Origin of the sequence: Enterobacter sp. BIDMC93, assembly GCF_001037805.1 — a bacterium.
GTDB lineage: Bacteria > Pseudomonadota > Gammaproteobacteria > Enterobacterales > Enterobacteriaceae > Enterobacter > Enterobacter hormaechei_C.
The window spans coordinates 4445188-4674651 of the sequence record NZ_KQ089962.1; the positions used below are offsets into that span (position 1 = coordinate 4445188).

The 229464-nt window shown below is 56.4% G+C and carries 212 protein-coding genes, 4 tRNA genes and 3 pseudogenes (2 of these 219 cut by a window edge); 98 read left to right on the forward strand and 121 right to left on the reverse strand.

Annotated features, from left to right (window positions below; genetic code table 11):
- The 7 genes from SK58_RS20740 to SK58_RS20770 form a co-directional block, all read right to left on the reverse strand.
- Nucleotides 1–375, reverse strand: partial view of a patatin-like phospholipase family protein gene (locus SK58_RS20740; RefSeq protein WP_003856550.1) — the start only. Its footprint begins 678 nt before the window's first position; 375 of the gene's 1053 nt are visible here — the first part of the coding sequence; the start codon lies at nucleotides 373–375; its stop codon lies off the left edge, out of view.
- Nucleotides 376–497: 122 nt separating this feature from the next.
- Nucleotides 498–659, reverse strand: a complete 162-nt coding sequence (locus SK58_RS20745) for a DUF1328 domain-containing protein (protein WP_003856556.1) — start codon at nucleotides 657–659, stop codon at nucleotides 498–500.
- Nucleotides 660–784: 125 nt separating this feature from the next.
- Nucleotides 785–1402 carry a molecular chaperone OsmY gene (gene osmY / locus SK58_RS20750; protein ID WP_048220383.1) on the reverse strand — a complete coding sequence of 206 codons (618 nt, stop codon included), beginning with the start codon at nucleotides 1400–1402 and terminating at the stop codon, nucleotides 785–787.
- A gap of 303 nt (nucleotides 1403–1705) precedes the next feature.
- Entirely contained in the window at nucleotides 1706–3295 is a 1590-nt protein-coding gene (gene prfC, locus SK58_RS20755; RefSeq protein WP_006810210.1) for a peptide chain release factor 3, read from the reverse strand.
- A gap of 92 nt (nucleotides 3296–3387) precedes the next feature.
- Nucleotides 3388–4065 (reverse strand): pyrimidine 5'-nucleotidase, encoded by a 678-nt coding sequence (gene yjjG / locus SK58_RS20760; protein WP_017383835.1) that lies wholly within the window; start codon nucleotides 4063–4065, stop codon nucleotides 3388–3390.
- Nucleotides 4066–4084: 19 nt separating this feature from the next.
- Nucleotides 4085–4528: a ribosomal protein S18-alanine N-acetyltransferase gene (gene rimI / locus SK58_RS20765; protein ID WP_017383836.1), complete on the reverse strand. Its 444-nt coding sequence runs from the start codon at nucleotides 4526–4528 to the stop codon at nucleotides 4085–4087.
- Nucleotides 4497–4910 (reverse strand): DNA polymerase III subunit psi, encoded by a 414-nt coding sequence (locus tag SK58_RS20770; RefSeq protein ID WP_023295888.1) that lies wholly within the window; start codon nucleotides 4908–4910, stop codon nucleotides 4497–4499. Before SK58_RS20770 ends, rimI begins: the two co-directional genes overlap by 32 nt.
- Before the next feature lie 102 nt (nucleotides 4911–5012).
- On the opposite strand from SK58_RS20770, the gene rsmC reads away from it, so the two are divergent.
- Both rsmC and SK58_RS20780 read left to right on the forward strand, forming a co-directional pair.
- Nucleotides 5013–6041: a 16S rRNA (guanine(1207)-N(2))-methyltransferase RsmC gene (rsmC, locus tag SK58_RS20775; RefSeq protein ID WP_048220384.1), complete on the forward strand. Its 1029-nt coding sequence runs from the start codon at nucleotides 5013–5015 to the stop codon at nucleotides 6039–6041.
- Nucleotides 6042–6185: 144 nt separating this feature from the next.
- Nucleotides 6186–6272: transfer RNA gene (locus tag SK58_RS20780), tRNA-Leu, on the forward strand.
- Nucleotides 6273–6314: 42 nt separating this feature from the next.
- Here the strand turns inward: SK58_RS20780 and SK58_RS20785 are convergent.
- Nucleotides 6315–6584 (reverse strand): DUF1435 domain-containing protein, encoded by a 270-nt coding sequence (locus SK58_RS20785; RefSeq protein ID WP_075262174.1) that lies wholly within the window; start codon nucleotides 6582–6584, stop codon nucleotides 6315–6317.
- Between the two features lie 216 nt (nucleotides 6585–6800).
- Between SK58_RS20785 and SK58_RS20790 the strand changes: the two genes are divergently transcribed.
- Both SK58_RS20790 and fhuF read left to right on the forward strand, forming a co-directional pair.
- A complete protein-coding gene (locus SK58_RS20790) occupies nucleotides 6801–7865 on the forward strand; it encodes a GGDEF domain-containing protein (protein ID WP_032103055.1) in 1065 nt (354 codons plus the stop codon).
- A gap of 95 nt (nucleotides 7866–7960) precedes the next feature.
- Nucleotides 7961–8749, forward strand: a complete 789-nt coding sequence (gene fhuF / locus SK58_RS20795; protein WP_003856570.1) for a siderophore-iron reductase FhuF — start codon at nucleotides 7961–7963, stop codon at nucleotides 8747–8749.
- A gap of 77 nt (nucleotides 8750–8826) precedes the next feature.
- Here the strand turns inward: fhuF and SK58_RS20800 are convergent, their stop codons facing one another.
- Nucleotides 8827–10173: a PTS cellobiose transporter subunit IIC gene (locus tag SK58_RS20800; protein ID WP_003856571.1), complete on the reverse strand. Its 1347-nt coding sequence runs from the start codon at nucleotides 10171–10173 to the stop codon at nucleotides 8827–8829.
- Nucleotides 10174–10501: 328 nt separating this feature from the next.
- On the opposite strand from SK58_RS20800, the gene SK58_RS20805 reads away from it, so the two are divergent.
- Nucleotides 10502–10960, forward strand: coding sequence for a YbaK/EbsC family protein (locus SK58_RS20805; RefSeq protein WP_003856572.1), 459 nt, complete (start codon nucleotides 10502–10504; stop codon nucleotides 10958–10960).
- Nucleotides 10961–10991: 31 nt separating this feature from the next.
- Here SK58_RS20805 and bglJ read toward each other — a convergent pair whose 3' ends face one another.
- On the reverse strand, nucleotides 10992–11633 hold the full coding sequence (gene bglJ, locus SK58_RS20810) for a DNA-binding transcriptional activator BglJ (RefSeq protein WP_048220385.1): 642 nt from the start codon (nucleotides 11631–11633) through the stop codon (nucleotides 10992–10994).
- Nucleotides 11630–12368: pseudogene (locus tag SK58_RS20815) on the reverse strand (LuxR C-terminal-related transcriptional regulator). Before SK58_RS20815 ends, bglJ begins: the two are co-directional and overlap by 4 nt.
- 389 nt (nucleotides 12369–12757) lie before the next feature.
- On the opposite strand from SK58_RS20815, the gene SK58_RS20820 reads away from it, so the two are divergent.
- The 9 genes from SK58_RS20820 (at nucleotide 12758) to SK58_RS20860 (ending at nucleotide 20051) form a co-directional block, all read left to right on the forward strand.
- The gene (locus SK58_RS20820; protein WP_017383842.1) at nucleotides 12758–13534 is read left to right on the forward strand and encodes a threonine/serine exporter family protein; all 777 of its coding nucleotides are present in this window, start codon (nucleotides 12758–12760) and stop codon (nucleotides 13532–13534) included.
- On the forward strand, nucleotides 13525–13998 hold the full coding sequence (locus SK58_RS20825; protein WP_015572605.1) for a threonine/serine exporter: 474 nt from the start codon (nucleotides 13525–13527) through the stop codon (nucleotides 13996–13998). Before SK58_RS20820 ends, SK58_RS20825 begins: the two co-directional genes overlap by 10 nt.
- A 44-nt stretch (nucleotides 13999–14042) precedes the next feature.
- Nucleotides 14043–14495: a MarR family winged helix-turn-helix transcriptional regulator gene (locus SK58_RS20830; protein WP_045338421.1), complete on the forward strand. Its 453-nt coding sequence runs from the start codon at nucleotides 14043–14045 to the stop codon at nucleotides 14493–14495.
- A gap of 84 nt (nucleotides 14496–14579) precedes the next feature.
- The gene (locus SK58_RS20835; protein WP_003856578.1) at nucleotides 14580–15008 is read left to right on the forward strand and encodes an organic hydroperoxide resistance protein; all 429 of its coding nucleotides are present in this window, start codon (nucleotides 14580–14582) and stop codon (nucleotides 15006–15008) included.
- A gap of 124 nt (nucleotides 15009–15132) precedes the next feature.
- The gene (gene dnaT / locus SK58_RS20840) at nucleotides 15133–15678 is read left to right on the forward strand and encodes a primosomal protein DnaT (protein WP_048220386.1); all 546 of its coding nucleotides are present in this window, start codon (nucleotides 15133–15135) and stop codon (nucleotides 15676–15678) included.
- Nucleotides 15675–16412 (forward strand): DNA replication protein DnaC, encoded by a 738-nt coding sequence (gene dnaC, locus SK58_RS20845; protein WP_003856580.1) that lies wholly within the window; start codon nucleotides 15675–15677, stop codon nucleotides 16410–16412. Before dnaT ends, dnaC begins: the two co-directional genes overlap by 4 nt.
- 84 nt (nucleotides 16413–16496) lie before the next feature.
- Nucleotides 16497–16979, forward strand: coding sequence for a YjjA family protein (locus SK58_RS20850; RefSeq protein ID WP_015572603.1), 483 nt, complete (start codon nucleotides 16497–16499; stop codon nucleotides 16977–16979).
- A gap of 271 nt (nucleotides 16980–17250) precedes the next feature.
- Nucleotides 17251–19542: a phosphatidylglycerol--membrane-oligosaccharide glycerophosphotransferase gene (gene opgB / locus SK58_RS20855; protein ID WP_048220387.1), complete on the forward strand. Its 2292-nt coding sequence runs from the start codon at nucleotides 17251–17253 to the stop codon at nucleotides 19540–19542.
- Entirely contained in the window at nucleotides 19542–20051 is a 510-nt protein-coding gene (locus SK58_RS20860; RefSeq protein ID WP_032103061.1) for a GNAT family N-acetyltransferase, read from the forward strand. The genes opgB and SK58_RS20860 overlap by 1 nt, the downstream gene beginning before the upstream one ends.
- A gap of 122 nt (nucleotides 20052–20173) precedes the next feature.
- Here the strand turns inward: SK58_RS20860 and tsr are convergent, their stop codons facing one another.
- Entirely contained in the window at nucleotides 20174–21838 is a 1665-nt protein-coding gene (gene tsr, locus SK58_RS20865) for a methyl-accepting chemotaxis protein (RefSeq protein WP_017383845.1), read from the reverse strand.
- A gap of 83 nt (nucleotides 21839–21921) precedes the next feature.
- On the reverse strand, nucleotides 21922–22362 hold the full coding sequence (gene hpaR, locus SK58_RS20870; RefSeq protein WP_017383846.1) for a homoprotocatechuate degradation operon regulator HpaR: 441 nt from the start codon (nucleotides 22360–22362) through the stop codon (nucleotides 21922–21924).
- Nucleotides 22363–22630: 268 nt separating this feature from the next.
- Here hpaR and hpaG point away from each other — a divergent pair, with 268 nt between their 5' ends.
- From hpaG to yjiA, 14 genes are all read left to right on the forward strand, one after another.
- Nucleotides 22631–23908 (forward strand): 4-hydroxyphenylacetate degradation bifunctional isomerase/decarboxylase, encoded by a 1278-nt coding sequence (hpaG, locus tag SK58_RS20875; RefSeq protein WP_048220388.1) that lies wholly within the window; start codon nucleotides 22631–22633, stop codon nucleotides 23906–23908.
- Nucleotides 23905–25371, forward strand: a complete 1467-nt coding sequence (hpaE, locus tag SK58_RS20880) for a 5-carboxymethyl-2-hydroxymuconate semialdehyde dehydrogenase (protein ID WP_023303046.1) — start codon at nucleotides 23905–23907, stop codon at nucleotides 25369–25371. The genes hpaG and hpaE overlap by 4 nt, the downstream gene beginning before the upstream one ends.
- 2 nt (nucleotides 25372–25373) lie before the next feature.
- A complete protein-coding gene (gene hpaD / locus SK58_RS20885; protein ID WP_032652486.1) occupies nucleotides 25374–26225 on the forward strand; it encodes a 3,4-dihydroxyphenylacetate 2,3-dioxygenase in 852 nt (283 codons plus the stop codon).
- A gap of 9 nt (nucleotides 26226–26234) precedes the next feature.
- Complete coding sequence (locus SK58_RS20890) at nucleotides 26235–26615, forward strand: 5-carboxymethyl-2-hydroxymuconate Delta-isomerase (RefSeq protein ID WP_045339629.1); 381 nt, start codon at nucleotides 26235–26237, stop codon at nucleotides 26613–26615.
- Between the two features lie 154 nt (nucleotides 26616–26769).
- Nucleotides 26770–27573, forward strand: coding sequence for a 2-oxo-hept-4-ene-1,7-dioate hydratase (gene hpaH / locus SK58_RS20895; protein WP_015572593.1), 804 nt, complete (start codon nucleotides 26770–26772; stop codon nucleotides 27571–27573).
- Between the two features lie 9 nt (nucleotides 27574–27582).
- The gene (gene hpaI, locus SK58_RS20900; protein WP_015572592.1) at nucleotides 27583–28377 is read left to right on the forward strand and encodes a 4-hydroxy-2-oxoheptanedioate aldolase; all 795 of its coding nucleotides are present in this window, start codon (nucleotides 27583–27585) and stop codon (nucleotides 28375–28377) included.
- 21 nt (nucleotides 28378–28398) lie between these two features.
- Nucleotides 28399–29742, forward strand: a complete 1344-nt coding sequence (gene hpaX / locus SK58_RS20905; RefSeq protein ID WP_048220389.1) for a 4-hydroxyphenylacetate permease — start codon at nucleotides 28399–28401, stop codon at nucleotides 29740–29742.
- Nucleotides 29714–30604, forward strand: coding sequence for a 4-hydroxyphenylacetate catabolism regulatory protein HpaA (gene hpaA, locus SK58_RS20910; protein ID WP_047735126.1), 891 nt, complete (start codon nucleotides 29714–29716; stop codon nucleotides 30602–30604). The genes hpaX and hpaA overlap by 29 nt, the downstream gene beginning before the upstream one ends.
- Before the next feature lie 195 nt (nucleotides 30605–30799).
- On the forward strand, nucleotides 30800–32362 hold the full coding sequence (gene hpaB / locus SK58_RS20915; RefSeq protein WP_048220390.1) for a 4-hydroxyphenylacetate 3-monooxygenase, oxygenase component: 1563 nt from the start codon (nucleotides 30800–30802) through the stop codon (nucleotides 32360–32362).
- Between the two features lie 17 nt (nucleotides 32363–32379).
- A complete protein-coding gene (locus SK58_RS20920) occupies nucleotides 32380–32889 on the forward strand; it encodes a 4-hydroxyphenylacetate 3-monooxygenase reductase subunit (protein ID WP_023303043.1) in 510 nt (169 codons plus the stop codon).
- A 120-nt stretch (nucleotides 32890–33009) separates the two neighbouring features.
- Complete coding sequence (locus tag SK58_RS20925; protein ID WP_017383855.1) at nucleotides 33010–33267, forward strand: HTH domain-containing protein; 258 nt, start codon at nucleotides 33010–33012, stop codon at nucleotides 33265–33267.
- Nucleotides 33268–33486: 219 nt separating this feature from the next.
- Nucleotides 33487–35640: a carbon starvation CstA family protein gene (locus tag SK58_RS20930; protein WP_003856608.1), complete on the forward strand. Its 2154-nt coding sequence runs from the start codon at nucleotides 33487–33489 to the stop codon at nucleotides 35638–35640.
- 65 nt (nucleotides 35641–35705) lie between these two features.
- Nucleotides 35706–35909: a YbdD/YjiX family protein gene (locus SK58_RS20935; protein WP_003856610.1), complete on the forward strand. Its 204-nt coding sequence runs from the start codon at nucleotides 35706–35708 to the stop codon at nucleotides 35907–35909.
- Between the two features lie 10 nt (nucleotides 35910–35919).
- Nucleotides 35920–36873, forward strand: a complete 954-nt coding sequence (gene yjiA, locus SK58_RS20940) for a GTPase (RefSeq protein WP_032104667.1) — start codon at nucleotides 35920–35922, stop codon at nucleotides 36871–36873.
- Nucleotides 36874–36927: 54 nt separating this feature from the next.
- On the opposite strand, the gene SK58_RS20945 is transcribed toward yjiA, so the two are convergent.
- Complete coding sequence (locus SK58_RS20945; protein WP_048220391.1) at nucleotides 36928–38286, reverse strand: esterase-like activity of phytase family protein; 1359 nt, start codon at nucleotides 38284–38286, stop codon at nucleotides 36928–36930.
- Between the two features lie 411 nt (nucleotides 38287–38697).
- Between SK58_RS20945 and SK58_RS20950 the strand changes: the two genes are divergently transcribed.
- Complete coding sequence (locus SK58_RS20950; protein WP_006810254.1) at nucleotides 38698–39243, forward strand: YfaZ family outer membrane protein; 546 nt, start codon at nucleotides 38698–38700, stop codon at nucleotides 39241–39243.
- A gap of 181 nt (nucleotides 39244–39424) precedes the next feature.
- Here the strand turns inward: SK58_RS20950 and SK58_RS20955 are convergent, their stop codons facing one another.
- The gene (locus SK58_RS20955; RefSeq protein ID WP_048220392.1) at nucleotides 39425–40795 is read right to left on the reverse strand and encodes an NAD-dependent succinate-semialdehyde dehydrogenase; all 1371 of its coding nucleotides are present in this window, start codon (nucleotides 40793–40795) and stop codon (nucleotides 39425–39427) included.
- Between the two features lie 153 nt (nucleotides 40796–40948).
- Here SK58_RS20955 and SK58_RS20960 point away from each other — a divergent pair, with 153 nt between their 5' ends.
- Complete coding sequence (locus SK58_RS20960; RefSeq protein WP_048220393.1) at nucleotides 40949–41701, forward strand: AraC family transcriptional regulator; 753 nt, start codon at nucleotides 40949–40951, stop codon at nucleotides 41699–41701.
- Nucleotides 41702–41739: 38 nt separating this feature from the next.
- Nucleotides 41740–42378: a LysE family translocator gene (locus SK58_RS20965; RefSeq protein ID WP_048220394.1), complete on the forward strand. Its 639-nt coding sequence runs from the start codon at nucleotides 41740–41742 to the stop codon at nucleotides 42376–42378.
- A 28-nt stretch (nucleotides 42379–42406) separates the two neighbouring features.
- Here SK58_RS20965 and SK58_RS20970 read toward each other — a convergent pair whose 3' ends face one another.
- Entirely contained in the window at nucleotides 42407–42709 is a 303-nt protein-coding gene (locus SK58_RS20970; protein WP_017694570.1) for a BrnA antitoxin family protein, read from the reverse strand.
- Entirely contained in the window at nucleotides 42696–42983 is a 288-nt protein-coding gene (locus SK58_RS20975; protein WP_015572580.1) for a BrnT family toxin, read from the reverse strand. Before SK58_RS20975 ends, SK58_RS20970 begins: the two co-directional genes overlap by 14 nt.
- 169 nt (nucleotides 42984–43152) lie before the next feature.
- On the opposite strand from SK58_RS20975, the gene SK58_RS20980 reads away from it, so the two are divergent.
- Nucleotides 43153–44424, forward strand: coding sequence for a DUF445 domain-containing protein (locus SK58_RS20980; RefSeq protein WP_045348387.1), 1272 nt, complete (start codon nucleotides 43153–43155; stop codon nucleotides 44422–44424).
- Here SK58_RS20980 and SK58_RS20985 read toward each other — a convergent pair.
- The 7 genes from SK58_RS20985 to SK58_RS21015 form a co-directional block, all read right to left on the reverse strand.
- A complete protein-coding gene (locus SK58_RS20985) occupies nucleotides 44421–45497 on the reverse strand; it encodes a DUF2955 domain-containing protein (protein WP_015572578.1) in 1077 nt (358 codons plus the stop codon). The two genes, SK58_RS20980 and SK58_RS20985, sit on opposite strands and share 4 nt — an antisense overlap.
- Nucleotides 45487–46554, reverse strand: coding sequence for an HlyD family secretion protein (locus SK58_RS20990; protein ID WP_026080654.1), 1068 nt, complete (start codon nucleotides 46552–46554; stop codon nucleotides 45487–45489). The genes SK58_RS20985 and SK58_RS20990 overlap by 11 nt, the downstream gene beginning before the upstream one ends.
- Nucleotides 46551–47021 (reverse strand): MarR family winged helix-turn-helix transcriptional regulator, encoded by a 471-nt coding sequence (locus SK58_RS20995; RefSeq protein WP_023303035.1) that lies wholly within the window; start codon nucleotides 47019–47021, stop codon nucleotides 46551–46553. The genes SK58_RS20990 and SK58_RS20995 overlap by 4 nt, the downstream gene beginning before the upstream one ends.
- A 149-nt stretch (nucleotides 47022–47170) precedes the next feature.
- Nucleotides 47171–47866 carry an ArsR/SmtB family transcription factor gene (locus tag SK58_RS21000; RefSeq protein ID WP_048220395.1) on the reverse strand — a complete coding sequence of 232 codons (696 nt, stop codon included), beginning with the start codon at nucleotides 47864–47866 and terminating at the stop codon, nucleotides 47171–47173.
- Nucleotides 47841–48236 carry an amino acid-binding protein gene (locus SK58_RS21005; RefSeq protein ID WP_048220396.1) on the reverse strand — a complete coding sequence of 132 codons (396 nt, stop codon included), beginning with the start codon at nucleotides 48234–48236 and terminating at the stop codon, nucleotides 47841–47843. Before SK58_RS21005 ends, SK58_RS21000 begins: the two co-directional genes overlap by 26 nt.
- Nucleotides 48229–48552, reverse strand: a complete 324-nt coding sequence (locus SK58_RS21010) for an antibiotic biosynthesis monooxygenase family protein (RefSeq protein WP_003863082.1) — start codon at nucleotides 48550–48552, stop codon at nucleotides 48229–48231. Before SK58_RS21010 ends, SK58_RS21005 begins: the two co-directional genes overlap by 8 nt.
- Before the next feature lie 259 nt (nucleotides 48553–48811).
- Nucleotides 48812–49291, reverse strand: coding sequence for a carboxymuconolactone decarboxylase family protein (locus tag SK58_RS21015; protein WP_010427243.1), 480 nt, complete (start codon nucleotides 49289–49291; stop codon nucleotides 48812–48814).
- Nucleotides 49292–49393: 102 nt separating this feature from the next.
- Between SK58_RS21015 and SK58_RS21020 the strand changes: the two genes are divergently transcribed.
- The gene (locus SK58_RS21020; RefSeq protein ID WP_015572573.1) at nucleotides 49394–50782 is read left to right on the forward strand and encodes a MocR-like pyridoxine biosynthesis transcription factor PdxR; all 1389 of its coding nucleotides are present in this window, start codon (nucleotides 49394–49396) and stop codon (nucleotides 50780–50782) included.
- An 85-nt stretch (nucleotides 50783–50867) separates the two neighbouring features.
- Here SK58_RS21020 and SK58_RS21025 read toward each other — a convergent pair whose 3' ends face one another.
- Nucleotides 50868–51029: a DUF1127 domain-containing protein gene (locus tag SK58_RS21025; protein ID WP_015572572.1), complete on the reverse strand. Its 162-nt coding sequence runs from the start codon at nucleotides 51027–51029 to the stop codon at nucleotides 50868–50870.
- 176 nt (nucleotides 51030–51205) lie between these two features.
- On the opposite strand from SK58_RS21025, the gene SK58_RS21030 reads away from it, so the two are divergent.
- The gene (locus SK58_RS21030) at nucleotides 51206–52621 is read left to right on the forward strand and encodes an aminotransferase-like domain-containing protein (protein WP_032668118.1); all 1416 of its coding nucleotides are present in this window, start codon (nucleotides 51206–51208) and stop codon (nucleotides 52619–52621) included.
- Nucleotides 52622–52697: 76 nt separating this feature from the next.
- On the opposite strand, the gene foxA is transcribed toward SK58_RS21030, so the two are convergent.
- The 3 genes from foxA to SK58_RS21045 all read right to left on the reverse strand — a co-directional run bounded on the left by foxA (nucleotide 52698) and on the right by SK58_RS21045 (nucleotide 56253).
- A complete protein-coding gene (foxA, locus tag SK58_RS21035) occupies nucleotides 52698–54806 on the reverse strand; it encodes a ferrioxamine B receptor FoxA (protein WP_103557149.1) in 2109 nt (702 codons plus the stop codon).
- Nucleotides 54807–54927: 121 nt separating this feature from the next.
- Entirely contained in the window at nucleotides 54928–55884 is a 957-nt protein-coding gene (locus tag SK58_RS21040) for a helix-turn-helix domain-containing protein (RefSeq protein ID WP_045339603.1), read from the reverse strand.
- Between the two features lie 135 nt (nucleotides 55885–56019).
- On the reverse strand, nucleotides 56020–56253 hold the full coding sequence (locus tag SK58_RS21045) for a DUF2171 domain-containing protein (RefSeq protein WP_003863067.1): 234 nt from the start codon (nucleotides 56251–56253) through the stop codon (nucleotides 56020–56022).
- Between the two features lie 219 nt (nucleotides 56254–56472).
- Here SK58_RS21045 and SK58_RS21050 point away from each other — a divergent pair, with 219 nt between their 5' ends.
- Nucleotides 56473–56658: a hypothetical protein gene (locus SK58_RS21050; protein WP_015572568.1), complete on the forward strand. Its 186-nt coding sequence runs from the start codon at nucleotides 56473–56475 to the stop codon at nucleotides 56656–56658.
- Between the two features lie 38 nt (nucleotides 56659–56696).
- Here the strand turns inward: SK58_RS21050 and SK58_RS21055 are convergent, their stop codons facing one another.
- Nucleotides 56697–57818, reverse strand: coding sequence for a ribosomal protein uL16 3-hydroxylase (locus tag SK58_RS21055; protein WP_015572567.1), 1122 nt, complete (start codon nucleotides 57816–57818; stop codon nucleotides 56697–56699).
- Between the two features lie 134 nt (nucleotides 57819–57952).
- Nucleotides 57953–58558: pseudogene (locus SK58_RS21060) on the reverse strand (ATP-dependent Clp protease proteolytic subunit); the annotation flags it as partial.
- 85 nt (nucleotides 58559–58643) lie between these two features.
- On the opposite strand from SK58_RS21060, the gene SK58_RS21065 reads away from it, so the two are divergent.
- Both SK58_RS21065 and SK58_RS21070 read left to right on the forward strand, forming a co-directional pair.
- Entirely contained in the window at nucleotides 58644–59030 is a 387-nt protein-coding gene (locus SK58_RS21065; RefSeq protein WP_017383871.1) for a VOC family protein, read from the forward strand.
- Nucleotides 59031–59209: 179 nt separating this feature from the next.
- A complete protein-coding gene (locus tag SK58_RS21070) occupies nucleotides 59210–59827 on the forward strand; it encodes a response regulator transcription factor (RefSeq protein ID WP_017383872.1) in 618 nt (205 codons plus the stop codon).
- A gap of 3 nt (nucleotides 59828–59830) precedes the next feature.
- Here SK58_RS21070 and SK58_RS21075 read toward each other — a convergent pair whose 3' ends face one another.
- The 5 genes from SK58_RS21075 to SK58_RS21095 form a co-directional block, all read right to left on the reverse strand.
- The gene (locus SK58_RS21075; RefSeq protein WP_048220397.1) at nucleotides 59831–65416 is read right to left on the reverse strand and encodes a trifunctional serine/threonine-protein kinase/ATP-binding protein/sensor histidine kinase; all 5586 of its coding nucleotides are present in this window, start codon (nucleotides 65414–65416) and stop codon (nucleotides 59831–59833) included.
- 9 nt (nucleotides 65417–65425) lie between these two features.
- The gene (locus SK58_RS21080; RefSeq protein WP_023295862.1) at nucleotides 65426–65806 is read right to left on the reverse strand and encodes a response regulator transcription factor; all 381 of its coding nucleotides are present in this window, start codon (nucleotides 65804–65806) and stop codon (nucleotides 65426–65428) included.
- Nucleotides 65807–65829: 23 nt separating this feature from the next.
- Entirely contained in the window at nucleotides 65830–66090 is a 261-nt protein-coding gene (locus SK58_RS21085) for a XapX domain-containing protein (protein WP_003863056.1), read from the reverse strand.
- Nucleotides 66087–66308: a DUF1427 family protein gene (locus tag SK58_RS21090; protein WP_017383875.1), complete on the reverse strand. Its 222-nt coding sequence runs from the start codon at nucleotides 66306–66308 to the stop codon at nucleotides 66087–66089. The genes SK58_RS21085 and SK58_RS21090 overlap by 4 nt, the downstream gene beginning before the upstream one ends.
- A 61-nt stretch (nucleotides 66309–66369) precedes the next feature.
- Complete coding sequence (locus SK58_RS21095) at nucleotides 66370–67056, reverse strand: hydrolase (protein ID WP_015572562.1); 687 nt, start codon at nucleotides 67054–67056, stop codon at nucleotides 66370–66372.
- Between the two features lie 220 nt (nucleotides 67057–67276).
- Between SK58_RS21095 and SK58_RS21100 the strand changes: the two genes are divergently transcribed.
- From SK58_RS21100 to SK58_RS21115, 4 genes are read left to right on the forward strand one after another with little or no spacing between them, the layout of a single operon-like run.
- Nucleotides 67277–69148 carry an amidohydrolase gene (locus SK58_RS21100; protein WP_023295861.1) on the forward strand — a complete coding sequence of 624 codons (1872 nt, stop codon included), beginning with the start codon at nucleotides 67277–67279 and terminating at the stop codon, nucleotides 69146–69148.
- Nucleotides 69148–69555, forward strand: a complete 408-nt coding sequence (locus SK58_RS21105) for a DoxX family protein (protein WP_048220398.1) — start codon at nucleotides 69148–69150, stop codon at nucleotides 69553–69555. Before SK58_RS21100 ends, SK58_RS21105 begins: the two co-directional genes overlap by 1 nt.
- Nucleotides 69552–71165 (forward strand): MFS transporter, encoded by a 1614-nt coding sequence (locus SK58_RS21110; RefSeq protein WP_048220399.1) that lies wholly within the window; start codon nucleotides 69552–69554, stop codon nucleotides 71163–71165. Before SK58_RS21105 ends, SK58_RS21110 begins: the two co-directional genes overlap by 4 nt.
- Nucleotides 71166–71195: 30 nt before the next feature.
- A complete protein-coding gene (locus SK58_RS21115) occupies nucleotides 71196–72017 on the forward strand; it encodes an alpha/beta fold hydrolase (protein ID WP_023295858.1) in 822 nt (273 codons plus the stop codon).
- Between the two features lie 39 nt (nucleotides 72018–72056).
- Here the strand turns inward: SK58_RS21115 and SK58_RS21120 are convergent, their stop codons facing one another.
- Together SK58_RS21120 and SK58_RS21125 are read right to left on the reverse strand one after the other, a co-directional pair.
- Entirely contained in the window at nucleotides 72057–73451 is a 1395-nt protein-coding gene (locus tag SK58_RS21120; protein ID WP_048220400.1) for an MFS transporter, read from the reverse strand.
- Between the two features lie 45 nt (nucleotides 73452–73496).
- Nucleotides 73497–74585: a cellulase family glycosylhydrolase gene (locus SK58_RS21125; RefSeq protein WP_048220401.1), complete on the reverse strand. Its 1089-nt coding sequence runs from the start codon at nucleotides 74583–74585 to the stop codon at nucleotides 73497–73499.
- Nucleotides 74586–74770: 185 nt separating this feature from the next.
- Here SK58_RS21125 and SK58_RS21130 point away from each other — a divergent pair, with 185 nt between their 5' ends.
- Nucleotides 74771–75778: a LacI family DNA-binding transcriptional regulator gene (locus SK58_RS21130; RefSeq protein WP_048220402.1), complete on the forward strand. Its 1008-nt coding sequence runs from the start codon at nucleotides 74771–74773 to the stop codon at nucleotides 75776–75778.
- Here the strand turns inward: SK58_RS21130 and fosA are convergent.
- Nucleotides 75764–76189, reverse strand: a complete 426-nt coding sequence (fosA, locus tag SK58_RS21135; RefSeq protein WP_023295855.1) for a FosA/FosA2 family fosfomycin resistance glutathione transferase — start codon at nucleotides 76187–76189, stop codon at nucleotides 75764–75766. The two genes, SK58_RS21130 and fosA, sit on opposite strands and share 15 nt — an antisense overlap.
- A 199-nt stretch (nucleotides 76190–76388) precedes the next feature.
- Between fosA and trpS the strand changes: the two genes are divergently transcribed.
- Both trpS and SK58_RS21145 read left to right on the forward strand, forming a co-directional pair.
- Complete coding sequence (gene trpS / locus SK58_RS21140; RefSeq protein WP_048220403.1) at nucleotides 76389–77393, forward strand: tryptophan--tRNA ligase; 1005 nt, start codon at nucleotides 76389–76391, stop codon at nucleotides 77391–77393.
- A 573-nt stretch (nucleotides 77394–77966) separates the two neighbouring features.
- Nucleotides 77967–78338 carry a hypothetical protein gene (locus SK58_RS21145; protein ID WP_023295853.1) on the forward strand — a complete coding sequence of 124 codons (372 nt, stop codon included), beginning with the start codon at nucleotides 77967–77969 and terminating at the stop codon, nucleotides 78336–78338.
- Between the two features lie 123 nt (nucleotides 78339–78461).
- On the opposite strand, the gene SK58_RS21150 is transcribed toward SK58_RS21145, so the two are convergent.
- The 4 genes from SK58_RS21150 to SK58_RS22635 all read right to left on the reverse strand — a co-directional run bounded on the left by SK58_RS21150 (nucleotide 78462) and on the right by SK58_RS22635 (nucleotide 80225).
- Nucleotides 78462–78803, reverse strand: coding sequence for a hypothetical protein (locus tag SK58_RS21150; protein WP_023295852.1), 342 nt, complete (start codon nucleotides 78801–78803; stop codon nucleotides 78462–78464).
- Nucleotides 78804–78824: 21 nt separating this feature from the next.
- On the reverse strand, nucleotides 78825–79088 hold the full coding sequence (locus tag SK58_RS21155) for a hypothetical protein (RefSeq protein ID WP_023295851.1): 264 nt from the start codon (nucleotides 79086–79088) through the stop codon (nucleotides 78825–78827).
- Nucleotides 79063–79593 carry a DUF2778 domain-containing protein gene (locus tag SK58_RS21160; protein ID WP_023295850.1) on the reverse strand — a complete coding sequence of 177 codons (531 nt, stop codon included), beginning with the start codon at nucleotides 79591–79593 and terminating at the stop codon, nucleotides 79063–79065. Before SK58_RS21160 ends, SK58_RS21155 begins: the two co-directional genes overlap by 26 nt.
- A 164-nt stretch (nucleotides 79594–79757) precedes the next feature.
- Nucleotides 79758–80225 (reverse strand): SymE family type I addiction module toxin, encoded by a 468-nt coding sequence (locus tag SK58_RS22635; protein ID WP_074161384.1) that lies wholly within the window; start codon nucleotides 80223–80225, stop codon nucleotides 79758–79760.
- 458 nt (nucleotides 80226–80683) lie between these two features.
- On the opposite strand from SK58_RS22635, the gene SK58_RS21170 reads away from it, so the two are divergent.
- Both SK58_RS21170 and SK58_RS21175 read left to right on the forward strand, forming a co-directional pair.
- Nucleotides 80684–81697, forward strand: a complete 1014-nt coding sequence (locus SK58_RS21170) for an HNH endonuclease family protein (RefSeq protein WP_047735134.1) — start codon at nucleotides 80684–80686, stop codon at nucleotides 81695–81697.
- A complete protein-coding gene (locus SK58_RS21175) occupies nucleotides 81697–82281 on the forward strand; it encodes a class I SAM-dependent methyltransferase (protein WP_047735135.1) in 585 nt (194 codons plus the stop codon). The genes SK58_RS21170 and SK58_RS21175 overlap by 1 nt, the downstream gene beginning before the upstream one ends.
- Nucleotides 82282–82318: 37 nt before the next feature.
- Here the strand turns inward: SK58_RS21175 and SK58_RS21180 are convergent, their stop codons facing one another.
- The 10 genes from SK58_RS21180 to rraB all read right to left on the reverse strand — a co-directional run bounded on the left by SK58_RS21180 (nucleotide 82319) and on the right by rraB (nucleotide 95788).
- Entirely contained in the window at nucleotides 82319–82753 is a 435-nt protein-coding gene (locus tag SK58_RS21180) for a hypothetical protein (protein ID WP_047346199.1), read from the reverse strand.
- Complete coding sequence (locus tag SK58_RS21185; protein ID WP_047735136.1) at nucleotides 82750–83451, reverse strand: hypothetical protein; 702 nt, start codon at nucleotides 83449–83451, stop codon at nucleotides 82750–82752. The genes SK58_RS21180 and SK58_RS21185 overlap by 4 nt, the downstream gene beginning before the upstream one ends.
- 394 nt (nucleotides 83452–83845) lie before the next feature.
- Nucleotides 83846–85843, reverse strand: a complete 1998-nt coding sequence (locus SK58_RS21190; RefSeq protein WP_156175012.1) for a hypothetical protein — start codon at nucleotides 85841–85843, stop codon at nucleotides 83846–83848.
- 551 nt (nucleotides 85844–86394) lie between these two features.
- Nucleotides 86395–89643 carry a type I restriction endonuclease subunit R gene (locus tag SK58_RS21195; RefSeq protein WP_047735137.1) on the reverse strand — a complete coding sequence of 1083 codons (3249 nt, stop codon included), beginning with the start codon at nucleotides 89641–89643 and terminating at the stop codon, nucleotides 86395–86397.
- On the reverse strand, nucleotides 89640–90986 hold the full coding sequence (locus SK58_RS21200) for a restriction endonuclease subunit S (RefSeq protein WP_047735138.1): 1347 nt from the start codon (nucleotides 90984–90986) through the stop codon (nucleotides 89640–89642). Before SK58_RS21200 ends, SK58_RS21195 begins: the two co-directional genes overlap by 4 nt.
- Nucleotides 90986–93346: a type I restriction-modification system subunit M gene (locus SK58_RS21205; RefSeq protein WP_047735139.1), complete on the reverse strand. Its 2361-nt coding sequence runs from the start codon at nucleotides 93344–93346 to the stop codon at nucleotides 90986–90988. The genes SK58_RS21200 and SK58_RS21205 overlap by 1 nt, the downstream gene beginning before the upstream one ends.
- Before the next feature lie 267 nt (nucleotides 93347–93613).
- Nucleotides 93614–93698: transfer RNA gene (locus SK58_RS21210), tRNA-Leu, on the reverse strand.
- Nucleotides 93699–93804: 106 nt separating this feature from the next.
- On the reverse strand, nucleotides 93805–94527 hold the full coding sequence (locus tag SK58_RS21215) for a hypothetical protein (RefSeq protein WP_047732905.1): 723 nt from the start codon (nucleotides 94525–94527) through the stop codon (nucleotides 93805–93807).
- 30 nt (nucleotides 94528–94557) lie between these two features.
- A complete protein-coding gene (gene miaE / locus SK58_RS21220; protein ID WP_047732909.1) occupies nucleotides 94558–95316 on the reverse strand; it encodes a tRNA isopentenyl-2-thiomethyl-A-37 hydroxylase MiaE in 759 nt (252 codons plus the stop codon).
- Between the two features lie 46 nt (nucleotides 95317–95362).
- A complete protein-coding gene (rraB, locus tag SK58_RS21225) occupies nucleotides 95363–95788 on the reverse strand; it encodes a ribonuclease E inhibitor RraB (protein WP_017694625.1) in 426 nt (141 codons plus the stop codon).
- Between the two features lie 99 nt (nucleotides 95789–95887).
- Between rraB and SK58_RS23150 the strand changes: the two genes are divergently transcribed.
- The 3 genes from SK58_RS23150 to xynR all read left to right on the forward strand — a co-directional run bounded on the left by SK58_RS23150 (nucleotide 95888) and on the right by xynR (nucleotide 97929).
- Nucleotides 95888–95983, forward strand: coding sequence for a putative translational regulatory protein ArgL (locus SK58_RS23150; protein ID WP_213083700.1), 96 nt, complete (start codon nucleotides 95888–95890; stop codon nucleotides 95981–95983).
- Nucleotides 95953–96957, forward strand: coding sequence for an ornithine carbamoyltransferase (argF, locus tag SK58_RS21230; protein ID WP_045330295.1), 1005 nt, complete (start codon nucleotides 95953–95955; stop codon nucleotides 96955–96957). The genes SK58_RS23150 and argF (SK58_RS21230) overlap by 31 nt, the downstream gene beginning before the upstream one ends.
- Nucleotides 96958–97170: 213 nt before the next feature.
- Complete coding sequence (gene xynR / locus SK58_RS21235; RefSeq protein ID WP_045330298.1) at nucleotides 97171–97929, forward strand: DNA-binding transcriptional repressor XynR; 759 nt, start codon at nucleotides 97171–97173, stop codon at nucleotides 97927–97929.
- Between the two features lie 4 nt (nucleotides 97930–97933).
- Here xynR and SK58_RS21240 read toward each other — a convergent pair whose 3' ends face one another.
- The 5 genes from SK58_RS21240 to SK58_RS21260 form a co-directional block, all read right to left on the reverse strand.
- Nucleotides 97934–99544, reverse strand: coding sequence for a glycoside hydrolase family 43 protein (locus SK58_RS21240; protein WP_048220404.1), 1611 nt, complete (start codon nucleotides 99542–99544; stop codon nucleotides 97934–97936).
- Between the two features lie 11 nt (nucleotides 99545–99555).
- Nucleotides 99556–100938, reverse strand: coding sequence for an MFS transporter (locus SK58_RS21245; protein WP_045339568.1), 1383 nt, complete (start codon nucleotides 100936–100938; stop codon nucleotides 99556–99558).
- 226 nt (nucleotides 100939–101164) lie between these two features.
- Nucleotides 101165–103132, reverse strand: coding sequence for a xylonate dehydratase YagF (gene yagF / locus SK58_RS21250; protein ID WP_023302992.1), 1968 nt, complete (start codon nucleotides 103130–103132; stop codon nucleotides 101165–101167).
- Between the two features lie 14 nt (nucleotides 103133–103146).
- The gene (gene yagE, locus SK58_RS21255) at nucleotides 103147–104055 is read right to left on the reverse strand and encodes a 2-keto-3-deoxygluconate aldolase (RefSeq protein WP_048220405.1); all 909 of its coding nucleotides are present in this window, start codon (nucleotides 104053–104055) and stop codon (nucleotides 103147–103149) included.
- Between the two features lie 236 nt (nucleotides 104056–104291).
- A complete protein-coding gene (locus SK58_RS21260) occupies nucleotides 104292–104744 on the reverse strand; it encodes a YhcH/YjgK/YiaL family protein (protein WP_023302990.1) in 453 nt (150 codons plus the stop codon).
- Nucleotides 104745–105419: 675 nt separating this feature from the next.
- Between SK58_RS21260 and arcA the strand changes: the two genes are divergently transcribed.
- From arcA to SK58_RS21285, 5 genes are all read left to right on the forward strand, one after another.
- Nucleotides 105420–106640 carry an arginine deiminase gene (arcA, locus tag SK58_RS21265; protein WP_015572525.1) on the forward strand — a complete coding sequence of 407 codons (1221 nt, stop codon included), beginning with the start codon at nucleotides 105420–105422 and terminating at the stop codon, nucleotides 106638–106640.
- Nucleotides 106641–106650: 10 nt separating this feature from the next.
- Nucleotides 106651–107562 carry a carbamate kinase gene (locus tag SK58_RS21270; RefSeq protein ID WP_048220406.1) on the forward strand — a complete coding sequence of 304 codons (912 nt, stop codon included), beginning with the start codon at nucleotides 106651–106653 and terminating at the stop codon, nucleotides 107560–107562.
- A 119-nt stretch (nucleotides 107563–107681) separates the two neighbouring features.
- Nucleotides 107682–108686, forward strand: a complete 1005-nt coding sequence (gene argF / locus SK58_RS21275; RefSeq protein WP_017694634.1) for an ornithine carbamoyltransferase — start codon at nucleotides 107682–107684, stop codon at nucleotides 108684–108686.
- A 46-nt stretch (nucleotides 108687–108732) separates the two neighbouring features.
- On the forward strand, nucleotides 108733–110136 hold the full coding sequence (locus tag SK58_RS21280) for a YfcC family protein (protein ID WP_022646882.1): 1404 nt from the start codon (nucleotides 108733–108735) through the stop codon (nucleotides 110134–110136).
- A gap of 80 nt (nucleotides 110137–110216) precedes the next feature.
- On the forward strand, nucleotides 110217–110696 hold the full coding sequence (locus SK58_RS21285) for an arginine repressor (RefSeq protein ID WP_003863366.1): 480 nt from the start codon (nucleotides 110217–110219) through the stop codon (nucleotides 110694–110696).
- Between the two features lie 3 nt (nucleotides 110697–110699).
- On the opposite strand, the pseudogene SK58_RS23025 reads toward SK58_RS21285, so the two are convergent.
- A pseudogene (locus SK58_RS23025) lies at nucleotides 110700–110817 on the reverse strand (hypothetical protein).
- Here SK58_RS23025 and SK58_RS22640 point away from each other — a divergent pair.
- The 5 genes from SK58_RS22640 to gbpA all read left to right on the forward strand — a co-directional run bounded on the left by SK58_RS22640 (nucleotide 110797) and on the right by gbpA (nucleotide 114388).
- A complete protein-coding gene (locus SK58_RS22640; RefSeq protein WP_071524139.1) occupies nucleotides 110797–110901 on the forward strand; it encodes a pyrBI operon leader peptide in 105 nt (34 codons plus the stop codon). The pseudogene SK58_RS23025 and the gene SK58_RS22640 sit on opposite strands and share 21 nt — an antisense overlap.
- A 34-nt stretch (nucleotides 110902–110935) precedes the next feature.
- Nucleotides 110936–111868 (forward strand): aspartate carbamoyltransferase, encoded by a 933-nt coding sequence (pyrB, locus tag SK58_RS21290; RefSeq protein WP_003863368.1) that lies wholly within the window; start codon nucleotides 110936–110938, stop codon nucleotides 111866–111868.
- A 12-nt stretch (nucleotides 111869–111880) separates the two neighbouring features.
- Nucleotides 111881–112342 (forward strand): aspartate carbamoyltransferase regulatory subunit, encoded by a 462-nt coding sequence (pyrI, locus tag SK58_RS21295; RefSeq protein WP_003863370.1) that lies wholly within the window; start codon nucleotides 111881–111883, stop codon nucleotides 112340–112342.
- Nucleotides 112343–112415: 73 nt separating this feature from the next.
- Complete coding sequence (ridA, locus tag SK58_RS21300; RefSeq protein ID WP_003863373.1) at nucleotides 112416–112802, forward strand: 2-iminobutanoate/2-iminopropanoate deaminase; 387 nt, start codon at nucleotides 112416–112418, stop codon at nucleotides 112800–112802.
- Nucleotides 112803–112939: 137 nt separating this feature from the next.
- A complete protein-coding gene (gene gbpA, locus SK58_RS21305) occupies nucleotides 112940–114388 on the forward strand; it encodes an N-acetylglucosamine-binding protein GbpA (protein ID WP_032634094.1) in 1449 nt (482 codons plus the stop codon).
- An 85-nt stretch (nucleotides 114389–114473) separates the two neighbouring features.
- Here gbpA and SK58_RS21310 read toward each other — a convergent pair whose 3' ends face one another.
- Together SK58_RS21310 and mgtA are read right to left on the reverse strand one after the other, a co-directional pair.
- Nucleotides 114474–116858, reverse strand: coding sequence for a beta-N-acetylhexosaminidase (locus SK58_RS21310; protein ID WP_032620840.1), 2385 nt, complete (start codon nucleotides 116856–116858; stop codon nucleotides 114474–114476).
- 202 nt (nucleotides 116859–117060) lie between these two features.
- Nucleotides 117061–119769: a magnesium-translocating P-type ATPase gene (gene mgtA, locus SK58_RS21315; protein ID WP_017383907.1), complete on the reverse strand. Its 2709-nt coding sequence runs from the start codon at nucleotides 119767–119769 to the stop codon at nucleotides 117061–117063.
- A 386-nt stretch (nucleotides 119770–120155) separates the two neighbouring features.
- On the opposite strand from mgtA, the gene treR reads away from it, so the two are divergent.
- The 4 genes from treR (at nucleotide 120156) to SK58_RS21335 (ending at nucleotide 125237) form a co-directional block, all read left to right on the forward strand.
- Nucleotides 120156–121103, forward strand: coding sequence for a trehalose operon repressor TreR (treR, locus tag SK58_RS21320; RefSeq protein ID WP_017383908.1), 948 nt, complete (start codon nucleotides 120156–120158; stop codon nucleotides 121101–121103).
- 127 nt (nucleotides 121104–121230) lie between these two features.
- Nucleotides 121231–122649: a PTS trehalose transporter subunit IIBC gene (treB, locus tag SK58_RS21325; RefSeq protein ID WP_020480548.1), complete on the forward strand. Its 1419-nt coding sequence runs from the start codon at nucleotides 121231–121233 to the stop codon at nucleotides 122647–122649.
- 51 nt (nucleotides 122650–122700) lie between these two features.
- Nucleotides 122701–124356 carry an alpha,alpha-phosphotrehalase gene (gene treC, locus SK58_RS21330; RefSeq protein ID WP_047728139.1) on the forward strand — a complete coding sequence of 552 codons (1656 nt, stop codon included), beginning with the start codon at nucleotides 122701–122703 and terminating at the stop codon, nucleotides 124354–124356.
- Between the two features lie 134 nt (nucleotides 124357–124490).
- A complete protein-coding gene (locus tag SK58_RS21335) occupies nucleotides 124491–125237 on the forward strand; it encodes an oligogalacturonate-specific porin KdgM family protein (protein ID WP_017694639.1) in 747 nt (248 codons plus the stop codon).
- A gap of 8 nt (nucleotides 125238–125245) precedes the next feature.
- Here the strand turns inward: SK58_RS21335 and SK58_RS21340 are convergent, their stop codons facing one another.
- Nucleotides 125246–125905, reverse strand: coding sequence for a MurR/RpiR family transcriptional regulator (locus SK58_RS21340; RefSeq protein ID WP_048220407.1), 660 nt, complete (start codon nucleotides 125903–125905; stop codon nucleotides 125246–125248).
- A gap of 179 nt (nucleotides 125906–126084) precedes the next feature.
- Between SK58_RS21340 and SK58_RS21345 the strand changes: the two genes are divergently transcribed.
- The 5 genes from SK58_RS21345 (at nucleotide 126085) to nrdG (ending at nucleotide 133741) form a co-directional block, all read left to right on the forward strand.
- Complete coding sequence (locus SK58_RS21345; protein WP_075262159.1) at nucleotides 126085–127482, forward strand: PTS fructose transporter subunit IIC; 1398 nt, start codon at nucleotides 126085–126087, stop codon at nucleotides 127480–127482.
- A 10-nt stretch (nucleotides 127483–127492) separates the two neighbouring features.
- Nucleotides 127493–130090: a glycoside hydrolase family 38 N-terminal domain-containing protein gene (locus SK58_RS21350; protein ID WP_048220408.1), complete on the forward strand. Its 2598-nt coding sequence runs from the start codon at nucleotides 127493–127495 to the stop codon at nucleotides 130088–130090.
- 1 nt (nucleotide 130091) lies between these two features.
- The gene (locus SK58_RS21355; protein WP_045338909.1) at nucleotides 130092–130664 is read left to right on the forward strand and encodes a PTS sugar transporter subunit IIA; all 573 of its coding nucleotides are present in this window, start codon (nucleotides 130092–130094) and stop codon (nucleotides 130662–130664) included.
- A 368-nt stretch (nucleotides 130665–131032) separates the two neighbouring features.
- Nucleotides 131033–133171 carry an anaerobic ribonucleoside-triphosphate reductase gene (gene nrdD / locus SK58_RS21360; RefSeq protein ID WP_015572514.1) on the forward strand — a complete coding sequence of 713 codons (2139 nt, stop codon included), beginning with the start codon at nucleotides 131033–131035 and terminating at the stop codon, nucleotides 133169–133171.
- 105 nt (nucleotides 133172–133276) lie between these two features.
- Nucleotides 133277–133741 (forward strand): anaerobic ribonucleoside-triphosphate reductase-activating protein, encoded by a 465-nt coding sequence (gene nrdG, locus SK58_RS21365; protein WP_017694644.1) that lies wholly within the window; start codon nucleotides 133277–133279, stop codon nucleotides 133739–133741.
- Nucleotides 133742–133773: 32 nt separating this feature from the next.
- Here the strand turns inward: nrdG and SK58_RS21370 are convergent, their stop codons facing one another.
- From SK58_RS21370 to SK58_RS21415, 10 genes are all read right to left on the reverse strand, one after another.
- Nucleotides 133774–135684, reverse strand: coding sequence for a BglG family transcription antiterminator (locus tag SK58_RS21370; protein WP_023295816.1), 1911 nt, complete (start codon nucleotides 135682–135684; stop codon nucleotides 133774–133776).
- A 19-nt stretch (nucleotides 135685–135703) separates the two neighbouring features.
- Nucleotides 135704–136840, reverse strand: a complete 1137-nt coding sequence (locus SK58_RS21375) for a lactonase family protein (RefSeq protein WP_032103144.1) — start codon at nucleotides 136838–136840, stop codon at nucleotides 135704–135706.
- Nucleotides 136841–136955: 115 nt separating this feature from the next.
- Complete coding sequence (locus SK58_RS21380; RefSeq protein ID WP_015572511.1) at nucleotides 136956–137696, reverse strand: 2-dehydro-3-deoxy-phosphogluconate aldolase; 741 nt, start codon at nucleotides 137694–137696, stop codon at nucleotides 136956–136958.
- Nucleotides 137693–138811 carry a DgaE family pyridoxal phosphate-dependent ammonia lyase gene (locus SK58_RS21385; RefSeq protein WP_048220409.1) on the reverse strand — a complete coding sequence of 373 codons (1119 nt, stop codon included), beginning with the start codon at nucleotides 138809–138811 and terminating at the stop codon, nucleotides 137693–137695. The genes SK58_RS21380 and SK58_RS21385 overlap by 4 nt, the downstream gene beginning before the upstream one ends.
- A complete protein-coding gene (locus SK58_RS21390; RefSeq protein ID WP_048220410.1) occupies nucleotides 138795–139928 on the reverse strand; it encodes an amidohydrolase/deacetylase family metallohydrolase in 1134 nt (377 codons plus the stop codon). Before SK58_RS21390 ends, SK58_RS21385 begins: the two co-directional genes overlap by 17 nt.
- Nucleotides 139929–139970: 42 nt before the next feature.
- Nucleotides 139971–140612 carry a DUF4310 family protein gene (locus SK58_RS21395; RefSeq protein ID WP_015572508.1) on the reverse strand — a complete coding sequence of 214 codons (642 nt, stop codon included), beginning with the start codon at nucleotides 140610–140612 and terminating at the stop codon, nucleotides 139971–139973.
- A gap of 13 nt (nucleotides 140613–140625) precedes the next feature.
- Nucleotides 140626–141402 carry a DUF4311 domain-containing protein gene (locus SK58_RS21400; RefSeq protein ID WP_006810337.1) on the reverse strand — a complete coding sequence of 259 codons (777 nt, stop codon included), beginning with the start codon at nucleotides 141400–141402 and terminating at the stop codon, nucleotides 140626–140628.
- Between the two features lie 22 nt (nucleotides 141403–141424).
- Complete coding sequence (locus SK58_RS21405) at nucleotides 141425–141724, reverse strand: DUF4312 family protein (RefSeq protein ID WP_006810338.1); 300 nt, start codon at nucleotides 141722–141724, stop codon at nucleotides 141425–141427.
- Between the two features lie 2 nt (nucleotides 141725–141726).
- Nucleotides 141727–142089 (reverse strand): SFCGS family glycine-rich protein, encoded by a 363-nt coding sequence (locus SK58_RS21410; protein WP_006810339.1) that lies wholly within the window; start codon nucleotides 142087–142089, stop codon nucleotides 141727–141729.
- Nucleotides 142090–142099: 10 nt separating this feature from the next.
- The gene (locus tag SK58_RS21415; RefSeq protein WP_026080657.1) at nucleotides 142100–142438 is read right to left on the reverse strand and encodes a PRD domain-containing protein; all 339 of its coding nucleotides are present in this window, start codon (nucleotides 142436–142438) and stop codon (nucleotides 142100–142102) included.
- 416 nt (nucleotides 142439–142854) lie between these two features.
- On the opposite strand from SK58_RS21415, the gene SK58_RS22650 reads away from it, so the two are divergent.
- Nucleotides 142855–143010, forward strand: a complete 156-nt coding sequence (locus tag SK58_RS22650; protein WP_017383916.1) for a Hok/Gef family protein — start codon at nucleotides 142855–142857, stop codon at nucleotides 143008–143010.
- Between the two features lie 70 nt (nucleotides 143011–143080).
- Here the strand turns inward: SK58_RS22650 and cybC are convergent, their stop codons facing one another.
- Together cybC and pmbA are read right to left on the reverse strand one after the other, a co-directional pair.
- Nucleotides 143081–143467, reverse strand: a complete 387-nt coding sequence (cybC, locus tag SK58_RS21425) for a cytochrome b562 (RefSeq protein WP_010427378.1) — start codon at nucleotides 143465–143467, stop codon at nucleotides 143081–143083.
- 43 nt (nucleotides 143468–143510) lie between these two features.
- Nucleotides 143511–144863: a metalloprotease PmbA gene (pmbA, locus tag SK58_RS21430; protein WP_015572506.1), complete on the reverse strand. Its 1353-nt coding sequence runs from the start codon at nucleotides 144861–144863 to the stop codon at nucleotides 143511–143513.
- Between the two features lie 95 nt (nucleotides 144864–144958).
- Here pmbA and yjgA point away from each other — a divergent pair, with 95 nt between their 5' ends.
- On the forward strand, nucleotides 144959–145510 hold the full coding sequence (gene yjgA, locus SK58_RS21435) for a ribosome biogenesis factor YjgA (RefSeq protein ID WP_017383918.1): 552 nt from the start codon (nucleotides 144959–144961) through the stop codon (nucleotides 145508–145510).
- A 104-nt stretch (nucleotides 145511–145614) separates the two neighbouring features.
- Here the strand turns inward: yjgA and mpl are convergent, their stop codons facing one another.
- Entirely contained in the window at nucleotides 145615–146988 is a 1374-nt protein-coding gene (gene mpl, locus SK58_RS21440) for a UDP-N-acetylmuramate:L-alanyl-gamma-D-glutamyl-meso-diaminopimelate ligase (protein WP_017694649.1), read from the reverse strand.
- A 179-nt stretch (nucleotides 146989–147167) separates the two neighbouring features.
- Between mpl and fbp the strand changes: the two genes are divergently transcribed.
- Complete coding sequence (fbp, locus tag SK58_RS21445) at nucleotides 147168–148166, forward strand: class 1 fructose-bisphosphatase (protein ID WP_003856070.1); 999 nt, start codon at nucleotides 147168–147170, stop codon at nucleotides 148164–148166.
- 36 nt (nucleotides 148167–148202) lie between these two features.
- Here fbp and SK58_RS21450 read toward each other — a convergent pair whose 3' ends face one another.
- From SK58_RS21450 to ytfQ, 5 genes are all read right to left on the reverse strand, one after another.
- Nucleotides 148203–149771 (reverse strand): methyl-accepting chemotaxis protein, encoded by a 1569-nt coding sequence (locus SK58_RS21450; RefSeq protein ID WP_047637821.1) that lies wholly within the window; start codon nucleotides 149769–149771, stop codon nucleotides 148203–148205.
- 93 nt (nucleotides 149772–149864) lie between these two features.
- Nucleotides 149865–150866, reverse strand: a complete 1002-nt coding sequence (gene yjfF / locus SK58_RS21455; RefSeq protein WP_017383921.1) for a galactofuranose ABC transporter, permease protein YjfF — start codon at nucleotides 150864–150866, stop codon at nucleotides 149865–149867.
- On the reverse strand, nucleotides 150853–151878 hold the full coding sequence (gene ytfT, locus SK58_RS21460; RefSeq protein WP_162184391.1) for a galactofuranose ABC transporter, ATP-binding protein YtfT: 1026 nt from the start codon (nucleotides 151876–151878) through the stop codon (nucleotides 150853–150855). The genes yjfF and ytfT overlap by 14 nt, the downstream gene beginning before the upstream one ends.
- A gap of 10 nt (nucleotides 151879–151888) precedes the next feature.
- Nucleotides 151889–153391 carry a galactofuranose ABC transporter, ATP-binding protein YtfR gene (gene ytfR / locus SK58_RS21465; RefSeq protein ID WP_017383923.1) on the reverse strand — a complete coding sequence of 501 codons (1503 nt, stop codon included), beginning with the start codon at nucleotides 153389–153391 and terminating at the stop codon, nucleotides 151889–151891.
- A 103-nt stretch (nucleotides 153392–153494) separates the two neighbouring features.
- Entirely contained in the window at nucleotides 153495–154451 is a 957-nt protein-coding gene (ytfQ, locus tag SK58_RS21470) for a galactofuranose ABC transporter substrate-binding protein YtfQ (RefSeq protein WP_017383924.1), read from the reverse strand.
- 309 nt (nucleotides 154452–154760) lie between these two features.
- Between ytfQ and ppa the strand changes: the two genes are divergently transcribed.
- Nucleotides 154761–155291 carry an inorganic diphosphatase gene (gene ppa, locus SK58_RS21475; protein WP_006810347.1) on the forward strand — a complete coding sequence of 177 codons (531 nt, stop codon included), beginning with the start codon at nucleotides 154761–154763 and terminating at the stop codon, nucleotides 155289–155291.
- Nucleotides 155292–155432: 141 nt separating this feature from the next.
- Here ppa and SK58_RS21480 read toward each other — a convergent pair whose 3' ends face one another.
- From SK58_RS21480 to tamA, 3 genes are read right to left on the reverse strand one after another with little or no spacing between them, the layout of a single operon-like run.
- Nucleotides 155433–155777, reverse strand: coding sequence for a gamma-glutamylcyclotransferase family protein (locus SK58_RS21480; protein WP_017383925.1), 345 nt, complete (start codon nucleotides 155775–155777; stop codon nucleotides 155433–155435).
- Between the two features lie 2 nt (nucleotides 155778–155779).
- Complete coding sequence (gene tamB, locus SK58_RS21485; protein WP_048220411.1) at nucleotides 155780–159556, reverse strand: autotransporter assembly complex protein TamB; 3777 nt, start codon at nucleotides 159554–159556, stop codon at nucleotides 155780–155782.
- Entirely contained in the window at nucleotides 159553–161286 is a 1734-nt protein-coding gene (tamA, locus tag SK58_RS21490; RefSeq protein WP_017694656.1) for an autotransporter assembly complex protein TamA, read from the reverse strand. Before tamA ends, tamB begins: the two co-directional genes overlap by 4 nt.
- Before the next feature lie 224 nt (nucleotides 161287–161510).
- Between tamA and msrA the strand changes: the two genes are divergently transcribed.
- Entirely contained in the window at nucleotides 161511–162152 is a 642-nt protein-coding gene (msrA, locus tag SK58_RS21495; protein WP_006810351.1) for a peptide-methionine (S)-S-oxide reductase MsrA, read from the forward strand.
- Here the strand turns inward: msrA and SK58_RS21500 are convergent, their stop codons facing one another.
- Nucleotides 162153–163211 carry a LacI family DNA-binding transcriptional regulator gene (locus SK58_RS21500; RefSeq protein WP_048220412.1) on the reverse strand — a complete coding sequence of 353 codons (1059 nt, stop codon included), beginning with the start codon at nucleotides 163209–163211 and terminating at the stop codon, nucleotides 162153–162155.
- 192 nt (nucleotides 163212–163403) lie between these two features.
- Here SK58_RS21500 and SK58_RS21505 point away from each other — a divergent pair, with 192 nt between their 5' ends.
- From SK58_RS21505 to SK58_RS21530, 6 genes are all read left to right on the forward strand, one after another.
- Entirely contained in the window at nucleotides 163404–164555 is a 1152-nt protein-coding gene (locus SK58_RS21505; RefSeq protein WP_015572494.1) for a Gfo/Idh/MocA family protein, read from the forward strand.
- 15 nt (nucleotides 164556–164570) lie between these two features.
- A complete protein-coding gene (locus SK58_RS21510) occupies nucleotides 164571–165749 on the forward strand; it encodes a Gfo/Idh/MocA family protein (RefSeq protein ID WP_017383929.1) in 1179 nt (392 codons plus the stop codon).
- 2 nt (nucleotides 165750–165751) lie between these two features.
- Nucleotides 165752–166819 carry a Gfo/Idh/MocA family protein gene (locus tag SK58_RS21515; RefSeq protein WP_017383930.1) on the forward strand — a complete coding sequence of 356 codons (1068 nt, stop codon included), beginning with the start codon at nucleotides 165752–165754 and terminating at the stop codon, nucleotides 166817–166819.
- 9 nt (nucleotides 166820–166828) lie between these two features.
- Complete coding sequence (locus tag SK58_RS21520) at nucleotides 166829–167851, forward strand: Gfo/Idh/MocA family protein (RefSeq protein WP_032103138.1); 1023 nt, start codon at nucleotides 166829–166831, stop codon at nucleotides 167849–167851.
- Nucleotides 167852–167920: 69 nt separating this feature from the next.
- Nucleotides 167921–169465 (forward strand): MFS transporter, encoded by a 1545-nt coding sequence (locus SK58_RS21525; protein ID WP_032652309.1) that lies wholly within the window; start codon nucleotides 167921–167923, stop codon nucleotides 169463–169465.
- Between the two features lie 193 nt (nucleotides 169466–169658).
- Nucleotides 169659–170996 carry a polyamine export protein PaeA gene (locus SK58_RS21530; protein WP_006810357.1) on the forward strand — a complete coding sequence of 446 codons (1338 nt, stop codon included), beginning with the start codon at nucleotides 169659–169661 and terminating at the stop codon, nucleotides 170994–170996.
- A 76-nt stretch (nucleotides 170997–171072) separates the two neighbouring features.
- Here SK58_RS21530 and SK58_RS21535 read toward each other — a convergent pair whose 3' ends face one another.
- Nucleotides 171073–171279 carry a DUF1107 domain-containing protein gene (locus SK58_RS21535; RefSeq protein WP_003856054.1) on the reverse strand — a complete coding sequence of 69 codons (207 nt, stop codon included), beginning with the start codon at nucleotides 171277–171279 and terminating at the stop codon, nucleotides 171073–171075.
- Between the two features lie 324 nt (nucleotides 171280–171603).
- Here SK58_RS21535 and SK58_RS21540 point away from each other — a divergent pair, with 324 nt between their 5' ends.
- The gene (locus tag SK58_RS21540; RefSeq protein WP_048220413.1) at nucleotides 171604–172161 is read left to right on the forward strand and encodes a YtfJ family protein; all 558 of its coding nucleotides are present in this window, start codon (nucleotides 171604–171606) and stop codon (nucleotides 172159–172161) included.
- Here the strand turns inward: SK58_RS21540 and cysQ are convergent.
- A complete protein-coding gene (gene cysQ / locus SK58_RS21545) occupies nucleotides 172155–172895 on the reverse strand; it encodes a 3'(2'),5'-bisphosphate nucleotidase CysQ (RefSeq protein ID WP_015572488.1) in 741 nt (246 codons plus the stop codon). The two genes, SK58_RS21540 and cysQ, sit on opposite strands and share 7 nt — an antisense overlap.
- Nucleotides 172896–173085: 190 nt before the next feature.
- On the opposite strand from cysQ, the gene SK58_RS21550 reads away from it, so the two are divergent.
- Nucleotides 173086–175029 carry a bifunctional 2',3'-cyclic-nucleotide 2'-phosphodiesterase/3'-nucleotidase gene (locus SK58_RS21550; protein WP_048220414.1) on the forward strand — a complete coding sequence of 648 codons (1944 nt, stop codon included), beginning with the start codon at nucleotides 173086–173088 and terminating at the stop codon, nucleotides 175027–175029.
- 93 nt (nucleotides 175030–175122) lie between these two features.
- Here SK58_RS21550 and SK58_RS21555 read toward each other — a convergent pair whose 3' ends face one another.
- Complete coding sequence (locus tag SK58_RS21555; protein WP_032671494.1) at nucleotides 175123–175509, reverse strand: winged helix-turn-helix transcriptional regulator; 387 nt, start codon at nucleotides 175507–175509, stop codon at nucleotides 175123–175125.
- A gap of 84 nt (nucleotides 175510–175593) precedes the next feature.
- Between SK58_RS21555 and SK58_RS21560 the strand changes: the two genes are divergently transcribed.
- The 3 genes from SK58_RS21560 to SK58_RS21570 all read left to right on the forward strand — a co-directional run bounded on the left by SK58_RS21560 (nucleotide 175594) and on the right by SK58_RS21570 (nucleotide 178389).
- Complete coding sequence (locus tag SK58_RS21560; RefSeq protein ID WP_017383937.1) at nucleotides 175594–176442, forward strand: SDR family oxidoreductase; 849 nt, start codon at nucleotides 175594–175596, stop codon at nucleotides 176440–176442.
- An 81-nt stretch (nucleotides 176443–176523) separates the two neighbouring features.
- The gene (locus SK58_RS21565; RefSeq protein ID WP_017694662.1) at nucleotides 176524–177348 is read left to right on the forward strand and encodes an AraC family transcriptional regulator; all 825 of its coding nucleotides are present in this window, start codon (nucleotides 176524–176526) and stop codon (nucleotides 177346–177348) included.
- Between the two features lie 75 nt (nucleotides 177349–177423).
- Nucleotides 177424–178389, forward strand: coding sequence for a DMT family transporter (locus SK58_RS21570; protein ID WP_017383939.1), 966 nt, complete (start codon nucleotides 177424–177426; stop codon nucleotides 178387–178389).
- 79 nt (nucleotides 178390–178468) lie between these two features.
- Here SK58_RS21570 and SK58_RS21575 read toward each other — a convergent pair whose 3' ends face one another.
- Entirely contained in the window at nucleotides 178469–180118 is a 1650-nt protein-coding gene (locus SK58_RS21575) for a methyl-accepting chemotaxis protein (protein ID WP_048220415.1), read from the reverse strand.
- A 245-nt stretch (nucleotides 180119–180363) separates the two neighbouring features.
- Here SK58_RS21575 and ytfE point away from each other — a divergent pair, with 245 nt between their 5' ends.
- Nucleotides 180364–181026, forward strand: coding sequence for an iron-sulfur cluster repair protein YtfE (gene ytfE, locus SK58_RS21580; protein WP_015572484.1), 663 nt, complete (start codon nucleotides 180364–180366; stop codon nucleotides 181024–181026).
- Nucleotides 181027–181112: 86 nt separating this feature from the next.
- Here ytfE and cycA read toward each other — a convergent pair whose 3' ends face one another.
- On the reverse strand, nucleotides 181113–182522 hold the full coding sequence (gene cycA / locus SK58_RS21585; protein WP_015572483.1) for a D-serine/D-alanine/glycine transporter: 1410 nt from the start codon (nucleotides 182520–182522) through the stop codon (nucleotides 181113–181115).
- A 314-nt stretch (nucleotides 182523–182836) separates the two neighbouring features.
- On the reverse strand, nucleotides 182837–183457 hold the full coding sequence (gene fklB / locus SK58_RS21590; RefSeq protein ID WP_008502892.1) for an FKBP-type peptidyl-prolyl cis-trans isomerase: 621 nt from the start codon (nucleotides 183455–183457) through the stop codon (nucleotides 182837–182839).
- A 231-nt stretch (nucleotides 183458–183688) separates the two neighbouring features.
- Between fklB and SK58_RS21595 the strand changes: the two genes are divergently transcribed.
- Nucleotides 183689–184327, forward strand: coding sequence for an OapA family protein (locus tag SK58_RS21595; RefSeq protein ID WP_015572481.1), 639 nt, complete (start codon nucleotides 183689–183691; stop codon nucleotides 184325–184327).
- Nucleotides 184328–184373: 46 nt separating this feature from the next.
- Here SK58_RS21595 and SK58_RS21600 read toward each other — a convergent pair whose 3' ends face one another.
- The 5 genes from SK58_RS21600 to rpsF form a co-directional block, all read right to left on the reverse strand.
- On the reverse strand, nucleotides 184374–185303 hold the full coding sequence (locus SK58_RS21600) for a DMT family transporter (protein ID WP_045350204.1): 930 nt from the start codon (nucleotides 185301–185303) through the stop codon (nucleotides 184374–184376).
- 152 nt (nucleotides 185304–185455) lie between these two features.
- Complete coding sequence (gene rplI / locus SK58_RS21605; RefSeq protein ID WP_006810372.1) at nucleotides 185456–185905, reverse strand: 50S ribosomal protein L9; 450 nt, start codon at nucleotides 185903–185905, stop codon at nucleotides 185456–185458.
- A 41-nt stretch (nucleotides 185906–185946) separates the two neighbouring features.
- The gene (rpsR, locus tag SK58_RS21610) at nucleotides 185947–186174 is read right to left on the reverse strand and encodes a 30S ribosomal protein S18 (protein WP_000135199.1); all 228 of its coding nucleotides are present in this window, start codon (nucleotides 186172–186174) and stop codon (nucleotides 185947–185949) included.
- A gap of 4 nt (nucleotides 186175–186178) precedes the next feature.
- Complete coding sequence (gene priB, locus SK58_RS21615; protein WP_003856035.1) at nucleotides 186179–186493, reverse strand: primosomal replication protein N; 315 nt, start codon at nucleotides 186491–186493, stop codon at nucleotides 186179–186181.
- A gap of 6 nt (nucleotides 186494–186499) precedes the next feature.
- Nucleotides 186500–186895 (reverse strand): 30S ribosomal protein S6, encoded by a 396-nt coding sequence (gene rpsF / locus SK58_RS21620; RefSeq protein ID WP_003856034.1) that lies wholly within the window; start codon nucleotides 186893–186895, stop codon nucleotides 186500–186502.
- Nucleotides 186896–187235: 340 nt separating this feature from the next.
- Between rpsF and yjfY the strand changes: the two genes are divergently transcribed.
- Nucleotides 187236–187511, forward strand: coding sequence for a DUF1471 family protein YjfY (yjfY, locus tag SK58_RS21625; RefSeq protein ID WP_017383944.1), 276 nt, complete (start codon nucleotides 187236–187238; stop codon nucleotides 187509–187511).
- Between the two features lie 134 nt (nucleotides 187512–187645).
- Here the strand turns inward: yjfY and SK58_RS21630 are convergent, their stop codons facing one another.
- Genes SK58_RS21630 through ulaA form a run of 6 tightly spaced genes read right to left on the reverse strand, consistent with a single transcriptional unit; the run spans nucleotide 187646 to nucleotide 192053 of the window.
- Nucleotides 187646–188332 carry an L-ribulose-5-phosphate 4-epimerase gene (locus tag SK58_RS21630; RefSeq protein ID WP_032620832.1) on the reverse strand — a complete coding sequence of 229 codons (687 nt, stop codon included), beginning with the start codon at nucleotides 188330–188332 and terminating at the stop codon, nucleotides 187646–187648.
- On the reverse strand, nucleotides 188325–189185 hold the full coding sequence (locus SK58_RS21635; RefSeq protein WP_015572478.1) for an L-ribulose-5-phosphate 3-epimerase: 861 nt from the start codon (nucleotides 189183–189185) through the stop codon (nucleotides 188325–188327). The genes SK58_RS21630 and SK58_RS21635 overlap by 8 nt, the downstream gene beginning before the upstream one ends.
- Before the next feature lie 9 nt (nucleotides 189186–189194).
- Entirely contained in the window at nucleotides 189195–189845 is a 651-nt protein-coding gene (ulaD, locus tag SK58_RS21640; protein WP_017383946.1) for a 3-keto-L-gulonate-6-phosphate decarboxylase UlaD, read from the reverse strand.
- A gap of 12 nt (nucleotides 189846–189857) precedes the next feature.
- Nucleotides 189858–190325, reverse strand: coding sequence for a PTS ascorbate transporter subunit IIA (gene ulaC, locus SK58_RS21645; RefSeq protein WP_023302961.1), 468 nt, complete (start codon nucleotides 190323–190325; stop codon nucleotides 189858–189860).
- Nucleotides 190326–190334: 9 nt separating this feature from the next.
- Nucleotides 190335–190640 carry a PTS ascorbate transporter subunit IIB gene (gene ulaB / locus SK58_RS21650; RefSeq protein WP_003856022.1) on the reverse strand — a complete coding sequence of 102 codons (306 nt, stop codon included), beginning with the start codon at nucleotides 190638–190640 and terminating at the stop codon, nucleotides 190335–190337.
- Nucleotides 190641–190652: 12 nt separating this feature from the next.
- A complete protein-coding gene (gene ulaA / locus SK58_RS21655) occupies nucleotides 190653–192053 on the reverse strand; it encodes a PTS ascorbate transporter subunit IIC (RefSeq protein WP_015572475.1) in 1401 nt (466 codons plus the stop codon).
- A gap of 359 nt (nucleotides 192054–192412) precedes the next feature.
- On the opposite strand from ulaA, the gene ulaG reads away from it, so the two are divergent.
- Both ulaG and ulaR read left to right on the forward strand, forming a co-directional pair.
- Complete coding sequence (ulaG, locus tag SK58_RS21660) at nucleotides 192413–193477, forward strand: L-ascorbate 6-phosphate lactonase (protein WP_048220416.1); 1065 nt, start codon at nucleotides 192413–192415, stop codon at nucleotides 193475–193477.
- Between the two features lie 110 nt (nucleotides 193478–193587).
- Nucleotides 193588–194343, forward strand: a complete 756-nt coding sequence (gene ulaR, locus SK58_RS21665; protein WP_003856014.1) for an HTH-type transcriptional regulator UlaR — start codon at nucleotides 193588–193590, stop codon at nucleotides 194341–194343.
- Here the strand turns inward: ulaR and yjfP are convergent.
- On the reverse strand, nucleotides 194340–195062 hold the full coding sequence (gene yjfP / locus SK58_RS21670; protein WP_023302960.1) for an esterase: 723 nt from the start codon (nucleotides 195060–195062) through the stop codon (nucleotides 194340–194342). The two genes, ulaR and yjfP, sit on opposite strands and share 4 nt — an antisense overlap.
- Nucleotides 195063–195199: 137 nt before the next feature.
- On the opposite strand from yjfP, the gene bsmA reads away from it, so the two are divergent.
- The 3 genes from bsmA (at nucleotide 195200) to SK58_RS21685 (ending at nucleotide 198055) form a co-directional block, all read left to right on the forward strand.
- A complete protein-coding gene (gene bsmA / locus SK58_RS21675; protein WP_017383949.1) occupies nucleotides 195200–195529 on the forward strand; it encodes a biofilm peroxide resistance protein BsmA in 330 nt (109 codons plus the stop codon).
- 148 nt (nucleotides 195530–195677) lie between these two features.
- The gene (gene yjfN, locus SK58_RS21680) at nucleotides 195678–195953 is read left to right on the forward strand and encodes a DUF1471 family protease activator YjfN (protein WP_017694671.1); all 276 of its coding nucleotides are present in this window, start codon (nucleotides 195678–195680) and stop codon (nucleotides 195951–195953) included.
- 170 nt (nucleotides 195954–196123) lie between these two features.
- On the forward strand, nucleotides 196124–198055 hold the full coding sequence (locus SK58_RS21685) for a methyl-accepting chemotaxis protein (RefSeq protein ID WP_023302959.1): 1932 nt from the start codon (nucleotides 196124–196126) through the stop codon (nucleotides 198053–198055).
- Here SK58_RS21685 and SK58_RS21690 read toward each other — a convergent pair.
- Nucleotides 198052–199674 (reverse strand): isovaleryl-CoA dehydrogenase, encoded by a 1623-nt coding sequence (locus tag SK58_RS21690; RefSeq protein WP_023302958.1) that lies wholly within the window; start codon nucleotides 199672–199674, stop codon nucleotides 198052–198054. The two genes, SK58_RS21685 and SK58_RS21690, sit on opposite strands and share 4 nt — an antisense overlap.
- A 195-nt stretch (nucleotides 199675–199869) precedes the next feature.
- Between SK58_RS21690 and SK58_RS21695 the strand changes: the two genes are divergently transcribed.
- On the forward strand, nucleotides 199870–201144 hold the full coding sequence (locus SK58_RS21695; protein WP_015572471.1) for an MFS transporter: 1275 nt from the start codon (nucleotides 199870–199872) through the stop codon (nucleotides 201142–201144).
- Between the two features lie 91 nt (nucleotides 201145–201235).
- Here SK58_RS21695 and rlmB read toward each other — a convergent pair whose 3' ends face one another.
- The 14 genes from rlmB to nnr form a co-directional block, all read right to left on the reverse strand.
- Nucleotides 201236–201967, reverse strand: a complete 732-nt coding sequence (gene rlmB, locus SK58_RS21700) for a 23S rRNA (guanosine(2251)-2'-O)-methyltransferase RlmB (protein WP_015572470.1) — start codon at nucleotides 201965–201967, stop codon at nucleotides 201236–201238.
- Nucleotides 201968–202030: 63 nt separating this feature from the next.
- Entirely contained in the window at nucleotides 202031–204472 is a 2442-nt protein-coding gene (gene rnr, locus SK58_RS21705) for a ribonuclease R (RefSeq protein WP_023295804.1), read from the reverse strand.
- A 38-nt stretch (nucleotides 204473–204510) separates the two neighbouring features.
- Nucleotides 204511–204936, reverse strand: a complete 426-nt coding sequence (gene nsrR / locus SK58_RS21710) for a nitric oxide-sensing transcriptional repressor NsrR (protein WP_003855998.1) — start codon at nucleotides 204934–204936, stop codon at nucleotides 204511–204513.
- 192 nt (nucleotides 204937–205128) lie between these two features.
- The gene (locus SK58_RS21715; protein ID WP_003855997.1) at nucleotides 205129–206427 is read right to left on the reverse strand and encodes an adenylosuccinate synthase; all 1299 of its coding nucleotides are present in this window, start codon (nucleotides 206425–206427) and stop codon (nucleotides 205129–205131) included.
- A gap of 103 nt (nucleotides 206428–206530) precedes the next feature.
- Entirely contained in the window at nucleotides 206531–206728 is a 198-nt protein-coding gene (locus tag SK58_RS21720; RefSeq protein WP_003855996.1) for a DUF2065 domain-containing protein, read from the reverse strand.
- Nucleotides 206729–206799: 71 nt separating this feature from the next.
- Nucleotides 206800–207804: a protease modulator HflC gene (gene hflC, locus SK58_RS21725; RefSeq protein WP_003855994.1), complete on the reverse strand. Its 1005-nt coding sequence runs from the start codon at nucleotides 207802–207804 to the stop codon at nucleotides 206800–206802.
- 2 nt (nucleotides 207805–207806) lie between these two features.
- Entirely contained in the window at nucleotides 207807–209066 is a 1260-nt protein-coding gene (hflK, locus tag SK58_RS21730) for an FtsH protease activity modulator HflK (protein WP_003855992.1), read from the reverse strand.
- Between the two features lie 56 nt (nucleotides 209067–209122).
- A complete protein-coding gene (hflX, locus tag SK58_RS21735; RefSeq protein WP_003855991.1) occupies nucleotides 209123–210403 on the reverse strand; it encodes a ribosome rescue GTPase HflX in 1281 nt (426 codons plus the stop codon).
- Between the two features lie 74 nt (nucleotides 210404–210477).
- Nucleotides 210478–210789: an RNA chaperone Hfq gene (hfq, locus tag SK58_RS21740; protein WP_003855990.1), complete on the reverse strand. Its 312-nt coding sequence runs from the start codon at nucleotides 210787–210789 to the stop codon at nucleotides 210478–210480.
- A gap of 85 nt (nucleotides 210790–210874) precedes the next feature.
- On the reverse strand, nucleotides 210875–211825 hold the full coding sequence (gene miaA, locus SK58_RS21745) for a tRNA (adenosine(37)-N6)-dimethylallyltransferase MiaA (protein ID WP_023302956.1): 951 nt from the start codon (nucleotides 211823–211825) through the stop codon (nucleotides 210875–210877).
- A complete protein-coding gene (gene mutL / locus SK58_RS21750; protein WP_045330360.1) occupies nucleotides 211818–213662 on the reverse strand; it encodes a DNA mismatch repair endonuclease MutL in 1845 nt (614 codons plus the stop codon). Before mutL ends, miaA begins: the two co-directional genes overlap by 8 nt.
- A 9-nt stretch (nucleotides 213663–213671) precedes the next feature.
- Complete coding sequence (gene amiB, locus SK58_RS21755; RefSeq protein ID WP_023295800.1) at nucleotides 213672–215012, reverse strand: N-acetylmuramoyl-L-alanine amidase AmiB; 1341 nt, start codon at nucleotides 215010–215012, stop codon at nucleotides 213672–213674.
- A 16-nt stretch (nucleotides 215013–215028) separates the two neighbouring features.
- A complete protein-coding gene (tsaE, locus tag SK58_RS21760) occupies nucleotides 215029–215490 on the reverse strand; it encodes a tRNA (adenosine(37)-N6)-threonylcarbamoyltransferase complex ATPase subunit type 1 TsaE (protein ID WP_003855970.1) in 462 nt (153 codons plus the stop codon).
- The gene (nnr, locus tag SK58_RS21765; protein WP_045350213.1) at nucleotides 215483–217006 is read right to left on the reverse strand and encodes a bifunctional ADP-dependent NAD(P)H-hydrate dehydratase/NAD(P)H-hydrate epimerase; all 1524 of its coding nucleotides are present in this window, start codon (nucleotides 217004–217006) and stop codon (nucleotides 215483–215485) included. Before nnr ends, tsaE begins: the two co-directional genes overlap by 8 nt.
- On the opposite strand from nnr, the gene queG reads away from it, so the two are divergent.
- Nucleotides 217005–218144, forward strand: coding sequence for a tRNA epoxyqueuosine(34) reductase QueG (gene queG, locus SK58_RS21770; RefSeq protein WP_015572463.1), 1140 nt, complete (start codon nucleotides 217005–217007; stop codon nucleotides 218142–218144). The genes nnr and queG overlap by 2 nt on opposite strands.
- A gap of 270 nt (nucleotides 218145–218414) precedes the next feature.
- Here queG and SK58_RS21775 read toward each other — a convergent pair.
- The 3 genes from SK58_RS21775 to orn form a co-directional block, all read right to left on the reverse strand.
- A tRNA-Gly gene (locus SK58_RS21775) sits at nucleotides 218415–218490 on the reverse strand.
- Between the two features lie 45 nt (nucleotides 218491–218535).
- A tRNA-Gly gene (locus SK58_RS21780) sits at nucleotides 218536–218611 on the reverse strand.
- A gap of 196 nt (nucleotides 218612–218807) precedes the next feature.
- Nucleotides 218808–219353 carry an oligoribonuclease gene (gene orn / locus SK58_RS21785; protein ID WP_003855965.1) on the reverse strand — a complete coding sequence of 182 codons (546 nt, stop codon included), beginning with the start codon at nucleotides 219351–219353 and terminating at the stop codon, nucleotides 218808–218810.
- Nucleotides 219354–219460: 107 nt separating this feature from the next.
- Here orn and rsgA point away from each other — a divergent pair, with 107 nt between their 5' ends.
- From rsgA to mscM, 3 genes are all read left to right on the forward strand, one after another.
- Nucleotides 219461–220513, forward strand: coding sequence for a small ribosomal subunit biogenesis GTPase RsgA (gene rsgA / locus SK58_RS21790; RefSeq protein WP_048220417.1), 1053 nt, complete (start codon nucleotides 219461–219463; stop codon nucleotides 220511–220513).
- A 97-nt stretch (nucleotides 220514–220610) separates the two neighbouring features.
- On the forward strand, nucleotides 220611–221579 hold the full coding sequence (gene asd, locus SK58_RS21795; RefSeq protein WP_026080660.1) for an archaetidylserine decarboxylase: 969 nt from the start codon (nucleotides 220611–220613) through the stop codon (nucleotides 221577–221579).
- A gap of 19 nt (nucleotides 221580–221598) precedes the next feature.
- On the forward strand, nucleotides 221599–224922 hold the full coding sequence (mscM, locus tag SK58_RS21800; protein ID WP_017694680.1) for a miniconductance mechanosensitive channel MscM: 3324 nt from the start codon (nucleotides 221599–221601) through the stop codon (nucleotides 224920–224922).
- A 36-nt stretch (nucleotides 224923–224958) separates the two neighbouring features.
- Here the strand turns inward: mscM and yjeM are convergent, their stop codons facing one another.
- Together yjeM and epmA are read right to left on the reverse strand one after the other, a co-directional pair.
- Nucleotides 224959–226458 (reverse strand): glutamate/gamma-aminobutyrate family transporter YjeM, encoded by a 1500-nt coding sequence (gene yjeM, locus SK58_RS21805; protein ID WP_015572460.1) that lies wholly within the window; start codon nucleotides 226456–226458, stop codon nucleotides 224959–224961.
- A gap of 177 nt (nucleotides 226459–226635) precedes the next feature.
- Nucleotides 226636–227613 (reverse strand): elongation factor P--(R)-beta-lysine ligase, encoded by a 978-nt coding sequence (epmA, locus tag SK58_RS21810; protein ID WP_045328873.1) that lies wholly within the window; start codon nucleotides 227611–227613, stop codon nucleotides 226636–226638.
- Between the two features lie 310 nt (nucleotides 227614–227923).
- Between epmA and frdA the strand changes: the two genes are divergently transcribed.
- On the forward strand, nucleotides 227924–229464 hold the 5' portion of the coding sequence (frdA, locus tag SK58_RS21815) for a fumarate reductase (quinol) flavoprotein subunit (protein ID WP_006810402.1). 250 nt of this gene lie beyond the right edge of the window; the window shows 1541 of its 1791 coding nt (coding positions 1–1541); the start codon lies at nucleotides 227924–227926; its stop codon lies beyond the right edge, outside the window.

The window sequence follows — 229464 nt, forward strand, 5'->3', positions numbered from 1 at the left end:
TGACGCGGTATCCATGGCCAGCGGCATCTGGCTGGAGGTAGCATCCAGTAACCAGTCGAGATCGATCAGGTTCCCGCCGCGTACGAAGCGTACCGGATTGAAGAATTCTTTGGAGGTGGTGTAGCGCATAATCACTTTGCGCGCATAGCCGGGCTGGTTGCAGACATAGGCGGAGAGGTTCTGCGCCCCGGCAGAGGTGCCGAAATAGAGATCGAACGGGTTGAATTGCGCGCGCATAAATTCGTCGAGCACGCCAGCAGTGAAAATACCGCGCTGCCCTCCCCCTTCACAGACCAGCGCAAGCTGGCCTGCATGAAACGGTTTTAACGTCAGCGGCGCAATATTGCCGAGCGTAACGGGAATTCGTTGCCCCACCTCTGCCTTCCTGTTTTCATTATTTTGATAAGACACAGTAACGCACTTCCCCGGTGGTTCTCAAACGAGAAAAAGCCAGTCACGAGGACTGGCTTGAGTTTGTTTAGTAAATATTGCGTTTGCTACGGGCGACGTCGACCCGTAAACAGGCTGACCAGGAACAGAATAATACCGACGACGAAGACAATTTTCGCTGCCCATGCCGCGGTACCCGCCAGTCCACCAAAGCCCAATGCGGCGGCAATTAACGCGATAACCAGAAATATAATGCCCCAACGAAACATAAGCCTCTCCTTTACCATAGTTAATGTCGGCCGCTAAACGTGAGCGCTCAGGTCACTCACCGGCTTTTCCAGAATCGTTTTTATTTCGCCCGCGGTTTTCAGCCTGACGGGCGAATGGTACTGCTTTACTTCGTTTTCAGATCGTTTTTGACGCTTTTCACACCATCAATAGCTTTCGCAATTGACTCGGCACGATCGCTTTGTGCCTGATTCTCAACCGTACCGGACAGCTGGACCACACCATCGGTGGTTTCAACTTTCACCATACGGGATGGCACGATGTCGTCAGCTAACAGTTTAGCTTTGATTTCGCTGGTAGTTGCTGCATCTCCGGCATAGCCCTTCACCGACGATTCTTTGCTGTCACGTACGTGCAGTTTGTCGCTGACGGAGCTTACGCCCTCAACGCCTTTTGCCACTTTAACGGCTTCTTCAGCCTGGGTCTGGCTTTCAACGAAACCGCTCAGGGTGACAACCTTGTTGTCGGTTTTAACAGAAATATCGGTGCTCTTGATGGATTCGTGATCCACCAGTGCGGCTTTCACTTTTGCTGTGATTGAGCTGTCATCCATGAAATTACCGACTTTATTCATAGAGCTATCGATTTTTTCCCCTGCGGTATTGGCGGAATTTTGCGCTTTATCCATGGTGCTGGTATCCGCCAGAGCAGAACCGCTTACCAGGACACTACCCAATGTTACAGCCAGCAGAGTTTTAGAAATCTTCAGTCTTGTCATATTCATCGATTTATTCCTGTGTTTTTCCCATTATTTGGGCGACATACTTCCCTAATCTTGGTTTTATATATTGCGAATTAACACCGGGGCAAAATGGAGAACCAATGGACATGCATTGAACAGTTAATTCATCCACGCCCGGTGCTAAACACTGAGTTAAATATAGATCACAATCAGAGGGGTGCATTCAGAATTGGGGAAAAAACGAACGAATAGCGAAAAATTGCGGTGAATTAAGAACATTCCGCAAGGGTTTAATAACACAGGAATTAAAGAAGAGCACGGCGGCTGCCGTGCTCTGAGAGGGAATTAATGCTCGCGCGTTTTGCGGAACTGAACATCAGGATAACGTTCCTGCGTCAGGTTCAGGTTTACCATGGTTGGGGCGATATAGGTCAGGTTATCGCCACCGTCCAGCGCCAGCTGAACTTCGTTCTTACGTTTAAATTCTTCGAATTTCTTCACGTCTGAACATTCAACCCAGCGGGCGGTCGCCACGTTCACCGATTCGTAAATCGCTTCCACGTTGTACTCGCTCTTAAGACGGGCAACCACCACGTCGAACTGGAGCACACCCACCGCGCCCACGATCAGATCGTTGTTGGCGATTGGGCGGAACACCTGTACCGCGCCCTCTTCGGAAAGCTGGACCAGGCCTTTCAGCAGCTGCTTCTGCTTCAGCGGATCGCGCAGGCGAATGCGGCGGAACAGTTCTGGCGCGAAGTTCGGGATACCGGTGAACTTCATCATCTCGCCCTGCGTGAAGGTATCGCCAATCTGAATGGTACCGTGGTTGTGTAAACCAATGATGTCACCCGGATAGGCTTCTTCTACATGCGAACGGTCGCCCGCCATGAAGGTCAGCGCGTCGGAGATCACTACGTCTTTACCGATACGGACCTGACGCAGCTTCATGCCCTTTTCGTACTTACCGGAAACCACGCGCATAAAGGCGACGCGGTCACGGTGTTTCGGGTCCATGTTGGCCTGAATTTTAAAGACGAAGCCGGAGAACTTCTCTTCCTTCGCTTCTACTTCGCGGGTGTCGGTTTTACGCGGCATCGGCTGCGGGGCCCACTCAACCAGACCGTCGAGCATATGGTCAACGCCGAAGTTGCCGAGTGCGGTACCGAAGAAGACCGGGGTAATTTCACCGCTCAGGAACAGCTCTCTGTCGAACTCATGCGACGCGCCTTTAACCAGCTCCAGCTCATCGCGCAGCTGGGCGGCCAGCTCTTCACCGACAGCGGCGTCCAGCTCCGGGTTGTCCAGACCTTTCACAATGCGGACTTCCTGAATGGTGTGGCCCTTACCGGTCTGGTACAGGTAGGTTTCGTCTTTATAGAGGTGGTAAACCCCTTTGAACAGCTTGCCGCAGCCAATCGGCCAGGTGATTGGCGCGCAGGCAATCTTCAGCTCGTTTTCCACTTCATCCATCAGCTCCATCGGATCACGGATGTCACGGTCGAGTTTGTTCATAAAGGTGAGGATCGGCGTATCGCGCAGACGGGTGACTTCCATCAGCTTGCGGGTACGATCTTCAACACCTTTCGCAGCGTCGATCACCATCAGGCAGCAGTCCACCGCCGTCAGCGTACGGTAGGTATCTTCGGAGAAGTCTTCGTGCCCCGGGGTGTCCAGCAGGTTCACCAGGCAGTCGTGATACGGGAACTGCATCACGGAGGTGGTAATCGAAATACCACGCTGCTTTTCCATCTCCATCCAGTCGGATTTAGCATGCTGGCTGGAGCCACGGCCTTTAACGGTACCCGCGGTCTGGATCGCCTGTCCGAACAGCAACACCTTCTCGGTGATGGTCGTTTTACCGGCATCCGGGTGCGAGATAATGGCAAAAGTGCGGCGTTTGGCCACCTCTTGCAGATAAGGAGACAACGTCATAATCAATTCTTCTTAGGTAAGCGCGGCAGCAGGCCGCGCATCATGGAATACGAAAAATGCGGCTATTTTACCCATCAACAGGGGGCAGGCAATCATTGTTTACACAGGAGCTGCTCCAGTTCGTTCAATGATGTAACGGTCCAGGTCGGTTCGATGCCTTCCGGCAGCGTGCGGCCATGCGCATTCAGCCAGACGGTCGACAGGCCCGATCTCATACCTCCCAGAATATCAGATTCTGCCGTATCCCCCACCATCAGCACGCGATCGCGGTCAGGATTGCCCGCTTGCGCCAGCGCATAATCGAAAATACGCGGATCCGGCTTCGGTACGCCCACCTCTTCGGAGATCACCAGCGCGTCGAAATGATCGCGCAGGCCGGTGCGTTCAAGGCGGATCTGCTGAAGCGCGGTAAAGCCGTTGGTAATGATCCCAAGCTTCACCTTCCCTTTCAGCGAATCCAGCAGAGAAACGGCGCCGGGCAGCGGCGCGCAGATATCCGCCATCGCATTCAGGAAGGCCTCGTTCAGCGCCCCAGGACTGACGTTTAACCGTTCAGCCCACACGTCAAAACGCTGATGCTGAAGCTGTAACGCGGTGATGGCTCCGTTCTGGTAATCCACCCACAGCGGTTTGTTCACCGCCTGATAGTCCTGAAAATCTTCCGCGGTGAACGTCACGCTATAGTCGAGAAACATCCGCTGTAGGCCGCCGAACGAGTCAAACGTAAACAGCGTTTCGTCGGCATCAAAGAAAATCCAGTCCCATTTCATCGTTACAACCTTATTTTCGTTATCCAATCGGCAGAGCCATGATAATGGCGTCTTCACGTCCCTCTGCGGTGGGGTAGTAGTTACGGCGGATAGTCGCCTCGTTGAAGCCTAAGCTTTCATAGAGCGCGATGGCGGCGACATTGGACGCGCGCACCTCCAGCCACAGGGTGAAAACGTCACGGGTTTCCAGCTCACGAATGAGGTGCTCAAGCAGTTCCCTGCCCAGCCCGCGGCGCTGGTAAGCGGGATCGACCGCAATATTAAACAGCGTCGCCTCGTCCAGAACGACCTGCGTGATGGCGAACGCAGCCATCGCACCGTCAACGTCCAGGCGGAGATTTAAATAGCGTTCGCCCTGATTGCTGGCAAACGTCTTTTCGCTCCACGGAAAGGCATGGGCGCGGGTTTCAATCGCGAACGCGGTGGTCAGGTCAACCGTCGTGAGGGAAGAAATCGTGTTCATATTCGCAAATTTGTTGCCATAGCGCGCTACGCGCTTTTGGGTTGGCTTTCAGTTCGTCCAGCGCTGGCGAACTGATCTGGCTTCCTTCAAGAGGTAGCTCGTCCACCGCCCCGATTCGCCAGCTGTTACAGCGGCTGTCAGGGGGAAGCATCGCGACGCTTTCAGGCGCCAGCTGTAATACCTGATCGCGGGTCACCTTCAGGGTGCGAAGGACATCCTCAATCAGGGGCTCGTTCAGGGCAGGCGGCGCTTCTGCCACCATCACCAGGCGGACATGCGCAGGGATGGAGATGGCTATTTCGCCCCGCAACGCCGTCGGGCGACGCAAAGCCCACTGGGTAATGCCCAGCTGCTGCAACTGCCAGTCTCGTCGGGATGTCATAGCGAAAACTCCTGTCTCTCAGGCGCGCAAATATAGCAAATGTGTCGAAACTGCGCCATCTACCTACTATAATCCCCACCTGAGTTTATTGAGGAACAATTCATGTCTGCATTTACCCCGGCAAGTGAAGTCTTGCTGCGTCACAGTGATGATTTCGAAGAAAGCCGTATTCTGTTTGCCGGAGATATGCAGGATGACCTGCCCGCGCGTTTCGACTGTGCTGAAAGCCGTGCCCACACCCAGTACTATCACCACTGGCAGGTGCTGAGCCGCCAGATGGGCGAGCGCGCGCGCTTTAGCCTGGCGGCGGAGCAGAGAGATATTGCTGACTGCGATACGCTCATTTACTACTGGCCGAAAAACAAGCCGGAAGCCCAGTTCCAGCTGATGAACCTGCTTTCTCTGCTGCCGGTCGGCTGCGATATTTTTGTTGTCGGTGAGAACCGCAGCGGGGTGCGTAGCGCAGAGCAGATGCTCGAAGCCTGGGCGCCGCTGACGAAAATCGACAGCGCCCGTCGCTGCGGACTGTACCATGGTCGTCTGGAAAAACAGACCACCTTCGATGCCGACGCCTTCTGGGACGAGTACCAGCTTGACGGCCTGACCATTAAAACCCTGCCGGGCGTGTTCAGCCGTGATGCGCTCGATACGGGCAGCAAGCTGCTGCTGTCCACCCTGACGCCTCATACCAAGGGCAAGGTGCTGGACGTCGGCTGTGGTGCGGGCGTGCTGTCAACGGTTCTCGCCAGCCACTCACCAAAAGTGCGTTTAACCCTGTGTGACGTGAGCGCCCCGGCAGTAGAAGCCAGCCGCGCCACGCTTGCTGCGAATGGCATTGAAGGTGACGTGTTTGCCAGCAACGTTTTCTCCGACGTGTCCGGTCGCTTTGACATGATCATCTCTAACCCGCCGTTCCACGACGGAATGGAGACCAGCCTTGAAGCGGCGCAAACGCTGATCCGTGGCGCAACCCGTCACCTCAACAGCGGCGGTGAGCTGCGTATCGTAGCGAACGCCTTCCTCGCGTACCCGAAAGTGCTGGATGAAACCTTTGGCTTCCACGAAGTGATCGCCCAGACGGGCCGCTTTAAGGTCTATCGCACCGTGATGACGCGCCAGGCGAAAAAGTAAACCCCCGGTCCGGCGATGGCTGACGCTGCCATCGCCCATTTTTGCAGCAATCAAAACAACGTGCGCAATTTTCTGTTGACGTAAAGCTGAAAACATCTAGAATGCGCCTCCGTGGTTACGATACTTTTACAGTGTCGATGGTATGCGAAGGTGGCGGAATTGGTAGACGCGCTAGCTTCAGGTGTTAGTGTCCTTACGGACGTGGGGGTTCAAGTCCCCCCCCTCGCACCAATTATCTTACATCCCCTCAGCAGTGCCTCCTGTTTTTCCCTTTTATTTCAAACTCATCAGAATCACCAGCAGTCCACTGATTAGCGCAACGCATGATGGCAGCAGCACGTAATGCCGTAACTGTTTGTGCCAGATCATTGCGGATGTCACCAGCAAGCCTGAAACAATCATTGCTTTCCAGACATCAATGGGGAGATCGGCAAACACTAGCCCACCGATAATGGAACCAGGCAGTAATATTCCCCACCCACTTCCCAGCGCTTTGCTCAACATGGTTTCACCTCTCGCACTGATAATGATAACCAGTATCATATGATAGTAATTATCACTTGTCAGCATGCGACGTAAGAAATTGCGTCAGCAATTGCTTTCCCATAATGACAGAGAATGTGTAAGGTGATAAATTGCCCACCTGTTAACTTCCGATAAAGTTTTTCTGATAATAAAAATTCAATTTTGTAGCGCCCAATATTACACAACAACACCTTGCTCATTGTTTTAATTGAGTTTTAATAAAAACGCACGCATATGACATCACAATCCTGGCTGTCTTTAGTCAACAAGAAATATCAGCTATCTTTACGTTTGTTTTTATTTCTGAACGCCGCGTCAGCATTGTTCTCGGTAACAAACCCTCTCTATTCCGTGCGTGTGTTATCAGTCCCGCTCTTTGCCGTACTGACTATCAGCACAGGCTTACTTATCTGGCACTGGAAAAACAGCACGCGAAAAATAAATATCCCTGTTGTTTCAGCTATTTTTGGTCTTTTATGGGCCTGGCAGATCGTCTCTAAATTTCTGTTAATCACGCACGATCACGCGACCTATTTAATGATGGCGCTATTAACAGTGCTTTTTATAGGGTCTCTGGCGTTCGCAAGTAATATTAAAGCCTTTACGTTACATTCATTTCCCGCTTTTATATCCTGCCTGTGGCTTAGTCCGTCCGAAAACTGGCTGAGAATGGCCTATTTTTTCGCGCTGCCGGTGGTCGCCATTGGTATCCATCATGTTCTTCAGCGGCGCAATGACCGTTTCGCCCAGGAGCTGCTTTCCGAACTGCTGGAGGAGCGCGAAACCCTGACCGATCTCAGCATGATGGACCCGCTCACCGGCCTATATAACCGTCGCGGGCTGCAAAGCCGGCTGGAGAATCTTCCCAGGCCTGACGCTGGCGAGCACTTCGTGCTGCTGATGGATATCGACCACTTCAAAGCCTACAACGACCATTATGGCCACATGATGGGCGATCAGGCCTTGATCAGGGTCTCGGCTGCGATACGCGACGCCGTGCGCTCACGCGATGTTGTCGCCCGGTTTGGCGGGGAAGAATTTATGGTGCTGTTGAGTAACATCCCGCTGGAGCAAGCGCGACAGACGGCTGAACGCATACGTCAGAAGGTTTACGATCTTAAAATCCCCCATATGTTTAACGAAAGCGTCGCCACTAACGTGACCATCAGCATCGGCATCGCCATGTTCGAAGGTGACGACGTTGAGGGCGCGCTGGCGAAAGCCGATAAAGCCCTCTATGAAGCCAAGCATATGGGACGTAACAGCATTCTGCTGAGCGAAGAGCTTCATACCGCCTGAAACCGCCTTCACAGCGCCAGGATAAAACGCTTGCGCTCGGTTTTATCTATAGTTAGGATTGGCAATCATTATCATTTAGATTTGTAATCCACACTATGGCGACTCGTACCGCACACATCGTTGAGCCCCTGCTCTGGCGAGCTCCACTCTCCGCCGGGGAAACGACGCTTGCGGATGCCATTCGGGAAAAAATTGCCGTAACGCGCGCCCATCTGCTGGATTTCATCAAACTGGATGAAGCACCGCCGCATCATGCTCTGACGCTGACTGAGTGGCAACGCCCTGCGGAGCTGCGGTCACTGCTGGCAACCTATTCCGACCATATTTATCGTAACCAACCTACCCTGACGCGGGAAAACAAACCGCTGTTATCCCTCTGGGCACAGTGGTATATCGGGCTGATGGTGCCGCCTGTCATGCTGGCCCTGTTGACCCAGGAAACGATGCTCGATCTCTCGTCGGAACATTTCCATGTTGAGTTTCATGAAACCGGGCGCGCTGCCTGTTTCTGGATTGATGTACACGAAGATCCGAGCGCGAGACACCTGTCAGCGCAGGCGCGTATGGAACGGCTGATTACAAGAGCGCTGGTTCCGGTCATTGATGCGCTGGAAGCGACGGGAGAGATTAACGGCAAACTGATCTGGAGTAATACCGGGTATCTTATCCACTGGTATTTAACGGAGATGAAGCCGCTGCTCGGCGACGAGAAAGTGGATGCACTGCGTCAGAGCTGTTTCTTTGCCAGACAGCTGTCGGATGGACGGGACAACCCTCTTTACCGCACCGTGGTTCCGCGTGAGGGACTTCTGGTACGTCGTACCTGCTGTCAGCGCTACCGTCTGCCGGACGTGCAGCAGTGTGGCGATTGCACGCTTAAGTAGTCTGGCCCGGCCTGAAACCCGAAGAGAGAGGGAACAAACATTAAAAACGGCAACCTACGTTGCCGTTTTGCTTTTACCTAAGCGACCTGCTGATTTTCCTCTTCTCCATTACGCTGTGCTTCTTCCGCTTCCTGCTGAAGCAACTGTTTCTCGTACACCTTGAAGAACGGGAAATAGATAATGGCGGAAACGCAGGCCAAAACCAGCACCAGAATGGCTGCACGGAAATCCCAGCCCAGCGCCCAGGCGGCACCAACCGGAGCCGGTGCCGTCCACGGCACAACGGAAATCACGCGGCCAATCAGATCAAACTTCATCGCTGCCCATGCCAGCACGGCATTAACCATCGGCGCCAGCAGGAAAGGAATAAAGAACACCGGGTTCATCACAATCGGCGTACCGAAAATCACCGGTTCATTGATATTGAAAATGCTTGGTACCACGCTCAGACGTCCAATGGAGCGCAGGTGCGCGGAGCGGCTACGCAGATAGCAGAACACCAGCCCCATCGTCGCCCCCGATCCGCCGATAACGATAAAGAACGTCCAGAAGGCTTCCATAAAGATGTGTGGCAAAGGCTGGCTCGCCGCCAGCGCGGTCTGGTTCGCCCCCAGGTTTGTCAGCCAGAACATTTGCAGCATCCCGGAGACAATCGCCGCGCCGTGGATCCCGGCAAACCACAGCAGGTGGCCAATCAGCACCGCCAGCAGGATCGCAGGCAGCGAGTCAGCCGCAGAGACCAGCGGTTTGAATATCGACATGATGGCCTGTGGGATCAGCATACCGAACTGCGACTGGATCAGCAGGCTCAGCGGGTAGAGCGTGAGCACCACCACCAGCACCGGGATCAGCAGGTCAAACGAGTTTTTGATCATCGGTGGAACCTGGTCTGGAAGGCGGATCCCGATATTGTGTGCTTTCAGGAAACGCATCATCTCAACGCAATAGATCGCCACCAGAATCGCGGTGAAAATACCGGTCCCTCCCAGGCTATCCACCGGTAAAGCGCCTTTGGTTTTAGGGGCGGCGACCAGCAGGAACGCCATCAGCGACAGCATCGCGCACATGAACGGATCCAGCTGATGCGTTTTAACGTAATGTTTGCCCAGGTTGTAGGCAATAGCCGCACAGATATAAAGGGACATCACCCCCATTGTCATATCAAACGGCGTCAGAATTTGACCTTCAAACTGCTTCGCCATATCCAGCCAGGCGCGAGCAAAACCCCAGGTGGTATCAGGCGAAAAAGGCGGGTAAGCGAACACTAATAAAAACGAGCCTACAATCATAAACGGCATCGCTGAGATAAACCCGTCACGAATAGCCATAACGTGACGCTGGGAAGAAATGCGCCCGGCAATAGGGCTGACATAATTTTCAACGAAGCGGAAAATCAGATTAAATGCAGCGTGGTTGGCAGACATAGCAGATCTCCTGTCAGACGTTCGTTTTGGACGCTCTCACGTCACACGTTGTTCCATACATCAGCGTCACAACCTTGCCGGATCGTGTACCTGCGGTACTGCTCAAACGGAATGGTTTCATAATTAGCTCTTATTATTAGATACAGGGGAAGTTACACACTTAGTATTAATCTCTGCATCACGCTCTGCAACCGGTTACTGTAACCGGTTTCTGTGAATGTGAAGGCGATCCAGAAATCGCCCCTGACGGATATTTGTTACTTAAGGGATATTTACAGCGACTAAATTCTTATGACAGATTACGCAGGATATTTGTCAGGAGGAATCAATGAGTTTGCAGTCTGTACAACAGTTTTTTGCCGAACACGCTCCGGATATAGAGATCATTGAGCTTAACCAAAGCACAGCGACTGTTGCCCTTGCTGCTGCCGCGCACAACGTTGAACCCGGCCAAATTGCCAAAACGCTGTCACTGAAAATTAAAAATGACGTGATTCTGGTGGTTGCAAAAGGCGATGCGCGTCTGGATAACAAAAAGCTTAAAGAGACATTCGGCGCAAAAGCCCGCATGCTCAGCAGCGATGAGGTAGTCACCCTGACGGGTCATCCTGTCGGCGGCGTCTGCCCTTTCGGACTGGAAAATCCGCTCTCTGTTTACTGTGACATCACATTAAAACAGTACGCGGAAGTGTTACCCGCAGCGGGTGCCATCCACAGTGCGGTGCGTATATCGCCCGACAGAATGGCGGAGCTGACCGCAGCAAAATGGGTCGATGTCTGCATTTAAACGTTGCGCCAGAAGAACTCTGGCGCACCACTTAACGCTGAGAGAATGAAGGAACGGTGAGAGCTGAACGACGCACTTCCCGGGCAGGGAGATGCGCCAGGATATCCGCCGCATCCAGTAATCCCACGTCAGAATTGACGCCCAGCTTTACCATTGCGTTAAACTTATGCGCCCGGATGGTTTTAATATTGCGTTCAAGCTGCGCCGCAATTTCAGGGATTGAAAAACCCGATGACATATAACGCAGTATTGCCCTTTCGGTTGGGCTTAACATACGATTCTGGCTAACACACCAGTGATTGTACATGTTGTCATTCACCTGATGCGTTTCGCTGAGTAATGTCTCCAGCCCCTCCATTAGCTGCTTTAGCGGAACCGATTTACTGATTATCCCATGCAAGCGAGAAGGCGAAAGATGGCTGACCAGCCTCGCCTCCATTTCGTCAGAGGCCAGCACGATACGCTGGACGTCGCTGTGGGTGAAGGTAAGATCCCGTAAACAGGCCAGACAGTTTCTCCGCTCTTCACGCTCATCAGACAGTGAATAGATAACCGCATAGAATGAGATATCCACGAGCGCCGCTTTAAAGCTGGCGAATCTGCTAAACAGGTGCACCTGGTAATGGCTCAGGGCGGGCATCGCAAAGAGATGCTTCAGCCCTACAGAGCTCATTGAGCAGCTTTCGATGACGGCGATATGTCTTGTTGCAGTGGTCTTTTCCATTCCTCAAACTCTCCATAAGCCGACATTAAACTGAGTTCTCGCATTCCCTGGGTACTGCTTATCCACGCGTACATATCGGCATTACTGCGAAGTGATAAGCGGCGCATTGCACTGTTTTTCTGTGCACTGATCGTTTTATTACTTTTATTCAGCAGCGTGGCTATTTGGTTGATTCCCCAACCTTTACCTAATAAACGCAACACCTTGCGTTCAGAGTGGGTGAGCGCAATCATTTGCTCACTCTCTTCTTCAATATCGGACGTTTCCGGTATTAATAACGTCTGGCTTATTCGCTCGGCACGTTCACTGCCCGCGCGAATAGCGTTAATAACGCCTTCGATCGGTTCCATATCCGAAAGCAGCGTGCTTTCCGGACGCATAAGAAGCTCTACTGCAAGTGGATAAAGGGGACGCGAGACAAGGAATATCCAGTGAATGTCCCGATACTGATTCATTAATCCATAATACTGCTCAAGCGTGCCGCGAGGATTACGATACTCACCTGAAATATCGGCAATAACGACCCCAGCGCGACGCAATTGTAGTAGCGTCAACTCCTGCATCGAACGGCAGTACGTTATTTCAAAAATCAGGAAAATGACGCGTCATGACGCCACCTAGCCCATTTTGCATAACCGGCACTCTACTAATCACCACTCCGTGTTTACCATTCAATGGCAACATAGACCCTCCCTGTCATGAATTCATTATTTAAGAACGAACTAACCCTACGAGTTTAAACACGCTTGCATCCCTCAGTACAAAACGGCTTAATACTCGCAAATCAGAAGAAATGTCACATGGGTTAAGAAACGCCCAATACTGGCTTAATATCGCATAAAGACCACAAAACTTTAATTAAGATTGCGTGAAAAGATTGAAAATATGAAATTAGAAATACTTAATATATTGTCTTTATAAATCTATATTTTTATATTCATTAAATAAATAGAAAGTGCGGTTTTCTCCCCCTGCTCACGCGACTGATTGCACAAATGTTGATCTGGCCCAGCGCAAAGGGCCCTGCCCTTTGTGTTAAAAGTAAGCAATCTCTCTTCTCTTCAGGGCGTTTCATGCAGGCAGATCGGTCTACGCAACGTGCTACCACGCGGCTATGTATTCAGTGCGGGCTTTTTCTCTTACAACACGGGGCAGAAAGCGCCCTCGTGGAAGAACTTTCCACACGCCTTGGGCTGGCGCTGGGGATGGACAGCGTTGAGAGCTCCATCTCGTCAAATGCCATTGTGCTGACCACCATTAAAGACGGACAGTGCCTGACCTCCACCCGTAAAAATCATGACCGCGGCATTAACATGCACGTCGTGACGGAAGTGCAGCACATCGTGATCCTTGCTGAACACAAGCTGCTCGATCTGAGGGAGATAGAGAAACGCTTCAACCAGATCAAACCTCTCCGGTATCCACGCTGGCTGGTTGTGCTGATGGTGGGACTCTCCTGCGCCTGCTTCTGCAAGCTCAACGCGGGCGGCTGGGACGGCGCTGTCGTGACCTTCTTTGCCAGCAGCATCGCGATGTATGTCCGCCAGTTGTTGACGCACAGGCAACTGCATCCGCAAATTAACTTCTGCATCACGGCGTTCGTGGCGACAACCGTATCCGGCCTGCTTTTGCGCCAGCCTTACTTCGCCAGCACGCCTACTGTTGCGATGGCCGCCAGCGTATTGCTGCTGGTGCCGGGTTTTCCCTTAATCAACGCCGTCGCTGATATGTTCAAAGGCCACATCAACACCGGTCTGGCGCGCTGGGCGATAGCCAGCCTGCTGACGCTGGCGACCTGTATCGGGGTGGTAATGGCCATGACACTCTGGGGGTTACGCGGATGGGCGTGATGGATTTTCTGCTCGCACTGGCGCAGGACATGCTCCTGGCAGCCCTTCCCGCCGTTGGCTTTGCGATGGTGTTTAACGTCCCACAGCGTGCATTACCCTGGTGTGCGCTGCTGGGTGCCATTGGCCACGGCTCACGTATGATCATGATGACCTCGGGCTTTAATATCGAATGGTCGACGTTTATCGCCTCCATGCTGGTCGGCAGCATCGGTATTCAGTGGTCCCGCTGGTATCTGGCGCACCCGAAAGTGTTCACCGTGGCGGCAGTCATTCCTATGTTCCCGGGCATTTCAGCCTATACGGCGATGATCTCCGCCGTCAAAATCAGCCACTTTGGCTACAGCGAACCGCAGATGATCCTGCTTCTGAGCAATTTCCTTAAAGCCTCGTCGATTGTGGGCGCGCTCTCCATCGGCCTGTCGATCCCCGGATTATGGCTTTACCGCAAACGTCCACGCGTATAATAAAATCGCTTGCAATTGTATCGTGCGCTATCTATATTCATTTCATGGACGCAAAAACGAACGACACCACCAACGCGCTTCTGCTGGATAACCAGCTCTGTTTTGCCCTCTATTCGGCAAATCTGGCGCTTAACAAGCTGTACCGGCAACTGCTGGCGCCGCTTAACCTGACCTACCCGCAATACCTGGTGATGCTGGTGCTGTGGGAGCAGGATGATATTACGGTGTCAGACATTGGCGAGCGGCTGTTCCTGGATTCCGCCACGCTGACTCCCCTGCTGAAACGCCTGGAAAGCGCAGGATTAATCTTCCGCCAGCGTTCCCGTCAGGATGAGCGTCAGGTCGCCGTCACCCTGAGCGACACGGGTCGGGCGCTGCAACAGCAGGCCGTGACGATACCCCACGCCGTGGGCTGTGCAGCGCAGTGTGATACCGACACCATGCTGGCGCTCAAGCAACAGCTCGAACTTTTGCGCCAACAGCTTCATCGCGCGTAAGGCTATACTTTACGCGTCTGATTCTAACTTAATACATCGCGCGCTATTTAATAGTGCATATAAACGTAAGATGAGGAACCTGCCATGTCTTTAGAAAAAGTTGTCTACACTGCCAAAGCCAAAGCAACCGGAGGCCGTGATGGCCGCGCAACGTCTTCCGATGGCGTTCTGGATGTCAAACTGGGTGTGCCAAAAGAGATGGGCGGCATGGGGGGTGAAGTAACCAACCCTGAACAGCTGTTCGCTGCGGGCTACTCCGCCTGCTTCCTGGGCGCAATGAAGTTCGTTGCGGCACGCGACAAATTCGCTCTGCCAAAAGACGCCTTTATTGAAGGCGAAGTGGGGATTGGCCCGCTGCCAACCGGTTTTGGTATCGAAGCGAAGCTGAACATCCACGTTGAAGGGATGGACGCAGCGGAAGCCAAAAAACTGGTGGATGCAGCGCATATCGTCTGTCCGTACTCTAACGCGACGCGCGGCAATATCGACGTGACGCTGAACATCATCGCGTAAACAGCCCTTGTGATTTTAGCCCCGGTAAGCGTAACGCCGCCGGGGAAATCCTCTCCTTTCCTCTCCTCTCTCTGTGCTACCATAACCCTCAATCACGCCCGTAGTAATCAGTTGAGAAAGTGTTATGTCCTCCAGAATCCTGACCACCAGCATTGCTGGCATCGATGCCTTTATGCGCGATCCTCGCGGTGTGTTGACGCACGCCGAAGGCGGCACGCTCGCGGTATTTGCCGACAACGCCCCGGCGTTTTATGCGGTCACGCCGGAACGTCTGGCGCAGCTTCTGGAAATTGAAGCGAAGCTGTCGCGTCCGGCGAGCGATGTCATGCTGGATAATCAGTTTTTTGACGAACCCGCCAGCGCCCCGGTGGCCGTTCCAATGGGGAAATTTCCCATGTACGCCGGTTGGCAGCCGGACGCCGATTTTCAGCGGCAGGCGGCCTTATGGGGAATAGCCCTCGCGCAGCCCGCGACGCCAGAAGAGCTGGCGGCCTTTACCGCTTATTGGCAGGCTGAAGGAAAAGTCTTCCACCATGTTCAGTGGCAGCAAAAGCTCGCGCGCAGTCTGCAAATCAACCGCGCCAGCAACAATGGCCAGCCAAAACGTGATATCAATGCCTTTTCAGAACCGGACAAAAAAATCCCTGATGGATTCCGAGGTGCGAAATGAAAAACGTCGGCGACCTGATGAAACGTTTGCAGAAGATGATGCCCGCCAACGTGAAGCCCGCCTTCACCACCGGTGAAGAGCTGCTGGCATGGCAAAAAGAGCAAGGTAAAATTCGCGCGGCTGCCCTCGCCCGCGAAAACCGCGCGATGAAAATGCAGCGCACCTTTAACCGCTCGGGCATTCGCCCTCTGCACCAGAACTGTTCCTTCGAGAATTATAAGGTCGAGTCACAGGGGCAGATGAACGCCCTCAACCAGGCGCGCCAGTACGTGGATGAATTTGACGGCAACATTGCCAGCTTCATCTTTAGCGGAAAACCCGGCACGGGGAAAAATCACCTTGCGGCCGCTATCTGCAACGAGCTGCTGCTGCGCGGGAAGTCAGTGCTGATTATCACCGTGGCCGATATTATGTCCGCCATGAAGGACACCTTCAGTAACCGCGAAACCAGCGAAGAACAGCTGCTGAATGATTTGAGTAACGTGGATTTGCTGGTCATCGACGAGATCGGCGTCCAGACGGAGTCCCGCTACGAAAAAGTGATCATCAATCAGATTGTCGATCGCCGTTCGTCGTCAAAACGCCCAACCGGTATGCTGACGAACCACAATATCGACGAGATGACCCGACTTCTTGGCGAGCGGGTGATGGATCGCATGAAGCTGGGTAACAGCCTGTACGTCATCTTCGACTGGGACAGCTATCGCAGCCGCGTCACCGGCAAAGAGTATTAAGATATTTCCAGGGAGCACCGGAAGAGCAGAGGTATATACTGAACCCACTTTTGGCCCAAAACGGACCTTGTTGAGTAAATCATTATGAAAAAACAGTTTCTTATCAGCATCCTTACTGGCGCCCTGCTGGTGACTGGCGCAGCGCAGGCCGCATCATGGCAGGAGTCGCTCTCCAGCGCAGCAAGTGAGTTAACCAAAGAGAGCGGCACTTCCCAGGGCGGGCTGTCAGCCTCGTCCCTCACCGGCCTGCTGAGTAACAGCTCCCAAAGCCTGAGCGCCGGAACGATGAACAACGCGGCGGGCATTCTGGAATACTGCGCGAAGCAGAAACTGGCTTCCGTTACCGATACCGAAAACATCAAAAACCAGGTACTGGGTAAACTGGGTCTGGACACCCAGGAGCAGAAAGCGGACACCAACTATATGGACGGTATTCAGGGTCTGCTGAACGCGCAAAATGGCCAGCAGCTGAACCTCAGCACCCTTGGAAATTCATCTCTGGCGAAACAGGTAAAAACGAAAGCCTGCGATCTGGTGCTGAAACAAGGCGTTAATTTCCTCTCCTGATCGCCTCCCATTTTCTGCCACAACACGCCGGGTTTATTACGTTAGTCTTACACCGCGGCGTGAAGTGCGTTTTTTTACCCCCTGCCACCACCTCAGCCTCCGTGTGCCACGATGCGACTGTATTCAAAAATCCGATTTTATAAACCAAATCCTAACAACAGCACACTTTCGTGACACTAAAATTGCAGCTAAGCGACATCGCAATTACATTGTATTACCCAAAAAATAAGCAATTAGCCGGCTAAGCGTCCGGCATGATGAGGATCTGCTGTTGTCAGAGTTAATGTCCCTTGTCCTTTTCCTGGCTTCCATCGGCGTTTATGCCTGGAAAGCCGGTCGTCACACCTGGTGGTTTGTGGCCACCCTGGCGGTGCTCGGCATTTTTATTGTTTTAAACATTACGTTATATGCCAGCGATTACTTTACCGGCGACGGTATTAACGACGCGGTGCTCTACACGTTGACCAACAGCCTGACCGGCGCTGGTGTGGGTAAGTACATCCTTCCGGGTCTGGGGCTGGTGGTCGCCCTGGTGGGCATCTTCGCCGCGCTGGCCTGGGTTCTGCGCCGTCGCCGTCGCCGTCCGCATCATCATGGCTACAGCCTGCTGGCGCTGTGCCTGGCGCTGGCCTCCGTGGATGCCAGCCCGGCATTCCATCAAATTACCGAGCTGGTAAAATCCCAGTCGCGCGATGGCGATCCGGACTTTGCGGCCTATTACAAAGAACCCTCGAAGAAGATCGACAATCCCAGACTCAACCTGGTCTATATATACGGCGAAAGTCTGGAACGCACCTATTTTGATAACGATGCTTTCCCGAACCTGACGCCAGAGCTTGGCGCGCTGAAAGACCAGGGCCTCGACTTCAGCCACACCATGCAGCTGCCCGGTACGGATTACACCATCGCCGGGATGGTGGCCTCCCAGTGCGGCATTCCGCTGTTCGCTCCGTTTGAAGGCAACGCCTCCGCCTCAATGTCGAGCTTCTTCCCGCAGAACATTTGCCTCGGCGATATCCTGAAAAACTCGGGCTATGAAAACTACTTTATGCAGGGCGCTAACCTGCGCTTTGCCGGGAAAGATGTGTTCCTGAAATCTCACGGTTTCGATCACTTGTATGGTTCCGAAGAGCTGAAAACCACGGTGGCCGATCCGACCTACCGCAACGACTGGGGCTTTTACGACGATACCGTTCTTGATGAAACCTGGAAGAAATTCGAGGAGCTTTCCCGCGCCGGTAAACGCTTCTCGCTGTTTGCGTTGACCGTTGACACGCATCATCCGGATGGTTTCGTCTCACGCACCTGTAAACGTCAGGGCTATGACATTGACGGTAAAAACAACAAGTCGTTCAGCGCCGTGACCTGTAGCCAGGAGCATATCGCGGCGTTAATCGAGAAAATCAAAGCGTCGCTGTATTTCAAAAATACGGTCATCGTCGTCTCATCTGACCATCTGGCGATGAAAAACAGCGCCTGGGATGAGCTGAATAAGCTGGATCGCAGCAACCTGTTCTTTGTGCTGCGCGGCGATAAACCGCAGCAGGAGATCATTGCCGCTAAACGTAACTCGATGGATAACGGCGCTACCGTGCTGGATATTCTGGGTGGCGATAACTTCATTGGCCTGGGTCGCAGTACGCTGTCGGGCCAGTCCCTGTCGGAAATCTTCCTCAACATGAAGGAAAAAATCCTCGCCTGGAAGCCGGATATCATTCGTCTGTGGAACTTCCCGAAAGAGATAAAAGACTTCACCATCGATCAGGATAAAAAAATGATCGCGTTCTCCGGCAGCCATTTCCGCCTGCCGCTGCTGCTGCGCGTGTCGGATAACCGCGTCGAGCCGCTGCCGGAAAGCGAATACTCCGCGCCACTGCGCTTCCAGCTGGCGGAATTTGCCCCGCGCGATAATTTCGTCTGGGTCGACAAATGCTACAAAATGGGCCAGCTCTGGTCGCAACAGCTCTCGCTGTCCACCGACTGGTGCGTCTCTCAGGGGCAACTCGGCGGCGAGCAGACCGTGCAACACGTTGACAAACCGCAGTGGCAGGGAAAAACCGCGTTTAAAGATACGATTATTGATACCGCACGCTATCAGCGCAACGTAGACCTGCTGAAAATCGTCGACAACGACATTCGTTATAAAGCAGACAGCTTCATCTTTAATGTTGCCGGCGCGCCGGAAGAGGTGAAGCAGTTCAGCGGTATTTCACGGCCGGAATCCTGGGGGCGCTGGTCTAACGCGCAGTTGGGCGATGAGGTGAAAATTGAATATACCCATCCGCTGCCGGAGAAATTCGATCTGGTGATCACCGCCAGGGCATTTGGTCCCAACGCAAACCGTCCTATACCGGTGCGCGTCGGTGATAAAGAACAGACGCTGACGCTGAGCAACGATGTCACCACCAGCACGATGCATTTCGATAACCCAACGCGCAGCAATACGCTGGTCATTGTGCCACCCGATCCGCAGTCCACTAACGAAGGGAATATTCTCGGTCACGCTCCGCGCAAGCTGGGGATCGGCATGGTGGAGATTAAAATTGTGAGCAGCGCTGGCTGATGACGGCGTTCACTCTTCGCCCGACGCGCATCGACGACGTCGCTGCCCTGCCCGCCATTGAACGCGCGGCGGGGCAGCGGTTTCGCGACGTTCCTGAGCTGGCCTGGCTGGCAGACAATGAGGTTATTTCTGTAGAAGATCACCTCGGTTACGCCGGACGCGGATTAAGCTGGCTGGCGCTGGCTGACGACAGGCCCGTGGGCTTTATTCTCGCCGAAGCTCATCCATCGTCGCTGTTTATTGTGGAACTGTCGGTTCACCTGGACTGGCAGGGACGAGGTCTTGGACGCCAGTTAATCGCCCGTGCCGCCGCGCATGCCCGCAGTCTGGGGCTGAACTCGCTGACGTTAACGACGTTTCGTGATGTCCCGTGGAATGCGCCCTTCTACAGGCGATTAGGGTTTGAAATGATGACGACGCTGACGCCGGAACTGCGCCAGAAACGCGAGGAAGAGACGGCGCATGGTTTAGCATATGGTTCCCGCTGCGCCATGCGCCTGCCTCTGTAAAATCGCCCGGTGGCGCTGCGCTTACCGGGCCTACAAAACCCAATTCCGCAGCCGCCACCCGGCAAAACCCACAATCCGTAGGCCGGGTCAGGCGCAGCCGCCACCCGGCAAAACGCACAGCGTCAGAACGTTTCCCAGTTATCGCCCGCGTCTGCGGTCGCCGGTTTACGCGCCACTACCGGTGCGGCAACGCTTTTCGCCGAGGCGAACTCGCGCGCCTTCATCTGTTCCTGCTGAATACGGAACACCGCAACGGCCTGCGTCAGACGGCTCGCCTGCTCTTCCAGTGCCGCGGCCGCCGCCGCAGACTCTTCCACCAGCGAGGCGTTCTGCTGGGTCACGCGATCCATCTCAGCCACCGCCAGCCCAACCTGGTCAATACCGCGGCTCTGCTCGTCAGACGCAGACGCGATTTCGCCCATGATATCCGTCACGCGCGTTACCGCATTCACGATCTCACCCATGGTTTCACCCGCGCTTTCAACAAGCGTTGAACCAATTTCCACGCGCCCCACGGAGTCTTCAATCAGGCTCTTGATCTCGCGAGCCGCCTGGGCGCTGCGCTGCGCCAGGTTTCGGACTTCACCTGCAACCACCGCAAAACCACGCCCCTGCTCGCCCGCACGCGCCGCTTCTACCGCCGCGTTCAGCGCCAGAATATTGGTCTGGAAGGCAATCCCGTCGATCACGCTGATGATATCGGCGATTTTCTGCGAACTGCCGGCGATGTCACGCATGGTCTGCACCACGTTATCCACCACCTTGCCGCCTTTCTGCGCGGTTTCAGACGCGCTCAGCGCCAGGTTACTCGCCTGACGGGCGTTCTCGGCGTTCTGCTTCACGGTGGCAGTCAGCTGTTCCATGCTGGCGGCGGTCTCTTCCAGAGAGGCAGCCTGCTGTTCGGTACGGGATGAGAGATCGTTATTGCCCATCGAGATTTCGCTCGCACCGCTGTAAATAGCGTTGGCGCCGTTACGCACGTCACCCACGGTACGCACCAGCTCGCCCTGCATATGGCGCAGGGAGTCAGCCAGTACACCCATCTCGTTGGAGCCTTCCACGTCGATGCGCTTCACCAGGTCGCCGCTGGCGATATGACGAATGCTGTCAATCAGACGGTTCAGCGGCGAAATCAGCGCCTGACGAATACCCAGCCAGACGGCAACAATCACCACCAGCACCGCAGCCAGCACGCTAATCAGCACCCAGATAGCCTGGCGGTAAGAGCTGTTGCTGTCTTCAACCGCGGTCTGATACAGCGCGTCGTTCTGTTGCAGGTAGTTGACGTACTGCTTCTCAAAGCCATCCTGATAGCTCTGGGTCGGCTGGTCGAAGAACTCATTGATTTTGCCCGCCCCCAGCAGCTGGATCAGCTCAGCCAGCGCGCCATGGTAAATATCGTAATTACGTTTGATTTCCAGTGCCGCAGCGTCGCTCTGACGCGGGTCGCGCGGCAGCGCTTCGTAATCCGCCCAGTTTTTTTCCGCCTGTTTCAGAGACGCAGAGGCAATCTGCATCAGCTCGGCGACGGTTGAGCCGCTGCCGATATTGTTCTGATCCATCATATAGCGGATACCCGCGCGGTTCAGGGTGTTACGGGTTTGCAGCAGCGCCACCCAGCTACCGTTCAGGGTGGATTGTTGCTGGCGAATGGTTTGCAGGATGGTGAAATTCTCTTTGTCATGCTTCAGGGCATTGAAGAAAAGACCACCAGACGTGAGTTGTAAAAGGCCAAATATCGCTAAAACCAGCAGTAAGCTGGTGACAATCTTGATTCGGTTTAACATGTTTTCTCTTTCCTCAGGCAGATACAGAATATTCGGCCTGGCATGAGAAAACTTTACGAAAATCATCCTGGAATTTAGGGTTTTTACGCTTCGTCCCTCGCGGCGATATGTCGGTTTCCAAGTTCAATAAACTCTTCCAGCAGCGCCGTGAGCTGCTTCATCTTCTCAGGCGTATATTCCGCCTCAATCTGCTGGTACGCCTCTTCCACCTGAGCCTGAGCACGCTGGTACAGCGCGTTGCCTTCTTTCGTCAGCGACACGTACAGCTTGCGCTGGTCAGTCACCGGTTTTAAGCGCAGCACCAGACCGTCGCGCTCCATCCGCGTCAGAATGCCGGTCAGGCTTGGGCGCAAAATGCAGGTGCGGAACGCAAGATCGTGAAAATCCATGGAGGGATGCTCGGCCAGCACGCGGACGATACGCCACTGCTGCTCGGTCAGATTATGCCGCTTCACTATCGGGCGGAAGTAGCCCATCGCCGCTTCACGCGCCTGCAACAGCGCGATGGTTAATGAGTCATGCATCATCTACCCCTTACATCATTAACAAATAAACAATTAAAAACAGATGCTTTTATAGACAACACGTTTTAACCCAAAAAGTCTAACAGAAACAAAGCTATTTTTTTAACTTATTGATTTAAATATATATTAACCCTTTTATGTAAATTTATTGTTATTTGCATCACAAATTATTCACTTCTGATTGCGAAACGAACAGCAAAAGCATAAAACCAGATCATTAACATATTAATGAAATCAAAACCGGACAGCCGGTTTGAGGAGTATGGGAATGAAAGGTACTGTTTTTGCCGTAGCGCTAAACCACCAAAGCCAGCGTGTGGCCTGGGCTGAGGCGTTTGAAAAAGCCCCCTATAACGCGCCGCCAAAAACGGCGGTGTGGTTTATCAAGCCACATAACACTGTTATCCGCGCAGGCGAACCGATTCCCTTCCCGCAGGGAGAAACCGTGTTAAGCGGCGCGACGGTGGCGCTGGTGGTGGGCAAAACCGCCAGCAAAGTACGCGTTGAAGAGGCGGCGGCGTACATCGCCGGCTACGCGCTGGCTAACGAAATCAGCCTGCCGGAAGAGAGCTTCTACCGTCCGGCGATCAAAGCCAAATGCCGGGATGGATTTTGCCCGCTCGGCGAACCTGTCGCCGTTGATAATGTGGATAATCTGACCATCATCACCGAGATCAACGGCCGCGAAGCGGACCACTGGAACACGGCCGATCTGCACCGCAACGCCGCCGAACTGCTGAGCGCCCTGAGCGAATTTGCCACCCTGAACCCCGGCGATGCGATATTGCTCGGCACTCCGCAAAGCCGCGTCGAAGTTCGCCCGGGCGATCGGGTACGTATTCTGGCAGAAGGATTTCCGCCGCTGGAAAACCCGGTGGTGGAGGAACGCGACGTTGCCATCGCTTCGCGCACGCCGCCGCACGCCACGCTGTTTGCCCTCGGTCTGAACTATGCCGACCACGCCAGCGAGCTGGACTTCAAGCCACCCACCGAGCCGCTGGTGTTTATCAAAGCGCCAAACACCTTTAACGGCGACAACCAGACCTCGGTGCGCCCAGACAACATTGAATACATGCATTACGAAGCCGAGCTGGTGGTGGTCATCGGCAAAACCGCGCGCAAGGTCAGCGAAGCCGAGGCGATGGACTATGTTGCGGGCTACACGGTGTGCAACGACTACGCCATCCGCGATTATCTCGAAAACTACTATCGCCCGAACCTGCGGGTGAAAAGCCGCGACGGGCTGACCCCCATCAGCCCGAACGTGGTGCCAAAAGAAGCCATTCCTGACCCGCACAACCTTCGTCTTCGCACCTACGTCAACGGTGAACTGCGTCAGGAAGGCACCACGGCAGACCTGATCTTCAGCATCCCCTACTTGATTGCGTATCTGAGTGATTTCATGACCCTGCAACCGGGCGACATGATTGCCACCGGCACGCCGAAGGGGCTGTCCGACGTGGTGCCGGGCGATGAGGTGGTGGTGGAAGTGGAAGGCGTAGGCCGTCTGGTAAACCGAATTGTCAGTGAGGAGACTGCAAAATGAAAAAGATTAACCACTGGATCAACGGTAAAAACGTCGCCGGAAGTGAGTACTTCCACACCACCAACCCGGCCTCCGGCGAGGTGCTGGCAGAAGTGGCCTCCGGCGGCGAAGCCGAAATCCATCAGGCCGTTGCCGCCGCCAAAGAGGCGTTCCCGAAATGGGCCAACCTGCCGATGAAGGAGCGCGCGCGCCTGATGCGTCGCCTGGGGGATCTGATTGACCAGAACGTGCCGGACATTGCCGCGATGGAAACCGCCGACACCGGCCTGCCGATCCACCAGACCAAAAACGTGCTCATTCCGCGCGCCTCGCACAACTTCGAGTTCTTCGCCGAGGTGTGCCAGCAGATGAACGGCAAAACCTACCCGGTCGACGACAAGATGCTCAACTACACCCTGGTGCAGCCGGTGGGTGTCTGCGCGCTGGTGTCGCCGTGGAACGTGCCGTTTATGACCGCCACCTGGAAGGTCGCGCCGTGCCTGGCCTTAGGGAATACCGCGGTGCTGAAGATGTCTGAACTCTCCCCGCTGACCGCCGACCGTCTGGGCGAGCTGGCCCTCGAAGCGGGCATTCCGGCGGGCGTGCTCAACGTGGTGCAGGGCTATGGCGCCACGGCGGGCGACGCGCTGGTGCGTCATCATGACGTGCGCGCCGTCTCCTTCACCGGCGGTACCGCCACCGGGCGCAACATCATGAAAAACGCCGGGCTGAAGAAGTATTCCATGGAGCTGGGCGGCAAATCGCCGGTGCTGATTTTTGAAGACGCGGACATTGAGCGCGCGCTGGACGCCGCCCTGTTTACCATCTTCTCCATCAACGGCGAACGCTGCACCGCCGGCTCGCGCATCTTCATCCAGCAGAGCATCTACCCGGAGTTCGTCAAACGCTTTGCCGAGCGCGCCAACCGCCTGCGCGTGGGCGACCCGACCGATCCGAACACCCAGATTGGCGCGCTCATCAGCCAGCAGCACTGGGAAAAAGTCTCCGGCTACATCCGCCTCGGCATTGAAGAGGGGGCAACCCTGCTGGCGGGCGGCCCGGACAAACCGACCGATCTGCCTGCGCACCTGAAAGGCGGCAACTTCCTGCGCCCGACCGTGCTGGCGGATGTCGATAACCGCATGCGCGTGGCGCAGGAGGAGATCTTCGGGCCAGTGGCCTGCCTGCTGCCGTTTAAGGACGAAGCGGAAGGCCTGCGCCTGGCCAACGACGTGGAGTACGGCCTGGCATCTTACATCTGGACCCAGGACGTCAGCAAAGTGCTGCGTCTGGCGCGCAGCATCGAAGCGGGCATGGTGTTCGTCAACACCCAGAACGTGCGCGACCTGCGCCAGCCGTTTGGCGGCGTGAAGGCCTCCGGCACCGGGCGTGAGGGCGGCGAGTACAGCTTCGAGGTCTTCGCGGAGATGAAGAACGTCTGTATCTCCATGGGTGACCATCCGATTCCAAAGTGGGGGATCTGACCATGGGTAAATTAGCGTTAGCGGCAAAAATCACACACGTTCCGTCAATGTATCTCTCCGAACTGCCGGGCAAAAACCACGGCTGCCGCCAGTCGGCCATCGACGGGCATAAAGAGATCAGCAAGCGCTGCCGCGAGCTGGGCGTGGACACCATTATCGTCTTCGACACCCACTGGCTGGTGAACAGCGCGTATCACATCAACTGCGCGGACCATTTTTCGGGCGTCTACACCAGCAACGAGCTGCCGCATTTTATTCGCGACATGACCTACGACTACGACGGCAACCCGGAACTCGGCCAGCTGATTGCCGACGAAGCGGTGAAGCTTGGCGTTCGCGCCAAGGCGCACAACATCCCGAGCCTGAAGCTGGAGTACGGCACGCTGGTGCCGATGCGCTACATGAACGCGGATAAGCACTTCAAAGTGGTCTCCATCTCGGCGTTCTGCACGGTTCACGACTTCGCCGACAGCCGCAGGCTGGGCGAGGCCATCATCAGTGCTATCGAAAAATACGACGGCACCGTGGCGGTGCTTGCCAGCGGCTCGCTCTCGCACCGCTTTATCGACGACCAGCGCGCGGAGGAAGGGATGAACAGCTACACCCGCGAGTTTGACCGCCAGATGGACGAGCGCGTGGTGAAGCTGTGGCGCGAGGGTCAGTTCAAGGAGTTTTGCAGCATGCTGCCGGAGTACGCCGACTACTGCTACGGCGAGGGCAATATGCACGACACGGTGATGCTGCTGGGGATGCTCGGCTGGGACAAATACAACGGTAAGGTGGAGTTTCTCACCGAGCTGTTCGCCAGCTCCGGCACCGGCCAGGTCAACGCCGTTTTCCCGCTGCCCGCGTAAGGAGCCACCATGCCGCATTTTATTGCTGAATGTACCGACAACATCCGCGAGCAGGCCGACCTGCCAGGGCTGTTCGCCAAAGTGAACGAGGCGCTCGCCGCCACGGGCATCTTCCCCATCGGCGGCATCCGCAGCCGCGCCCACTGGCTGGACACCTGGCAGATGGCAGACGGTAAGCACGATTACGCCTTTGTGCATATGACGCTGAAGATCGGCGCGGGGCGCAGCCTGGAAAGCCGGAAAGAGGTCGGTGAAATGCTGTTTGCGCTGATTAAAGATCATTTCGCAGCGCTGATGAACAGCCGGTATCTGGCGCTGTCGTTCGAGCTTGACGAGCTGCACCCGACGCTTAATTACAAGCAGAACAACGTGCACGCGTTGTTTAAGTAGCCGTTTGCTCGCCCGGTGGCGCTGCGCTTACCGGGCCTACAACGGCCCCAAACCGTAGGCCGGGTAAGCGCAGCGCCACCCGGCAACAGCAGCACCGAACCGTAGGCCGGGTAAGCGAAGCGCCACCCGGCAACAGCCGCACAAAGGATACGCCATGCTCGACAAACACACCCATACCCTGATCGCCCACCGCCTGCATCAGGCGGAACAATCCCGGGAGCAGATCCGCGCGATCTCGCTGGAGTACCCGGAGATCACCATTGAAGACGCCTACGCCGTCCAGCGCGAATGGGTGAGCCTGAAAATCGCCGAAGGCCGCGTGCTGAAAGGCCACAAGATCGGCCTCACCTCCAAAGCGATGCAGGCCAGCTCGCAGATCAGCGAGCCGGACTACGGCGCGCTGCTGGACGATATGTTCTTCCACGACGGCAGCGACATCCCCGTGGATCGCTTTATCGTCCCGCGCATCGAAGTGGAGCTGGCCTTCGTGCTGGCAAAACCGCTGCGCGGCCCGAACTGCACGATCTTCGACGTCTACAACGCCACGGATTACGTCATCCCCGCCCTGGAGCTGATCGACGCCCGCTGCCATAACGTTGACCCGGAAACCCAGCGCCCGCGCAAGGTGTTCGACACCATCTCCGATAACGCCGCCAACGCGGGCGTGATCCTCGGCGGCCGCCCGATTAAACCCGACGAGCTGGATCTGCGCTGGATCTCCGCCCTGCTCTACCGCAACGGCGTGATCGAAGAGACCGGGGTCGCCGCAGGCGTGCTTAACCACCCGGCAAACGGCGTGGCGTGGCTGGCGAACAAACTGGCGCCATACGACGTGCAGCTTGAGCCAGGCCAGATCATCCTCGGCGGCTCGTTTACCCGCCCGGTTGCCGCCAGCAGAGGCGACACCTTCCACGTCGACTACGGCAACATGGGCTCGATTAGCTGCCGCTTTGTGTAGGAGTGCACCATGGAAAACGCATTTAAGACCGCGCTGAAAGCCGGAAAGCCACAAATCGGCCTGTGGCTGGGGCTGACCAGCAGCTACAGCGCTGAGCTACTGGCCGGGGCCGGTTTTGACTGGCTGCTGATCGACGGGGAGCACGCGCCGAACAGCGTGCAGACCGTCCTGACTCAGCTCCAGGCCATCGCCCCTTATCCCAGCCAGCCGGTGGTGCGCCCATCGTGGAACGATCCGGTGCAGATCAAGCAGCTGCTGGACGTGGGGGCGCAAACCCTGCTGGTGCCGATGGTGCAAAACGCCGACGAAGCCCGTCTGGCGGTCAGCGCCACCCGCTATCCGCCTGCCGGCATTCGCGGCGTCGGCAGCGCGCTGGCGCGGGCGTCGCGCTGGAACCGCATCCCGGAGTATCTGCATCAGGCTAACGACGCCATGTGCGTGCTGGTGCAAATCGAAACTCGCGAGGCGCTGAAAAACCTGCCGCAGATCCTGGACGTGGAAGGGGTGGACGGCGTGTTTATCGGCCCGGCGGATCTGAGCGCCGACATGGGCTTCGCCGGTAATCCGCAGCACCCGGAGGTGCAGGCCGCCATTGAACAGGCGATCGCGCAGATCCTCAGCGCGGGCAAAGCGCCCGGCATCCTGATGGCGAATGAACAGCTGGCAAAACGCTATCTCAGCCTCGGCGCGTTGTTTGTCGCGGTCGGCGTGGATACCACCCTGCTCGCCCGCAGCGCCGAAGCGCTGGCGGCCCGCTTTACCGACGTCACCACAGCAGTTGATAACAATAAATCCGTCTACTAAACGTACGATGTGGAGCGCAACATGACGACCTCAACCCTGCATAATAAAGCTGTTGAACATCGCGTTATTAATAAGCTGTTCCGTCGTTTGATCGTGTTTCTTTTTATCCTGTTTGTTTTCTCGTTTCTCGATCGCATCAACATCGGCTTTGCCGGGCTGACGATGGGCAAAGATCTGGGCCTCACGTCGACCATGTTTGGCCTGGCCGCGACGCTGTTTTACGTGACCTACGTGCTGTGCGGTATCCCCAGCAACATCATGCTGGCGAAGGTCGGCGCCCGCAGCTGGATCGCCGGGATCATGGTGGTGTGGGGCATCGCCTCTACCTGCACCATGTTCGCCACCAGCCCCGAAACGCTTTATGTCCTGCGCATGCTGGTGGGCATTGCCGAAGCCGGTTTCCTGCCGGGCATTCTGGTCTATCTCACCTGGTGGTTCCCGGCGTATCACCGCGCCCGCGCCAACGCGCTGTTTATGATCGCCATGCCGGTGACCATGATGCTCGGCTCGATCCTCTCCGGGTACATTCTGGCGATGGACGGGCTGTGGAACCTGAAGGGCTGGCAGTGGCTGTTCCTGCTGGAGGGGCTGCCGTCGGTAGTGCTCGGCGTGGTGACCTGGTTCTACCTTAACGACACGCCGGATCAGGCCACCTGGCTGGATGATGACGAAAAGCAGGCACTCAAAACGATGATCGCTCGCGAGCAGGAGCTAGCCATTGCGCACGTCGCCACGCCGCGATCGACGCTGCGCGAGGTGCTGACGCCCGCCGTGCTGCTCTACACGCTGGCCTACTTCTGCCTGACGAATACGCTGAGCGCGATCAACATCTGGACGCCGCAGATCCTGCAAAGCTTCAACACCGGCAGCAGCAATATCGTGATCGGCCTGCTGGCGGCGATCCCGCAGTTTTGCACCATCCTCGGAATGATCTGGTGGAGCCGCCGCTCCGACAGGCTGAAAGAGCGAAAAAAGCACACCATCCTGCCGTATCTGTTTGCGGCGGCGGGATGGATGCTGGCCTCGGCGACCGATCACAGCCTGATCCAGCTGCTTGGCATCATCATGGCCTCAACCGGATCGTTTACCGCCATGGCGATATTCTGGACCACGCCGGATCAGGTTATTAGCCTGCAATCCCGCGCGGTGGCGCTGGCGGTGATCAACGCCATCGGCAACGTCGGGTCTGCCGTCAGCCCATTGCTGATAGGTATTCTGCGCGACGCGACCGGCAGCTTCAGCTCGGGGCTGTGGTTCGTGGCGGGTCTGCTGGTGGTGGGCGCGCTGGTGCTGACGCGCATTCCGATGACGCAGCGGGATCAACAGAGGAACGATCATGTGCCAGAGCCCCATCGCCAACATTGATATCAGCAAGGATTACGACGAAAGTCTGGGCACCGACGATGTGCATTACCAGTCGTTTGCCCGCATGGCGGCCTTTTTTGGCCGCGACATGCAGGCGCACCGCCACGACCAGTATTTTCAGATGCACTTTCTCGATACCGGGCAGATTGAGCTCCAGCTCGACGACCACCGTTACTCGGTGCAGGCGCCGCTGTTTGTGCTGACGCCGCCGTCGGTGCCGCACGCGTTTATTACCGAATCCGACAGCGACGGCCACGTGCTGACGGTGCGCGAGGATCTCATCTGGCCGCTGTTAGAAGTGCTCTACCCCGGTACGCGGGAAGCGTTCGGCCTGCCGGGGATCTGCCTGTCGCTTGCCGACAAGCCGGACGAGCTGGCGGCGCTGAAGCACTACTGGCAGCTGATTGCCCGGGAATCCACGGAACAACTGCCCGGTCGCGAGCATACGCTGGTCCTGCTGGCCCAGGCCGTTTTTACCCTGTTGCTGCGCAACGCGAAGCTCGACGACCACGCGTCAGGCGGCATGCGCGGTGAGCTGAAGCTTTTTCAGCGCTTTAACCAGCTGACAGATGCTCATTACCACGAGCACTGGACGGTGCCGGAGTATGCAAGCGAATTGCATCTCACCGAATCTCGCCTGACCGATATCTGTCGCCGCTTCGCCAACCGCTCGCCGAAACGGCTGATCTTCGACCGCCAGCTGCGGGAAGCCAGGCGTTTGCTGCTGTTTTCCGACAGCACAGTGAGCGAAATTGCCTGGCAGCTGGGGTTTAAAGATCCGGCCTATTTCGCCCGTTTTTTTAACCGACTGACGGGGTGTTCACCCAGTGCATACCGGGCGCAGAAAGTACCGGTTTCCTGAACGCATAACGGTTCGTAGGGCGGGTAAGCGCAGCGCCACCCGCCGAAAAGCCGCACAGATCACAAATCCACCTCTCACCCGAAAAGTACCTGCCGTTGTCCCAATCGTCCCTTCACGTTCCGCCCCTCTCACGCTTCAATTAAACAACAAAAACAAAACATAAATTTAACAACCATCTTCCGATACGAGGTCCCTATGAAGCCTGAAGATTTCCGCGCTGATGCCAAACGTCCGTTAACCGGTGAAGAGTATTTAAAAAGCCTGCAAGATGGCCGTGAGATTTATATCTACGGCGAGCGCGTTAAGGACGTCACTACCCACCCGGCATTTCGCAATGCGGCGGCGTCCATCGCCCAGATGTACGATGCCCTGCACAAGCCAGACATGCAGGATACCCTCTGCTGGGGTACCGATACCAGCAGCGGCGGCTACACCCATAAATTCTTCCGCGTGGCGAAAAGTGCCGACGATCTGCGCCAGCAGCGTGACGCCATCGCCGAGTGGTCGCGCCTGAGCTACGGCTGGATGGGGCGTACGCCGGACTACAAAGCCGCGTTCGGCTGCGCGCTCGGCGCTAACCCTGCCTTCTACGGTCAGTTCGAGCAGAACGCCCGCAACTGGTACACCCGTATTCAGGAAACCGGCCTGTACTTTAACCACGCCATCGTCAACCCGCCGATCGATCGCCATAAACCGGCGGACGAGGTGAAAGACGTTTACATCAAGCTGGAGAAAGAGACCGACGCCGGGATCATCGTCAGCGGCGCGAAAGTGGTGGCCACCAACTCGGCATTGACCCACTACAACATGATCGGTTTTGGTTCTGCGCAGGTGATGGGCGAAAACCCGGACTTCGCGCTGATGTTCGTCGCGCCGATGGATGCCGAAGGGGTGAAGCTGATCTCCCGCGCCTCTTACGAGATGGTGGCAGGGGCGACAGGCTCTCCGTACGACTACCCGCTCTCCAGCCGCTTTGACGAGAACGACGCCATTCTGGTAATGGATCATGTGCTGATCCCGTGGGAAAACGTGCTGATCTACCGTGATTTCGACCGCTGCCGTCGCTGGACGATGGAAGGTGGCTTCGCCCGCATGTACCCGCTTCAGGCCTGCGTGCGTCTGGCAGTGAAGCTCGACTTCATCACCGCTCTGCTGAAGAAGTCGCTGGAGTGTACCGGCACCCTCGAGTTCCGCGGCGTGCAGGCGGATCTCGGCGAAGTGGTGGCGTGGCGCAACATGTTCTGGGCGCTGAGCGACTCCATGTGCTCCGAAGCCACGCCGTGGGTTAACGGCGCGTATCTGCCTGACCACGCGGCGTTACAGACCTACCGCGTGATGGCACCAATGGCCTATGCGAAGATCAAGAACATCATCGAACGTAACGTGACCTCCGGGCTGATCTACCTACCGTCCAGCGCGCGGGACCTGAACAACCCGCAGATCGACCAGTACCTGGCGAAGTACGTGCGCGGCTCCAACGGGATGGATCATGTCGAACGCATCAAGATTCTGAAACTGATGTGGGATGCCATCGGCAGCGAGTTTGGCGGACGTCACGAGCTGTACGAAATCAACTACTCCGGTAGCCAGGATGAGGTCCGCCTGCAATGCCTGCGTCAGGCGCAAAGCTCCGGCAACATGGACAAGATGATGGCGATGGTTGACCGCTGCATGTCCGAGTACGACCAGCACGGCTGGACCGTACCGCACCTGCACAACAACACTGATATCAACATGCTGGATAAGCTGCTGAAATAACGCAGCGGGAGGTTTCAATGCAATCTGAAGAACGCCTGCGTTTTCGCGACGCGATGGCCAGCCTGTCGGCGGCGGTGAATGTGATCACTACCGAGGGCGATGCGGGTCGCTGCGGCATTACCGCCACCGCCGTCTGCTCGGTCACGGACACCCCGCCTTCGGTCATGGTCTGCATTAACGCCAGCAGCGCCATGAACCCGGTCTTCCAGGGCAACGGCAAACTGTGCGTCAACGTGCTGAACCACGAGCAGGAGATCATGGCCCGCCACTTTGCCGGGATGACCGGCATGGCAATGGAGGAACGCTTTGCTCTCTCCTGCTGGCAGAAAGGACCGCTGGCGCAGCCGGTGCTGAAAGGCGCCCTGGCAAGCCTGGAAGGTGAGATAACCCAGGTGCAAACCATCGGCACCCATCTGGTCTACCTTGTTGAGATTAAGAACATCATCCTCAGCAGCGAGGGGCACGGCCTGATCTACTTCAAACGCCGTTTCCACCCGGTGATGATGGAGATGGAAGCCGCGATTTGATCCCGTTGCACAAAAAAACGCTAAGGTTTCCGCAAAGGTGCGCCGTTAACTATCCATAAGATAAATTTTCCGGGGCGGCTGGCGACGTCGTCAGCCGCCCCCTTAACGCTGGAAAGTCTTATGGCCCCTTCACCCCGAAGCCGCTCGGCTGAACGTCTGGTTGAAATCATTATTGCCCTGCACCGCAACGGAAGCGTTAATCGCCGCGATCTGATGCAAAAATTTGGCATTACCGAACGCACGGTGTACCGCGATTTACAGGCGCTTTCCCCGATTATTGAACACGACGGCAAAGGGCGCTATCAGCTGCTGCCCGCGTATCAGCCCTGCCGCTGCGTGCACTGCCCTGAAGCGAACGACAAAAGCCCACAGGGCTAAATTATTCTCAGTGATCTCAATCACATATTTTCTCCCACCGGGGGTGAGCCTTAACCACTCACCCTCGCTTTTGACCGCTCACGCATCGCTTTCAACCACTCACCCATTTACCGTGCTTTACACGCGCGAGGATCTGGCACGATCGCTCCAGCATTAATCAATACCTCCTCACAACGAACCCTGACCCTTTTTTCTTTACATAAAAAACCAGGTCTTATTATGGATACTAAAAAACTACTTAAGCACGTGCCCTGGGCCATCCTCGGGATCATCGGTGCTTTCTGTCTGGCGGTTGTCGCATTACGCCGGGGCGAGCACGTCAGCGCCCTGTGGATCGTGGTCGCGTCGGTTTCCGTCTACCTTGTGGCTTATCGCTACTACAGCTTGTACATCGCGCAGAAGGTTATGAAGCTCGACCCGACGCGCGCCACCCCGGCGGTTATTAACAACGACGGCCTGAACTACGTGCCAACCAACCGTTACGTGCTGTTTGGTCACCACTTTGCCGCTATCGCCGGTGCAGGCCCGCTGGTCGGCCCGGTGCTGGCCGCGCAGATGGGCTACCTGCCGGGTACGCTCTGGCTGCTGGCGGGCGTGGTGCTGGCGGGGGCGGTGCAGGACTTTATGGTGCTGTTTATCTCCTCGCGCCGTAACGGTTCGTCGCTGGGCGAGATGATCAAAGAGGAGATGGGCCGCGTGCCAGGCACGATCGCCCTGTTCGGCTGCTTCCTGATCATGATCATCATCCTGGCGGTGCTGGCCCTGATCGTGGTGAAAGCGCTGGCCGAAAGTCCGTGGGGCGTCTTCACCGTCTGCTCTACCGTACCGATTGCGCTGTTCATGGGCATCTACATGCGCTTCCTGCGCCCTGGCCGCGTTGGCGAGGTGTCGGTCATCGGTATCGTGCTGCTGGTCGCCTCCATCTACTTCGGCGGCGTGATTGCGCACGACCCGTACTGGGGTCCGGCGCTGACCTTTAAAGACACCACCATCACCTTCGCGCTGATCGGCTACGCATTCATCTCAGCGCTGCTGCCGGTGTGGCTGATTCTGGCTCCGCGTGACTACCTGGCAACCTTCCTGAAAATCGGCGTTATCGTCGGGCTGGCCATTGGTATTGTGATCATCAACCCGGAGCTGAAAATGCCGGCGGTGACGCAGTACATTGACGGTACCGGTCCGCTGTGGAAAGGCGCCCTGTTCCCGTTCCTGTTTATCACCATTGCCTGCGGTGCCGTGTCTGGCTTCCACGCGCTGATCGCCTCCGGCACCACGCCGAAGCTGATGGCCAACGAAACCGACGCGCGCTTCATCGGTTACGGCGCGATGCTGATGGAATCCTTCGTGGCGATCATGGCGCTGGTTGCGGCGTCGATTATCGAGCCTGGCCTGTACTTTGCGATGAACACCCCGCCGGCGGGTCTCGGCATTACCATGCCAAACCTGCATGAGATGGGCGGCGAAAATACCGCGCTGATCCTGGCGCAGCTGAAAGACGCCAGCGCGCACGCGGCGGCGACCGTCAGCTCCTGGGGCTTCGTGATTTCGCCTGAGCAGATCATGCAGACCGCGAAAGACATCGGCGAACCGTCCGTGCTGAACCGCGCAGGTGGCGCGCCAACGCTGGCGGTGGGTATCGCACACGTGTTCCACAAAGTGCTGCCGTGGGCGGACATGGGCTTCTGGTACCACTTCGGTATTCTGTTTGAAGCGCTGTTCATCCTCACCGCGCTGGATGCCGGTACGCGTGCAGGCCGCTTCATGTTGCAGGATCTGCTGGGTAACTTCGTGCCATTCCTGAAGAAAACCGACTCTCTGGTGGCCGGCGTTCTGGGCACTGCGGGCTGCGTAGGCCTGTGGGGTTATCTGCTGTATCAGGGCGTTGTTGACCCGCTGGGCGGCGTGAAGAGCCTGTGGCCGCTGTTCGGTATCTCTAACCAGATGCTGGCGGCTGTGGCCCTGGTGCTGGGTACCGTTGTCCTCGTGAAGATGAAACGCACCAAATACATCTGGGTCACCGTGGTGCCTGCGCTGTGGCTGCTGCTCTGCACTACCTGGGCGCTGGGTCTGAAACTGTTCAGCACCAACCCGCAGCTGGAAGGCTTCTTCTTCATGGCTAACCAGTACAAAGAGAAGATTGCCGCAGGCGGCGCGGATCTGACCGCGCAGCAGATTGCCAACATGAACCATATCGTGGTGAACAACTACACCAACGCGGGTCTGAGCATTCTGTTCCTGGTGGTGGTGTACAGCATTATCTTCTACGGCATCAAAACCTGGATGAAAGTGCGTAACGTTGAGGGCCGTACGGACAAAGAGACCCCGTACGTACCGGTGCCGGAAGGCGGCGTGAAGACCTCCTCACACCATTAATTAAGCATGTTACTGTAGGCCCGGTAAGCGTAGCGCCACCGGGCTTCTTCTATCTGGAACCCTCAATGTTTGGTAACTTAGGCGAAGCAAAAAAATACCTCGGTCAGGCGGCGAAAATGCTGATTGGCATTCCGGATTATGACAACTACGTTGAGCATATGAAGACCAACCATCCGGATAAGCCGTACATGACCTACACTGAATTCTTCCGCGAGCGTCAGGAAGCGCGCTACGGCGGAAGTGGAGAAGGCGGCGTCCGCTGCTGCTAAAGGAGAAACCATGACCCCGATTGCCGTTACCCTGCTGACCGGTTTCCTCGGCGCCGGTAAAACCACCCTGCTGCGCCACATTCTGAACGAGCAGCACGGCTTCAAAATCGCCGTCATCGAAAACGAATTTGGCGAAGTCTCCGTTGACGATCAGCTGATTGGCGACCGCGCCACCCAGATCAAAACCCTGACCAACGGCTGCATCTGCTGCACCCGCTCTAACGAATTAGAAGACGCCCTGCTGGACCTGCTCGACAGCCGCGATCGCGGTGACATCGACTTCGACCGACTGGTGATCGAGTGCACCGGCATGGCCGACCCCGGCCCGATTATTCAGACCTTTTTCTCCCATGAGATCCTCTGCCAGCGCTACCTGCTGGACGGCGTCATCGCTCTGGTGGATGCGGTACACGCCGACGAGCAGATGAACCAGTTCACCATCGCCCAGTCCCAGGTTGGCTACGCCGACCGCATCCTGCTGACCAAAACCGACGTGGCGGGTGAAAGTGAAAAACTGCGCGAGCGCCTGACGCGCATCAACTCGCGTGCGCCCATTTACACGGTGACGCATGGCGATATCGATCTCGCTCAGCTGTTCAACACCAACGGCTTTATGCTGGAAGAGAACGTCACCGCGAAACCGCGCTTCCACTTTATGTCCGACAAGCAAAACGACGTGACGTCGATTGTGGTGGAGCTGGACTACCCGGTGGACATCAGCGAGGTCTCCCGCGTGATGGAGAACCTGCTGCTGTCATTTGCCGACAAGCTGCTGCGCTATAAAGGGATGCTGTGGATCGACGGCGAGCCGAACCGCCTGCTGTTCCAGGGCGTGCAGCGCCTGTACAGCGCCGACTGGGATCGCCCGTGGGACGATGAAGCGCCGCACAGCGTGATGGTGTTTATTGGAATACAGCTGCCGGAAGAGGAAATTCGGGCAGCGTTTGCGGGGCTGAAGAAATAACCGCACCGATTATCCCCTCTCCCCCGCGGGGAGAGGGTTAGGGTGAGGGGGAACTTATTTCAACGCCTCCGGCAGCGTCACAATCCACAGCTCGCTGTCGGACTCCGGTTTCTTCAACGGCTTCACGCTGAGGGTGGTTTCAACCGGTTTGTCATCCAGCGTCAGCGCCCCCTGCGCGTTCACCCTATAATCCTTGAGCTTCTTGCCTTCGACTGGCTTCTGCATCGCCACCTTCACGCCAAAGTCATTATCGTTCGCCACTGCCAGCGTTTTGCTGTCAATCAGCGCCAGCCCTTCGGCCTTTTCCTGCTGCCAGCCCAGCGCACGCAGATCGACCACCTGCGTTTTTTCCGCAAGCGTGATGCCGCGCTGCGCCAGCGTTTTCTCATCATCAAACTCCGGGTATTCGCCCGGCTTGTCGAAGGCCGCCAGATCGCTCGCCTTGCTCAGATTAACCCTGTAGATGAGGTTAAGCATTGCGTCGTTTTTATCCTCGCCCTGTTCAATCAGCAGGATGGTGTGGTTATCCAGCGCCACTATGTCGCCGACTTTGGCGTCGCTGTTTTTGCTGTAGGCCGCGCTGTCGACAGGGTAGCCGTACATCGCGGTTTTCCCGGTCGCCGGATCGAAGCTCACCAGACGCGTAAACAGCGCCTGTTTTTTGCTCTTCCCGTCGATATCCAGCGTGCTTTGCACGGCGGCGATAATGCGTCCGTCCGGCATGCGGGTCAGCCCTTCAAAGCCCCGGTTTGCCTGACGCCATTTGATAACGTTTGGCAGACCGCCCGCGATGGATTTCTCCCCTTCCGTCGCCTGCGGACCGTGGATCGCGAGGATTTTCCCTTTACTGTCGACGTTAATCAGGAACGGGCCATACTCATCGCACAGCCAGTAGCCGCCCTTCCCGTCCGGCGTGATGCCTTCCGTATCCAGCCCGCGGTTATCGCCTTTCAGCACTTTTAAGGTGTCGCTTAGCGCGACTTCATTGGTAGATCCAATCACGCCGCTTTGCAGCGGCAGGCCGTTGATCTCGCCTTTATCATCATGCAGCGGTCGCGCGTCCACGGCCTCCGCTTTGCCGTTTAGCACACGGATCGTCATCAGCAGCGGGGCGAAATCCGGGGTAACAAAGATTTTGGCATCGTTTTTCCCCATTTTTGGCGAATCCGCGTTAGGACCGCGATCGGTCACGGTCGCAAACGTCAGCGCATCGCCCTGCTTGCCCGTGAATAACAAACCCGAACCAATCCCCACCGGGAGCCCGTTCGGGAATGCGCTGGCAAACGCACCGCTGTATTTGACATGCGCGCCTTCGGGAAAGCTGACGACGTAGCGCTCCGCGGTTGGCTGTGCCGCCAGGCCAGAGAAAGAGAGCGCACAACCGACTAGCACAGGAATAATTTTTCTTTTCATATTGTTAGCATCCAGTAAGTGAAGCCAACAACGTAATGAAGAAACGTGTCAGAAAAATGACATGTAATGTCAACGAAGCGGCGCGTACGGACGTATATCAATCACCAGAAATGTAAACCTCTGTCTTTATCTGTGTCAGCTGAAATACTTTTGGAAATTATTAGAAACCCAATTAATTCATGGCGAAGGACTATTTGCGCCTCGTTCATTTTACGTTTAGCCAGGAATGTAAACTGTCCCTAAACGCGAATGTATTGGACATTGACGATTTGCCATATAAACAATTCATCAACATTTACCATTCAAAAACCCAACACAAACAGCATATAAATGCGAGACCTATCACATTTGCAGTCATAAACATCGCTTGTTAAGGTGCCCTCAGATTAATTTAATGACGAGGAAACGCTCATGAAAAAACTTAACATCCTGATCCTTTCTGCTCTGACCGCCGTATCGGGCTCCGCACTGGCCATGGGTGGCAGCATTGAGCAGGGTAAAAACTTTACTAACCTCAATCTGGAAATGGGGAAATCCTCATCCGGCCTGTATGCGGAGAGCAACTGGCTGAAAAACACCGATGACGGCACCCAGACCGGCGGCGTTGGGGCAGGCTACAACCTGGAAGTGGGTCCGGTGATGCTGAACGCTGGCGCGAAAGCCATCTACATCGGCCCGAAAAAAGGCGATAACGGCGTAGCATTCCCGATTGGCGGCGGCGTTAACGTTGCGCTTACGGACAGCATTCACGTGTTTGGTGAAGGTTATGTAGCGCCAGACGGCCTGAACAACAGCGTGAAGAACTATGTTGAAGCTAACGGCGGCGTAAGCTGGACGCCAGTCAAACCTGTCACGCTGAAAGTGGGCTATCGCCACGTGAGCGTAGACGGTAAAGACGGTCGTCCAAACCACACGCTGATCGACGGTGCATATGTAGGCGGTGGAGTGTCCTTCTAAGCCTGTTTGCGCGTTTCGCCCGGCGGCGCTACGCTTGCACGGGCCTACAATGAAGGGTGCAATGTATTAAAATTATTGCACATTGATTGTAGGCCGGGTAAGCGCAGCGCCACCCGGCAAGAAAGGCGATGCGACCGTTAATAAAAAACCTGCCGGATGGCAGGTTTTTTTTATTACCGCATTACTTACGAACGACCACCAGCTTCTGGTTCACAAACTCTTTGATCCCCAGGTCCGACAGCTCGCGTCCGTAACCCGAACGTTTTACGCCGCCGAACGGCAGCTCTGCCGCAGTGTCGGTGAGCCAGTTGATGTATACCATCCCGGTCTCAATGCGCGACGCCATTTTCTTCGCGCGCTCGATGTTCTGGCTGAACACCGCGCCGCCCAGACCGTAGTGGGAATCGTTAGCCAGTGCGACCGCTTCGTCGTCGCTTTTCACCACGTAAACCTGCGCTACCGGACCGAAGAACTCCTCGAAGTACGCCGGGTTATCACGCGAGATATGCGTCAGGATGGTCGGCTCAAAGAAGCTTCCGTCACGCTGAACCGGCTTGCCGCCATGGTGCAGCTTCGCGCCATTTTTCACCGCCTCGTTAACCTGTTTAGTTAGCGTCTCCAGCGCGTCTTTGGATGACAAAGGCCCCAGCGTGGTGCTTTCGTCCAGCGGATCGCCAATTTTCACCTGCTTAAACGCCTCGGTGAATTTGCTCAGGAAGGCGTCTGCAATCTTTTCATGCAGGATAAAGCGCTTCGCCGCGGTACAGACCTGCCCGGCATTGTTCAGCCGCGCGTTAACGCCGATCTTCACGGCTTTATCCAGGTCGGCATCGTCCAGCACCACGAACACGTCGTTCCCGCCCAGTTCCAGGGTCGATTTTTTGAGGTGCTTCGCAGCCTGTGCCGCAACCACGCTACCCGCTTTTTCTGAACCGGTCAGCGCCGCCCCCTGTACGCGATTGTCGGCGATAATGTTCGCCACCTGTTCGGACGAGATAAACAGGTTGGTCCACGCCCCTTCCGGCGCGCCCGCTTCACGTACCAGCTGTGCAAAGGTCTCTGCACAGTGCGGCACGATGCTGGCGTGCTTGGCGATCACCGGGTTGCCCGCTGCCAGGTTTGGCGCCAGAACGCGCATCAGCTGATAGTACGGGAAGTTCCATGGCTCGACGGCCATCAGCACGCCGATGGGGTGATGTTCAACCCATGCTTCCCCGAGTTCAGAGTCATACTTCACCGGGGCCAGGAACTGCTTCGCGTTGTCCGCATAGTAGCGGGCGATTTGCGCGCACAGCTTCACTTCGCCGCGGCTTTGTTCGATGAGCTTACCCATCTCCTGACTGGCGATTTTCGCCAGATCCTCCACGCGTTCGTCGATCAGGTCCGCCAGCTTATGCAGCACCGGCAGGCGCTGGCTTATGTCGCCTTTCGCCCAGTCGGAATGATAGAGCGCATCGGCTGCCTTCAGCGCCGCTTCAACGTCTGCGTCAGTGTGAGAGGGATATTCTTTGATGAGCTGGTTCGTGGCAGGATTTACTGTCTGGTAAGCCATATCGAATCTCCTTGTTTTACCGCTTAGGGTATTAAGGGTAGTCAATCTGACTGGCTTTGAAGGTAAAGTTGGGTATATACGGAGGGTTCTTAACAAGACGCTGCCAGGCGGTGCGCAGACATGGTATAAAAAATGCTCATCAATGGAGTTCCTATGACCGATACCCGCCACATCCGCCAGACCTTTAACCGCGCAGCAGGTCTTGAGCTGCGCAGTACGTGGAAGAGCACCCGGGCATACAAACGTCATTGCCATCCACAGCTCTCCATCGGCGCGATTGTGGAAGGCCAGACCTGCTGCGTAAGTCACGGCAACGCGTACGTTCTTGATCCCGGTGATCTTATTGTGATCCCGGCTTATGCCCCGCACAGCTGCAACCCCGTTGCCGGGAAACCGCGCAGTTACCATATGCTCTATATCGACACCGATCTTCCCCTGGCGCTACAGGTTATTCGCGATCCCACGCTCTTTAAGCACTTTCTTGCCGTTGTCGGGACGATGTCCTCCGCATCCGTGGAGACCCTGCTTTCTGCCCTTCCCCGTTGCGCGGGTGAGATGAATGCGCCTCGCTCAACCAGCCAGCAGGTTCAGCAGGCGTTACTCTCCGATCTTGCCGCACCCCCTTCCCTTGACGAACTCGCTAAACGATTCTCGCTGCGCAAGGAGACGCTGATCCGCACTTTCAGGCAGGATACCGGCCTGACGCCGGGCAGTTTTCTCAACATTTCGCGCGTGGAGTACGCCAAAGCGCGGCTGCGCGCGGGGGATGATATCGCCGACGTGGGCTACCAGAGCGGGTTTGCCGACCAGAGTCATTTTCATAAGACCTTCGTGAACTATACCGCCGCCACGCCGCGCCAGTACGCCACGGGCCGATCAATATCAGACAATAATCAGGATACGTAACGTCGTAAGGTGACCTCAGATTTGTCACTGAGGTCGCTATGGAACTGTTATTTCCCTCCGCTTTTGTTGCCCTGGCGCTGGCGCATTTTGTTGCCCTGTTAAGCCCGGGCCCGGATTTCTTCCTGCTGGTTGGCTACGCCGCCCGCTACCGGCTGCGCGGCAGCGTCGGATTGTGTCTCGGCATCGCAGCAGGTAACGGGTTGTATATCTTACTGGTGATTATCGGCTGGAGCGCGCTGCGCCAGTTTGGGTGGCTGTTTACGCTAATCGAACTGTCCGGCGCGCTGTACCTGCTGTGGATTGGCTCGCACCTTGTGCGCAGCCGCCCGCAGCCGCTGGCGCTGGAAGAAACCCGCCAGCGCTGCCCTTCTCTGCGGAAGCAAATCCTGCTGGGGCTGGGTTCGGCGCTGTTAAATCCCAAAAACGCGTTGTTCTACCTGGCGCTAATGACAGCGTTACTCGGGCCGGACGTCACACTGCTTCAGCAGGCGACCTGCGGCGTCTGGATGGTGATGGTAGTGCTGGTATGGGATCTGGCGCTGATATCGCTGATGGGGTTACCGGCGGTTCAGCGAAAGCTCAGCCGTTCGCTCTGGCTGATAGAGCGCACGGCAGGGGTGGTGTTGATGGGGTTTGGTGGGTGGGTGCTGTGGCGGGTAGTGGCAAATATCCTCTGAGAGAAAAGGCAGCCTGACGCTGCCTGTGTTATTTTTTGTTCTGATCGCGCAGCATCGCCTCGCGCAAAATGGCATTAAGCCGCGTCTGGTAACCTTTCCCTGGCCGTTTAAGCCACTCCATCACGTCGGCGTCAATGCGTACTGATGCCTGAGTTTTGAGCGGTCGATAGAATTTTCCCCGCACGGCACCGGCCCAGCGATCATCCTCCGTGGCCGGTATATCGCTGTAATCAATTTCCCTGTCGGGTTTATCCGCCAGCGCTTTGAGTTCAGCCTCCCGGCGGGCACTCACTTCCGGTGCACTACCGCGTTTATGTTTAACGATGCTCATAACGCCTCCTCTCTTTACGATCCGCCTTACGCGCACTGATGATACGTATGATTTCATCCCCGCTTTCAAAACGTACCGTGTGCGCGACCAGAATGACAATAACGCCCTGTACAAGACCAATGGTTTGCCAGCGAAACTCCCCGTTTTCATAACGATCCTGAACAGACAAATGGCAGGGATCGTCAAAAACCAGAACTGCATCTTCAAAACGAATGGCGTGTTTTTGCAGATTGCTTTTCGCCTTATTGCTATCCCACTCATACTCTATAGGCATAGTGTACCCTTCCCTGATTGTATATACAAAAAAGCATATACAAACAGAGCAGTATTTGAACGAAAAAGACAATGTTTTGATTTGATTTCTGAAGGAGCATTCCAGAAAGTGAGATGACTGGCCTCGTGCAGCTTTGCACTTTTCCCCCGTATCCCTCTATCCTTAACCCATGGAAAAACATACCGAACTCAAACGCGCCAAGCTTCTCGCGCTGTCGCTGCTGCTGATTGCCGTCGCAGCGTTTATCACCACCCTGTTCCTGCCGCAAACCTTCTGGGTGCGCGGCGTAAAGGCCATTGCCGAAGCGGCGATGGTCGGCGCGCTGGCGGACTGGTTTGCCGTTGTCGCGCTGTTCCGCCGGGTGCCAATTCCCTTTATCTCGCGCCATACGGCGATTATCCCGCGCAATAAAGACCGCATCGGCGACAATCTCGGCCAGTTCGTGCAGGAAAAGTTTCTCGATACGCAATCCCTTGTCGATCTTATCCGTCGCTACGAGCCCGCACAGATGATTGGGACCTGGTTCAGCCAGCCCGATAACGCCCGGCGCGTGGGGCAGCATCTGGTGCAGGTGATGAGCGGTTTTCTGGAACTTACCGACGATGGACGCATTCAGCGCCTGCTCAAACGCGCCGTCCACAAGGCTATCGACAAAGTCGATCTAACCGAGACCAGCGCCGTCATGCTGGAAAGCATGACCAAAAACAACCGTCACCAGGTGCTGCTGGACGCCATCATCAACCGCCTGATTACCCTGATTCAGCGGGAAAGCACGCGGGAATTTATTGCCGACCAGATCGTCCACTGGCTTAAGACCGAGCATCCGCGCAAGGCGATGGTGCTGCCCACCGAGTGGCTGGGCGATCAAAGCGCGGAGATGGTGTCGAACGCGGTGAACACGCTGCTGGACGATATCAGCCACGACCGCACGCACCAGATCCGTCAGGCGTTTGACCGCGCCACGATCAAGTTCATCGACAATCTGAAAAACGATCCGGAGATGACGGCGAAAGCCGAGAATATCAAACACTACCTGAAGAATGACGAAGCCTTTAACCGCTATCTGGGGGAAATGTGGGCTGACCTGCGCCAGTGGCTGAAAAATGACATGCAGAGCGATGATTCCCGCGTGAAGCAGCGTATCGCCAACGCCGGGCTGTGGTTTGGCGAAACGCTGACCAACGACGCCAGCCTGCGGGCGTCGCTGAATGAGCATCTGGAGCAGGCCGCGCACCGCGTGGCGCCGGATTTCGCCGCGTTCCTGACGCGCCATATCAGCGACACGGTGAAAAGCTGGGATGCCAAAGACATGTCACGCCAGATAGAACTCAATATCGGTAAAGATCTTCAGTTCATTCGCGTTAACGGTACCCTTGTGGGCGGAACAATTGGCCTGATCCTGTTTCTGCTCTCGCAACTGCCCGCCATGCTGGGGCATTAATCCGCTTTTGGCGGCGCGATAACGTAGCGCGTCGCCTCGAAGCGGTTCAGGATCAGGTGCACCAGAAAGACCATCGTCAGCGTGACCACCAGCGCGAAGGTGACGGAGGTGATGCGGTACAGATCGCTGAACACCAGGTCGCTGTCCGGATGCATGTTCTGCCCGAACATAATGCCGATGGTGGTGATACTGGCGAAGCCTACCCCGGCGCCGACCTTCTCCATTACGTGCAGACGCGCGCCAAACGCCAGTCCAAGGCCAATCAGCGGCATCATCAGCAGCATATGGCTGCTGTGATCGTAGAGGATAAGCTGGACGACAAGGATATAGAGACACCCCAGCACCACGCCGACTACGCGCCAGATGGAGCTGATAACCGAGCCGCGATAGTGCATCGGGAACAGGATCAGAATGCCCGCCATCAGCGCCGAAAGCGAATCGCTTAAGTCGCTCATCTGGAACACCACGAAAATCAGCGTCGCCACGGTGCCCGAGAGCAGAGACTCGTGGCGCACGCGGGCGTCATCTTTCTCGATCAGCGGCGGCGGCTTACGCGGCTCCACGTCCGGCAGCAGGTAGTTCATCAGCGCGCTCAGGCACACCGCCATTACGCTCGCTTCGATGTTAGAGAATAAAAGCGTGTGCCAGTTGGTGGTGGGGTAGCTCATAAAGTTGAGCATCACGCTCTGGCAAACCACGCCCATCGAGCCGAACAGGAACAGCGGCCCCTTACTCATAAAGCGAAAACGCATCACGTACAGGGCAAACACCACCAGCGTCATAATGACCGGCCACTGGGACAGATAGCCGATGATAAACACCATTTCGATGCAGTTCAGCGAGGCGCTGAAGATAAACTGCTTCGCCACGTGGCGGTTAAACACCGGCACCAGCGAGAGCAGCATGATCGGATAGACCACAAAAAACACGCCGTAGCTGGTGTTGTAGAAACTCGAAATACTGAGCGCAATCATCCCGGCAAAGACGATACGCAGGGTCTGGCGAAAGTCGTTTGCCGTATAGACGATGTTGCCGTGCGGGGTAAATACCCGCGCCAGGGTGCTAATAGACATAGTGAAGCAGGCTAACCAGATGGATTTGCATCCCGGAGAAGAATCGCGCAAACGGCCCTTCGCTATTGTAGAGCTGCACGGTGGCGCGCGCGCCGGTCGGCAGCGACTTCGGTAAGGCTTCGTCCAGCGCCACGTGAATGCGCATACGCTGGGCATCACGCACCCAGCGGTTGGAGGTTTCCGGTTCAGAAAGTTGACCGTTTACGGCCTCCTGTCCGGCGAGGATCCCCGCGTCGCTGCTGGTGACGTGGGCACGGAAAACTTGCCCCGGGAAGGCGTCGAACACCACGGCGGCGTCGGTCCCCTGGTGGGTATGCCGCAGGCTCTTCTCGCGGAAATCCGCCACGATATCGATCCGGGTGTTCACCAGCGCCAGCGCAGCCGAACCGGACGAGGCGTAAAAACCGGGGCTTAATTGCAGGTTACTGACCGTGCCGTCCGCCTCGGCGTAGACCTTCGTCCAGCCAAGATTCAGCTCCGCTTCATCCAGCGCGTTACGGTATTTTTGCAGCGTCACGTTGCGGTGCTCATCCCGCTCGCCGCGCTGAATGCGCAGGTTATGAATATTCGCCTGAATCGAGCTGACGGACTGCTCGCTGCTCTGCCAGGTGGTACGGACCTTATCCAGATCCGCCTGCGACACGCTCTGCAAGGTACTCAGTTTCTGGTAGCGGTCGAAGGTAACTTTGTCATTACGCGCCGTCAGCACCGCGGTTTTCAGGCTGGCCTGCGCCGCGGCAATCTGCGCGTCCAGCTGATCGTTAGACAGACGCGCCTGTTCCAGCGCAATCTGCGCCGCTTCGACCTTATTGCGAAACGGCGTGGCGTCGAGCTCAAACAGCAGATCGCCTCTCTTAACCTGGCTATTGTTGTGGACATGTACCGCCGCCACATACCCGGAGACGCGGGCAGACACCGGGGTCACCACGCGCATCACGGTGGAGTCCGGCGTCAGCGGGATCCAGATATCCGCGACGATAAAGTAGACAAACATCAGCAGGAAAGAGGCAATACTCACCCTTACCCAGCGGGCAAACTTTTGTTCAGGAGTCATTATTTTTCGGTCTTATTATCTTCTTCGCGGATTGTCCGCAAATTGCAGGCGATTTGATTGAGTGTGGCGCTGAAAATATTGATATGTTCCGGCGCGATGTTTTGCGATACGCGCGCCTGATACGTCTCAATCACCTGAGAGAGCCTTTCAAGAATGGCTTTTCCCTCAGGCGTCAGCGTCAGCAGCCGGATACGCTTGTCATACGGCGAGACGGTGCGCAGCAGGTAGCCCTGCTTTTCCAGCTGTGTCAGCGTACGCATTAGCGGAGGCAGTTCAATCCCCTGCACTTCCGCCAGCTCGCTGACCGAGACGTTATCCCCGAGTTGATGAAGCTGCATCATCACCGTCCAGCTCGACTGGGTTAACCCGGTGTCGAGAATGGCGTCGTCGATGACTGCGCGCCACTGACGCACGATCATCGCCATCCGCATGCCCATCGGCCTGCGGCTAAACAGATCTTCTTCACTCATGGGGAATCCTCTCGTAGTACGCCATTACGATAATAGTTATCAGGGTAAGTATCAAGAAACGAGAAGTTAAAGCGCAGGAATTGCGAAACGATGTTCTCCCTCTCCCTGTGGGAGAGGGTCGGGGTGAGGGCATCAGCCCGCAACGGCGTTTAGCGGCTAAAATGCTTCCTGACGGCACTTTTCCCCGAAGCCGTCACCACCACCTCCCTGTACCCCGCCACCCGCTGGATCCAACCTTTGCTTTCCATGTGGATGAGCAGCGCCGCGCCGGCCTCTCCCCCCAGATGAAACCGCCGCTCGCTCCAGTCCAGGCAGGCGCAGCACGCCTTGCGACGGGTATTGGGATTTAACGGAATACCAAGCTTCAGAAACTGCTCGCGGCCATGTAGCGTGAGCGCTAAACCGTCTGCCTCAAGCCAGCCTTCCGCCTGCATGAATTCATAGATATGCACCGCCACCGTTCCGGCAAGATGGTCGTAGCAGGTTCGTGCTTCGCGCAGGGCTTTTGGCGCGGAGGTTTCCGGCGGCGTGATGCGGCTCCAGGAGAGCCCCATCATCTGCTCGACAAGCGCCGCCACGTCGTGTCCCGCCAGGCGATAGTAGCGATGCCGCCCCTGAGACAGGCAGGTAATCAACTTTCCCTCCACCAGCCGCGCCAGATGCCCACTGGCGGTCGACGGCGCAACGTCTGCCGCCACGCTCAGCTCTGTAGCCGTCCACGCCCGCCCGTCCATCAGAGCACAGAGCATCTTCACGCGCGACGGATCGGCCATTGTAGCCGCTACAGCGGCAATGGCCTGTTCCAGCGCCGCGCTGTTATCAGGGGGTAAGCTCGTCTTTAACATTCGTCGCCCAGGGTTCGGTGATCTCTGCGGCCAGCTTATCATCATCCGTCAGCAGAATAAGGTGATTCGCATGGTCGCTGTACTGGGTCAGGATTGACACGCCCTTTGCGGCCAGCGCGGCCGCAATTTCACCCAGCTCGCCAGGACGCTCCTGCTTAAGCTTTCTGATCACCGGCTTTCGCAGCGCCTGCACGGTAAACCCGGCGTCGAGCAGCACACGGCGGGCTTTTTCCCCGTCCTCCACCAGGAAATGGGCATCCGTACCGAAAACGCCGCCCCCCTCCAGCCCCACGCCGTTGCGGCCTAACAGTTGTCCAAAGCGCGCCAGCTCGCCGGGCCTGTCGCTAAAAATCACATGAACGTCATACATCCGCGTGCCCTCCGGTTTCGGAACTGTATTCCCGCACCAGTTGCGCCACGCGAATACGGTAGAAAGAAAAAATCGACGCCCGTCCTTCGGCCTGCGCCGCCTGATGAAAGACGTTCTGCTTCCAGCGGCGGACGGCCTCTTCATCCCGCCACCAGGAAAGGGACAGGATTTTGCCGTCGGTCGTCAGGCTCTGGAACCGTTCGATATCGATAAAGCCGTCGATATCGGCCAGCAAAGGCTTAAGCTCTGCGGCAAGTTGAAGATAGCGCGCCTGATGCGCCGGTGCAGCTTTAGCTTCGAAAAGGACTGCGATCATGAAGGTCTCTCCGTTGTGATGATATGGAGAGAATGCGGGACTAATGGTGTGGATGCTTCGGTATGGAGCGAAGTGTTTGCCGGATGGCGCTGCGCTTATCCGGCCTACGGTGTTTTGTAGGCCCGGTAAGCGCAGCGCCACCGGGCTGGTTTTAGCCCACAATCGACCTTGGCTCCATAAACGCCCGAATCCCCCACTCGCCATCGTCACGTCCCGCCAGGCTTACGGGCGCTGGTGGCGATAATCCGCGAGCGCGGGATTACTCCAGGTTAGCCTTGTTCAGCCCATATGCCGCATCCAGCGAGCCCGGCTCCATGCGGGAGGTAATGCCCAGGCGGTTCCAGGCGTTGATCGCTACGATGGCGAAGTTCAGCTCTGAAATTTCCACGTCCGAGAAATGCTCCGCCACGCTGCGGTACAGCGCGTCGCTCACGCCGTGAACGCCAATCTGGGTCAGCGCTTCGGTGAAGGCCAGCGCGGCTTTCTCGCGGGCGCTGAACAGCGGCGACTCCCGCCACGCCGCCAGATGGTACAGGCGCAGCTCGCGCTCGCCGGCAATTTTGGCCTCTTTCGAATGCATATCCAGGCAGAAGGTACAGCCGTTCAGCTGCGAGACGCGAATGTCGATCAGGTGCTTCAGCGCCGGATCAATGGAGGTTTTCGCCACTTCCATGCTCAGGGCGGAAAGCGCGTTGGCGAGTGCAGGTGTGGCTTTGTGGTGGTTTACGCGGGTGCTCATTGTCTTTCCTCTTTTTTGTGCGGTTTTTATCATGCGATGAGGCAAATCTACGTCGTTAATGACATAGTAAAAAGACACAAAAAACCTGAAATGAGGTAGGACATGAAGCCGGGCTATCACGACATTTATACCCGCTATCGCGATAACATCACGCGCGGCGTACTGAAGCCCGGCGACAAAGTGCCTGCCATCCGCGTGCTGGCTGAAGAGCTTAAGGTCGCGCGAAAAACCGTTGAAACAGCCTATGCCATTCTGACGGGGGAAGGATATCTGGTAAGCCAGGGCGCGCGCGGCACGCGGGTGAATCCGGATCTTCTGCTGCCCGCGCAAAACGCTCCGGCAGAACAAGCGACCGGCACGCTGCCGGCGTCGTTGATTAGCCAGCGCGAACGGGCCGGTTTTCTGCGCCCCGGCATTCCCGCGCTCGACAGCTTCCCCTATAAAAAATGGCTGCTGCTGGCAGGCCAGGCGACGCGCGCCATGCGTCAGGATGAAATGCTCAACCCGCCGGTGCTGGGCTGGTATCCGCTGCGCGAGGCAATTGCCCGCTATCTCAATATCTCGCGCGGGTTGTCCTGCACCGCAGAACAGGTGCTGATCACCAGCGGCTACAGCGGCAGCCTGCGCCTGATCCTCGACACGCTCGCCAGCCGCAGCGATAAGGTGGTATTTGAGGATCCGGGCTACTTTATGGGCCAGCAGTTGCTCAAGCGCATTGTGCCCCGCCTGCACACCGTGCCGGTCGATCGCGCTGGGATGGATACGGACTACCTGCTGCGTAACCACCACGATGCCCGCTTCGCCATCGTTACCCCGTCGCACCAGAGCCCGCTGGCGGTGACGCTCTCCCTGCCGCGCAAGCAGCAGCTGCTCGACTGGGCGTCACAAAACGAGGCGTGGATTATCGAAGATGACTATGACGGCGAATTTCACTACACCCGCAAAGTGCTGCCGTCGCTGAAAAGCCTCGACCAGCATGACAGGGTGATCTTTATGGGCACCTTCAGCAAAACCATCATGCCTTCACTGCGCATGGGCTACGTGGTGATGCCCGCCAGCACCGTCGGCGCGTTTACCGACAGCGCGGACATCCTCACCAGCGGCCAGCCGGTCCTGACGCAAAAAATCCTCACCACGTTTCTCAACGAGGGGCATTTTTTCCGTCATCTGAAAAAGATGCGCGCGCTCTATCAAACCCGCCGCGACTGGATGATTGCCGCCCTGCGTGAGGTCTATGGTGATCTGTTCTTCACCGAGCAAAACGACGGTGGAATGCATATTGTCGCGTTCCTCGCAAAGGGAAGCGCTGACCGGGAGATCGCCCGCTGCTGGCAGGAACAGCAATTGCAGGTCAATGCGCTTTCGGCGTGGTATCGCGGGTCGGGCAAACGCTACGGGCTGGTGATGGGCTATAACAACGTGCGGTCATATCAGGAGGCGGTTGAGCTGCTGGAAAGGCCGAAACGGCAGACGCTTGCGCTGTTGAGCTGAAAACCGCCGGGTGGCGGCTGCGCCTTACCCGGCCTACGGTCTCCTGTAGGCCCGGTAAGCGTAGCGCCACCGGGCAACCCTATGCTCACACATCATATCGCGATAACCCGACGTCCTTGAGCTGCTCGTCGCTCATCTGGCTCAGAATACGGCGGGTACGGTTGATGCGATACCAGTTACGCAGCGTTTTCGCTATCCAGACAAACGCGATAAACGGACGTTTTGAACGATTCTCGTAGAATTCCATGATGCTCTCCTCGCTGTGCCAGTGGAGTTATCATCATGGAAAACGGCCAGTACAATACAGATTCAAAAACCGCTTTTGTTTACCATACAGATCCGCTAAAACGGTATCTGCATGGTGGTTTACCCATCAATCTGTACTGGTTTAATGCTCTGTATGGTGAAAAAAAAGGATACAGCATGACGCGCTATCAACATCTGGCCAACCTCCTGGCGGAACGTATCGAACAAGGGCTGTATCGCAGCGGTGAACGTCTGCCGTCGGTACGCACGCTGAGCCAGGAGCACGGCGTGAGCATCAGCACCATACAGCAGGCCTACCAGATCCTCGAAAACCGCCAGCTGATTACGCCTCAGCCGCGCTCCGGCTATTTTGTCTCGAAACGCAAAGCCCAGCCGCCCGTCCCGGCGATGACGCGCCCGGTACAGCGCCCCGTGGACGTCACCCAGTGGGACGAAGTGATGATGCTGCTGGACGCCCGCGCCGACAAAGAGATGATCTCCTTTGGCGGCGGCTCACCGGACATTAACCAACCGAGCCTGAAGCCGCTGTGGCGTGAGATGAGCCGCATTGCGCAGCATAATCCGGGCGAAATGCTGAGCTATGACGTGCTCGACGGGCGCCTGGAGCTACGCGAGCAAATCGCCCGTCTGATGCTGGATGGCGGCTCCACCGTGGCGGCAAACGAGATTGTCATCACCAACGGCTGCCACGGCGCGCTGTCGATCGCTCTGCTCTCGGTGTGCAAGCCGGGTGACATCGTGGCAGTCGAGTCACCATCGTTTCACGGCACCATGCAGATGCTGCGCGGCTTTAACATCAAGGCCATTGAAATTCCCACCGATCCCGAGACCGGGATCAGCATCGAGGCGTTAGAGCTGGCGCTGGAGCAATGGCCGATCAAGGCGGTGATCCTGGTGCCGAACTGCAATAACCCGCTCGGGTTTATCATGCCGGAGTCTCGCAAGAAGCAGGTCTTAGCCCTGGCACAGCGGCACGATATCGTGATTGTTGAGGATGACATTTACGGCGAGCTGGCGGCGGAGTACCCGCGTCCGCGCACCATTCATTCTATGGACATAGATGGCCGCGTGCTCTTATGCAGCTCGTTTACCAAAACCGTGGCGCCGGGCCTGCGCGTCGGCTGGATCGTGCCGGGGCGCTATTACGACCGGGTGATGCACATGAAGTACGCCGCGGGCGGGTTTAACGTGCCGGGCACGCAGATGGCGGTGGCGGCGTTTATTCGCGACGGCCATTACCATCGCCACGTGCGCCGTATGCGTCAGATTTATCAGCAGAATATGGAAACCTATACCTGCTGGGTGCGGCAGTATTTTCCGGCAGAGATATGCGTCACCCGCCCGCAAGGAAGCTTCCTGCTGTGGGTTGAGCTGCCGGAGACGGTCGATATGGTGTGCGTCAGCAAGCAGCTGTGCCGTCTGAAGATCCAGGCTGCGGCCGGGTCGCTGTTTTCTGCCTCCGGGAAGTACCGCAACTGCCTGCGGATCAACGTGGCGTTGCCGCCGACGGAGAAGAACCGCGAAGCGCTGAGGAAGATGGGCGAGGCAATTGTGATTGCGATGGAGGAGTAGTGCGGCCTGTTGCCCTCACCCCAACCCTCTCCCAAAGGGAGAGGGTGGAAACCGCCACCGGGCAATGGTCAACGACTCAGAACTTCCACGAAACGCTGCCCACAATGCTGCGTTCTGCACCGAAGTAGCAGTAAGAGAGCGAGTTACACGCCGCGACGTAGCTTCTGTCCGTCAGGTTATTGACGTTCAACTGCGCGCTCACGCCCGTGAGCCCCACTTTCGACAGGTCATACCCCACGGTCATATCCACCAGCGTGTACGACGGAAGCGTATGGGTGTTCTGGCGATCGCTGGCGATCCCGTTGACATAGCGCACGCCGGAGCCGACGGTCAGGCCATCCAGAGGGCCGGTTTTGACGTCGTAACTCAGCCAGGCGCTGGCCATGTTACGCGGGGCATAAACGGCGCGCTTGCCCTCCTCTTCCGGGCTGCTCTTCTTGTAGCGAATATCCGTGTAGGTGTACGCGGCCTGCATACGCAGGCTGTCGGTCAGCTGACCAATCGCCTCCAGTTCAACGCCTTCGGATTCGATTTCACCGATGGAACGGTACGGATCGGTCGGCTCCTCTTTAGTGGCAATGTTCTTCTGGTTAATGCGGAACACCGAGGCGCTGAACTGGCTGTTCATCCCCTCCGGCTCATACTTCACACCCGCTTCCCACTGCTTGCCCTTCATCGGATCCAAAATGTTGCCCTGCTCGTCGGCAAAGCTGGTCGGCGTAAAGGCGGTAGAGTAGCTGACGTACGGCGCGACGCCGTTATCAAACAGATACAGCAGCGCCGCGCGGCTGCTGAAGTTATTTTTATCCAGATCGCTGCGGGTGTGGTTGAAGTTGTCGACGTTCGACACGCTCACCTGGTCGTAACGCCCGCCCAGCGTGAGGCGCCAGCGGTCAATGGACATCTGATCCTGTAGGTAGTAGCCGGTCTGGCGCAGCTTGTGCTTTTCCCTGCTGTACTGGGTGATGTAGTCCGGCTTCGCGCCGTAAACAGGATGGAAAGCGTCAATCGGCGGGAAGCCGCCGTAGTAGCCAGTGACGTTGTTGGTGCGGTCCTGGTAGTCCATGCCGATCAGCACGCGGTGGTTTACCGCCCCGGTATCGAAGCTGCCGTCGACCTGGTTATCCAGGGTGATGGCGTTCATCTTCTCGTCGGAGCCGGAATAGCCGCGGTTCAGCTCGGTGTCATTCAGCCAGCCTGCGGCATACACCTGGTTCAGCTCGACTTTGGTGTGCAGGTAGCGCAGCTTCTGGCGCACGGACCAGCCGCTGTCAAACAGGTGCTCGATGTTATAGCCGACCATGTTTTCCCGACGATCGTACTTGTCGTAATCGTCCTCGCCTTCGAAGAAGGTGTTGGAGATTTTCTTACCGCTGTGCGGTACAACGGTGCCCTCATATGGCAGGCCGGAGTGGCTGCCGCCTTCCGGATCGCGGTGCAGGTAGGCCATTAGATCCAGACGGGTGTTGTCGGTGATACGCCAGGTCAGGCTCGGCATCAGGGCGTAACGCTCTTCCTTCAGCGGATCGAACTGGGAATCGGCATAGCGGGTCATCCCGCTGAGGCGCACCGCCACGCGGTCGTTATCATCAACCGGGCCAGTGACGTCGAACATCGCCCCACGCTGGTTATTGTTACCGGCGAAGAGCTTGATCTCCCCGCCAGGATCGAACGATGGCTTACGGGAGGTGAGCGCCACAATCCCGCCCGGCGATGAGCGGCCATAGAGCACGGAGGCCGGACCGCGCACGACTTCGATACTGTCCAGGAACCACGGGTCAACCACCAGCGAGCTGTGGGAGTTGGTGTCGCCCATCATCTTCAGGCCGTCGAGGTAGACGTTGTCCAGGCTGCCGTCCGAGAAACCGCGCAGCACCATGTAGTCAAAGCGGTTTGACGCCCCGATCTGGTTGCTGTAGACGCCCGGCGTGTAGCTCACGGCCTGACGCACGCTGGTTGCGCCCTGCTCTTCGAACTGCTCGCGAGTGACGATAGAGACCGACTGCGGGGTTTCAATATCCGGTGTTTCAAGCTTGGTGGCCGCAGACTGCATCTGCGAGGTCACCACCACGGTGTCAGTTTTTTGGGCATCCTGCGCCAGTAAAGGAAAAGCAACGCTACCGGTAACCCATCCCACCAGCAGTGCCAGACGCGATTTAACAAACATAACCCTCTCCAGAGATATTTCTTATTGTTAATAAGAATTATTACCTTTTTGAGAGTGCAAACGGCTATGCGTGCCGCCAGGTTACGTATGCGCGATGCTAAACCACACGAAATGCATTCGCGCGACAGGAGAAATTACGTTAGCGGAGTTTGCGCACGTCCCCCGGTGAAATCCCGTAATGACGACGAAACGCGGTGGCGAAGTTGGTGGCATGCTGATACCCGCACATCCAAGCCGCCTGCTGCACGCTGTGGCCTTCCAGCAGATAGCGGCGCGCCAGCGCAAGGCGACAGTCGCGAAGGTAATCGAAGAGCGTGCAGCCGTAGCGCTGACGGAACTTGCTGCGCAGGCTGCTTGGGCTCATTGCGGCAAGGGCTGCCAGCTGCGCGAGAGTATGATCCCGTTCAGGAGACTGTTCCAGCAGGCTCCGCACGCGTTCAAGACGCGCATGCTCAGGGCGGCCTGGGCAAGGCTGCTGGCGCTGGTTGAGGCCATGGCCGATCAGCTGATACATCAGCCCCTCCAGCAACAGCTTGCGTGAGAGCACGCTTCCCCCCTGCCGCTGCGCATGCAGAATACCTGACATCACAAACTCGGGAACCTGCCAGACAAACGCGGGTGCATTCAGGCTTTGCCATTCCAGAAGCAATGACTCAAGCAGGGCTTCACGTCCGGCATCGTGCGGGTAGACGCCAAACGAGAGCGTTTTCAGCGTGCTGTCGGCATCGTGACGCGCGCTCATCACCTGATCTTCACTCAGACGTGAGCTGAACGCCATGCCCGGGCGGACGGGATAATTGATACCATTGAGCGTGAGCGTCACGCACCCTTCCAGCACCACCAGCATATAGAGCGGGCTGCTGTGGCGAGAGGTGGTTTCATAGGGCTGTAATACACGTACGTCGGAGTGGGTCAGCGAAATGCCGGACGAGAGCATCATCTCTTCAACATTCCCCTGCAACACGGGGCTACCGCTGACCTGCGCCTCTTTTAACTGGGGGAAACGGTAGTCGATGCCGTAGCGCTCGCCGAATACCTGAAAATCTTCAACAAAAAATATGCGTTTCGCTGATCTATTTTCACTCTGGAGCATCATTTGGGGCCTGCATCGGGGAAAGGACAGGCAAAACAGTACCATCCATTTGTAATGGCAGCAATCACCGGGCGCAGACACTATTACGCTCCGGACGAAGCCGGAGCGAAGGCATATATTTCCTTGCGAGAAATATATTTATGCTTCCTGCCACTCAGCAAAAACCTCTTTATGGTTTTTGGTCAGGACAACTTTATTATCTTCGACCTTATCAACCCAGCCGAGAGGAATAAAGTGGTGCTTGCCGCCCGATTCCGGATCGCTCTTCGCAAGCTTGATACGCTCACCATCAAGATGGTCCACAACCCCGACGTGCGTTCCGCAGCTGGCGACAACCTGAGTGTGATCCTTAATTGCGCTTTTATCTACCATAATTATTCTCCTGTTTCGGTTATTTGCCTGTTGCACGAAATTAACTGTAGCGCATAAATTCAGGCTTAAACGTCTTATTAGCATTTTGAAACATCATTGACAGAACCGAATATTAAGTCTACTTAACGCCGAAATGAAAAAATAAGAATGAGATGAATTATTACCGACTGATTATTTCCCGTTCATAATTAAATTATCGCAACCAACGAGGAGGTATTTATGACGATTCGCAATAATCGGGCAGAAATTTCACTGGCTCTTGGTGAAGCGGTTTTAGACATCGTGCAAAAAGGCCATGAAGTATCGCGAGAAAATCTTGCCCGGGCGATGAAAATCAAAGCGGAGAAAGAGCGCGACGATGAGCGGCTTCTTAACTACTGGAAGGCCTGTAATATGCTGGTCTGAACCTGGCGGCGTTTAGCCTGACTAAACGCCGCCTGCTGTTACTCGTCGAAGAACCAGTAGCCCTGGTTAATCAAACCGGTCAGCTCTTCCACAAACGCCGGATTATTCAGCGCATCGCCCAGCTCAGCCTGGCCGAGCTCGGTGAAGCGGCACAGCGCGTCCGCCCCGTTCACATCCGCCGTTTCCAGCTGTTCGCTGTTGATAAAGACGCTGCCGTTGATGTTCAGCACGCGCAGCCCGCTCAGGCGGGAGAGCGTTTCGCCCCCTTGCAGCGCGTCGAGCACCTCTTCTGCGGAATACGGCGGCTCGGCGGCGGCAATATCCAGCTCGTGACGCGGCGTGGAGACGAAGCTGCCAAACCATTTCGTAAAATCATCTGGCTTGCTAATCATGTCGATCATCATCTGGCGAATGCGATCGAGCTCGTACTGCTCCACGCGGCCAGGGTGTTCGCGGCAGGTCAGATCCGGATCGCTGTAATGTTCGCCGCCCAGATCGTTCTCCAGCGCGTAGTCGGCAAAGCTGCTGATCAGATCGCGACCGTTCGGCCCGCGGAAACCGACAGAGTAGTTGAGCGCGGTTTCATGGGTGAAGCCGTCATGCGGGAATCCAGGCGGAATGTAGAGGATATCGCCCGGGGCCAGATCTTCGTCGATGATCGGCTCAAACGGATCGACGTGCAGCAGGGCCGGATGCGGACAGAACTGACGCATCGGCAGCTTGTCCCCCACGCGCCAGCGGCGGCTGCCCATCCCCTGGATAATAAACACATCGTACTGATCGATATGCGGCCCAACGCCGCCACCCGGGACGGAGAAGGAGATCATCAGGTCATCGAGACGCCAGTCCGGCAGGACGCGGAACGGACGCACCAGCTCTGCTGCGGGCATATGCCAGTGGTTCACCGCCTGCGCCAGCAGGGACCAGCCGGTTTCACCGAGGTTATCGAAATGCTCAAACGGGCCATTGCTCGCCTGCCACTTGCCGTTAGCATGGCTTACCAGGCGGCTATCAACTTCCGGCTCCATCGCCAGACCCGCCAGTTCATCAGGGGTAATGGGGTCGACAAAATTCGGGAAGGCATTTTTCAGCACAACGGGTTGTTTTTGCCAGTATTTTTCAAGAAATTCCGGCCAGTTCAGGTTCAGTTGATACGCCATGGGTAGCACCAGTGAGAGGGGAGACAGGCGCGATTATAGAAGAGACAGCGAGGGGGGAACTTGTCATGGGTCAATCGAGCGCGCGTAGGTCGGGTAAGGCGAAGCCGTCACCCGACGCACACGCCGGCTTAAACTTAATCCAGGTTCAGCTCGTCATAATGGGTAATCAGTTTACCCACGATGCCGTAGTCCAGCGCTTCCGCCGGTGACATCCAGAAGTTACGGTCGGTGTCTTTCTTCACTTTCTCCAGCGGCTGGCCGGTGGCGTCAGCAATCAGCTTGTTCACGCGCTCCAGCATGCGGATGATCTCGCGCGCTTCGATTTCGATATCCGTTGCCTGACCGCGCACGCCGCCCAGCGGCTGGTGGATCATAAAGCGGGTATTCGGCAGAGCGTAGCGGTGCTCTTTTTTCGCCGCCAGGAAGATGGTGATCCCGGCGCTCGCCACCCAGCCGGTGCCGATCACATGCACTTCCGGACGGATAAACTTAATGAAGTCGTGGATGGTGTCGCCCGCTTCTACATGGCCGCCCTGACTGTTGATGTACAGCTTGATCGGATCGTTGCTGACGCTTTGCAGCAGGATCATCTGAGTGATGACCTTCTGGGCCAGCTCCTGGTTAATCTCTCCGGAGATGACAATCGAACGGGATTCCAGCAGTTTTTGCTGTAGAGCGCCCGCGCCGTTTGTTCCTTCCGCTTTTTCCTTGTCGCTTTCTTTCAGTGTGTAGTGCATTGTTGTTTCCTCAGCTTGTCGCGCTCAAAACCAGAGTGTAGCCTGTTTTACCGGTGAAAGTCCTCACAGACAAATAACGAGGGATCTTATGAATATTGCACATGTCGCACTCTGGACCCGCAGCCTGGACGCGCAGGTTCAGTTCTGGGAAACGGTGTTTGGCGGCCGCAGTAATGACCGCTACGTCAGCAAAAATCGTCCGGGGTTTAAATCTCACTTTATTACCCTGGATGACGGGCCGACCATCGAGCTGATGACGCTGCCGGGCCTGCCCAGTGCACCTTCGCACCCGGAATTTGTCGGCTGGGCGCATATCGCCATCAACGTCGGCAGCAAAGCGCAGGTGGACAGTATGGCAGCGCAGGCGCAGGCAAGCGGCTCCCTGCTCAGCGCCCCGCGTATGACCGGGGACGGTTTCTATGAAGCGGTGATTGCGGACCCGGACGGCAACCGTATTGAGCTTGTCGGTGCATAAAAACAGCGTTTCGTTCCTTCATCGCCTCCGCTCCAGCTCGCTATACTTCATATGGTTATCATATTGCTAAATGATAATGATATTTAATGTGTTAAGATGAAAGTCAGCATAAACAGTCTCTTACGTAGCCATAGTGACTGTTTACATCCTCGACATTTAAATCAACACCGGGGCGGTGAATGGAACACATTGTTTATGTGGTTGATGACGATGACACAGTCAGACAGTCCGTTGTCAGGCTGCTGGAATCCGCGGATATACACGCCCTTGGCTTTTCCTCAGCAGAAGCCTTTCTCAGCCATCCCTTTGAGGATCTGCCCTCCTGCGTGATCCTCGATATGCAAATGCCCACGATAACCGGGTTTGATGTCGCAGATGCGCTGAAAGACAGCGGGCGGGAAATACCGATCATCTTTCTCACCGGCCACGGCACCATCCCTATGTCCGTCCGGGCGATCAAAGGCGGGGCCTACGAATTTCTCACTAAGCCCGTTGAATCCAGCGCGCTCATTGGCTCCATCGAATCCGCGCTCAGGCTGGCACAGCACAACGCCGCCCGCGTCAAAGAGCACTACGCCCTGAAACAGCGCCATCTGTCCCTCACGCCGCGCGAGCATGAGGTGCTTGAGCTGGCCGTCAGCGGCAAGCTCAACAAGCAGATCGCCGCCGAGCTGGGCGTCAGTGAGATTACGGTGAAAGTGCACCGCCGCCGGGTGATGGAGAAAATGCAGGTCCGCTCCGTGGCTGAACTGGTCAGGGCCGTCGAGCGCCTGACCAAACATCAGCCAGCGGAATAAACGTTACATCTCCTGTCCGGCAAGCGGCAACGCGAAGGTAAACACCGTGCCGTACGGCTCTCTGCGGCGCGCGCTCAGTTTCCCCCGGTGCCGTTCAATGATGCTGGCGCTGATGGTCAGCCCCATGCCCATTCCCTGCGCTTTGGTCGAATAGAACGAGTCAAAGATCCGCTCGGTGAGCTCCGGCTCAATGCCGCTGCCGGTATCGGCGATCTCAAAGATCACCTTCCCCTCAGCGCAGTTCGCGGTGGCGATCGTGATGCTGCACGGGCGATCCGTCACTTCCGCCATCGCTTCCATCGCATTCATCACCAGGTTAAGCAACACCTGCTGGATCTGCACGCTGTCGCCGATGATAAAGCTGTCGTCAGCGTTCAGAAGATAATCAACGCTTATGTGTCGCAGCTCAAGTTCGCTGCGGGAAAGCATAATGATGTGGTGGATCAGGAAGTGCAGATCGATTCGCGTAAACGTGGGGTCCTGTTTGCGCGTCAGAGACTGAATGCTGCGGATGATCTCCCCTGCCCGCTCGCCCTCGGCGGCGATCTCCTCCAGCCCCTCGCGCACTTTGTCCAGCCGCGCCGGATCGCGGTTGAGCCAGCGCAGGCTCGCGCCGGCGTTCGAGACAATCGACATCAGCGGCTGGTTGATCTCGTGCGCGATCGAGGAGGTCAGTTGCCCGACGGTAGTGGCTCGTGAGACCCGCGCCAGATCCGCCTGCGCCACCCGCATCGCATCCTCCGCCGCCCGCTGGCTGGTGATGTCGGTAATGATGCCGTAATACTCATTCACCTCGCTGCCCACCCCCACCGGATCGCCAATCCCGAGGATGTAACGAACGGAGCCGTCGGTGCGGATGATGCGAAACTCCGCGCGCATCGACAGCCCGTCACGCACGCTCTGATTAACGAGGGTGCTGATCCGGCCATAATCATCCTCATGCACGAAGGTCAAAAACTCCGCCATTGAGATCATCTTTTGCTGCTCCGGCAGGCCAAGGATACGGGCGTATTCTTCGGACATAAACATCAGATCCTGCACCAGTTCCCAGCGCCAGCTGCCGGTATGGCTGATCTGCTCGCCCAGCATCAGTGAGGTCTGGCTGGCGCGCAGCTCTTTCTCCACCCGTCGGCGCTGGATGTTTTCCGCCAGCAGCTCGGCGTAGAGCCGCGCCGTCTCCAGCGAAACCGCCGCCTGCGCGCCTAGCAGGCTGACCACGCGCGAATGTTCGGCGGTAAACACCTCCGGCATCAGGCGGTTTTCCAGATACAGAATCCCCACCAGCCGCGCCTGTTTGAACATCGGCACGCACATCACGGCGGCGCCGGACGTCACCAGATACGGATCCTGGCTGAACGGGTGGAACTCCTCCGGTTTGCCGGTGCGGATCTCCTGCCCGGTGCGGATCACCGCGGCCAGCACCGACAGCGGCATGTCCGTCGCCATCGGTGACGCTTTCAGGATGCGCACCCGCACGCCGTCGGTACTGGTCCAGGCGCTGGCTTCAATCTCCGGGATGTGATTATCGCTGACACGCAGCAGCAGGCCACGCTGCGCCCCGGCCCGTTCAAGCAGCAGCGTCATCAGGTTTTCGATTAAACGTTCAAGGTTGATCTCTTCGGATAAGGCGCGTGAGGCTTTGATGACGCTCTGTAAATCGCGGATCACCTCGTTCTGGGCAAACGCCGCCGTGTCATACGCGCGGCTCTGCCCGGAGGCCAGCAGATGGGGGAAATCCTGCTCCAGCTGGCGCACCTTGGCCTGCGCCCCGACGCGCCCCCAGGCGGCAATCGCGCCGCGGAAATGGGCGTCGGAGGCGGTCGGGTAGCCGCAGGCCAGCGAGAAACGCCCGGCCAGCTCGTGCGCCAGGGCATTGATCGGGTTAAACCCGCCCTCCCGCGAGAGTCGCACCGCTTTTTCATACTGCTCCAGCGCGATGCTGTTCATGCCGTCCAGACGGACGATTTCGGCATAAATCAGCGCCTCTTTATCGGCAAATGTGCCCGGATTGATCCGCGCCCAGAGGGCAATTTTGTCGTAATGGTGATGAATACTGCGGCGATAATCCGCCGAAAAGGTTTCCGGCGTGAGCTGGCGGGAGAGCGCCAGCGCGCTGTAAAAATGGTAATCCAGCAGATGAATATGACCCGGCGCGGACCACGCATACCAGCCCGCCATTTCTAAATCCGCCTGTGCGTCGGCGTATTCGCCGCAGGAAAAGTGCGCCATCCCGCGATAGAGCCAGTACCAGAAGAGCATGGTCGAGGTCTGCTCGGGCGCCTGCTCCGGCGGCGCGGGCAGCAGATCGTCAGGCAGCGCCTGGGCGGCGCTCCATGGGCCCGTCACCGGCGTGCGTAAAAACTCCACGTAGCGGCGCTGAATGTGCAGAACGGTTTCAATGTCCTGGTAATCCGTTTTGCGCACAAAGGCCAGACCGCGATCGATGCTGGTCAGCACGCCATCCAGATGATCGCCCCGGGAGAGGAAGTTAATGATCTGATGACAGGCCGCGAAGCAGGCCATCGTCATGTCGCCGTGGGTCACCGCTGAGGTAAAGCAGGCCTTGGCGCACTCGATAGTGTACGACAGCGGCTGGGTCCAGACGCTGAGCTGGTCGAGCGGCAGCAGAGTTTTGGCTTCATAGGCATCATAGCCGTGGCGGTTCACCAGCTCACGAGCCAGCGTGCCGTACTCAAACCCGAGACGGTATTCGGCGTAGCGGTGGCCAATCAGCACGCCAAACCAGGCCATCGCCGTGGTGGAAGCACCGGTTATGCCGTGATCGAGCGTGAGGTGCATCATCCGGCACAGGAGTAAAAAGTGCAGGCGCGGGCAGGTAAAGCTGGCGAAAATACTGGCGCTGTAAAGCAGGTTCATCACCGCTTCGGTCTCTGCGTTCTCCATCAGCTTAAGCTGAGAAAACGGGTTCTGCGGCGCGTCGGCGGTGCGTTGACAGAACTGCTGCCAGGCCTCGTCACATTCGGCATTTTCCGGGTAGCGGCTGATCTGGATCCCGAACACGCCCAGCCAGCATAACGACGCCTCCAGCGCCAGGCGGATCTCCGACTGGCGCATATAAACTTCCGCCAGCAGGTTGGCGGCCAGCGCTTTCTCCGTCAGCCCGCCCGGTGAACCGAGGATCGCATCGCACAGCGCACGCGTGCGCTCCAGGTGTCCGAGCGCAAACTCACAGCCCGCCTCTTCGATATCCAGCATAAAGTCCGAGACCGGGCCCGCATTCCCCAGCGCTCTGGCGGTCTGGATATAGCTTAAGGCGGAAAGGTAATCGCCGGTACGCTTCGCACGCCGCGCGGCCTGAAGGCTCAGCTCCCGGAATCGCTGCCGCTGGGGTGCAGGCTGGATGCAGTCCAGCGCGGCGCTGACGTGGTGAACCGCGCGGAACAGCAGTTCGTTGCCCGCCGTCTGCCGCGCGGCATCCGCCAGCAGGCTGGCGGTGGTCAGGTGCAGATGGCTTTTCTCGCCCTCATCCAGCAGGGCAAAGGCGGCTTCCTGCACCCGATCGTGGGTAAAAGCGTACTCTTTCTCCGTCAGCACAATCAGCTGAGCGGTCACCGCCGGATGAAGCGCGTAGCGGATTTCCGCCGCCGACCGCCCCACCACGCGGCACAGCATCTCCAGCTCGCCCGTGCAGCCGAGGCAGGCGATGCTGCCCAGCAGGCGGCGCGTCTCGTCGGGCATCTCCTTGAGCTGTTCAAGCACCAGCGTCACCACGTTCTCGGTGTAGTGCCGGGCGCGGATGGCCTGGAGATCGTAATGCCATTTCCCCTGATATTTGTTGTGCACCACCAGTCCGTCATCGACGATGCGGCGGAAAAATTCCTGCACGAACAGCGGGTTGCCGCCGGTTTTTTCATGGATCAGCGTGGCAAGATCGGCGGTACCGGTACTGCGGGTATGAAAAATCCCCCCGAGCCAGCGCGCCACGGCCTTCACCGACAGCGGCTGCGGCACGATCGTCGTGGCGTGCTGCGCCGCCTCCGGCAGGCTCGCCAGCGCGGTCTGCAAGGTGGGCTCAGAAAGCGAACTGAGATCGCGGTGCGCCACCACCACCAGCAGCGGGATGGCGCCGCAGGCGCGCAGCAGGTGATCGAGCGTTTGCAGGCTGGCGGCGTCGATCCACTGCACATTATCCAGCAGCAGCACCAGCGGCGCGCCCTGGGTGGCGAAGGTTTTCACCAGCGCCAGCACCATATGGCTGAAGCGCGCCCGCGCGTCGATGGAAAAGGTATCCGCAGAGAAACGCGGTTTGTTCTCAAGGAGTAAATTCAGCTCCGGCACCAGGCTAACGGCCAGCTCCTCGAAGCCTTCCAGCGCGCGCGACAGGCGGATTTTCCACGTCGCTACCTCCCCGGCTGGCAGCCCGAGCAGGTGCAGCGTGAGCGTCCGAAACGCCGAACTCAGCACGCCGTAGGGCAGCGTGGGAGAATATTGATCGACCTTGCCCACCGCCAGCAGCACCTTGCGCTGTTGCAGCGATTTCAGCGTGGTGGCGATCACGGAAGATTTGCCGATCCCCGAAGGCCCCCCAATAGTCACCAGTTCCGGCGCACCGCTCTGGCTGACCCGCTCAAACGCGGCGATGACGTCGCTGGCCTGCGGATGCGCAGAGAAAAGTGAATCGGCAAGATGGATCGCCGGAGAGCGATCCTGCTGGCCGGGAATAAAGTCGACGATCTCACCTTCGGCGGTCAGCGTCGCCTGGCAGCGCCTGAGGTCGGCAATCAGCCCGTCGACGGTCTGATAGCGATTCTCCGGATTCTTCTCCAGCAGCTTAAGGATAATGGTCGACAGCATGCCGGGTACGTCCGGGCGCACCCGCCCCGGCGCAAGCGGCTCAGAGGCAATGTGGTAATGCGCCCAGTTGGTCTGGTCATCAGCGCTCAGTTCAAACGGCAATCGCCCGGTCAGAAGTTCATAAAGCACGATACCCAGACTGTAGAGATCGCTCCGGCTGTCGACGGCGCGCCGGGTACGCGTGGTGTGTTCCGGTGACATGTAGGCGGGCGTGCCGCCAGACGCGGCAAGCCGGGACTGGGAGAACGCGTCGGAGGTGCCGCAGGAAAGACCGAAGCTGCAAAGACGGCAGGTGGCGTCGTGATGAACGAAGAACGCCCCGGGTTTGATATCGCCGTGGATCAGGTTGTGCAGATGCATCTGGCGCAGGGGACCGCAGATGCGGATCGCCATTTCGATAAAGCGGGCGATCCCGGAAATCGCCTTACCTGCCCGGCACGCCAGCAGTTCAAAGCAGAACGGCGCGTAGACCAGCGCAAAACGTCCGCGGTACTGGGTTGAAGCGACGGGCCGGATAGCCCAGCCGTCATGAAGCCGGTCGCGCAGGGCAAACTCGTTTTTCAGCAGCCGCGTTGCCCGCTCCTCTTCTTCATCGCTGACCGCGGTGGCAATAATAAACGAACCGCCGGACTGGGGATGCCGCCCGTTCATCCAGGAGATGCCGCCCTCCTGCGCCAGCACGGTAAAAATGACATCCTCTTTCAGAACAAAAGCCCGCCCTTCATGGAGACTTCCCCGGGCGGGCCAAAATGCAGGCGACGTATGTTCGTTCATCCGCGATCCTTATTGTCGGCGGGTCAGCTCCCGCTGAATATGATCCAGCAGAATATCGATGTTAATCGGCTTACGCAAAAATGCAGCGGCGCCCAGACTGAGTGCATACCGCTGCATATTTTCATCAGCATGGCCGGAGATAAACAGTATTGGCGGTGGCGGCATGGCCAGCAACCGCAGCTTCTCAAACAGCTCGATGCCGTTCATGCCGCGTAGCTTGATGTCGGTGATCACCAGCGACGCGCCGGACAGGGCGAGAGGGTGGCTCAAAAACACCTCTGCCGAATCGAAGGTATCGGTAGCATACCCTTCCGATTGCAGCAGGTTACTGAGCCCGCTGCGAACAGAGCGTTCGTCATCAATGATGGCAATGCGCCACGGCAGCGTCATGCTGTCTTTCCTCAAACAAATCGTTACGCGTCGCGGCTTTCCTTCGCGGGCGCTGGGGGCGCGGTACCGCTGATCTTCGGTACGCATTCATGACGAAACCAGGCCAGGGTCAACGGTTCGCGGCTCACCAGACGCCGTCCGATGGGGATCAGCTGTTCACCCACCAGCATGCCGAACAGGCCAAGCAGCGCGACGACCGGCGGCGCCGGGGAATGCACGTCGAGCAGGGCGTAAAGTACCCCAGCCGCGACCCCGCACACCAGCGAAATAATCCAGGCCTTCATGATGACGCTCCGGACAGGTGCTGAACGTGGGGAACCGTCACCTGCACGCCCGCGGGATTGTCGCGGGATAAAAGATGACGCATCGCCTGTTCCCCCGCCAGCATCCCCAGCAGGCCAATCAGCGCCAGCGCGGGCGGCGCGGGGGAACGCACCTTCAGCACGGCATACATCAGGCCAATCAACACGCCTGCCGCGAGGGATATCAACCCTGTACTCATTGTGAACTCCAGAGAAAAAGGCAGCGGCGAGCCGGATGAGGGACCAGCCCGCCAGCGGGACTTAGCGTGCCGGAACCGGCGCTAAGGTGCGGTGCTCGCTCTTCTGACGAGACGGCGCTTTGTGCACCATGGTGTAGGCGTAATCCACACCCATTCCGTAGGCGCCGGAGTGCTCGCGCACGATATCCATCACCGCGGTGTAGGTCTCTTTGCGCGCCCAGTCACGCTGCCACTCCAGCATCACCTGCTGCCAGGTCACCGGGATCACGCCCGCCTGGATCATGCGCTGCATCGCGAAGTCGTGGGCTTCTTTGGAGGTGCCGCCGGAGGCGTCTGCCACCATATAAATTTCGTAGTCGCCTTCCAGCATCGCGCACAGGGCAAAGCTGTTATTGCACACTTCGGTCCACAGGCCCGCGACAACCACCTTCTTCTTGCCGTTGGTCTTCAGCGCGTCGCGCACCTTCTGGTCGTCCCAGGAGTTCATGGAGGTACGCTCCAGAATGTCCTGGCCCGGGAACACGTCCAGCAGCTCCGGATAGGTATTGCCGGAGAAGCTTTCGGTCTCAACGGTGGTGATGATGGTTGGGATGTTGAACACCTTAGCCGCTTTCGCCAGCGCCACGGTGTTGTTTTTCAGCACCTGGCGGTCAATAGACTGCACGCCGAACGCCATCTGTGGCTGGTGATCGATGAAGATGATCTGACAGTTGGCAGGGGTTAAGACTTCGAGCTTAGAAGTGGTCATAAGATTATCCAGTGAGGTTAAAGGTTAAAATCGCCGCGAACAGCACGCCGATAAAATCGCGTTCATCCTATGACCCACAGCGCTGTGGTGTAATTATCTCTTCGTATAGTTAACCTTAGGTATAGTTATACTTTGGTATACCTATCCTATTGTATAACTGGATCTTTGCCGAAACCGGTTCCCATAATCCTGACCATTCCCCTCTTAGTCTGGAGCTATTATGGTTACCCTCGGTAAAGCCGATCTCATTCTGGTTAACGGCCAGTTTCACACCGTCGATCGCGAGAATCCTGTCGCGGAAGCCGTTGCCGTGCGCGACGGAAAATTTCTGGAAGTGGGTACCGTCGCCGAGGTGATGCAACACCACTGCGACGGCACTAAGGTGGTCGACTTAAAAGGCCACACCGCCATCCCCGGCCTGAACGACTCGCACCTGCACCTGATCCGCGGCGGCCTGAACTACAACCTCGAGCTGCGCTGGGAAGGCGTGCCGTCCCTGGCCGACGCCCTGCGGATGCTAAAAGGGCAGGCCCTGCGCACGCCGTCGCCCCAGTGGGTGCGCGTGGTGGGCGGCTGGAGCGAGTTCCAGTTCGCCGAGCGCCGCATGCCGACCCTCGACGAAATTAACGACGCCGCGCCTGACACCCCGGTGTTTATCCTCCACCTGTACGACCGCGCCCTGCTCAACCGCGCCGCGCTGAAGGTGGTCGGCTACACCAAAGACACGCCAAACCCGCCGGGCGGGGAGATCCAGCGCGACGCCAACGGCAACCCGACCGGAATGCTTATTGCCCGTCCGAACGCCATGATTTTGTACGCCACGCTGGCGAAAGGGCCGAAGCTGCCGCTGGAGCAGCAGGTCAACTCCACGCGCCAGTTCATGCGCGAGCTGAACCGTCTGGGGCTGACCAGCGCCATCGACGCGGGCGGCGGCTTCCAGAACTACCCGGAAGATTACGAGGTGATTGCCGAGCTGCACGAGAAAAAGCAGATGACCATCCGCATCGCCTACAACCTGTTTACCCAGCGTCCGGGCCACGAGCTGGAAGACTTTGAAAAATGGACCGATATGCTTACGCCGGGCCAGGGCAGCGATTTCTTCCGCCACAACGGCGCGGGCGAGATGCTGGTCTTCTCCGCCGCCGATTTTGAAGACTTCCTCGAGCCGCGCCCGGATCTCGCGCCGGGCATGGAGGACGAGCTGGAGCGCGTAGTGCGCCATCTGGTGGAGCACCGCTGGCCGTTCCGCCTGCACGCCACTTACAACGAATCCATCAGCCGCATGCTGGACGTGTTCGAGAAGGTGAACCGTGACATTCCGTTCAACGGGCTGCACTGGTTCTTCGACCACGCCGAAACCGTGTCGCAGGCCAACATTGACCGCATCAAAGCACTCGGCGGCGGTATTGCCGTGCAGCACCGCATGGCCTTCCAGGGGGAATACTTTGCCGAGCGCTACGGCATCGAAGCCACCCGCCACACGCCGCCGGTGGCAAAAATGCTCGAGACCGGCGTGCCGGTGGGCCTGGGAACGGACGCCACCCGCGTGGCGAGCTATAACCCATGGACCGCGCTCTACTGGCTGGTCTCCGGCCGCACCGTTGGCGGGATGCAGATGTACGATCACAGCGCCCGTCTGGATCGCGATACCGCCCTGATGCTCTGGACCCAGGGCAGCGCGTGGTTCTCCAGCGAGCAGAACCAGAAGGGGCAGATCAAAGCGGGCCAGCTCGCGGATCTGGCGGTGCTCAGCAAAGATTACTTCCGCGTGCCGGAGGAGGAGATCAAGGGCATCGAGTCCGTCCTCACCGTGGTGAACGGCGATATCGTCTATGCCGCAGGCGCTTTTGGCCCACTCGCGCCGCCCGCCATTCCGGTCCTGCCCGAGTGGTCCCCGGTGGTGAAGGTGCCGGGCCACTACCGCAGCGCGCCGCCGCAGGCCGCACGCGTGGGTATGAGTATGGCTCACCACTGTAGCGGCCCGTGCGGGGTTCACAACCACCAGCATGACTTTGCCCGCACGTCAGAGATGCCGGTATCCGACGATAACGCTTTCTGGGGTGCGCTGGGTTGCAGCTGCTTTGCATTCTGATGAAACAAAATGACGCTTCGCCCCGGATCGATCCGGGGCTGTTCTTTCTGCGCCTGACCGGCAGTCTGCTGCTGCTTTACGTGCACGGTCTGCCGAAGGTGCTGCACTTCAGCGAAGAGCTGACGCGCATCGAAGATCCGTTTGGTTTTGGGCCGTATGCCAGTCTGATCCCGGCGATCGTCGCCGAGGTGATCTGCCCGCTGTTTATCATTGCGGGGATTTACACCCGCCTGGCGTGCCTGCCGATTATCGCCGTGCTGCTGGTGGCGATGCTGGCGGTCCACCCGAACTGGTCGATTGCCGAGGAGCAGTTTGGCTGGCTGCTGCTGATTATCTTCACCACCCTCGCCCTTACCGGGCCGGGCCAGTGGCGAATGCAGCGTAAAACAACGGAGAGGTTCGCATGACCCAGGTAAACGACGTTCGCGACGCACACGTCGAGACGACGCCCGCGGTTTCACCCTGGCAGCCGCTGAGCCAGCCGGTGTTCCGCATGCTGTGGATCGCCACGGTGGTCTCTAACGTCGGCTCATGGATGAGCGACGTCGGTATCAACTGGAGCATGCTGACGCTCAGCGCCGATCCGCTGGATATCGCGCTGGTGCAGGCGGCGAGCAGCCTGCCGATGTTCCTTTTCGCCCTGCCGTCCGGGGTGATGGCGGACATCGTTGATCGACGTAAATACCTGCTCTTCTCCCAGCTGTGGGTGTTCATTGCCGCCGCCGGGCTGACGCTGCTCTCTTTTACCGGACACGTCACCCCCACCGTTCTGCTGGCGGCGACATTTCTGCTGAGCGTGGGTGCGGCCATGAGTTCGCCGCCGTTTCAGGCGATTGTCCCTGACCTGGTGAGCAAGCCCGAGCTGGGTTCCGCCGTGGCGCTTAACTCGCTCGGGGTCAATATCAGCCGGGCAATTGGCCCTGCGCTGGGCGGTTTTCTGCTGTCGCTTGCCGGGCCGTGGATGGTGTTTGCCCTGAACGCGCTGTCCGTGATGGGCGTGGCGTGGGTGCTGTGGCGCTGGCGTCCGGCACCGTCCGTGCAGCGTTTGCCACCGGAGCACTTCTTCTCTGCGGTGCGCTCCGGGATTCGCTACGTGCACGCCGCGCCGGTGCTGCGCAACGTGCTGGTGCGCACCGTGGCCTTTTTTGTTTTCGGCAGCGCGGGCTGGGCATTGCTGCCGCTGGTGGCGCGCCGCGAGCTGGGCTTAGGCCCGGCGGGCTACGGCGTGATGCTGGCGTGTATCGGCCTTGGCGCCATTGCCGGGGCCATCCTGCTGCCGCGTCTGCGCCAGCGGCTGAACGCCGATCGGCTGATGGTGGCCGCCAGCCTGACGTTTGCGATCACCATGCTGGCGCTGGCATTTGTACGTCACTTTTGGCTGCTAAACTTGTTTGAGTTCTTTACCGGCTTCGCGTGGATTGCGGTGCTCTCCACCCTCAACCTTGGCGCGCAGCGCAGCGCCGCACGCTGGGTAAAAGCCCGGGCGCTGGCAGTGTATCTGACGGTCTTTTTCGGTTCGATGACCGCAGGCAGCGCCGTCTGGGGCCAGATCGCCTCGCAGTTCGGCACTCCGGCTTCGCTGGTTGTCGCCACGCTGGGGATGGTGCTGGCGAGCCTGACGGTGTTCCGCTGGAAGCTGGAGAAAGATCCGGATTTAAATCTCGACCTGAGCGGGCAGCCGCTGGACGGGGTGGAGATTGAACTCCCGAACGAGCGTGGCCCGGTGCTGGTCTCGCATGAGTACATCATCGACCCGCAGAACGCGAAAGCGTTTTTGCAGGCCGTGCACGAGCTACGCCGGGTGCGCCGCCGCGCCGGGGCGATGAGCTGGGCGGTGTACGAAGATATTGAACGTCCGGGTCTGTTTATCGAAACCTTCCTGATGGGTTCCTGGATCGAGCATCTGCGCCAGCAGGAGCGCCACACCATGAATGACCTCCTGTTGCAGAGCCGCGTTCTGGCTTTTCATCAGGGCACAACATCACCGGCAATTCGTTATCTGGTCGCGCCGGTCTGAACATAACAATCACCTGTAGAGGAACACACTATGGCAACGTTTAAGGCAAAAGATGGTACGCAGATTTATTACAAAGACTGCGGCGCGGGCAAACCGGTTCTTTTCAGCCACGGCTGGCCGCTGGATGGGGATATGTGGGACAGCCAGCTGAATCACCTGGCCGAGCGCGGCTACCGCACCATCGCCTTTGACCGTCGCGGGTTTGGGCGTTCAGATCAGCCGTGGAACGGCTATGACTACGATACCTTTGCATCCGACATTAACGACCTGATCACCACGCTGGATCTGCGCGACGTGACGCTGGTGGGCTTCTCCATGGGCGGCGGCGACGTGACGCGTTACATCAACAACTACGGCAGCGAGCGCGTGGCCGGTCTTGCCCTGCTGGGCGCGGTAACGCCCATTTTCGGTAAATCCGAAAGCTACCCGGAAGGAGTCGATCAAAGCGTGTTCAGCGGGATTCGTGACGGACTGCGTAAAGATCGCGCCCAGTTCATCAGCGATTTCGCCACCCCATTCTACGGCACCAACGCCGGGCAGACCGTTTCTGCCGGTGCCCTGACGCAGACGCTGAACATCGCCCTGCTGGCGTCCCTGAAGGGCACCATTGATTGCGTAACCGCCTTCGCCGAGACCGATTTCCGCCCGGATATGGCGAAAATCGACGTGCCGACGCTGGTGATCCACGGCAGCAACGACCAGATCGTGCCGTTTGAAACGACCGGCAAGCTGGCGGCAGAGATGATCAAAAACGCCACGCTGAAAGTGTACGACAACGCGCCGCACGGCTTCGCGCTGACCCACCAGGATCAGCTCAACGAAGATCTGCTGGCGTTTGTGAAGTCGCTGTAAGTCATTACGCGAAGCCTGATGGCGCTTCGCTTATCAGGCCTACAAGGGCTGGTCCTGTAGGCCGGGTAAGGCGCAGCCGCCACCCGGCGCTTTCGCAGACGCATTCCGCTCCGCCAGCAGCCGACACACCTCCGCATGCTTCTCTTCGGTAAAGGTAAAGCGCGACATAAAGCCCATGCGGATCAGCGAGCCTATCGCCGGTAACAAACAAATCCCGAAGAACAGTCCCGCCAGCACGCTGTCGCTCTGGCTTTGCGCCTGCGGCACATAGTCGATCATCGTCAGAAACACGCCGATGAGCCCGCCGCCCACCGCCACCGACATCTTGCCGGTAAAGGTCTGCCCGGAGAAGGTGATCGCCGCGCAGCGCTTGTGGGTGTGATACTCCGCATACTCGATGGTGTCGGCAATCATCGACGAGGTGAGGATGTTGGTCATCATCACGAACAGCGTGCTCAGGCCGAGCAGGATAAACAGCAGCGCCGTGTGCTGATAGCCCGTGAACCACATCACCACGCGCACCGCCACGTCCAGCCCGCAAAGGATCATAAACAGCTTCCGCTTCTGCATCCGGCGGGTCAGCAGCGGGGCGACCAGGCACAGCACCGCCGCCACTATTCCCATCACGCCAATTGCCATTTGCAGGCTGCCGTCGCCCATATTGTTGATAAAGAAGTAGATATAGAGACCGCCCGCCACGTTATGGAACACGCAGAAAAAGAACGACAGCAGGACGATAAACAGCGGCTTGTTCTGGCGCAGGTTGTGGAAGGTGTCGCGCATCGTCACCTTTTCCGGGCTCGGCGGCACGCGCTCTTTGATCTGCATAAAGCCGTTGAGCATCAGCGGCAGGCCCACCAGCATCATCACCAGCGCCGCCATAAAGTAGCCTTTATCGTTGCTGTACTGGGCAAAGAACGCCGCCAGCTTCGGGAAGAAGATGTTAGCGCAGGCGATCCCGGCATTCACTCCGAGCATCGCCGCCGTCACCGCGCGGGTGCGCTGGCCGGAGTCGTTGGTCATCACCGATGACATCGACCAAAACGGGATATCGGAGATGGCGTACAGCGTCCCCCACAGGATATACGTCACCCCGGCGTAGAGGATTTTGGTGGTCATGTCCGCTTCGATTTTATAGAACGCGAGCAGGGTGACCCCGGTGATCAGCAGCGGGGCGATCAGTAAAAAGTGGCGAAACTTGCCGAACCGGCTGTTAATGGTGTCCATAATGCTGGCAAACAGCGGATCGTGAACCGCATCCCACGCACGGGCAATCAGGAAGATAGTACTTGCCGCCAGCGCCGAGATCCCCAGCACGTCGGTGTAAAAATAGTTAATAAACGAACCCACTAAACCAAAGCTAAAACACTGACCTAAACCATAGCCAAAGTAAGACCACAACTCGCGAGACGGTATTTTCATTGTCATTGCCATAGTGCGTACCTGGTTGCCCGGCGACAGCGCGCCGGGTCATTATTATTAGCCCTGCGGATTCGGGGCGATTTTGCGCAGCTTCTTCATCAGCGCGATTTCAGCGCGTGAGAACGGGATACCGTTCTCCTCAAACACGTCGTGGAACCACAGGCGGCAGTAGTCCGTGGACTCCTTCATCACTACCGGCCACGGCAGCCAGGTCTGGGTTTTGCCGCGCACCAGCCCCCACTGATACGGCGCGACCTTCGCCATGTACATCAGCGGGAGCTGCTCTTCGATGGTGCCGCCCACGTGACGCGCCAGCCATTCGGTGCAGAAGATTGGGCGGCCCAGCGCCTGAAGCTGCTGGATAATCGCCGTCATGCGCCCGGTATTGGTATAGGCGTGGTAGCTCACCACATCTGACAGCGCCAGTGCGGTCTGGTCCAGCGGGTGCTGGTAAAACGTCTCGCCCTCTTCTTCCTCTGGCAGACGCCACGCGCAGACGGTGAGCGGCTGGGTCGGGTCTTCCTCACGCACCCACTGGAACGCGAGCTTCATCAGCTCATGCGCGCAGGTTTCCAGCTTCTCGTCGTATAGCACCTCTTCGGTGCCCGTCGCGAAAATGCCGCGGTTGCCCGGCTCGTTGTAGAGATCCCACAGCAGCACGCGCTTATCCTCGCGGAACTGGCGCACAACGTCGCGGATATAGCGCTCAATCTGTGGCCAGCAGTCGCGATCGCACACCTTATCGCGTCCCGGGCTCGCTGCCGCCTGGCTGTTGTGCTTGCCCGGTACGGGCGGCTTTTGCGGGCCGAGGTACGGCTCGTCGCCGGAGAACCCGCAGTCGTCCATCAGGGTCAGCATGGTGCTGAACCCGTGACCGTCGGCAATCGTCAAAAAGCGGTCGATGCGCGCCATCAGCCCGTCGCGGTCGTGCTCCCAGACGATGAACGGCAGGTTGATGCGCAGGGTGTTATAGCCCGCGTCCGCCGCCCAGCCCAGCTCGCGGTCGATGGTGTCGGCATCGAAGGTCTCTTCCTGCCAGATATCGGTCCAGTTCACCGCCGTCGACGGCAGATAGTTAAACCCGCACAGCCAGCCTTTCTGCTGATACCACGCCTGTGCCTGCTCCCTGCTCCACTGCTCTTTCATTACGCATCCTCTTGCTGATAATATTTAGCTAATAAATATTAGTTGCAGAATAAATGCGCAAATCGTGGCGCTCAGAAAAGCGACGCCTCTCACAAAGTTCACGCTTCGATGGATGAGAAACGTGATCGACGGCGCTAAAGCGTGCGGTTAGGGTATGATGCGAAATCGCGAAAGGGAGAGGACGGATGAAGCGAAAAACAAAAGTGACGATGAACGATATTGCGCGGGCGGCAGGGGTGTCGCAGGCGACGGTATCGCTGGTGCTTAACCAGTCCCGCAACATCAAGCTCAGCGACGACACCCGTCAGCGGGTGATCAACGTCGCCACCGAACTCGGCTATGACCGCCTCCCCGCCGTTCACGCTCCGCGCAACCAGGAGGAGATCGCCCTGCTGGTCAGCTCGTTGCAGAGCTTCGACCCGTTTATCGACGCCATCAGCCAGGCGCGGGAAGCGGCGTGGCGCAACGAGACCCTGCTCACCGTCTACGACTACGGCGACGACGTGAAGCTGGCCCTGAACATCATCCGCCAGCTGGACAAGCGCAACTGCATCGGGATTATCCTTGCCTCTCCGGTCACGAACGTCGTCGATATGACGGCATTCCAGGACTGCACCCGCATCCCGCTGGTGCTGCTCAACCAGCGCGACCCCGGCTCGCCGCTGCTGCCGTCGTTTATTCCGGACGACTACGCCAACGCTTTCCAGGTTACCAGACACCTCATCGCCTGCGGCGCCACGCGCATCGCCCACATCACCGGCGAGAGCTGGATGGAGGCCTCGCGCCAGCGTCTGGCGGGCTACCAGGCGGCATTACAGCAGGCCGGACTGGCGTGCGACGACGGTCTGGTGCGCCAGACCAACTGGCAGTTCAGCGAGTCCTTTACCGCGACAGCTTCGCTGCTGGAACTGGCCGAGCGCCCGGACGCCATCTTCTGCGCCAGCGACTGGCTGGCGATCGGCTGCTACCAGGCGCTGGCGGTGAACGGCGTGCGCATCCCAGAAGACATGCTGCTGGCGGGCTACGACGACCAGAAGATTTCCGAGCAGCTCACCCCGCCGCTGACCAGCATCCAGTTGCCTTACAGCGAGCTGGGACGGCTGGCGGTGGAGTACCTGTGCAATCAGGAAGATGCCGCCACGCACGTGACGCTGGCGGGCAGGCTGAAGGTGCGCGCCTCAAGCCTCGTCTGAGGTAAACACCATGCCCGCGTAGGGCTTCTCGCGACACGCCGCCAGCCGCGCGGCGAGGCTGCCGACGTGCAGCTCCAGCTTGTGCCCGTCCGGGTCGAGAAAATAGAACGATGCCCCCTCGCTTTTGTTCTGCTTCCAGACGGTGACGCCCGCCTGCTCAAGCCTTTGCGAGAACGGTTCAAAATCCGCTTCCGCCACGGTAAACGCGTAGTGGGTGTAGTCGCTCTTCTGCGGCGGCACATACTGGCGCGCCTCGTCGTACGACAGGCAGACCCACAGATCGCCGCAGGTGAGATAGGCCCCGGTATTCCAGCGGGCGTGCAGCGTCAGCCCCAGCAGCTCGTGCCAGAAGGTGACGCTTTTTTGCAGGTCGCTGACCGCGAGGGTCAGGTGGTTGAGTGATTGCAGCATGACGTGCCCTTTTGTTTTTCGCGCCGGACATGGTACGGTAAAGAGATGAACATAAACCACGCCGTGCTCACCGTAAACCGCTGGTGGCTGCCTTCTTAAAGGCGGCACGGAGTAGTTTTCCCCATTTTCAGATAGCCGCCGAAAGGCGGCTTTCTCACATCTAAGACCCCTTTCGGCATTACAACGTTAAGGAGTCTTTATGAACGCACCCACCATCCTCACCGGCGATCGTCCAACCGGCCCGCTGCACCTCGGCCACTTTGTCGGATCGCTACGCCAGCGCGTGGCGCTCCAGCACACCCACAACCAGTTTGTGCTGATTGCCGACCTTCAGGGGCTGACCGACAACGGCAGCAACCCGCAAAAAATTCGCGACAACATCCCCGAAGTGCTGGCCGACTACCTCGCCGCCGGCATCGACCCGAACCTGACCACGATCTGCCTCCAGTCCGCCCTGCCCGCCCTCGCCGAGCTGACGATGCTGTATATGAACATCGTCACCGTCGCCCGCGTGGAGCGTAACCCGACGGTGAAAAACGAGATTGTGCAGAAAGGCTTTGCCCGCTCGCTGCCGGTCGGGTTTATGGCCTACCCCATCAGCCAGGCGGCGGACATCACCGCGTTTAAGGCCGAGTGCGTGCCCGTCGGCGACGACCAGCTGCCGATGATTGAGCAGACCAACGAGATTGTGCACAAGATGAACAGCCTGCTGCCCGCCCCGGTGCTGCGCCGCTGCAAGGCGATGCTGAGCGACACCAGCCGCCTGCCCGGCATCGACGGCAGCGCCAAGATGTCGAAATCGCTCGGCAACACGCTGCACCTTTCGGCCAGCGAAGAGACGATTCACCGTGCGGTCAGCGCGATGTACACCGACCCGAACCACCTGAAGGTGAGCGACCCGGGGCAGATTGAGGGGAACGTGGTGTTTACGTATCTCGACGCTTTTCATCCGGACAAGGAGAAAGTGGCGGCGATGAAGGCGCACTATCAGGCAGGCGGGCTGGGTGACCGGGTATGTAAGAACGAGCTGGAGGCGTGTTTGCAGGAACTGATTGCGCCGATGCGGGAGCGGAGGGCGATGTACATGCAGGATAAAGGGGAGCTGATGGCGATGCTGAAGCGCGGGACCGAACGGGCGCAGGGGGTGACGCAAGGGACGTTGAGGGAGGTGAAGGTGGGGCTGGGGGTGCCGGTGTTTAGTTAAAGTCGATTTAGCGGTGGAATGCGGGGGATTAGCATGAAGCCGCTAACTTGATTATTGCGTAAATAAGCGAGGCGCAAAAATTCTTAAATGCATTATTAGTCAATGTCGTTTGTCATTCTGTTGAGAGCGCTATATTCATAGACTCTTTATATTTTAAACGTCGCGGCAACTGTTATGAGCAAGTTTATTATTTCCATGCTGAATACATTACTTTGTGTTTTTGTGATTGTGTTATGCCTCATATGCGTGGGTGTCACTGATAACTGGAAAGAATGCACTATAGCTATAATCATCACTTTAGGATGCGCACATTTCATGGCCGTTTTACTGAATCGTGTATTGCCTCATAAGTTATCTATCTTAGAAGGAATACTGGAATTATTGGGAGGACCACTATTAGTTATAGGCGCAATTGTGTGCTTTGATGTATTCGAACCCTGGCCGTTAAAAATCATTGGGATGTTTGCGTGGATTGTTTTGATTTTCTTTGTACCTTCAATGATAAGTCCCAGGCGTTAACTCGGTCTATTAATCAATGTCTGCGTCATTTCTTCACCCACGGAATCCAACATAATGTACCCCACTCTTTCGCAGGTCATTGAGGTTGTACGTCAGTCCTCGGGACATCATCGCAAGCGCATTGATGAGAACACCCTAATCGAAGCCGACCTTGATATATGCGGCATGGATGGCGATGCCCTGATTGAAGACTGCGAGGCAGCGTTTGGCGTTACGCTTGTCACTGAAGAAGATGGTTATGAGAAAACGTTTTCTCTCGCTGAAAATGAGTTTCTTTTTAGCACCGAGGGCATAGATTACTTTTGTATCTGCCGTTTGATTCGCAGGCTACGAGGCATACCCGAACCTGTGATACGCGATTTAACCGTTGGCGAACTCCATGCTGTATTGGTTAGGGCTGTGAAAGAGCAGATAAAGCACGAGTGATTTTTCTTACTACGGGCATGGGATGACATGCCCGTTACCTATCACTTTGGTCAGTTCAATGTCACCCGTAGCGGTATTAAAGTACAGATAGAAAAAATCTGCGTTTAACCGTTCGGGTTTCGACTAGACCTCCTTCACTTCCAGGCTACGCTTTTCCTTCACATACCCTAACGTTTCGAGATAAGCGCGCAACGGCGCAGCACTGGTAGCGCCTTTAAAAATGATACTGTTTGAAGGTTCGTAACCATCGCCCGAATGCGCTTCAAAATAATAGGCGCCCGTTACTTTTGGGGCGTTCTTAATATCCTTATCTGTCAGTATCCGGTAGTGGAAAAAATCGTTTTCCGTATAAACGGTCGTCTCATCCGAATCAGATGCCACAAGCCATACAAATAACCACCCGAGGATAAAAACGGTGGCAACCGTGAGCGCTGACCACTTCAGGGCGTTTAAAAGGATTGTCATAGAAAATGCCCATGAAATGTCTTATCCCTGCCTCAGATTGCATATCCTCCGAATGGCGAACATCAGTAGCGCGGTAACGACGACCATCATCCCCCCCAACACCCACAGGAATGATGGGTCTGCTTCACCATCAGCAAACCCCAAACCGGTGCGATTTAAAAAATCATTGCTGGCTTGAGATAAGTAATCGAGCAAGCCTCCCAGAGGAAACAGGACGATAAAGAAGGAAGCAATGAGGCATGCCAGACCAATCAGGATATTATTTTTTAACTTTGCATGAAGCATAATCAGCCCTTCCTGTCACATCAATACGTCCATATGCCATCAACCCTTTACCACCAGGAACACGAATCTTCTTACGTGCCAGCAAAGATTGTCTGACCAGTTGAAAATCAGGGATATTATAGAACGTTATGCATCCCCACGACTCTCCCTCACCATTCGGCCTCAATGGATGAAGTCGAAATGAGCCTCTGTCGACCCCATTCACAAATACGTTATCAGCCATGGTCGAAGCGTTAAACAAGCCGAACCATTCAGAATGATCGGTCCCGTTCTTGAAGTCTTTTACAAACCGCTCAACCCGATTAGCAATACTGCCTTCCGGTGCATCAACGATCCAGTACGTACCCACTGGTAACGCAGCATTCCTGATAAAGGCGCACTCAGCAATATTGGTTACAGGTTCAATCCCTGAAAAAACGGGAAACGTCCCAACGCCATAAACGTGTAGTTTCAGCCTTCTTCCATCGGCTGAGACATCGTTGTAATCCATCCTACAAATTTGCATAGCAATCCTCCCTGTCGCTTTGCGGGGAATGTTACAACCGATTTATTGAGTGCACCAGCGGAGTTAGATAATTCATTTAAAAAAGGAGAAATACGGGCATGCGTATTCAAGCCCGTATTAACTTATCCTTTTACAGGAATAATGAAGGGAGAATTTAGATATTATTATTCAGCCAGACCATTTCCGCGCTTCACCATAGGTATATCTCCCGTATCATTCAGCGCCCCCGGAAACGTTTTTAACCACTGGGCGACTTTCTGCTTATTTATATTCAACACGCTCATACCTTCCAGGCATCCCCATAATTCTCTTGTATGCTGTGGGGTAATCACAATGCAGTCTTTCATGGCGCGGATTTTTACGGGCATGCCGTTGATAAAGCCCGCGCGGGTTAACCAGTCTCCGCCCAGAAGAAGGTATTTCATATCTATGCGTGCATACAGTTCGCAACAGGCGGCACTGTCCTGCGGCGTTTTCGCGCGGGGATGAATGGGTGCCGCGTTGGGCTGGTTGCCGTGCAGACGGCGGGCGCTGTTTTTGCGTACCAGCTCGCGGTTTTCAATCATGCCGGTGAAAGCGTCTGATTCTGTTTTGCAAACAGTAAACTCTGGCTTAAAATTCGTCGCAGCCATTTTCAACTCCTGATTAGTTGTTGGTGGTTAGCGGTATGGGGGTGTTGCAGCACCTTCATATCGCGAATTCCTCGTTAAATATTCTTCGATACTTCCTTTGCCGTTCGGCGTAATTTCTGGTGCTCATTATACAGGGCTGAATATAAATACAGCGGTTTAGGATGAGGGGAATTTGGATTTTGCGAGGGGGATTCAGGAAATTACGGTAGGTATTTTTTAATTCGCGAAACAACAACACTTTTGCCTGAAAATCACTTCAACTCGCCTCCTCCCGATATCTGTTCATTTGCAAACCTGGCGCTAATGCCGCATCGGTTGCCTCAACACCTTTCTCTCTGACCTCTCAAAAATTCATCAAACCTATAGATTAACGATTTACATCACCCTGATTTTGTTATGTGATCCTGTTACAGGCTTTAGTAACGCCCTGCCCAGCCAACCGTAACAGGACTTCATCGATGGAATTTTATCAGGCCGATCCGACGCTTGAGAACTACTGGCGTGGTGTGATCCTCTTTGGAAGGAACGTCGCATCTTACAAGTTCGCGCTGGCGTCTGCGTTGTATGAAGTGGATAAGACGGGCAGCGATTTGATTACGCTCGACCAGCTTGCCGTGCCGTTCAGCCGCTATCTTTGCGAGCACCTGAAGCATGCGCCAAAACAGATCACCTCCCGCAGCAGTCAGTTTTTGGAAACCTGTCTGAAGTTCAACCGAGGTGAAATCACCCACGCCCAGCTCATTGAAGCGACGGTGCGCCTTGGCTTTAACAACGTGATCGATGCCTTTCATTACGTGAACCAGGGCGAGATCGATAAACGTTTTTTCCTTGATGAGCGCAAAACCAACAACGGGATCCGCCTGACGGACAACTTCTATTTACTGGGCGAACGCCTGCAGTATAAAAACCTCGCCTTTGAAACCAATGCCCGCTGGAACCTGGTAGAACAGGCCTGGTCGATGGGGATTTCACGTAACCTTGTTGGCGTGGAGTTTGACGAAGATAATCAGCTGTTGTTTACGAGAGTAAATGCGCGTCGCGTAGACATCACCAGCTGCCGCGACAGCCTGAATGGATACCAGAAAGGACGATGTTTTTACTGCTTTAAACCCATCAGTCTGGTACCGGGAGACGCAGAACTGGCGGACGTCGACCACTTTATTCCCTGGGCTGCCCGCCAGGAAGTGAGCAATATTAACGGCGTATGGAACTTAGTGCTGGCCTGCCGGTGTTGTAACCGTGGCGTCGAAGGCAAGTCGGCACGCATTCCCGAGCTCAGGCTCCTGCAACGGTTACACACCCGCAATGAGTATTTTATTCAGAGCAAACTGCCGTTACATGAGACGATTGTTCTACAGACAGGGCAACGTCCTGAAGCACGGAGAAGCTTTCTTCAGCGTAACTGGCAGGCCGCGCTGGACAAACTTATCCATACCTGGAAACCCAACGCGGAAGGCGAGGCAACGTTTTAATGACACTTCACTACTACCAGAACCACGCACAGGATTTCTTTGATGGCACGGTCAATGTTGATATGACCCCGCTTTACGAGGCCTTTACCCAACACCTGCCTCACGGTGCCCGGGTTCTGGATGCTGGCTGCGGTTCAGGCCGGGACGCAAAAGCCTTTGATGAGATGGGTTATCAGGTGGATGCTTTTGATGCCTCTTCCGCGATGGTGGAACTGGCAAGGCAACATACCGGGCTACCCGTGCAGTTAATGGCGTTTTCAGATATCGACGGTAAAGCGCAGTACGATGGGATCTGGTGCTGTGCCTCTTTGCTGCATGTCCCCTCTTCTGAGTTGCCTGCGGTGATGCAGAAGATTGCGGATGCGCTTAAGCCTGGCGGCGTTTGGTACGTGTCCTTTAAGTATGGCAACGGTGAACGGGTGCAGGGTGAACGACGGTTTACGGACCTGGATGAAGAGGGATTGCGGGCGTTGCTGAAGGCGATTACGGGGATGGAGATAGCTTCGCTGTGGGCGACTCAGGATAACCGCCCGGACAGGCATGAGACATGGCTGAATGGGATATTACGAAAAACCGCCGCTTGATCATCAGGCGGTGCTAATCGACACGGAGTAAGTTAACTCAGTAATTCATCACCTTGGTAAGCTCAACTTCACCCGTAGCGGCGTTAAAGTACAGATAGAAAATGTCCCCTTTTACCTGCTCGGGTTTTGACCAGATTTCCTTATCCCCCAGGCGACGCTTTTCCTTTGTGTATCCCAGCGTTTCGAGATACGCGCGCAAGGGTGCCGCACCGGTAGCCCCTTTAAAAAAGATGCTATTTGAAGGGGCATAGCCATCGCCGGGATGCGCCTCGAAATAGTAGTCGTCCGTGATACGTGGGGCGTTTTCAATATCCTTGTCAGTCAGCGTGTGGTAGTGGAAAAAGTCATTTTCGGTGTAAACCGTCGTTTCATCCGAACCCGATGCCACGAGCCAGACAAACAGCCATCCTAGGATAAAGACGGTGGCAACCGAGAGTGCACACCACTTCAGGACTTTTAAAAGGATTGTCATAGTTTAGCTCCCATGAATGTGAGCGATGTCCCATCGTTTGTAATGACCTTCACCACTCCGGATGCGAAATCGTCCCACGGCCGAAGCCACGTCATAAAATGCGGAAGATTGACCGTATACGGCTGGTGCCGCACACACTGTTCCTCAGGATCAGGAAAGAGAATCGGGCGAAAGCCATGGTTTTTATGGGAACCGATAGCGCCGTAGTAATCCCAGCGGCGAACGGCTGATTCATAGCTCACGGGTTTAAGACGGTAGCCGTACCGGCCAGGAATGATTGCCCGATAGAACCCGAACAGATCGGAGACCAAATCCTCACCGCTAAAGCCGCTGTCCGTATACCACGAGAATGATCGCAGGCTTTGCAGACCTTCGAATCTGGATGCGGTGTTCATCATCATCGCCAGCATGATTCTGTTAATGTCGTCGGTGCTCCGGCCACGCTTAATTTCCCAATGAGAGAACTTCCCGACGCCGAGCCGTGATTTGAATTTTAAGACGCCCATATCTTGCCGATACATGACGGAATAAGATGGCTTACCGCTACGCTCTCCTTCAACGAATTGACGTTTGAGCGTTGCCACGTCGTTGCCACGGGCATATCCCATATCAAGCCAGCCCAACGCCTCGGTGTAGACGATTCCTCTGTCGAGAACGTCAAAGAGTGCCCCATCCTTTATCTCTCTTCTGGTGCTCATGCTTACATCTCCATATGTAGTTTAACTGGCTATGTTATAGACGATTTTTTTGGCAGTCCAGACAACTGCCATAGGGTTTGTGGAATTTAAGATGTGAGGCGCGGGAAGACCAGGCGCATCTGAGCAAAAACTCACCGGTTCAACAGAGCATTTAGCCACATTTCCCGGAAGTATTTAGGAATAGATCGTTGATGGGATAGATGTTGACATCCAACAGTCCGGAACGTTCACGCGCCATTGTGCCACTAGCTCGTAGGCGGATTGAAATATACCTTTAACAATAAAGATGAATCACAAGAGTACTTATACTCATCCTATAAAACTATAGAAGGGGACTCTATTTTATACTTTAGTCATACTAAAGTGCTACAAAATTTATAGAAGCCCCACATTGCTATAACATTACGATGGCTTCGCTGCCATTTTCATCTAATACTTCTTCAAGAGCAGGCCATATATCAAAAAATGGATAGGTTAGTTTCAATTTACCGCATTGCACATGATATGTAAGCTGTTGAACTCTTCGACGCTTGATTGAAATAGAAGGTAATGTATTTAAAAAAGCCATCATCTTATCTATAGTGATCTCACCATGATAAAGATGAGCACTTTCGGGCTTTATGATTGTTTTCATACCATTCCTTAACTCAATCGTTGTACACGAGAGACGCTCAACAAAGCTATAAAATGAAGTTTTATCAATCACATAACAATCTTTTTGATGGTAAATATCACCAAAAACTGAGGTTGTTATAATCATTTTATGTATACCTTTTGGTGTCCATTTTTTTGGTAATTTTAGGGCATCGCGAACCAAATCTAATTGATTTGAATAAAAGTCAGCATAGCGTGTTACTTGCTTTATCCAGGAAGAGTTAGCATGAAGTTCAGAACTATCTCCATGGATGTTTACTAGCGTTTGATAATAACGATTAAAATGTATAGGATGTCCGTTAGACTTCAATTCAATAAAAAACAAATGATCATCAATCAACATTGCACAGTCGCATTCATAATTTTTCCGTAATGAAAGTTGCTCTGCACAAAGCCCTGCATTTTTAAGCCGTTGAATAAACTGCCGCTCATGGCTTTTACCTTTATCCTGACTTGTGATATTTTTTGCGCTGAATAAAGAAAGTAAGGAGCGAGTCGCACAACTCATAGAAACAATTGAAGGTATCAAAAAAAGGCTATCGCCACAAGAAAGTAACGGACAATCGTTTATATCGAGTGCTTTATCATCAAATGTAAAATAATCGGTGACTAATGCAGCTATTGTCCAGGAAAGTCCTCCGTTAACAAAAAATCGAACCCATTCATCACGTGTATGACTTATAACCCAATCTTTAAGCTTTAGTCCTCCCGGAACTGTTTTTTTAAAACGATTATCCATCTCCTCTTTTGCTAATTCTATTAACATTTCGTATGCATGAATCCATGAATAAATATTCACCCCTCCATACTCAATATATAGATCCTCCGGGGACATATTTTCCATTTCACTAAAATAAGCGATTGAGAAAAAATCTCTTTTGTTTACCCATTCTGGAACAAAGGGTTTCATCTGTTCAACAAAATTAGGATTTTCTGTCAGGATCTGCTGAATTTCATAAAAGAGGCTGGTTCCACGCATAGAGAATCGCGAACGAGCTATCTCATAAGCTTTATATGCACAATGTTCATCTACAATTAAAGATGTGTTATTTAAATCTGAGTAGCTAAACTCTGCATTACAAAACCGAAAAAGGTCACTGATACGATTTAGAGAGTCAAAATCATCCCACTCTTTAAGCCAACTTCCAGTATTTTTAACCGCTAGCTCAGAACAATCGTGCTCAAGATCCAGAATATTTAGGTTTCGCAATTCTCTAAAAATATTGCCGGTATAACTAGATATTTGGTCAAAAATCATGCTAACTGATTTCATATCCTGAGGTGTAATATTTTCCGATAAAGGCAAACCATCAATTCTTATCACTACAGGGAATATATTATCCAGTCGTTCACTGGGAATATTTTTAAGCAAAGAACATATAATACCCATACTTATTTCAGAGAAAATTAAAAATGCATTAAGTTTGTAATCACCTCCTAAAATCTTATAATACCGTTTTTCCATCACTCTAATTCTTCGGAAGAAACTATTATATGCTAAATGAATGGTACGACACTCATTTTCGGTCTTTAAAATAAGATCGCGATGAACAGGAAAGTGTACTAAAAGTTGATAAATACATCGACCAAAATAAAGAGTATAATCTTCTTCAGACTGTTCGGAAAAGCGATTGTAATAAAGAGATGAAATTTTAAGAAGACTTAGAGCGTGTTTAATTTCAACTTTACCAATCCATTCTTTATAGAATTCATAAAAACTTTCAGCATCATCTGCCAATTTTTTTTATTGCGCGTACATCGTAATATAACATGTATTGCACCTTAATAATTAATTGCCATATAATCAGTATGTAATAAAACCACGTCAACCACAACGAATTAACTTCAAAAAATTAAACTTGATATTAGTCATAATGACTATAAGTGATTTCAAGCTAGAAATTGGCAATCAAGCCTGAGGTTGATAACTACCCATGTAAACTTAGCTTTCACTTAGCAAGGGTGATATGATTAGTATGCTTTTGAATTAGATAACACCATGATTTATGTTGTTTTTCTTTATTTTTTGCACTTAAGTTAGCATGAGTTCCTTTAATGCTTAATTGCATTATTACTCCGACAAAACCTGGCCTTCCATGTTGGTAACTCACGGAGAGTAATACTAACCTACTATAAAATTGATAGTGTAAGACTCCACAAGAGTTGCTATCTCTCTAAATCGAAAATTTAAAATAGTTCACTGGAGTATTAATTGTAAAATAAAGGGTAACCGGAGATATGTTTAATTAAGCTACTCGTCACTCCGGCGTCCCTTGAATCGAATAATTGCTAAGCCCCTTTCAACATATCAAACACCACGCGGGCAAAGCCCTTCGCCAGTTCAGGATTAGAGAGATATTGCACCATCATCTCCTGCTGGGCTTCGTTGCTGTCCATGACGGCATCATCAATCGCCTTCGGGAAATCACCCAGCATCGCCTGTTCGCGCGTATTGTTCGCGATCTGGGTCATCACCGCCTGGTTTTCTGACAGCTTGTCGCGCACCGCAAAGGCATAATTGATCATGTCTTTATCGGTCAGATTATCGGTGACAAAAAGCTCGTTCAGACGAGCCAGGATATTTGAAAGAAACTCCTCTTTCTTGTCCTTTGGTTTCGCCGTTCCGACATCATTACCCGGTTTGATTTTGTATTCTTCAGCATCCTCTTGCAGCTTCAGGTGCTGTTCGTGGAGTTTGGACAGGCGGTAATGGCTCATCTCCACATTGCTTAAATCAATTTCATCTTCTTCAATACGCTGTTCATGCAGTAACGGACGCAAATGGCGAGCAAAGAGACTCAGCTTTTCAAGGTTCTTGTCGTCATAATCGACGATTTGCGACATAAACTCGTAAAAGCGGACAAAGCTGCCGAGATCTTTCTTGAAGATATCCAGCTTACTTTTTTCTTTCTCGCAGTCCTTAAAGGTGTTTTCCGCATTGGTGATCAGCACAACATCGCCGGTTTTCTTAGTGCGTTCAAACATCTCTTTGGCCAGCACATAGGCATCAATCGCTGAGGTGTAACGATGCTTCCAGCGCTCTACTGCAGGTTTGCAGATATTGCTAATGGCCGCGTTGGATTTGTTTTTACTGAAGAACGCCTCACAGAACTGCTCCACTTCATTCCACAGGAAAATACCGCTGGTACGCAGCTTTTCATAAAGCTCAAAGACCAACTGCGGATCGCTGACATCCATCAGCTCTGCTGTCTGGTAGTACGGCTGGAAAGCCCCCAAGATCTCGTCAGGTTCGTTGTAAAAATCGAGCACAAAGGTGCCAGACTGCGCCTTCCCCGGATAGGTGCGGTTCAAACGCGACAGAGTCTGTACGCACTCCACGCCGCCCAACTTTTTATCCACATACATGGCGCATAGCTTAGGCTGATCAAAACCGGTCTGGAATTTGTTGGCCACCAGCATCACCTGGTAGTCGTCAGTATCAAACGCTGTACGCATATCCCGGCCTTTCAGTCCGGGGTTCATGTTTATCTCAGTGAATTTCTGGTTGAGCAGCGCAAGGCTGTTGTGGTCATCTTCATGAAATTCCACTTCCCCGGAAAACGCTACCATTGCGCTGATCTTGTCGTACTTTTGCTCAGCGATGTATTTATCGAATGCCAGTTTGTAACGCACCGCCGCTTTGCGGGAACTGGTCACCACCATCGCTTTTGCCTGGCCGGCCAGTAAGTGCATAACATGCTTGCGGAAGTGCTCAACAATCACCTTCACTTTCTGCGACACGTTATGATCGTGCAGCGACACCCACTGGTTCAGTTTGATCTTGGCTTTCTTGCTGTCCACTTCCCGATCAGGATCGTCCAGCTTTTGCAGCAGCTTATACGCCACCTTGTAGTTGGTGTAGTTCTTCAGCACATCAAGAATAAAGCCCTCTTCGATGGCCTGGCGCATAGAGTAAACGTGGAACGCTTCCGGTTTGTTCGTTTTCGATGCCGGTTCCTGCGGGTTAGGACGACGGCCAAACAGCTCCAGCGTTTTGGCTTTTGGCGTGGCGGTGAAGGCGTAATAGTTGAGGTTGTTACTGCCTTTACGCGCGGCGACGGTGGCGTCCAGAATATCTTCTGAAGACATCTCCACATCGTCATCCGCTTCTTCGGTCATCAGCACTTCTTTCAGCTGGCGCGCCGTAGAACCGCTCTGCGAGGAGTGCGCTTCATCGGCAATCACCGCATATTTACGCTGCTTGAGGCTGATGCTGTTTTCAATCGCCTTCAGGACAAACGGAAAAGTCTGGATGGTGACGATGATAATCGGCTGCGAGTTTTCCAGCGCGCTGGCCAGCTTCTCCGATTTAGAGCCATCGCCCTCTTTGTTATTAATACGCCCGACCACGCCATCCTGATGTTCGAACTGATAGATGGTGTCCTGCAGCTGATCGTCAAGTACGGTGCGGTCCGTCACCACAATCACCGAGTGGAACTGCTTTTCGCCATTCTCATCGTACAGGCGGGAAAGCTGATGTGCCGTCCAGGCGATAGAGTTCGATTTGCCCGACCCCGCACTGTGCTGAATCAGGTATTTATTTCCGGTGCCTTCCACTGTGGCGGCAGTGATCAGTTTGTTCACCACGTCCCACTGGTGATAGCGTGGGAAAATCAGGCTCTCGCTTTTGTACTTCAGGCCAATGGCATTTTCTTTTTCGACGATTTGCAGATGCACAAAACTGGCGAGAATTTTCAGCAGATTATCCGGCAGCAGCACCTCATTCCACAGGTAACTGGTGGCGTAGTCGTTGGCATCTTCCGGGATATCGTTCCCCGCACCGCCTTCATGGGTCCCTTTGTTAAACGGCAGGAAGAAGGTTTTATCACCATCCAGTTTGGTCGCCATAAACACTTCGTACTGGCTTACGGCAAAGTGCACCAGCGCGCCGCGCTTAAAGGTCAGCAGCGGCTCGGGTTTGTTGGTGCCTGGGTCCTTTGGCAAACGCGTTTTCTTATATTGCGTAATGGCATTTTGCACCGTCTGCTTAAATTCAGACTTCAGTTCGAAGGTAGCTATCGGCAGGCCATTGACGAACAGCACCAGGTCGATACGCCATTTCTTCGCCTTAACGCCGGTTTCTTCAAACGCGGTGTTTGACGCATGCGGGCTGTAAACCAGCTCCGGCACAATGCGACAGATATTCTGTTTGTAGCGCGTCAAAGTTTCCGGATTGAGGTTATGTTCCGGCTTAAACTGGCACAGGGAAAAACGCGCATTATGGCTTTTGATACCATGACGCAGCACGCCGAGCGTGCCGTAAGTGCGCGAAAGCATATCGGTAGCGTTGATATCCGCTTTTTTCAGTTGCGCCACTAGCGCATCGAGGAAATGACGCTCAGTATCGGTAGGGTAAATTTTGGCAAACTTCTCCCACTCCTGCGGCTGCGTGGTTTGCACAAAATTCACTGCATCCTGCGAATACAATGCACGTTCGCGATCGTAGCCGTCCGTTTTGCCACAAATCCAGCCTCTTGCCTCCATCTGAGCAATCATCTCATTCTGGAAAATCAGCTCTTTGGTGCTGTCCATGCTCATGCGGTGGCCTCCTGTGGCTCCTCAACGTCCTGCGTGTCAGGCGCAACCCAGTCGCGGACGTCGATTTTGCCGGTGACGGCGGCGGAGATAAGGGCGGTGCGACGTTCTTGGAGCAATTTTATGATTTCTGAAGACATCAATTCTAAACCAGAAAAGTAGGATAATTTTTCTTCTAAAAAACTTGTTATTTCTTGTTGTTCTTCAATTGATGGCAATAAGCAGTTAATAGATAAGTAATCATCTTTAGCAATATTTTGCATACTGCTACTGGCGCCCTCTGCTCCCAAAGATATTTGAGTACGAAAGCCTTGAGTTGTCATAAAATGAGCCAAATAAGCAGGAATTAGCTTAAACTTAGGATTGAAATTTGTTTGCCATAAACGATCTGGCAAATAAATATTTTCCACGTCAACATCCACTAAGGCACTTGCGCCAACCAGATCAGGAGTATTCATGCGGCTAATAATTATACTTCCTTTTCGAACAGGGCATTTTATGCGGTGTAGATCTTCTGATACAACAGTCTTATTTTCATTGGCCCTAAAACTACGAGTATAAACACAGCTAGTTTTTAGAACAGCTACTTCACCTTGCTGAGCAGGAATATCAGCAGCATTCACACTGCACCCTGACTCTAAAGATGATATTAAGTGTTTAAGGCGAAGCACATCCCAATGCTTCGGCACTTCCCCCAACCATTCAACACCAGAATCTTTCATCGTCACATCAGGGTTTAGCCCTTTGGTGACGACATGGCTAATCACTGCCTGACGTTTTTCTTTCAGTAGTTCAATCAGTTGCTGTTGCTTCTCGATCAGGTTGTCGATTTTTGCGGTTTCGTAACCGAGAAAGGTAGTTATATTTCTCTGTTCTACCCTCGATGGAATAACCGATTTATAAGGTGAAATTTGCTGTGTCGAGAGCTGGCCAATAGCTGAACTCTCAACTTTGAAATCTATTACAGAGTTAATAAAATAAGAGTAAAACTTACACTCAAGCTGTTTCAGCGGAGCCAGTACAAGCAATCTAATTATTGCATCATATGCATGATTTCTATAAACGGCGAAGCCAACATCTCCACGACCGCTTACAGTTATAGTATTGCTTTGATAATTAGCCTTTTTGGTATACCCATATACTGCGAATTCATCATTAGCATTTGTATAAATAGGATAAGGGTACTCATCCGAACAAACCTCGCTAAAGAGATTTTGTTGCACATCCCCGCCTGCTTTAATGCTAAACAACTTTGATAATGATGCAACTTCCCAGTGGGATGGAATTTTACCGATCCACTCAACCCCAGAATCCTTATACACCGGATACGCCTTATACTTAGCCATCAGGAATGTACCTCCTGCAGCAGCTTCATAATCTCGGCGCTGACCGCGTCCAGGTCGGCATCGATCTCTTCCAACGGGCGCGGTGGTTGATAGACGTAAAAATGGCGGTTAAACGGAATTTCATAACCCACAATCCCCACCTCGCCATCTTTCGCATCACGCTTATCAGCGTTGATCCACGCGTCATTCACGTGCGGTAGTACTTCAGACTCGAAATGGTTTTCAATCAGGTCGCTGGTGGATACCGCCGGGTTCAGCGGCACGTTCTCGTTATCACGCAGCTCGCCGTCCTGCTCAAACTCCACCACTTTGCCTTTGTATTCAAACGCACCGTACAGCGGCTGAGCGGCTTCTTTCAGCACCTTCTTTACCACTGGCTCAGCATCCGGGTTTTTCCTGGTGATTGCATCGATAAACTGCTTGTTCTCTTTCGCATCCAGCTTCACGCCAGCCGTTTTGATGGCCCCTTTCAGGGTCAGTTGGAACTGGTTAAAGTCATTGCTTACCAGCGTCTTGCCACCCGCCTGCGAACCCAGAGCCGTCTGAATCTGCTGCGCTTTTTCCATCAAGGCGCGCTGTGCCAGCCACAGCTTGCTGTCGAGCAGGTCTTTAATCTGCTTCTCTTTCAACTCGGCAAATTCAGCTTTGATAATGGCGCGCGCTTCGGCTTCCAGTTCGGAGAAATCACCATAGCTATCTTCCTGCCATTGGGCTGCGAACTCTTCACACAGACGTTCCATCGGCGCGTTAAACGGCTTCGGTGCAAAGCGCAGAGTCGCAATCGCTTCATCCGTGACTTGAGCGGATAAACGCAGCGGGCGTTCAATGGTCAGGCGGCGATAGCCAAAGTCGGTGCTGTTAAAGATTTTACTGGCGAAGGTTTTCGGCGCTTCGGTTTTGGCGGTGGCTGGCTGACGACCACGGCTGGATTTTTGCTCGGCGACTTTTTCCAGACCCAGTTCTTCCAGAGTTGTGGCATCTACCACCTTAAAATCACCGAAGGTCTGGGTGATCAGTTTGATATCATCTTCGCCCATCAGGTTGCGCTTGGACCCCAGCGATTTACGCATTTTTCCGCACAGGTTGGTGCCATCAATCAGCTGTACTTTGCCTTTACGCTCAGGTGCTTTCTTGTTGGAGAGGATCCAGACGTAGGTGGCAATGCCGGTGTTGTAGAACATGTCCGTTGGCAGCGCGACGATACCTTCCAGCAAATCGGCTTCCAGAATGTAGCGGCGGATTTCGCTCTCACCGCTGCCCGCACCACCGGTAAACAGTGGCGAACCGTTAAGGATAATCCCGATGCGCCCGCCGTTGCTCACGGTGCCATCCACGTTGTGGTTATCGCGCATTTTGCTGATCAGGTGCATCAGGAACAGCAGCGAGCCATCGGATACACGCGGCAGGCCCGGGCCGAATCGACCGTTAAAGCCTTTCTGCGTATGTTCGTCGTTAATCTCGCCCTCAATCTTCTTCCAGTCCACGCCAAACGGCGGGTTAGAGAGCATGTAGTCGAACTGGTCCAGCGGCAGCTGGTCGTTAGAGAGAGTGTTACCCAGCTTAATGCGGCTGACGTCCTGACCTTTGATCAACATGTCGGCTTTACAGATTGCGTAGGATTCCGGGTTCAGCTCCTGACCAAAGGCACGCATCACCGCCTTGGGGTTCAACTCGTGCACATATTCCATGCCTGAAGAGAGAAAGCCGCCGGTCCCGGCAGTCGGATCATAAATGGTGCGGATGATACCGGGCTGCGTCAGGGCTTCATCATCTTCCATAAACACCAGTGAAGTGGTCAGACGCACGATATCGCGTGGGGTGAAGTGCTCACCGGCGGTCTCGTTAGAGCTCTCCGCGAAACGACGGATAAGCTCTTCAAACACCAGGCCCATTTCATAGTTGGAAATCGCTTTCGGGCTGAGATCGGTGGTAGCGAATTTCTTCACCACTTTGAACAGCAGGTTGGCATCTTCCAGCAGGCCGACAAACTCACTGAATTTGAAGTGCTCGAAGATTTCACGCGCGTCCGGAGAGAACGCCTGTACGTAGCTTTCAAGGTTAGCTTTGATGTCGTTCTGGCCCATCTTGCCCAGGTCCATCTTCGAGGTGTTGAAGAAGGAGAGCCCGCTGGCGCGCAGCAGAAACTTCTCTTTGGCATCTTCCGGCAGCGGGCTGGTTTTTAATTCATCATATTTCGCCGCAACCGCGTCTTTGGTCTCCGCCAACACACATTCAAGGCGGCGCAGCAGCGTAAAGGGAAGGATCACGCGCCCGTACTGAGACTGTTTAAAATCACCGCGCAGCAAATCAGCCACCGACCAGATAAACGCAGCCGTTTGAGAAAAGTTAGTGTTAGTCATGAAACCCTCGGGGAGATCGCAGCCATAATGCAAATGTGCACAGGCAAATATTCATTTTTGGAATCCAGTGCGCAAAATCATACCCGCGATAAAGGCTATCGCAAACGATACAGGGCAAAGAAATGAACAATGATATTGAATAACTGATTATCAGCAGAGTGAGTAATGTGGATTCTGCTTGCTGTTCATGAAGGAAAATAATTGGGTGGATATGGAATTTCAGACACAAAAAAAAGCCGCCCTTAAGCGACTTTCATTTGCATCGTTTGGTGCCGAAGGCCGGACTCGAACCGGCACGTATTTCTACGGTTGATTTTGAATCAACTGCGTCTACCGATTTCGCCACTTCGGCACTGAAGGGGATGCGGAAACGTTGTGGATTATACCTGTCGCGCGCCGCCATGCAAGCGACGACGCGCTAAACCCGCGCTAAGTGCCCAAAAAACCAGCGCCCTTCGTCACTCCAGCTCAGACACCGCCAGCCGAATCACCCCCGCCGCCTTCTGCTCCGGCAGCGCCAGCACCTTCGCCCACATGTCCTGCACCATATCGCAGGAGAGCTTCTCCTTGCCCACCGCCTTCTCCGGCATCTGCAACAGCTGGATGTCCTCGCCGTACTTATCGGCTAGTTGTTTCATAATCGGCCGCACATCTTCGACTGCCGCCTCGCGTTCGGCCGGGGTCACGGTGTGGCGGTTTTTGCCGTAGGCCGCGCGCATCATGTCGGCGTCGGCCTGCATTCGCCGCGTCATCAGGTCTTTATCCAGCATGCGCATCGGATTCACGCCGCCCTTCACCATCGGGTAGAGGAAGCGGAAGCAGGCGTCGTCGCTCACCTTCTGGATGGCGGCAGTCTGCTCCATGTTGATGGTCATGTAGTTCACCACGTTGGCGTCCGGCGCGTTTTGCAGGCGCGACATCTGCAAATGCAGGATCTGCGGCTGGATGGTGTCGATAATCTGCTGCTCCGGCTCGCCCGCTTTTTGCAGGGCTGCCATCTGGTCGAGGATGCGCTGATGCAGCGCGGGCTCCTGCTCCTTAATCACCTGCCAGGCAGGCATCGCGTTAAGGGTGGTATCAATCTGCGCTTCCGGAGGGCGTTGCCTGTCAAAGAACACCCAGAACGCCACGGCGGCGGCCGCGACAATAACAACGACCGTACTGATCCACGTTTTTTTCATCTCGCATCCTTATCCTTGAGTTGTGCCGGTTTACACCGGCACGCCGCTGTGGAAGCGAAACTCGTGGTCCGGTGTCGAGATAAGTGTGGCTTCAATTTCGCCAAAAAGCTGTATGCGCGGTGAGATATCGTCGTCGCTCACCTGCTGGGCCAGCGTCAGGTAGTCCTGATAATGGCGCGCTTCCGAGCGCAGCAGCGAGAGATAGAACTTCTGTAAGTCATCGTCGAGGAACGGGGCCAGCGCGGCGAAGCGTTCGCAGGAACGGGCTTCGATGTAGGCGCCGCAGATGAGCTTGTCGATCAGCGTCAGCGGTTCGTGGGTGCGCACTTCCTTCAGCATCCCTTTGGCGTAGCGGCTGGCGGTGATTTTGACGTACGGAATATCGCGGGCCAGCATCGCCTCACGCACCTGCCAGAAGTGGTGCAGCTCCTCTTTAATCAGCAGCACCATGCTGTCGATGAGCGTCTGGCCCCACGGGTCGTCGGTTTTGGGCATCACGCTTTTGCCAATCTGCCTGTGCAGGGCGATGAAGTCCGGCTCCGGGCCGTCGCGGAAGGTGAACTGTTCGTAGGGTTTGAGCCAGTCGAGCAGCGCGTCGGCACCGCTTTCGTCGGCGACGTATTTACGCACCAGCAGCAGCGCGGTCTGGGCGGCCTTGAGCTCGCACACCATGTGGTCGGTGAGCAGCAGCGGCAGGTTCGCCGGGTCGCGGGCTTTATCAATCCATGCTTGCGGGGTCGGGCACTGGAGGAAGTTAAGTACGGGGGCGAGTATCTGCGGGTAATCCATGGTTCTGCCTTGAAAAAGCGGTGGCGCGCGCCACCGCCTGAAACGCTTAGTGACGCACGCCGTCGTCGTCTTCGTCGACGTAATCTTCGTCGTCGCCTTCTTCGCCGTCTTCACCGTTCGGATCTTCGAAGTAGGTTCCCCAGCCGTCGTACTCCACTTCAAACTTCTCGGCCAGGTTCATCAGCTGTTCTACCTGCGCGTCGATCAGCTCCGCCTTCAGCGCGCCTTCGCTCAGGATGTCGCAGCAGATGACGGTGTCGCCCTCTTCCACTTCCAGCTCTTCCGGCTCGGTCACTTCGTAACCCAGCTTGAAGGCTTCCACGGCCATTTTTTCCAGCGCTTCAAAGTCGTCCGCAGAGAAATGGTGTTCGATGGTGTACAGCGCGTCCGGATCGCTACCGTCTTCCAGCAGTTCTTCAATAATCAGACGCGTCTCTTCGCGTTGCTCTTCCAGTAATTCCGGGTTTGCCATGGGTCAATCCTCTTTAAAGTGCGGCAGATACTTCTATTTTCACACACGGACGGGTTTGCCTCCACCTTTGTTGGAAAGATTTGTGAAACGGGGTTGCAAATGAATAATTACACATATAAAGTGAATTTTAATTCAATAAGTGGCGTTCGCCATGCGAGGATAAAATGTCTGATCTGTACAAGAAACACTTTCTGAAATTGCTCGATTTTACCCCTGCACAGTTCACTTCTCTGCTGACCCTTGCCGCACAGCTCAAAGCCGATAAAAAAAATGGCAAGGAAGTACAAAAGCTTACCGGTAAAAACATCGCGCTCATCTTCGAAAAAGACTCGACCCGTACACGTTGCTCTTTCGAAGTTGCCGCATTTGACCAGGGCGCGCGCGTTACCTATTTAGGGCCGAGCGGCAGCCAGATTGGGCATAAAGAGTCAATTAAGGATACCGCACGGGTGCTCGGGCGGATGTACGACGGCATTCAGTACCGCGGCCACGGCCAGGAAGTCGTCGAGACGCTGGCGCAGTATGCTGGCGTGCCGGTGTGGAACGGGCTGACCAACGAGTTCCACCCAACGCAGCTGCTGGCTGACCTGCTGACCATGCAGGAGTACCTGCCGGGCAAGGCGTTTAACGAGATGACGCTGGTCTACGCGGGCGACGCGCGCAACAACATGGGCAACTCGATGCTGGAAGCGGCGGCGCTGACCGGGCTGGATCTACGCCTGGTGGCCCCGAAGGCCTGTTGGCCGGAAGAGAGCCTGGTGGCAGAGTGCAGCGCGCTGGCGGAAAAGCACGGCGGGAAAATCACCCTGACGGAAGACGTGGCGGCGGGCGTGAAGGGCGCGGACTTTATCTATACCGACGTGTGGGTGTCGATGGGCGAAGCCAAAGAGAAGTGGGCGGAGCGAATTGCGCTGCTGCGTGGGTATCAGGTAAACGCGCAGATGATGGCGCTGACCGGCAACCCGGACGTGAAGTTCCTGCACTGTTTGCCGGCGTTCCACGACGACCAGACCACGCTCGGCAAGCAGATGGCGAAGGAGTTCGATCTGCACGGCGGGATGGAGGTAACGGACGAGGTGTTTGAGTCGGCGGCGAGCATCGTGTTTGACCAGGCGGAAAACCGGATGCATACGATTAAGGCGGTGATGGTGGCGACGCTTGGGGGTTGAGTCCTCTGCGCGTTGGTGCCCTCACCCCGGCCCTCTCCCACAGGGAGAGGGAGAAAACCCAGCCCGTAGGCCCGTGCAAGCGCAGCGCCGCCGGGCAAATCAGGCGACGATGCGGCTGATGTCCTTTCTCCCACAACCCGCTCTACTCAATTGATTTTTCACCCCGAAAAAGGTACGTTTTCGCCTTAATTCCAGCGTGGACATACCAGCATTATGCCGATTATTCAGTCTGTTGAACGTGCGTTGCAGATCCTCGACCTGTTCAACGAGCAGGCCACCGAGCTTAAGATCACCGACATCAGCAAACTGATGGGGCTGAGCAAGAGTACCCTCCACTCGCTGCTGAAAACCCTCCAGCTTCACGGCTATATCGATCAGAACCCGGAGAACGGTAAGTATCGCCTCGGCATGAAGCTGGTCGAACGCGGGCATTTTGTCGTGGGCTCTATCGATATTCGTCAGAAGGCGAAAGGCTGGCTGACGGAGCTGTCCCGGCGAACCGGGCAGACTACCCATCTGGGGATCCTGGACGGGCGTGAAGGGGTCTATATCGAGAAGATTGAAGGCAAGCTCGCTGCCATCGCCTATTCGCGCATCGGCCGCCGCCTGCCGGTTCACGCCACCGCCATCGGCAAAGTGTTGATTGCCTGGCTGGGCGAGGCCGAGCTGAACGCCCTGCTGGAGGGCTATCAGTACACCACCTATACCCCTTCTACCCTTGCCTCTCGCGAAGCCTTAATGAGTGCCCTGGCGCAGACCCGCGAGCAGGGCTATGCCCTGGATAGCGAAGAGAACGAGCAGGGCGTGCGCTGCGTGGCGGTGCCGGTGTGGAACCACGAGTCCCGCGTGATTGCCGCCCTGAGCCTGTCGACGCTGACCTCCCGCGTGGACGACGCCGAGCTGGCTAATTTCCGCGAGCAGCTTCAGCAGGCCGGGCTCCAGCTCTCACGCGCGCTGGGCTACCCGGCCTGAGCCGTCAGGCCGGCTCGTAGGTGAAGTAGTCGAAGTCCGCGTGGCAGCCATCGCCGCTGATGTCCTCGCAGTGCAGCCCCACAAACGCGCCGGTGAAGAAGCCGCGCCCGCCGATATAGTCGTCCGACAGCTTCCACGCCTCATACGTTACCGGCACGGCGTGCCACGTCTCGCCGTCGAACGAGTAGCTGTAGCGGTAGACCAGCCTATCCACATCCACCCGCAGCCAGACGCTCTCAGCCTGTTCCGGCACCGGAATCGGCTGCTCGTGCAGCGGCCACGACGGCACGTTGTGGTCAAGCTGGATCACCTTAATCGTTCTGCCCTGCCCCTCCTCGTAATCCACAAAGCAGTAGCTCCAGTTTTTGCTGTTGTAGTAGCAGGTCAGCCCCGCGCTCTGCTGGAAGTGGACCGGCGAGAACTGCATCCGCGTCTCGGCCCGGAAGATGAAGTGCTGCCAGCGGCGCGCCACGGTCGACTGGGTAAAGGTCGAGTTGAGCGAGTCGTTGCCGTAGAGCCGTAAATAGCCGGGGCGCGCGGTGAGCGAGCCGAGGGTGTCGTCGAACGGAATGCGCAGAGTCTGTAATTCAGGGTCAAGCGTGCTGCCGTCGAAATCATCCCGCCAGCTACCCTGAGCGGCGCCAGGCTGCTCCGCCACCTGCGGGCCTTTCACGGTCAGCTGCGCGTGCTTGCCGCCTTCCACGTACGGCCAGCCATCGCGCCATTCAATGCGGGCAATGCCGGTCTCGCGCCCCAGCGGACAGTAGCCGCGTCCGCCAGAGGCCAGCAGCGGCACGCCGGGCAGGCGCAGCGGGCGGCTGGTAAGGTAGGCCATATACCACTCCCCGGTGTGGGTTTGCAGCAGCGAGCCGTGGCCGCTCTTTTGCAGCGGGTTCTCCGGCAGGTGCCAGCTGGTCATCATCGTCACGTCCGGGTGAAGCTCGTACGGCCCGTCGATGGTTTTTGCACGCAGCACCACGACGGCGTGCTCGTAGCTGGTGCCGCCTTCGGCAACCATCAGGTAGTACCATCCCGCGTGCCGATAAAGATGCGCCCCTTCGGTGTAGCAGAGCGGCGTGCCGGTAAACAGCGTTTTGCGCTCGGGCGAGAGGGTGCCGGTCTGCGGGTCAAACTCCTGCATCACGATGGTGTTGTGCGGGTTGCTGTGATGGCGCGGCCCCCACGGGCGGTAGAGGTAGTATTTGCGGCCATCGTCGTCGTGGAACAGGGACGGATCGAACCCGCCGTTGCCCATCGGGATCGGCTCGCTCCATGGCCCCTCAATGGACGGCGCGGTGACGAGGAAGTTGCGGCCATTTTTCCACGGCGAGTCGACAATCTTCACGTCGGTATAGAGCAGCCAGAATTTGCCGTCGGCGTAGCTCAGGCACGGCGCCCAGATACCGCCGGAGTCCGGGTTGCCCTTCATATCCAGCATCGACACGCGGTCCAGCGGCGTGCTGACCAGCGTCCAGTTTTTCAGGTCGCGGGAGTGATAGATGCGCACGCCCGGGAACCACTCGAAGGTCGAGGTGGCGATGTAGTAGTCCTCGCCCTGGCGGCACAGGGACGGGTCCGGGTTGAAGCCGGTGAGTATCGGGTTAGTGATTTCCATGTTGCCTCCGGTTAATGGGATGCGGCTGTCGCGGCGTCGGGAATGGCCTCGCCCTGCGCCGCGCGGTGCTTGATCAGCTGCTGGCTGATGGCCTCCACGCGGGCGTCGGTGAGCTTATAAAACGACAGCATGATGAACATGCCCGCATAGAGCACCACGGGCACCACGCAGAACAGAATTTTGATGGTGGTGAGCACCTCGACCGGCTGCACGCTGCTGCTGGCGGAGTAGTTCACGTACGCCAGGATCCAGCCCACCACTGCCCCGCCAATCGCCAGGCCAATCTTCAGGCTGAACAGGTAGGTGGAGAACACCAGCCCGTCCAGGCGTCGCCCGCTGCGGCTCTCCTCGTAATCCACCACGTCAGAGGCCATCAGCCATTGCAGCGGCGTGGTGGTGTTAAAGACGAACAGGAACAGGATGTTGAGGGCGAAAATCAGGGCAATATGCTCCGCCGGCGTGAAGAAGATCAGCAGGCTAATCAGAGAGTAAGCGACAATGATCCACTTAAAGGCGGTGACGCGGTCGAAGCGGCCCAGCAGACGAGACGAGCAGAGAGAGCCGAACATGGTGGCGAGGCTGCCGTAGAGTAAAAACTGGGTCGCCATCTCCGGGTGATCCATCACGTATTTCACGAAGTAGAGCGTCGCCCCGCCGCGCACCACGTTGGAGCAGGTCGCCATCATCTTGAAGGCGCACATGATCCGCCACTGGCCGTTGCCCAGCAGCAGCTTAAGATCTTTCGCCACCGACGAACCTGGCTGCACCTCAAAGGTGTAGCGCTCTTTGGTGGTGAAGAAGCAGACATAAAGCAGGGCCACGCCGCTCAGACCCAGCACGCACATGGCGCCGAAATAGCCCACCTGCTCGTTCCCTTTGCCGATGATGCTGACCAGCGGCAACGCGATGCCGCTGATGGCGAGCGACCCCGCGGCGGCGAGGAAGAAACGCCAGGACTGAAGGGCATGACGCTCTTTCGGGTCGGCGGTGATCACCCCCGGCATGGCACAGTACGGGACGTTAACGAAGGTGTAGACCAGAGTCAGCAGAATGTAGGTCACGCAGGCGTAGATGATTTTGCCCTGCGCGGAGAAGTCCGGCGTGTAGAAGGTCAGCATGCAGACGATGCCAAACGGGATGGCGCCCCACAGCAGGAACGGGCGGAACTGGCCGTAGCGGGTGCGGGTGCGGTCTACCAGCAGCCCCATCAGCGGATCGGTCACGGCGTCGAGCACGCGGGAAACTAAAAACAGCGTCCCCATTATGCCCGCGGAGAGACCGAACACGTCGGTGTAGAAATAGGCCAGCAGGAACATCGTGGCCTGCCAGACGAAGCCGCAGGCGGTATCACCCAGCCCGTAGCCAATTTTGTCTTTCATGGTTAATTGCGTCATCAGAATTACACCCTTATGTAGTGTGCTGAATTACAACATTGTGTTACTGGAGTGTAATGAGATGCTCAATTAACCAGCAATGGTCATATCTTATTTCTGAATTACGTTATTTCGCTTTTGTGACGCTAACGATATATCACAAGTCATTGTTTAAATTATCAAATTAAAGACAAGCAAAAACCGCCCGCGGAATATTTTCCGCAGACGACTTTCTCTCAGAAAATAATTAAATGCCGAGTGCTTTTTTACCGGCGTTAATTACCTCAATGATTTTATCGGTGTCATAAATACAGCCTTTCCAGGTGCCGCCACTCACGGACTGTAATGCCGCCCACAGCCGGGTATCGTCCGGCAAAAAGTCGTGAGCGTGCAGGTCCGGGTGCGTCTGCCGCCGCGCCAGCTCGCGCGCGCCCTCTTCCGGCGTCAGCGGGTTGTCCGCGGTACCGATGAAGTTCACGCTACCGGTCAGAGTCAGGCGGTCCACGGCAATCTCAATGATGTCGTTATCGCGCAGCTTACCAATCGGCCCTCCCGCCAGCGCCTCCGGCGATACGTGGCCGAAGCAGGCCCCCGTCGACACGCCCGAGAAGCGCGCATCGGTGATTAACGACACCGTCTTGCCCCACGAGATATGCTTCAGCGCGGAGGTAAGCTGGTAGGTCTCTTCCATGCCGGTGCCGGACGGGCCACCGCCGATCACCACCATGATATCGCCCTGCTTAATCTCTTCCCGCTTGATGGCCCTGATCGCCTGCGCCTCCGAGACAAACACCCGCACCCGGCCAGTGTGGCGGTAAACGCCATCTTCACCCACCACCGACGGGTCGATCGCCGTGGCCTTGATCACCGATCCTTCCGGCGCGATGTTGCCCGTCGGGAAGCAGACCGTCGAGGTCAGCCCTTTCGCTTTTGCCTTCTCCGGCGGCAGGATCACGTCATCCGGCTCCACGCCGTCCTGCTCGCGCAGGCACTGGCGGAAGCGCTTACGGCGCTCCGAGCTCTGCCACCAGTCGAGGTTCTCGCCCACTGTCTGGCCAGTGACGGTCATGGCGTCCAGATTCAACAGGCCGAGATCGCGCAGGTGGAGCATCACCTCCGGCACGCCGCCCGCGAGGAAGGCGCGCACGGTCGGGTGATAGTCCGGGCCGTTGGGCAGCACGCTTACCAGGCGAGGCACCCTGCGGTTGACGCGCGTCCAGTGTTCAACGTCCGGGATCGTGCAGCCCGCCGCGTGGGCGATGGCTGGAATGTGCAGCAGTAAATTAGTGGAGCCGCCGAACGCCGCGTGGATCACCATCGCGTTTTCGATGGCTTTGTCGGTGAGGATATCGCGCGTGGTGATGCCACGGTTATCCAGTTCACTGACCGCGCGTGCCGACTGGCGGGCGATCTCCAGCCACACCGCCTGCCCGGACGGCGCCAGTGCAGAGTGCGGCAGCGCCAGACCCAGCGCCTCCGCCACTACCTGCGAGGTGCCCGCCGTACCGAGGAACTGACACCCGCCGCCCGGCGACGCGCAGGCGCGACAGCCCAGCTCGGCGGCCTCCTGCAAGGAGAGCTCATGGTTGGCGAAGCGCGCGCCGATGGTCTGCACTTTGCCCGCATCTTCCCCCACGGTGGGCGGCAGCGTCGCCCCGCCCGGCACCAGAATGGTCGGCAGATCGTGCATGGAAGCCAGCGCAATCATGGTGGCGGGCAGCCCTTTATCGCAGGTTGCCACGCCGATCACCGCCCGGCGCGTCGGCAGGGAGCGGATCAGGCGGCGAAACACGATCGCCGCGTCGTTGCGGTACGGCAGGGAGTCGAACATGCCGTGCGTGCCCTGCGAGCGACCGTCGCACGGATCGCTGACGAAGGCGGCGAACGGGATCCCGCCGTTGCGGGTGATCTCCTTCGCCGCCGCCTGCATCTGCATGCCGATCTCCCAGTGTCCGGTGTGGTAGCCCAGCGCGACCGGGCGTCCGTCTCCGGCGCGGATGCCGCCCTGGGTGCCGATGATCAGCACCTCTTTGCCGGTGAGCTTGTTGGCATCCCAGCCCATCCCGGCGTTCTGCGTCATACCGAACAGGTTGCCGCTGGGGGATTCCATCAGCATCTGCGGGGTCAGCGGCAGCGTGCCCTGCGGCCCCGCCGCGTGGGTGATCACCGCATAAAACGCATCGTCCTGTGGGGTGAAAATTTTCTCAATGGTCATCGTTATCGTCCGGCTCAGCAGAGTTTGAGCTGTTGTAACAGGGTTTTCAGCTGCGCCTTGCGCGGCTCGTCCAGCGGCGAGGCTGGCGGCAGGACGTGCGTAGAAATCGGACGACCGCAGAGCACGATCGCCTCTTTAATGACGTTCACAAACGGCGTATCCAGCTGATACATCTGCGGGATTTGCAGCAGGGTCTGATGATACTCAGCCGCTTTCGCCACGTCGTTATCCCGCCAGGCTTTCAGAAGATTTACCGACACCTGTGGGGCAAAGTTGCCGCTGGCCGAGATCGCCCCGTCGCCGCCGAGCAGCAGGGTATTAAACAGATGATCGTCGTAGCCGCACAGCACCGTGAAATGAGGATGGGCGCCTTTAACGGTGTGGATCATGCTGCGCAGGTGGGCGACGGAATCGATGGTGTCTTTGATGCCGACGATGTTACTGCGCGATTCGGCCAGGGTTTTCACCAGCGCCGGGGTCAGATCCTGCCCGGTCAGCGCCGGGAAGTTATAGAGCATCACCGGCAGCGTGACGCTGTCGGCCACCTGCTCGAAATAGCGGATCAGGTTCGCTTCCGACACTTTCCAGTAGTAAGGGTTGATCACCACGATGCCGTCCGCGCCCGCCTGCTGCGCGTGCTGGCTCAGCTCAATGGTTTCCCGGGCGTTGGTGCCGCCGGTGCCGATCAGAACCGGCACGCGACGATCGACATGATCGATCGCAAACCGAGCAATGGTTTTACGCTCTTCGGCGCTGAGCTGGGAGAACTCGCCGCCGCTGCCCAGGAAGAACAGGCCGTCGACGCCCGCAGCAATCAGATCGTCGATCAGCGCGGCGGTACCCGGTTTATCGAGCTGGCCATCGGCGGTAAAAATGGTGGAGACAGGGGGAATGATACCCGTGAACAACGCGGACTGCGGCATGAGATCTCCTTGTTGAAACATTTTGTTCTACATTATAGAACGGCGTTCATTAATTTAACGATCATACTATGACGCAGAAAAAGCGCAGGTAAATGGGAAGGGATGAGGGAGTGCGGGAAGTTTAAGCTGGATCACATTATGCGTGGGTGCGGTCTGGTGCCCTCACCCTAACCCTCTCCCAAGGGGAGAGGGAACTTTTACACCCTCTCCCCTTGGGAGAGGGCCGGGGTGAGGGGTTACTCTACCAGCATCTTCACCACAACCTTACGCACCTGCGCCGGCGCTCCCGCCGCGCACAGCGGCTTATGCACTTCGCCCGGCCAGAACACTACAAAATCCCCTTCGCTCAGCACCACGGTTTTCTCCTGCTCGCCTTCCGGCAGGAACGCGATGTCTTTGTCCGCCAGCCAGTCGGTGTCCGGCGTACCGTGCGGCAGGGTACTGAAGGTCATCCCTTCCTGACCTCTTAGCACAATCTGAATATCCAGATAGCGTGCATGGTATTCAGCGCGACGCTCGGCGAACGGCTGGGTCATGTCCTCCGAAACCAGATAAAACAGGCTGTTGCCATTGATGTCGTGCTTACCGGTCGGCGTTGCGTCGGTGACGTGGGCCTTAACGTGCTCAATGGCCTGGCGCAGCTCTTCTGGCAACCAGGACTGGAGATGATGAATATTGCCAATAATCATGATACAACCCTCAGATTAAAACATTGTTTCATTTTTATGTTTTATACGAGAATTGCCTCTTCCATACCAGCCCTTTTTTGACAAGATTTGCGTCAGCGCATGTTTATCGGGAAATGTGTTAATCCACTGTTAATTGCACACAGGCATTTATGCAGTGGTTATGCATAACCTCATTTCATGCACTTTGCACATAGGATCTAACTCACTGAATTTAAAACATAACCCACAAAACCTGTTGGTGTATCACACTTTACCACTTTGGTTATTTCCTTTAAAAATCCATAATTATTTATTGATTTCTCTTAAGTGAAAAATAGTTAACTGTCATTATTGCATAGCTATTCCCGTGACAACATTTTATCCATTAAAATCAACAACATAACCAAATATTTCAAAGCGTGTGATTCTACAAAATAATAACAACTTCAAATATTGCCACCCGTTCCTGCTTAGCTATTCATCCCTTAATAATATGAAATTAATCATTATCTGATACGAATCATGCAATTGAAAATAAACTGTTCAATATCGGTTTTCGCGTGAGCAATGTCACAATAACCATTATTTAAGCGCCTACTATAAATCACGAAATCAATTGAGCTTAGCCGCCATGAAATTAAACACATCACATGGCGCATGCCCTTTTTATTCTGAAAAAAAGTTAAAGGAATAATTATGGAAAAGCATTACGTCGGTTCTGAAATTGGTCAATTGCGTAGCGTTATGCTGCACCGTCCTAATTTAAGTCTGAAACGGTTAACCCCCTCAAACTGTCAGGAGCTGCTATTTGATGACGTGCTCTCGGTTGAACGGGCGGGTGAAGAGCATGACATCTTCGCAAACACGCTGCGCGAGCAGGGTGTGGAAGTCCTGCTGTTGACCGACCTTCTTACGCAAACGCTTGATATTGCTGAAGCAAAAGCCTGGCTTCTTGAAACACAAATCTCCGACTATCGCCTGGGACCAACCTTTGCCGCCGACGTGCGCGGCTGGCTGGCGGATATGCCGCACCGGGAACTGGCGCGCAGATTAAGCGGCGGATTAACCTACGGTGAAATTCCGGCAGCCATTAAAAATATGGTGGTCGATACCCACACGGCGAATGATTTTATTATGAAGCCGCTGCCGAACCACTTATTTACCCGCGATACCTCCTGCTGGATTTATAACGGCGTCTCCATTAATCCGATGGCGAAACCCGCCCGCCAGCGTGAAACCAATAACCTGCGGGCAATATATCGCTGGCACCCCGCATTTGCCGACGGCGAGTTTATTAAGTATTTCGGCGACGAGAATATTAATTACGACCACGCCACCTTAGAAGGCGGCGACGTATTAGTGATTGGTCGCGGGGCGGTACTGATCGGCATGTCCGAGCGCACGACGCCGCAGGGCGTGGAGTTCCTCGCCAACAGTCTGTTTAAACATCGCCAGGCCGAGCGCGTGATTGCCGTTGAGCTGCCGAAACACCGCTCCTGCATGCACCTCGACACCGTGATGACCCACATCGACGTAGACACCTTCTCCGTTTACCCGGAAGTGGTGCGCAAGGACGCCCAATGCTGGACGCTCACCCCGGACGGACGCGGCGGCCTGCTGCGCACCCAGGAAACCGACCTGCTGCACGCCATCGAGAAAGCCCTCGGCATTAACCACGTCCGCCTGATCACCACCGGCGGCGACGCCTTTGAAGCCGAACGCGAGCAGTGGAACGACGCTAACAACGTCCTGACCATCCGCCCGGGCGTGGTGATCGGCTACGAGCGCAACGTCTGGACCAACGAGAAGTACGACAAAGCGGGCATCACCGTGCTGCCGATCCCGGGCGACGAGCTGGGACGCGGTCGCGGCGGCGCGCGCTGCATGAGCTGCCCACTGGAACGCGACGGAATTTAAAGGAGCCATCATGGAACGAAAACCCACTCTGGTTGTGGCCCTTGGCGGCAACGCGCTGCTCAAGCGCGGCGAGCCGCTTGAAGCGGACATCCAGCGCCAGAACATCGAGCAGGCCGCCCGCACCATCGCCGGCTTAACGGAGCAGTGGCGCGTGGTGCTGGTGCACGGCAACGGCCCGCAGGTCGGACTGCTGGCGCTGCAAAACAGCGCCTACGACAAAGTCACTCCCTACCCGCTGGACGTTCTTGGCGCCGAAAGCCAGGGAATGATCGGCTACATGCTCCAGCAGGCGCTGAAAAACAATCTGCCCCAGCGCGAGGTCAGCGTCCTGCTCACGCAGGTGGAAGTGGACGCCGCCGACCCGGCCTTCAGTAACCCGACCAAGTACATCGGCCCGGTCTACAGCGAAGCCCAGGCTAAAGCGCTGGCCGCAGAGAAAGGCTGGGTGTTTAAGGCCGACGGCAGCTACTTCCGCCGCGTGGTGCCGTCGCCGCAGCCGAAGCGCATCGTCGAGAGCGACGCCATCACGGCGCTGATTCAGCGCGACCACCTGGTGATCTGCAACGGCGGCGGTGGCGTGCCGGTAGTGGAAAACGCCAACGGCTATCGCGGGATCGAGGCGGTGATCGACAAAGACCTCTCCGCCGCCCTGCTGGCGCGCCAGATCGAGGCCGATGCCCTGCTGATCCTCACCGATGCCGACGCGGTGTATCTCGACTGGGGCAAGCCAACCCAGCGTCCGCTGGCGCAGGTGACGCCGGAGCTGCTCAGAGATATGCAGTTTGACGCGGGATCGATGGGGCCGAAAGTGGCCGCCTGCCGCGAGTTTGTTGAGGCCTGCGGCGGCATTGCCGGGATCGGCGCGCTGGCCGACGGCGCGGAGATCCTGGCGGGCGAGAAAGGCACGTTGATTCGTAACTGAGTCGTTTTCCCCTCACCCTAACCCTCTCCCAAAGGGAGAGGGAATGTACGCCCCCTCTCCCTTTGGGAGAGGGCCGGGGTGAGGGCATCAGACAGCTAAATTTTAAAAAGGATTTCCCCATGACCATTAACCTGAAAAACCGCAACTTCCTGAAACTGCTGGACTACACCCCGGCGGAGATCCAGTACCTGATCGATCTCGCCATCGAGCTGAAGGCCGCCAAAAAAGCCGGATGCGAAAAACAAACCCTGGTCGGGAAAAACATCGCCCTGATCTTTGAAAAAACCTCCACCCGCACCCGCTGCGCCTTCGAAGTGGGTGCGTTCGACCAGGGCGCGCAGGTCACCTACCTCGGCCCAAGCGGATCGCAGATTGGCCACAAAGAGTCGATGAAGGACACCGCGCGCGTGCTGGGCCGGATGTATGACGGCATCGAGTATCGCGGCTACGGCCAGGCCATCGTTGAAGAGCTGGGCGAGTACGCGGGCGTGCCGGTGTGGAACGGCCTGACCGACGAGTTCCACCCGACCCAAATCCTCGCCGACCTGATGACCATGCTGGAGCACTCTCCGGGCAAAACCCTGCCGGAGCTGAGCTTTGCTTATCTCGGCGACGCGCGGAACAACATGGGTAATTCGCTAATGGTCGGCGCGGCCAAAATGGGGATGGATATCCGCCTTGTGGCGCCGAAATCCTTCTGGCCGGAGGCGGGCCTGGTTGAGCAGTGCCGCGCCATCGCCAAAGAGACCGGCGCGCGCATCACCCTCACCGACGACGTGGAGGAAGGCGTGCAGGGCACCGATTTCCTCTACACCGACGTGTGGGTTTCCATGGGTGAGCCGAAGGAGGCCTGGGCCGAGCGCGTCAGCCTGATGAAGCCATATCAGATTAACGCGGACGTGATGAAGGCCACCGGTAACCCGAACGTCAAGTTCATGCACTGCCTGCCAGCGTTCCACAACGAGCACACCAAAGTGGGCCGCGAAATCGAAATGGCGTACGGCCTGAAGGGACTGGAAGTGACGGAAGAGGTCTTCGAATCACCGAACTCCATCGTCTTCGACGAAGCAGAGAACCGCATGCACACCATTAAAGCGGTCATGGTGGCGACACTCGGCGACTAATCACCGCCCGGCGCGCCGCGGGGTGCGCCGGGTTCAGGAGAACATCATGGGCAAGTTCAAGTTTCCCTCCGCTTACACCATTCTCTTTTTTCTGATTGCCGTGGTTGCCGTGCTGACGTGGATTGTTCCGGCCGGGCAGTACCATATGGCAATGAACGAGGCGCTCGGTAAAGAAGTGCCGGTTGCTGGCACCTACGCGCACGTGGCAGCGCACCCGCAGGGGCTGGTTTCGGTGCTGATGGCGCCGATTGCCGGGCTGTACGATCCGGAGTCCGGCCAGGCCGGGGCCATCGACGTGGCGCTGTTTATTCTGATCATCGGGGGATTCCTCGGGATCGTCACTAAAACCGGGGCGATAGACGCCGGGATCGAGCGCGTCACCACCCGGCTGCGCGGACGCGAAGAGTGGATGATCCCGATCCTGATGGCGCTGTTTGCCGCAGGCGGCACGATTTACGGCATGGCAGAAGAGTCGCTGCCCTTCTATACCTTACTGGTGCCGGTGATGCTGGCGGCGCGGTTCGATCCGGTGGTTGCTGCGTCCACCGTGCTGCTCGGCGCGGGGATCGGCACCCTCGGCTCCACCATCAACCCGTTCGCCACGGTGATCGCCGCCAACGCCGCCGGGATCCCCTTCACCAACGGCATCATGTTGCGCATCGCGCTGCTGGTGATCGGCTGGATCATCTGCGTGGCATGGGTTATGCGTTACGCCCGCAAGGTGCGCAAGGATCCGTCGCTGTCGATCGTGGCGGATAAGCAGGAAGAGAATCTCGCCCACTTCCTCGGCAACAAGGGCGAGCAGTCGCTGGAATTTACCCCGGTGCGCAAACTCATCCTGGTGATCTTCGCCCTCGCCTTCGCGGTGATGATCTACGGCGTGGCGGTGCTGGGCTGGTGGATGGCGGAGATCTCGGCGGTGTTCCTCGCCAGCGCGATTATCGTCGGGCTGATCGCCCGCATGAGCGAAGAGGAGCTGACCTCAACCTTTATCAACGGCGCGCGAGATTTGCTGGGCGTCGCGCTGATTATCGGCATCGCGCGCGGTATCGTAGTGATCATGGATAAGGGCATGATTACCCACACCATTTTGCACAGCGCCGAGGGAATGGTCACCGGATTGTCGACGGTGGCGTTCATCAACGTGATGTACTGGCTGGAAGTGGTGCTGTCGTTTCTTGTGCCTTCTTCGTCCGGCCTGGCCGTTCTGACGATGCCGATCATGGCGCCCCTTGCCGATTTCGCTAACGTCAACCGCGACCTGGTGGTTACGGCTTACCAGTCGGCGTCCGGCATCGTTAACCTGATCACTCCCACCTCTGCCGTCGTGATGGGCGGGCTGGCTATCGCCCGCGTGCCCTACGTGCGCTATCTGAAATGGGTCGCGCCGCTGCTGGGGATTTTAACGGTGGTGATTATGGTGGCGTTAAGCCTGGGCGCCCTGTTGTAATTTGCCGGATGGCGCTGCGCTTATCCGGCCTACGGATCGGTGCAGTGCCACCGGTTATTTCGGGAACTGATATGGGAACTATGATGGATTACGAAGAGTACTCTCCCAAAGAGCAACTACAGCTAACGGTCTGCCAGCGTCTGATCGCGGAAAAGAGCTATCTCTCCCAGGAGGAGATCCGCCGCGACTTACAGGAGCGGGGTTTTGAGACCATCAGCCAGTCCACCGTTTCACGTCTGCTCAAGTTGCTCGGTGTCATAAAAATTCGCAATGCCAAAGGGCTAAAGATTTATTCGCTGAATCCCCAGCTGCGCCCGGCCCCCGACGCGGCGCGTACCGTCTCTGAAATGGTGGTGAGCGTGGAGCACAACAGCGAATTTATCCTTATCCATACCGTCGCCGGATATGGCCGCGCGGTGGCGCGTATTCTGGATTATCACCAGTTACCGGAAATTTTAGGCGTGGTGGCCGGAAGCAGTATCGTCTGGGTCGCCCCCCGCGTGGTGAAGCGCACCGCACTGGTGCATAAGCAAATTAATTATTTACTCAGAACGCATTAATATTCATAAAGAACCGTTTGCATTGAGTAAAGCGTGCATTAAATCGCTTGATCCCAAAAGCGAGCTGCGTATAATGCCCGACAATTTGCCGGGAGGAAGCATGGTCAAGCGTGTACGACATATCGTCTTACCGCGTCTGAAATCAGACGCTGGCCTGCCGTTTTTCTTCCCGTTGCTAAACCTATTCCCAGAGCCCCTCATTTGAGGGGCTTTTTTTTGCCCGGCGTCAGGAGATAAACATGAATCCGCTTTATCAAAAACACATCATTTCCATAAACGACCTCAGCCGCGAAGAGCTGGAACTGGTTCTGGAAACCGCGGCAAAACTGAAGGCCAATCCGCAACCGGAGCTGCTGAAGCACAAGGTGATTGCGAGCTGCTTCTTCGAGGCCTCCACCCGCACCCGCCTCTCCTTCGAAACCTCCATGCACCGCCTGGGCGCGAGCGTGGTGGGCTTCTCGGACAGCAGCAACACGTCGCTGGGCAAAAAAGGCGAGACCCTGGCGGATACCATTTCAGTCATCAGCACCTACGTGGACGCGATTGTGATGCGCCACCCGCAGGAGGGCGCGGCGCGTCTGGCGACCGAGTTTTCCGGCGGGATTCCGGTGCTGAACGCCGGTGACGGTGCCAACCAGCACCCGACGCAGACCCTGCTGGATCTGTTCACCATTCAGGAGACGCAGGGCACGCTTGAGAACCTGAACATCGCCATGGTCGGCGACCTGAAATATGGCCGCACCGTCCATTCCCTGACCCAGGCGCTGGCGAAATTTAACGGCAACCGCTTCTTCTTCATCGCGCCGGACGCGCTGGCGATGCCGCAGTACATTCTCGATATGCTGGACGAAAAAGGCATCGCGTGGAGCCTGCACGCCAGCATAGAAGAAGTGATGGGCAACGTGGATATTCTCTACATGACCCGCGTGCAGAAAGAGCGTCTTGACCCATCCGAGTACGCCAACGTGAAGGCGCAGTTCGTCCTGCGCGCCAGCGACCTCGAGGGCGCGCGCGACAACATGAAGGTGCTGCACCCGCTGCCGCGCATCGATGAGATCACCACAGACGTGGATAAAACGCCGCACGCCTGGTACTTCCAGCAGGCCGGAAACGGCATCTTCGCCCGCCAGGCGTTACTGGCACTGGTTCTGAATCGCGAATTAGCTCTGTAAGGGGAGACGACCATGACACACGATAACAAACTCCAGGTTGAAGCCATCAAGCGTGGCACCGTGATTGACCACATCCCTGCGCAGGTGGGCTTTAAGCTGCTGACGCTGTTCAAACTGACTGAAACCGACCAGCGCATCACCATCGGCCTGAACCTGCCGTCGGGCGAAATGGGCCGTAAAGACCTGATCAAAATCGAGAATACCTTCCTGACCGACGAGCAGGTCAACCAGCTGTCTCTGTACGCGCCGGACGCCACGGTTAACCGCATCGACGATTACGACGTGGTGGGCAAATCCCGCCCAAGCCTGCCGGATCGCATCGAAAGCGTGCTGGTCTGCCCGAACAGCAACTGCATCAGTCATGCTGAGCCGGTTTCCTCCAGTTTCGCAGTGAAAAAACGCGCCAATGACATTGCACTCAAATGCAAATACTGCGAAAAAGAGTTTTCTCATTATGTGGTGCTGGCCAACTAATTGAGGTTGGTAATGAAATCCCGGCTGTTATAATGGCCGGGAACATTCTTAACGCTGTAATTCTGGAGAAAAAATGAGCAAAGTACTCGCGACGGAAAATGCACCAGCGGCTATCGGCCCATACGTTCAGGGCGTTGATCTGGGCAGCATGATCATCACTTCTGGTCAGATCCCAGTGAACCCAAAAACCGGTGAAGTGCCAGCCGACGTAGCGGCGCAGGCGCGTCAGTCGCTGGAAAACGTGCAGGCGATCGTCGAATCTGCCGGCCTGAAAGTGGGCGATATCGTCAAAACCACCGTGTTCGTGAAAGATCTGAACGATTTCGCCACCGTCAACGCCACTTATGAAGCGTTCTTCACCGAGCACAACGCCACCTTCCCGGCGCGCTCCTGTGTGGAAGTGGCGCGTCTGCCAAAAGACGTAAAAATTGAAATTGAAGCGATTGCCGTACGTCGCTAATTTATTTCAATAAAGAGAAGGCAGCTCAGGCTGCCTTTTTTATTGCGACCATTTTTACTCTCTCCAGGCAATGACGCATCCCCCACTCCATTAATAGACTGACGCTGCCTTGTTATATTCTAATTAATGGATGAAGAATGAAACTCTCTAAGATCGCGCTGGCCGTTGCCACATTAGCGGTTGCGTCTTCCGCACTTGCACACGGATATATAGAATCCCCCGCCAGCCGCGCTTATATGTGTAAGCTCGGCCAGAATATTGACTGTGGCTCTGTACAATATGAACCGCAGAGCGTAGAAAAGACCTCCGGCTTCCCGACGGGCGCAATGCCGCCTGACGGCCAGCTTGCCAGCGCCGGTATTGCCAGCTACTCCCAGCTTGATAAGCAGAGCCTGAACGCCTGGACTAAAAGCCCCATGACGGCAGGCCCGCATGAATTTGTCTGGCACCATACCGCGCCGCATAAAACCACCAACTGGCGTTATTACATTACCAAACAAAACTGGGACCCCAATAAACCGCTGACCCGTGACCAGTTCGAATTAACGCCGTTCTGTACTATTAACGGGAATGGTCAGGCACCGTCCATGACAAAATCCAAGACCTGTAATGTCCCGGAACGTACGGGCTACCAGGTTATTTATGGCGTGTGGGAAATTGCGGATACCACAAACAGTTTCTATCAGGCCATTGACGTTGATTTCGGTAACGGCGGCAACGTCACGCCGGACGATACCCCAGCGGTAATATCCCAGTGGAGTAAAACCCTGAGCGGACAGATTGCCGGGAATAACCTGAACGTGGGCGATAAAGTGATTGCACGCTTCTTCGACGCCAACGGGGAAGTTGCCGCCCTGCGTACTGAAATGACCATCGGCTCTTCAGAACAAGGCGACGCTAACCAGTGGTCCTACGATCTGGCGCAGAAGATCAACACCGCTCATAGCGATGTCCGCGTCGGTGTGAAAGATGAAGCCGGTGAAATTAGTCCGGTTCACGGCGCCAACAGCGTATTCGTGAAAGACGGCAGCACGCTGAAATCCGTTGCCATCTCTTATGAAGAGCAAAAAGCGCAGGTGAGCGAGACCATCGCCGTTTCCGATCTGCAATACAGCAAAATCGAACATGGCAATGTGATTGTAACCTTCCATGTGAACACGCAGGGTGACGTTAATTTTGAAGCGCACGTGATGAACCACCACGGTGCCGAAAAAGGTTACCTGAAGCAGGATATGAATAACGTCAATCAAAACGTGACCATGACGCTGACTGACGTCACGGCGGGCCACCATATGCTGAAATACTACGCCACCAACAAAGACGGCACCCTGTTCGCGCAGGACGTGCTAAACCTGATGCTGGAAAGCGACGCGGCGGACAGCAGCGGCCCGCATGACTTTATCTTCCCGGACAGCATTGCCTCTTACAAAGCGGGCACCGTGGTGTTACAGCCTAAAAACGGTAAGACCTACGAGTGTAAACCGTTCCCGTATAGCGGCTACTGCGTGCAGTACAGCCCAACCGCAAACCAGTTTGAGCCAGGCGTGGGCGCGCACTGGAGAGAGGCGTGGGTGCTGAAGAACTGAGTTGCCTTCACGCCCGGCGGCACTTCGTTTGCCGGGCCTACACGTCACGTAGGCCCGGTAAGCGTAGCGCCACCGGGCGCATTTGTTACTGATTCCGCGTCGCACGCAGCAGCGTTTCCAGCGGGTAAACCGCCGCAATCACCACCTCGTCCTGGATCTTCGCCGCATTATCCAGTTCGCTCTGGATCGACGCGATCTCGTTGTCGTCCAGCGTGCCCTGGCGCGCCACCAGATCCGTCAGCCTCAGGCCAATCGACGAAAGCTTGTCCACCTCCTGAATCACCGGCTTGATCGCCTTCAGCTGATAGCTGTTTTCGCTCAAGGCCAGCGCATCGCTGGTGTTGTTCTGCCAGCGGTTAAAGACGTGGCGCAGCGCGTCGGCGCTTTCCGTGTCTTCCGCGTCGCTCACCAGACGGTCCGCCCATTTATTCATCTGACGCACGATCGCACTTTCCGCGTTTAGCGCGTCAGCGAGCCGGTTGAGCGGCTCAAACTGATGATAGTTTCCGGCCTGGAACTTAAGATGCTGGCGGGTGTAATACTGCGCCGGTTCAAGCGCCTGGGCGAGAATTTGCAGCGGCAGGGTATCCGCATTGTTGGCGAGGCGCGTGAACTGCACCTGCTGCTGGGTATGCTGCTGTAGTCCAGCCGACACCGTCGACCAGCTGTCCATCGCCTGGAGCCGGGTATACATGTTGTCGATGTCGTTGACGTCCTTCGCCGACCATAGCCGCTCCGCCACCGCAAAGGCGCGCGGCCACAGACGGATATCAAGCACCGGCGCGACCACGTTTTCCGCCCACAGCGCGGCTTCGCCGCCGAGCAGATTGGCCTCGTTCGCCGGGTCCGGCACCACCGGCGGTATGCCTTTTGGCACCGCGTCCAGACGCGTGCCGTCGATCGGGTAGCGGGCGTTACCCACCAGGAAATAGCCGCTGAGCTTATCGTTCTCAACGGAAACGACCGGACGCGTTTCACCCATCCAGGTATCAACGGTAAACGTTACCTGGTTGTCGTCCCGCCACTGAATGTTCTCCACCGCCCGACGCGATTTCCCGGCAAAATCAATAAATCCGCGCCACCCGGCATCGCCTTTCACCAGCGTAAAGCTGCCTTCCACCGGCTTGCCTTTCAGACGCGGCATGGAGAAAGCCCAGCTCTGGACGCTGTCGGTGTCCGCTATCACATCCACGCCGTTCAGCCCCTGCGGCACAATTTCATTGCGGTAGTGGTAGGCGGTGGATTGCGGCTGATCGAGGTAGAAACCGGTTGAGAGAATGCCCTTATAGCCGTTCTGCGCCACCTGCCCCAGCGCGTCCTGTCCCTGCCAGGACTGGATCAGAATGCTTTTCGGCAGATCGGGATGGTAGATCTCATCCCAGCCAACCATCTGCCGGTGGTGCTTCTCAAGGATCGTCTCCAGCTTGCGGTTGAAATACGCCTGCAACGCGTGGCTGTCCGCCAGTTTGTTGTCGCGCATAAACGTCTGGATCGCAGCGTTCGCTTTCCACTGGCTGTCGTCAACCTCATCGCCGCCAATATGCAGATACGGATCCGGGAAGATCGCCGCCAGTTCGCTGACCATCGCGTCGGCAAAGGTATAAGTTGCCTCTTTGGTTGGATCCAGCACCGGCTTCAGCACGCCCCAGTGGCGCTCCATGGCGTACGGCCCCGGCGCGCTCATCAGCTCCGGGTAGGCGACGGCAATCGCCGAGGCGTGGCCCGGCATATCAATTTCCGGCACCACGCGTATGCCGCGCTCGGCAGCGTAACGCACAATCTCGCGCATCTGCTCCGGGGTGTAGAACAGCCCATCGCTGGCAAGCTGGGTTAATTTTGGATAACGCTTTGAGCTGAAGCGCCAGCCCTGATCGTCGGTTAAGTGCCAGTGCAGAACGTTGAGTTTTGCCGCGGCCATGCCGTCGATCTGGCGTTTAATATCCGGAATCGGGAGGAAGTGGCGCGCCGAATCGAGCAGCAGCCCGCGCCACGGGAAGCGCGGCGAATCTTCAATGGTTACCCACGGGATCGAGGTGTTTTCGGCGCCGTTCTGCATCAGCTGAAGCAAGGTTTCCATGGCGCGCAGCGCGCCGAAGCGGGTGTTGGCGGAGATATTTACGCCGTTGGCGTCCACCGTGAGTTTATAGCTCTCATCGCTGTCCGGCAGCGGCTGCGGCTTCACCTTTTTGGCGATGGCGATGCGGATAGTCGGCTTGTCCGGTTTTTCGGCCTGCGGCTGTAGCGTCCAGCCGGTTTGCAGCGCAATGCGCTGGCGCAGGCGGTTGACCGCATCCCCCAGATCGTCGCCGCTGACGCTCACGGAGAGTTGATTGTTAAGCACCAGCGCGCCCTGAGTGGTCGGGCGCTCAACCTTCGCAGGCCAGGGCATTAAGGGAAGGTCGCCTGCCGGGGCGGCAAAGGCGGAAGCGCCGAGCATAAGCCCGGCGGTTAAGAGACTGTACCGTAACATGAATGTTCCTTATCTGACGGGCCAAATAAAGGCAAAACATTCTGTTAACATGCGCTCAAATTGTCGTCAAGCGAATGCGCCGACAGAGATCACAGGTTGTTGAATTTGGGAGGAAAGCTATTGCCCGGTGGCGCTGCGCTTACCGGGCCTACGTTTCGGGAGTAGGCCGGGTAAGGCGAAGCCGCCACCCGGCAAACATAATTTACTGCCACCCATACCGACGGCTATAGAACCCTTTCACCATCTGCGTCAGTACCATGTAGCCCGCGAGGATCGCCACCAGCCACGGGAAGTAGCTCAGCGGCAGCGCCTGAAGTTGCAGGTAGCTTGCCAGCGGCGAGAACGGCAGCGCGATCCCGAGCGCCATCACAATGCCCGTCATCACAATCAGCGGCCACGCGGCACGGCTCTGGATAAACGGAATGCGGCGGGTGCGGATCATGTGCACAATCAGCGTCTGCGACAGCAGTCCCACCACGAACCAGCCGGACTGGAACAGCGTCTGGTGTTCTGGCGTATTCGCATGGAACACAAACCACATCAGGCAGAAGGTCAGAATGTCGAAGATAGAGCTGATCGGCCCAAAGAACAGCATAAAGCGCCCCAGATCGGCGGGGTTCCAGCGCTGCGGCTTCTGGATCTGCTCGTCGTCCACGTTATCAAACGGGATCGCTACCTGAGAGACATCGTACATCAGGTTCTGGATCAGCAGATGCAGCGGCAGCATCGGCAGGAACGGCAGAAACGCGCTCGCCACCAGCACGCTGAAGACGTTGCCGAAGTTGGAGCTGGCGGTCATTTTGATGTATTTGAGCATATTGGCGAAGGTGCGACGCCCTTCGATGACGCCCTCCTCCAGCACCATCAGGCTCTTTTCCAGCAGGATGATATCCGCCGCCTCGCGAGCAATATCCACCGCGCCGTCCACGGAGATACCAATGTCCGCCGCACGCAGCGCGGGCGCGTCGTTGATGCCATCGCCCATAAAGCCGACCACGTGCCCTTCACGACGCAGCAGGGTAACGATGCGCTCTTTATGCATCGGCGTCAGGCGGGCAAACAGCGTGGTGCGTTGGGCAAGCTCGGCCAGCTCATCGTCGGACAGGTGCTCAATGTCGCTCCCCACGACGACGTCGCCCGCGTCCAGGCCGACTTCGTGGCACACTTTGGCCGCCACCAGCTCGCTGTCGCCGGTGAGGATTTTGACGGTGATACCGCTCGCTTTCAGCGCTTTTAGCGCCGGCGCGGTGGTCTCTTTCGGCGGATCGAGGAATGCGATGTAACCTTCGAGGATCAAATCGGATTCATCGATACGCTGGTAGTCACCTTCCCGCGCAGGCAGGAACTTGCTGGCTACTGCCACCACGCGCAGCCCCTGACGGTTCAGGTTATCGGTGACGCGTTTGATGCGGCGCAGCATGGTCTCATCCAACGGCACGATCTCGCCGTTATGGCGCACCTGCGTGGAAACATTCAGGATCTCCTGCAATGCTCCTTTGCAGATCAGCTGATGTACGTCCGCCTGCTCGCTGACCACCACCGACATGCGGCGGCGCTCGAAGTCGAACGGGATTTCGTCCACCTTCTGCCAGCGACCGGAGAGCGTGCGGGCAGACTCCTCGTCCACCCCTTCCAGCACCGCCACGTCGAGCAGGTTTTTCAGCCCGGTCTGATAGTGGCTGTTCAGCCAGGCGCTGTGGAGCACGCGCTCGCTGGTTTTTCCGGCGATGTCGGTGTGGTTCTCCAGCACGATTTTGTCCTGCGTCAGGGTGCCGGTTTTATCGGTGCAAAGGATGTCCATCGCGCCAAAGTTCTGGATGGCGTCGAGGTGTTTAACGATCACCTTTTGTTTAGAGAGTTTGACCGCCCCGCGCGCCAGCGTGGAGGTGACAATCATCGGCAGCATTTCCGGCGTTAAGCCAACGGCCACGGAGAGCGCGAACAGCGCCGCTTCCCACCAGTCGCCTTTGGTGTAGCCGTTGATCAGCAGGACAATCGGCGTCATGACCATCATAAAGCGGATCAGCAGCATGCTGACGCGGCCAATGCCTTTCTGGAATGCATTCGGCTCGCTCTCCTGCTCGCTGACGCGTCCGGCAAGCTGTCCAAACCAGGTATTGCCGCCGGTGGCGGTGACAATCGCCTGCGCGGTGCCGCTAACCACCGTGGTGCCCATAAAGCACAGGGTGTCGCACTCCAGCGGGTTCATCTGCTGCGGATCGCGGGTCCGCGCTACCTTCTCTACGGGCAGGGATTCACCGGTGAGTGACGCCTGCGCGACGAACAGATCCCGCGCCTGGATGACGCGTAAATCCGCCGGGATCATGTCCCCCGCCGCCAGCTTCACCAGATCGCCCGGCACCAGCTGGTCAATGGGAAGCTCAATCCAGGCGTTCTCGCCGAGGTCGTTAATCACGCGCGACACGGTGGCGGTGTTGCTGACCATCGCTTTCAGGGCGTCCGCCGCTTTGGTGGAGCGCGCTTCCTGAATAAAGTTCAGCAGCGTGGAGATCCCCACCATCAGGGCAATCACGCCTGCGGCAAACAGATCTTCAGTGGCGTAAGAGATAATCCCGAGCACCGTCAACAGCAGGTTGAACGGATTGCGGTAGCAGAGCCACAGGTGGACCCACCAGGGAGAGGGTTTCTGCGCCGGGATCTGGTTATCGCCATGTTCCGCGCGGATTTTTAACACTTCTTGCGCGTTCAGCCCTTCCGGGTGGCCGCCAAAGGCGCGCCAGACTTCGTTTTCATCCATCGCCGCCACGTTCAGGCAGCGCTCGGTCAGGGAAGCGGGGATTGCCGCTCCCGCCATGGTGTTGGCATTTGGCAGCGGATCGCGCGCAATCAGGCGATGTGGCAGGTGACGGCTCAGCAGCGCTTGCAGCTGCCGGGTGATATTCTTCAGCATAGTCATTCCCCCGCATCCGCAAAGGCGGACGCAGTTTTCCCGCAGGCGTGGCAAAGCCTTACCTGTCAGGCACTTAATTTATCAAGCAGGAACGTATGAACGTTGCTGCCTCACGCCGGTGAGACAGCAAAAGGCTGGCTTACCGGAAAGAAGGTTTTCTCCTGGTCAGGAGAGGTGTGGGATCGGGATCCATGTGGCCTCCGGTAAGTAAAAAGTTGGGTATCGGCACGCAGTATAGTGATTTATCCATACCGTTTGTGACTAATCGGGCGGTATTATAACGCCCTGCAAATAAACCAAACGTAAACCAGACTTTGCCCATAGCGAATTCGCAGGATAGCATTAGGCTCAATTGATTATTTTATCGATGTTACAGGGAATACAGCATGCAGAACCGCCTTACGATTAAAGATATCGCGCGTTTAAGCGGCGTGGGGAAATCGACTGTCTCACGCGTGCTGAACAACGAAAGCGGTGTCAGCGAGCGCACACGCGAGCGCGTCGAGGCGGTGATGAATCAGCACGGTTTTTCCCCTTCCCGCTCCGCGCGCGCCATGCGCGGGCAGAGCGATAAAGTGGTCGCCATTATTGTCTCGCGTCTGGATTCCCTCTCCGAAAACCTCGCCGTACAGACGATGCTGCCCGCGTTCTACGAGCAGGGCTACGATCCGATCATGATGGAGAGCAAGTTCTCCGCGCAAATGGTGGAGGAGCATCTCGGCATGCTTCAGCGCCGTAATATTGATGGGGTGGTGCTGTTCGGATTTACCGGCCTAAAAGAGGACGTGCTTAAACCCTGGCAGCCGTCACTGGTGCTGCTGGCGCGCGACGCCAGCGGGTTTGCCTCTGTCTGTTACGATGACGAAGGGGCGATCGTGATCCTGATGCAGCGCCTGTATGAACAGGGCCATCGGCATATTAGCTATCTCGGCGTGCCGCATGCCGACATCACCACCGGCAAGCGTCGCCACGAAGCGTACCTGGCGTTTTGTAAAAAACACAATCTTCCCGCCGTGGCCGCGCTGCCCGGTCTGGGTATGAAACAGGGATATGAACAGGTCGCCAGCGTGCTAACGTCACAAACCACCGCCCTGGTATGCGCCACGGATACCCTTGCATTGGGTGCGAGCAAATATTTGCAGGAGCAGCGCATCGGGGAACTGCAATTAGCGAGCGTGGGAAGCACGCCGCTGATGAAGTTCTTACACCCGGAGATTATCAGCGTTGATCCGGGTTACGCCGAGTCTGGCCGGCAGGCTGCCGCGCAGCTGATCGAGCAGATTACCGGGCGAACCGAGCCCCGTCAGATCGTTATCCCAGCCCATCTCTCATAATTCTTTTGAATAGATTATTGTGATCTTCGCCCGATTTCGGGAACGTTCCCATTTTCGCCGTCACGTTGAAGGAGTAGGCTTGCGCACAGGTCATAACCCCTATCACCATCTGTCATGAGGTTTCATGATGAGTAAAGTCAAACAAACAGATATCGATCAGCTGATCGTCCTGGTCGGCGGACGCGATAACATCGCCACCGTCAGCCATTGCATTACCCGCCTGCGCTTCGTGCTGAACGATCCGGCCAAAGCCAACCCGAAGGCCATTGAAGAGCTTTCTATGGTTAAAGGCTGCTTCACCAACGCCGGGCAGTTTCAGGTGGTGATTGGTACCGAAGTGGGCGATTACTATCAGGCTCTGCTGGCGACTACCGGGCACTCTTCCGCCGATAAAGAGCAGGCGAAGAAGGCCGCGCGCCAGAATATGAAATGGCATGAGCAGCTGATTTCCCATTTTGCGGAGATCTTCTTCCCGCTGCTGCCAGCGCTGATCAGCGGGGGCTTAATTCTGGGCTTCCGTAACGTCATCGGCGATGTGCCAATGAGCGACGGCAAAACCCTGGCGCAGATGTACCCGGCGCTGCAAAGCATCTATGACTTCCTGTGGCTGATTGGCGAAGCGATCTTCTTCTATCTGCCGGTCGGGATCTGCTGGTCCGCGGTGCGCAAAATGGGCGGAACGCCAATTCTCGGTATCGTGCTCGGCGTGACGCTGGTCTCTCCGCAGTTAATGAACGCTTACTTACTTGGTCAGCAAACGCCAGAGGTATGGAACTTTGGCCTGTTTACCATCGCCAAAGTGGGCTATCAGGCGCAGGTGATCCCGGCATTGCTGGCGGGCCTGGCGCTGGGCTTTATTGAGACGCGCCTGAAGCGCATCGTGCCGGATTACCTCTATCTGGTGGTGGTCCCGGTCTGCTCGCTGATCCTGGCGGTGTTCCTGGCGCACGCCTTTATCGGTCCGTTTGGCCGCATGATTGGCGACGGCGTGGCCTTCGCGGTCCGTCACCTGATGACCGGCAGCTTCGCGCCAATCGGTGCCGCGCTGTTTGGCTTCCTCTACGCTCCGCTGGTGATCACCGGCGTGCACCAGACCACGCTGGCGATTGATATGCAGATGATCCAGAGCCTCGGCGGTACGCCTGTCTGGCCGATCATCGCCCTGTCTAACATTGCGCAGGCCTCGGCGGTAACCGGCATCATCATCGTCAGCCGTAAGCACAACGAGCGAGAGATCTCCGTTCCGGCTGCCATCTCCGCTTACCTCGGCGTCACTGAACCGGCGATGTACGGTATCAATCTGAAATACCGCTTCCCGATGCTCTGCGCGATGATCGGCTCCGGTCTGGCGGGCTTGCTGTGCGGCCTGAACAGTGTGATGGCGAACGGGATTGGCGTCGGCGGCCTGCCGGGTATCCTCTCCATTCAGCCCGCGTTCTGGCAGGTATTTGCGCTGGCGATGGCGGTGGCGATTATCATCCCAATGGCGCTGACTACTGTGGTTTACCAGCGTAAGTTCCGTCAGGGCACGTTGCAGATTGTTTAATTCTCTCTTTCGGGGCGCAGTTGCGCCCCTTCGCATTTGCAGGAACGTACTATGAATACCCTTCCTCACTGGTGGCAGAACGGCGTCATCTATCAGATTTACCCAAAGAGTTTCCAGGACACCACCGGCAGCGGCACGGGCGATCTGCGCGGCGTGACGCAGCGCCTGGACTACCTGAAAACCCTCGGCATTGACGCCATCTGGCTGACGCCGTTTTATATCTCCCCGCAGGTGGATAACGGTTACGACGTGGCGAACTACACTGCCATCGATCCGACCTACGGCACGCTGGACGACTTTGACGAGCTGGTTGCCCGGGCGCATGAACGCGGCATCCGCATCGTGCTGGATATGGTCTTTAACCACACGTCCACGCAGCACGCCTGGTTCCGTGAGTCGCTGGATAAAGCGAGTCCGTACCGCCAGTTCTATATCTGGCGCGACGGTACGCCGGATACGCTTCCCAACAACTGGCGCTCCAAATTTGGCGGCAACGCCTGGCGCTGGCACGCCGAAAGCGAGCAGTATTATCTGCACCTGTTCGCACCGGAGCAGGCGGATCTCAACTGGGAAAACCCGGCGGTGCGCGCCGAGCTGAAAAAAGTGTGCGAGTTCTGGGCCGATCGCGGCGTGGACGGCTTGCGTCTGGACGTGATTAACCTGATTTCAAAAGATCAGGATTTCCCGGACGATACCCTCGGCGACGGTCGCCGCTTCTACACTGACGGGCCGCGCATCCACGAATATCTCCAGGAGATGAGCCGCGACGTCTTTACGCCGCGTAATCTGATGACGGTGGGCGAGATGTCCTCCACCTCGCTGGAGAACTGCCAACAGTACGCGTCTCTTGACGGCCGCGAGCTGTCGATGACCTTTAACTTCCACCACCTCAAGGTAGACTACCCCGGCGGCGAAAAATGGACGAAGGCGAAGCCGGACTTCGTGGCGCTAAAAACCCTTTTCCGCCACTGGCAGCAGGGGATGCACAACAAAGCCTGGAACGCGCTGTTCTGGTGTAACCATGACCAGCCGCGCATCGTGTCGCGCTTTGGTGACGAAGGGGAACACCGCGTGGCGGCGGCGAAAATGCTCGGCATGGTGCTGCACGGGATGCAGGGCACGCCGTATATCTACCAGGGTGAAGAACTGGGTATGACCAACCCGCATTTCAGCCGTATCACCGACTACCGCGACGTGGAAAGCCTGAACATGTTCGCCGAACAGCGGGCTAACGGTCGCGATACGGATGAACTACTGGCGATTCTGGCGAGTAAGTCACGCGATAATGGCCGCACGCCGATGCAGTGGGACGCCTCGCATAATGCGGGCTTTACCGAGGCCGAGCCGTGGATTGGCGTCTGCGACAACTACGAAACCGTGAACGCCCGCGCGGCGCTGGACGACCCCGATTCGGTGTTTTACACCTATCAGTCGCTGATTCGCCTGCGCAAAACCTTGTCGGTACTGACGTGGGGAGACTATGAAGATTTGCTTCCGGATCACCCTTCCCTGTGGTGCTACCGCCGCCAGTGGCAGGGACAAACGCTGATGGTGGTGGCGAACCTGAGCCACGCGCGCCAGCAGTGGCAGCCCGTCCCCGTAGAGGGAGCATGGCGGGTGGCACTCAGCAACTATGACGAGGTTCCCTTCCGACCCGATACGTTGCTATTGCGCCCGTTTGAAGCTATCTGGTGGGTGCAGGAATAAACCTCAGGAGATACAGCATGCTGTATCTCTTTTTTTATGTTTAGCGATACGCTAAATGTACGACGATAACTTTTACAATATGGCGCACTCAAAATAAAAATAGCCTGCCAATTAAATAACCTCGGCAGGATATTATGAAAAAGATAATTATTAAAGCAACGTGTATTAGCGCATTATTATTGAGCACACAGGGATGGTGCGGGAATACGTCCGTCGACCTTCGCTTTGGTCATAATACGCGCTCAGACGTAAATGATTCACGCATTAAGGTCATGCATCAGGCGAATAACGGTTTTTACTTCTCCGTTGAAGCCGCACAAAACCATAATGATACGTTTTTTGGTGATACCGACAGATATAATCCCGACGACAAGGGGTTAACGGAAGCGGCACAGGAAATCGAAACGCGCTGGCGTTTCGATCTGGGAAATGGTTTCGCCGTTGCGCCTGGCATGGTGACGGTTTTCACCGCCAGCAATACGCATTACCGCCCCTTCATTCAGGGCTGGAAAGCCTTCGATAACGGTCTGAATCTCTCCGCCCGTTACCGCTATAACACCGTCAATGACGCGCACAGCGATAAAGAACTCGACGGCAGCGGTTATACTCGCCGCCAGTCACACCAGTTCGACATTTGGTTCGCGTATAACATCGGCAAATTCGGTATGTCCTATAACCCGCGCTTCCGCTGGCAGGATAACGTCGATCAGGGAACCGGGGATGACACCTACTGGGAGCATACCGTCGCGTTCAACTACAAGCTCGACGATGGCTGGACGCCATACGTCGAACTGGTTTCACTGGATAAAACGTACATCAATAATGACGGCAACCATGAAAATGATTATGCCGTACGTCTGGGAATAGTGAAGCAGCTCTGACGGCCTGACTACACCGTATCGTGCTGTAGCAGCCTACAGCCGATACGGTCCACGGCGCTTAACAGTTCAAGCTGCCCTTCCCGCTGATACAGCGAAACCGCGTTAATGTCGATTGGTAACGGCCAGCATAGCGTTGAGATCGACGCCAGTGTCGACCCCTGACGGGTAATCGCAATAATCTTCAACCCTTTGCGCAGCGCGTTACGCGCCATTTCAATCAGCGACTGCGTCTCCCCGGATTTACTGATCAACACCAGCGTCCCCTTCGATACGCGTGTCAACTGGTGCATGTCATTCAAAATAAGGTGCGGCAGGCTCGCCAGCGACAAAAAGCGCGACAGGTAGTTGAGGCTGGTGAGCGAGGCTCCCCGTGCGTAAAGATAGATATGGCTGGAATGCGTAAGCAACCTGGACACGTCTGTCACAATATCATCCGGCTGCGGCCCCACGTCGGGTGTAGCAGGTGCAGGTGTAAAATGGTCGCGTAAAAAACGGTACCGAAGCTCGGTATAGCTTTTATAGCCCATTTTTTTACATACACGATTAACGGATGTTGTCGTGGTAAAGATATCACGGGCAATCTCTTTTGCCGATATATTAGAAATATTACACGCATGATGCTGAATGTATTCAAATATCAAACGTTCACTTCCCTGGAATGAATTCATCTATTACGCCCCATTTAATCCCGAGATGATATTAACACAACAGAGAAATAGCCTCTGGAAGGCGCTTCACACATTGCATTTACGCGTATCACGATACGTAATTAGTATTAGCAAACATTAAAAACTGTTTTAGGTTCTCTTTATACTTCCCCTGTTTTCACATCCAGGGAATTATGACAATGACGAAACAAAAAGTTGTCGCGGTAACGGCCTGCCCGACAGGTATCGCACACACCTTTATGGCGGCGAATCAAATTATTGCATGGGCTAACGAGCACAATATCGAGGTAAAGGTCGAAACGCAGGGCAGCGACGGCGTTAAAAACCGCTTAACAAAACAGGATATCGCCTCCGCCACGGCCATTATTCTGGCAACCGACGTTCCCATTCAGGATGCCGAGCGTTTTGAAAATATTCCTCACCTTCAAACCCGCACACAAGAGCTGATCAAACATACCGATCGCTATCTGCGTCAGGCGCTGGCAAAGGAAAAAAACGTCACCACTGTCGCACAAGAAGACGATCTTCAGCGTTCGGCTTACCAGATTTTTATTGGCCATATTATGGCGGCCATCAGCTATATGCTGCCGGTGGTGGTGATGGGCGGGCTGATGATGGCGACGGCCAAAATAACCGGGCAGTTTATTAACATCGAACATTCGCCGTTCAGCGTGCTGGATAAAGTGGGCTTTATGACCATTAAGTTCATGTATCCCGTTTTTGCAATGTATCTGGCGTTTTCCATTGCCGGTAAACCGGCACTCATCCCCGGTCTTATTGGCGGCATCATGTCAGACGAAGTCTATAAGCGCTTCTTTGATATCGAAGGCTTTATGCCATCCGGCTTTTTCGGCGCCATTGGTATCGGCTTTTTTGTGGGCTATCTGGTGCGCTGGCTCAATGATTCGATTCACGTCCGCCAGCAGCTCACCACCATTAAAACCATGCTGCTCGTCCCGCTGATCACCGGCATTACGCTGGTGATGGTCATGGAATATTTGATTAACCCGATTTTTGGCTCGCTTAACCAGCTGATGGTGGTCTTTTTTACCTCGGCAGGTGACACCGGGCGCGGGTTCTATTCCGCGATGATCGCCGCGGGCACCGCGTTCGACCTGGGCGGTCCGGTCAACAAGGCGGCAGGCTCGGTCGCGCTCGGCCTGAATGGCATGAGCGAGACGTTTGATTTAACCGCCCGCGAACTCTCCATCGTGATCCCCTCCATTGGCGTCGGCTTTGCTGCGTTCCTCAACGGCCGCTTTGGATTACCGGATGTCTTTAGCCAGGAAGAGAAAACCGTCGGTAGCACCTCGTTGTTGCTGGGCGTGATTGGGATCTCCGAAGGCGCGATCCCGTTCATCCTGAAAAACCCACGTCTGATCCCGGTGTTCATGACCGGTGCCGTCGCCGGCGCGCTGGTCGCCATTACCCTTGGCGTGAAGCAGACGCTGCCTCTGCCAGCCGTCTGGGGCTGGCCGCTGGCAACCAACGTGGCGGGCTACCTGGCGAGCGTCTTTATTGGCGCACTGATTTGCGCCCTGGGCGTGCTCTATGTCAGCCCAAAGAACGCCAGATAAGGGGAACGTCATGAATCAGATCCACGTCATTGCCCATACGCACTGGGATCAGGAGTGGTATTTCACCCGTCAGGACAGCATGGTGCTGGCGTCATATAATTTTGCGGACGTCATCAACACGCTGGAGCAGGACTCCGCTTACACCTGCTATCACCTTGACGGACAGATGGCGGTAGTGGAGGACTTTCTCGCCATCAATCCTGATTATCGCGCCAGGCTGGAAAAGCTGGTCAGAGAAAAAAGGATCTTCGTAGGGCCATGGTATACCCAGACGGACACCTACAACGTGCATGGCGAATCGATTATCCGCAACCTGAAGTACGGCATTTTTTCTGCCCGGACGCTGGGGCATGCGATGCAGGTTGGGTATCTTCCGGATACCTTTGGCCACAATGCGCAAATGCCCACGATCTTGCAGGGCTGCAATATCGACAATATCGTCTTCTGGCGCGGTATCGATCACGACAGGCACGCCAAAAGCAGCCAGTTCCTCTGGCGCGCACCCTCAGGTGCGACCGTCATCGCCTGTGCGATGGCGCTCGGTTATGGCGCGGCTAAAAACATGCGTTCGGAAGCCTCCCATCTCCGGGGAAAAATCTACCCGATGACCACACTTTTGCGTTCACGGGCCGGTCTAAACGACCTGCTCCTGCCCTGCGGCGGCGATCAGGTCAGCATCGACCCGGCGCTGCCGAAAATCCTGGAGGTCGCCAGCGCACAGTCCCCGGATCAGGACCGTTACTTCATCAGTTCTCTGGAGCGTTATGTAGAAACCCTTCGCGCGCAGCGTGAACAGTTTGAGCTCCTGGAAGGAGAGCTGAAATCGCCGCGCTACACCCGCATCCATAAAACGATCGGCTCCGTGCGCTACGACATCAAAAAGAAAAACGATGAGGTTGAACAGTTCATCCTGCGACAGCTGGAGCCGACAATCGCAATGGCGCGTCACCAGGGGATTCCGGTCAACCTCGCGGTAGTCGACACCCTCTGGAAAAAGCTGTTGCGAAACCATGCCCACGATTCCATTGGCGGCTGTAATAGCGATGCCACCAACCGCGACATTCTGCATCGACTGGAACAAACCGAACAGCTGTGCCATAGCCTGTGGAATCTGGTGGTGAAAACCCTGGCCGCCGCCTGCGTTCAGGATGGCGACCTGCTGATCTTTAACCCGCTAGCTACCCCAACGCAGCGCGTGGTGATAACCACCCTGTATAGCCGGGCGGATAATATCGCCCTGACGCATCAGGGGCAGCCCATCCCTTTCGACGTCCTGGAAAGAGACATTCTGCCCGGCGGAACGGCGATCTCCCTTACCGCCGAGGGCGAGTGCGAGACGCCCCTTCTCCCTTATTACCGCTGGCACGTTGCGGTAAAGACACCGGTTCTGCCGCCGATCGGCTATCTCACCGTTAACGTTGAAGAAGACCCTGCGCCTTTCCTGGCGTCTGAAAAGATAAAGGGTAGCGAGATTGAGAATGTGCATTATCGACTGTCGCTGGATGCCGGAACGCTTACCCTGCATGACAAACGCAGCGGCAGACGTATCCCCTCTTTCTTTACCTTTGAAGACTGCGCGGACGCGGGCGACAGCTACGATTTCTCACCGCTTGCGGGCGACGCGCCGACGCGCTGTTCGCATTTTACGCTCGTCGACGGCGTAAAAACGCCGCTTGTCGAAAAGCTGACCGTCGAGGCCACAATGCGTCTTCCACAGGATCTCGCCAGCCGTCAGGATACGGCCCGAACGCCGTTATCCATTCGTCTGGTCTGCGAAATACGCCACGACGATCCGAATCTGTATGTCGAGGCTTCGCTGGAAAACAGCCACTGCGATCACCGGCTACGTTTACTGATCGGCAGCGATGTTCACACCCGTCACGCTATCGCCTCACAGCCCTTCGCAATCATCCAGCGCGAAACGGGATATGACGATGAACACTGGCAAGAACGCTATCGCGAGAAGCCCGTGGATATCGAAACCAGCGAGGGCATTATCGCTGTCACGGAACCGGGTAAAGCGCTGGTTGTGACTAGCCGTGGCATGAAAGAATTTCAGATTATCGGCAGCGAACCCGCTGCTATTGCCCTGACGATGTTTAAATCCACGGGCGTGCTCGGACGCAGCGATCTCGAATGGCGACCGGGTCGGGCCTCCGGCATCAATAATACGGTGGTTGAGACTCCTGATGCCCAGTTGCTGAAACCGTTGCGCTTTTCATTCACCGTCGCGCTGGCCGACAACGCCGACCACCTCACGCTGCGCCAGCTGGAAAATCAGGCGGCTGGACAGCCCTTCACCTACCAACGGCAAACGCTACACACGCTCGATCACCGTCTTGAGCGCTTTTCGTTGCGTCTGCCCGAGCGCAGGCTTCCGGCAGAGTTCTCGCTACTGACCGTGCCGGAGCCGCTCATCCTTTCCGCTCTGCCCCATGCGCAGCTGCTGCATGGCACCGTCTTACGCGTATTTAACGCCGGGACACAACCGGCTCCCGTCCCGGAAAGTCTGGCAGTGTTACGGCAGATCAACTATCTGGAAGAGCCGATGCAACCGGTAACGGCGATCCTCCCCTCCGCAACCTGCGATTTTTTGATTGAGGCTTAATATGAACTTGCTGGCATTGACGCATCCCGATCTGGTGTTTATCAACCCGCCCCAACGTACGCCGGAAGCAGTGATCCGTTGGCTCACCGAGCCGCTCGCCAGGCGGAATGTCATCAACGATCGAGAGGCATTTATCGAAAGCGTTTTACAACGCGAAAGTGAAGGCCCTACCGCGCTGGGTGAAGCGCTCGCCGTCCCGCACGGTAAAACCGAGGCGGTGCAACAGGCGGCATTTTGTCTGGCGCTCTTTGACGATCCGATATGCTGGCCGGGGCTGGAGGGTGATGAAGAGGTGAGGATGGTTTTCCTGCTCGCCATTCCGCCAGCGGAAGCAGGCAGTACGCATATGCACCTGCTGACGACGCTGACCAGCAGACTCACGGATGAGCGGGTGCGTGAGCAATTGCTGGCGGCGCGTACGCGGGAAGAGGCGATGTCTGCGCTGAGTAATGAAGGTTCTCAAAAACAGGACGATGCCCCCGAAAGCTCTCTTCTCATCCCGTTGGTACTGGGCTGCATCGTTACCGTAGCCTTTTTGCAGGCAGGGTTGAGCTGGGCCTGCGGGGTGAGTTAATCGAGCAGCGCTCAGCACAGGCTCTGCTGAGCGCTTGTTTTTGTTGAATAATTAATCAGATTTTTCCTTCGAGTCTTTACAATTGCCCCAGCGCCCGCCGTTTGTACTCTCGTCTTTTTACTTTGTTCTGCATCAAAAAAATCGCAAACTTGTTTGATGCAAATCACTATATGTAGCACTTAAAATGCACGCCGACCCAACATCTTGTATTTATCGTCTACTATTCCAACAACAAGACGGCGCGAACGCTGGCCGGAATTGTGGATAACACGAGCTGGGCACGCGGGAAGTCTTTGCCGCGGCGAGGAATACGTCCGGTGAATACTTCTCCACCTTTGTGGATAACCTGTTTTTAAAATGGAGTGATCATGACACCGCATGTGATGAAACGTGATGGCTGTAAAGTGCCGTTTAAATCAGAGCGCATCAAAGAAGCCATTCTGCGCGCAGCTAAAGCAGCGGGAGTCGATGACGCAGATTACTGCGCCACCGTCGCAGAAGTCGTTAGCAGCCAGATGCATGAACGCAGCCAGGTGGATATCAACGAGATCCAGACCGCGGTTGAAAACCAGCTGATGTCTGGTCCATACAAGCAGCTGGCGCGCGCCTACATTGAGTATCGTCACGACCGTGACGTCCAGCGTGAGAAACGCGGTCGCCTGAACCAGGAGATCCGCGGCCTGGTGGAGCAAACCAACTCGTCGCTGCTCAATGAAAATGCCAACAAAGACAGCAAAGTGATCCCAACCCAGCGCGACCTGCTGGCCGGTATCGTCGCCAAGCACTATGCCCGCCAGCACCTGCTGCCGCGCGACGTGGTGTCTGCGCACGAGCGCGGTGAGATCCACTATCACGATCTCGACTACTCGCCGTTCTTCCCGATGTTTAACTGCATGCTGATCGACCTGAAAGGCATGCTGACCCACGGTTTTAAAATGGGTAACGCCGAGATTGAGCCGCCGAAATCCATCTCCACCGCGACGGCGGTCACGGCGCAGATCATCGCCCAGGTGGCGAGCCACATCTATGGCGGCACCACCATTAACCGCATCGATGAAGTACTGGCCCCGTTCGTGGCCGAGAGCTTCAACAAACACCGTAAAACGGCGGAAGAGTGGCAGATCCCGGATGCCGACGGTTACGCCCGTTCCCGCACCGAGAAAGAGTGCTACGACGCGTTCCAGTCGCTGGAATATGAGGTAAACACGCTGCACACCGCCAACGGCCAGACGCCGTTTGTGACCTTCGGGTTTGGCCTCGGCACCAGCTGGGAATCACGCCTGATCCAGCAGTCTATTCTGCGCAACCGCATCTCCGGCCTCGGTAAAAACCGTAAAACGGCGGTGTTCCCGAAACTGGTGTTCGCCATTCGCGACGGCCTGAACCACAAGTTTGGCGATCCGAACTATGACATCAAGCAGCTGGCGCTGGAGTGCGCGAGCAAGCGTATGTACCCGGACATCCTCAACTACGACCAGGTGGTGAAAGTCACCGGTTCGTTTAAAACGCCAATGGGCTGCCGCAGCTTCCTCGGCGTGTACGAAGATGAGAACGGCGAGCAGATCCACGACGGGCGCAACAACCTGGGCGTCATCAGCCTGAACCTGCCGCGCATCGCGCTGGAAGCTAAAGGGAATGAAGCGGCCTTCTGGACGCTGCTGGATGAACGTTTACAGCTGGCACGTAAGGCGCTGATGACCCGCATCGCCCGTCTTGAAGGGGTGAAAGCCCGCGTCGCGCCAATTCTCTATATGGAAGGAGCCTGCGGCGTGCGCCTGAAGGCGGACGATGATGTGTCGGAGATCTTCAAAAACGGTCGCGCATCGATCTCTCTTGGCTATATCGGCATTCACGAAACGATTAACGCGCTGTTTGGCGACAAGCACATCTATGACAACGACGCCCTGCGTGAGAAAGGTATCGCGATTGTGCAGCGCCTGCGCGATGCGGTAGACCAGTGGAAAGAGGAAACTGGCTACGGTTTCAGCCTGTACAGCACGCCGAGCGAAAACCTCTGCGATCGCTTCTGCCGTCTGGACACCGCCGAGTTCGGCATCGTGGAAGGCGTGACCGACAAAGGTTACTACACCAACAGCTTCCACCTCGATGTGGAGAAGAAGGTGAACCCGTACGACAAGATCGACTTTGAAGCGGCCTATCCGCCCATCGCGAACGGCGGTTTTATCTGCTACGGCGAGTACCCGAACATTCAGCACAACCTGAAGGCGCTGGAAGACGTGTGGGATTACAGCTATCAGCACGTGCCGTACTACGGAACCAACACGCCAATTGACGAGTGCTACGAGTGCGGCTTTACCGGTGAGTTCGAATGCACCAGCAAAGGCTTCACCTGCCCGAAATGCGGTAACCACGATGCAGCCCGTGTTTCCGTGACCCGCCGCGTGTGCGGCTACCTCGGCAGCCCGGACGCCCGTCCGTTTAACGCCGGTAAGCAGGAAGAGGTGAAGCGCAGGGTGAAACATCTGGGGAATGGGCAGATCGGGTAATCCGCTGCCACGTTAATGCCCGGTGGCGCTGCGCTTACCGGGCCTACGGACCGCTCTCTTTTGTAGGCCGGGTAAGCGCAGCGCCACCCGGCGTGGTTATTCGCGATGAACTATCACCAGTACTACCCCGTCGACATCGTCAACGGCCCCGGCACCCGCTGTACCTTGTTTGTATCAGGCTGCGTTCACGAGTGCCCCGGCTGCTACAACAAAAGCACCTGGCGGCTGAACTCGGGTATGCCCTTCACCGCTGAGATGGAAGACCGCATCATCAACGACCTGAACGACACGCGCATCAAACGCCAGGGGATCTCGCTCTCCGGCGGCGACCCGCTCCATCCGCAAAACGTGCCGGAGATCCTGAAGCTGGTAAAACGCATCCGCCGCGAGTGCGCGGGAAAAGACGTCTGGGTCTGGACGGGCTATAAGCTGGATGAACTGAATGCGCAGCAGATGGAAGTGGTGGATCTGATTAACGTCCTGGTCGACGGCAAGTTCGTGCAGGATCTAAAAGATCCTATGCTTATCTGGCGCGGCAGCAGCAACCAGGTTGTGCATCATCTGCGTTGAATGAAGGCGGATATCCTCTGTCCGCCTGAACGTCAAAACCGACTCAAACTCTCCATCGCCTCAGCCTTAAACGCCGCAAAATTCTCGCACTGGCACAGGCGCGCCATCGCGCGTTCACGCAGGAAGGTGACAAAGATGTCGTAAATCGCCATTGCCTCTTCGTACTCGCTTTTGCTGATGGCGAGCAGGAAGATGACATGGGCGGTTTCATCTCCCCACTGAATGCCCTGCGGCGCCAGCACGGTGTAGACCACCGTTTTTTGCGCCAGCAGCCCGAGGGAGTGCGGCAGCGCGATGCCGTCGCCGAGCATGGTGCTGACGATGGCTTCACGCTCGATAACCGATTCCAGAAACTCCGCGCCGACAAAACCTTCCCCTTCAAGCTGCCCGCACAGTTCGCGGAACAGCGTTTGCTGGTCGACAGGCTTGTCGAGAATGCGAAAATGGGCCGCGTCGAAGTATTTTTCCAGCATCCACGGGCGGGTGCGATCCACCAGCACCAGCTTGCCGATCTGCTCCAACTGATAATCGGTCGGGAACGGGGCGATCATCACCACCGGTTTGGATTTTTCGCTCACGCGGGCGGTGGAGATCACGAAGTCTTCGCCAATGGCATCGGCAAGCTCGTACTCACGAAGGGTGAGCGTGCGCGTCACCTCAATCTGCGGATATTTACGCTGAAGTACCGCCTCGATCATGCGCACCATCGCGTTACCGGCGTCGCACACCAGCAGCACCCGCGGCTGGCGCTGGTAGCCGATATTGTAATGGCGCTCCAGCCCGACGCCGATATGCAGCACCAGAAAACCAATTTCGTTTTCGCTGATCACATACGGGGTGTATTTGCCCCAGCTCGACACCGCCGCGAGGGTCATATCCCACGCCATCGGGTAGTGCTGCTTGATGTTATCCAGCAGCGGATTGGGGATCATGATTTGATACCGCACGCGGGTAATCATGGTTTTGATGTGCGTGAGCAGATCTGCATGCAGTTGCTCATCGCTCAGCAGGTTGTAGTTATAGTGGGTGTTGATGTAGCGCAGAATGTAGTTGACCAGCGCTTCATCGTCGTCGGCGTTAATCGCGCTGGGGGCGATCTCCTGGATCTGCCGCGCCGCAATGTGCACGCACAGCCAGCTCTCTTCTGACGGCGACAGCGCTTTGCCCGCCAGTTGCTGAATGGTGACGGCGATATCTTTCGCCGCCTCACGCACGTTCTCTTCCACGTCTTCCGCGTGGAATTCCGGCAGCGGATACCCCTCGCTGATGCGCCGCACCGACACCGCGCAGTACAGGCGCAGGAACAGCTCGCCTTCATCGGTCAGGCGAATGTGATGGCGCGTCAGCGCATCGTGCAGCACCGGCACCATCTTTTCCGCCACCCCCGCGTTCAACGCCACGTCGGTCACCAGCGGGTTCAGGCTGTCCTGCTGCGCCAGCTCCCACAGAAGGTCGGTCAGGCAGGCGCGGATCGCCATCTCGCTGCCAAACAGCTTCATCCCGTGGCGCGGGCGGGTTTCCAGCGTCAGGTTGTAACGGTGAAACCACTCACGCACTTCCACCATGTCGCTCTGCAACGTGGCCCGGCTGACGAACCACTCATCGGCCAGATCCTCCAGCTTGAGGGAAAAGGCTGACGTCAGAAAACGCACCACCAGATAGTGCACGCGCTCCGGTCCGGTTCGCGGAATACGCAGCGCGCGCGGGTGGGACGCCTGCAATTGTTGATAGCGCACCACATCATTAATTTTGAGCTGATAGCCGTTGCCCCGGCTCAAAATGAACTGCGCGCCGTGGCTGGCCAGCAGCGCGTTCAGGGCGGTGATATCCGCCCGGACGGTTCGCGTGGAGACCGACAGCCGCTGCGCCAGCTCGTCCTGTGGCAGCGTCTCGTTTTGCAACAGATCGAAAAGTTGCGCTAAACGTTGGTTCGGAAATCGCACGTCGTTGTCCTCTTACTACTCAGGGTGAAATGACCATCTGGGATGGGCTGCCGACCGGGGTATAGTCTGGCTCGGCGCTCAGCTTGCCGTCCGGCGCCACGCGGAAACGGGTAATGTTGTCGCTGCGCTGGTTCATGACGTACAGCCAGCGACCCTGCTTATCGAGCGTCAGGGTGCGCGGATAGTCGCCGCGCGTCCAGACATCATCCTGATGCGTCAGCGTACCCTCCGCCGTTACGGTAAAGTGCCCGATGCTGTTATGCAAACGGTTAGCGACATACAGCTGTTTCCCGTCGGCGCTTAGCGCCAGCCCGGCAGCAAAACTGGTGCCTTTATAACCGTCCGGCAGGGCTGAAACCGTTTTACCCTCTTTCAGCCTGCCATTACTGTCCAGCGCATAATGGGTGAGCGTAGACGCCTCTTCGTTAATCAGCCACAGGGCATCGCCTTTCGGCGTAAAGACGAAGTGGCGCGGCCCGGCCCCTTTTGAGGAGGCGCTGATAAATGGCGGATCGTTCGGAGTCAGCTTCCCGGTTTGATCGTCAAAACGGTACTGATAGATGCGATCCAGCCCCAGATCGGTGGAAAAAACGTATTTCCCGTCCGGATCGGCGGCGATCATGTGCGCATGTGGGCCGTTATGATCGCTGATGGCGAAACTGCCCTCGACGGCAGCTTCCGGCTTCGCCGCGCCCGGTTCGCCTTTGTCCTGATGGGTGTCCGTAGCATCGCCCAGGCTGCCGTCTGCGTTAACGGGCAGCACCGCGACAGTTCCGCTGACGTAGTTTGCCACCAGCAGATGTTTGCCGTTCGGCGTCAGGGAAAGATACACCGGCCCCGCGCCGCCGGAGGACACCTGATTCAGCTCGCTCAGCGCGCCGTTATCACCGATGCGCAGCGCCTGCACCACGCCCTGCTCCACTTCGCTTGCCAGATACAGCGTTTTGCCGTCGTGTGAGACGGTTAACTGCGCGGCGTTCGGCAGTTTGCTCACCAGTGTTTTATCGTTCAGCGCACCGGTTTGCGGATCGACGGTAAAGCGGTACAGCCCTTCACCGTTCGGATTATAGGTACCCACCCAGGCGTACTGGGTTTGAGCGATTGCAGAGGTAGCAAGTAAAGAGAGTGAAGCGACAAGCAGGGTACGGGTGTGCATGGTGGCTCCTTCGGGTGTGTGCGGTTTGTTTCCCCTCACCCCAGCCCTCTCCCAAAGGGAGAGGGGGTAAAGGTTCCCTCTCCCGGTGGGAGAGGGTTAGGGTGAGGGGCAGGTTCTACTTAACCAGCTTCTTCGTCATCGCCAGCAGCGTACGCACATCTTCCGGACGCGTATCACCGCTGGCTTTATCGATAATCGAGCTGTAGATATGCGGGATGATTTTGCTCACGCCCGCATCCAGGGCGATCTGCAAGATCGCCTCGAAGTTCTCCAGATCGATTCCCCCGGTCGGCTCCAGCCAGAAGTCGTGACGGGCGCAGGCTTCCGCCACCGCCTGGTATTCGTCACGGCATTTCAGGCCGCCCATCGGGAAGTACTTGATGGAGCTGCCGCCGAAATCTTTCAGCAGGGCGATAGCGGTTTCAACCGGCACAATGCCGTCCATAGCTGCGCTGCTCAGCGGGCCGGTGGAAATTTTCACCATGCCGACGGTGCCGGTCGGCGAGACCAGGCCGTTGACCACCGACTCATTCTGCCCCAGCAGCGCGCGGCTGGTGGCCACGCCGGTAAAGACCTGGTTAACGTGCTGCGGCTGCACCTGGCGGGAGATTTCACTCACCATCGCCGACTGGTTCGGGTCGCCCGCGCCCAGCCCCACGGAGAGCGCATTATCAATCAGGGCTGCGTATTCGCGCATGTCCGCAACCGCGCTCGCCACGTCCGGGTAATTTTTGGAGAGCACGCCCACCAGCACGTGACCTTCCGCCGCCTCGTAAATGGCGCTGGCGTTGGCTTTCGATCCCGCCAGCACGTTCAGGCAGACGCGGTCACGGTAAAAGTTGGGGGTCAGTTTCATGCTTTTTTCTCCTGTCCTAATACTTCGCTAATGCGGCGGTACACGATGTTCAGCTGGTCAGCATTCACGCTGCGCACGTCCGCCTCGATAATCCCTTCGTTGGCCTTATAGCCACGGAAGTAAATGGCGTATTCGCCCTGTTTCAGCTTCGCCACCAGATCGCCCGTGCCGACGCCCGTAGCGGCTTCGTCAAACTTAATCTCGGTGCGGGCGATGTCACGCCCGGCGCTGTCCCAGACCACGCGCGCGGTCACGCCGTTCAGGGTGTTCAACGCGTCGATAAACGGCGTCATCTTCGCCACCATCTCGGCCCCGCTCTCTTTGGTCGCCGTCAGGTAGTGTTCGATGGCGCAGGTCAGGCCCAGGATACCCTCTTTGCCCACTTTCATCGCGCGACCAATGCCCGCCGTCTGGCGCTTCACCCACTCAACGTACTGGGTTTTGCCGATCACCAGCCCGCTGGTTGGCCCTTCGATCGCCTTCGCGCCGCTGTAGATCACCAGATCGGCACCGGAGCGGTAGTAGGTGTGCAGATCTTCTTCCGCCGCCGCATCGACGATCAGCGGGAGATCGTGCTTGCGCGCCACGACCGCCGCCTGCTCGACGCTGAGCATGCTTTTCTGCACGCAGTGGTGCGATTTGATGTAGAGGATCGCCGCCGTGCGCGGAGTGATCGCCGCCGCCAGCTGATCGGCAGAGCATTCGTTAGCGTAGCCCGCCTCCACCAGCTTGCCGCCGCCCAGCGCCACCATGGTGCCCACCGGCGCGCCAAAGTTCACGTTGTGGCCTTTCGGCAGGACGATTTCGTTGTTTTCAATCGGTGTGACGTGCAGGTTTTCCAGCAGCCAGTCGCTGTCTTTCACCAGCACCGCCGCCACGGACTGGGCAATGCCCGCCGACGCGCAGGAGACCACCGTCGCCCCTTCCACCTCCAGCAGCTTCGCGATGTATTCCCCGGTTTTATTGACCAGATCCTTCATCTCGAAATAGTGATTCATGCCGTCCATCGCCGCCTGCACCACTTCCGGGCGCGGCGTGGAGACACCCAGCGCCGTCATGCGGCCAGAGGTGTTGATAACCTGCTTTAAGTTGTACTTCTCATAAATCGAAGGCATGTTCCGTGCTCCCTTGTTCGGTCATGTAGCCCTTGCCCGCGCGGATCGCGGCAAGCGGCATCAGAATGTGTTCAGCCTGTAGGCTGTCGTTTTCGGCATCCGTCAGCACCGTCGGCTGGCGCTTGAGCGTAAACAGCGTCAGATCGGCGTCGAGGCCAGGCTGAATGCGGCCTTTGCGCGTCAGGCGCAGGCCGTCGGCGGCGTTGGCCGTGACACAGTCAATCACCTGCGGCAATGACATGCCGATGGCGAGGAATTTCGACATCACGCTCGCCAGCGAGCCGACCGGGCCGTTGATGCGGTTGCGGCAGTAAATATCCGAGCTGATGGTATGCGGCAGAATGCCCATCGCAATGGCGCGCTTCGCCACTTCAAAGCTGAAGCTCGCCGTGCCGTGGCCGACGTCCAGGCGCACGCCGCGCTTCAGCGCAGACGTAATGGAGGCGCGCAGCTCGCCGGAGGGCGTCAGAATGCGGTTAGGCTTGCCGTTGTAGCAGTGGGTGATGATGTCGCCGGAGCTCAGCAGTTCGGCAATCTCATCGAGGTTCGGCGGGTTGTTGCCGATGTGCACCATCAGCGGCAGGTCGCCGTTCTCTTTCTGAATCGCTTTCGCGCCCTCCAGCGGGGTGATGCCGTTTTCACCGACCACGCTGCTACTCATGCGCGCCTTCAGGCCAACGATAAAATCCGGGTGGCGCGTCACCGCCTGCTTCACCGCATCGGCGTCAATGTTCGCCATGTTGGCCAGCTCGTTCTGGGCGATCAGCCCCACGCGGGAGATGTTCAGCAGGGCAAACACCTCGGTGGAGGCTTTGCGAGTGATGGCGTAAAAATCGTCCACGTCGTCGGCTCCGGTACTGCCCGCGTCCACCACGGTGGTGACGCCGGTGGCAATGCCCACGCTGTCCGGCTCGTCGTGGTAAATCGGGGAGTTCGGGTAGCAGTGGACGTGGGAGTCAATCCAGCCCGCGCTGACGAACACGTCGCCGTTCAGCTCAACCGTTTTGCGGGCGGGAGCGTCAATGTCGCCTGTCGCGGCAATCTTCCCGTCCTGGATGGCGATATCGGTCAGGGTATCGTCGGCGAGGCGCGCACGGCGCAGGAGTAAATCAAACATGAGGATCTCCTGATAAAGCGGGCACCGAAGCGCCCGCGGGTATTAAAGGGCGACCGGGAACAGCCAGCCCAAAATCATTGCGCCGAGGATGGCGCCACCGGTAATCGGCTTCTGCCAGATGTAGAACAGCAGCGCGCCTACCAGGGAACCGACGCCGATTGGAATGGAGGCGGTCATGGCGCTGAGGATAATCAACGGCCCGAGGAAGCGGCCGGAGGCGTTACCCGCGCCCATCATCACGTCTGCGCCGTAGGTGGAGTTGCTCTGATTGATGGTGAACTTACGCGCCAGGATGATGACGTAGCCAATCGCCAGGCCAATCACCAGGCCGGTAATCAGCGCGGCAATGAAGTTGGTCACCGGGAACATGATCCCCGCGCCCAGCAGCAGCGCCGGAACGCCGAGGCCCACGCCGGTCTGGATCGCACCGCCGATATCGAGAATACCCACCAGCGAGCCTTCGATAATACGGGCGAACAGGAAGCTAGCACCGAACGCCGCCACCGCGCCGTAGACGCCGGTATCGATTCCCGCTTTCAGCATCGCCACGAAGGCCACTTCGTTAAACGCGCCGATGCCGTAGAGGTAGTACATGTGCGTCCCGGCAAAGACGCCGGAGGAGAGCAGGCCAACGAAGATCGGGAACGACCAGTCGGCATACCAAAAACCTTTATTCTGTTCCATTTAGAGGCTCCTGTTATTTACCGCTGAGCGAGTTGTGGATCATGTCGAGCCAGTTCGGCACGGTCAGATGGAAGGATTCGATCATCTTCATGTCGAAACCGCGGAAGAAGCCGCTCAGCACGAAGAGCAGGACGATCGCCGCCATCATCACTTTGGTGACGTGGTTCCAGCCACTCTCTTCAACACCTTTACCAATCAGAATACCCAGTACCAGACCCGGTACGGCGTTACCCATGATCAGCTGTGCCGCGCCGCCAAAGATGGTGGCCCAGAAGCCCGATTTTTTACCCGCGTCGATGGCCGCCAGCCAGAAGATCACCGGCATCACGGTGTTGACCAGCAGGTTCGCCGCCGGTACCAGCACCTTCACGGCGGTCACCTGAAGCGCTGCCGGAACGGAGGAGGCGGTCAGGTTAAGGAAGGTCACAACAATCATGCCGATGATGCCGCAGGCAATCGCCATTTTGCGCGGGTCATGCAGCGTTTCACCGACGTTACGGTTTTTAATCATCAGTGCAGCAGCACCCCAGTTCGGGATGATGCGGTGGTCAACGTCCTGTGTGAAGGCACCTGCGGCCACGGAAGAGGCCCAGGCGTTAAAGAAGAAACCTAACCCAAAGGAGAAGTGGGACGCCGGATCCCCTTCGCAGGAGTTCAGTTCCCCCAACGTACGAAACGCGCCCATACCCTGAGTGGTAGGCGCATGAAACATGCGTGCAGCCCCGGCGCCAACACCGACGCCAACCAGGCCGCCAATGATGAGCGATTTTATTAATATAATTAAGAACATCAGTCTGCCCTTTTATGAATAATCAGCGTTGCGTGACGAAATCCACCTGGTCGAGATTGATGGCGGTCACGTTGACGGTCACATCCAGCTCCACGCTGTAGGTGCGTCTTTCCCGGCGCAAAAAGAAGAACAGAAACGCTTCTTTTCGCACCGCTTCTTGCGCCTGAACAACCTGCACATCCTGTGGCTCAATACGCAGTAAGATATGCGGTGAGGCTTTCATCACCGCAGCCTGAACGTGGTTGAGGGCGTCGGCAAAGGCGCGCGCTTTGGCGTCGCCCTTCCCCTTCACTCTCACCGTGGTTGTGAACTGTTCTTTCATGCTTACGCGCCGTATTTCTTCTGCCACGCCTGTACCAGACGCTCGCCCAGCTCTTCTTTATCCATAAAGCCAAAGCCCAGCACGTTGCAGCCTTCGTTTATGGCGGTCACCCCCTCATCCACGGAGCGCATGCCGTATTTGGCCTTGTAGCCATATTTGGTCTGAGCGGTGATGGCGCCCGCGCCGCCGCTGCCGCAGAAGGAGATCCCGAAGGTGGCGTTTTCTGCTTTCATCACGTCACCGAGCTTCATATCCGCTGCCATGCCCGGTACGACAACCGCGCGTCCGCCGGCTTTTTCCACACCCGCAGCCACTTTCTGACCTTTACCCAGGCGATCGCCAATCACGACTGTAATCTGTTCCATGTGTTGCTCCTTAAAGGTTGTCTTTCGCGACTTCGAAGTGAACGGAGAGCAGCCAGGCCTCTTCATCAGGAAGGTTGCCGAACTGCGCTACCACTTCACGGGCGAGTTGCATTGAATCTGGTGAAATTTCGTCGAACAGCTCTGCTTCAACCTCCGGCAGCGGCTCGCCGGTCACGGACCGGTGCGCCATTGCGCGAACGTGGGAGGTCAGCATCTGCTCCTGTACCGCGTTGGGAATGATGTTGTGCCGGGCCAGCAGGGCGTAGACCTGCTGAAGCATGGTGTTCGCGAGCTGTTCTGTTTGCACCGCCTGTTCCCCAACGTCGTTCATTACCGCTCCGTTAATCACTCGTCTTACCCCGTTAATGGCTCTGGAATAAAACTAACGTCGAGGGGGAATTGTTTGTAGCGAGTTGTTTTCCACTTCGAAGTGGAAAGGCGAGCAGCGGCAGTGATCTGTGCCACATAAATGCGGTGAATCTGTATAAATCGCTGGATTTACGTGATGAATATCACGCTATTACGCGGCATTAGACTGGTAAGCGGAGTGGAAAAGATTACGAGCAGGCTCGTAGAAATGTGACGTGGATAAGGTTTTCTTATGGGGATCCGCTAGAGTGGCGGCGAGTGCTTGAGACTGACCGTCTCAGGCATGGGACGGAAAGTGGAAAGCCCCGCCTGATAAAAAATCAGGGCGGGGGCTCGAAACGACACGTCACACCGTGGAGTTCGCTACCTCGCCCGCTTTAAAGCAAGGAGGCATCCATGAAACGCAGAAACCCAAGTATCGGGGTTTTGATGATTATTTCTTTGACAATAATCATCTTAACGCTGGTGACGAGGAAAACACTGTGCGAGATCCGTTTTCGTAACGGCTCGCTTGAAGTGACAGCGCGGATGGATTGTCGCTCCGGCAAGTAGGGAGCAACGATGCGGGGGCGCATAATGCGCCTCCGCATACGGGGAGAGGACGTACAGCTCAGGCACCCAATTAACGATACTTTTTGTGGTACGTGTTGCGGGTCGCGACAAACTGATCGGCTGCCGCCTGGGCTTCTTTCACTTTGCCTTCGTTCGCCAGCTTCAGCGCGCCGTCAATCTGGCCGACCAGCACGTCAAAACCGTGGCGGTAGTCTTTCATCTCGGCGCTGTCTGCCGCTTTGCTTTCCAGCTTCGGCGGCGTCGCTTTTTGCGCATCCAGCGCGGCTTCACGCATTTTAGTCAATGCGTCTTTCATGTCCGCCGCATTGTCCGTTTTCTGCACCACCTTCAGGTTTTCACTGAGGATGTCCATGTTGTCTTCGAGATCGGCAGCAAACGCAGACGAGCCAAGAACCAGCGTTGAAGCCGCGACGATCGCTAACAGGTGTTTACGCATTGCTCACTTCCTTTTTTTATTATTAATCAATCTTTTACGGGGATTATTGCCCGGCGATTTTCATCTCCGGCAGTAATACAGAACCACACTGAATATTGCTGCGTGTTTCAATATCGTTACCGACCGTAACAATATTGCGCCACATGTCCTTCAGGTTGCCGGCGATGGTGATTTCGCTCACCGGATACTGAATTTCACCGTTTTCGACCCAGAAGCCCGCTGCACCGCGAGAGTAGTCGCCGGTAATACCGCTCACGCCCTGCCCCATCAGCTCGGTGACCACCAGGCCGGTGCCCATCTCTTTCAGCATCTGTTCAAAATTCAGGCCCTGTCCGGCAATGCGCCAGTTATGAATGCCGCCCGCGTGCCCGGTGCTTTTCAGCCCCAGCTTACGCGCGGAGTAGTTGGTCAGCAGCCACTGGGTCAGAATGCCGTCTTTCACGATATCACGACGTTCCGTGCGCACGCCTTCGCTGTCAAACGGCGTAGAGGCCAGCCCTTTCAGCAGGTGTGGGTGCTCTTCGATGGTCAGCCATTCCGGCAGGATCTGCTTGCCCAGCGAGTCGAGCAGGAAGGTCGATTTACGGTACACCGAACCGCCCGCAATCGCTCCCACCAGATGACCAAACAGGCCGGTTGCCACTTCGTTGGCAAAAATGACCGGCGCTTTCATGGTGGAGAGTTTACGCGGCGAAAGGCGTGACAGCGTGCGTTCGGCGCACGCTTTTCCCACCCACTCCGGAGACTGCAAATCTCCCAGCGCGCGGCCAATGGTATACGCGTAATCACGCTCCATATCGCCGTTTTCTTCGGCGATGACGCAGCTGGAAAGCGAGTGGCGGGTTGAGCAGTACCCCTGCAACATGCCATGGGAGTTACCAAACACTTTAATGCCGTAGTGGCTGTTAAAGCTGCCGCCTTCGGTATTGGTGATGCGTTTGTCAGCCTGCAAAGAGGCCTGCTCGGCTCGCGCGGCCAGCTCAATGGCTTCATCCGGCGTCACTTCCGCGGGATGGAACAGATCGAGATCCGGCGCGTCAAACGCCAGCAGCTCTTTATCGGCCACGCCAGCGTAAGGGTCCGGGGAGGTGTAACGCGCGATATCCAGCGCCGCCTGCACCGTACGGGCGATGGCATCCGGGCTCAGATCGGTAGACGACGCGCTGCCTTTACGATTCTGGTGATACACCGTGATTCCCAGCGCGCCATCGCTGTTAAATTCTACATTCTCCACTTCGCCATAGCGGGTGCTCACGCTAATGCCGGTGGTTTTGCTGACCGCCACTTCGGCGCCATCTGATTTACCTGAAGCGAGCGTCAGCGCGGTGGAGACGGCTTCTTCCAGGATCTTACGCTGCGCTTCAACTTGTGAGGTTACTTTCATCGCAAATGCCATACTGTAAGAGAGAGTTAAGTGAAGTCTAACAGAGAACCGTTTTTCAGTGCGCGTCTTAACTGGTAACATTAGCCTCTTTTTTTAAGGAGCCTGACATGACTAAGCAGCCCGAAGACTGGCTCGACGACGTTCCCGGTGATGACATCGAAGACGAAGATGATGAGATCATCTGGGTCAGTAAAAGTGAAATTAAACGTGACGCCGAAGAGTTAAAACAGCTTGGCGCAGAAATGGTAGAACTGGGTAAAAACGCGCTGGATAAGATCCCGCTCGACCAGGATCTGCGTGATGCCATTGAACTGGCACAGAAAATCAAGAAAGAAGGGCGTCGCCGCCAGCTTCAGCTTATCGGTAAACTGCTGCGTCAGCGCGACGTGGAGCCGATCCGTCAGGCGCTGGACAAACTGAAAAACCGCCACAATCAGCAGGTTGCGCTGTTCCATAAGCTGGAGCAGATCCGCGATCGTTTGATCGACCAAGGTGATGACGCGGTACCTGAAGTGCTGAACCTGTGGCCGAATGCCGACCGCCAGCAACTGCGATCGCTGATCCGCAACGCGAAGAAAGAGAAAGAAGGGAATAAGCCGCCGAAGTCTGCGCGCCTGATTTTCCAGTATCTGCGCGAGCTGTCTGAGAACGAAGAGTAATCTGTGCGGGTTTGCGCCGGATGGCGGCGTAAACGCCTTATCCGGCCTACAAGGTCGTGCGAAAAAATGTAGGCCCGGTAAGCGCTAGCGCCACCGGGCTTTTTTTACTCTGCGGCCGCGGCTTTCTTCGCCAGACCGTCCAGCAGCTTCTGATGGATCCCACCAAACCCACCGTTGCTCATCACCAGAATGTGATCGCCAGGCTGTGCGGCTTTCACCACCATATCCGCTAAGACATCCACGTCCGCACTCCAGTGCGCCGGCTGAATGCAGGCGTCTGCCACTTCGGCCACCTGCCACGGAATATGCTGCGGTTGCAGCAGGAAGACCTCGTCGGCACGCCCTAAGGACGGTGCGAGATCGTCTTTGCAAATACCCATTTTCATGGTGTTCGAACGCGGTTCCAGCACGGCCAGAATGCGCGCGGTGCCGCCAACTTTGCCACGCAATGCGGCAAGCGTCGCCAGAATGGCCGTTGGGTGGTGCGCGAAATCGTCATACACGGTAACGCCGTGGGCTTCACCGCGCAGCTCCAGACGGCGACGGGCGTTGATAAACGAGCCCAGCGCATTGGCGGCATCCGCAGGCAGTACGCCCACGTGACGCGCCGCGGCGATCGCCATCAGGCCGTTGTGCATGTTGTGCTCGCCCACCAGGCCCCACTTCACCTCGCCCACTTTCTCACCGTCGAGCAGCACTTCCCATTCGGAGGCATCCGCGTTGAGCTTTTTCGCCTGCCAGTGCCCCTGCTCGCCAACCAGCTCCTGCTCGCTCCAGCACCCCATCGCCATAGTCTGCTTCAGGTTGATGTCGTTCTCCGGCAGGATAATGCGGCCCTGACCCGGAACAATGCGCACCAGATGGTGGAACTGTTTCTGAATCGCTTTCAGGTCGTCAAAGATATCCGCGTGATCGAACTCAAGGTTGTTGAGGATCAGCGTGCGTGGGCAGTAATGCACGAACTTGGAGCGCTTGTCGAAGAACGCGCAGTCGTATTCATCCGCTTCAATCACAAAGAACGGGCTGTCGCCCAGACGCGCGGAGACGTCGAAATTCCCCGGTACGCCGCCGATCACGAAGCCCGGCTTGTAGCCGCAGGCTTCGAGGATCCAGGTCGCCATACCGGCGGTGGTGGTTTTGCCGTGCGTCCCGGCAACGGCGACAACCCAGCGGTCGCGCAGGACAAAATCATGCAGCCACTGCGGGCCAGACATGTACGGGATATTGCGTTCCAGCACCGCTTCAACGCATGGATTCCCACGGGTCATGGCGTTACCCACGATCACCAGATCCGGCTGCGGCTCCAGCTGGCTGGCGTCATATCCCTGAATCAGAGAAATTCCCTGCTTCTCGAGCAGCGTGCTCATCGGCGGATACACATTGGCGTCCGAACCTGTCACTTCATGGCCCAGCGAGCGCGCCAGCATTGCCAGTCCGCCCATGAAAGTGCCACAAATCCCCAATATATGAATGCGCATACGTCACTATCCTTCTTCAATGTGGCGCACATTTTACTCACATGTCAGCGGCTGTGAAACGCATTTCAGGTAAATCCGTATTTTGCTGGCGCGATTCACCTCTGCGCTAATATTTGAATGTTTGTTAAGATTGTTGGACATCAACCGCTTTACTCAACATAAGATGCAGGGAAAGTGTTATGAAAACGTTAGGTGAATTTATTGTCGAGAAGCAGCACGAGTTCTCTCATGCTACGGGTGAGCTCACTGCTTTGCTGTCGGCAATAAAGCTGGGCGCTAAGATCATCCACCGCGATATCAACAAGGCCGGTCTGGTCGATATCCTGGGTGCCAGCGGTGCCGAGAACGTTCAGGGTGAGGTTCAGCAGAAACTCGACCTGTTCGCCAATGAAAAACTGAAAGCTGCACTGCGCGCGCGCGACATCGTTGCGGGTATCGCCTCTGAAGAAGAAGATGAGATCGTCGTATTCGAAGGGTGTGAACACGCGAAATACGTTGTTCTGATGGATCCGCTGGACGGCTCCTCCAACATCGACGTTAACGTTTCTGTCGGTACCATTTTCTCCATCTACCGTCGCGTCACGCCGGTTGGCACACCGGTGACGGAAGAAGACTTCCTGCAACCGGGCAGTAAACAGGTTGCTGCCGGTTATGTGGTGTATGGCTCGTCCACCATGCTGGTGTACACCACCGGCTGCGGCGTACACGCCTTTACCTACGATCCGTCCCTGGGCGTGTTCTGCCTGTGCCAGGAGCGTATGCGCTTCCCGGAGAAGGGCAACACCTACTCCATCAACGAAGGCAACTACATCAAATTCCCGAACGGCGTGAAGAAGTACATCAAATTCTGCCAGGAAGAGGATAAAGCCACCCAGCGCCCATACACCTCGCGTTACATCGGCTCGCTGGTGGCGGATTTCCACCGTAACCTGCTGAAGGGCGGTATTTACCTCTACCCAAGCACCGCCAGCCACCCGGACGGAAAACTGCGTCTGCTGTACGAGTGCAACCCGATGGCGTTCCTGGCCGAACAGGCAGGCGGCAAGGCGAGCGACGGTAAAGAGCGTATTCTGGATATCGTGCCGGAAAGCCTGCACCAGCGCCGTTCATTCTTCGTCGGCAACCGCCATATGGTGGATGACGTTGAACGCATGATCCGCGAATTCCCGGACGCGTAACGCACGAAAAGGGGAGCCAGGCAGGCTCCCTTTTTTTCAGGCCGTTTGCATCGTCAGCTTGAAGGAAGCCATCGCTTCCATCAGCTCGCGCGACTGTTCCTCCAGGGAACGAGTTGCCGCAGATGATTGCTGGACCAGCGCCGCATTTTGCTGCGCCGTTTCATCCATCTGATTGACGGCGATATTCACCTGCTCAATACCGCGGCTCTGCTCCTGGGACGCCGTCGCAATTTCACGCATCAGTTTGGTCATACGCAGTACTTCGGTGGCGATCTCGTCCATCGTCTCACCGGCCTGCTGCGCCAGCTCGCTGCCCTCGTTCACGTGGGTTTGCGAATCGCTGATAAGCGAGCGGATCTCTTTCGCCGCATCAGCACTGCGGCTGGCGAGATTACGCACCTCACCCGCCACGACCGCAAAACCTCGCCCCTGCTCACCCGCACGCGCCGCTTCAACGGAGGCGTTCAGCGCCAGAATATTGGTCTGGAAGGCAATGCCGTCGATGACGCTCAGGATATCGGCGATGCGCGCCGAACTGCCGGAGATGTCGCGCATCTTCTCAATGACATAGCAGACCATTTCACTGCCGTGATCGGCGGTATCGGAGACCGACTTCGCCAGCTGGTGCGCCTGCTCGGCGTTATCGGCGTTAAGTTTCACCGTGGCGGTGATCTCTTCCATGCTGGCGGCCGTCTGCTCCAGCGAGGTGGCGGTGGATTCCGTGCGCTGGGCCAGGTTCATATTCCCGGCCGTCAGCTCGCGGCTGCCGGTATCAATCTGCGAGCTGGCGTCACGCACCCGCAGAACCGAGTCCATCAGCGACTGGCGCATCCCTTCGATCACCGCGTTAAGGCGATTAAATTCCTGGCTCGCCGGCGCGTTCAGGGTATGGGTTAAATCCCCGGCCGCCACATGTTCCAGCTGGGCAATCGAGGCTGAAAGCGGCTTGAGCAGCATATGGCGCAGCACCAGCCAGGCCAGCACGATAATGCCAGCCGTCAGCAGCGCCGCGACGATAATCAGGATCAGCACGCGGGTTTTACTCGCCTGCACGGCGCTCACCTCCGCTTTACCGCGCGCCTCGCTCCATGCCTGGAACGCCTGCATATCGTTATCAAACTGCTTCGCCACCGGGACCAGCTTGTTTTCCAGCAGATCGTAATAGCTGTCCGCGCTTTGCTCGTTCAGGGCTTTCAGCATCGGGCTGATACCCTGCTGGTTGTACACCGCCAGACTCGCGGCAACGTTATCCAGCAGCTTTTGCCCCTGCTCATCCGCCACGCCGCTGCCGATCACGTCCTTCAGCGTTTTCTGTGCCAGCGCCACTTCCTGGTTAATGGTTTTGACCGCCCTGGCCGCATCGTCCAGCAGGCCGACCTCCATCATGCGGACGGCCTGCCCCGCTTCGTTACGCGCGCGCAGGATCAGCGTATAGCCGGCATTCAGCTGCACCATCTGTTCACCCTGAAGATGATTGATGCGCTGGAGAGAAGCGGAACTTTGTGTAAGGGCATAAATGCCGATGCCGCTGACAATCAGCAGCAGAAGGGTCATAACGGCCAGTAAAGAGAGCAAGCCGGTACGAATCGATAGCGTTTTAAGCATGATGTTATTTCCGGTAGCGAGATATTTCTGGGCATAAAAAAAGAATATCGGCCGCTACCGGAAAATGTTTAGAGTTTAAGCAATTTCAGCATGTTATCGCTCTGTTAAAGATGTATTCACCCGGGTAACAGGCGAGCTCTGGCGGTTCTCCCACAGCACCGTCAGGCCGCGCTGGAGCGCGATAAAAATAAACAGCAGAATGCCGATGGCGATTTTGGTCCACCAGGAGCTGAGCGTGCCGTCGAAGTTGATATAGGTCTGAATCAGCCCCTGGATCGCCACGCCAAACAGCGTGCCGAGGACTGTCCCCACTCCGCCGCTGAGCAGCGTACCGCCAATCACTACCGAGGCAATGGCGTCCAGCTCAACGCCCACCCCCGCCAGGGCATAGCCTGCCTGGGTATAAACCGAGAATACAATCCCCGCGAGGGTGGCCAGCCCGGTCGAAAGCATGTAGATGCGAATAGTCGTGCTGCGCGTGGAAATTCCCATCAGGTTCGCGGACGTGGCGCTGCCGCCAATGGCATAAACCTGGTTACCAAATCGGGTACGGTGGGCGAGGAAGATCCCGATCACCACCACGCCCAGCATCAGCAGCCCCATTGCGCTCAGGCGCCCCCCGCCGGGGATTTTCCACGCCAGACTGGAGAGCGTGTCGTAGATCGGATGGTTTATCGGAATTGACTCCTCCGACACCAGATAGCTCACGCCGCGCAGGAAGAACATCCCGGCGAGGGTGATGATAAAGGCCGGGATTTTCAGCGCATCGATCAAAAGCCCCATAAAGGCGCCGAACGCGCAGCCCATGACCAGCACCAGCGGAAAAGCCAGCAGCGGCGAAATCCCCCAAAAGCCAATCGCCTTGGCAAGGAACACGCCGGTAAAGGCGATCACCGACCCAACGGAGAGGTCGATCCCGCCGGAGAGGATCACAAACGTCATGCCGACGGCGATAATGCCTAAAAAGGCATTGTCGGTCAGGATGTTGCAAATCACCCGCGTGGAGGCGAAGCCCGGGAACTGGGTCAGGCAATAGAGGTACCCCAGCACGAACACGCCCAGCGTGATCATTAACGGCAAATTACGTTTTATCATGACCGCGGTTCCCCTTAATGAGAGTGATAAAGCGCGGCGACTGCACGATAAGTACGATAAGCACCACGACCGCTTTGACGACCTGATTCAGCTCCGGCTGGAACCCGGAGAGCAAAATACCGGTATTCATACCCTGAATAATCAACGCCCCCACCACCGAGAGCAGCAGATTAAAACGTCCGCCCATCAGCGATCCACCGCCGATAACCACCGCGAGGATCGCATCCAGCTCGAGCCAGAGTCCGGCGTTATTGGCATCCGCTCCGCGAATATCGGCGGCCACGATCACCCCGGCAATCGCAGCACAGACGCCGCTCAGCACGTAAGTCAGCATCACCATCAGCCGCGTATTTACCCCGGCGTTTTTCGCGGCCCGAATGTTAATCCCCACCGCTTCGATGAACATCCCGAGCGCCGTTTTGCGGGTGAAAAGCCAGAACACCACCAGCGTCACCAGCGCGACGATCACCGGCGTCGGGAAGAACAGAAAATTACCGCTGCCGATCCACGACAGGCTCGGGGAGTTAAAGGTGACGATTTGACCGGAGGTGATAAGCTGCGCTACACCGCGCCCGGCCACCATCAAAATCAACGTCGCGACAAACGGCTGGATCTTGAGCACTGCGACCAGAATGCCGTTCCATAGCCCGGCTAATACACCGGAGCCCAGCGCGGCCAGCAGAACCACCGGCAGGCTGTGCCCGGCGACGGTCATCGAGGCGGCGGTGGCGCCCGCAATCGCCATTACCGCACCGACGGAGAGGTCGATCCCGCCGGTGGCAATGACCAGCGTCATACCAATCGCCAGCAGCGCCACTGGCGCGGCACGGTTTAAGATGTCGATCGGGCTACCAAACAGGCGGCCATCCTGCACGACGATCTGGAAAAAATGCGGAGCCACCAGGCTATCCACCAGCAGCACCAGCAGCAGCGCCACGATTTGCGGCGTGCCGGTCGGCCAGGTGAAGCGGCGCTTCGCTTCGCCAGTTTGCGAAAGAGAACGGGACATCACATTTGACTCCTTACGCCGCGATGGCATTCATGATCGCCGGTACCGACAGTTTATCCAGCGGGATCTCTGCCACCTGCCTGCGATCGCGCATGATGATGACGCGATCGGCATAGCCGACCAGCTCCTCCAGCTCGGACGAGATCACCAGCAGCGCCAGACCGTCGGCGCAGAGCGTTTCGATAAGCCGGATGATTTCGGCGTGCGCGCCCACGTCGATACCGCGCGTGGGCTCGTCGAGGATCAGGAATTGCGGTTTGGTGAGCAGCCAGCGCGAGAGGAGAACCTTCTGCTGGTTACCGCCCGAGAGGAACTCGATGGGCTGTTCCGCGCTCGGGGTACGTATACCGAGCTGGCGGATGAAGCGCTCGGCAATCGCGTTCTGCTCGCGCTTAGGGATCGGACGCAGCCAGCCGCGCTGGGCCTGTAGCGCCAGAATGATGTTTTCCCGCACCGAGGCGGCGGCAATAATCCCGTCCGTTTTCCTGTCCTCCGGGCAGAAGCCCACGCCGAGGCACGACGCCTGATGCGGTGAACGTAGCGTTTGTGGTTTGCCTTTGATCAGCGCCGTTCCGCTGTCGGCAGGTTTGATCCCGAAGATGACTTCGGCGGTTTCGGTGCGCCCGGAGCCTAACAGCCCCGCCAGACCCACAATTTCACCGGGGCGTACCTCGAGGTTAAACGGCGCGATGGTCCCTTTTCTGCCGTAATCGTGAAACGCGGCGATCGGTTTTTCGCTCAGCAGCGTACGGCCCGCGCGCTGAAGCGCGTTGGTCTCGAGCTCGCGGCCCAGCATCATTTTGACCAGCTCTATCTGCGGCAGCTCGCGGGTTTCCCGGCAGCCGACAAAGCTGCCGTTGCGCAGCACCGTTATACGGTCGCTCACCTCGTAAACCTGATCGAGGAAATGCGTCACGAAAATCAGGCTGACGCCCTGATTACGCAGCTGGCGCATCAGGGTAAAAAGCATCTCCACTTCCTGGGTATCGAGGCTGGCGGTGGGTTCATCGAGGATCAGCACTTTCGCCGAGAGATCGATAGCGCGACAGATCGCGACGATTTGCTGCATCGCTACGGAAAAACGGTTCAGCGGTTCGCGCACGTCGAGAGAGAAGCCATACGATTCCATCAGCTTCGCGGCGCGCGCTTCCATCTCTTTGCGGCGCAGCAGGCCAAAACGTCTGGGTTCGCGGCCAATAAACAGGTTATCCGCTACCGACATGTTTGGCAGCAGGTTCACTTCCTGGTAGACCGTGCCGATCCCCAGTTGCTGGGCATGCGCGGTGTTTTTGGGCGAAATGGCGTTACCTTCCAGCCAGATAGCGCCGCGATCGGCGTGATAGACCCCGGTCAGGGTTTTAATCAGCGTCGACTTCCCCGCCCCGTTTTCGCCGAGCAACGCCATGATCTCCCCACGCCGCAGGCTGAAATCAACGTTATCCAGCGCCTTAACGCCAGGGAAAAATTTACTCAGGCCCTCTGTGCGGAGGATTTCCTGGTGTTGTTCGGTGGTCATGGTTTCCCCCTGCATCAGGCCGGATGACGCTACGCTTATCCGGCCTACAAAAGAGCGTATCGTAGGCCGGGTAAGCGCAGCGCCACCCGGCAATTTCACTGGATCAGTAGCCCATATTTTTCTTCTTCTCTAACTCTTCTTTCGCCGTGTCCGGCAGGTAGAGCGTGGATTTGGTGATGGTCAACTTCTCAGGCTGGGTGCCGTCTTTCTTGAATTTCTCCAGCGCATCGAATGCCGGGCCCGCCATATTTGGCGTCAGCTCCACGCTGGCGTTCGCTTCGCCGTCAATCATCGCTTTGTAGATGTCCGGTACGCCGTCGATCGAGCCGGTGAGGATATCTTTGCCCGGCTTCAGGCCCGCTTCTTTGATGGCCTGGATGGCGCCGATCACCATGTCGTCGTTGTGGGCGTAAACCATGCAGATATTTTTGCCGTTATTTTCTGCCTTGATGAAGCTTTCCATGACCTCTTTACCCTTGCTACGGGTGAAGTCGCCGGACTGAGAACGGATGATTTTGATGTTTGGTGCTTTAGCGATGGCCTCCGCGAAACCTTTCTTACGGTCGATAGCCACGCTCGCTCCGACGGTGCCCTGCAACTCAACCACGTTACACGGCTTGCCATCCACCTGCTTCACCAGCCAGTCACCAATCAGTTTGCCTTCCAGCACGTTATCGGCGGTGACGGTGGTCATATAGAGAGATTTGTCTTTTACGTCGATGGAACGGTCGAGCAGGAAGACCGGAATTTCAGCATCTTTGGCTTCCTTCAGCACCGGCTCCCAGCCCGTGGCGACAACCGGGGCAATAAAGATGGCATCCACGCCCTGAGCGATAAACGAGCGCACCGCTTTAATCTGGTTCTCTTGCTTTTGCTGACCATCGGCGATTTTCAGCGTAATACCGCGCTTTTCGGCCTCACTTTTCGCCACATTCGTTTCAGCGGCGCGCCAGCCAGATTCAGATCCGACCTGCGAAAATCCAACGGTTAAGGGTGCGGCCATCGCCATAGACGACATGGCTGCCGAAACTGCTGTAACAAGAAGTAAGCGCTTCCACATATGAACGTCCTCGTAGGGTAGGTTATTGTTGGTTAAAAGATGTTCCGCGGATGAACTATAGCCAATGGAATATGTTACGGATTGCGTTACATCACACTTCAGAAAAGTGAATAAAACGTTAATCACAAGTTTGTAATCGCTTTCATTTCAACATTTAAAATGCGGCTGAGTTTATGGATTATCCTGTCATGGAAACGGTCCGAAAAGTGAAGGCGCGAGGGAGAGAAGACGAAAACAGGCGGAGACTTTCAGCGCCAGTTGGCTATAATACCTGCCACTTGTTTACCATCCATTTTAAAGGACACCGACATGAGCTTACTCAACGTCCCTGCGGGTAAAGAACTGCCAGAAGACATCTACGTTGTGATCGAAATCCCGGCCAACGCAGATCCAATCAAATACGAAATCGACAAAGACACCGGTGCGCTGTTCGTTGACCGTTTCATGTCTACCGCCATGTTCTATCCGTGCAACTACGGCTACATCAACCACACTCTGTCTCTGGACGGTGACCCGGTTGACGTACTGGTCCCAACGCCATATCCATTGCAGCCAGGCTCCGTCATTCGCTGCCGTCCTGTTGGCGTGCTGAAAATGACTGACGAAGCGGGTGAAGATGCGAAACTGGTTGCCGTACCGCACACCAAGCTGAGCAAAGAGTACGATCACATTAAAGATGTGAACGACCTGCCAGAGCTGCTGAAAGCGCAGATCGCCCACTTCTTCGAGCACTACAAAGATCTCGAAAAAGGCAAATGGGTTAAAGTTGAAGGCTGGGATAACGCAGAAGCGGCGAAAGCAGAAATCATCGCCTCTTTCGAGCGTGCGGCTAAGAAGTAATTCTTACTGCTGAGACTAAGCCCCGCGCGTCGGGGCTTTTTTGTGCCTGTCGATGCGCCCGGCGGCGCTACGCTTGCACGGGCCTACAATCAGCAAGAGGCGCAAAACGACAACGCCACCTTACGGTGGCGTTGTCGTTTTTCAGAACTGGTCTCTGTCTAACCAGTTACCGCTTTCAATCAACGTTAACCCGTCGACCGAACGTTGGTACACGTACATCCATGCACTGCCGTAAGGCGTCTGGATCAACTGGCGAGCGTATTCACCGCCCCTGGTGCGCAAGGCATCAAGTTCGGCCAGCGTAGCATTATCAATACGATAAACCTCACCCTGTACCGTTCCGTTCCCCGGAACCGCGCCTGGATAGTGGCCCAGACTGTACAACTGGTAGTTTTCGATTGTGTAATTTCCCAGCAACTGGGCGTTGGTCATCCAGTGGCTGTTGCCTTGCCTGGTTCGTAAACTGCCGTAAACAAATATTCGCATTGCTAAAACTCAAACTGATAGAGCAGATCAAGTGCCTGGTCTACGCCGGACACTGCTTCCAGATATAGCTTAGGCATCAGGCGATAACGTAACGTGAGTGTAGCCAGTGAGTCAAAGATCCCCACGCCATATTTTACCTGTAGACCCGGCAGTACATAGCCGCTGACCACTACCTGCGAAGAGTCACCCACGCCCTGAGTGTCCAGCGCCAGATTGCTTACGCCAAACGTCTCGCCGATTTTACCCACAACCTGACCACTTTGTGCAACCCCCAGACCGACTAACATTGATGTCATTGCCGCACCATCGCCCTGTTGGCTATCCAGACCCTGGCCGCGCAAGAGGTAAGAGAGCGCTTCCTGTTGCGACATGGCCGGGTCAGAGAAGATCTCTGCCTTAGGTTCATCGGCGGAGCCCGTCACGCGCACGCCTGCAATCACATCATCTTCGGTGGCTTCCGGGTTACGGATCGCTTCGATATTGAGTACCGGCTGATCCGGTGGACCGGAGAACAGCAGCTCGCCTTTACGCACAATCAAATCCTGCCCGTAGGCATGGAAGCGCCCTTCAGGAATATTGATTTGTCCATTGAGGCCAAGCCCCTGTTGATCCTGCGCCACTTTCAGGTCACCCGTGAGTCTCGCCTTCAGCCCAAACGCGTCCAAACGCACGTTATTCCCCACGTGCACGATAAGATTACTATTGATCGGTATGCCAGCGCTCTTCTGTTCAACAGGTTTCAGATTTTCATTGAGCATAACTTCATCACTGGAGACGCCAACCGCGCTTTCCGGCACCTCGTGAACCACGATGCGCGCCCACGGTACGTCGACACGGCCGTCCAGGGTGAAGAGACTCGGCGTTGCCTCAAAGACCACGTCTGGCGACACGTCCAGGCGCACCATCGGCGGTACCGTGATACGCACCCTGCTGCCCTTGGCCGCAATACGGGCGCGCCAGTTGTCGAGCTGGCTCCAGTCTGCGTCACCGCTCAGGTTGATTTGTCCCTGCTGCGTCAGCACTGAGCCACTGAGGGTTGAGCTTTGGCCGTTAAAGTTCATCGTCAGCTGGCTTGGCTGCATATCGAACGGCATAAAGTTACCGTCAATGTCCACACCGTTTAACCGCATCTGGCCAAACAGCTGCGGGCTTTGCGCATCCCCCGCCAGACGCAGGTTGGCGCTGAGCATCCCCGCCGCCTTTTCTCCCCGCGAGAAGATCGGATTCACCATCGCCAGGTTGAAGTTACGAATATTGACGTTGCCGCCGAGATTGCGCCGCCCTTGCGGATCGGTAATTTGCACCTGTCCGTCAAACTGACCGTTGTTGGTCAGGCGGATCAGCCATCCCAGTTCCGCACGATTGTTACGCAGGTCAGCGTTCACATTCAGGGTGTCGAACGCCACCGGCAGCGGCGCGTCATTGACCTCCTGCGTCACCTTCACGTTACGCCCGGAGAGGGTAACGCTGCCCTGCGGCAGTCCCTCTTTGGTGGTGTCCCACGCGACGTCCGCTTTACCGCTGAAGACCCCGCTGGCCTGGGTGGTTTCCGGCATAAACGGTTTCAGCATCGCCAGGTCGAAACGGTTGAGGTTGATCTGCGCATGTCCTTCCGCGCCCGCATCAATGGTCTGCGGCACGCACAGCTCAGCATTCGGGTTGGTCCAGCAGTGTGGCCCAATGCTGATCTTTTGCTCCGCGTTGCGGTAATCCAGCGCGACAGACCGCGACAGCACCAGCGGGCCGACCGGCGTGCTGAAGCGGGTGTTATCCAGCACGCCTTTCCAGCGCGTCGCCTGGCGGTCAAAACTGCCCGTAAGGTGCAGCTGCCCGGAGACCGGCTCGCCCTGCACGCGTAGCTGGAGATCGTGCTGCTTTTCGTTACCTTTTGCCGCCAGCGTGACCAGACTGATGTTCACGTCCGGCTGAGAGATACGCTCCACGCGCAGATCCAGGTTTCCGCCGATCTGATCGGTGGATTTCACGTCTCCCTCGACACGCACGCGGGCAATAGAAAGTTCCTGCCAGCGCAGGTTATTGGCGGTGATGTCCGCCAGCAGCTGCGGCGCCTCCACCGTACCGCGAACCTTCACTAACCCCTTCGCCGTGCCGCCAAGACCCGGCAGGGCGTTATCGAGATTTGGCGCGTCGATGGTGGCATCCAGATTGAGGTCTTTCACGCCCAGCTCGCCTTTGATATCCGCCGTGTTGCGACCCAGCGCCACGTGCAGGCCCGGGATCACCCACTGGAGATAGCTGTTGCCCTTAAGCGAGCCCTCTACGTTGACTTTGTTCTGCTTCACGTTGCCGGTGAGCTTGAGTTCCGGCACGTCCATCTGCCAGGTGCCACCGTACAGGCTACCGCGGGTTTTGATCAGGCCATCCAGTTTTGACGGCCAGTCCGGGACCTCTTTAGCGGTGTTGATCCCGGTCAGCTTCAGCTCGCCGCGCCAGCTGATCGCCTGCTGCCAGTCGAGCAGCGCGGTCAGCTCGGTTTTTCCTTCCAGCGCCGCCACGGTCAGCTTGTCGAGGTTAACCTGCAACTCGTTACCCTTCGCATCCAGGGTGATATCGGCGGGCGGTACCCCCTGCCCCTTCACTGCCGTGCGGAACGACAGCGTGTAGTCGGTCATTTTGCCACTCAGCTTCAGCTTCAGATCGTCAGCCTGGAACTGTTTTTCGCCGGTGAACGGCCAGTAAAGCTGCTTGCTGACAACCTCAAGGTTGAGCGGTAAACCGGCCTCTGCCAGCTGGGTTTGCCCGCGCAGCACCATATCCACCGGTCCGGAGAGGTTCACGCCGAACTCCAGCTTCTCGCGCAGCGCGCCGCCGACTTTCACCTTCACCTTTTCGCCTTTCAGCGGATCGATGTTCAGGGCGCTGTTCAGCGTAATATCTACCGGCCAGTTGTCACGCAGTAGCGCATTGCCTGAGGCGTTGACCGACCCCTGGTTAGTATCAATATCCAGCGCGTCGAGCTTCATGTTGCCGTCGATACTGCTGACTTTAAGCAGCATGTTGAAGACCGTCAGATCGGTATCGCCGGTCAGACGCAACTGCTCGCCCTTAAACTCTTCGATATTGAGGTTCAGCGGCAGATGCACGTCGGTCATCTCCGGCAGAACCGGTTTCGAGAAGAGATCTTTCAGCGTTTCGCCCAGCGGTTTTTCTTCCGGCTGCGGGTTCTGGATCTTCGGCTCGACGATCTCTTCCTGCGCCACGTCGGCCACCTTCGGTAGCGCAATCAGCAGCCCTTGCAGGGAGGTTGGGGTCAGAGTGAGGTTTTTCTCCTGCCAGCGCAGACCAGAGGTGAAATCCATCACGGATACCGTCGTGTCGTCGATTTTGATATTCACGTTATCCAGTGCGACCCGGTAAAGCGCAATCGGGTACGGCGTGGAGAGGTTCAGCGGGCCGCTGTCCTCTTCATCGACAGGCTCGGACCTCGGCATTTTTTTGGAATCTATCGCCACGTTAACGTCTTTTAGCGACAGATCGTTTACGCACAGCTGGCTGTCCCGCAGGCAGCCGAGCTTGACCGCCAGATGAAACTCGCCCGCGTTCACCGCCACGCCGGGCTGTTCATAACGGATATTTTTCAGGCGCAGATCGCGCCAGCCGCCCGTTACCTGGCCGATTTCCAGCCCCGGCACCCAGCGGTTCGCGGCGTTAAACAGCAAATGCAGGCCCGTGGTGGTGCCCACCAGAAACGCCACCGTACCGAGCAGTAATACGATAAAAATCAGCACCCCGAGGCTTATCTTCTTCCATAAACTCATAATTCAGGCCCCAGACCGATGTAAAACTGTAAACCGTGTTCGTCTTTGTCGCCCACCGGAACGGCGAAATCGAGCTTGATGGGCCCGACCGGTGACTGCCAGCGCACGCCTACGCCCGCGCCGGTTTTGAAATCGCTGCGGCGGATATCGTTCACCGCTTCACCGCCGTCAACGAACATCGCTCCCCACCACTTGCCGCTGACGTTGTACTGGTACTCCAGCGAGCCAGTCGCCAGTTTTGACGCTCCGGTCAACTGGCCTTTGTCGTTTTCAGGTGAGATCGATTTGTACTTATACCCGCGAATGCTGCGGTCGCCCCCGGCGAAGAAGCGCAGATCCGGCGGGACGCGTTCGAAATCACCGGTTTCGATCCAGCCGAGATTACCGCGCATCACAAAGCGGTGTTTGTCGTACAGCGTGCGGATCCAGACGTTTTGCGCCTGAAAGACGGAGAAGTCTACATCGGAGCCCCAGGCGGTGTTGGAGTAATCGATGGAGTAGCGCTGAGAATCGCCCCAGGTCGGCATCAGGCCACCGCGCGAGCGGGTACGGCTGATCATCACGCCCGGATAAAGCAGCATGGTGGTGTTGGTGACGTTTGCCTGGGTAAAGTGGTCGAGGCTCCAGCGCAGGTTAATGGCGCGCTGCCAGCCGCTGGAGAGATCCCAGAAGCGTGATACCGCAAGCGTCGTCGAGTCCTGCTCGGTATCGTTCAAATCGGTACGCTTAAAGCCGCCCTGCACGAGGTAGTATTGCTCAAGCGGATTTTTCAGCAGCGGCATTTTATAGCTGAAGTCCAGCTGCTGTTCAGGCGCAGACAGGCTGACGCTGGTGGTCAGGCTGTGGCCGTAGGAGTTCATCCACGGTTTTTTCCATGAGGCTTTCACGCGCGGGCCGACGTCCGTGGAGTAGCCAACACCGGTCTCAATGGTGTTCTCGGTGCGCGGAGAGACCACGCCATGCAGCGGTAACACTTTCGTTTTACGGGATTTATCAAATTCCGGCGCTACCACCACGGAGTTAAACCAGCCCGTCGCGGACAAACGACGGTTCAGCTCGCCCAGGTCGCTGGACTGGTAGTAGTCGCCCTTTTTAAACGGCACCAGATTTTGCAGATACTCGTCACGGATTTGCGATCCTTCGAAGGTCACATCGCCAAACCGGTAGCGCTCGCCGCTGTCGTAATCGATATCCCAGAATGCCTGACGTCGCTCAAGCGCAACGCCCAGCTGGCTTTTGTTGAACCGGCTGTCGAAGTAGCCTTTGCGCAGCGAAACGCTGGTTAAGGATTTTTTAAAACGATCGTAATCCCCGTGATTGAGCACGGTGCCCACTTTCGGACGGGTGCTGAGCAGATCCAGGTAGTCCCGATCGGTGCGCGCACCGCCGCGCAACACCACGTTCGTGCCGCCAATCAGGACGGGTTCGCCCGGCGAGACGCGGGCAATCAACACCTGGCGTCCTTTCGCCGGCGGCGGGCGTAAATCGAAATCGATGGTGGGTTCGTAGTACCCCAACGCCTTTAAGCCTTCGCGGATGGCGTCATCCACGCGCGCGCGAAAACGCCGATCCGGCGTGACCTCATCGCTCTGGATAGTAGAAAGCTGCGCACGCACGTTTTTTTCCAGCGCCCCGGATAACCCCTCAACCTGCAAACGGACATTCGCCGCGCTGGCAATCCCGCTGGTCAGCATTAAACTGACTAAACATAACTGGCGGATCTTTGTCACGTTTTCTCCTGAATATCCCTGTTTCCACCCTGGAAGCAAATGCAGTGCCGCTCCGCGGCAAAATACGGCCTGAAAGCCAAAAACCCAAATTACGGGTTGAAAAAGGGTGTAACACCCAAATATTTCTTATGATTAAATCTAGACTCATTCATCGCATTTATTGTGTTCAATTAAACGCTTCGTGACAACCTTAACCGAAACAACGCTACCCGGGAGGCCCCACCGTGAGTTTATTCGATAAAAAGCATCTGGTATCACAAGCCGATGCGTTACCGGGACGCAACACCCCTATGCCAGTGGCAACATTACACGCCGTAAACAACCATTCAATGACAAACGTTCCTGATGGAATGGAGATCGCCCTGTTTGCCATGGGTTGCTTCTGGGGCGTAGAACGCCTGTTCTGGCAACTGCCGGGCGTGTACAGCACCGCTGCGGGCTACACCGGAGGATATACGCCTAACCCAACCTACCGCGAAGTCTGTTCCGGTGAGACCGGTCATGCTGAAGCGGTGCGTGTGGTGTATGACCCGAGCGTCATTAGCTATGAACAGCTGCTCCAGGTGTTCTGGGAAAACCATGACCCGGCGCAGGGCATGCGTCAGGGTAACGATCACGGCACCCAATACCGTTCGGCCATCTACCCGCTCACCCCAGAGCAGGAGGCCGCCGCCCACGCCAGCCTGACGCGTTTCCAGGAAGCGATGCAGGCGGCCGGTGATAAACGTCAGGTCACGACGGAAATCGCTACCGCGAAACCGTTCTACTATGCCGAAGACGACCACCAGCAGTACCTGCATAAAAATCCGTACGGCTACTGCGGTATCGGCGGCATTGGCGTTTGCCTGCCTCCCCAGCAGGCCTGATTACTGCAACAGCGCCACGCGAGCCGCGTGGCGCGTGGCATTACTCACCGAACCGTAATCAATGACTTTTCCCTGCAACAGCAGGTTAAACACTGGCGCCTGTGGTCGGTTGAGCCGCGTTTGCAGCAAATGCACCGCTTCTATACCCAAATCCCGACAGGGCACCGTGATCCCCGTAATGGGCTTTTCAAGCCGGTTTGCTAAATTCCACGCAAAATCGGTGGTGATGATGGAGATGTCTTCCGGCACGCGCAGCCCATGCCGCTGTAACGCCTTCAGCACACCCTCGGTCATGCTGGTGCTGTTGGGAAAAATGACCTCAGGCCACTGCGCTCTGTCGTGACGTAACAGCCACGCATCCAGCTCGCGCTCAGCCTCTTCAGCGGTAAACCACTCCGTGACCAGTAAATCCCGCTGCGGCTCAAACGCCACATGAAAATGCCGGTACGCTTCTTTAATTCCATCCAGCCGGGCATAGAGCGTGTCCCGGCGTAAACAGGTAATGGTCAGCACCCGGCGATGCCCCTGCTCGAAAAGATATTGCATCGTGGTAAAGCCGATTGCGCGATGATCGGGGGAAACCGAATCCAGCATCCGGTCCCGGTCAACGGAATTAATTAATACACAGGGTTTATTCAGCGTGCTGGCCAGCTTAAATATGGTGGAATCATCCGTACCAATGATAATTATTGCGTTAATATTTTTATGGCTTGCCTTTTCCATAAATAATTTCACGTCCGCATTTTGTTCCTCTAATCCGCAATAACTGATCCAGACATTATGTGGCGCGCTGGCTTCCGCAATGCCTTTGGTCACTTCCAGATAAAAAATATCCCCACGCCCCTGAAACGTTCTTTCAGGCGCAAATACAGCGATTCCGTTAATTAAAAGCCGTCCGCTCGCCATCGACTCCAGCACGCCAAGCTCCCGTGCGATGCGGACAATGGCTTCCCGGGCCTTATCGCTGGTATAAGACTTGCCGCTCAACACCCTGGAAACCGTGCTCACGGAATATCCCGTCAGGGATGCGATCTCCTCCATTTTTAACTTGCCCGGCATAGTGTGACCTCGCTCTCAATCAGTTTTTGCAAATATTTGCAGAAACAGCGCTTTGATTTTAAAACCAAATTTCAAAATGGTTGGAGTTTACTTATTCACCTTGCGAGTATTCTCACAAAAACACATTGTCGCTACGTCTCGCCTTTCCTATTTTTCGGTCATCACGCTTTTTGGCTGAAATTAAGGTGAGACATGGAGAAGGTACGTTTTGGCATTATTGGTATAGGTAATATCGGTACGGTCCACGCACGCTATTTACTGGCCGGAACCGTCAGCGACGCCTGCCTTACGGCGGTGTGCGATAACGCGCCGGAAAAGCATCCGGCCATTCGGCAGCTGGTTGGTGGCATTCCGCTGTTCAGTGATGCGCAGGAGATGCTCCAGAGCGGGCTTATCGATGCGGTCATTGTCGCCACGCCGCATTACGATCACCCGCACCTGTCGATGCTGGCGATGCGCCACGGCATTCATACCCTGTGTGAGAAGCCAGCAGGCGTCTACACCGCGCAGGTCCAGGAGATGAACGCCTGCGCCCGGGAGTGCGACGTGGTGTTCGGCATCATGTATAACCAGCGGCCCAACCCGCTGTATCAGAAAGTGAAAGATCTGATCGACAGCGGCGAGCTGGGCGAGATCCGCCGCTCCAACTGGATCATCACCAACTGGTATCGCTCGCAGAGTTACTACAACTCCGGCGGCTGGCGCGCCACCTGGAAAGGGGAAGGCGGCGGCGTGCTGCTCAACCAGGACCCGCACCAGCTCGATCTCTGGCAGTGGCTGGTGGGCATGCCGGTTCGTCTGCGCGCGTTTTGCCAGTTCGGTAAGCATCGCGATATCGAAGTGGAAGACGAGGTGACCGCCTACGCCGAATACGCCAGCGGTGCGACCGGCGTGTTCATCACCACCGTCGCGGAAACGCCGGGCACCAACCGCCTGGAGATTGTCGGCGATCGCGGCAAAGTGGTCGTCGACGAGGGCAAACTGCGCTACTGGCGGCTGCGCGAATCGGAAACCGAGTTTAACGCTCGCTGGCAGAATGGCTTCGGTGAGCCGGAATGCTGGGAGGTTTCTGTCCCTGTAGCCCCGGAATACAGCGAGCACCACGTCATCACCGCCAACTTCTGCGCCGCCGTGCTGCGCGGCGAGCCGTTGATTGCACCGGGTCTGGACGGCATTCGCGGTTTAACCCTCTCTAACGCCATGCACCTCTCCACCTGGACGGACGACTGGGTTGAGCTACCGCTAAACGAAAAGCAATACCTGCGCCTGCTTCAGCAGCGCATCAGCACCTCTGTAGATAAAGGGGCCACCAGCATCACGCTGGATGCCGCGGGTACTTGGTAACACCGGAGAAAATCGATGTTAAATGTCGCCATTGTGGGAACAGGAAATATCTCCCATAACCATATTCAGGGTTATTTGCAGTTTGGACAGCGCTGCCGGATCGTTGCGCTGGTTGATATCTATCCCGAGAAAGCGGAAGAGAAAAAAGCGCGTTACGGCCTGACGGACGCCCGCGTGTACGCCAGCCACCGGCAGTTGCTGGAGGATGCGCTTCCCATCGATATCGTTGACGTCTGCACCCCGCCCTATGTCCATGCGGAGATCAGCATTGATGCGCTTCATGCCGGCTGCCATGTGCTGTGTGAAAAACCGATGGCCGCCTCGCTGGAGGAGTGTGATGCGATGATCGCCGCCCAGCAGGCCAGCGGAAAAACGCTCTCCATTATTGCCCAGAACCGCTTTACCGATGCCTTCTGGCGCTTAAAAGCGGCGCTGGATTCCGGCCTCGCCGGAAAAATATGCCATGCGCAGGTGGATTCCTTCTGGTGGCGCGGACATTGCTACTACGACCTGTGGTGGCGCGGCACGTGGGAAAAGGAAGGGGGCGGCTGCACGCTGAACCACGCGGTGCACCATATTGACGCCATTCAGTGGATGCTCGGCTTCCCGTCTGAGGTGGTGGCGATGATGACCAACGTGGCCCATGACAACGCCGAAGTGGAAGACCTTAGCGCCGCGATATTCAAATACCCCAGCGGCGCACTCACCCAGCTTACCGCCTCGGTAGTACACCACGGGGAAGATCAGAAGATCATTATCCAGGGTGATAAAGCGCGCATCTCCGCCCCATGGCAGGCTTATGCCAGCGTGAGTGCTGACAACGGCTTCCCGCAGGAGACCAACGATATTGAGCGAGAAGCCCTGCTTGATGCCGTTTTCCAGGCGACGCCCAGGCTCGAATGGACTCTGCACACCGGGCAGATTAACGACCTGCTTCAGAGCATTGAGCGCGGTACGGCCCCGCTGGTGGACGGCGTGCAGGGTAAGCGCTCGCTGGAGCTGATTACTGCGATGTATAAATCAGCCATTACCCGCAGTGTCGTTTCCCTGCCTGTTGGCCGCGATGATCCGTTTTACCGTACCGGCGGGACGAACGCCCTCGCCCCCCGTTTTTATGAAAAATCCGCAAGCGTCGCCAACTTCAGCGAAGTGGGCGCTATCCCTCTGGGTAAAGATCTGGATCGAGGACTGTAACCATGAACAAGAATGACGGAATGAACTACGCGCCGGTGGGCAAACCGCAGCCGGTGGTGCAGGCGGGTGAATTTGTATTTGCCGCCGCCGCGCTCGACCACGGCCATATCTACGGAATGTGTAATGGCCTGATTGAAGCAGGTGCCACGCTGAAGTGGGTTTACGATCCCGATCCGGCGAAAGTGGACACGTTTGTTCAGCAGTACCCGCAGGTGAAGGTGGCTGATTCCCTGGACGTTATTCTCGCCGATGGCGACGTGCGCCTGGTGGCCGGGGCGGCCATCCCCTCCGAACGCTGTGCGCTGGGGCTGAAGGCGATGACGGCTGGCAAAGACTACTTCACGGACAAAGCGCCGCTCACCACCCTTGAACAGCTGGCAGACGCCAAAGCGATGGTGGAGAAAACCGGGAAAAAATACGCGGTCTACTACAGCGAGCGTCTGCACGTGGAAAGCGCGGTCTTTGCCGGTCAGCTGGTACAGCAAGGCGCCATTGGTCGCGTGGTGCAAACCCTGGGCATGGGGCCGCACCGGGAAGGGACTGGCCGCCCGGACTGGTTCTACGATCGTCGCTATTTCGGCGGCATCCTGTGCGACATCGGCAGCCACCAGATCGAGCAGTTCCTGTTTTATACCGGCAACCGCGACGCCACCGTGGTCGCCAGCCAGGTGCGCAACGTTAACCACCCGCAGTATCCCGCATTCGAAGATTTTGGCGACGCCATGCTCAAAGGAGAAAACGGCGCCAGCGGCTATTTCCGTTGTGACTGGTTCACTCCTGACGGGCTCTCCACCTGGGGCGATGGTCGCCTGACGCTGCTCGGTACCGACGGGTATATCGAGATCCGTAAATATGTCGATCTCACCCGGGGTGAGCAGGATGTCGTCTACCTCGTCAATAACGAGGGCGAGTTCCGCTATCCTGTGGCCGGGCAGGTTGGGTTCCCGTACTTTGGCGAACTGATCCTCGACTGCCTGCACCGCACCGAAAATGCCATGACTCAGGCGCATGCTTTCAAAGCTGCCGAACTGTGCGTGAAAGCACAAATGCTCGCAAACGCAGCTGACTAAGGGGACGACATGAACATCCTGAACACGGCGATTATCGGTGCCGGGGCTATTCACAGTTGCCATGTGAATGCCCTGAGGCAAATCCCCAATGTCGCGCTGCGCGCGCTGGTCGATATCGACAGCGTCAAAGGACTGAAGCTGGCGATGAACTATCAGTGCCGCTTTTATCAGGATTACCGGGAAATGCTGCTGGATGACAGCATCGACGTGGTGCATATCTGCACGCCCCACTTCGAGCACAAAAACATGATTCTGGCGGCGCTGGCCGCCGGGAAACATGTCTTTTGCGAAAAACCGGTGGGCATGAACAGCAGCGAGCTTGCCGACATTGCCTCTGCCGCCGCGCAGGCACCCGGCAGGCTCGGCGTCTGCTACCAGAACCGGCTCAATCCGACCAGCCTGCGCATTCGCAAGGAGCTGGCGGAAGGCGTACTGGGAAAGATGTTAAGTATCAAAGCTGTGCTGACCTGGTCCCGCTCGGGGGCGTATTACACGGAAAGCCCGTGGCGCGGGCAGCTGGCAACGGAAGGCGGAAGCCTGCTAATCAACCAGGCGATCCATACCCTCGATCTGATGCAGTGGTTCGCGGGTGGCGTCACGCGGCTGAAGGGGGTAGTCGACAGCGGGGAACTGGCTGACGTCACGCAAGGGGAAGACAGCGCGATGGCCACGCTTCACTTTACCAACGGTGCGCGCGGTCTGTTTTATGCCAGCAACTGCCACACCACGGATTCCCCCCTCTGTCTGGAGATCCACTGCGAGCGCGGCTCACTGCTGCTCAACGACAACACGCTCTGGCGCATAACGCCCGGCGAACGGTTTCGCCTGGAAAGCGATGCCTCTCCCGATGGCACCGCAAAAAGTTACTGGGGATTAGGACACCAGCAGGCGATCCGCCGTTTTTATCACGCTATTCATCACCCGGAGAGTACGGATTTTACCGATATTTGTACCGCCGGAAAATCACTCAAGATTGTGGAGGCTTTTTATCGGTCATCTCAGTTAAGACAATGGATAGATATTAATAATTAGAACGTCACGTGTAGTCCAGCAGTGCAATAAAAATACAACCTCTACATCTACCCTACACTGGATATTATTATGGTTAAACCAACTGAACGCAGAGTGGGTTATGGCGTGGCGCTTGGCTACGGCATAACCGACCTCTTTGGCGGAGGCGCTTTCGCCATTATCGGCACCTGGCTGTTATTTTTTTACACCACCTATTGCGGATTATCCGTCGTGGAAGCCGGCTCTATATTTGCTATTGCCCGCGTCATTGACGCGGTATTAAGCCCAATAATGGGTTACATCACCGACAATTTCGGCGATACCTGGCTTGGGCGTAAATTTGGCCGTCGTCGTTTCTTCTTATTACTCAGCTCTCCTTTAATGTTCCTCTATGCTCTGCTGTGGCTGACGGACATGGGTTACTGGTATTACCTGGGCACCTATCTTTCCATCGAACTGCTTTCAGCGATGGTGCTGGTGCCGTGGGAAACCCTCGCCGCGGAGATGACCAACCGCTATGAAGAGCGCAGCCGCCTGTCAGGCGTACGGATGATCTGCTCGCAATTGGGCGGTTTTCTTGCGGTGTCGGTTCCGGGCGTGATTATGCAATTTACCGGCAAAGATAATTCCTTTACCTACACGCTAACCGGACTGATATTTTCCTGCGTCTTTTGCATCGCGGTATTTATTACCTGGTACAGCACCTGGGAAGCAAAAGATGTGCATCAGGAATATGACTTCAAAGTTGATACCCAGCGCAGCAGCGGAGTAATTAATCACCTCAAATATCTGGTGCTGGATCTCTTCTCTTCTTTTCGTATTCGCGCTTTCCGCCTGCATATTCTTATTTATATTTTCTCCTTCACCGCGATGGACGTATTTGGTTCAGTCTTTACCTATTATGTGGTGTATTGCCTCAGTCAGGATGCGGCAGCAGTGTCCGGCTGGCTAAGTATTGCGGCGTTTGCCTCCGTGCCGGGCACGTACGGATTTATGCTGTTACTCAACAGGCTGAACATGACCCCTTCCGCCGCACTGCGCCTTTCGTATAGCTGCATTTTCCTGGTGCTGGCATTCCTGTTTACGGTTTATCTCACCAAAACAGAGGTGCCAACGCTGCTGTTCTCCGCCGTCTTCATCCTGCTGGGTGCAGCCCGTTCCGGCCTCTATTACATTCCGTGGAATATTTATAGCTTTATTCCGGATATCGACGAGATCGTCACGCAGCAACGCCGGGAAGGCATTTTCGCTGGCGTAATGGTGTTGACCCGCAAAAGCACCGTCGCCATTGCGATTATGATTATCGGCCTGGTGTTGCAGGAGTCCGGTTTTGTGAAAGGCAGTGGCGCACAGCCTGAAAGCGCGCTGGGAGCAATAATTGGCCTGATGATTTTTGCCACCGCCGCGCTGCTGGCAGTGAGCTTCTTCGCGACCTACAAATTTAAGCTGACCCGCGAGACGCATAAGGTGCTGCTCAAGGAGATCGCGCGTCGGAAGCTCGGTGGCGACTATCGCGACTGCGACGCCAGCACCCGCGTGGTCATCAAACAGCTGACAGGCTATGAGTACGATCAGGTCTGGGGCGGCGATGCCACACGCCTGGCTGTGGGCGAAAACTTATCTATCGTGAAATAGCCCTTCCCGCCGGATCGGCCCCATGCCGGTCCGGCTTTTTTTGCCGAAAACGTGACCTCTGGCAGGTTTACACGTCTTTACGCTATACTACCGCTGAAATAATCGGCTCAACGCTACGAGCTGAGTTCAATGTGTCTTCACACGAATGGTATCAACTCCCCTTCTGAGGATCTGGCGAGAAGCCGGATAAACTATGTTAAACAGTATTTTAGTAATACTTTGTCTTATTGCCGTCAGTGCATTTTTCTCGATATCGGAGATCTCGCTGGCTGCCTCCCGTAAAATCAAACTGAAGCTGCTTGCCGACGAGGGCAACATCAACGCATCACGCATTCTGAAAATGCAGGAAAACCCCGGCATGTTCTTTACCGTGGTGCAGATTGGCCTGAACGCGGTCGCCATCCTTGGCGGTATCGTGGGCGATGCAGCGTTTTCTCCGGCGTTTTATAGCCTCTTTGTTAAGTACATGTCCGTAGAGCTGGCCGAGCAGTTGAGCTTCATCCTCTCCTTCTCCCTGGTCACCGGCTTGTTCATTTTATTCGCGGACCTGACCCCGAAACGCATCGGTATGATTGCGCCAGAAGCTGTGGCTTTGCGTATCATCAACCCGATGCGCTTCTGCCTGTATGTCTTCCGTCCGCTGGTGTGGTTCTTTAACGGCCTGGCGAACGTCATTTTCCGCATCTTCAAGCTGCCGATGGTGCGTAAAGACGACATCACCTCCGACGATATTTATGCGGTGGTGGAAGCCGGGGCGCTGGCAGGCGTGCTGCGTAAGCAGGAGCACGAGCTGATTGAGAACGTTTTCGAACTGGAATCCCGTACCGTGCCGTCCTCCATGACCGGCCGTGAAAACATCATCTGGTTCGATCTGCATGAAGACGAGCAGAGCCTGAAGACCAAAGTGGCGCAGCACCCGCACTCCAAGTTCCTGGTCTGTAACGAAGATATCGACCATATCATCGGCTATGTGGACTCCAAAGACCTGCTGAACCGCGTGCTGGCAAACCAGAGCCTGGCGCTGAACAGCGGCGTGCAGATCCGCAACACCCTGATAGTGCCGGACACCCTGACGCTCTCCGAAGCGCTGGAAAGTTTCAAAACCGCCGGGGAAGACTTCGCGGTGATCATGAACGAATACGCGCTGGTGGTGGGCATTATCACCCTCAACGACGTTATGACGACCCTGATGGGCGACCTGGTCGGCCAGGGGCTGGAAGAGCAGATTGTTCAGCGTGACGAAAATTCATGGCTCATCGATGGCGGTACGCCGATTGAAGACGTCATGCGCGTACTCGACATTGACGAGTTCCCGCAGTCCGGCAACTACGAGACCATCGGCGGCTTTATGATGTTTATGCTGCGTAAAATCCCGAAACGTACCGACTCGGTGAAGTTCTCCGGCTTCAAGTTTGAAGTGGTGGATATTGATAACTACCGCATCGACCAGCTGCTGGTAACGCGTATTGATAGCAAACCGACCGTGCTGGTGCCGAAACTGCCGGATGCCGAAGAGAAGGTGTCGGCGTAATCCTTTGTGTGCCCCACAAACATCAACGGCTCCCATCGGGAGCCGTCTTTTTAACTACTACTGCATAGCACGTTGGTTAAGCCATCTCAGTTTGCAGACGCATAACCTGACGGTTGACTTCGGACATCACAGACAAGTGCTGTTTGTCCTTCACTTTTGGGATAAGGATTTTGCCCTTATCGAACTCAAAAGCGCCAACATCCTTGATGTACAACCGTCCACGGAACAGGATCTTCACGTACTTCGCCACCTGAAGCGGGTTGTAGCGTTGGAAAATTTTCATTCTTGTATCTCCTGCGAATCATACGCTCTTGCGGTGCCACAATCGGCCCGACTGTCCTGAGCGCAAATTTTGATGCCCAATGACTATAGACCAGAACCTCGTACTTACCCAGTGTGCATAAGTTTATTTACCGTTTGATTACAATTATTCAGAATAATCTTTGCAAAGCGTGATACAGCGCAGTATATGCCGTCGTTTTTGCATGGATATGTGCGTTCGCCCGCAAACTGGCATCGGGATTGCGGGAAAAGCCTATTGATCGCACTTATGATTAAAAGCGCATGACCAAGTGGTCGGATCACCTGCTAACAATAAGGAAACACCATGACCCTACGTAACCTCCTGGCAGCAGCTTGCCTGTTGCTGCCGCTGATGGCTTCCGCACACAACATTGAAAAAGGACAACGTGTCCCGCCGGTCGGGATTGCTGACCGGGGAGAATTGATTCTCGACAATGATAAGTTTAGCTATAAAGCCTGGAATAGCGCGCAGCTTACGGGCAAAGTGAGAGTTGTACAACATATTGCCGGGCGTACATCCGCTAAAGAGAAAAACGCTACCCTCGTGGAAGCGATCAAGGCCGCAAAACTCCCGCACGATCGCTACCAGACCACCACCATCGTGAACACCGACGACGCGATTCCCGGCTCCGGGATGTTTGTGCGCTCAAGCCTTGAGAGCAATAAGAAGCTCTATCCCTGGTCGCAGTTTATTGTCGACAGCAATGGCATGACGCGTAAGGCGTGGCAGCTGGAAGAGGAGAGTTCAGCGATTGTCGTGCTGGATAAAAACGGTCGCGTACAGTGGGTTAAGGACGGCGCGCTGACGCAGGATGAGGTGCAGCAGGTGGTTGCCCTGCTGCATAAGCTGCTGACTCAGTAAAGTGACACCCGGAAGCCCGGATTCAGGAATGACTCGCGCGGGGTGTAGTCCAGTGGCTTACCCTGCCAGTCATGCACATGCGCGCCAGCCGCCGCCGCCACCGCATGCCCTGCCGCCGTATCCCAGACGTTCGTCGGCCCGAAACGGGGGTACAGCTGCGCCTGCCCTTCCGCCACCAGACAGAACTTCAGCGACGAGCCAATCGACGTCGTCTGGTGTTCCCCCAGCTGTTGCAGGTACTCCTCCAGCTCGCTGTCACTGTGCGAGCGGCTGATCACCACCAGCGGAGGACGGGCATCACGCACCTGGATCTGCTTACGCACGCCGCACTCTTCCTTCCAGGCTTTACCTTCCGCCGCGCTGTACATCACCTTCATCACCGGGGCGTAAACCACGCCAAGCACCGCTTTTCCTTTTTCAATCAGGGCGATGTTGACGGTGAATTCACCGTTACGCTTGATAAACTCTTTCGTGCCGTCCAGCGGGTCGACAAGCCAGTAACGCTGCCAGTGCTGACGTTCATCCCAGCTCTGGGGCGCTTCTTCAGAAAGGACCGGAATATCCGGCGTCAGGGCCTGCAAACCTTTCAGGATCACCGCATGCGCCGCGATATCCGCCGCCGTCACCGGGGAGTCATCCGCTTTGCTGACAACATCCATCGGTTTCGCACCGTCGTACACCTGCATAATGGCATCACCCGCATCCCGTGCGAGCTGACAAATTTTATCTAACATTCTCCACCTCTTCGTTAACGCAGTGGGCATAACTTATTGTTTTAGTTATATCGTAATGTGAACAATTCCGCTATCTGTGAAGCAATTCTGGTTTCAGCACCCTTTTTTCTGGCAGCATTCACACTTCTGTAAGCAACAAATACTACATACATATTCTTTTGTGGCTTGGATCGAAAAAAGGACTCCTCAGATGATTAAGTTTAGCGCAACGCTCCTGGCAACGCTGATTGCGGCAAGCGTTCAGGCAGCGACGGTGGATCTCCGTATTCTGGAAACCACCGATCTGCACAGCAATATGATGGACTTCGATTACTACAAAGATACCCCTACGGAAAAATTCGGACTGGTACGCACGGCAAGTTTGATCAACGCCGCCCGCGGTGAAGTGAAAAACAGCGTGCTGGTCGATAACGGGGACTTAATTCAGGGCAGTCCGCTCGGCGACTACATGGCGGCGAAGGGGCTGAAAAAAGGCGAGGTCCACCCTGTCTATAAAGCGATGAACACCCTGGATTATGCGGTTGGCAATCTGGGCAACCACGAATTTAACTACGGCCTGAAATACCTGCACGACGCGCTGGCAGGGGCAAAATTCCCGTACGTTAACGCCAATATCATCGACGTTAAGACGAAGAAGCCGCTCTTTACCCCTTATCTGATTAAAGAGACCGAGGTTGTCGACCAGGACGGTAAAAAACAGACGCTGAAAATCGGCTATATCGGTTTTGTGCCGCCGCAGATCATGACGTGGGATAAAGCCAACCTCGACGGGAAAGTGACCGTCAACGACATTACCGAAACCGCGCGCAAATACGTGCCGGAGATGCGGGCGAAAGGGGCGGATGTGGTCGTCGTCGTGGCGCACTCTGGCCTCTCGGCCGACCCGTATCAGGTGATGGCTGAGAACTCCGTGTACTATCTCAGCCAGGTGCCGGGCGTGGATGCGATCCTGTTTGGTCACGCCCACGCCGTCTTCCCGGGCAAAGATTTCGCTGATATCAAAGGCGCGGACATCGAAAAAGGGACGCTCAACGGTGTGCCATCGGTGATGCCGGGCATGTGGGGCGACCACCTTGGCGTGGTGGATCTGGTGCTGAATAACGACAGCGGAAGCTGGAAAGTCACGCAGTCGAAAGCGGAAGCGCGTCCGATCTACGACGCAGCGGCCAAAAAATCTCTGGCAGGGGAAGATAAAAAGCTGGTCGACGTCCTGAAGCATGACCACGACGCGACGCGTGAATTTGTCAGCAAGCCGATCGGTAAATCGGCTGATAACATGTACAGCTTCCTCGCGCTGGTACAGGATGACCCGACCGTGCAGGTAGTCAACATGGCGCAGAAAGCCTATGCGGAGCACTATATTCAGGGCGATCCGGATCTGGCAAATCTGCCGGTACTGTCTGCCGCGGCGCCATTCAAAGTGGGCGGCCGGAAGAACGATCCGGCCAGCTACGTTGAGGTGGAAAAAGGCCAACTGACCTTCCGTAATGCCGCCGATCTCTACCTCTATCCCAACACCCTCGTGGTGGTGAAAGCTACCGGGAAAGAGGTGAAGGAGTGGCTGGAGTGCTCTGCCGGGCAGTTCAACCAGATCGATCCGCACAGCAGCAAACCGCAGTCGCTGATTAACTGGGACGGTTTCCGCACCTACAACTTCGACGTGATCGACGGCGTGGAATATCAGATTGACGTTACCCAGCCCGCGAAATATGACGGCGAATGTCAGGCCATTAATCCGCAGGCAGAACGTATCAAAAACCTGACCTTCAACGGCAAAGCGATTGATCCGAATGCCACTTTCCTGGTGGTGACCAACAACTACCGCGCCTATGGCGGCAAGTTTGCCGGTACGGGTGACAGCCACATCGCCTTTGCCTCGCCGGATGAGAACCGTTCGGTGCTGGCGGCGTGGATCAGCGCGGAGTCGAAAAAGACGGGTGAAATTCATCCGGCGGTGGATAACAACTGGCGACTTGCGCCGATCCACAGCGACACTAAGCTGGATATTCGCTTTGAGACATCTCCGTCCGATAAAGCAGCCGCGTTTATCAAGGATAAGGCGCAGTATCCGATGCAAAAGGTCGCGACGGATGATATTGGGTTCGCGATTTATCAGGTGGATTTGAGCAGGTAGCGATGATTGTGCCGGGTGGCGGCTTCGCCTTACCCGGCCTACCCGCAATCCTCGATCCCGTAGGCCGGGTAAGCGCAAGCGCCACCCGGCATTTCATGCCGCACGCTCTTCCCGGTTTGCCATCACCTGCGGCGTATTGACCTCAATCCAGTCGGCCAGCGCGGCCACCTTCTCGCTTACCTCCCGCCCCAGCGGCGTCAGGCTATACTCCACATGCGGCGGCACGACCGGATACGACACGCGATCGACAAACCCGTCATGTTCCAGCGCCTGTAAAGACTGAGCCAGCATCTTCTCGCTGACGCCGCCCATCTTGCGGCGCAGATCGCTGAAGCGATGCGTCCCCTGACGTAACGCTACCAGGATCAGCACGCCCCAGCGGCTGGTTACGTGTTTGAGCACCTCCCGTGACGGGCACTGTTCCGCAAAGAGGTTGCCATCGCGCATTTGCTCGCTGAGCGTTGGTATTGTTGTTTTCATACTTACCTTTTTGTACGTACTTACTAAAAGTTAGTTATGGTGATAGTGTGCCACAACACCAGACAAACACGAAGGAGATTCATCATGATCGCGATTACCGGCGCAACCGGCCAGCTTGGCCAACACGTTATTGAAGAACTGCTGAAAACCGTTCCAGCCAGCCAGATCGTGGCTATTGTGCGTAACCCGGCGAAAGCCGAAGCGTTGCGTCAGCAAGGGGTCGTTGTGCGTCAGGCGGATTACACCGATGAAGCCGCATTTACCACCGCGCTGAACGGCGTGGATAAACTACTGCTCATCTCCTCCAGCGAAGTGGGCCAGCGTGCCGTACAGCACCAGAACGTGATAAACGCCGCCAAAGCCGCCGGGGTGAAATTCATCGCCTATACCAGCCTGCTGCATGCTGACAAATCTCCGCTGGGTCTGCACGTTGAGCACGTCGAAACCGAAAATGCCCTGGCGGCCTCCGGCGTGCCTTACGCTCTGCTGCGCAACGGCTGGTACACCGAAAACTACCTGGCAAGCGCGCCGCCAGCGCTGGAACACGGCGTATTTATGGGTGCCGCAGGCGAAGGCAAAATTGCCTCTGCGACCCGTGCGGATTACGCGGCGGCGGCAGCGAAAGTGATTTCTGAAGAGGGTCATGCCGGCAAGGTGTATGAACTGGCGGGTGATAATGCCTGGACGCTGAGCGAACTGGCTGCGGAACTGAGCAAGCAGAGCGGTAAGCCGGTAACGTATCAGAACCTCAGCGAAGCCGATTTCGCCGCTGCGCTGAAGGGCGTTGGTCTGCCTGCCGGGCTGGCGGAGATGCTGGCGGACTCCGACACCGGCGCGTCCAAAGGCGGCCTGTTCGACGACAGCCGTACCCTGAGCAAACTGATCGGCCGCCCAACCACATCACTGGCGGAAAGCGTCAAAGCCATCCTGTAGTTGTTAAAAATTGGTTATTTTTTGTGGCATCCCCTCGGGTCATCTCTGATAATGAAGCGATGACCCACAAGGAGGCTCACCGTGCAAGGCGTACCGGAACAGTTCACTGATGAGAGAGACAGCGCGCGCTTTCGCCATCTGGCGCAGCTGCCGGGCCTGGAGCTTTATCACGCCCATATCTCTGACTACGCCTTTGAGCCTCACACTCATGAAGCCTTCGGTATCGGCACCATCGAAACCGGTGCCGAACGCTTCCGCTATCGCGGTACCCAGCATCTTGCCGCGGAAAAATCCGTCGTGACCATGAACCCGGACGAGATCCACACCGGGGAATCCGCCACCGAAGGCGGCTGGCGCTACCGGATGGTCTACATCGAACCCGACCTGCTGGAAGAGGTCACCGGCCTGCGTCACTGGTGGTTTAATGACGTCACGCGCCACGACCCTTTGCGCTCGCAGCAGATTGGCCGGTTAATTTACGGCTTGTGGCACACCAACGATCCGCTGGCGCAGAAGGGGCTGCTACTGGATTTGATTCAGACTTTTCAGCCACTGGCCCATCATGCGCCGGTGGTGCAGGAGGCCGCGCACCGCTTCGAACGCGTTCGCGATTATCTGCACGACAACTATATGCGCTCGCTGACCCTGGACGAGCTGGCTAACGTTGTCTCGCTCAGCCCGTACCATTTTCAGCGCCAGTTCAAAGCCCATTTCCACGTTACGCCCCACCAGATGCTGATGGCCATCCGGCTGTGGCGCGCAAAAGCATTCCTCACCCACGGCATGCCTGCCGCCGAGGTGGCCGCCGCGACCGGGCTGACCGATCAGTCGCATTTAACCCGCGCATTCACCCGTCGCTACGGCATCACGCCCGTGCGCTACCAGAAACAGGTTATGCCGCGCTAATGCGCAACCTCATACAATACGCGCGCGTTTTGCCCTCCTACACTGATCGCAAAGTGAATCAAGATGGATGGAAAAATGATTAGCGGCGTGTTGTATGCCCTGCTTGCGGGTTTGATGTGGGGGCTGATTTTTGTCGGCCCGCTGATTGTGCCGGAGTACCCGGCAATTTTGCAGTCGACCGGACGTTACCTGGCGCTGGGGCTGATTGCCGTGCCGCTGGCGTGGCTGGGGCGCGCGCGTCTGCGTCAGCTGGGCCGCCAGGACTGGCTCACCGCGCTGGCGCTGACCATGATGGGTAATCTGATCTACTACGTCTGTCTGGCGAGCGCCATTCAGCGCACCGGTGCGCCGGTGTCGACCATGATTATCGGCACGCTACCGGTGGTCATCCCGGTTTTCGCGAACCTGCTTTACAGCCAGCGTGACGGCAAACTGGCGTGGTCAAAAATGGCGCCCGCTCTGGTCTGCATCGCCGTGGGGCTGGTGTGCGTGAATATTGCCGAGCTTCGCCACGGCCTCGAAAACTTCAGCTTGTGGCGTTACGGTTCAGGGATCTTTCTGGCGTTTATCTCGGTTGTCTGTTGGGCCTGGTATGCCCTGCGCAACGCACGCTGGCTGCGGGAAAACCCGGATAAACATCCGATGATGTGGGCGACGGCGCAGGCGCTGGTCACCCTCCCTGTCTCGTTGCTGGGCTATGTGGGCGCGTGTGTCTGGCTGGGTAGCCAGCAACCGGCATTTACCCTGCCCTTCGGACCGCGCCCGTGGGTATTCGTCGGGTTAATGGTCGCCATTGCCGTGCTCTGTTCGTGGGTGGGCGCGCTGTGCTGGAACATTGCCAGCCAGAAGCTGCCGACGGTGATACTGGGGCCGCTGATTGTCTTTGAGACGCTGGCAGGGCTGCTCTATACCTTCCTGATGCGTCAGAGCGTGCCGCCGCTGCTAACGGCCTGCGGGATCGCGCTGCTGGTCGTTGGGGTGGTGATTGCGGTGAGAGCGAAGCCGGAAAAACCGATGGTCGTTCCGGCGTCGGAGGGGTGAGCTTTTCGCCCAGCGGCGCTTCGCTTGCAGGGCCTACAAACCGTAGGCCGGGTAAGCGTCAGCGCCACCCGGCACAGTATCAGAACGTTTCCCAGTTCGCTTCAGACGCCGCCGCGAGGGGCTGCGCTTTAGGTGCATAGGTCTTAACCGGCGCGGCTTTCACCGCCTGGTTGCGGGTGATCTTAAACACCGCCACCGCGTCGTTCAGGCGTGCAGCCTGATCTTCCAGCGCCGCCGCTGCCGCCGCAGACTCTTCCACCAGCGAGGCGTTCTGCTGGGTGACGCGATCCATCTCCGCCACCGCCTGACCCACCTGGTCGATACCGCGGCTCTGTTCGTCGGAGGCCGACGCAATCTCACCCATGATGTCCGTCACGCGCGTAACCGCATTGACGATCTCCGCCATCGTCGCGCCCGCTTCATTTACCAGCTGAGAACCCGCGTTGACGCGTTCGCCGGAATCATCGATCAGCGCTTTGATCTCTTTCGCCGCCTGCGCGCTGCGCTGCGCAAGGGTACGCACCTCGCCCGCGACAACCGCGAAGCCACGTCCCTGCTCGCCCGCGCGCGCCGCTTCTACCGCCGCGTTCAGCGCCAGAATATTGGTCTGGAAAGCAATGCCGTCGATCACGTTAGTAATTTGCGCGATTTTGCTGGAACTGGTGGCGATTTCGTCCATGGTGCGCACAACGCCCTCGACCACGTTACCGCCCTTCTTCGCGGTGGAGGAGGCGTCCAGCGCCAGACGCGACGCCTGACGCGCGTTATCGGCGTTTTGCTTCACGGTGGCGGTTAACTGTTCCATGCTGGCTGCCGTCTCTTCCAGAGAAGCGGCCTGTTGCTCGGTACGAGAGGAGAGATCGTTGCTGCCCGCCGAGATTTCACCCGCGCCGGTGTAGATGGTATCAGCGCCTTCACGCACCACGCCCACCGTGTTGGCCAGCGCAGTCTGCATCTCCTGAACGTTGCGCGCCAGGATCGCCATTTCATTTTTACCCTCAGCCTGAATCGGCAGGGTTAAATCCCCTGCGGCAATGGCGCGGATATGGTTGATCACCTCTTCCAGCGGCAGCAGCAACACACGGCGCATCGCAATCCAGCTGGAAATAATCACCGCGATCACCAGCAGCATCACCGCAGAAAGGATCCACAGAATGCGTTTGTAGTCGCTTTCATTGTCCTGGATACCTTTGGCGGTCAGCGCGGCCTGCGCCTCACGCCACTCGCGATAAACCTTTTGCATCGCGGTCTGCTTCTGTTCGGCATTTTGTTTGAACATATCTTCCAGATTGCCCTGCCCCAGCAGAACGTTCATTTGCGTCAGCGTGGCGGAGTAGACGCGGTATTGCTCTTCCAGACGATCGGCCAGGTGCTCGTCCATACCCGGCGTTTCCGGCAGCGCGTAGTATTTATCGTAATGGGTCTGGGCATCGGCCAGCAGGTTTTTCGCGGTATTGACCAGCTCGTTCAGCTGCCCGCCGTTAATCTGCGACGCCATGCTGCTTTGCAGGCGCAGCATGCCGCGGTTGAGAGTGACGCGCGCCTGGTTCAGGCTGATCCAGGCGTCGGTAAACTCCGCGACGTTCTGGCTGGAAAGCTGAGAAACGGTGAAGTTCTCTTTATCGTTATTGAGTGCGTTAATGAAAATGCCAGCGGAGATCAGCTGCATGATGCCGAGCACAAGCAGCACCGAAATCAAAAGAGTAATGACTTTTATACGTTTAAACATGCGTTGCCTTTTTTATATACAGGTATTGTCTGACCTGTATCTATCGGCACGTGCGGCAGGTTGTTTACTGTTTCTCCACCTTTAAAAACTTTCGAAAGCCCTTTTCTACATTCAATCAGCAAGTTAAAAGCACGCTTTTTTTGTGATCCCCTTCTCATTTTCACCCTTGCCTCTAAAGGGTTATAGTATCCACCTAAAGATGCATTTAAAATGCATCTTATATTCCTGATGATGAGGTAACTGTTATGGCCTTCCGCGACCAACCCTTAGGCGAGCTGGCGCTCTCCATCCCTCGCGCTTCTGCGCTGTTCCGTAAATACGATATGGATTACTGCTGCGGTGGTAAGCAAACGCTGGCGCGCGCAGCGTCGCGTAAAGAGCTGGATGTGGAGGCTATCGAAGCGGAGCTGGCTCAGCTGGCTGAACAGCCTGTCGACAAAGACTGGCGCACCGCGCCGCTGGCTGAAATCATTGACCATATCATTGTGCGTTACCACGATCGTCACCGCGAGCAGCTGCCGGAGCTGATTTTACAGGCGACCAAAGTTGAACGCGTTCATGCCGATAAACCTTCCGTACCGCGCGGCCTGGCGAAATACCTGACCATGCTGCACGAAGAACTTTCCAGCCACATGATGAAAGAGGAGCAGATCCTCTTCCCGATGATCAAACAGGGCATGGGCAGCCAGGCCATGGGGCCCATCAGCGTGATGGAAAGCGAACATGATGACGCCGGCGAACTGCTGGAAGTGATCAAACACACCACCAACAACGTCACACCGCCGCCAGAAGCGTGCACCACCTGGAAAGCCATGTACAACGGCATTAACGAGATGATCGACGATCTGATGGAACACATTAGTCTTGAGAATAACGTTCTGTTCCCGCGTGCATTATCGGGTAAATAAAAAAGCCCGGTGGCGCTAGCGCTTACCGGGCCTACAACATCCGCGAACCTAGGCCGGGTAAGCGTCAGCGCCACCCGGCAACATGCTTAGCGCATGCCCGCCATACGTTTCTTACCGATAAATAGCCAGCCCAGCCCCAGCGCGATAAACCACAGCGGCGTGACCATCAGCGCCTGTCGGGTATCTTCTTCCAGCGTCAGCAGCACCAGCACGAAGACAAAGAACGCCATGCACACCCAGCACATCAGCTTGCCCAGCGGCATCTTGTAGATCGACTTCTCGTGCAGGTGTGGACGCTGCTTGCGGTACACCAGGTACGAGCAGAGGATGATGGTCCAGACGAACATAAACAGGATCGCCGACACCGTGGTGATCATGGTGAACGCGCCGATTACGCTCGGGTTGACGTAGAGCATCACCACACCGCCCAGCAGACAGATGCAGGAGAAAGTCAGCCCTTTCGCCGGTACCGCGCGTTTAGACAGTTTGGCAAACGCGCTCGGAGCAACGCCCTCCTGCGCCAGGCCGAACAGCATACGGCTGGTGGAGAAGACGCCGCTGTTCGCGGAAGAGGCCGCAGAGGTCAGCACCACGAAGTTAATCAGGCTCGCGGCAGCAGGCAGCCCCACCAGCACGAACAGCTCGACGAACGGGCTCTTGGTTGGCACCACCGAGCTCCATGGCGTCACGGACATAATGACGATCAGCGCGAACACGTAGAACATGATGATACGCAGCGGAATGGAGTTGATCGCGCGCGGCAGGGATTTCTCCGGATCTTTGGTTTCCGCCGCCGTGGTACCGACCAGCTCAATCCCGACAAACGCAAACACCGCAATCTGGAAGCCGGCAAAGAAGCCGCTGATACCTTTCGGGAACCAGCCGCCGTCATTCCACAGATGGGCAAACGAGGCCTGTACGCCGGTTGGCGACTGGAAGTGCGTCAGCACCATCACCAGCCCGACGACAATCAGCGCGATGATGGCGACGATTTTGATCATCGCGAACCAGAACTCCATCTCACCGAACATTTTAACGGTGGCGAGGTTCAGGCTCAGCAGCAGAACAATCACCGCCAGCGAAGCCACCCAGTCCGACAGGCCGGGGAACCAGAATTGGGCGTAGGCCGTAATAGCGACAACATCCGCCATGCCGGTAACCACCCAGCAGAACCAGTAGGTCCAGCCGGTAAAATAGCCCGCCCACGGGCCGAGCAGGTCTGACGCGAAGTCGCTGAAGGATTTGTATTCGAGATTCGAGAGCAGCAATTCACCCATTGCACGCATCACGAAAAAGAGCATAAAACCGATGATCATATAAACGAAGATGATCGACGGGCCGGCAAGACTGATGGTTTTGCCCGAGCCCATAAACAGCCCGGTGCCGATGGCTCCACCAATGGCAATAAGCTGAATGTGACGGTTCGTGAGATTTCGCCGTAGCGACTGTTCAGACGTCGCCTCTTCTGCGGCGGCGACTTTGACCTGATCTACCATGTGATATTTTCCTGTTTATGCCTGTCTGTGTTGTTAAGGCTCTTCTGGCCTTTATATACGCCAAATAAATGACGGACCCTGTGTAAGGACTAATCGATAGTAGGTAAGAATCGGCGGGATGAATACTATGATTTGAATATTATGTTAATAATATGTTGAAAGTGAGTGTCATATCACTCATACAGCGCGAAACAGCTCACAAAAATACACGTAACAGTTTCGTTTGCAATACAAAATGTTGATTTCGTCGTAACTCCGGGTTTTATCGCTATTTTCCTCTCCCCGATCGGAGAGAGGAAAATAAGAAAAACCGATTACAGGATTTCCAGCAGCTCGACTTCAAACACCAGGGTGCTGAATGGCGGAATGGACGCGCCAGCGCCACGCTCGCCGTAAGCCAGGTTGTGCGGGATAGTGAGTTCCCATTTGGAACCTACTGGCATCAGGGTCAGGGCTTCGATCCAGCCTGCGATAACGCCGTTGACCGGGAACTCAGCCGGTTCGCCACGCGCGACGGAGCTGTCGAACACGGTACCGTCGATCAGCTTACCGGTGTAGTGTACGCGAACGTGGTCGGTACGCGCCGGGATTGCGCCATCACCCTGATTGATTACGCGGAACTGCAAGCCGGACTCGGTGCTGTTCACGCCTTCACGCTCGCGGTTCTCTTCCAGATATTTCACGCCTTCTGCCGCCATCTCTTCGAAACGCGCGCGACGTACGGCGTCAGCACGTTCGTGGATTTCACGCAGTGCACGGTGCACAACGTCAACCGGCACAGCGGGCTGCTTGCCTTCCAGCGCGTCAGCGATACCCGCCACCAGCGCTTCCGGTAACAGACCTTCCAGGCCGGATTCGCTCAGCTGCTGTCCTACCTGCAAGCCGATGCCGTAGCTTGCCTGCGCTTCGATAGTGTCAAAAGTCGGGGTGGTCATGGGTTTTCCTTCCATCACATTTAAAGTAGCGGGCAGCATATCAGCCATGCCCTTATGGGTAAAACTTTGTCTTAAGTAAAGGTGACAAACTGCGACGAAACGGAAACAATAGTAGCCGTCAGGATTTTCCCTAATATATGTCACGAAAGCTGGCTTTGTTACGCCCATCAGGCAGTTAGCAAACTACACTTCTCAGGACAGGATAAAAAGACGCGGAGCAGGAGGAGAGCCATGCCCGGGCGATTTGAACTGAAACCTACCCTGGCGAAAATCTGGCATGCGCCGGATAACTTTCGCATCATGGACCCGCTGCCGCCTTTGCACCGCAGAGGCATTATTATCGGCGCGTTGCTGATCGTCATCGGCTTCCTGCTTCCTTCCGGCAGTGACAACGTTGATACCGCGCCGGTCAGCCGGAATGCTGAGCTGGATATCCAGTCGCAAAGCCAGCCGCAGCCTGATTCACAGCCGATGCAGACGCAGCTGGTCACACCGTCTAACGATCCGGGCCAGGTTGCGCCGGTTGAACCTGAACCGGTTCAGGAAGATCAGGAGCAGGCCGCCGCCCCTTCAGAGCCACAGGCGCAACAGCCCACCGGCATTGAGCAGCAGTGGCGTTCGTATCGCGTAGAGCCTGGGAAAACTCTTGCCCAGCTGTTCCGCGACCACAATCTGCCAGCAACGGATGTGTATGCCATGGCGCAAGTCGAGGGGGCAGGCAAACCGCTCAGCAACCTGCAAAATGGTCAGATGGTGCAGATCCGCCAGAATGCCAGCGGGGTGGTGACCGGGTTAACGATCGATACCGGAAACGGGCAGCAGGTACTGTTTACCCGCCAGCCGGACGGCAGTTTCATCAGAGCACGTTAATGGCCCAGGCCGGGTAAGGCGATGCCGCCACCCGGCACTTTTGTTCTCAGGCACGCCGTTTATTCACCCACCCGATCCCCGAGCAGACCAGCACCAGCGCAATCGCGTATTTGATGTCCAGAATGTTTTCGCCGAGGAAGATGGCGGAGAGCACCGTCCCTGCTACAGGTATGACAAAGTTGAACGGGGCAATCATACTCACGCGGTTTACTTTCAGCAGCGCGCTCCACAGGGCGAACGCCACGGATGAGAGCAGCGTCAGATACCCCAGCACGGCGACGGCTTTCATGCTGTGCACCTCCAGCGTCCCGCCCGTGGCATAGCCTCCCGCAACCAGTGCCGCCCCGCCTATCCCCAGCTGCCAGCCAGTCATCACCGTCGGGTCAACGGTCTGGGAAATGCGTTTCCCGTAAAGCGTGGCCGCAGAGAGAATAAAGGCGGCCAGCACCACAAATCCGTCACCTTTCCAGACAAACTGGAACTCACTTAACCCGCTGTGGAAGTTCACCAGCATAACCCCGGCAAAGCCCAGAACACATCCCAGCGTTTTGTTATAGCTGAGTTTGTCGTTGTGGTAGATAAAGTGCGCCAGCAGCACGCTGAAGAAGGTCCCGGTGGCATTCATGATGGAGCCGTTCACCCCGGTCGTGTAGGCCAGGCCGATATAAAAGAAGGTGTACTGGAGGGAGGTCTGGGTCAGTCCGAGGATCGTGAGCTGGCCAAACTGCGTGGGCGTGAGCCTGCCAATCGGCTTTCGCTGGGCCAGGGCAAAAAGCAGCAGCAACGCGCCGGCAAACAGAAAACGGTATCCGGCAAAGACGACTTTGGAGGGGATATCATCGGTCGCGATCTGAAAGAGTTCGTAGCCACTTTTAATGGCCGGGTACGAGCTTCCCCAAAGCAGACAGCAGAGCGTGGCGCAGGCATAGGCCACATTGCGACGGGCAAAGACGGGCGTGGGCAGAGCAGTATCCATGACAAATCTCATAAATAAAATTGCGTTTCAATTTATTATCAGAGAATGCGTCAGGAATAGCGACCTTACAAGAGCAAAAGATGACGCAGGGTCACGCTAAAAAGCAAAACGCCGGCACAAGGCCGGCGCTTCGACGCGAGCAGAGTAAAAAATTACTCAGCTACTACGTTAACAACCAGTTTAGCGAACACTTCGCTGTGAACCTGGAAGTCAACTTCGTGCTCACCAGTGGTACGCAGAACGCCGTTCGGCATACGAACTTCGCTCTTAGCCACTTTAACGCCTGCCGCAGTAACTGCATCAGCGATATCGCGGGTACCGATGGAACCGAACAGTTTACCTTCGTCGCCAGCTTTAGACGCGATAGTAACGGTGCCCAGTGCGTTGATTGCTTCAGCGCGAGCGTTAGCAGCCGCCAGAACGTCAGCCAGTTTGGCTTCCAGTTCAGCACGACGTGCTTCGAAAAACTCTACGTTTTTCTTAGTAGCTGGAACAGCTTTACCCTGTGGAACCAGGAAGTTACGAGCGTAACCCGCTTTAACGTTTACCTGATCACCCAGGCTGCCCAGGTTTGCTACTTTATCAAGCAGAATAACTTGCATTACCTTATCCTCTTAAAGTCGTATTAATGGACCGTGCCCGATTACTGATGACGATCAGTGTACGGCAGCAGAGACAGGTAGCGAGCGCGTTTGATAGCGCGAGCCAGCTGACGCTGATATTTTGCACGAGTACCGGTGATACGGCTTGGGACAATCTTACCGCTTTCGGTGATGTAGTTTTTCAGCGTTGCGATATCTTTATAGTCGATCTCTTGAACGCCTTCCGCGGTGAAACGGCAGAACTTGCGACGACGGAAATAACGTGCCATATGGCTAGTCTCCAGAATCTATCAAATCAATCTGCTCGGCATGCAGAACCATTTTGCTCAGGCCGTTCTTTGCCTTGTGGCAAGAAATGAACCCCTGAACGATTACTGCGCTACCGACCGTTAAACTGTGAGTAATGGCCTGGTTTTCGTGTCCGCTAATAATTACGGGCATTTGGCACCACGCCTGCCGGTGAAACCCGGCTTCCTCTTGCACAGAACGATGCTCAAGCACGAACTGGCAATGCGGAATTCCTGATGGGCTGACCTTTCGAAGGGGGGTCCTGCACACGGTGCCGGACAACACCAGACGGTTGGTCATCAGAAATTACTCTTCAGAATCCCCAGCATCAGAATCATCTGCGGTTTCGTTTGCGAAATCATCGCGACGCTCACGGCGCTCGTCTTTCGCTTTAACCATCGGAGATGCTTCGGTCACTGCGTGTTTGGTACGCATAACCATGCTGCGGATAACGGCATCGTTGAAGCGGAAGGTAGTTTCCAGCTCATCGATCACTTCCTGCGGAGCTTCAACGTTCATCAGAACGTAGTGTGCTTTGTGCAGTTTGTTGATCGGGTAAGCCAGCTGACGGCGGCCCCAGTCTTCCAGACGGTGGATCGTGCCTTCTGCACCAGTGATGGCAGCAGAGTAACGCTCGATCATGCCCGGAACCTGTTCGCTCTGGTCAGGGTGGACCATAAAAACGATTTCGTAATGACGCATCGAATTGCTCCTTACGGATTATTCAGCCTCCTGTCTGGGTCAGCCGAGGCCCGGGGAGGCAAGGAACGTGTTAAAGGTCGGCTGAAAAATTGACGCGTCATAATACTTGCGCCCCCCAGGAAACTCAAGCTGATTGCACAAATAATTCGCACAAAGGGTAAAGCTGTTCTAAGTGGGTGATTTAAAATCGCACTCATCAGAAGCGCTGTTTTTTTGAACAACACCATCAGAAATGGTCACCCATCGCAATCCGGGTAGCGATTACACTTTAATCAGAGACACGGAACAGAGAAGGAGAACATTACCCCGTATCACAGCACGCAGTCGTGGAGCGCATATCATGAAAAGAATCGCAATCGCCATTTTGGCTGCGCTTTTGCTCAGTGCAAACGCGATGGCAGCCATCAGAATAGACAGCCAACAGGCCAGAAACATGGATGATGTGCAGAGCTTAGGCGTTATTTACATCAATCATAACTTCGCCACTGAAAGTGAAGCAGATCAGGCGCTTAATGAAGAAACCGATGCGCAGGGCGCAAAATACTATCACGTCATGCTGACACGTGAGCCCGGCAGCAACGGTAATATGCACGCCAGTGCAGATATTTACCAGTAACGCTTTATCGCTAGCACCAGGAAAGCCAACGAAAATCAAAGCCATATATAATTTGCCCCCTGCCCGGGGGCTTTTTTATGAATGGCTCCGGAATACCACCGGTTACAACTGTTTCGGTATTCCAGAGCACTTATTCACTTCTGCCCGTAATAAGCATTCGGGCCATGCTTACGCATGAAATGCTTGTTCATCAGGTAATCATCAATGCCCTGAAGCTGTGGGTTAATGCCGCGCGCAATCCACGCCATTCTGGCCACCTCTTCCATCACCACCGCGTTATGCACGGCGTCATGCGCATCTTTACCCCAGGAGAACGGACCATGCTGGTACACCACAATACCCGGCGTATGCAGTGGTTCCGTCTCACCCAGCGTTTCGATAATGACCCTGCCGGTGTTAAGTTCGTACTCGCCTTCGACCTCAGCCTGCGTTAACGCTCGCGTGCAGGGAATATCGCCGAAGAAGTAATCTGCGTGCGTCGTACCCAAAGCAGGGATCGCCAGCCCGGCCTGTGCCCAGGCGGTGGCGTGCGTGGAATGGGTATGCACAACGCCCCCCAGAGACGGGTAACGCTGATACAGCGCCAGGTGGGTTGCCGTATCAGAAGAAGGGCGCCATTTGCCTTCAACGACGTGTCCTTCCAGGTCAACCACCACCATATCGTCCGCTTTCATGGCGTCATAGGCCACGCCGCTCGGCTTAATCACCACCAGCCCCTGCTCGCGATCGATGGCGCTTACGTTGCCCCAGGTAAACGTCACCAGTCCACAGCGCGGGAGATCCATATTGGCTTCATAGACCTGCTGTTTCAGCTTAAGCATGTTCCGCCTCCATCAGCCCTGCCCGCGCCATGCGCTCGCGCACCCAGTCCCGGGCTTTCGCCACTTCTGCCGCCGGGTCGTCCGCGGTTTCGCTCCACATCTCAATCAGGTAAGGCCCGCAATAACCTGTCTGTTTGAGCGTCTGGAAGCACCGTTCGAAATCCACCACCCCGGTGCCGAACGGTACGTTTTTAAACACGCCAGGACGGGTATCTTTAACGTGCACCGCCACGATATGCCCGATGCCCGCCTGAAGCTCCATCTGTACGTCGTTATCCCATGCCGACAGGTTTCCGATATCCGGATAAAGCTGGAACCATGGGTTGTTCAGATAGTGCGCATAGCCCAGCGCCTTGCTGATGGAGTTCATCAACGGATAATCCATGATCTCCATCGCCAGCGTCACCTGCGCACGGCTTGCCATCTCAACGCTCTCTTTCAGGCCCTCCCGGAAACGACGGCGCGTTTCATCGTTGGCTTCCTGATAGTAAACATCGTAACCCGCCAGTTGGATCACGCGGATGCCGACATCCTGTGCAAAGCGAATGGCTTTACGCATGATCTCCAGCCCTTCGGCGCGTACAGCATCATCTTCGCTGCCAAGCGGAAAACGACGATGAGCGCTCAGGCACATGGATGGCACGCGCACGCCGGTTTCGGCAATGGCGCTCACCAGCGCCAGACGCTGGTCGCGACGCCAGTCCAGGCGAGAAAGACGCTCGTCCGTCTCATCCACCGACATTTCGACAAAATCGAAACCCAGCTGCTTCGCCAGCTGCAACCGCTCCAGCCAGCACTCCCCCGCAGGGAGTGCCTTTTCATAGATGCCAAGCGGGACCTGTTTTGACAACATACCCGCTCCTTAACCCCAAAGCTGAGCGATTGAGCGTTTGAACTGACGCGCCGCTTCCACCGGAGACGCAGCATCACGAATGCTACGACCGGCAATAAAGACGTGAATCGGGATACCCTGGAACAGCGGCAGATCCTCCAGCGCCAGGCCACCGGTGACGGTCACTTTGAAGCCCATATCGGCCAGACGTTTGATCGCGCTGATATCGGCTTCGCCCCACGCCACGCCTGCGGCCTGCGCATCACGGCTACGGTGATAAACCACCTGCTGGATACCCGCTTCGCGCCACTCCTGCGCCTGCTCCCAGGTCCAGAAACCAGTCAGTTCAATCTGCACGTCGCCGTTGAACTCTTTCGCCACGTCCAGCGCGCCTTTCGCGGTGTTGATATCCGCACAGCAGATCACGGTGACCCAGTCGGCGTTGGCTTCAAAGCACATGCGAGAGAGGATTTTGCCCGCGTCGGCGATTTTGGCATCCGCCAGCACGATTTTATGCGGATAGAGCGCCTTCAGGTCACTAACCGCACGAACGCCTTCGCCCACGCACAGAATGGTGCCGACTTCGATGATGTCCACTTCTTCCGCAATCAGACGGGTGGTTTCGTAAGCGTGAGACAGAGTCTGGTTATCCAGCGCGACCTGCAACATTGGTAATGACATTTTCAATTCCTCTTAAACGGCCGCCGCAGTGGCGTTATCAATTAAATCCAGCACGTCCTGCGCGGTACGACAGGCGCGTAAACGGTCAAAATTAGCTTCATCATCAAACAGATTGACGATCTGCATGATCCCCACCTCCTGGTGGGTGTTGGCATCGACAGCCGCCATGGTGATCAGAATGTCGACCGGGTCGTTATCTTCGTGGTTGAACACCAGTGGTTTTTTCAACGTCACCAGCGCAAAACCGGTTTTCTTGACGCCCTCTTCGGGACGGCCATGCGGCATTGCCAGCCCCGGGGCAATCACAAAATAGGGTCCAAACTGCGCCACGCCATCCAGAATGGCCTGGTAATAACGCGGCTCGACAACGTCCGCCTTAACCAGCAGGTCCACGCCCAGCTTCACCGCTTCCTGCCAGGTGCTGGCTTCGGCCTGTAAAAGGATGGAGTTATTCTCTGCCAGCGAATCACGTAGTTTCATGTGGCATCCTTACTTCACGTCTTGTGGGAAGTGTTCTTTGATCACTTCCAGCAGCTTTGGCCCGAAATCCGCAGGCGACAGCATGTTGCGTACGCCTACCACGTATTTGTTGCCCGACACGCTAATCTCGCCGGCAATGTGCGTTGAGGCGATGATGATGTCCGCGCCATTCAGTTCACTTTTGTATTCACCCACTGCGCAGCTGTTCACCGTGTGGTCAATGTTTGACTGGGTTAAAAACTGGTCCACTTTCATCTTCATGATCATGGAGCTACCTTGCCCATTGCCACACACAGCCAGGATACGTACGGTCATAATCGAAACTCCTTAATGAGCAGACACTTCTGCTGTTTGTTTTTCTGCATCTTCTTCAGCCCGCAGCGAACGGCCAGCGAAGAACATATAAGCCAGGGCAATCAGGATGATGACGGCCATAAAGACCAGCCCGACGGACGCAAAGCCCTGCATCATCGGCGGCGCCAGAATTGACCAGTCCGCCATGCCCATCCAGGCGCTCATGCCAGTGAGCTTGACCGCCCACACGCACCCGAAGATTTCAACCATGCCCATCACCAGGCAGATCTTGAGCGCTGCGCGCCATCCGCCGAAGTGGTTAGCAAACACGCCAATAGTGGCGTTGGAGAAGAACATCGGGATAAAGCCAGGAATAATCAGGATTGAGGAGCCACAGCCCACCAGGATGCCGACCGCAATCAGCTGGCCGATGGTGCCCCACATAAAGCCCCAGACGACGGCGTTTGGCGCAAAGCTATAGATAGCCGCACAGTCAATCGCCAGCACCGCGCCAGGGATCAGGCGCTGGGAGATGCCGTTAAACGCTTCCGACAGTTCAGCGACGAACATACGCACGCCCTGGGTGATGATGAAAATGGCCACAGCGAAGGAGAAACCGGTTTGCAGGATATAGACCGTCCAGTGGGTTTTACCCGCCATCGCCTGCACCACGTCAATGCCAAAGGAGAGCAGGATGGCACCGAAGAAGATGGTCATCACAATTGCCGTGGAGACGATGTTGTCGTGGAAGATATTCAGCCAGCCAGGCAATTTGAGGTCTTCAACACTCTCCTCTTTTTTGCCCAGGTACGGCGCAACTTTGTAAGCAATCCAGGAGGCGAACTGCTGCTGGTGACCGATGGAGAAGCCGCAGCCGTCCGTAACGTCCTGCGTTGGCTTATACATCATGTTGGAGGTGATGCCCCAGTAAAGCGAGACCAGTATTGCCGTGCAGATGACGGTGGTCCACATTGGGTAGCCGAAGATATAGAGAGAAACCGCAATCAGCCCCGCCTGCTGGAACATGATGTGCCCGGTGAGCATGATGGTGCGAATACCGGTGATGCGGCGCAGGAGCACGTAAATGATGTTCAGCGCCAGCGCGAGCAGTACCGCATACCCAACCCAGCTGTACGCATCCCCCATACGATCGATGGTGGCCATCATGGACGCGTAAGTGTCAGAGATGGCGCCGTTAATGCCGTACACCTCTGACATTTTGGCAACAACCGGCTTAAACGTGCTGGTCAGAATGCCAGACCCCGCCTGCAACAGCATAAAACCAATGATGGTTTTGATGGTGCCTTTGATAATCACGCTGACGCTTTTGCGCAGCAGGATGTACCCCAGGCACGTCACGATACCCAGCAACAGCGGGGCGTTGGTCATTACCTGATTAAAGAACACGGTAAAGACGTTGTAGAGGATCTCCATAACTCTCTCCAGAAAATGAGAACACGAGGGGCAATCCCTGTGTGGTTGGTGTCATCACTCTATTAATCACAAATAATCATCACAAGATTGCATTTGATTATTTGTGACGGATCACGCAATTTATTTCCATGGTATTAGTAATGATTTTCACTACCAATCCAAACAAATAAATAAATTCTTAAATTTCAATACATTAATCATTTATAATGGTTATCTTAACAACGTCATGAAGTTTTTTCTGTGAGGTGGCGAGGGGAATTTTCCGCAAATCAGCCATTGCAAATCGATTAAAACAGTGCCAGCATTAATCACAACAAGTCATATAGTGATTACTTTTGATTAAAACCAGGAGTCAAACGATGAGTAAAGTGAAAACCATCACCCGTGAATCATGGATTCTGAGTACCTTTCCGGAGTGGGGTAGCTGGCTGAACGAAGAGATCGAGCAGGAACAGGTTGCTCCTGGCACATTTGCGATGTGGTGGCTGGGCTGCACCGGGATCTGGCTGAAATCAGAAGGCGGCGCCAACATTTGTGTTGATTTCTGGTGCGGCACCGGCAAACAGAGCCACGGCAATCCACTGATGAAAAAAGGCCACCAGATGCAGCGTATGGCCGGCGTTGAAAAGCTCCAGCCGAACCTGCGCACCACGCCTTTCGTGCTGGATCCTTTTGCCATTCGTCAGATCGACGCCGTACTCTCTACCCACGATCACAACGATCATATCGACGTGAACGTGGCGGCAGCGGTAATGCAAAACTGCGCGGACGACGTACCGTTTATTGGGCCGCAGACCTGCGTGGATTTGTGGATTGGCTGGGGCGTGCCAAAAGAGCGCTGCATCGTGATGAAGCCGGGCGACGTAGTGAAAATCAAAGACATTCAAATTCACGCGCTGGATGCCTTTGACCGTACCGCGCTGATCACCCTGCCTGCCGACCAGAAAGCCGCAGGCGTACTGCCAGACGGGATGGATGAGCGCGCGGTGAACTACCTGTTCAAAACGCCCGGCGGTTCCCTGTATCACAGCGGTGACTCCCACTACTCCAACTATTACGCGAAGCACGGTAACGAGCATCAGATTGACGTGGCGCTTGGCTCTTACGGTGAAAACCCGCGCGGGATCACCGACAAAATGACCAGCGCAGACATGCTGCGTATGGCCGAAGCGCTGAACACCAAAGTGGTGATCCCGTTCCACCACGATATCTGGTCAAACTTCCAGGCCGATCCGCAAGAGATCCGCGTCCTGTGGGAGATGAAAAAAGACCGCCTCAAGTATGGCTTCAAGCCGTTCATCTGGCAGGTTGGCGGCAAGTTCACCTGGCCGCTGGATAAAGACAATCTTGAGTACCACTACCCGCGTGGTTTCGATGATTGCTTTACGATTGAACCCGATCTGCCGTTCAAATCCTTCCTCTGATTCTGAGGCCCAATCGCCAGACCTTGCGTCTGGCGATGTCATATTTATCTTAGTAATTTCACGCTATTTCAAATATCATCTTTTCAAATCAATTCTTATCGGAATAGCTCATGACGGAAGCGCAACGGCATCAAATTTTACTGGAACTCCTGGCGCAAACAGGGTTTATCACCGTCGAGAAAGTGATCGAACGTTTAGGGATCTCCCCCGCTACCGCGCGGCGGGACATTAACAAGCTGGATGAGAGCGGCAAGCTGAAAAAAGTCCGCAACGGTGCAGAGGCCATCAGCCAGCAGCGTCCACGCTGGACGCCGATGAACATCCACCAGGCGCAGAATCACGATGAAAAGGTGCGGATTGCCAGAGCGGCATCACAGCTGGTAAATCCTGGAGAAAGCGTGGTGATCAACTGCGGTTCGACGGCGTTTCTGCTGGGCCGTGAGATGTGCGGCAAGCCGGTGCAAATCATCACCAACTATTTGCCGCTGGCCAACTATCTCATTGACCAGGAACATGAAAGCGTGGTGATCATGGGCGGCCAGTATAACAAGAGCCAGTCCATCACCCTTAGCCCGCAGGACAGTGAAAACAGCCTCTACGCCGGGCACTGGATGTTTACCAGCGGCAAAGGTCTGACGGCGGATGGCCTGTATAAAACCGATATGCTCACCGCAATGGCAGAACAGAACATGCTTAACGTAGTGGGCAAACTGGTGGTGCTGGTCGACAGCAGCAAGGTCGGTGAACGCGCCGGCATGCTTTTCAGCCGCGCCGAGCAAATCAGCATGGTGATCACCGGCAAAAACGCCAACCCCGAGATCCTCAGCAAGCTGGAGGATCAGGGTGTCACAGTGCTGCGCGTTTAAAGGTGCTGACGGAAGAATTCCACGGTTGACTCCAGCGCGGCCGGGGTAATACGGTGCCGGACACCTGCTCCCCACAGGCAGGTCAGATTGCTGTCCAGCCCTTCACGCTGTAGCGCCTGTTGCAGGCGGAACGTTTCACCGGGCGGTACGACGTCATCGGCGTCCCCATGCCACAGAAGCAGCGGACGATCGGCCAGCTGCGAAAGCGCATGGCTGACGTCCCATTCAGACAACAGGGCCTCAATCTCCTGAGGGGCCTGCGGCGGGAACAGCGTCTTTGCCAGTGACGTAAAGTAGCCCGATCCCATCAGGCAAGCCACGGACGTCACCTCCGGATGCCTGGCCATGATCCCCAGCGCCGTCATTCCGCCCATTGATGCGCCTGCGACCGCCAGCCGTTTCCCCTCCACCAGCCCGGCCTGCAAGAGCGCGTCACGCAGCCCGGCGAACTCGGTCAGATTGCCGTGCAGCGTTTGCCAGAACAGCCCCAGCCGCGCCTGCTCATCGCCCGTAAAGCGTGCCCCATGATTCGGCGCATCAGGCATGACCACCCGGAAACCGGCCTGCGCCAGCGCGACGGCAAAATAGCTGTAGACCAGCTTCGAGGAGAGAAAGCCATGATAGAAAACTACCGTCGGCAGCGGCTGTTCACCTTTACCAGCCGAAAAAGCATGGATGATTTCATGCCCACTCAGCTGGCGAGTTTCAATTTCAATCATTGTCGATCCTGTGCTGATGAATGATTCATAATGTTGAGAGCTGGATTACGGTTTCACGATATTTTCATTCGAAATCTACGTCCCAGATAACACTTCGGGAACATTCCCCCAAAACTAAATTCGCAGACAACTACACTATGGCTATCAGGAAAAGAGACAGGTTTATGCGCAGGCTTACGGCTTTATTGCTGGTCTCACTGCTCAGCGGATGTTCCATATTGCAGGGTACGCCAGAACCGGCGCCGCCGGTTACCGATCATCCTCAGGAAATTCGTCGTAATCAGACGGAAGGATTACAACGCCTGGGTACCGTATCCGCGATGGTTCGTGGTTCCCCGGATGATGCAGAAGACGCAATTGAAGCACAGGCAGTTGCCGCAAAAGCAGATTATTACGTCATCACGATGATTGATGAAACCATTATTACGGGACAGTGGTACGCCCAGGGAATTTTGTACCGTAAGTAAGCATCATCATTTGAACGACTTTTACACTGCTTTGCGTCCGTAGACATTTTCCTGTCCACAATAAACTCCATGCCAGCAACAATGGAAATGAGTTTATTCGCGAAGGATTGCCCGGCGGATACCGGAGACACGTGAAAAGGAGCTGACGATGAAACGAACCCTTGCTTTAACGACGCTATTGCTTTCAGCGGGCCTGCTGAGCACCACGGCGCAGTCGGCCGAATTTGCCAGCGCGGATTGCGTCACGGGCCTGAACGAGATTGGTCAGATCTCCGTCAATAATATCACGGGAAGTCCGCAAGACGTTGAACGTGTCGTCGCCCTGAAGGCCGATGAACAGGGCGCATCCTGGTATCGCATCGTCCAGATGCAGGAAGATAACCATGTTAATCACTGGCGCGTGCAGGCCATTCTTTATGCATAATCCCTTCCGATAAAAGCCACTTAATTTTAGTGGCTTTTCACTTTTGCAAATTTTTTATCCCTCCCGAAACTTAATAAAAACAAATAGGTAACATTCAGTTACATTAAACATATAAACGTTCTCTTCGCTCTGCCGTTGAACAGCCATCACTTTTCAATAATGAGCAATTTATGATCACCTTTTTCCGCCGGGCAGGTCTGGGCACGAAGCTATCGCTGCTAACAGGTGCAAGTGTCGCCACGCTTTTTTTGCTGTTCACTTTTCTGTTGAGCCACAACGCCAGCCAGCAGCTTGAAGATCTTGCGGTTGAAGACCTGCATAACCAGTCCACCGGCATGGTGGATATGGTAGAGATGTTCAACACCAGCCTGAGCGAAGAGGTTGAAAGCTATACCCGTCTGTTCACCACCTTTTTGCCACAGCCGCTGAACAGCGACAGCAGCCAGAGCCGGACCATAAACGGGCTTACCGTTCCTCTGCTGAAAGGCGGCGAAACGGAGTTGCATGAAAACAATACGCTTTCTGATGACTTCCTGAGCCGAACGGGCGCCATCTCGACGCTGTTTGTCCGCAGCGGTAACGATTTTATCCGCGTGGCCACGTCGCTGCGCAAAGAGAATGGCGACCGCGCCATCGGAACCGTTCTTGATACCACCAGCCCGGCATTTGCGGCTGTCACCAAAGGGGAGGTCTATCGTGGCCTCGCGCTGCTGTTCGGCAAGCGCTATATCACGCAGTACCAGCCTGTTAAAAATGCGGAAGGCCAGGTTATCGGGATTATCTTTGTCGGCGTGGACATCACCCATTCGTGGAACGTCATGCGCGAGAAAATCCTTAACCGTCGTCTGGGCGAGAGCGGCCACTTCTTTGTACTGGATCGCAGCAGCGGCAAAACGCGCGGACAGTATCTGTTCCATGCCAGCGATGAGGGCAAACTGCCCAACTGGGACACGGCGACACAGCAGCAGCTTCTGAGTGATAAAGCCGGCACGCTGGAGCGCGTGAGCGCAGATGGCCGTACGCTCAAAGTTGCCTACACGCCGCTGCCGGGCTGGAACTGGACCATCGTGGGTGAAGTGGATAAAGCCGTACTGCTTTCAAGCGTCACCACGCTGCGCGATCGCTTCCTGATCGCGGGCGTGGTGCTATCCGCGCTCTTCGCGGGCCTGTTCGTTATCCTCATTCGCCGGATGCTAACCCGCCCACTGCGCGCAGTGATCGCGCTTGCACGGCAGTATGCCGCAGGCGATCTGCGCGCCAGCCTGCCGGTAACCCGCCAGGATGAGGTCGGCCAGCTGATTGATGCCATCAACGGGATCGGGGGCGGCCTGCAAAAAATTGTGTTGCAGGTCCGCGAGGCCGCAAGCGAAATCCATCTGGGGACTAACGCGCTGGCTTCAGATACCGGCGAGATCTCTGAACAGATCAACAAGCAGGCCAGCAGCGTTGAGGAGACCTCCGCCAGCATGGAGCAATTAGCCGCCACCGTGCAGCAAAATGCCGCCAACATGGAGCAAACGCAGCAGCTGGTGGGTGAAACCTCGCGCGCGGTGCATCAGGGTGGAGAGACGGTGACCCACGCAGTCTCCACCATGGATGATATTCGTGATGCATCGAAACGCATTGAAGACATCACCCGCGTGATTGAGTCCATCGCTTTCCAGACCAATATCCTGGCGCTCAATGCGGCGGTTGAAGCGGCGCGGGCGGGCGAGCACGGGAAAGGTTTCGCAGTGGTGGCGCAAGAGGTGCGCGCCCTGGCCGCACGCAGCGCCAATGCGGTAAAAGAGATTGAACAGTTGATTGGCGACACGCTGAACAAGGTGAGCGAAGGCCATGCGCTGTCTGAGCAGACGCGTCTGGCGATGGATGCCATCATTGTTCATATCGATAACATCAGCCAGCTTGTCACCGAGATCAACCACGCCTCCCGCGAGCAGTCTGCGGGGATTGGTCAGGTGAATCTGGCGATGACGCACATCGGTGAGGCATCGCACATCAATGCCGATCGCATCTCACGCAGCGAGCAGACGGCACAGACGCTGCGCGAGAAGGGTTCACATCTCACCCGGCTGGTGAGCCTGTTCCAGCTGAAAGCTTAACCGACCCGGCCCGTGGCACGCAGCAGCAGGTCGGTTTGCACCTGTTCGCTCATCAGCGTGCCGCCTCGGGTATCCAGCATCATGCGGCACCACGCCTGCGCCACGGGCGGCGATGCGTGCCGCAGCATCTGACTTCCGGCCCCGAGTAAAAAGAGCTGCCGCGCGATCTCCCTGCCCTGCGCTTCCTGCGGTTTACGCAGCTTCTGCTGTAGCTGCCGCCAGCTGCGATCGAAATGCCTGTCCTGGCCTTTGACCTGCGCGAAATCATCGGCGAGCAGGTCGAGAATACCCGACTGCTTCGCCAGCACGCGCAGTACATCCAGGCACATAATATTGCCAGAGCCTTCCCAGATGCTGTTGACGGGCATTTCACGGTACAACCGTGGAAGCTCACTCTCTTCGCAATAGCCTGCGCCGCCCAGCACCTCCATTGCCTCTGCCACAAACGGTATGCCCGCTTTGCAGACGCTGTATTTTGCCGCCGGAGTGAAAAGCCGCGCCCATGCGACCTCCTGCGGGTCGGTGCGGTTGTCCCACGCCCGGGCGAGTCGGAACAGCAGTGCCGTGTGTCCCTCCAGCACCAGCGCCATACGGCTTAGCACGTCGCGCATTAACGGCTGGTCGATCAGATTTTTGCCGAAGGTCTGCCGCTGATGGGCATGATAAAGCGCCACCGAGAGCGCACGGCGCATCAATCCGTGGCTGCCAAGCGCACAGTCAAAGCGCGTCAGCCCGCCCATCTTCAGAATTTGCCGGACACCTTCACCCTCTTCGCCCAGCAGCCAGCCGTAAGCATCAAGGAACTCAGCCTCACTGCTGGCATTTGAACGGTTACCGAGCTTGTCCTTCAGACGCTCAAGGCGCACGGCATTACGTTGCCCGTCGGGTAAAAAACGCGGAACAAAAAAGCAGGAAAGCCCGCCCTTCGCCTGCGCCAGCACCAGATGCGCATCGCTCTGCGGCACGGAGAAAAACCATTTGTGCCCCACCAGCCGGTAACTGCCATCACTGCATTTCTCTGCTTTGGTGGTATTACTGAGTACGTCCGAACCGCCCTGCTTTTCCGTCATCCCCATGCCGATCAGCAGGCCGCGCTTTTGCGCCCCCGGTGCGAGATGGGGATCGTAGCGATCGCTCATCAGCGGCGTTAACCAGTCGTGAAACGGTTTGGGCAGCGACTGTAGCAACAGCGGCGTGGCGGCGAAGGTCATGGTCACCGGGCATAGCGTTCCCGCCTCCACCTGTGCATGAAGCACAAAACGCGCGGCCCGGGCGACGAACGATCCTTTCCGCGCCTCCTCCTCCCACGCCAGGTTGTGCACCCGGTTGGCGCAAAGCCCCTGCATCAGAAGATGCCATGCCGGATGAAAGCGGACGTCATCCAGCCTCGCTCCCGTGGCGTCATAACGCAGCAGTTCCGGCGGATTAACGTTCGCCAGCCTGCCCAGCTCCAGCGACTCCGCCGTACCCAACTGCTGTCCGATGCTGGCAAGAAGATCCACATCCCACTCAGCCCCTTCGCGCGCTACCGCATCGCGCAGGGCGCAATCAGAGAGAAAAAGGTTGCTGTTCGATAGCGGTGCAGGTTGATTAAAAACGGTATGTGTCTGCCAGTGCATGCTGTCTCCCTCCTTTCATTGGCAATAAAGGTAAGTATGGACAGAGGGCATGCACGCTGCATGGGAGGGGGGTCACACGATGACGATCGTGTTGATATCATTCGTGAAATAGCTCACAGAACATAAGAATAAACTATTTCATTACTTCACCAATGCTGAATAATTTATTCTTACCCCGTTTATGTGAGGATCGTTATGCAACAGGATGCGCACAAGCGTGCATTAATTGCAGGCTCCATCGGTAATTTCATCGAGTGGTATGAATTTGCGGTCTACGGTTTTCTGGCAACGGTGATTGCCAGAAACTTCTTCCAGCTTGAGGGGGAAGCGGAGCTCACCAGCCTGATCCTCACCTGGGCCTCGTTCGCCATCGCTTTCTTCTTCCGTCCGCTGGGTGCGGTGGTCTTTGGCCGCATTGGCGACAGGATTGGCCGCAAACCGACGCTGATTATAGTGCTGGTATTGATGACGCTCGCCACCGCTGCCATCGGTATTGTGCCGGTCTACGCCAGTATCGGGATTGCCGCGCCGCTGATCGTTACGCTCCTGCGTATTCTGCAAGGACTGTTCGCGGGCGGTGAGTATGGCGGTGCGGTCTCATTGATGACGGAGTTCGCCCCGCGCGGCAAGCGCGGTCTTTACGGGGCATGGCAGTCCTTTACCGTGGCGCTCGGGCTGTTAGCGGGCGCAGGCATTGTCGCGTTGCTCTCTGCCCTGCTCTCCCCTGAAGCCTTGCACGACTGGGGCTGGCGCATTCCGTTCTTCCTGGCGCTGCCGATGGGTGCGGTCGCGCTATGGCTGCGGGTGAGCATGGAAGAGACGCCGAGCTTTGTGCAGCAACGGGAAAAACCGGTTGTTACTCAGGCCAGCACCGCCGCCACGTTCAAAACCATCCTGATGGGCATTGGCCGCGTGATGGTCTGGTCTGCGGCGGGTTATACCTATCTGGTGATTATGCCGACCTATCTGCAATCTGCGCTGCACACCGGTTTTAACCAGGCGTTACTGATTGCGGTGATTTCTAACATTGGGTTTGCGCTCACGATCATTCCGTCGGGCATGCTGAGCGACAGGATCGGGCGGCGCACGGTGATGATTATCGCCACCGTGCTCCTGCTGATCCTCGCCCTGCCGCTGCTGAAAATTTTGCAGGCGGAATCCAGTACGCTGGCAGTCAAAGCGATTGTGGTGCTGATTGCGGGGGGTCTGGTTGGGATGCTGGCAGGGCCGGGGCCGGCAATGCTGTCTGAGATGTTCCCGACGCGCGTGCGTTATACCGGGCTGGGGCTGGCCTATTCTCTGTCGAATGCGATCTTCTCGGGCTGTGCGGGGCTGATCATTACCGGGCTGATTAAAGAGACGGGCAATCTGGATATTCCGGCGTACTACGTGATGGCAACGGCGGTGGTGAGTATTTTCGCGCTGATGACGCTGAGAAAGGATGACCATTTACGGTCGTTAGAGGAGTGAGATTGTTGCCCGGTGGCGCTACGCTTACCGGGCCTACGGTACCATGCTTTTGTAGGCCGGGTAAGGCGAAGCCGCCACCCGGCACAACAGGCTACCCGCGCTGACGCACCGCTTCAAACAGGCAGATACCCGTCGCAACGGAAACGTTCAGGGACGATACGCTGCCCGCCATTGGGATGCTGATCAGCTCATCGCAGTGCTCGCGCGTCAGACGACGCATACCTTCGCCTTCCGCTCCCATCACCAGCGCCATACGGCCGGTCATTTTGCTCTGGTACAGGGTGTGATCCGCTTCACCGGCTGTTCCTACGATCCAGATATTTTCTTCCTGCAACAGACGCATGGTGCGCGCCAGGTTAGTCACGCGGATTAACGGGACGTTTTCCGCCGCGCCGCAGGCGACTTTTTTAGCGGTAGCGTTAAGCTGCGCGGAGCGATCTTTTGGCACAATCACCGCATGCACGCCTGCTGCATCGGCGCTACGCAGGCACGCGCCCAGGTTATGTGGGTCGGTTACGCCATCGAGGATCAGGAAGAACGGGTTCTCCAGCCCGGCGATCAGATCCGGCAGATCGTTCTCCTGATACTGACGGCCTGGCTTCACGCGCGCGATAATACCCTGGTGTACAGCACCTTCGCTTTTTTCATCCAGATACTGGCGGTTCGCCAGCTGGATCACTACGCCCTGCGCTTCCAGCGCGTGGATCAGCGGCATCAGACGTTTATCTTCACGCCCTTTCAGAATAAAAACTTCCTGAAAACGCTCCGGCGCGCGCTCCAGCAGGGCCTGCACCGCGTGGATGCCGTAAATCATTTCACTCATTGATGGTTCTCGTAATAAATATTTTCCCTCTCCCGTTGGGGAGAGGGTCAGGGTGAGGGGAAATTACTCCGCCTGCTGTTTCTTCGCCGCGCGCTTCGCTTTGGTCGCGGCCGCTATTTTTTGGGTCTTGGTCGACGGTTTTTTCGCTTTACGAGCGTCTTTTTTCGCCGCCTTGGGCTTCTGTTTCTTCTCGCCACGGAAAGCACTGTCTGGCTCAAAGTTTACTCTTTTACCTGCCTGACGTCGCTTACCGCCCGCTTTACCGTTACCGCCTTTTTTCGCTTTCTCACGCTCGGTTTTGCCGACGTTACGCGGAGCACGCTCGCTGGAGATGAGGCTGAAGTCGATTTTACGGTCGTCCATATTCACGGCTTCAACCTTCACTTCCACCCGATCGCCCAGACGGTAGGTCTGGCCGCCGGATTCGCCGATCAGACGTTGTCCGACCTGGTCGAAGCGGTAGTAATCGTTATCGAGGCTGGAAACGTGCACCAGACCGTCGATAAACAGCTCATCCAGACGCACGAAGAAGCCAAAGCCGGTGACGCTGGCAATCACGCCTTTAAAGACGTTACCCACCTGATCCAGCATAAAGTCACACTTCAGCCAGTCCGCCACGTCGCGCGTCGCTTCATCCGCACGACGCTCGGTCATGGAACAATGCTGGCCCAGTTGCAACATCTCGTCCATGGAGTAGTGATACCCTCCGGTTTCGGTCGTGTTGCCTTTATGACCCTGCTCGTGCGCCAGCAGATACTTGATCGCACGGTGCAGGGACAGATCCGGATAACGGCGGATCGGCGAGGTAAAGTGCGCGTACGACTGTAACGCCAGACCAAAGTGGCCCCGGTTTTCAGGATCGTAAATCGCCTGCTTCATGGAGCGCAGCAGCATGGTTTGCAGCATTTCCGCGTCAGGACGATCGCTGATGGATTCCAGCAGCTCGGCGTAATCGCGTGGCTCAGGCTTATTACCGCCAGGCAGCTCCAGGCCGAGTTCAGCCAGCACGGAGCGGAACGAGGTTACGGCCTCCGTGGTTGGCTTGTCGTGAATACGGAACAGCGCAGGCTCTTTGGCTTTCTCAACGAAACGTGCCGCCGAGATGTTCGCCAGGATCATACACTCTTCAATCAGCTTGTGCGCATCGTTACGCTGAGTCTGTTCGATACGCTCGATACGACGCTCAGCGTTAAAGATAAACTTCGCCTCTTCACTCTCAAACGAGATCCCACCGCGCTCTTCGCGCGCCTGATCCAGCGTTTTGTAGAGGTTGTGCAGCTCTTCGATGTGTTTGACCAGCGGCGCGTACTGTTCGCGAAGATCCTGATCGCCCTGCAACATATGCCAGACCTTGGTATAGGTCAGGCGCGCATGAGAACTCATCACCGCTTCGTAGAACTTATAGCCCGTCAGACGTCCCTTGCTGGAGATGGTCATCTCGCAGACCATACACAGGCGGTCCACCTGCGGGTTGAGGGAACACAGGCCGTTGGAGAGCACTTCTGGCAGCATCGGTACAACCTGCGACGGGAAGTAGACCGACGTACCGCGGCTGCGCGCTTCGTTATCCAGCGGCGTGTGCGGACGCACGTAATAGCTCACATCCGCGATAGCCACCCACAGACGCCAGCCGCCACCGCGTTTTTTCTCGCAATATACGGCATCATCGAAGTCACGGGCGTCTTCACCATCAATGGTGACCAGCGGCAGATCGCGCAGATCCACGCGGCCTGCTTTGGACTCTTCCGGCACTTCTTCACGCAGGTTTTCAATCTGATCTTCAACCGCTTTCGGCCAGACATACGGAATTTCATGGGTACGCAGCGCCATATCGACGGCCATGCCGGTGCCCATGTTATCGCCCAGCACTTCGACGATTTTACCCACCGCTTTGGTGCGACGGGTTGGGCGCTGGGTGAGTTCCACCACCACCACAAAGCCCATGCGTGCGCCCATCACCTCTTCAGGCGGGATGAGAATGTCGAAGCTCAGACGGCTGTCGTCCGGCACCACAAAGCCTACGCCCGCATCGGTAAAGTAACGGCCTACAATCTGGCTGGTTTTCGGCACCAGCACGCGGACCACGCGCGCTTCGCGGCGGCCTTTACGGTCTGCACCCAGCGGCTGCGCCAGGATCTGGTCGCCGTGAATACACATCTTCATCTGTTCGGATGAGAGGTACAGGTCGTCTTTACGGCCTTCCACGCGCAGGAAGCCGAAGCCATCGCGATGACCAATAACGGTGCCTTTCAGCAGGTCGAGGCGTTCTGGCAGCGCGTAGCACTGGCGACGAGTAAAGACAAGTTGCCCGTCACGTTCCATGGCGCGCAGGCGGCGGCGAAGGGCTTCAATTTGCTCTTCACCTTCAATGTTCAGTTCAACGGCAAGTTCTTCACGATTGGCGGGTTTTTCGCGTTTTGTTAAGTGTTCAATGATGAACTCGCGGCTGGGGATAGGATTCGCGTATTTTTCGGCTTCGCGTTCCTGGAAAGGATCTTGTGACATGTCGGTTCCTCCGTTGTCAGCTCCGGTGGAAATTTTCTTCATTCCACCAGCAATAATTTATAAAGCGGTTGATTCTCTTCAACCAAATCGGCCAGCGTGTAGTTATCCAGTTCCTTGAGAAAACTTTGCACGGCCTTTGAAAGCGCCTGTTTCAGGCGGCAAGCGGGCGTAATGTGGCAGAACGCGCTGCTACAGTTCACCAGAGAGAGCGGCTCCAGTTCACGTACCACATCGCCAATACGGATACTCTGCGCCGGTTTACCGAGACGGATCCCTCCATTCTTCCCGCGGACGGCAGCAACGTATCCGGCACGACTAAGTTGATTGATTATTTTGACCATATGATTACGGGACACACCGTACACCTCTGTGACTTCAGAGATGCTGGTCATCTTCCCATCGGGTAACGACGCCATGTAAATCAGCGCGCGTAAGCCGTAATCGGTGAAACTTGTTAACTGCACATCAACCTCAGGAAAAAGGGAAAACGCGGTCAAACCGCAGAGATATTCATTAATGATGATAAACCAGCCAGATAGTTAGCGGCTAATTTATTTGACAGACGGGGCGAAAAAGCGGAGATCCAGGAGCGGTCGCCGGATGGCGCTGCGCTTATCCGGCCTACGGGTTTCCCCGCAGGCCAGCAGTCACGAAGATTATGCGTCGAACGGGTCGCGCAGGATCATCGTTTCAGTACGATCCGGGCCGGTAGAAATAATATCGATCGGCACTTCGGTCAGTTCTTCAATGCGCTTGATGTAGTCCAGCGCGGCTTTAGGCAGGCCACTACGCTCTTTCACACCAAAGGTAGTCTCAGACCAGCCCGGCATGGTTTCGTAGATTGGCTCAATGCCTTCCCAGTCGTCAGCAGCCAGCGGAGTGGTGGTCACTTCGCGGCCATCAGGCATACGGTAGCCTACGCAGATTTTCACTTCTTTCAGGCCGTCCAGTACGTCCAGCTTGGTCAGGCAGAAGCCAGACAGGGAGTTGATCTGCACTGCGCGACGTACGGCAACGGCGTCCAGCCAGCCGGTACGACGACGACGACCGGTGGTCGCGCCAAACTCGTTACCCTGCTTGCACAGGAACTCGCCGGTCTCATCAAACAGTTCGGTCGGGAATGGACCTGCACCCACGCGAGTGGAGTACGCTTTGATGATGCCCAGAACGTAATCGACATAACGCGGGCCCAGACCGGAGCCGGTTGCCACGCCACCCGCGGTGGTGTTAGAGGACGTTACGTACGGATAGGTACCGTGGTCGATGTCCAGCAGCGTACCCTGCGCACCTTCAAACATGACGAAATCGCCACGCTTACGCGCCTGGTCCAGCAGATCGGACACATCAACAACCATACCGGTCAGAATATCAGCAATCGCCATGACGTCATCCAGCACTTTCTGGTAGTCAACGGCTTCGGCTTTGTAGAAGTTCACCAACTGGAAGTTGTGATATTCCATCACTTCTTTCAGTTTTTCAGCGAAGGTCGCTTTGTCAAAGAGGTCACCCACGCGCAGACCGCGACGAGCCACTTTATCTTCGTAAGCCGGGCCGATACCACGACCGGTGGTGCCGATCGCTTTCGCGCCACGCGCTTTTTCACGCGCCACGTCCAGCGCCACATGATAATCCAGGATCAGCGGGCAGGCTTCGGAGAGCAGCAGACGCTCACGAACAGGGATACCACGGTCTTCCAGACCTTTCATCTCTTTCATCAGCGCAGCGGGAGACAGCACAACGCCGTTACCGATGATGCTGGTGACGTTTTCGCGAAGAATGCCTGATGGAATAAGATGGAGGACGGTTTTTTCACCGTTGATTACGAGAGTATGGCCTGCGTTGTGACCGCCCTGGTAGCGTACAACATATTTAGCCCGTTCAGTCAGAAGATCAACAATCTTCCCTTTACCTTCGTCACCCCATTGGGTGCCCAGTACGACGACGTTGTTACCCATTTTTTCAAAATCACCGTTTGCTTAAAAATGGATTCTACCATCGCTTTTTCAGATATACAGCACTTTTTGACCCTAAAATATGCCAATTGCGGTTAGTTTTTGATCAGCCAATCGTTTTCCTCAACATGTAGTAGATAACGATACCGGCAACCACAAGACCACCGCCAAAACGACGCAAAATATTGTCCGGGAGTTGGCTCATTGTCGCGATCATCCGGCGCCATGCGCGCGGATAGAGCATCGGGCCGAGGCCTTCCAGCACCAAAACCAGGGCCAGTGCGAGCCAGATCGTGGAGTTCATTTTTCATCCTTATAAAAGAAAACCACCGCTCCGTGAAGAGCGGTGGTTTGAATACTCAAACGAGCCTGAGTTTATCGCGTTGCGTTGGTCGGCGTCTTCATATAACGGAAGAAATCGCTGTCCGGGCTGAGCACCATCACATCCTGGTTGCTCTTGAAGCTATTCTCGTAAGCGCGAAGGCTACGGATGAAGGCGTAGAAGTCTGGATCCTGGCTGAATGCATCAGCAAACAGTTTAGCCGCTTCGGCATCACCTTCACCGCGCAGGATACGACCCTGGCGCTCAGATTCCGCCAGCGTCTTGGTGACTTCATAGTCCGCTGCCGCGCGCAGTTTTTCCGCTTCTTCCTGACCCTGTGAACGGTGACGACGGGCTACCGCTTCACGCTCGGCGCGCATACGGTTGTAGATCGCCTCGGACACTTCCGCTGGCAGGTTGATCTGCTTGATGCGCACATCAACCACTTCGATGCCCAGCGCCGCCATACTGTTCGGGTTGATCACCGGCACTTTACCGTTGGTTTCAGCCTGAACACGTTCAGCCGCTTTGGCAATCGCATCGTCTGCCGCCGGGGTTTCAACTTCATCCTCGGTGCCCGCAGAGCCGGAGTTCAGCGCATCACGCACTTCCAGCGTCAGACGACCACGGGAGTCGGTCACAATGTCTTTCACATCCAGACGACCAATTTCAGAACGCAGACGGTCAGAGAACTTACGTTTCAGCAGCACTTCTGCCTGAGAAACGTCGCCACCCCCGGTTGCCAGGAAGTAGCGGCTGAAATCGCTGATGCGCCATTTGATATAGGAATCAACGATCAGGTCTTTCTTCTCTTTGGTCACGAAACGATCGGCCTGGTTATCCATGGTCTGGATACGCGCATCGAGCGTTTTCACTGACTGAATGAACGGGATCTTAAAGTGCAGACCCGGCTCATAAATCACCGGACGCTTGTCGCCATCACGCACGACGCTGCTGAACTGGAACTTGATCCCACGCTCGCCCTCTTTCACCACAAAGATGGAGGTGTAGAGCACGACCAGTACGATGATGATGATCGCAATAACTGACTTACGCATCCTTATTCCCCCTGACGCTGGTAGTCGTTACGCTGCGCGTTAGCACGGCGTTGGTCCATAATGTCACCATCGTTCGAAGAAGGCGTTGTGTTCGCGCTGGCGCTGCCAGACGAGGCCGGTGGCAGACGCAGCAGGTTGTTCGCACCGCTGTTGTCTTTTGCTGCCGGTGCAGAACCGCCTTTCAGCATCTGATCCAGCGGCAGGACCATCAGGTTTCCGCCTTTGTTGTCGTTAACCAGCACTTTACGCGTATGGCTCAGCACTTTTTCCATGGTCTCGATATAGAGACGCTCACGGGTAATTTCCGGCGCGGCTTTATATTCCGGCAGGATCTTCGCAAAGCGAGCCACTTCACCCTGTGCTTCCAGGATGGTCTGGGTCTTATACGCACGCGCTTCTTCCAGAATACGCTGCGCCTGACCGTTTGCACGCGGCTGAACTTCGTTGGTGTACGCTTCCGCTTCACGGATGTACTGCTGTTCGTTTTCACGCGCGGCAATCGCATCGTCAAACGCGGCTTTCACCTCTTCCGGCGGACGTGCAGCCTGGAAGTTGACGTCCAGCAGGGTGATACCCATGTTGTACGGACGGATGGTCTCTTCCAGCTCACGCTGGGTATCGCTACGAATAACGGTACGACCTTCGGTCAGGATACGGTCCATGGTGTATTTGCCGATCACGCCACGCAGGGCGCTGTCGGTTGCCTGACGCAGGCTGTCATCGGCGCTGGTCACGCTAAACAGATAACGTTCCGGATCGGTCACGCGGTACTGTACGTTCATCTCAACGCGCACCACGTTCTCGTCAGAGGTCAACATCACGCCAGAGGCGGCCAGCTCACGGACGGACTCCACGTTAACCGCGGTCACGTCATCAATGAAGGTCGGCTTCCAGTTCAGGCCCGGTTCAACCAGATGGCTGAACTTACCGAAACGGGTGACCACGCCGCGTTCTGCTTCTTTAATGGTGTAGAACCCGCTGGCTGCCCAGATGATTACCACCGCAGCGGCGACAATGCCCACCACGCGGCCACCCATTGGCGGGCGCGGACTCTGAGTGGAATTGCCACCCGAGCCAGAACCTTTTCCTCCGCCAAGGCCACCAAGCTTTTTGCTCAGTTTGCGGAAGATATCATCCAGATCCGGCGGCCCCTGCTCGCGACCACCTTTGTTGCCATTTCCCCCAGAGTTGCCGCCTTGATTATTGCTGCTTCCCCACGGGTCGCGGTCTTGTCCGTTATTACCGGGCTGATTCCACGCCATGTATATGCTCCATATTTGTTATGCAAGGGCGAATTTTTCAGGCTTCCCCTTTCTGATCAGACGATATAGTCCGCCAGCGCAGGTTCTTGTTTACAGAGGCGACGCCAGTCAACGATCGGCATACGCACCTGCATCCCCACGCTGCCGTCATCCTCCATCCACTCTTTTTCTATCGCCTGAAGCTGATAAAACCGGCTGCGCAGCCTGCCTTCCTGTGGCGGCAGTCGCAGCGTGTGCTGAGCTACCTCACCGGAAAGACGTTCTGTCAAAGCCTGGAAAAGCAGTGGCACACCAATCCCGGCCTGAGCAGACAGCCAGACCCGAATCGGTTTGTTCTCTTCGTCTCGGTCGATACGCGGTTCGAAATCGTCCAGCATATCGATCTTGTTCATCACCAACAGGGTGGGAATTTCGTGGGCGTCGATCTCTTCGAGCACCACGTTCACCGCGTCGATGTTCTCCTGCACGCGTACGTCCGCCGCATCAATGACGTGCAGCAGCAGGGTCGCCTGACGCGTCTCCTGCAACGTCGCTTTAAACGCCGCGACCAGATCGTGCGGCAGATGGCGGATAAACCCTACGGTATCCGCCAGCACCGTTTCACCCACGTCTGCGACGTCAATACGGCGCAGGGTTGGGTCCAGGGTCGCAAACAGCTGGTCTGCGGCATACACCTGGGCCTCGGTTATCTGGTTAAACAGGGTGGATTTACCGGCGTTGGTATAACCCACCAGCGACACCGTTGGGATATCGGCTTTCGTTCGCGCCCGACGCCCCTGTTCGCGCTGTTTCTCTACACGTTCCAGACGTGAAAGGATCTGAGTTATACGCCCACGCAGCAAACGGCGGTCGGTTTCGAGCTGGGTTTCACCCGGGCCGCGCAAACCAATCCCGCCTTTTTGTCTTTCAAGGTGTGTCCAGCCACGCACCAGACGCGTCGCCAGATGGCGCAACTGCGCCAGCTCAACCTGCAACTTACCCTCGTGGGTACGCGCACGCTGAGCAAAAATATCTAAGATCAACCCCGTGCGATCGATTACACGGCATTCGCAGAGAGCTTCCAGGTTACGTTCCTGAGCCGGAGACAGCGCATGATCAAACAGCACAACGGATGCGCCGGTTGCTTTTACGGCATCCGCAATTTCAACTGCTTTACCTTCACCAACAAAGTACTTCGGGTGCGGCGCTTTACGGCTACCGGTAATCACCTGCATTGCTTCGACACCGGCGGAAGAGACCAGAGATTCAAACTCCTGGAGGTCTTCCATATCTTTGTCTTGCGAAAAATAGATGTGTACCAGCACCGCCTGCTCACCGGCGTCATAACGGTCAAACAAGCGTAAACCTCTCTAAAAAGATCAGCGGGGAACGCAGGATCCCTGGCTCCCCGTGTGGATAACAGCCCAAAACCTTATTCGGTTTCTTCGCTGTCCTGCGCTGGTGTTGAAGAACCCTGCGCGTTGCTGCCGTGATGGTAGTTACTGCCAGTGCCGCCGCCAGCGTTATTGCTGTGATGAGATACCGGACGGGACGGAACAACAGTAGAAATCGCGTGCTTATAGACCATCTGGCTGACCGTGTTTTTCAACAGGATCACGAACTGATCGAAAGACTCAATCTGACCTTGCAGCTTAATACCATTCACCAAATAAATAGAAACTGGAACACGCTCCCGACGCAATGCGTTCAGGAACGGATCTTGTAAAGATTGCCCCTTAGCCATTCTATCTTTTCCTTATATGCTTGTTTTGTACTTAGAACCTTGCGATTCTGAAAAATTGCGCACGATACGGCTTAATTGTACACATTCAGTCAGCGATATCACCAATAACCTCAATCACTTCGTTTAACGCCTGTTGTGGTTTTTCACTGTCTAACCAGTGAACACCCTCCCAACCGCGTAACCAGGTGATCTGGCGCTTCGCTAACTGTCTCGTGGCGCAAACACCTCGATAAACCATTTCATCGTATGAAATCTCACCTTCAAGATACGACCACATCTGGCGGTATCCCACACAACGAATGGAAGGCATGTCCGTATGCAAATCTCCACGGGCAAAAAGCGCCCGCACTTCTGCTTCAAAATCTGAAGCCAACATCTGATGAAAACGCTGCTCAATTCGTTGATGGAGCAGTTCACGGCTCGCCGGGGCGATGGCGAACTGATGCACCTGATACGGCAGAGCGTCTCCTGACGTTTGCGTCAGTTCCGTTAAAGTTTTACCCGAAATGAAAAAAACTTCCAGTGCCCGGGAAAGCCTTTGCGGATCGTTTGGGTGGATCCGCGCTGCGGCAACCGGGTCAATCTCTTCCAGTTGCCTGTGCAAAGCGTCCCACCCCTGCTCTGCCGCCTGCCGCTCAATCTTCGCTCTCACTTCCGGATCGGCCGATGGCAGAGGCGATAACCCCTCCAGCAGCGCCTTAAAGTAGAGCATCGTGCCGCCAACTAACAGCGGTATGCGTCCCGCGGCGGTAATCTCGGCCATCTCGGCTAAGGCGTCGCGGCGAAAATCTGCCGCGGAGTAAGCCTGTGCCGGGTCGAGAATATCCAGTAAACGGTGCGGTGCCGCACGCAGTTCGTCTGCGTTGGGCTTCGCCGTGCCGATGTCCATCCCTCGGTAGATGAGGGCTGAATCAACGCTAATCAACTCTACTGGCAAAACTTTACGTAACTCAATGGCTAACGCCGTTTTGCCGGAGGCCGTTGGCCCCATTAAAAAAATCGCCTTTGGCAGGCTCGCCTTACTTACTTCAGTCATGTTTCAGGGCGGTCATCGCCGTTTGTAAATCAACAGGTTGTAACAAACCACCTGGAGGCGCTTTCACCAGCTGTGGACAGAGGCGCTCCACCTCCGCCAGAACGGTAATCGCCTGCGCCATACTCCACGGTGCATGCTCGCTGGCCAGATGGCGGGCGATCCACTGCGCGGTATCGGCGGCATCAAACGTCGTTTGCTGCGCCAGGTAGCCTATCAGTTCAGGAATCAAGTTTTGTAAATTTTGTTGGCGTAAGGGTAAAGGCACTGCGCGAATTGTCACATGCTGCGCGTCCAGTACGATTTCAATCCCCATTTCGGCCAGTTGCGTCTGCACGCGCCGCAAAACCCCTGTTTCTTCAGGGGATATTTTCAGGCGAACGGGGATCAACAGCGGCTGCGCGCAGGCGGCATTCACCCCCGGAGTTAACTGCGCCTGTTTGAGCCAGCGCTCCGCCACGGAAAGCGCCAGCAACAGGAGTTTACCTTCGCGTTCAAGCAATGCCATGTCGGGGGCAATAATGGTCAATACCCGACCAAAACTCTGGCTATGCCCATCCAGAGAAGGGGTTGAAACCGTGATGTGCTCTTTATGCTCCACCGCCGGCGTATCCAGCAGTTTGCGGTACAGCGCCCCCTGCTGTTTGTGATAGCCCGGCTGAGCGTTGGGATAGTTGGCGCCGGTTGGTCGCGGCGCGTTGCCCGCCGGGGATAAACGTGGAGCAGCCGTCTCGCGCGCGACCGCCGGTTCGGCAAAATGGTTACGCCCGGCCGCCACGCGGTTTTCCGGCAGTGGGCGCGGCGCGGGCTCTTCTTTTGCCAGCGGCAACTCTGGCTCTGCCTGCTGCTGCAATACAGCGGCAACGCCCTGGTAGATGAAATCATGCACCAGGCGCGACTGGTGGAAACGCACCTCGTGCTTGGCGGGGTGCACGTTAACGTCAACCTGGTGCGGGTCGATCTCCAGATAAAGCACAAAGGCGGGCTGTTGATCGGCGCCGAGCTTATCTTCGCAGGCCTGTCGAATAGCGTGGTTAATCAGGCGGTCGCGCATCATGCGGCCGTTGACGTAGCAATACTGAATTTCTGCGAACGCGGCGCTGCTGGCGTTCGGATCGGCAACCCAGCCGCGCAGGGCCAGATCGCCATGCTGCCACTCAATGGACAGCGCTTTTTCCAGAAACGGTGTGCCGCAGATGGCGCCCAACCGACGCTCCTTTTGTCCACCCTCCGCCACTGCGCGGTACTGGCGCATCACCTTACCGTTATGGCTGAGGTTGAGGGTGACATCAAAGCGCGCCAGCGCGATGCGGCGGATGATCTCGTCGATATGTCCGAATTCGGTCTTCTCGGTTCGCATAAACTTGCGCCGGGCGGGCGTGTTATAGAAGAGATCCAGCACTTCAAGCGTGGTGCCTACCGGGTGCGCCGCAGGTTTAACCGTGACGTCCATATCACGCCCTTCGGCGTAGGCCTGCCAGGCTTCCTGCTGGTCGGCCGTGCGGGAGGTCAACGTTAAGCGGGAAACGGAGCTGATACTGGCCAGCGCTTCGCCGCGAAAACCCAGGCTGATAATCGCTTCCAGATCGTCAAGTGAGGCAATTTTACTGGTGGCATGACGCGCCAGCGCCAGCGCCAGCTCGTCCTTTTTGATGCCACAGCCGTTATCACGAATGCGGATAAGCTTTGCGCCCCCGCGTTCGATATCAATATCAATGCGGGTCGCCCCTGCATCGAGGCTGTTTTCCACCAGTTCCTTCACCACCGACGCAGGGCGTTCCACCACCTCACCGGCGGCGATTTGGTTCGCGAGCTGCGGCGGTAGAACCTGAATCGGCATGAACTCTCCTTAATTAGTCGCGGTCATCTCACCCGGCAGCGCGGCGCTTGCCGTCTGGGCGGCCCCGCCCTGCGGCGCAGACTGAAGCGGATGCGCGTCAAAGTATTTACGCAGACCGTTATAAATCGCTTCGGCAATTTGCTGCTGATAGCTGTCGCTGCCCAACAGGCGCTCTTCGCCGTTGTTACTGATAAAGCCCGTCTCTACCAGAATCGACGGAATATCCGGCGAACGCAGGACACCGAGGCTTGCATGCTCAGGGCGACGCTTATGCAGCGATCCAATGCTTTGCAGCTGGCTCAGTACGTTAGTGGCGACATCATACCCGACGCGCTGAGAATGACCGAACTGTAAATCCAACACCGCCTGGCTGAGATACGGATCGGCCTGGCTGTTTGCCAGCACATCGCCTGCCCCGCCTAATAGTTCAGACTGCTTCTCGTGCTCTTCAAGCCAGTTCGCCATTTCACTGTTGGCGCGACGGTTCGACAGCACCCATACCGACGCGCCGGTGGCGTTACGGTTCGGCGCAGCATCCGCGTGAATCGACACCAGGAAGTTGGCGTTTTGCTTACGCGCCACATCCGAGCGTCCCATCACTGAAATAAAGTAATCTCCGTCGCGGGTCATGACCCCTTTAAACATCGGATCGTCATTCAGAAGCGCACGCAGCTTACGGGCAATGGCGATAGTGACGTTTTTCTCCCGCGTGCCGCCCGGGCCAATCGCGCCAGGATCTTGCCCGCCGTGTCCGGCGTCGATGGCGATAATCACTTTGTCGCCACTGACCGGCGTACGCCGCGCGCTGACCGCCGGACGCGTCACCGTGTTGCTGCTGGTCACGGCGGTAAGTCGGTCATTTTGTGATTTAAACGGATTACGGGCTGGCTCAGACGGCCTTGGGGTATAAACCGGCGCCTCCACGCGTTTTGCTACAACAGGTGCAGGCGGTGGCGGGGGCGGAACATCAGCATTAATGGTAAAGACCACCGTATAATTGGCGCCGTTTTGCTGCTTAACCGCCTTCGTCTTGCCCTTTTCGGTGAGATCGACCACCAGACGCAGAGACTGCGCATCCTTCGGCGTCCCCGAACGGATGCTTTTCACCAGATTGTTGCCGCTGAACTGGAGCGGCAGCCCCTGGATCACTCCGGTCTGTTTAATATCGAGCGCCACGCTGCGGCTGTCGATTTGTGAGAAAGCATATTCAGGATCGCCCATAAAGCTGAACGTAATACGGGCCTGGCTATCGCCATTCGACACCTGAATATCCGAGAGGCTGGCCGCCCCGGCCTGCGCGCACAGCAGGACCGTGGCAGCCAGCACCCAACCTTTAACGCGATTAATCATCCCGTTATCCCTACGCTCAACCGGCTAAACGCGCCAGTAAGGAACAGCCTGATGAGGAAACCGCACTGATGCGCGCCTCACGCCCTTGTGCCTGGTAATCTAAGTGAATTTCGACATCCGGGTCAGGCAGCACACCCGCACCTTGTTGCGGCCACTCCACCAGGCAGATGGCGTCGTTGGCAAAGTAATCGCGGATCCCCATAAATTCCAGCTCCTCAGGATCCGCAAGACGATATAAATCAAAGTGGTACACCATGATATTTTCAAGCGTGTACGGTTCCACCAGCGTGTAGGTCGGGCTTTTTACGTTCCCGTTATGGCCTAACGCCTGCAAAAAGCCACGGCTGAAGGTTGTTTTACCCGCGCCTAAATCACCATACAGATAAATGACGGTCGCCCCCTGACAGGCCTGCGCCACGCGCTTGCCGAGATCTAAAGTGGCTTGTTCATCAGGTAAAGGAATCGCTCGATTAGTCATTTTCTACGTCAATCACATCCGGGTTAACAACACGCCGCAGCGTGCAAAAAAGATCGGTGGCCAGCATACCGCGCGTTCCGTAACAAGCAGCCAGCCTGTCAGCCGCCGCACCGTGGGCCACGCAGCCAGCACAGGCTGCATCATAAAGGGGAAGTTTCTGTCCGAGCAATGCGCCTATGATGCCAGAGAGCACATCGCCCATGCCGCCGCTCGCCATGCCTGCATTACCGGCATCAACGATGCCCATCGCACCATCGCTGGCGATAACGGTCCCCGCCCCTTTCAAAACGGCAACACCTCCGTAACGTTTTACCAGACGTTGGGCTGAAAGTAAGCGATCGCTTTCAATTTCTGCCACGCTACAGTTAAGCAGCCGTGCGGCTTCGCCGGGGTGCGGCGTCAGAATGCGATTGTGACGCTTATCCGGGTTTATTGCCAGAAGGTTAAGCGCGTCGGCATCCCAGAGCATCGGTTTACGAAAATTCTCGGCCTTTTGCAGGGCCTGTTTACCCCACTCCTGCTGACCCAGGCCCGGACCAATGACCACCACGTCCGCCCACTCAAGACCCTCTTCAATCGCCTGCGGGGTAAGCTCGTGGACCATCAGCTCCGGCCGCGCGGTAATAATGGGCGGGATGTTTTCGCTGCGGGTCAGCACGCGTATTAATCCGGCGCCGCTGCGCAACGCGGCCTCTCCGGTCATACGAATCGCACCTGCCGTGCCGCGATCGCCGCCGATAATCAGCAGTCGGCCATGGTCGCCCTTATGGGACGTGGGACGGCGCGGCGGCAGCCACTGTGCAAGCAGGGAGGCATCAAAGCGGGTGATGTGGGTATCCTGTCCGGCCAGCCAGTTTTCCAGCCCCAGGGCGTTGTGGTGTAACGTGCCCACGACATCCCGCGCTTTACCGGTAAGCAAACCCGGCTTCAGGGCGATAAAGGTCACGGTGCGCGCCGCCTCAATCGACACGCCCGGCGTCACGCCGGTTTGCGCCATCAGGCCGGAGGGAATATCCAGCGCTACCACCGGGGCGGGGTGCGCATTAGCGCGCGTAATCAGCGCGGCGACGTCATCGCGAGGCGCGCGCATCAGTCCCGTCCCCAGCAGACCGTCAACAATCACGTCGACATCCTCGGGCCAGACGATATCAGGCGCATGAATAATGCCCCCCGCATTCAGCCAGGCCTCTCTCGCCATGCCCGCTTCTTCCGGTAACGGCTTGTCGCTCTCCAGCGCCAGCAGGGTGACGCGCAGCCCCGCCGCCACCGCAAGACGAGCCACCACATAACCATCGCCACCGTTATTGCCGTGTCCGCACAGGATCAGATAGTGCGAAGCCTCCGGATAAGCCGTACGCGCCACGTTAAACGCCGCCTCGCCCGCGCGCTGCATCAGTTCGTAAAGGGTAATGCCCAGGCTATCTGCGGCCTCTTTCTCGGCCCGACGGAGGTCATCCGCATGCCAGATGGAATGTGGTATACTTGCGGGGTTTTTCTTCACAGTATGGTCCGTCATGTCACAGCCCCTCGATCTCAATGAATTAGCGCAAAAAATAAAACAGTGGGGTGCTGAACTGGGCTTCCAGAAGGTCGGTATTACTGACACCGACCTCTCTGCCAGCGAGCCTAAGCTCCAGGCATGGCTGGATAAACAATACCACGGCGAGATGGAGTGGATGGCGCGTCACGGTATGATGCGTGCCCGCCCCCACGAGCTGTTGCCGGGTACGCTGCGCGTTATTAGCGTACGCATGAACTATCTGCCTGCTAACGCGGCCTTTGCGCGCACGCTAAAAAATCCTTCGCTGGGTTACGTCAGCCGATACGCTCTGGGACGTGACTACCATAAACTTCTGCGCAACCGTCTAAAAAAGCTCGGGGAAACCATTCAGCAGCACTGTGTTTCGCTGAATTTTAGACCCTTTGTCGATTCTGCGCCTATTCTTGAGCGCCCGATCGCCGAAAAAGCCGGGCTCGGCTGGACAGGTAAGCACTCACTTATCTTAAGCCGCGACGCGGGCTCATTCTTTTTCCTGGGTGAACTGCTGATTGATTTACCCCTGCCGGTAGACGGTCCGGTGGAAGAAGGCTGTGGTCGCTGTGTGGCCTGTATGACCATCTGCCCAACGGGCGCTATTGTCGAACCGTATACCGTTGATGCGCGCCGCTGTATCTCTTATCTCACTATCGAGCTGGAAGGCGCCATTCCAGAGGAATTTCGTCCGCTTATCGGCAACCGCATCTACGGCTGTGATGACTGTCAGCTGATTTGTCCGTGGAACCGTTATTCACAGTTGACGGACGAAGAAGACTTCAGTCCGCGCAAGGCGTTACATGCCCCGCAGTTGATCGAACTGTTCGCCTGGAGCGAAGCCTGGTTCCTGAAGGTGACGGAAGGTTCCGCCATACGTCGTATCGGCCACCTGCGCTGGCTGCGTAATGTGGCCGTTGCGCTGGGGAATGCCCCGTGGGATGAGGCAAATCTTCAGGCGCTCGAAAGCCGCAGAGGTGAGCACCCACTTCTTGATGAGCACATAGAATGGGCGATTGCGCAGCAAATTGAGAAGCGAAATGCCGGCGTGGTTGAAGTGCAGTTACCGAAGAAACAGCGCCTGGTCAGGGTGATTGAAAAAGGGCTGCCGCGGGATGTGTGATATATTCACAGGCTGTGAATAAAAATAAGAATTCAGGCGCCATCAGCTCTGGCAAACAGGTCAAGTGATCTAAATAACATTTTGAAATCAAATTTTCTTCATAAATTACAAGGAATTACGAAGATATTATTCACCCTGCTAACATTTCGTACAGACTGGTTTTATCACGGTTTCTGTGGATAACTCTGTTCACAAGAGTATTTCAGACATAATAGAAAACGTCCCCAACGAAGCACTTCGCTGTGGATAATATGGAGATGAAGAAGAATTTGGAGCGGGAAACGAGACTCGAACTCGCGACCCCGACCTTGGCAAGGTCGTGCTCTACCAACTGAGCTATTCCCGCTTGGGTGTTCTGGTGCTGGCGTATCTTGCGATACTTTTCAAATTTTGGAGCGGGAAACGAGACTCGAACTCGCGACCCCGACCTTGGCAAGGTCGTGCTCTACCAACTGAGCTATTCCCGCAAATCTGTACTGCTTTTGTTGCTGTCGTAACGTGTAATTCTCTGTCGTTACGGGAGGCGCATTATACGAGAAATCCGTTTAGCTGCAACCCCCCTCAAAGCGATTTTTTTGAAATTCAGTTCAAGTGCTTATTTAATCGGCAAGCTGAACAATTTAGCGACAAAAACCCGGCCACGCAAGGCGCCGGATCGCAAAATCAGAGCTTAATAAAGTTTTCGCGATAGTACGCCAGCTCCGCAACAGACTCACGGATGTCGTCCATCGCCTGGTGCGTCCCCTGCTTTGTAAAGCCGTCGAGAATTTCCGGTTTCCAGCGGCGGGCCAGCTCTTTCAGGGTGCTCACATCCAGATAGCGGTAGTGGAAGTAGGACTCCAGCTCCGGCATGTACTTAAACAGGAAACGACGATCCTGACCAATGCTGTTGCCACAGATAGGCGATTTTCCTGCCGGCACCCACTGCTTCAGAAATTCAAGCGTCGCCAGCTCCGCTTCGCGGTCGCCCAGGGTGCTGGCCTTCACGCGTTCCACCAGCCCGCTGCCGGTATGGGTACGCACGTTCCACTCATCCATCAGCGCAAGCTGGTCATCGGACTGGTGCACGGCAATCGTTGGGCCTTCCGCCAGAATATTGAGATTGGCATCGGTGACCAGTGTGGCGATCTCAATAATGCGATCGCGCTCGGGATCCAGGCCGGTCATCTCCAGATCGATCCAAATCAGGTTGTTTTCGTCCGCGCTCATGTTATTTTCCACCCTTCTCGCATAACCGGCAGTAGCAGGTTAACTAGTATTAATTAGAGTGTATCATAGAGGTTTTGCCCGCTACGGGCGACCAGGAGCCAGCGCGATTGAGTAAAAATAAACTCTCCAAAGGGCAGCAGCGCCGCGTGAATGCAAATCACCAGCGCCGTCTTAAAACCACTACGGAGAAGCCCGATTACGACGACAACCTGTTTGGCGAAGCGACAGAAGGCGTTGTGATTAGCCGCTTCGGCATGCACGCCGATGTCGAATCCGCCGACGGGGATATCCACCGTTGCAATATCCGTCGCACCATCCGTTCCCTGGTGACCGGTGACCGCGTGGTCTGGCGTCCAGGCAAAGAGGCGGCGGAAGGGGTAACGGTTAAAGGTATCGTTGAAGCCGTGCATGAACGCACGTCGGTTTTGACCCGTCCAGATTTCTACGACGGCGTGAAGCCCATTGCCGCCAACATCAACCAGATAGTGATCGTTTCAGCGATTTTGCCTGAGCTTTCGCTCAATATTATTGACCGTTATCTGGTGGCCTGCGAAACGCTACAGGTTGAGCCGCTCATCGTGCTGAATAAAATCGATCTGCTGGATGACGAGGCCATGGCCTTTGTAAATGAGCAGATGGATATTTACCGCAACATTGGCTATCGCGTGTTGATGGTTTCCAGCCGCACCAAAGATGGCCTGAAGCCGTTAGAAGATGCGCTGACCGACCGCATCAGCATCTTTGCGGGGCAGTCCGGCGTAGGTAAATCGAGCCTACTTAACAACCTGCTCGGCCTTCAGCAGGAGATCCTGACCAACGATGTGTCTGACGTCTCGGGCCTGGGCCAGCACACCACCACTGCCTCACGTCTCTATCACTTCCCGCACGGTGGCGATGTGATTGACTCCCCGGGCGTGCGTGAATTTGGTCTCTGGCACCTCGAGCCGGAACAAATCTTTAACGGATTTGTCGAATTCCATGACTATTTAGGCGCTTGCAAATACCGCGACTGTAAACATGACAACGATCCGGGCTGCGCTATCCGCGAAGCGGTAGAGAACGGAGAAATTGCGGAAACCCGTTTCGAAAATTACCACCGTATTCTCGAAAGCATGGACCAGGTAAAAACGCGTAAAAACTTTTCTGGTCCTGATAACTGACAACTAAGCTAAGCGTCGCTAAAATCGTCCCCTTTTTTCAGGTTCCGGCAGCGTAATGCCGGATCAGGAACGACAAAACAATGGCCTGGAGGCTACCTTGTTAAACTCATTTAAACTTTCGCTTCAATACATTCTGCCGAAACTGTGGCTCACTCGCCTGGCGGGCTGGGGCGCGAGCAAACGAGCGGGCTGGCTGACCAAACTGGTCATCGACCTGTTCGTGAAATACTACAAGGTCGACATGAAAGAAGCGCAGAAGCCGGATACGGCAAGCTACCGCACCTTCAACGAATTTTTTGTGCGTCCGCTGCGCGACGAAGTGCGCCCGCTGAATACCGACCCGAACGTGCTGGTGATGCCAGCGGACGGCGTGATCAGCCAGCTGGGTAAAATTGAAGACGACAAAATTTTGCAGGCGAAAGGCCATAACTACAGCCTGGAAGCGCTGCTGGCCGGTAACTACATAATGGCCGATCTGTTCCGGAACGGGACTTTCGCGACCACCTATCTCTCCCCACGCGACTACCACCGCGTGCATATGCCGTGTAATGGTATTCTGCGCGAGATGATCTACGTGCCGGGGGATCTGTTCTCCGTAAACCACCTGACGGCGCAAAACGTTCCTAACCTGTTTGCCCGTAACGAGCGCGTCATCTGCCTGTTTGATACTGAATTTGGCCCAATGGCGCAGATTCTGGTGGGTGCTACCATTGTAGGCAGCATCGAAACCGTCTGGGCGGGCACCATTACGCCGCCGCGCGAAGGCGTGATCAAGCGCTGGACCTGGCCTGCCGGCGAAGAAGAAGGTTCTGTGGCCCTGCTGAAAGGTCAGGAAATGGGCCGCTTCAAGCTGGGCTCAACGGTCATCAACCTGTTCGCACCGGGCAAAGTTAACCTGGTCGACGAGCTGGAAAGCCTGTCCGTGACCAAACTCGGCCAGCCTCTGGCAGTATCGACGGAGGTCTTTGTGACGCCAGAGGTTGCGCCTGCCCCGTTGCCGGAAGAAGAGATCAAAGCCGAGCACGACGCCAGCCCGCTGGTTGACGACAAAAAAGACGAAGGCTAACAACAGAAGGATCGCTGACGTGCGCCCGATTATCGTATTACTGATGGCCTGGTGCCTCAGCATGGGGGCGTACGCAGCGACGGCCCCCGACGCCAAACAGATAACCCAGGAGCTGGAGCAGGCAAAAGCGGCGAAACCCGCTCAGCCGGAGACCGTTGAGTCACTCCAGTCTGCACTGAACGCGCTTGAGGAACGAAAGGGTTCCCTTGAGCGCGCGCAGCAGTATCAGCAGGTTATCGACAACTTCCCCAAACTCTCTCAGACCCTGCGCTCGCAGCTAAACAACCTGCGCGATGAACCACGCCAGGTCCCCGCGGGGATGACGTCCGAGGCGCTGAATCAGGAGATCCTGCAAGTCAGCAGCCAGCTGCTGGAAAAAAGCCGTCTGGCGCAGCAGGAGCAGGAACGGGCGCGTGAAATTGCCGATTCCCTCAGCCAGCTTCCACAGCAGCAAACCGATGCCCGCCGTCAGTTAAATGAGGTGGAACGTCGCATCGGGACGCAGACAGGCAGCACACCGCAGAATCAGGCGCAAAATCTTGGGTTACAGGCGGAATCCGCCAGACTAAAAGCGCTGGTTGATGAACTGGAGCTGGCGCAGCTTTCCGCTAACAACCGCCAGGAGCTGTCGCGGATGCGTTCCGAGCTGGCGCAGAAGCAGAGCCAGCAGCTGGATGCATATCTCCAGGCGCTGAGAAATCAACTCAACAGCCAGCGTCAGCGTGAAGCTGAACGTGCGCTGGAAAGCACCGAGTTACTGGCCGAAAACAGTGCTAACCTGCCCGACAGCATCGTCGCCCAGTTTAAGGTTAACCGCGAGCTTTCTGCCGCGCTGAATCAGCAGGCGCAGCGCATGGATTTGGTGGCCTCGCAGCAGCGTCAGGCCACCAATCAAACCCTCCAGGTTCGTCAGGCGCTCAACACGCTGCGTGAACAGTCCCAGTGGCTTGGCTCGTCTAACCTGTTGGGCGAAGCGTTACGCGCGCAGGTGGCTCGTCTGCCAGAGATGCCAAAACCGCAGCAGCTTGATACGGAGATGGCGCAGTTGCGCGTTCAGCGTCTTCATTATGAGGATCTCCTCAACAAGCAGCCGCAAATCCGCCAGATCCGTCAGGCTGACGGACAGCCGCTCACCGGCGAGCAAAGTCGTATTCTGGAAGCGCAGCTGCGCACCCAACGCGAACTGCTCAATTCCCTGTTGCAGGGAGGCGATACGCTGATCCTTGAGCTGACTAAGCTGAAAGTCTCGAATAGCCAGCTGGAGGATGCGCTGAAAGAGGTCAACGAAGCCACGCACCGTTACCTTTTCTGGACGTCCGACGTGCGGCCGATGACCTTCGCCTGGCCGATTGAGATTGTGCAGGATCTGCGCCGCCTCATTTCATTGGACACCTTCAGCCAGCTGGGCCTCGCCAGCGTAATGATGATAACCAGCAAGGAGACCATCTTCCCGCTGCTGGGGGCGCTGATTCTGGTGGGCTTCAGTATTTATTCCCGTCGTCACTTCACCCGTTTCCTTGAGCGCTCCAGCGCCCGAGTGGGAAAAGTAACCCAGGATCACTTCTGGCTGACGTTGCGTACGGTGTTCTGGTCAATTCTGGTCGCGTCTCCGCTGCCGGTGCTGTGGATGACGCTCGGATACGGCCTGCGTGAAGCCTGGCCCTACCCGCTTGCCGTCGCGATTGGCGATGGCGTGACCGCCACCGTTCCGCTGCTGTGGGTGGTGATGATTTGCGCCACGTTTGCGCGGCCAAATGGTCTGTTCATCGCTCACTTTGGCTGGCCGCGTAATCGCGTTGCGCGGGCGATGCGTTACTACCTGATGAGTATCGGGCTGATTGTGCCGCTGATTATGGCGTTGATCATGTTCGATAATCTCAATGACCGGGAGTTCTCCGGCTCGCTGGGACGGTTGTGCTTTATGCTGATCTGCGGGGCGTTAGCGGTAGTGACGCTCAGCCTGAAACGCGCCGGGATCCCGCTCTATCTCGACAAGACCGGCAGCGGCGATAACATGTTTAACCGTCTGCTGTGGAACCTGCTGCTCAGCGCGCCGCTGGCGGCGATGCTGGCGGCAGCGGTCGGTTATCTCGCCACGGCGCAGGCGCTGCTCGCCCGACTGGAAACGTCGGTGGCTATCTGGTTCCTGCTGCTGGTGGTCTACCATGTTATTCGCCGCGGCATGCTGATCCAGCGTCGTCGTCTGGCGTTTGACCGTGCCAAACACCGTCGCGCAGAAATTCTGGCCCAGCGCGCGCGGGGTGAAGAAGAGCCGAACCACGTCAACAGCACCGAAGGGACCACAGACGCCGATGACGTCGAACTGGATCTGGATGCGATCAGTACCCAGTCCCTGCGGCTGGTACGCTCAATTCTGATGCTGGTTGCCCTGCTGTCGGTGATCTTCCTGTGGTCGGAAATCCACTCCGCGTTTGGCTTCCTGGAGAACATCTCTTTATGGGATGTGACGTCCACGGTGCAGGGGGTCGAAAGTCTGGAGCCCATCACCTTAGGGGCCGTGCTGATTGCGATTCTGGTGCTGATCATCACCACGCAGCTGATCCGTAACTTCCCTGCCCTGCTGGAGCTGGCGCTGTTGCAGCATCTGGATTTAACCCCCGGCACAGGCTATGCGATCACCACCATCACCAAGTATTTAATCATGCTGTTTGGTGGGCTGGTTGGCTTCTCGATGATTGGTATCGAATGGTCAAAACTGCAATGGCTGGTTGCCGCCCTGACCGTAGGCCTGGGCTTTGGTTTACAGGAGATTTTTGCCAACTTCGTTTCTGGTCTGATCATTCTGTTTGAAAAGCCGATTCGAATTGGCGATACGGTGACCATCCGCGATCTCACCGGCAGCGTCACCCGAATCAACACCCGCGCCACCACCATCAGCGACTGGGACCGTAAAGAGATCATCGTTCCGAACAAGGCGTTTATCACCGAGCAGTTTATCAACTGGTCGCTGTCCGACTCCGTCACGCGTGTGGTGCTGACCGTACCCGCTCCGTCGGATGCCAACAGCGAAGAGGTAACGCAGATCCTCTATACGGCTGCTGAACGCTGTTCGCTGGTAATCGACAACCCGCCGCCGGAAGTGTTCCTGGTTGATTTGCAGCAGGGGATCCAGATTTTCGAGCTGCGTATCTACGCCGCCGAGATGGGACACCGTATGCCGCTGCGCCATGAGATCCACCAGTTGATTCTGGCTGGCTTCCGCGAGCACGGAATTGATATGCCGTTCCCACCGTTCCAGATGCGTCTGGAAACGCTGGACGGACGTAAGACGGGAAGAACGTTGACGTCAGCGGCGCGTACGCGCCCGGCGGGAAGTTTGTAATCCTTTCCCCCTCCCCGTCGGGAGGGGGTCAATCCTTTACGCCACTTCTGCTACACAGGCCGTCGAGCGACGACGGTAATGCTCATAAATCCCCATTGCCAGCAGCGAGAAGAAGATCGGTCCGCCAACCATCCACAGCGTGCTGTTCCAGTCATTTGCCTCAACCACGGGCTGAATGACGGTAAAGATGTTGGCGAACGCGACGACCAGCACCACAACAGTGGTCGCCAGCAGCGTCGCCGCGCGGGTTTTGAAGATCACAAACGGCCGCTCCAGATCCCGCTTCGCCTTAAAGAACGGGAACGCCAGGGTCAGGAACAGATACGGAAGCGTCATCGATACGTTCGCCATCAGGGTCAGCTTGTTATAGAACGCCGACGCGGTATCACCGCCGAAGGACACCAGCAGAATGAACACGCACACCAGCAGGCACTGCATCCACATCGCGTTGGCAGGCATACCGGCAGCGTTCAGCTGCGTCATACGTGCGGGCCACAGCGCCTTTGGCGTCCCCTGAATAATCGCTTTCAGCGGCGAGTAGATCAGCGTGAAGAATGCGCCAGTATAGGCGAGGAACATCGACAAGCCAGTAATCCGCGCAAACCAGATCCCCAGGGTGGCCGACGTTTCCGGCGCGAGATCCATGGCGTTGCCCAGCGTCACCCCCAGGCTTTTCATCAGCACGTAGGTAATGTTGCCGAGGTTGGTGGTGTTATTACTTAACATCTGCTGCCAGTTGGTGCTGACGCCCCAGAGGAAAATCGCCAGTGAGTAGCCAATGGAAATGACGATGGCGGCAAAGATAATGCCTTTAGCGAAGTTCTTTTCCGGATTTTCGGTTTTGTCGACCAGCCCGCCCACGGCTTCAATTCCACCGTAAGCAAAGATGGCAAACACCACGAAGGAGAGCATGGCCAGCCCGGACTGGTAACCCGGATTAGGCGATGAAACGAAGTTGACTTCCTGTGCGAAATGCCCGCCGTTCAGGCACAGAATAGCGATGCTGACCAGCAGCAGCACAAGGTTCAGGCACATCACGGAAATACCGCCAACGGCAGTGATACGGGCAATTTTGTTGATGCCTTTCGAGGCCACCAGGGTGACCACCACCATCCAGCACACTGCCAGAATACCGACCACCTGCGTGGAGCTCAGCCCCGCCAGAGACCAGACCTGCGTTTTATCCGCACCGAAGAGAAACGTTGAGAACGGCACCCAAACCTTGGCCGCCGTGCTGACCATCCAGACGACGTAGGATGAAAACCACATGAACGTACCGATAAACGCGTAACGCGGACCGACGCTGTTGTTCATCCACGAATAGATGCCGCCCTCTTCTTTCCTGTACGCCGAGCCCATCTCCGCCATCATCAGCGCAAACGGGATAAAGAAGAACAGAGCGGAAACGATATAAAACGGCGTCGCGCTGTAGCCCATCAGATAAAACGCGGACGGGCTATTGGCAAAGCCAAAGACTGACGTAAAAATCATCAGAATGAGCCCGGTAAGGGTCATTTTTTTGAGTGAGTGAGACATATAACCATCCGAAACGGAATTAAACTGCGCGGATGGTAGCAGATGACCAGACAAACAATGTGGCTATCCGAGTCAAATTAAGAAAAAGACCCGTATAGAGAGAAATGAGCAGTTTTTAATGTGGCAGAGTTAAATGACCGAGTAGGCCGGGTAAGCGCAGCGCCACCCGGCATTTTTTCAGGCGCGATCGACCGTAAAGGCAATCACATCGCCCAGGTGCTCGGCACCCAGCGCCAGCATGACCAGGCGATCCACACCCAGCGCCACGCCGGAGCAGTCCGGCAGACCGGCTTTAAGCGCTTCCAGCAGATGAGTATCAATCGGCTGCTGCGGCAGACCGCGCGCGTTGCGCTTGCGGTTATCCTGCTCGAAACGCTGCTGCTGTTCGCGCGCGTCGGTCAGCTCGTGGAAACCGTTCGCCAGCTCGATGCCTTTGAAATACACCTCAAAACGCTCCGCCACGCGGTGATCTTCGGTGCTGATCTGCGCCAGTGAGGCCTGGCTGGCCGGGAAGTGATAGACAAACGTCGGACGATCTTTGCCAATCTGCGGTTCAACACCAAAGGTGAACAGCAGTTGCAGCAGCGTGTCGCGATCCTCTTCGGTATCCGCCACGTTGCTCAGATCCAGTTTTGCCGCCACTTCACGCAGCTGTGTTTTATCAGCCGACAGCGGATCGATTTCCAGATGGCGCTGGAAGGCCTGCTGATAGGAGAGCGTTTCAGCTTCCGCGCAATCCAGCACCTGTTGCAGCAGATCGTCGACTTCGTTCATCAGACGATACATGTCGTAGTGCGGGCGGTACCACTCCAGCATGGTGAATTCCGGATTATGGTGTCGGCCCATCTCTTCATTACGGAAGCTACGGCACAGCTGATAGACCGGACCACACCCGGCCGCCAGCAGACGCTTCATATGGTATTCCGGGCTGGTCATCAGATACAGATTCATGCCCTGAGAGTGGCCTGGGCCAACAAAACGGGTTTCAAACGGGACCAGATGAATATCCGTGACCGTCGCCTGACTCATGCACGGCGTTTCCACCTCCAGGACGCCGCGATCCGCAAAGAAGCGGCGGATCTCCGCCATAATTGCTGCGCGCTTTAGCAGGTTTGGAATGGATGCGCTCGGCTGCCAGGTGGCCGTTTCGCTCATGAGTTATTTCTCCGTTTTCAGACAAGGGCACGAAGTCTACTCGTAAGCCGGGGCAGAGACAAATTTTGCACAGTAAAAGTCCTTTTTCATTGCACAGAGAAATACTGTGACGCCATTCATTAATCACGATGATAAATCACCGCACAGAACAGCAAAAAAATCGAACACGTCAAATTTCCCTCACTTCTACGCGGTTATACTGTTTTACCCATAAAGGAGCAGTGGAATCGCTTCCGCAATCGCCCGTTCGGGCAGGTGAACGTCCTTTAGTTCATCCCGTTGCGGGAAAACAAAAATCTGGAGGAATGTCGTGCAAACTTTTCAAGCCGATCTTGCCGTAATAGGCGCTGGCGGGGCTGGATTACGCGCTGCAATTGCTGCGGCACAAGCCAATCCGAACGCTAAAATCGCATTGATTTCAAAAGTCTATCCGATGCGCAGCCACACGGTAGCCGCAGAAGGAGGATCCGCCGCCGTCGCGCAGGATCATGACAGCTTCGAATACCATTTCCACGACACGGTTGCAGGGGGCGACTGGCTTTGCGAACAGGATGTCGTTGATTACTTCGTGCACCATTGCCCAACGGAAATGACCCAGCTGGAACAGTGGGGATGCCCGTGGAGCCGCCGTCCGGACGGGAGCGTCAACGTCCGCCGCTTCGGTGGCATGAAGATCGAACGCACCTGGTTTGCCGCCGATAAGACCGGCTTCCACATGCTGCACACCCTGTTCCAGACCTCCCTCCAGTTCCCACAAATCCAGCGCTTTGACGAACATTTCGTTCTCGACATTCTGGTCGACGACGGTCATGCGCGCGGACTGGTGGCGATGAACATGATGGAAGGCACGCTTGTCCAGATCCGCGCGAATGCGGTGGTGATGGCAACGGGCGGTGCGGGTCGCGTATACCGCTACAACACCAACGGCGGCATCGTCACCGGTGACGGTATGGGCATGGCGCTCAGCCACGGCGTCCCGCTGCGTGATATGGAGTTCGTCCAGTATCACCCAACCGGCCTGCCAGGCTCCGGCATACTGATGACGGAAGGCTGCCGCGGTGAAGGCGGTATTCTGGTCAACAAAAACGGCTATCGCTATTTGCAGGATTACGGCATGGGTCCGGAAACCCCGCTTGGCGAGCCGAAAAACAAATACATGGAACTCGGCCCACGCGACAAAGTTTCTCAGGCTTTCTGGCACGAGTGGCGCAAAGGCAACACCATCTCAACGCCGCGCGGCGACGTGGTGCATCTCGACCTGCGTCATCTCGGCGAGAAGAAACTGCTGGAGCGTTTGCCGTTTATCTGCGAGCTGGCGAAAGCCTATGTGGGCGTCGATCCGGTGAAAGAGCCGATCCCGGTGCGTCCAACCGCGCACTACACCATGGGCGGTATCGAAACCGACCAGCAGTGCGAAACCCGCATCAAAGGGCTGTTTGCGGTGGGCGAGTGTTCCTCCGTCGGTCTGCACGGCGCAAACCGTCTGGGCTCAAACTCGCTGGCTGAGCTGGTGGTCTTTGGTCGCATGGCGGGCGAACGTGCGATGGAGCGTGCCGCAACGGCAGGTGAAGCTAACAGCGCGGCGCTGGATGCGCAGGTTGCAGACGTCGAAAAACGCCTGAAAGACCTGGTGAACCAGGAAGGTAACGAAAACTGGTCGAAGATCCGCGACGAAATGGGGCTGTCGATGGAAGAAGGCTGCGGGATCTACCGTACGCCAGAGCTGATGCAGAAAACCGTCGACAAGCTGGCGGAGTTGCAGGAGCGCTTCAAGCGTGTGCGCATCACCGACACTTCCAGCGTCTTCAATACCGATCTGCTTTATACCATTGAACTGGGCCATGGCCTGAA

Excerpts from the sequence above, each read along its gene's own strand:
- rnr (WP_023295804.1), bottom strand. The coding sequence starts at position 204,472 with ATGTCACAAGATCCTTTCCAGGAACGCGAAGCCGAAAAATACGCGAAT.
- argF (WP_045330295.1), top strand. The coding sequence starts at position 95,953 with ATGTCTGATCTGTACAAGAAACACTTTCTGAAATTGCTCGATTTTACC.
- SK58_RS21410 (WP_006810339.1), bottom strand. The coding sequence starts at position 142,089 with ATGGAACAGATTACAGTCGTGATTGGCGATCGCCTGGGTAAAGGTCAG.
- trpS (WP_048220403.1), top strand. The coding sequence starts at position 76,389 with ATGAACGCACCCACCATCCTCACCGGCGATCGTCCAACCGGCCCGCTG.
- SK58_RS20800 (WP_003856571.1), bottom strand. The coding sequence starts at position 10,173 with ATGTCTGCCAACCACGCTGCATTTAATCTGATTTTCCGCTTCGTTGAA.
- argF (WP_017694634.1), top strand. The coding sequence starts at position 107,682 with ATGACCATTAACCTGAAAAACCGCAACTTCCTGAAACTGCTGGACTAC.
- yjgA (WP_017383918.1), top strand. The coding sequence starts at position 144,959 with ATGACTAAGCAGCCCGAAGACTGGCTCGACGACGTTCCCGGTGATGAC.
- treB (WP_020480548.1), top strand. The coding sequence starts at position 121,231 with ATGAGTAAAGTCAAACAAACAGATATCGATCAGCTGATCGTCCTGGTC.
- pyrI (WP_003863370.1), top strand. The coding sequence starts at position 111,881 with ATGACACACGATAACAAACTCCAGGTTGAAGCCATCAAGCGTGGCACC.
- SK58_RS21715 (WP_003855997.1), bottom strand. The coding sequence starts at position 206,427 with ATGGGTAACAACGTCGTCGTACTGGGCACCCAATGGGGTGACGAAGGT.
- SK58_RS21195 (WP_047735137.1), bottom strand. The coding sequence starts at position 89,643 with ATGAGCATGGACAGCACCAAAGAGCTGATTTTCCAGAATGAGATGATT.
- SK58_RS20965 (WP_048220394.1), top strand. The coding sequence starts at position 41,740 with ATGGAACTGTTATTTCCCTCCGCTTTTGTTGCCCTGGCGCTGGCGCAT.
- mgtA (WP_017383907.1), bottom strand. The coding sequence starts at position 119,769 with ATGCTGAAGAATATCACCCGGCAGCTGCAAGCGCTGCTGAGCCGTCAC.
- SK58_RS20935 (WP_003856610.1), top strand. The coding sequence starts at position 35,706 with ATGTTTGGTAACTTAGGCGAAGCAAAAAAATACCTCGGTCAGGCGGCG.
- SK58_RS21130 (WP_048220402.1), top strand. The coding sequence starts at position 74,771 with ATGAAGCGAAAAACAAAAGTGACGATGAACGATATTGCGCGGGCGGCA.
- yagF (WP_023302992.1), bottom strand. The coding sequence starts at position 103,132 with ATGACCATTGAGAAAATTTTCACCCCACAGGACGATGCGTTTTATGCG.
- SK58_RS21185 (WP_047735136.1), bottom strand. The coding sequence starts at position 83,451 with ATGAGCACCAGAAGAGAGATAAAGGATGGGGCACTCTTTGACGTTCTC.
- SK58_RS21345 (WP_075262159.1), top strand. The coding sequence starts at position 126,085 with ATGACGAAACAAAAAGTTGTCGCGGTAACGGCCTGCCCGACAGGTATC.
- pmbA (WP_015572506.1), bottom strand. The coding sequence starts at position 144,863 with ATGGCATTTGCGATGAAAGTAACCTCACAAGTTGAAGCGCAGCGTAAG.
- SK58_RS21560 (WP_017383937.1), top strand. The coding sequence starts at position 175,594 with ATGATCGCGATTACCGGCGCAACCGGCCAGCTTGGCCAACACGTTATT.
- SK58_RS22635 (WP_074161384.1), bottom strand. The coding sequence starts at position 80,225 with ATGGCTGCGACGAATTTTAAGCCAGAGTTTACTGTTTGCAAAACAGAA.
- SK58_RS21385 (WP_048220409.1), bottom strand. The coding sequence starts at position 138,811 with ATGCCTTCGATTTATGAGAAGTACAACTTAAAGCAGGTTATCAACACC.
- SK58_RS21240 (WP_048220404.1), bottom strand. The coding sequence starts at position 99,544 with ATGGAAATCACTAACCCGATACTCACCGGCTTCAACCCGGACCCGTCC.
- SK58_RS21160 (WP_023295850.1), bottom strand. The coding sequence starts at position 79,593 with ATGCAAATTTGTAGGATGGATTACAACGATGTCTCAGCCGATGGAAGA.
- rpsR (WP_000135199.1), bottom strand. The coding sequence starts at position 186,174 with ATGGCACGTTATTTCCGTCGTCGCAAGTTCTGCCGTTTCACCGCGGAA.
- xynR (WP_045330298.1), top strand. The coding sequence starts at position 97,171 with ATGCCGATTATTCAGTCTGTTGAACGTGCGTTGCAGATCCTCGACCTG.
- SK58_RS21045 (WP_003863067.1), bottom strand. The coding sequence starts at position 56,253 with ATGGTAGATAAAAGCGCAATTAAGGATCACACTCAGGTTGTCGCCAGC.
- SK58_RS21000 (WP_048220395.1), bottom strand. The coding sequence starts at position 47,866 with ATGTTAAAGACGAGCTTACCCCCTGATAACAGCGCGGCGCTGGAACAG.
- SK58_RS21355 (WP_045338909.1), top strand. The coding sequence starts at position 130,092 with ATGAACTTGCTGGCATTGACGCATCCCGATCTGGTGTTTATCAACCCG.
- SK58_RS20860 (WP_032103061.1), top strand. The coding sequence starts at position 19,542 with ATGACGGCGTTCACTCTTCGCCCGACGCGCATCGACGACGTCGCTGCC.
- SK58_RS20745 (WP_003856556.1), bottom strand. The coding sequence starts at position 659 with ATGTTTCGTTGGGGCATTATATTTCTGGTTATCGCGTTAATTGCCGCC.
- SK58_RS21395 (WP_015572508.1), bottom strand. The coding sequence starts at position 140,612 with ATGGAACAGAATAAAGGTTTTTGGTATGCCGACTGGTCGTTCCCGATC.
- rplI (WP_006810372.1), bottom strand. The coding sequence starts at position 185,905 with ATGCAAGTTATTCTGCTTGATAAAGTAGCAAACCTGGGCAGCCTGGGT.
- SK58_RS21695 (WP_015572471.1), top strand. The coding sequence starts at position 199,870 with ATGCAACAGGATGCGCACAAGCGTGCATTAATTGCAGGCTCCATCGGT.
- SK58_RS21020 (WP_015572573.1), top strand. The coding sequence starts at position 49,394 with ATGAAGCCGGGCTATCACGACATTTATACCCGCTATCGCGATAACATC.
- SK58_RS20785 (WP_075262174.1), bottom strand. The coding sequence starts at position 6,584 with ATGATACTGGTTATCATTATCAGTGCGAGAGGTGAAACCATGTTGAGC.
- SK58_RS21720 (WP_003855996.1), bottom strand. The coding sequence starts at position 206,728 with ATGAACTCCACGATCTGGCTCGCACTGGCCCTGGTTTTGGTGCTGGAA.
- SK58_RS21450 (WP_047637821.1), bottom strand. The coding sequence starts at position 149,771 with ATGCTTAAAACGCTATCGATTCGTACCGGCTTGCTCTCTTTACTGGCC.
- SK58_RS21070 (WP_017383872.1), top strand. The coding sequence starts at position 59,210 with ATGGAACACATTGTTTATGTGGTTGATGACGATGACACAGTCAGACAG.
- SK58_RS20985 (WP_015572578.1), bottom strand. The coding sequence starts at position 45,497 with ATGTCTATTAGCACCCTGGCGCGGGTATTTACCCCGCACGGCAACATC.
- ulaA (WP_015572475.1), bottom strand. The coding sequence starts at position 192,053 with ATGGAGATCCTCTACAACGTCTTTACCGTGTTCTTTAATCAGGTAATG.
- rlmB (WP_015572470.1), bottom strand. The coding sequence starts at position 201,967 with ATGAGTGAAATGATTTACGGCATCCACGCGGTGCAGGCCCTGCTGGAG.
- SK58_RS21120 (WP_048220400.1), bottom strand. The coding sequence starts at position 73,451 with ATGGCAATGACAATGAAAATACCGTCTCGCGAGTTGTGGTCTTACTTT.
- SK58_RS21030 (WP_032668118.1), top strand. The coding sequence starts at position 51,206 with ATGACGCGCTATCAACATCTGGCCAACCTCCTGGCGGAACGTATCGAA.
- SK58_RS20825 (WP_015572605.1), top strand. The coding sequence starts at position 13,525 with ATGGGCGTGATGGATTTTCTGCTCGCACTGGCGCAGGACATGCTCCTG.
- SK58_RS21095 (WP_015572562.1), bottom strand. The coding sequence starts at position 67,056 with ATGACCACTTCTAAGCTCGAAGTCTTAACCCCTGCCAACTGTCAGATC.
- SK58_RS21520 (WP_032103138.1), top strand. The coding sequence starts at position 166,829 with ATGAACATCCTGAACACGGCGATTATCGGTGCCGGGGCTATTCACAGT.
- ulaC (WP_023302961.1), bottom strand. The coding sequence starts at position 190,325 with ATGAAACTACGTGATTCGCTGGCAGAGAATAACTCCATCCTTTTACAG.
- ulaB (WP_003856022.1), bottom strand. The coding sequence starts at position 190,640 with ATGACCGTACGTATCCTGGCTGTGTGTGGCAATGGGCAAGGTAGCTCC.
- dnaC (WP_003856580.1), top strand. The coding sequence starts at position 15,675 with ATGAAAAACGTCGGCGACCTGATGAAACGTTTGCAGAAGATGATGCCC.
- SK58_RS20920 (WP_023303043.1), top strand. The coding sequence starts at position 32,380 with ATGCAATCTGAAGAACGCCTGCGTTTTCGCGACGCGATGGCCAGCCTG.
- yjfF (WP_017383921.1), bottom strand. The coding sequence starts at position 150,866 with ATGATAAAACGTAATTTGCCGTTAATGATCACGCTGGGCGTGTTCGTG.
- SK58_RS21510 (WP_017383929.1), top strand. The coding sequence starts at position 164,571 with ATGTTAAATGTCGCCATTGTGGGAACAGGAAATATCTCCCATAACCAT.
- SK58_RS21690 (WP_023302958.1), bottom strand. The coding sequence starts at position 199,674 with ATGCACTGGCAGACACATACCGTTTTTAATCAACCTGCACCGCTATCG.
- cycA (WP_015572483.1), bottom strand. The coding sequence starts at position 182,522 with ATGGTAGATCAGGTCAAAGTCGCCGCCGCAGAAGAGGCGACGTCTGAA.
- SK58_RS21260 (WP_023302990.1), bottom strand. The coding sequence starts at position 104,744 with ATGATTATTGGCAATATTCATCATCTCCAGTCCTGGTTGCCAGAAGAG.
- mpl (WP_017694649.1), bottom strand. The coding sequence starts at position 146,988 with ATGCGCATTCATATATTGGGGATTTGTGGCACTTTCATGGGCGGACTG.
- hpaI (WP_015572592.1), top strand. The coding sequence starts at position 27,583 with ATGGAAAACGCATTTAAGACCGCGCTGAAAGCCGGAAAGCCACAAATC.
- SK58_RS21040 (WP_045339603.1), bottom strand. The coding sequence starts at position 55,884 with ATGATGCTCCAGAGTGAAAATAGATCAGCGAAACGCATATTTTTTGTT.
- hpaB (WP_048220390.1), top strand. The coding sequence starts at position 30,800 with ATGAAGCCTGAAGATTTCCGCGCTGATGCCAAACGTCCGTTAACCGGT.
- SK58_RS21145 (WP_023295853.1), top strand. The coding sequence starts at position 77,967 with ATGTACCCCACTCTTTCGCAGGTCATTGAGGTTGTACGTCAGTCCTCG.
- SK58_RS21530 (WP_006810357.1), top strand. The coding sequence starts at position 169,659 with ATGTTAAACAGTATTTTAGTAATACTTTGTCTTATTGCCGTCAGTGCA.
- arcA (WP_015572525.1), top strand. The coding sequence starts at position 105,420 with ATGGAAAAGCATTACGTCGGTTCTGAAATTGGTCAATTGCGTAGCGTT.
- SK58_RS21105 (WP_048220398.1), top strand. The coding sequence starts at position 69,148 with ATGAAACAAAATGACGCTTCGCCCCGGATCGATCCGGGGCTGTTCTTT.
- SK58_RS20960 (WP_048220393.1), top strand. The coding sequence starts at position 40,949 with ATGACCGATACCCGCCACATCCGCCAGACCTTTAACCGCGCAGCAGGT.
- SK58_RS21535 (WP_003856054.1), bottom strand. The coding sequence starts at position 171,279 with ATGAAAATTTTCCAACGCTACAACCCGCTTCAGGTGGCGAAGTACGTG.
- SK58_RS21400 (WP_006810337.1), bottom strand. The coding sequence starts at position 141,402 with ATGTTCTTAATTATATTAATAAAATCGCTCATCATTGGCGGCCTGGTT.
- SK58_RS21065 (WP_017383871.1), top strand. The coding sequence starts at position 58,644 with ATGAATATTGCACATGTCGCACTCTGGACCCGCAGCCTGGACGCGCAG.
- osmY (WP_048220383.1), bottom strand. The coding sequence starts at position 1,402 with ATGAATATGACAAGACTGAAGATTTCTAAAACTCTGCTGGCTGTAACA.
- rpsF (WP_003856034.1), bottom strand. The coding sequence starts at position 186,895 with ATGCGTCATTACGAAATCGTTTTTATGGTCCACCCTGACCAGAGCGAA.
- SK58_RS21285 (WP_003863366.1), top strand. The coding sequence starts at position 110,217 with ATGATGGATTACGAAGAGTACTCTCCCAAAGAGCAACTACAGCTAACG.
- SK58_RS21500 (WP_048220412.1), bottom strand. The coding sequence starts at position 163,211 with ATGCCGGGCAAGTTAAAAATGGAGGAGATCGCATCCCTGACGGGATAT.
- SK58_RS21005 (WP_048220396.1), bottom strand. The coding sequence starts at position 48,236 with ATGTATGACGTTCATGTGATTTTTAGCGACAGGCCCGGCGAGCTGGCG.
- miaE (WP_047732909.1), bottom strand. The coding sequence starts at position 95,316 with ATGGATTACCCGCAGATACTCGCCCCCGTACTTAACTTCCTCCAGTGC.
- pyrB (WP_003863368.1), top strand. The coding sequence starts at position 110,936 with ATGAATCCGCTTTATCAAAAACACATCATTTCCATAAACGACCTCAGC.
- SK58_RS21480 (WP_017383925.1), bottom strand. The coding sequence starts at position 155,777 with ATGCGAATATTTGTTTACGGCAGTTTACGAACCAGGCAAGGCAACAGC.
- fklB (WP_008502892.1), bottom strand. The coding sequence starts at position 183,457 with ATGACCACCCCGACTTTTGACACTATCGAAGCGCAGGCAAGCTACGGC.
- SK58_RS21110 (WP_048220399.1), top strand. The coding sequence starts at position 69,552 with ATGACCCAGGTAAACGACGTTCGCGACGCACACGTCGAGACGACGCCC.
- SK58_RS21405 (WP_006810338.1), bottom strand. The coding sequence starts at position 141,724 with ATGAAAGAACAGTTCACAACCACGGTGAGAGTGAAGGGGAAGGGCGAC.
- queG (WP_015572463.1), top strand. The coding sequence starts at position 217,005 with ATGTCACAGCCCCTCGATCTCAATGAATTAGCGCAAAAAATAAAACAG.
- SK58_RS21375 (WP_032103144.1), bottom strand. The coding sequence starts at position 136,840 with ATGCACACCCGTACCCTGCTTGTCGCTTCACTCTCTTTACTTGCTACC.
- SK58_RS21050 (WP_015572568.1), top strand. The coding sequence starts at position 56,473 with ATGACGATTCGCAATAATCGGGCAGAAATTTCACTGGCTCTTGGTGAA.
- hpaE (WP_023303046.1), top strand. The coding sequence starts at position 23,905 with ATGAAAAAGATTAACCACTGGATCAACGGTAAAAACGTCGCCGGAAGT.
- SK58_RS21155 (WP_023295851.1), bottom strand. The coding sequence starts at position 79,088 with ATGCTTCATGCAAAGTTAAAAAATAATATCCTGATTGGTCTGGCATGC.
- SK58_RS20975 (WP_015572580.1), bottom strand. The coding sequence starts at position 42,983 with ATGCCTATAGAGTATGAGTGGGATAGCAATAAGGCGAAAAGCAATCTG.
- miaA (WP_023302956.1), bottom strand. The coding sequence starts at position 211,825 with ATGACTGAAGTAAGTAAGGCGAGCCTGCCAAAGGCGATTTTTTTAATG.
- SK58_RS21075 (WP_048220397.1), bottom strand. The coding sequence starts at position 65,416 with ATGAACGAACATACGTCGCCTGCATTTTGGCCCGCCCGGGGAAGTCTC.
- SK58_RS21270 (WP_048220406.1), top strand. The coding sequence starts at position 106,651 with ATGGAACGAAAACCCACTCTGGTTGTGGCCCTTGGCGGCAACGCGCTG.
- prfC (WP_006810210.1), bottom strand. The coding sequence starts at position 3,295 with ATGACGTTGTCTCCTTATCTGCAAGAGGTGGCCAAACGCCGCACTTTT.
- SK58_RS21350 (WP_048220408.1), top strand. The coding sequence starts at position 127,493 with ATGAATCAGATCCACGTCATTGCCCATACGCACTGGGATCAGGAGTGG.
- cybC (WP_010427378.1), bottom strand. The coding sequence starts at position 143,467 with ATGCGTAAACACCTGTTAGCGATCGTCGCGGCTTCAACGCTGGTTCTT.
- SK58_RS21200 (WP_047735138.1), bottom strand. The coding sequence starts at position 90,986 with ATGGCTAAGTATAAGGCGTATCCGGTGTATAAGGATTCTGGGGTTGAG.
- SK58_RS20980 (WP_045348387.1), top strand. The coding sequence starts at position 43,153 with ATGGAAAAACATACCGAACTCAAACGCGCCAAGCTTCTCGCGCTGTCG.
- ytfE (WP_015572484.1), top strand. The coding sequence starts at position 180,364 with ATGGCCTTCCGCGACCAACCCTTAGGCGAGCTGGCGCTCTCCATCCCT.
- hflK (WP_003855992.1), bottom strand. The coding sequence starts at position 209,066 with ATGGCGTGGAATCAGCCCGGTAATAACGGACAAGACCGCGACCCGTGG.
- SK58_RS21125 (WP_048220401.1), bottom strand. The coding sequence starts at position 74,585 with ATGAAAGAGCAGTGGAGCAGGGAGCAGGCACAGGCGTGGTATCAGCAG.
- hpaG (WP_048220388.1), top strand. The coding sequence starts at position 22,631 with ATGAAAGGTACTGTTTTTGCCGTAGCGCTAAACCACCAAAGCCAGCGT.
- SK58_RS21515 (WP_017383930.1), top strand. The coding sequence starts at position 165,752 with ATGAACAAGAATGACGGAATGAACTACGCGCCGGTGGGCAAACCGCAG.
- SK58_RS21215 (WP_047732905.1), bottom strand. The coding sequence starts at position 94,527 with ATGAAAAAAACGTGGATCAGTACGGTCGTTGTTATTGTCGCGGCCGCC.
- SK58_RS21085 (WP_003863056.1), bottom strand. The coding sequence starts at position 66,090 with ATGAAGGCCTGGATTATTTCGCTGGTGTGCGGGGTCGCGGCTGGGGTA.
- yagE (WP_048220405.1), bottom strand. The coding sequence starts at position 104,055 with ATGCCGCAGTCCGCGTTGTTCACGGGTATCATTCCCCCTGTCTCCACC.
- hpaH (WP_015572593.1), top strand. The coding sequence starts at position 26,770 with ATGCTCGACAAACACACCCATACCCTGATCGCCCACCGCCTGCATCAG.
- yjeM (WP_015572460.1), bottom strand. The coding sequence starts at position 226,458 with ATGTCTCACTCACTCAAAAAAATGACCCTTACCGGGCTCATTCTGATG.
- nnr (WP_045350213.1), bottom strand. The coding sequence starts at position 217,006 with ATGACGGACCATACTGTGAAGAAAAACCCCGCAAGTATACCACATTCC.
- cysQ (WP_015572488.1), bottom strand. The coding sequence starts at position 172,895 with ATGTTAGATAAAATTTGTCAGCTCGCACGGGATGCGGGTGATGCCATT.
- bsmA (WP_017383949.1), top strand. The coding sequence starts at position 195,200 with ATGGCTATCAGGAAAAGAGACAGGTTTATGCGCAGGCTTACGGCTTTA.
- ytfQ (WP_017383924.1), bottom strand. The coding sequence starts at position 154,451 with ATGTGGAAGCGCTTACTTCTTGTTACAGCAGTTTCGGCAGCCATGTCG.
- SK58_RS21180 (WP_047346199.1), bottom strand. The coding sequence starts at position 82,753 with ATGACAATCCTTTTAAAAGTCCTGAAGTGGTGTGCACTCTCGGTTGCC.
- SK58_RS21505 (WP_015572494.1), top strand. The coding sequence starts at position 163,404 with ATGGAGAAGGTACGTTTTGGCATTATTGGTATAGGTAATATCGGTACG.
- hpaA (WP_047735126.1), top strand. The coding sequence starts at position 29,714 with ATGTGCCAGAGCCCCATCGCCAACATTGATATCAGCAAGGATTACGAC.
- SK58_RS22640 (WP_071524139.1), top strand. The coding sequence starts at position 110,797 with ATGGTCAAGCGTGTACGACATATCGTCTTACCGCGTCTGAAATCAGAC.
- SK58_RS21100 (WP_023295861.1), top strand. The coding sequence starts at position 67,277 with ATGGTTACCCTCGGTAAAGCCGATCTCATTCTGGTTAACGGCCAGTTT.
- SK58_RS21550 (WP_048220414.1), top strand. The coding sequence starts at position 173,086 with ATGATTAAGTTTAGCGCAACGCTCCTGGCAACGCTGATTGCGGCAAGC.
- SK58_RS21630 (WP_032620832.1), bottom strand. The coding sequence starts at position 188,332 with ATGCTTAAGCTGAAACAGCAGGTCTATGAAGCCAATATGGATCTCCCG.
- rsmC (WP_048220384.1), top strand. The coding sequence starts at position 5,013 with ATGTCTGCATTTACCCCGGCAAGTGAAGTCTTGCTGCGTCACAGTGAT.
- SK58_RS20930 (WP_003856608.1), top strand. The coding sequence starts at position 33,487 with ATGGATACTAAAAAACTACTTAAGCACGTGCCCTGGGCCATCCTCGGG.
- SK58_RS21280 (WP_022646882.1), top strand. The coding sequence starts at position 108,733 with ATGGGCAAGTTCAAGTTTCCCTCCGCTTACACCATTCTCTTTTTTCTG.
- SK58_RS20805 (WP_003856572.1), top strand. The coding sequence starts at position 10,502 with ATGAGTTTGCAGTCTGTACAACAGTTTTTTGCCGAACACGCTCCGGAT.
- SK58_RS21635 (WP_015572478.1), bottom strand. The coding sequence starts at position 189,185 with ATGTTGTCAAAACAGGTCCCGCTTGGCATCTATGAAAAGGCACTCCCT.
- bglJ (WP_048220385.1), bottom strand. The coding sequence starts at position 11,633 with ATGAGCTCTGTAGGGCTGAAGCATCTCTTTGCGATGCCCGCCCTGAGC.
- SK58_RS21245 (WP_045339568.1), bottom strand. The coding sequence starts at position 100,938 with ATGACGCAATTAACCATGAAAGACAAAATTGGCTACGGGCTGGGTGAT.
- SK58_RS21685 (WP_023302959.1), top strand. The coding sequence starts at position 196,124 with ATGATCACCTTTTTCCGCCGGGCAGGTCTGGGCACGAAGCTATCGCTG.
- epmA (WP_045328873.1), bottom strand. The coding sequence starts at position 227,613 with ATGAGCGAAACGGCCACCTGGCAGCCGAGCGCATCCATTCCAAACCTG.
- ppa (WP_006810347.1), top strand. The coding sequence starts at position 154,761 with ATGAGCTTACTCAACGTCCCTGCGGGTAAAGAACTGCCAGAAGACATC.
- hfq (WP_003855990.1), bottom strand. The coding sequence starts at position 210,789 with ATGGCTAAGGGGCAATCTTTACAAGATCCGTTCCTGAACGCATTGCGT.
- SK58_RS21335 (WP_017694639.1), top strand. The coding sequence starts at position 124,491 with ATGAAAAAGATAATTATTAAAGCAACGTGTATTAGCGCATTATTATTG.
- SK58_RS21600 (WP_045350204.1), bottom strand. The coding sequence starts at position 185,303 with ATGGATACTGCTCTGCCCACGCCCGTCTTTGCCCGTCGCAATGTGGCC.
- rraB (WP_017694625.1), bottom strand. The coding sequence starts at position 95,788 with ATGGCAAACCCGGAATTACTGGAAGAGCAACGCGAAGAGACGCGTCTG.
- priB (WP_003856035.1), bottom strand. The coding sequence starts at position 186,493 with ATGACCAACCGTCTGGTGTTGTCCGGCACCGTGTGCAGGACCCCCCTT.
- SK58_RS20790 (WP_032103055.1), top strand. The coding sequence starts at position 6,801 with ATGACATCACAATCCTGGCTGTCTTTAGTCAACAAGAAATATCAGCTA.
- SK58_RS21540 (WP_048220413.1), top strand. The coding sequence starts at position 171,604 with ATGACCCTACGTAACCTCCTGGCAGCAGCTTGCCTGTTGCTGCCGCTG.
- SK58_RS21555 (WP_032671494.1), bottom strand. The coding sequence starts at position 175,509 with ATGAAAACAACAATACCAACGCTCAGCGAGCAAATGCGCGATGGCAAC.
- SK58_RS21575 (WP_048220415.1), bottom strand. The coding sequence starts at position 180,118 with ATGTTTAAACGTATAAAAGTCATTACTCTTTTGATTTCGGTGCTGCTT.
- SK58_RS21115 (WP_023295858.1), top strand. The coding sequence starts at position 71,196 with ATGGCAACGTTTAAGGCAAAAGATGGTACGCAGATTTATTACAAAGAC.
- SK58_RS22650 (WP_017383916.1), top strand. The coding sequence starts at position 142,855 with ATGAAACGCAGAAACCCAAGTATCGGGGTTTTGATGATTATTTCTTTG.
- gbpA (WP_032634094.1), top strand. The coding sequence starts at position 112,940 with ATGAAACTCTCTAAGATCGCGCTGGCCGTTGCCACATTAGCGGTTGCG.
- dnaT (WP_048220386.1), top strand. The coding sequence starts at position 15,133 with ATGTCCTCCAGAATCCTGACCACCAGCATTGCTGGCATCGATGCCTTT.
- ulaD (WP_017383946.1), bottom strand. The coding sequence starts at position 189,845 with ATGTCATTACCAATGTTGCAGGTCGCGCTGGATAACCAGACTCTGTCT.
- SK58_RS21055 (WP_015572567.1), bottom strand. The coding sequence starts at position 57,818 with ATGGCGTATCAACTGAACCTGAACTGGCCGGAATTTCTTGAAAAATAC.
- SK58_RS21340 (WP_048220407.1), bottom strand. The coding sequence starts at position 125,905 with ATGAATTCATTCCAGGGAAGTGAACGTTTGATATTTGAATACATTCAG.
- treC (WP_047728139.1), top strand. The coding sequence starts at position 122,701 with ATGAATACCCTTCCTCACTGGTGGCAGAACGGCGTCATCTATCAGATT.
- SK58_RS21025 (WP_015572572.1), bottom strand. The coding sequence starts at position 51,029 with ATGGAATTCTACGAGAATCGTTCAAAACGTCCGTTTATCGCGTTTGTC.
- yjfN (WP_017694671.1), top strand. The coding sequence starts at position 195,678 with ATGAAACGAACCCTTGCTTTAACGACGCTATTGCTTTCAGCGGGCCTG.
- SK58_RS21390 (WP_048220410.1), bottom strand. The coding sequence starts at position 139,928 with ATGTTTGATTTACTCCTGCGCCGTGCGCGCCTCGCCGACGATACCCTG.
- SK58_RS20955 (WP_048220392.1), bottom strand. The coding sequence starts at position 40,795 with ATGGCTTACCAGACAGTAAATCCTGCCACGAACCAGCTCATCAAAGAA.
- SK58_RS21080 (WP_023295862.1), bottom strand. The coding sequence starts at position 65,806 with ATGACGCTGCCGTGGCGCATTGCCATCATTGATGACGAACGCTCTGTT.
- fhuF (WP_003856570.1), top strand. The coding sequence starts at position 7,961 with ATGGCGACTCGTACCGCACACATCGTTGAGCCCCTGCTCTGGCGAGCT.
- hpaX (WP_048220389.1), top strand. The coding sequence starts at position 28,399 with ATGACGACCTCAACCCTGCATAATAAAGCTGTTGAACATCGCGTTATT.
- SK58_RS20770 (WP_023295888.1), bottom strand. The coding sequence starts at position 4,910 with ATGACATCCCGACGAGACTGGCAGTTGCAGCAGCTGGGCATTACCCAG.
- SK58_RS20820 (WP_017383842.1), top strand. The coding sequence starts at position 12,758 with ATGCAGGCAGATCGGTCTACGCAACGTGCTACCACGCGGCTATGTATT.
- SK58_RS21570 (WP_017383939.1), top strand. The coding sequence starts at position 177,424 with ATGATTAGCGGCGTGTTGTATGCCCTGCTTGCGGGTTTGATGTGGGGG.
- mutL (WP_045330360.1), bottom strand. The coding sequence starts at position 213,662 with ATGCCGATTCAGGTTCTACCGCCGCAGCTCGCGAACCAAATCGCCGCC.
- nrdG (WP_017694644.1), top strand. The coding sequence starts at position 133,277 with ATGAACTATCACCAGTACTACCCCGTCGACATCGTCAACGGCCCCGGC.
- SK58_RS20945 (WP_048220391.1), bottom strand. The coding sequence starts at position 38,286 with ATGAAAAGAAAAATTATTCCTGTGCTAGTCGGTTGTGCGCTCTCTTTC.
- SK58_RS20970 (WP_017694570.1), bottom strand. The coding sequence starts at position 42,709 with ATGAGCATCGTTAAACATAAACGCGGTAGTGCACCGGAAGTGAGTGCC.
- hpaR (WP_017383846.1), bottom strand. The coding sequence starts at position 22,362 with ATGCATGACTCATTAACCATCGCGCTGTTGCAGGCGCGTGAAGCGGCG.
- SK58_RS20835 (WP_003856578.1), top strand. The coding sequence starts at position 14,580 with ATGTCTTTAGAAAAAGTTGTCTACACTGCCAAAGCCAAAGCAACCGGA.
- ulaG (WP_048220416.1), top strand. The coding sequence starts at position 192,413 with ATGAGTAAAGTGAAAACCATCACCCGTGAATCATGGATTCTGAGTACC.
- SK58_RS20995 (WP_023303035.1), bottom strand. The coding sequence starts at position 47,021 with ATGAGTGAAGAAGATCTGTTTAGCCGCAGGCCGATGGGCATGCGGATG.
- hpaD (WP_032652486.1), top strand. The coding sequence starts at position 25,374 with ATGGGTAAATTAGCGTTAGCGGCAAAAATCACACACGTTCCGTCAATG.
- SK58_RS20830 (WP_045338421.1), top strand. The coding sequence starts at position 14,043 with ATGGACGCAAAAACGAACGACACCACCAACGCGCTTCTGCTGGATAAC.
- yjiA (WP_032104667.1), top strand. The coding sequence starts at position 35,920 with ATGACCCCGATTGCCGTTACCCTGCTGACCGGTTTCCTCGGCGCCGGT.
- SK58_RS20890 (WP_045339629.1), top strand. The coding sequence starts at position 26,235 with ATGCCGCATTTTATTGCTGAATGTACCGACAACATCCGCGAGCAGGCC.
- fbp (WP_003856070.1), top strand. The coding sequence starts at position 147,168 with ATGAAAACGTTAGGTGAATTTATTGTCGAGAAGCAGCACGAGTTCTCT.
- yjjG (WP_017383835.1), bottom strand. The coding sequence starts at position 4,065 with ATGAAATGGGACTGGATTTTCTTTGATGCCGACGAAACGCTGTTTACG.
- SK58_RS21205 (WP_047735139.1), bottom strand. The coding sequence starts at position 93,346 with ATGACTAACACTAACTTTTCTCAAACGGCTGCGTTTATCTGGTCGGTG.
- SK58_RS21380 (WP_015572511.1), bottom strand. The coding sequence starts at position 137,696 with ATGAAACTGACCCCCAACTTTTACCGTGACCGCGTCTGCCTGAACGTG.
- SK58_RS20950 (WP_006810254.1), top strand. The coding sequence starts at position 38,698 with ATGAAAAAACTTAACATCCTGATCCTTTCTGCTCTGACCGCCGTATCG.
- SK58_RS21150 (WP_023295852.1), bottom strand. The coding sequence starts at position 78,803 with ATGACAATCCTTTTAAACGCCCTGAAGTGGTCAGCGCTCACGGTTGCC.
- rimI (WP_017383836.1), bottom strand. The coding sequence starts at position 4,528 with ATGAACACGATTTCTTCCCTCACGACGGTTGACCTGACCACCGCGTTC.
- yjfP (WP_023302960.1), bottom strand. The coding sequence starts at position 195,062 with ATGATTGAAATTGAAACTCGCCAGCTGAGTGGGCATGAAATCATCCAT.
- SK58_RS21090 (WP_017383875.1), bottom strand. The coding sequence starts at position 66,308 with ATGAGTACAGGGTTGATATCCCTCGCGGCAGGCGTGTTGATTGGCCTG.
- orn (WP_003855965.1), bottom strand. The coding sequence starts at position 219,353 with ATGAGCGCGGACGAAAACAACCTGATTTGGATCGATCTGGAGATGACC.
- SK58_RS20925 (WP_017383855.1), top strand. The coding sequence starts at position 33,010 with ATGGCCCCTTCACCCCGAAGCCGCTCGGCTGAACGTCTGGTTGAAATC.
- SK58_RS21525 (WP_032652309.1), top strand. The coding sequence starts at position 167,921 with ATGGTTAAACCAACTGAACGCAGAGTGGGTTATGGCGTGGCGCTTGGC.
- fosA (WP_023295855.1), bottom strand. The coding sequence starts at position 76,189 with ATGCTGCAATCACTCAACCACCTGACCCTCGCGGTCAGCGACCTGCAA.
- SK58_RS21175 (WP_047735135.1), top strand. The coding sequence starts at position 81,697 with ATGACACTTCACTACTACCAGAACCACGCACAGGATTTCTTTGATGGC.
- tsaE (WP_003855970.1), bottom strand. The coding sequence starts at position 215,490 with ATGACTAATCGAGCGATTCCTTTACCTGATGAACAAGCCACTTTAGAT.
- ulaR (WP_003856014.1), top strand. The coding sequence starts at position 193,588 with ATGACGGAAGCGCAACGGCATCAAATTTTACTGGAACTCCTGGCGCAA.
- amiB (WP_023295800.1), bottom strand. The coding sequence starts at position 215,012 with ATGATTAATCGCGTTAAAGGTTGGGTGCTGGCTGCCACGGTCCTGCTG.
- yjfY (WP_017383944.1), top strand. The coding sequence starts at position 187,236 with ATGAAAAGAATCGCAATCGCCATTTTGGCTGCGCTTTTGCTCAGTGCA.
- ytfR (WP_017383923.1), bottom strand. The coding sequence starts at position 153,391 with ATGACCACCGAACAACACCAGGAAATCCTCCGCACAGAGGGCCTGAGT.
- SK58_RS21010 (WP_003863082.1), bottom strand. The coding sequence starts at position 48,552 with ATGATCGCAGTCCTTTTCGAAGCTAAAGCTGCACCGGCGCATCAGGCG.
- SK58_RS21310 (WP_032620840.1), bottom strand. The coding sequence starts at position 116,858 with ATGTTACGGTACAGTCTCTTAACCGCCGGGCTTATGCTCGGCGCTTCC.
- SK58_RS21595 (WP_015572481.1), top strand. The coding sequence starts at position 183,689 with ATGCCCGGGCGATTTGAACTGAAACCTACCCTGGCGAAAATCTGGCAT.
- SK58_RS21015 (WP_010427243.1), bottom strand. The coding sequence starts at position 49,291 with ATGAGCACCCGCGTAAACCACCACAAAGCCACACCTGCACTCGCCAAC.
- SK58_RS21170 (WP_047735134.1), top strand. The coding sequence starts at position 80,684 with ATGGAATTTTATCAGGCCGATCCGACGCTTGAGAACTACTGGCGTGGT.
- tamB (WP_048220411.1), bottom strand. The coding sequence starts at position 159,556 with ATGAGTTTATGGAAGAAGATAAGCCTCGGGGTGCTGATTTTTATCGTA.
- tsr (WP_017383845.1), bottom strand. The coding sequence starts at position 21,838 with ATGTTAAACCGAATCAAGATTGTCACCAGCTTACTGCTGGTTTTAGCG.
- treR (WP_017383908.1), top strand. The coding sequence starts at position 120,156 with ATGCAGAACCGCCTTACGATTAAAGATATCGCGCGTTTAAGCGGCGTG.
- SK58_RS20850 (WP_015572603.1), top strand. The coding sequence starts at position 16,497 with ATGAAAAAACAGTTTCTTATCAGCATCCTTACTGGCGCCCTGCTGGTG.
- ridA (WP_003863373.1), top strand. The coding sequence starts at position 112,416 with ATGAGCAAAGTACTCGCGACGGAAAATGCACCAGCGGCTATCGGCCCA.
- SK58_RS23150 (WP_213083700.1), top strand. The coding sequence starts at position 95,888 with ATGAATAATTACACATATAAAGTGAATTTTAATTCAATAAGTGGCGTT.
- nrdD (WP_015572514.1), top strand. The coding sequence starts at position 131,033 with ATGACACCGCATGTGATGAAACGTGATGGCTGTAAAGTGCCGTTTAAA.
- hflC (WP_003855994.1), bottom strand. The coding sequence starts at position 207,804 with ATGCGTAAGTCAGTTATTGCGATCATCATCATCGTACTGGTCGTGCTC.